The sequence below is a fragment of the Streptomyces sp. R-74717 genome, from assembly GCF_047305335.1.
In the GTDB taxonomy this organism is placed as follows: domain Bacteria; phylum Actinomycetota; class Actinomycetes; order Streptomycetales; family Streptomycetaceae; genus Streptomyces; species Streptomyces atratus.
In genome coordinates this window covers 4468792-4688852 of the sequence record NZ_CP102361.1, presented here as the reverse complement: position 1 = coordinate 4688852, position 220061 = coordinate 4468792, and the positions used below count along the sequence as shown (strand labels likewise).

At 69.7% G+C, this 220061-nt stretch carries 226 protein-coding genes, 1 tRNA gene, 9 pseudogenes and 1 riboswitch (2 of these 237 only partly in view); of the genes and pseudogenes, 112 read left to right on the top strand and 124 right to left on the bottom strand.

The window, feature by feature from the left end; all coding sequences use genetic code 11:
* Positions 1-664, bottom strand: partial view of a hypothetical protein gene (locus NRF20_RS21420; protein WP_413753102.1) — the 5' portion only. It extends 218 nt beyond the left edge of the window; the window shows 664 of its 882 coding nt (coding positions 1-664); its start codon is at positions 662-664; the stop codon falls past the left edge of the window.
* A 280-nt stretch (positions 665-944) separates the two neighbouring features.
* On the opposite strand from NRF20_RS21420, the gene NRF20_RS21415 reads away from it, so the two are divergent.
* From NRF20_RS21415 to NRF20_RS21385, 7 genes are all read left to right on the top strand, one after another.
* Positions 945-1331 carry a hypothetical protein gene (locus NRF20_RS21415; protein WP_398630022.1) on the top strand — a complete coding sequence of 129 codons (387 nt, stop codon included), beginning with the start codon at positions 945-947 and terminating at the stop codon, positions 1329-1331.
* Positions 1328-3121: an alpha/beta hydrolase gene (locus NRF20_RS21410; RefSeq protein WP_413753101.1), complete on the top strand. Its 1794-nt coding sequence runs from the start codon at positions 1328-1330 to the stop codon at positions 3119-3121. Before NRF20_RS21415 ends, NRF20_RS21410 begins: the two co-directional genes overlap by 4 nt.
* A 98-nt stretch (positions 3122-3219) precedes the next feature.
* Positions 3220-3675 (top strand): hypothetical protein, encoded by a 456-nt coding sequence (locus NRF20_RS21405; protein ID WP_413753100.1) that lies wholly within the window; start codon positions 3220-3222, stop codon positions 3673-3675.
* A 265-nt stretch (positions 3676-3940) separates the two neighbouring features.
* Entirely contained in the window at positions 3941-6280 is a 2340-nt protein-coding gene (locus NRF20_RS21400) for an alpha/beta hydrolase (RefSeq protein WP_413753099.1), read from the top strand.
* Positions 6277-6873: a hypothetical protein gene (locus NRF20_RS21395; RefSeq protein WP_413753098.1), complete on the top strand. Its 597-nt coding sequence runs from the start codon at positions 6277-6279 to the stop codon at positions 6871-6873. Before NRF20_RS21400 ends, NRF20_RS21395 begins: the two co-directional genes overlap by 4 nt.
* A 126-nt stretch (positions 6874-6999) precedes the next feature.
* Positions 7000-7995, top strand: a complete 996-nt coding sequence (locus NRF20_RS21390; RefSeq protein WP_398630026.1) for an NlpC/P60 family protein — start codon at positions 7000-7002, stop codon at positions 7993-7995.
* Between the two features lie 328 nt (positions 7996-8323).
* Positions 8324-9055: a phosphatase PAP2 family protein gene (locus tag NRF20_RS21385; RefSeq protein ID WP_398630234.1), complete on the top strand. Its 732-nt coding sequence runs from the start codon at positions 8324-8326 to the stop codon at positions 9053-9055.
* A gap of 131 nt (positions 9056-9186) precedes the next feature.
* Here NRF20_RS21385 and NRF20_RS21380 read toward each other — a convergent pair whose 3' ends face one another.
* Together NRF20_RS21380 and NRF20_RS21375 are read right to left on the bottom strand one after the other, a co-directional pair.
* The gene (locus NRF20_RS21380; RefSeq protein WP_413753097.1) at positions 9187-10821 is read right to left on the bottom strand and encodes an FAD-binding oxidoreductase; all 1635 of its coding nucleotides are present in this window, start codon (positions 10819-10821) and stop codon (positions 9187-9189) included.
* 67 nt (positions 10822-10888) lie between these two features.
* Positions 10889-11077, bottom strand: a complete 189-nt coding sequence (locus NRF20_RS21375) for a hypothetical protein (protein WP_398630028.1) — start codon at positions 11075-11077, stop codon at positions 10889-10891.
* 135 nt (positions 11078-11212) lie between these two features.
* Here NRF20_RS21375 and NRF20_RS21370 point away from each other — a divergent pair, with 135 nt between their 5' ends.
* Positions 11213-12127, top strand: a complete 915-nt coding sequence (locus tag NRF20_RS21370) for a hypothetical protein (protein WP_413753096.1) — start codon at positions 11213-11215, stop codon at positions 12125-12127.
* A gap of 144 nt (positions 12128-12271) precedes the next feature.
* Positions 12272-12466 (top strand): hypothetical protein, encoded by a 195-nt coding sequence (locus NRF20_RS21365; protein ID WP_266359403.1) that lies wholly within the window; start codon positions 12272-12274, stop codon positions 12464-12466.
* A gap of 94 nt (positions 12467-12560) precedes the next feature.
* On the opposite strand, the gene NRF20_RS21360 is transcribed toward NRF20_RS21365, so the two are convergent.
* The gene (locus tag NRF20_RS21360) at positions 12561-12899 is read right to left on the bottom strand and encodes a metal-sensitive transcriptional regulator (protein ID WP_266359401.1); all 339 of its coding nucleotides are present in this window, start codon (positions 12897-12899) and stop codon (positions 12561-12563) included.
* 199 nt (positions 12900-13098) lie between these two features.
* Here NRF20_RS21360 and NRF20_RS21355 point away from each other — a divergent pair, with 199 nt between their 5' ends.
* Entirely contained in the window at positions 13099-13719 is a 621-nt protein-coding gene (locus tag NRF20_RS21355; protein ID WP_114245730.1) for a DUF47 domain-containing protein, read from the top strand.
* 5 nt (positions 13720-13724) lie between these two features.
* Positions 13725-14723: an anion permease gene (locus NRF20_RS21350; protein WP_398630030.1), complete on the top strand. Its 999-nt coding sequence runs from the start codon at positions 13725-13727 to the stop codon at positions 14721-14723.
* Between the two features lie 271 nt (positions 14724-14994).
* Here the strand turns inward: NRF20_RS21350 and pstB are convergent, their stop codons facing one another.
* From pstB to NRF20_RS21290, 12 genes are all read right to left on the bottom strand, one after another.
* On the bottom strand, positions 14995-15771 hold the full coding sequence (pstB, locus tag NRF20_RS21345) for a phosphate ABC transporter ATP-binding protein PstB (protein WP_093899726.1): 777 nt from the start codon (positions 15769-15771) through the stop codon (positions 14995-14997).
* A 28-nt stretch (positions 15772-15799) separates the two neighbouring features.
* On the bottom strand, positions 15800-16885 hold the full coding sequence (gene pstA / locus NRF20_RS21340) for a phosphate ABC transporter permease PstA (protein ID WP_398630031.1): 1086 nt from the start codon (positions 16883-16885) through the stop codon (positions 15800-15802).
* A complete protein-coding gene (pstC, locus tag NRF20_RS21335; RefSeq protein WP_398630032.1) occupies positions 16882-17877 on the bottom strand; it encodes a phosphate ABC transporter permease subunit PstC in 996 nt (331 codons plus the stop codon). Before pstC ends, pstA begins: the two co-directional genes overlap by 4 nt.
* Positions 17878-18061: 184 nt before the next feature.
* A complete protein-coding gene (pstS, locus tag NRF20_RS21330; protein ID WP_398630033.1) occupies positions 18062-19198 on the bottom strand; it encodes a phosphate ABC transporter substrate-binding protein PstS in 1137 nt (378 codons plus the stop codon).
* A gap of 241 nt (positions 19199-19439) precedes the next feature.
* Entirely contained in the window at positions 19440-19838 is a 399-nt protein-coding gene (locus tag NRF20_RS21325; RefSeq protein ID WP_266359393.1) for an NUDIX hydrolase, read from the bottom strand.
* An 11-nt stretch (positions 19839-19849) separates the two neighbouring features.
* Positions 19850-20848 (bottom strand): CHAD domain-containing protein, encoded by a 999-nt coding sequence (locus tag NRF20_RS21320; RefSeq protein ID WP_398630035.1) that lies wholly within the window; start codon positions 20846-20848, stop codon positions 19850-19852.
* Positions 20835-23090 carry an RNA degradosome polyphosphate kinase gene (locus tag NRF20_RS21315; RefSeq protein ID WP_398630036.1) on the bottom strand — a complete coding sequence of 752 codons (2256 nt, stop codon included), beginning with the start codon at positions 23088-23090 and terminating at the stop codon, positions 20835-20837. The genes NRF20_RS21320 and NRF20_RS21315 overlap by 14 nt, the downstream gene beginning before the upstream one ends.
* Before the next feature lie 275 nt (positions 23091-23365).
* Positions 23366-24364 (bottom strand): ABC transporter permease, encoded by a 999-nt coding sequence (locus NRF20_RS21310; protein WP_413753095.1) that lies wholly within the window; start codon positions 24362-24364, stop codon positions 23366-23368.
* Positions 24361-25257: an ABC transporter ATP-binding protein gene (locus NRF20_RS21305; protein ID WP_398630038.1), complete on the bottom strand. Its 897-nt coding sequence runs from the start codon at positions 25255-25257 to the stop codon at positions 24361-24363. The genes NRF20_RS21310 and NRF20_RS21305 overlap by 4 nt, the downstream gene beginning before the upstream one ends.
* Positions 25254-25664, bottom strand: coding sequence for a GntR family transcriptional regulator (locus tag NRF20_RS21300; protein ID WP_093899758.1), 411 nt, complete (start codon positions 25662-25664; stop codon positions 25254-25256). Before NRF20_RS21300 ends, NRF20_RS21305 begins: the two co-directional genes overlap by 4 nt.
* Before the next feature lie 90 nt (positions 25665-25754).
* Positions 25755-26678: a mycothiol synthase gene (gene mshD, locus NRF20_RS21295; RefSeq protein WP_398630039.1), complete on the bottom strand. Its 924-nt coding sequence runs from the start codon at positions 26676-26678 to the stop codon at positions 25755-25757.
* Positions 26668-27429 carry a transcriptional regulator gene (locus NRF20_RS21290; RefSeq protein WP_398630040.1) on the bottom strand — a complete coding sequence of 254 codons (762 nt, stop codon included), beginning with the start codon at positions 27427-27429 and terminating at the stop codon, positions 26668-26670. Before NRF20_RS21290 ends, mshD begins: the two co-directional genes overlap by 11 nt.
* Before the next feature lie 215 nt (positions 27430-27644).
* On the opposite strand from NRF20_RS21290, the gene NRF20_RS21285 reads away from it, so the two are divergent.
* Entirely contained in the window at positions 27645-29480 is a 1836-nt protein-coding gene (locus tag NRF20_RS21285; protein ID WP_413753094.1) for a bifunctional metallophosphatase/5'-nucleotidase, read from the top strand.
* A gap of 78 nt (positions 29481-29558) precedes the next feature.
* On the opposite strand, the gene NRF20_RS21280 is transcribed toward NRF20_RS21285, so the two are convergent.
* Entirely contained in the window at positions 29559-29969 is a 411-nt protein-coding gene (locus NRF20_RS21280) for an HIT family protein (protein WP_398630042.1), read from the bottom strand.
* 129 nt (positions 29970-30098) lie between these two features.
* Here NRF20_RS21280 and NRF20_RS21275 point away from each other — a divergent pair, with 129 nt between their 5' ends.
* A complete protein-coding gene (locus NRF20_RS21275; protein ID WP_413753093.1) occupies positions 30099-30992 on the top strand; it encodes a phosphatidylinositol-specific phospholipase C in 894 nt (297 codons plus the stop codon).
* An 11-nt stretch (positions 30993-31003) separates the two neighbouring features.
* Here the strand turns inward: NRF20_RS21275 and NRF20_RS21270 are convergent, their stop codons facing one another.
* From NRF20_RS21270 to NRF20_RS21245, 6 genes are all read right to left on the bottom strand, one after another.
* Entirely contained in the window at positions 31004-32425 is a 1422-nt protein-coding gene (locus NRF20_RS21270) for a sensor histidine kinase (protein ID WP_398630044.1), read from the bottom strand.
* Positions 32422-33153: a response regulator transcription factor gene (locus tag NRF20_RS21265; protein ID WP_093899714.1), complete on the bottom strand. Its 732-nt coding sequence runs from the start codon at positions 33151-33153 to the stop codon at positions 32422-32424. The genes NRF20_RS21270 and NRF20_RS21265 overlap by 4 nt, the downstream gene beginning before the upstream one ends.
* 60 nt (positions 33154-33213) lie before the next feature.
* Positions 33214-33402, bottom strand: a complete 189-nt coding sequence (locus tag NRF20_RS21260) for a hypothetical protein (RefSeq protein ID WP_398630045.1) — start codon at positions 33400-33402, stop codon at positions 33214-33216.
* A 10-nt stretch (positions 33403-33412) separates the two neighbouring features.
* Positions 33413-34537 carry a S1C family serine protease gene (locus NRF20_RS21255; RefSeq protein ID WP_266359366.1) on the bottom strand — a complete coding sequence of 375 codons (1125 nt, stop codon included), beginning with the start codon at positions 34535-34537 and terminating at the stop codon, positions 33413-33415.
* Between the two features lie 157 nt (positions 34538-34694).
* On the bottom strand, positions 34695-35738 hold the full coding sequence (locus NRF20_RS21250; protein ID WP_266359364.1) for a LacI family DNA-binding transcriptional regulator: 1044 nt from the start codon (positions 35736-35738) through the stop codon (positions 34695-34697).
* Between the two features lie 24 nt (positions 35739-35762).
* Positions 35763-36554 carry a response regulator transcription factor gene (locus NRF20_RS21245; protein WP_398630046.1) on the bottom strand — a complete coding sequence of 264 codons (792 nt, stop codon included), beginning with the start codon at positions 36552-36554 and terminating at the stop codon, positions 35763-35765.
* A 313-nt stretch (positions 36555-36867) separates the two neighbouring features.
* Here NRF20_RS21245 and NRF20_RS21240 point away from each other — a divergent pair, with 313 nt between their 5' ends.
* From NRF20_RS21240 to NRF20_RS21205, 8 genes are all read left to right on the top strand, one after another.
* Positions 36868-37752 (top strand): alpha/beta hydrolase, encoded by an 885-nt coding sequence (locus NRF20_RS21240; RefSeq protein ID WP_266359360.1) that lies wholly within the window; start codon positions 36868-36870, stop codon positions 37750-37752.
* 41 nt (positions 37753-37793) lie between these two features.
* Positions 37794-38048 (top strand): MoaD/ThiS family protein, encoded by a 255-nt coding sequence (locus NRF20_RS21235; protein ID WP_093899708.1) that lies wholly within the window; start codon positions 37794-37796, stop codon positions 38046-38048.
* A 10-nt stretch (positions 38049-38058) separates the two neighbouring features.
* A complete protein-coding gene (locus NRF20_RS21230) occupies positions 38059-39540 on the top strand; it encodes a hypothetical protein (RefSeq protein WP_413753092.1) in 1482 nt (493 codons plus the stop codon).
* A 134-nt stretch (positions 39541-39674) separates the two neighbouring features.
* A complete protein-coding gene (locus NRF20_RS21225) occupies positions 39675-40364 on the top strand; it encodes a DUF2993 domain-containing protein (protein ID WP_413753091.1) in 690 nt (229 codons plus the stop codon).
* Between the two features lie 209 nt (positions 40365-40573).
* Positions 40574-40681, top strand: a complete 108-nt coding sequence (locus NRF20_RS21220; protein WP_350983699.1) for a putative leader peptide — start codon at positions 40574-40576, stop codon at positions 40679-40681.
* A gap of 160 nt (positions 40682-40841) precedes the next feature.
* Positions 40842-41687 carry a sulfurtransferase gene (locus NRF20_RS21215; RefSeq protein WP_398630050.1) on the top strand — a complete coding sequence of 282 codons (846 nt, stop codon included), beginning with the start codon at positions 40842-40844 and terminating at the stop codon, positions 41685-41687.
* Between the two features lie 51 nt (positions 41688-41738).
* Complete coding sequence (locus NRF20_RS21210; protein WP_018490348.1) at positions 41739-42026, top strand: DUF1416 domain-containing protein; 288 nt, start codon at positions 41739-41741, stop codon at positions 42024-42026.
* A gap of 191 nt (positions 42027-42217) precedes the next feature.
* Entirely contained in the window at positions 42218-42475 is a 258-nt protein-coding gene (locus NRF20_RS21205; protein WP_266359352.1) for a DUF3099 domain-containing protein, read from the top strand.
* Between the two features lie 19 nt (positions 42476-42494).
* On the opposite strand, the gene NRF20_RS21200 is transcribed toward NRF20_RS21205, so the two are convergent.
* Positions 42495-42857 (bottom strand): DsrE family protein, encoded by a 363-nt coding sequence (locus NRF20_RS21200; protein ID WP_329836972.1) that lies wholly within the window; start codon positions 42855-42857, stop codon positions 42495-42497.
* 208 nt (positions 42858-43065) lie between these two features.
* Here NRF20_RS21200 and NRF20_RS21195 point away from each other — a divergent pair, with 208 nt between their 5' ends.
* From NRF20_RS21195 to NRF20_RS21170, 6 genes are all read left to right on the top strand, one after another.
* Complete coding sequence (locus NRF20_RS21195; protein ID WP_413753090.1) at positions 43066-43926, top strand: hypothetical protein; 861 nt, start codon at positions 43066-43068, stop codon at positions 43924-43926.
* Positions 43923-44759, top strand: a complete 837-nt coding sequence (locus NRF20_RS21190) for a hypothetical protein (RefSeq protein ID WP_398630052.1) — start codon at positions 43923-43925, stop codon at positions 44757-44759. The genes NRF20_RS21195 and NRF20_RS21190 overlap by 4 nt, the downstream gene beginning before the upstream one ends.
* Entirely contained in the window at positions 44756-45622 is an 867-nt protein-coding gene (locus NRF20_RS21185) for a hypothetical protein (protein WP_413753089.1), read from the top strand. The genes NRF20_RS21190 and NRF20_RS21185 overlap by 4 nt, the downstream gene beginning before the upstream one ends.
* Positions 45623-45956: 334 nt before the next feature.
* On the top strand, positions 45957-46529 hold the full coding sequence (locus NRF20_RS21180; protein WP_114245760.1) for an FABP family protein: 573 nt from the start codon (positions 45957-45959) through the stop codon (positions 46527-46529).
* A 70-nt stretch (positions 46530-46599) separates the two neighbouring features.
* Positions 46600-47070, top strand: coding sequence for a Fur family transcriptional regulator (locus NRF20_RS21175; RefSeq protein ID WP_189279682.1), 471 nt, complete (start codon positions 46600-46602; stop codon positions 47068-47070).
* A 273-nt stretch (positions 47071-47343) separates the two neighbouring features.
* The gene (locus NRF20_RS21170; RefSeq protein WP_398630054.1) at positions 47344-48309 is read left to right on the top strand and encodes a YgfZ/GcvT domain-containing protein; all 966 of its coding nucleotides are present in this window, start codon (positions 47344-47346) and stop codon (positions 48307-48309) included.
* 79 nt (positions 48310-48388) lie between these two features.
* Here NRF20_RS21170 and dtd read toward each other — a convergent pair whose 3' ends face one another.
* Positions 48389-48838 (bottom strand): D-aminoacyl-tRNA deacylase, encoded by a 450-nt coding sequence (dtd, locus tag NRF20_RS21165; RefSeq protein ID WP_266359344.1) that lies wholly within the window; start codon positions 48836-48838, stop codon positions 48389-48391.
* Positions 48839-48955: 117 nt separating this feature from the next.
* On the opposite strand from dtd, the gene NRF20_RS21160 reads away from it, so the two are divergent.
* The 3 genes from NRF20_RS21160 (at position 48956) to NRF20_RS21150 (ending at position 51902) form a co-directional block, all read left to right on the top strand.
* Positions 48956-49558 (top strand): ABC transporter substrate-binding protein, encoded by a 603-nt coding sequence (locus NRF20_RS21160; protein ID WP_398630055.1) that lies wholly within the window; start codon positions 48956-48958, stop codon positions 49556-49558.
* A 45-nt stretch (positions 49559-49603) separates the two neighbouring features.
* Positions 49604-50587, top strand: coding sequence for an asparaginase (locus NRF20_RS21155; RefSeq protein ID WP_398630056.1), 984 nt, complete (start codon positions 49604-49606; stop codon positions 50585-50587).
* A gap of 64 nt (positions 50588-50651) precedes the next feature.
* Entirely contained in the window at positions 50652-51902 is a 1251-nt protein-coding gene (locus NRF20_RS21150) for a GNAT family N-acetyltransferase (protein ID WP_398630057.1), read from the top strand.
* An 8-nt stretch (positions 51903-51910) separates the two neighbouring features.
* On the opposite strand, the gene NRF20_RS21145 is transcribed toward NRF20_RS21150, so the two are convergent.
* Positions 51911-52108, bottom strand: a complete 198-nt coding sequence (locus tag NRF20_RS21145) for a hypothetical protein (protein ID WP_413753088.1) — start codon at positions 52106-52108, stop codon at positions 51911-51913.
* A gap of 98 nt (positions 52109-52206) precedes the next feature.
* On the opposite strand from NRF20_RS21145, the gene NRF20_RS21140 reads away from it, so the two are divergent.
* Positions 52207-52887: a TetR/AcrR family transcriptional regulator gene (locus NRF20_RS21140; protein WP_398630059.1), complete on the top strand. Its 681-nt coding sequence runs from the start codon at positions 52207-52209 to the stop codon at positions 52885-52887.
* Between the two features lie 45 nt (positions 52888-52932).
* On the opposite strand, the gene NRF20_RS21135 is transcribed toward NRF20_RS21140, so the two are convergent.
* From NRF20_RS21135 to NRF20_RS21125, 3 genes and pseudogenes are all read right to left on the bottom strand, one after another.
* The gene (locus NRF20_RS21135) at positions 52933-53436 is read right to left on the bottom strand and encodes a hypothetical protein (protein ID WP_398630060.1); all 504 of its coding nucleotides are present in this window, start codon (positions 53434-53436) and stop codon (positions 52933-52935) included.
* Positions 53429-53950, bottom strand: a complete 522-nt coding sequence (locus NRF20_RS21130; RefSeq protein WP_398630061.1) for a DUF2199 domain-containing protein — start codon at positions 53948-53950, stop codon at positions 53429-53431. Before NRF20_RS21130 ends, NRF20_RS21135 begins: the two co-directional genes overlap by 8 nt.
* 76 nt (positions 53951-54026) lie before the next feature.
* Positions 54027-54389, bottom strand: a pseudogene (locus tag NRF20_RS21125) (MFS transporter); the annotation flags it as partial.
* Here NRF20_RS21125 and NRF20_RS21120 point away from each other — a divergent pair.
* On the top strand, positions 54364-54642 hold the full coding sequence (locus NRF20_RS21120; RefSeq protein WP_398630242.1) for a hypothetical protein: 279 nt from the start codon (positions 54364-54366) through the stop codon (positions 54640-54642). The pseudogene NRF20_RS21125 and the gene NRF20_RS21120 overlap by 26 nt on opposite strands.
* Here the strand turns inward: NRF20_RS21120 and NRF20_RS21115 are convergent.
* Positions 54625-55329 (bottom strand): alpha/beta fold hydrolase, encoded by a 705-nt coding sequence (locus NRF20_RS21115; protein WP_413753087.1) that lies wholly within the window; start codon positions 55327-55329, stop codon positions 54625-54627. The two genes, NRF20_RS21120 and NRF20_RS21115, sit on opposite strands and share 18 nt — an antisense overlap.
* Positions 55330-55406: 77 nt before the next feature.
* The gene (locus NRF20_RS21110) at positions 55407-56030 is read right to left on the bottom strand and encodes a hypothetical protein (RefSeq protein WP_398630063.1); all 624 of its coding nucleotides are present in this window, start codon (positions 56028-56030) and stop codon (positions 55407-55409) included.
* 265 nt (positions 56031-56295) lie between these two features.
* Here NRF20_RS21110 and NRF20_RS21105 point away from each other — a divergent pair.
* Positions 56296-56475, top strand: a pseudogene (locus tag NRF20_RS21105) (sigma factor); the annotation flags it as partial.
* A 184-nt stretch (positions 56476-56659) separates the two neighbouring features.
* Here NRF20_RS21105 and NRF20_RS21100 read toward each other — a convergent pair.
* The 5 genes from NRF20_RS21100 to NRF20_RS21080 all read right to left on the bottom strand — a co-directional run bounded on the left by NRF20_RS21100 (position 56660) and on the right by NRF20_RS21080 (position 61166).
* Positions 56660-57076 carry a VOC family protein gene (locus NRF20_RS21100; protein ID WP_382228072.1) on the bottom strand — a complete coding sequence of 139 codons (417 nt, stop codon included), beginning with the start codon at positions 57074-57076 and terminating at the stop codon, positions 56660-56662.
* Positions 57077-57086: 10 nt separating this feature from the next.
* The gene (locus tag NRF20_RS21095) at positions 57087-57557 is read right to left on the bottom strand and encodes a helix-turn-helix transcriptional regulator (RefSeq protein WP_398630065.1); all 471 of its coding nucleotides are present in this window, start codon (positions 57555-57557) and stop codon (positions 57087-57089) included.
* A gap of 224 nt (positions 57558-57781) precedes the next feature.
* Positions 57782-60166 carry an ATP-binding cassette domain-containing protein gene (locus NRF20_RS21090; protein ID WP_413753086.1) on the bottom strand — a complete coding sequence of 795 codons (2385 nt, stop codon included), beginning with the start codon at positions 60164-60166 and terminating at the stop codon, positions 57782-57784.
* A gap of 155 nt (positions 60167-60321) precedes the next feature.
* Entirely contained in the window at positions 60322-60813 is a 492-nt protein-coding gene (locus NRF20_RS21085; RefSeq protein WP_398630067.1) for a pyridoxamine 5'-phosphate oxidase family protein, read from the bottom strand.
* On the bottom strand, positions 60810-61166 hold the full coding sequence (locus NRF20_RS21080; protein WP_266359319.1) for a VOC family protein: 357 nt from the start codon (positions 61164-61166) through the stop codon (positions 60810-60812). The genes NRF20_RS21085 and NRF20_RS21080 overlap by 4 nt, the downstream gene beginning before the upstream one ends.
* Positions 61167-62057: 891 nt before the next feature.
* On the opposite strand from NRF20_RS21080, the gene rox reads away from it, so the two are divergent.
* Both rox and NRF20_RS21070 read left to right on the top strand, forming a co-directional pair.
* Complete coding sequence (rox, locus tag NRF20_RS21075; RefSeq protein ID WP_398630069.1) at positions 62058-63497, top strand: rifampin monooxygenase; 1440 nt, start codon at positions 62058-62060, stop codon at positions 63495-63497.
* Positions 63498-63795: 298 nt separating this feature from the next.
* Complete coding sequence (locus NRF20_RS21070; protein ID WP_398630070.1) at positions 63796-64116, top strand: hypothetical protein; 321 nt, start codon at positions 63796-63798, stop codon at positions 64114-64116.
* A gap of 172 nt (positions 64117-64288) precedes the next feature.
* Here the strand turns inward: NRF20_RS21070 and NRF20_RS21065 are convergent, their stop codons facing one another.
* Entirely contained in the window at positions 64289-65923 is a 1635-nt protein-coding gene (locus NRF20_RS21065; protein WP_413753085.1) for a HEAT repeat domain-containing protein, read from the bottom strand.
* Positions 65924-66003: 80 nt separating this feature from the next.
* On the opposite strand from NRF20_RS21065, the gene NRF20_RS21060 reads away from it, so the two are divergent.
* From NRF20_RS21060 to NRF20_RS21050, 3 genes are all read left to right on the top strand, one after another.
* Positions 66004-66507 (top strand): helix-turn-helix domain-containing protein, encoded by a 504-nt coding sequence (locus NRF20_RS21060; RefSeq protein ID WP_398630072.1) that lies wholly within the window; start codon positions 66004-66006, stop codon positions 66505-66507.
* A 27-nt stretch (positions 66508-66534) separates the two neighbouring features.
* Positions 66535-67167: a hypothetical protein gene (locus tag NRF20_RS21055; RefSeq protein WP_413753084.1), complete on the top strand. Its 633-nt coding sequence runs from the start codon at positions 66535-66537 to the stop codon at positions 67165-67167.
* A 120-nt stretch (positions 67168-67287) separates the two neighbouring features.
* On the top strand, positions 67288-67623 hold the full coding sequence (locus tag NRF20_RS21050) for a DUF2516 family protein (RefSeq protein ID WP_093899684.1): 336 nt from the start codon (positions 67288-67290) through the stop codon (positions 67621-67623).
* Here NRF20_RS21050 and NRF20_RS21045 read toward each other — a convergent pair.
* The 3 genes from NRF20_RS21045 to NRF20_RS21035 all read right to left on the bottom strand — a co-directional run bounded on the left by NRF20_RS21045 (position 67605) and on the right by NRF20_RS21035 (position 71453).
* The gene (locus tag NRF20_RS21045) at positions 67605-69002 is read right to left on the bottom strand and encodes a PP2C family protein-serine/threonine phosphatase (RefSeq protein WP_398630074.1); all 1398 of its coding nucleotides are present in this window, start codon (positions 69000-69002) and stop codon (positions 67605-67607) included. The two genes, NRF20_RS21050 and NRF20_RS21045, sit on opposite strands and share 19 nt — an antisense overlap.
* 330 nt (positions 69003-69332) lie before the next feature.
* A complete protein-coding gene (locus NRF20_RS21040) occupies positions 69333-70421 on the bottom strand; it encodes an NlpC/P60 family protein (protein ID WP_413753083.1) in 1089 nt (362 codons plus the stop codon).
* A gap of 240 nt (positions 70422-70661) precedes the next feature.
* On the bottom strand, positions 70662-71453 hold the full coding sequence (locus tag NRF20_RS21035; protein ID WP_398630076.1) for a class I SAM-dependent methyltransferase: 792 nt from the start codon (positions 71451-71453) through the stop codon (positions 70662-70664).
* Between the two features lie 426 nt (positions 71454-71879).
* Here NRF20_RS21035 and mshA point away from each other — a divergent pair, with 426 nt between their 5' ends.
* From mshA to NRF20_RS21020, 3 genes are all read left to right on the top strand, one after another.
* Positions 71880-73232, top strand: coding sequence for a D-inositol-3-phosphate glycosyltransferase (mshA, locus tag NRF20_RS21030; protein ID WP_398630077.1), 1353 nt, complete (start codon positions 71880-71882; stop codon positions 73230-73232).
* Positions 73225-73743, top strand: coding sequence for a YbjN domain-containing protein (locus tag NRF20_RS21025; protein ID WP_398630078.1), 519 nt, complete (start codon positions 73225-73227; stop codon positions 73741-73743). The genes mshA and NRF20_RS21025 overlap by 8 nt, the downstream gene beginning before the upstream one ends.
* Before the next feature lie 187 nt (positions 73744-73930).
* Positions 73931-75667, top strand: a complete 1737-nt coding sequence (locus tag NRF20_RS21020) for a glycosyl hydrolase family 28-related protein (protein WP_398630079.1) — start codon at positions 73931-73933, stop codon at positions 75665-75667.
* 30 nt (positions 75668-75697) lie between these two features.
* On the opposite strand, the gene NRF20_RS21015 is transcribed toward NRF20_RS21020, so the two are convergent.
* Positions 75698-76720, bottom strand: coding sequence for a phosphotransferase family protein (locus NRF20_RS21015; RefSeq protein WP_413753082.1), 1023 nt, complete (start codon positions 76718-76720; stop codon positions 75698-75700).
* Between the two features lie 182 nt (positions 76721-76902).
* Here NRF20_RS21015 and NRF20_RS21010 point away from each other — a divergent pair, with 182 nt between their 5' ends.
* The gene (locus tag NRF20_RS21010) at positions 76903-77688 is read left to right on the top strand and encodes a hypothetical protein (RefSeq protein WP_413753081.1); all 786 of its coding nucleotides are present in this window, start codon (positions 76903-76905) and stop codon (positions 77686-77688) included.
* A gap of 347 nt (positions 77689-78035) precedes the next feature.
* On the opposite strand, the gene NRF20_RS21005 is transcribed toward NRF20_RS21010, so the two are convergent.
* Together NRF20_RS21005 and NRF20_RS21000 are read right to left on the bottom strand one after the other, a co-directional pair.
* Positions 78036-78278, bottom strand: a complete 243-nt coding sequence (locus NRF20_RS21005) for a hypothetical protein (protein ID WP_398630082.1) — start codon at positions 78276-78278, stop codon at positions 78036-78038.
* Positions 78275-78523, bottom strand: a complete 249-nt coding sequence (locus NRF20_RS21000) for a hypothetical protein (protein ID WP_114245784.1) — start codon at positions 78521-78523, stop codon at positions 78275-78277. The genes NRF20_RS21005 and NRF20_RS21000 overlap by 4 nt, the downstream gene beginning before the upstream one ends.
* A 136-nt stretch (positions 78524-78659) precedes the next feature.
* Between NRF20_RS21000 and NRF20_RS20995 the strand changes: the two genes are divergently transcribed.
* Positions 78660-79304, top strand: a complete 645-nt coding sequence (locus NRF20_RS20995; protein ID WP_398630083.1) for an AAA family ATPase — start codon at positions 78660-78662, stop codon at positions 79302-79304.
* Between the two features lie 250 nt (positions 79305-79554).
* Here the strand turns inward: NRF20_RS20995 and NRF20_RS20990 are convergent, their stop codons facing one another.
* On the bottom strand, positions 79555-80127 hold the full coding sequence (locus NRF20_RS20990; RefSeq protein ID WP_413753080.1) for a hypothetical protein: 573 nt from the start codon (positions 80125-80127) through the stop codon (positions 79555-79557).
* Between the two features lie 277 nt (positions 80128-80404).
* Positions 80405-80623 carry a hypothetical protein gene (locus NRF20_RS20985; RefSeq protein ID WP_398630085.1) on the bottom strand — a complete coding sequence of 73 codons (219 nt, stop codon included), beginning with the start codon at positions 80621-80623 and terminating at the stop codon, positions 80405-80407.
* A 123-nt stretch (positions 80624-80746) separates the two neighbouring features.
* On the opposite strand from NRF20_RS20985, the gene NRF20_RS20980 reads away from it, so the two are divergent.
* Positions 80747-82093 (top strand): hypothetical protein, encoded by a 1347-nt coding sequence (locus tag NRF20_RS20980; RefSeq protein ID WP_413753079.1) that lies wholly within the window; start codon positions 80747-80749, stop codon positions 82091-82093.
* Here the strand turns inward: NRF20_RS20980 and NRF20_RS20975 are convergent.
* The gene (locus tag NRF20_RS20975) at positions 82071-82604 is read right to left on the bottom strand and encodes an NUDIX hydrolase (RefSeq protein WP_413753078.1); all 534 of its coding nucleotides are present in this window, start codon (positions 82602-82604) and stop codon (positions 82071-82073) included. The two genes, NRF20_RS20980 and NRF20_RS20975, sit on opposite strands and share 23 nt — an antisense overlap.
* A 202-nt stretch (positions 82605-82806) precedes the next feature.
* On the opposite strand from NRF20_RS20975, the gene NRF20_RS20970 reads away from it, so the two are divergent.
* The 3 genes and pseudogenes from NRF20_RS20970 (at position 82807) to NRF20_RS20960 (ending at position 84048) form a co-directional block, all read left to right on the top strand.
* Positions 82807-83415, top strand: a complete 609-nt coding sequence (locus tag NRF20_RS20970) for a hypothetical protein (RefSeq protein ID WP_413753077.1) — start codon at positions 82807-82809, stop codon at positions 83413-83415.
* A 143-nt stretch (positions 83416-83558) separates the two neighbouring features.
* A pseudogene (locus NRF20_RS20965) lies at positions 83559-83735 on the top strand (site-specific integrase); the annotation flags it as partial.
* A 40-nt stretch (positions 83736-83775) separates the two neighbouring features.
* Positions 83776-84048: a ribosomal protein L7/L12 gene (locus NRF20_RS20960; RefSeq protein WP_413753076.1), complete on the top strand. Its 273-nt coding sequence runs from the start codon at positions 83776-83778 to the stop codon at positions 84046-84048.
* 100 nt (positions 84049-84148) lie between these two features.
* Here NRF20_RS20960 and NRF20_RS20955 read toward each other — a convergent pair whose 3' ends face one another.
* Positions 84149-84910 (bottom strand): phosphoglyceromutase, encoded by a 762-nt coding sequence (locus NRF20_RS20955; RefSeq protein ID WP_413753075.1) that lies wholly within the window; start codon positions 84908-84910, stop codon positions 84149-84151.
* A 205-nt stretch (positions 84911-85115) separates the two neighbouring features.
* Between NRF20_RS20955 and NRF20_RS20950 the strand changes: the two genes are divergently transcribed.
* A complete protein-coding gene (locus tag NRF20_RS20950; protein WP_413753074.1) occupies positions 85116-86462 on the top strand; it encodes an MDR family MFS transporter in 1347 nt (448 codons plus the stop codon).
* A 429-nt stretch (positions 86463-86891) separates the two neighbouring features.
* Here NRF20_RS20950 and phoU read toward each other — a convergent pair whose 3' ends face one another.
* On the bottom strand, positions 86892-87569 hold the full coding sequence (gene phoU / locus NRF20_RS20945) for a phosphate signaling complex protein PhoU (protein WP_398630092.1): 678 nt from the start codon (positions 87567-87569) through the stop codon (positions 86892-86894).
* 196 nt (positions 87570-87765) lie between these two features.
* Here phoU and NRF20_RS20940 point away from each other — a divergent pair, with 196 nt between their 5' ends.
* Together NRF20_RS20940 and NRF20_RS20935 are read left to right on the top strand one after the other, a co-directional pair.
* A complete protein-coding gene (locus tag NRF20_RS20940) occupies positions 87766-89040 on the top strand; it encodes a sensor histidine kinase (protein WP_398630093.1) in 1275 nt (424 codons plus the stop codon).
* On the top strand, positions 89037-89717 hold the full coding sequence (locus tag NRF20_RS20935; RefSeq protein ID WP_030977814.1) for a response regulator transcription factor: 681 nt from the start codon (positions 89037-89039) through the stop codon (positions 89715-89717). Before NRF20_RS20940 ends, NRF20_RS20935 begins: the two co-directional genes overlap by 4 nt.
* An 83-nt stretch (positions 89718-89800) precedes the next feature.
* On the opposite strand, the gene NRF20_RS20930 is transcribed toward NRF20_RS20935, so the two are convergent.
* Positions 89801-90463 (bottom strand): DUF461 domain-containing protein, encoded by a 663-nt coding sequence (locus NRF20_RS20930; RefSeq protein WP_413753073.1) that lies wholly within the window; start codon positions 90461-90463, stop codon positions 89801-89803.
* A gap of 618 nt (positions 90464-91081) precedes the next feature.
* Here NRF20_RS20930 and NRF20_RS20925 point away from each other — a divergent pair.
* The 7 genes from NRF20_RS20925 (at position 91082) to NRF20_RS20895 (ending at position 97951) form a co-directional block, all read left to right on the top strand.
* Positions 91082-91564 (top strand): CarD family transcriptional regulator, encoded by a 483-nt coding sequence (locus tag NRF20_RS20925; RefSeq protein WP_006380568.1) that lies wholly within the window; start codon positions 91082-91084, stop codon positions 91562-91564.
* Between the two features lie 334 nt (positions 91565-91898).
* Positions 91899-92645: a 2-C-methyl-D-erythritol 4-phosphate cytidylyltransferase gene (gene ispD, locus NRF20_RS20920; RefSeq protein WP_398630094.1), complete on the top strand. Its 747-nt coding sequence runs from the start codon at positions 91899-91901 to the stop codon at positions 92643-92645.
* Entirely contained in the window at positions 92635-93138 is a 504-nt protein-coding gene (gene ispF / locus NRF20_RS20915) for a 2-C-methyl-D-erythritol 2,4-cyclodiphosphate synthase (RefSeq protein WP_398630095.1), read from the top strand. Before ispD ends, ispF begins: the two co-directional genes overlap by 11 nt.
* Before the next feature lie 144 nt (positions 93139-93282).
* The gene (locus tag NRF20_RS20910; protein WP_398630096.1) at positions 93283-93687 is read left to right on the top strand and encodes a PPOX class F420-dependent oxidoreductase; all 405 of its coding nucleotides are present in this window, start codon (positions 93283-93285) and stop codon (positions 93685-93687) included.
* Positions 93688-93768: 81 nt separating this feature from the next.
* Positions 93769-95172 (top strand): cysteine--tRNA ligase, encoded by a 1404-nt coding sequence (gene cysS / locus NRF20_RS20905; RefSeq protein WP_383973253.1) that lies wholly within the window; start codon positions 93769-93771, stop codon positions 95170-95172.
* An 81-nt stretch (positions 95173-95253) separates the two neighbouring features.
* Positions 95254-96210: a 23S rRNA (guanosine(2251)-2'-O)-methyltransferase RlmB gene (rlmB, locus tag NRF20_RS20900; RefSeq protein WP_266359276.1), complete on the top strand. Its 957-nt coding sequence runs from the start codon at positions 95254-95256 to the stop codon at positions 96208-96210.
* 115 nt (positions 96211-96325) lie between these two features.
* Complete coding sequence (locus NRF20_RS20895) at positions 96326-97951, top strand: DoxX family membrane protein (protein WP_413753072.1); 1626 nt, start codon at positions 96326-96328, stop codon at positions 97949-97951.
* Between the two features lie 84 nt (positions 97952-98035).
* Here NRF20_RS20895 and NRF20_RS20890 read toward each other — a convergent pair whose 3' ends face one another.
* The 3 genes from NRF20_RS20890 to NRF20_RS20880 all read right to left on the bottom strand — a co-directional run bounded on the left by NRF20_RS20890 (position 98036) and on the right by NRF20_RS20880 (position 100556).
* Positions 98036-98746, bottom strand: a complete 711-nt coding sequence (locus tag NRF20_RS20890; protein WP_266359272.1) for a nucleotidyltransferase family protein — start codon at positions 98744-98746, stop codon at positions 98036-98038.
* A 34-nt stretch (positions 98747-98780) separates the two neighbouring features.
* Complete coding sequence (locus tag NRF20_RS20885) at positions 98781-99194, bottom strand: hypothetical protein (protein ID WP_266359270.1); 414 nt, start codon at positions 99192-99194, stop codon at positions 98781-98783.
* Positions 99195-99419: 225 nt separating this feature from the next.
* Positions 99420-100556: an ABC transporter ATP-binding protein gene (locus NRF20_RS20880; RefSeq protein ID WP_266359268.1), complete on the bottom strand. Its 1137-nt coding sequence runs from the start codon at positions 100554-100556 to the stop codon at positions 99420-99422.
* A gap of 179 nt (positions 100557-100735) precedes the next feature.
* Between NRF20_RS20880 and NRF20_RS20875 the strand changes: the two genes are divergently transcribed.
* A tRNA-Thr gene (locus NRF20_RS20875) sits at positions 100736-100809 on the top strand.
* A gap of 94 nt (positions 100810-100903) precedes the next feature.
* Here NRF20_RS20875 and NRF20_RS20870 read toward each other — a convergent pair.
* Together NRF20_RS20870 and NRF20_RS20865 are read right to left on the bottom strand one after the other, a co-directional pair.
* Complete coding sequence (locus NRF20_RS20870) at positions 100904-102106, bottom strand: tyrosine-type recombinase/integrase (RefSeq protein WP_413753071.1); 1203 nt, start codon at positions 102104-102106, stop codon at positions 100904-100906.
* Positions 102106-102723, bottom strand: coding sequence for a helix-turn-helix domain-containing protein (locus tag NRF20_RS20865; RefSeq protein ID WP_413753070.1), 618 nt, complete (start codon positions 102721-102723; stop codon positions 102106-102108). The genes NRF20_RS20870 and NRF20_RS20865 overlap by 1 nt, the downstream gene beginning before the upstream one ends.
* 82 nt (positions 102724-102805) lie before the next feature.
* Here NRF20_RS20865 and NRF20_RS20860 point away from each other — a divergent pair, with 82 nt between their 5' ends.
* The 10 genes from NRF20_RS20860 to NRF20_RS20815 all read left to right on the top strand — a co-directional run bounded on the left by NRF20_RS20860 (position 102806) and on the right by NRF20_RS20815 (position 109761).
* Complete coding sequence (locus NRF20_RS20860; protein ID WP_413754586.1) at positions 102806-103045, top strand: helix-turn-helix transcriptional regulator; 240 nt, start codon at positions 102806-102808, stop codon at positions 103043-103045.
* 56 nt (positions 103046-103101) lie between these two features.
* Positions 103102-103620, top strand: coding sequence for a hypothetical protein (locus NRF20_RS20855; RefSeq protein WP_413753069.1), 519 nt, complete (start codon positions 103102-103104; stop codon positions 103618-103620).
* The gene (locus NRF20_RS20850) at positions 103617-104657 is read left to right on the top strand and encodes an AAA family ATPase (RefSeq protein WP_413753068.1); all 1041 of its coding nucleotides are present in this window, start codon (positions 103617-103619) and stop codon (positions 104655-104657) included. Before NRF20_RS20855 ends, NRF20_RS20850 begins: the two co-directional genes overlap by 4 nt.
* Positions 104658-104784: 127 nt before the next feature.
* Positions 104785-104988, top strand: coding sequence for a hypothetical protein (locus NRF20_RS20845; protein ID WP_413753067.1), 204 nt, complete (start codon positions 104785-104787; stop codon positions 104986-104988).
* Positions 104985-105143 (top strand): hypothetical protein, encoded by a 159-nt coding sequence (locus NRF20_RS20840; RefSeq protein ID WP_413753066.1) that lies wholly within the window; start codon positions 104985-104987, stop codon positions 105141-105143. The genes NRF20_RS20845 and NRF20_RS20840 overlap by 4 nt, the downstream gene beginning before the upstream one ends.
* Complete coding sequence (locus tag NRF20_RS20835; RefSeq protein ID WP_413753065.1) at positions 105140-105340, top strand: hypothetical protein; 201 nt, start codon at positions 105140-105142, stop codon at positions 105338-105340. The genes NRF20_RS20840 and NRF20_RS20835 overlap by 4 nt, the downstream gene beginning before the upstream one ends.
* Before the next feature lie 15 nt (positions 105341-105355).
* On the top strand, positions 105356-106279 hold the full coding sequence (locus tag NRF20_RS20830; RefSeq protein WP_413753064.1) for a hypothetical protein: 924 nt from the start codon (positions 105356-105358) through the stop codon (positions 106277-106279).
* A 1394-nt stretch (positions 106280-107673) separates the two neighbouring features.
* The gene (locus tag NRF20_RS20825; RefSeq protein ID WP_413753063.1) at positions 107674-108918 is read left to right on the top strand and encodes a Twin-arginine translocation pathway signal; all 1245 of its coding nucleotides are present in this window, start codon (positions 107674-107676) and stop codon (positions 108916-108918) included.
* Positions 108919-108920: 2 nt separating this feature from the next.
* Entirely contained in the window at positions 108921-109241 is a 321-nt protein-coding gene (locus NRF20_RS20820; RefSeq protein ID WP_413753062.1) for a 4a-hydroxytetrahydrobiopterin dehydratase, read from the top strand.
* Positions 109242-109245: 4 nt separating this feature from the next.
* Positions 109246-109761 carry a hypothetical protein gene (locus tag NRF20_RS20815; RefSeq protein WP_413753061.1) on the top strand — a complete coding sequence of 172 codons (516 nt, stop codon included), beginning with the start codon at positions 109246-109248 and terminating at the stop codon, positions 109759-109761.
* Positions 109762-109846: 85 nt separating this feature from the next.
* Here the strand turns inward: NRF20_RS20815 and NRF20_RS20810 are convergent, their stop codons facing one another.
* From NRF20_RS20810 to NRF20_RS20740, 15 genes and pseudogenes are all read right to left on the bottom strand, one after another.
* Entirely contained in the window at positions 109847-110035 is a 189-nt protein-coding gene (locus NRF20_RS20810) for a DUF397 domain-containing protein (RefSeq protein ID WP_413753060.1), read from the bottom strand.
* Entirely contained in the window at positions 110022-110630 is a 609-nt protein-coding gene (locus NRF20_RS20805) for a DUF5753 domain-containing protein (RefSeq protein ID WP_413753059.1), read from the bottom strand. The genes NRF20_RS20810 and NRF20_RS20805 overlap by 14 nt, the downstream gene beginning before the upstream one ends.
* A 1228-nt stretch (positions 110631-111858) precedes the next feature.
* A complete protein-coding gene (locus NRF20_RS20800; protein WP_413753058.1) occupies positions 111859-112293 on the bottom strand; it encodes a hypothetical protein in 435 nt (144 codons plus the stop codon).
* Complete coding sequence (locus NRF20_RS20795; RefSeq protein ID WP_413753057.1) at positions 112293-112691, bottom strand: hypothetical protein; 399 nt, start codon at positions 112689-112691, stop codon at positions 112293-112295. Before NRF20_RS20795 ends, NRF20_RS20800 begins: the two co-directional genes overlap by 1 nt.
* 515 nt (positions 112692-113206) lie before the next feature.
* Positions 113207-114866 (bottom strand): annotated as a pseudogene (locus tag NRF20_RS20790) (IS4 family transposase); the annotation flags it as partial.
* 155 nt (positions 114867-115021) lie between these two features.
* Entirely contained in the window at positions 115022-115543 is a 522-nt protein-coding gene (locus tag NRF20_RS20785; RefSeq protein WP_413753056.1) for a hypothetical protein, read from the bottom strand.
* Entirely contained in the window at positions 115540-115839 is a 300-nt protein-coding gene (locus tag NRF20_RS20780; RefSeq protein WP_413753055.1) for an HNH endonuclease, read from the bottom strand. The genes NRF20_RS20785 and NRF20_RS20780 overlap by 4 nt, the downstream gene beginning before the upstream one ends.
* Complete coding sequence (locus NRF20_RS20775) at positions 115836-116024, bottom strand: hypothetical protein (RefSeq protein WP_413753054.1); 189 nt, start codon at positions 116022-116024, stop codon at positions 115836-115838. Before NRF20_RS20775 ends, NRF20_RS20780 begins: the two co-directional genes overlap by 4 nt.
* Positions 116021-116434, bottom strand: a complete 414-nt coding sequence (locus NRF20_RS20770; protein WP_413753053.1) for a DUF6907 domain-containing protein — start codon at positions 116432-116434, stop codon at positions 116021-116023. Before NRF20_RS20770 ends, NRF20_RS20775 begins: the two co-directional genes overlap by 4 nt.
* Positions 116431-116658 carry a hypothetical protein gene (locus NRF20_RS20765; protein ID WP_413753052.1) on the bottom strand — a complete coding sequence of 76 codons (228 nt, stop codon included), beginning with the start codon at positions 116656-116658 and terminating at the stop codon, positions 116431-116433. Before NRF20_RS20765 ends, NRF20_RS20770 begins: the two co-directional genes overlap by 4 nt.
* A complete protein-coding gene (locus NRF20_RS20760) occupies positions 116655-117347 on the bottom strand; it encodes a DUF6907 domain-containing protein (protein ID WP_413753051.1) in 693 nt (230 codons plus the stop codon). Before NRF20_RS20760 ends, NRF20_RS20765 begins: the two co-directional genes overlap by 4 nt.
* Positions 117348-117719: 372 nt before the next feature.
* A pseudogene (locus NRF20_RS20755) lies at positions 117720-118325 on the bottom strand (tyrosine-type recombinase/integrase); the annotation flags it as partial.
* Positions 118326-118387: 62 nt separating this feature from the next.
* A pseudogene (locus NRF20_RS20750) lies at positions 118388-118444 on the bottom strand (hypothetical protein); the annotation flags it as partial.
* 81 nt (positions 118445-118525) lie between these two features.
* Positions 118526-119203: a YdcF family protein gene (locus NRF20_RS20745; RefSeq protein ID WP_413753050.1), complete on the bottom strand. Its 678-nt coding sequence runs from the start codon at positions 119201-119203 to the stop codon at positions 118526-118528.
* Positions 119204-119219: 16 nt separating this feature from the next.
* The gene (locus NRF20_RS20740) at positions 119220-120329 is read right to left on the bottom strand and encodes a helix-turn-helix domain-containing protein (protein ID WP_413753049.1); all 1110 of its coding nucleotides are present in this window, start codon (positions 120327-120329) and stop codon (positions 119220-119222) included.
* 152 nt (positions 120330-120481) lie between these two features.
* Here NRF20_RS20740 and NRF20_RS20735 point away from each other — a divergent pair, with 152 nt between their 5' ends.
* From NRF20_RS20735 to NRF20_RS20720, 4 genes are read left to right on the top strand one after another with little or no spacing between them, the layout of a single operon-like run.
* The gene (locus tag NRF20_RS20735; protein ID WP_413753048.1) at positions 120482-120853 is read left to right on the top strand and encodes a hypothetical protein; all 372 of its coding nucleotides are present in this window, start codon (positions 120482-120484) and stop codon (positions 120851-120853) included.
* 8 nt (positions 120854-120861) lie between these two features.
* A complete protein-coding gene (locus tag NRF20_RS20730; RefSeq protein ID WP_413753047.1) occupies positions 120862-121281 on the top strand; it encodes an ATP-binding protein in 420 nt (139 codons plus the stop codon).
* Positions 121282-121331: 50 nt separating this feature from the next.
* Positions 121332-122453 carry an adenosylhomocysteinase gene (locus NRF20_RS20725; RefSeq protein ID WP_413753046.1) on the top strand — a complete coding sequence of 374 codons (1122 nt, stop codon included), beginning with the start codon at positions 121332-121334 and terminating at the stop codon, positions 122451-122453.
* Positions 122454-122458: 5 nt separating this feature from the next.
* Positions 122459-123004, top strand: a complete 546-nt coding sequence (locus NRF20_RS20720; protein WP_413753045.1) for an NUDIX hydrolase — start codon at positions 122459-122461, stop codon at positions 123002-123004.
* A 125-nt stretch (positions 123005-123129) separates the two neighbouring features.
* On the opposite strand, the gene NRF20_RS20715 is transcribed toward NRF20_RS20720, so the two are convergent.
* The 3 genes from NRF20_RS20715 to NRF20_RS20705 form a co-directional block, all read right to left on the bottom strand.
* The gene (locus NRF20_RS20715) at positions 123130-123828 is read right to left on the bottom strand and encodes a hypothetical protein (protein WP_413753044.1); all 699 of its coding nucleotides are present in this window, start codon (positions 123826-123828) and stop codon (positions 123130-123132) included.
* The gene (locus NRF20_RS20710; protein WP_413753043.1) at positions 123825-127880 is read right to left on the bottom strand and encodes a CHAT domain-containing protein; all 4056 of its coding nucleotides are present in this window, start codon (positions 127878-127880) and stop codon (positions 123825-123827) included. The genes NRF20_RS20715 and NRF20_RS20710 overlap by 4 nt, the downstream gene beginning before the upstream one ends.
* Before the next feature lie 487 nt (positions 127881-128367).
* Entirely contained in the window at positions 128368-129114 is a 747-nt protein-coding gene (locus tag NRF20_RS20705; protein WP_398630098.1) for a TetR/AcrR family transcriptional regulator, read from the bottom strand.
* 126 nt (positions 129115-129240) lie between these two features.
* Here NRF20_RS20705 and NRF20_RS20700 point away from each other — a divergent pair, with 126 nt between their 5' ends.
* Together NRF20_RS20700 and NRF20_RS20695 are read left to right on the top strand one after the other, a co-directional pair.
* Positions 129241-130740 (top strand): MFS transporter, encoded by a 1500-nt coding sequence (locus NRF20_RS20700; RefSeq protein WP_413753042.1) that lies wholly within the window; start codon positions 129241-129243, stop codon positions 130738-130740.
* Between the two features lie 245 nt (positions 130741-130985).
* Positions 130986-131630 (top strand): NUDIX hydrolase, encoded by a 645-nt coding sequence (locus NRF20_RS20695; RefSeq protein WP_413753041.1) that lies wholly within the window; start codon positions 130986-130988, stop codon positions 131628-131630.
* On the opposite strand, the gene NRF20_RS20690 is transcribed toward NRF20_RS20695, so the two are convergent.
* Positions 131537-132937, bottom strand: coding sequence for an NAD(P)/FAD-dependent oxidoreductase (locus NRF20_RS20690; protein WP_398630101.1), 1401 nt, complete (start codon positions 132935-132937; stop codon positions 131537-131539). The two genes, NRF20_RS20695 and NRF20_RS20690, sit on opposite strands and share 94 nt — an antisense overlap.
* Positions 132938-133000: 63 nt before the next feature.
* Positions 133001-133675, bottom strand: coding sequence for a rhomboid-like protein (locus NRF20_RS20685; protein WP_398630102.1), 675 nt, complete (start codon positions 133673-133675; stop codon positions 133001-133003).
* Between the two features lie 148 nt (positions 133676-133823).
* Between NRF20_RS20685 and NRF20_RS20680 the strand changes: the two are divergent.
* A pseudogene (locus NRF20_RS20680) lies at positions 133824-134324 on the top strand (N-acetyltransferase family protein); the annotation flags it as partial.
* A gap of 12 nt (positions 134325-134336) precedes the next feature.
* Here NRF20_RS20680 and NRF20_RS20675 read toward each other — a convergent pair.
* Together NRF20_RS20675 and NRF20_RS20670 are read right to left on the bottom strand one after the other, a co-directional pair.
* A complete protein-coding gene (locus NRF20_RS20675; protein ID WP_413753040.1) occupies positions 134337-135338 on the bottom strand; it encodes a zinc-binding dehydrogenase in 1002 nt (333 codons plus the stop codon).
* Between the two features lie 72 nt (positions 135339-135410).
* Positions 135411-136619, bottom strand: coding sequence for an NAD(P)-binding protein (locus tag NRF20_RS20670; protein ID WP_413753039.1), 1209 nt, complete (start codon positions 136617-136619; stop codon positions 135411-135413).
* Positions 136620-136729: 110 nt separating this feature from the next.
* Here NRF20_RS20670 and NRF20_RS20665 point away from each other — a divergent pair, with 110 nt between their 5' ends.
* Positions 136730-137407: a pentapeptide repeat-containing protein gene (locus tag NRF20_RS20665; RefSeq protein WP_398630105.1), complete on the top strand. Its 678-nt coding sequence runs from the start codon at positions 136730-136732 to the stop codon at positions 137405-137407.
* 15 nt (positions 137408-137422) lie between these two features.
* On the opposite strand, the gene NRF20_RS20660 is transcribed toward NRF20_RS20665, so the two are convergent.
* The 3 genes from NRF20_RS20660 to NRF20_RS20650 form a co-directional block, all read right to left on the bottom strand.
* A complete protein-coding gene (locus NRF20_RS20660; protein ID WP_266359231.1) occupies positions 137423-137920 on the bottom strand; it encodes a hypothetical protein in 498 nt (165 codons plus the stop codon).
* Positions 137921-138011: 91 nt separating this feature from the next.
* Entirely contained in the window at positions 138012-138638 is a 627-nt protein-coding gene (locus tag NRF20_RS20655; protein WP_398630106.1) for a response regulator, read from the bottom strand.
* Positions 138635-140005, bottom strand: a complete 1371-nt coding sequence (locus NRF20_RS20650) for a sensor histidine kinase (RefSeq protein WP_398630107.1) — start codon at positions 140003-140005, stop codon at positions 138635-138637. The genes NRF20_RS20655 and NRF20_RS20650 overlap by 4 nt, the downstream gene beginning before the upstream one ends.
* A 203-nt stretch (positions 140006-140208) precedes the next feature.
* Here NRF20_RS20650 and NRF20_RS20645 point away from each other — a divergent pair, with 203 nt between their 5' ends.
* Complete coding sequence (locus NRF20_RS20645) at positions 140209-140766, top strand: heme-binding protein (RefSeq protein ID WP_398630108.1); 558 nt, start codon at positions 140209-140211, stop codon at positions 140764-140766.
* 58 nt (positions 140767-140824) lie between these two features.
* Complete coding sequence (locus NRF20_RS20640; protein ID WP_413753038.1) at positions 140825-142240, top strand: M1 family metallopeptidase; 1416 nt, start codon at positions 140825-140827, stop codon at positions 142238-142240.
* Positions 142241-142265: 25 nt separating this feature from the next.
* Here the strand turns inward: NRF20_RS20640 and NRF20_RS20635 are convergent, their stop codons facing one another.
* From NRF20_RS20635 to NRF20_RS20625, 3 genes are all read right to left on the bottom strand, one after another.
* On the bottom strand, positions 142266-143846 hold the full coding sequence (locus NRF20_RS20635) for a M4 family metallopeptidase (protein WP_398630110.1): 1581 nt from the start codon (positions 143844-143846) through the stop codon (positions 142266-142268).
* 264 nt (positions 143847-144110) lie between these two features.
* On the bottom strand, positions 144111-145613 hold the full coding sequence (locus NRF20_RS20630; RefSeq protein WP_413754585.1) for a M4 family metallopeptidase: 1503 nt from the start codon (positions 145611-145613) through the stop codon (positions 144111-144113).
* A 304-nt stretch (positions 145614-145917) separates the two neighbouring features.
* A complete protein-coding gene (locus NRF20_RS20625) occupies positions 145918-146493 on the bottom strand; it encodes a TerD family protein (RefSeq protein WP_093895845.1) in 576 nt (191 codons plus the stop codon).
* 193 nt (positions 146494-146686) lie between these two features.
* On the opposite strand from NRF20_RS20625, the gene arfB reads away from it, so the two are divergent.
* The gene (gene arfB / locus NRF20_RS20620) at positions 146687-147121 is read left to right on the top strand and encodes an alternative ribosome rescue aminoacyl-tRNA hydrolase ArfB (protein ID WP_266359221.1); all 435 of its coding nucleotides are present in this window, start codon (positions 146687-146689) and stop codon (positions 147119-147121) included.
* A gap of 24 nt (positions 147122-147145) precedes the next feature.
* On the opposite strand, the gene NRF20_RS20615 is transcribed toward arfB, so the two are convergent.
* Positions 147146-147652 carry a flavin reductase family protein gene (locus NRF20_RS20615; RefSeq protein WP_398630111.1) on the bottom strand — a complete coding sequence of 169 codons (507 nt, stop codon included), beginning with the start codon at positions 147650-147652 and terminating at the stop codon, positions 147146-147148.
* Positions 147653-148022: 370 nt separating this feature from the next.
* Between NRF20_RS20615 and cdgB the strand changes: the two genes are divergently transcribed.
* From cdgB to NRF20_RS20595, 4 genes and pseudogenes are all read left to right on the top strand, one after another.
* Positions 148023-149666, top strand: coding sequence for a diguanylate cyclase CdgB (gene cdgB / locus NRF20_RS20610; protein WP_266359219.1), 1644 nt, complete (start codon positions 148023-148025; stop codon positions 149664-149666).
* 152 nt (positions 149667-149818) lie between these two features.
* On the top strand, positions 149819-150772 hold the full coding sequence (locus NRF20_RS20605; RefSeq protein WP_398630112.1) for a CBM35 domain-containing protein: 954 nt from the start codon (positions 149819-149821) through the stop codon (positions 150770-150772).
* Positions 150773-150775: 3 nt separating this feature from the next.
* Positions 150776-150991, top strand: a pseudogene (locus NRF20_RS20600) (group II intron maturase-specific domain-containing protein); the annotation flags it as partial.
* 12 nt (positions 150992-151003) lie between these two features.
* Positions 151004-151180 (top strand): annotated as a pseudogene (locus NRF20_RS20595) (IS1380 family transposase); the annotation flags it as partial.
* A gap of 26 nt (positions 151181-151206) precedes the next feature.
* Here NRF20_RS20595 and NRF20_RS20590 read toward each other — a convergent pair.
* From NRF20_RS20590 to NRF20_RS20570, 5 genes are all read right to left on the bottom strand, one after another.
* Positions 151207-151428: a hypothetical protein gene (locus NRF20_RS20590; protein ID WP_398630243.1), complete on the bottom strand. Its 222-nt coding sequence runs from the start codon at positions 151426-151428 to the stop codon at positions 151207-151209.
* Positions 151429-151446: 18 nt separating this feature from the next.
* Positions 151447-152298 (bottom strand): ketose-bisphosphate aldolase, encoded by an 852-nt coding sequence (locus NRF20_RS20585; protein ID WP_398630113.1) that lies wholly within the window; start codon positions 152296-152298, stop codon positions 151447-151449.
* Positions 152299-152356: 58 nt separating this feature from the next.
* Positions 152357-153337, bottom strand: a complete 981-nt coding sequence (locus NRF20_RS20580) for a 1-phosphofructokinase family hexose kinase (protein WP_413753037.1) — start codon at positions 153335-153337, stop codon at positions 152357-152359.
* Positions 153338-153507: 170 nt separating this feature from the next.
* Positions 153508-154740: an N-acetylglucosamine-6-phosphate deacetylase gene (gene nagA / locus NRF20_RS20575; protein WP_398630115.1), complete on the bottom strand. Its 1233-nt coding sequence runs from the start codon at positions 154738-154740 to the stop codon at positions 153508-153510.
* Positions 154740-155672, bottom strand: coding sequence for an ROK family protein (locus tag NRF20_RS20570; RefSeq protein WP_398630116.1), 933 nt, complete (start codon positions 155670-155672; stop codon positions 154740-154742). Before NRF20_RS20570 ends, nagA begins: the two co-directional genes overlap by 1 nt.
* Before the next feature lie 240 nt (positions 155673-155912).
* On the opposite strand from NRF20_RS20570, the gene NRF20_RS20565 reads away from it, so the two are divergent.
* Positions 155913-156179, top strand: a complete 267-nt coding sequence (locus NRF20_RS20565; protein ID WP_266359213.1) for a DUF3263 domain-containing protein — start codon at positions 155913-155915, stop codon at positions 156177-156179.
* 12 nt (positions 156180-156191) lie between these two features.
* On the opposite strand, the gene NRF20_RS20560 is transcribed toward NRF20_RS20565, so the two are convergent.
* A complete protein-coding gene (locus tag NRF20_RS20560) occupies positions 156192-156971 on the bottom strand; it encodes a hypothetical protein (RefSeq protein ID WP_413753036.1) in 780 nt (259 codons plus the stop codon).
* 9 nt (positions 156972-156980) lie between these two features.
* Complete coding sequence (locus tag NRF20_RS20555) at positions 156981-157460, bottom strand: hypothetical protein (RefSeq protein ID WP_398630118.1); 480 nt, start codon at positions 157458-157460, stop codon at positions 156981-156983.
* A 209-nt stretch (positions 157461-157669) separates the two neighbouring features.
* On the opposite strand from NRF20_RS20555, the gene otsB reads away from it, so the two are divergent.
* The gene (gene otsB / locus NRF20_RS20550) at positions 157670-158548 is read left to right on the top strand and encodes a trehalose-phosphatase (protein ID WP_413753035.1); all 879 of its coding nucleotides are present in this window, start codon (positions 157670-157672) and stop codon (positions 158546-158548) included.
* Between the two features lie 12 nt (positions 158549-158560).
* On the opposite strand, the gene NRF20_RS20545 is transcribed toward otsB, so the two are convergent.
* Positions 158561-159952 (bottom strand): trehalose-6-phosphate synthase, encoded by a 1392-nt coding sequence (locus NRF20_RS20545; RefSeq protein WP_398630120.1) that lies wholly within the window; start codon positions 159950-159952, stop codon positions 158561-158563.
* 44 nt (positions 159953-159996) lie between these two features.
* Positions 159997-160947, bottom strand: a complete 951-nt coding sequence (locus tag NRF20_RS20540) for a glucosyl-3-phosphoglycerate synthase (protein ID WP_398630121.1) — start codon at positions 160945-160947, stop codon at positions 159997-159999.
* Between the two features lie 153 nt (positions 160948-161100).
* A riboswitch (SAM riboswitch) is annotated at positions 161101-161228 on the top strand.
* A 17-nt stretch (positions 161229-161245) separates the two neighbouring features.
* On the opposite strand from NRF20_RS20540, the gene thrC reads away from it, so the two are divergent.
* From thrC to groL, 4 genes are all read left to right on the top strand, one after another.
* A complete protein-coding gene (gene thrC, locus NRF20_RS20535; RefSeq protein ID WP_413753034.1) occupies positions 161246-162547 on the top strand; it encodes a threonine synthase in 1302 nt (433 codons plus the stop codon).
* 29 nt (positions 162548-162576) lie between these two features.
* Positions 162577-162855 (top strand): MoaD/ThiS family protein, encoded by a 279-nt coding sequence (locus tag NRF20_RS20530; protein ID WP_093895830.1) that lies wholly within the window; start codon positions 162577-162579, stop codon positions 162853-162855.
* Between the two features lie 422 nt (positions 162856-163277).
* Positions 163278-163484: a cold-shock protein gene (locus NRF20_RS20525; RefSeq protein WP_003967346.1), complete on the top strand. Its 207-nt coding sequence runs from the start codon at positions 163278-163280 to the stop codon at positions 163482-163484.
* A gap of 319 nt (positions 163485-163803) precedes the next feature.
* Positions 163804-165426 (top strand): chaperonin GroEL, encoded by a 1623-nt coding sequence (gene groL / locus NRF20_RS20520; protein ID WP_093540313.1) that lies wholly within the window; start codon positions 163804-163806, stop codon positions 165424-165426.
* Positions 165427-165615: 189 nt separating this feature from the next.
* Here groL and NRF20_RS20515 read toward each other — a convergent pair whose 3' ends face one another.
* Together NRF20_RS20515 and NRF20_RS20510 are read right to left on the bottom strand one after the other, a co-directional pair.
* Complete coding sequence (locus NRF20_RS20515) at positions 165616-166857, bottom strand: hypothetical protein (protein ID WP_413753033.1); 1242 nt, start codon at positions 166855-166857, stop codon at positions 165616-165618.
* A gap of 124 nt (positions 166858-166981) precedes the next feature.
* Positions 166982-167833: a hypothetical protein gene (locus NRF20_RS20510; RefSeq protein WP_413753032.1), complete on the bottom strand. Its 852-nt coding sequence runs from the start codon at positions 167831-167833 to the stop codon at positions 166982-166984.
* Between the two features lie 483 nt (positions 167834-168316).
* Between NRF20_RS20510 and NRF20_RS20505 the strand changes: the two genes are divergently transcribed.
* Positions 168317-168787 (top strand): hypothetical protein, encoded by a 471-nt coding sequence (locus tag NRF20_RS20505; protein ID WP_398630124.1) that lies wholly within the window; start codon positions 168317-168319, stop codon positions 168785-168787.
* A 71-nt stretch (positions 168788-168858) separates the two neighbouring features.
* On the opposite strand, the gene NRF20_RS20500 is transcribed toward NRF20_RS20505, so the two are convergent.
* On the bottom strand, positions 168859-169077 hold the full coding sequence (locus tag NRF20_RS20500) for a ferredoxin (protein WP_329836886.1): 219 nt from the start codon (positions 169075-169077) through the stop codon (positions 168859-168861).
* Between the two features lie 5 nt (positions 169078-169082).
* Entirely contained in the window at positions 169083-170273 is a 1191-nt protein-coding gene (locus NRF20_RS20495) for a cytochrome P450 (RefSeq protein WP_413753031.1), read from the bottom strand.
* 112 nt (positions 170274-170385) lie between these two features.
* Here NRF20_RS20495 and NRF20_RS20490 point away from each other — a divergent pair, with 112 nt between their 5' ends.
* On the top strand, positions 170386-170976 hold the full coding sequence (locus NRF20_RS20490) for a TetR/AcrR family transcriptional regulator (RefSeq protein WP_266359193.1): 591 nt from the start codon (positions 170386-170388) through the stop codon (positions 170974-170976).
* Positions 170977-171025: 49 nt separating this feature from the next.
* Here the strand turns inward: NRF20_RS20490 and NRF20_RS20485 are convergent, their stop codons facing one another.
* Positions 171026-172633, bottom strand: coding sequence for an adenosine deaminase family protein (locus NRF20_RS20485; protein WP_413753030.1), 1608 nt, complete (start codon positions 172631-172633; stop codon positions 171026-171028).
* A 214-nt stretch (positions 172634-172847) separates the two neighbouring features.
* Between NRF20_RS20485 and NRF20_RS20480 the strand changes: the two genes are divergently transcribed.
* Positions 172848-174200, top strand: coding sequence for an erythromycin esterase family protein (locus tag NRF20_RS20480; RefSeq protein ID WP_413753029.1), 1353 nt, complete (start codon positions 172848-172850; stop codon positions 174198-174200).
* A gap of 95 nt (positions 174201-174295) precedes the next feature.
* On the opposite strand, the gene NRF20_RS20475 is transcribed toward NRF20_RS20480, so the two are convergent.
* Positions 174296-174562 carry a DUF397 domain-containing protein gene (locus NRF20_RS20475; protein ID WP_398630129.1) on the bottom strand — a complete coding sequence of 89 codons (267 nt, stop codon included), beginning with the start codon at positions 174560-174562 and terminating at the stop codon, positions 174296-174298.
* Entirely contained in the window at positions 174543-175385 is an 843-nt protein-coding gene (locus NRF20_RS20470; RefSeq protein ID WP_398630130.1) for a helix-turn-helix domain-containing protein, read from the bottom strand. Before NRF20_RS20470 ends, NRF20_RS20475 begins: the two co-directional genes overlap by 20 nt.
* A 114-nt stretch (positions 175386-175499) precedes the next feature.
* On the opposite strand from NRF20_RS20470, the gene NRF20_RS20465 reads away from it, so the two are divergent.
* Both NRF20_RS20465 and NRF20_RS20460 read left to right on the top strand, forming a co-directional pair.
* Positions 175500-175748, top strand: coding sequence for a hypothetical protein (locus tag NRF20_RS20465; RefSeq protein ID WP_398630131.1), 249 nt, complete (start codon positions 175500-175502; stop codon positions 175746-175748).
* Complete coding sequence (locus tag NRF20_RS20460; protein ID WP_266359184.1) at positions 175738-175971, top strand: hypothetical protein; 234 nt, start codon at positions 175738-175740, stop codon at positions 175969-175971. The genes NRF20_RS20465 and NRF20_RS20460 overlap by 11 nt, the downstream gene beginning before the upstream one ends.
* Before the next feature lie 104 nt (positions 175972-176075).
* Here the strand turns inward: NRF20_RS20460 and NRF20_RS20455 are convergent, their stop codons facing one another.
* Positions 176076-176528 (bottom strand): calmodulin-binding protein, encoded by a 453-nt coding sequence (locus NRF20_RS20455; RefSeq protein WP_398630236.1) that lies wholly within the window; start codon positions 176526-176528, stop codon positions 176076-176078.
* A gap of 375 nt (positions 176529-176903) precedes the next feature.
* Between NRF20_RS20455 and NRF20_RS20450 the strand changes: the two genes are divergently transcribed.
* Entirely contained in the window at positions 176904-177731 is an 828-nt protein-coding gene (locus NRF20_RS20450; RefSeq protein WP_266359182.1) for a hypothetical protein, read from the top strand.
* On the opposite strand, the gene NRF20_RS20445 is transcribed toward NRF20_RS20450, so the two are convergent.
* Positions 177712-179091: an ATP-binding protein gene (locus NRF20_RS20445; protein WP_413753028.1), complete on the bottom strand. Its 1380-nt coding sequence runs from the start codon at positions 179089-179091 to the stop codon at positions 177712-177714. The two genes, NRF20_RS20450 and NRF20_RS20445, sit on opposite strands and share 20 nt — an antisense overlap.
* Positions 179092-179144: 53 nt before the next feature.
* The gene (locus tag NRF20_RS20440) at positions 179145-179822 is read right to left on the bottom strand and encodes a response regulator transcription factor (protein WP_266359179.1); all 678 of its coding nucleotides are present in this window, start codon (positions 179820-179822) and stop codon (positions 179145-179147) included.
* 80 nt (positions 179823-179902) lie between these two features.
* On the opposite strand from NRF20_RS20440, the gene NRF20_RS20435 reads away from it, so the two are divergent.
* Positions 179903-180124, top strand: coding sequence for a DUF6177 family protein (locus NRF20_RS20435; protein ID WP_413753027.1), 222 nt, complete (start codon positions 179903-179905; stop codon positions 180122-180124).
* 163 nt (positions 180125-180287) lie between these two features.
* On the top strand, positions 180288-180881 hold the full coding sequence (locus tag NRF20_RS20430; protein WP_413753026.1) for a Uma2 family endonuclease: 594 nt from the start codon (positions 180288-180290) through the stop codon (positions 180879-180881).
* A 67-nt stretch (positions 180882-180948) separates the two neighbouring features.
* Here the strand turns inward: NRF20_RS20430 and NRF20_RS20425 are convergent, their stop codons facing one another.
* From NRF20_RS20425 to NRF20_RS20415, 3 genes are all read right to left on the bottom strand, one after another.
* Entirely contained in the window at positions 180949-182496 is a 1548-nt protein-coding gene (locus tag NRF20_RS20425) for a PTS transporter subunit EIIC (protein ID WP_413753025.1), read from the bottom strand.
* Between the two features lie 48 nt (positions 182497-182544).
* Positions 182545-183510 (bottom strand): N-acetylmuramic acid 6-phosphate etherase, encoded by a 966-nt coding sequence (murQ, locus tag NRF20_RS20420; RefSeq protein WP_413753024.1) that lies wholly within the window; start codon positions 183508-183510, stop codon positions 182545-182547.
* Positions 183511-183588: 78 nt separating this feature from the next.
* A complete protein-coding gene (locus NRF20_RS20415; protein ID WP_114245853.1) occupies positions 183589-184506 on the bottom strand; it encodes a MurR/RpiR family transcriptional regulator in 918 nt (305 codons plus the stop codon).
* Positions 184507-184639: 133 nt separating this feature from the next.
* Between NRF20_RS20415 and NRF20_RS20410 the strand changes: the two genes are divergently transcribed.
* Positions 184640-185008, top strand: coding sequence for a hypothetical protein (locus tag NRF20_RS20410; protein WP_413753023.1), 369 nt, complete (start codon positions 184640-184642; stop codon positions 185006-185008).
* On the top strand, positions 185005-185280 hold the full coding sequence (locus NRF20_RS20405; protein ID WP_398630138.1) for a DUF4031 domain-containing protein: 276 nt from the start codon (positions 185005-185007) through the stop codon (positions 185278-185280). Before NRF20_RS20410 ends, NRF20_RS20405 begins: the two co-directional genes overlap by 4 nt.
* A gap of 121 nt (positions 185281-185401) precedes the next feature.
* Here the strand turns inward: NRF20_RS20405 and NRF20_RS20400 are convergent, their stop codons facing one another.
* The 5 genes from NRF20_RS20400 to NRF20_RS20380 form a co-directional block, all read right to left on the bottom strand.
* On the bottom strand, positions 185402-186634 hold the full coding sequence (locus NRF20_RS20400; protein ID WP_398630139.1) for a Cmx/CmrA family chloramphenicol efflux MFS transporter: 1233 nt from the start codon (positions 186632-186634) through the stop codon (positions 185402-185404).
* Positions 186635-186757: 123 nt separating this feature from the next.
* Positions 186758-187441 (bottom strand): hypothetical protein, encoded by a 684-nt coding sequence (locus NRF20_RS20395; RefSeq protein WP_398630140.1) that lies wholly within the window; start codon positions 187439-187441, stop codon positions 186758-186760.
* Positions 187442-187525: 84 nt separating this feature from the next.
* Positions 187526-190246 (bottom strand): FxSxx-COOH system tetratricopeptide repeat protein, encoded by a 2721-nt coding sequence (fxsT, locus tag NRF20_RS20390; RefSeq protein ID WP_413753022.1) that lies wholly within the window; start codon positions 190244-190246, stop codon positions 187526-187528.
* On the bottom strand, positions 190243-190647 hold the full coding sequence (locus NRF20_RS20385) for a hypothetical protein (RefSeq protein ID WP_398630142.1): 405 nt from the start codon (positions 190645-190647) through the stop codon (positions 190243-190245). The genes fxsT and NRF20_RS20385 overlap by 4 nt, the downstream gene beginning before the upstream one ends.
* A gap of 185 nt (positions 190648-190832) precedes the next feature.
* Positions 190833-193115, bottom strand: coding sequence for a heavy metal translocating P-type ATPase (locus NRF20_RS20380; protein ID WP_413753021.1), 2283 nt, complete (start codon positions 193113-193115; stop codon positions 190833-190835).
* A 257-nt stretch (positions 193116-193372) separates the two neighbouring features.
* Here NRF20_RS20380 and NRF20_RS20375 point away from each other — a divergent pair, with 257 nt between their 5' ends.
* Positions 193373-194062, top strand: a complete 690-nt coding sequence (locus tag NRF20_RS20375; RefSeq protein WP_413753020.1) for a copper homeostasis protein CutC — start codon at positions 193373-193375, stop codon at positions 194060-194062.
* Positions 194063-194317: 255 nt separating this feature from the next.
* Here NRF20_RS20375 and NRF20_RS20370 read toward each other — a convergent pair whose 3' ends face one another.
* Positions 194318-196390: a HelD family protein gene (locus NRF20_RS20370; protein WP_398630145.1), complete on the bottom strand. Its 2073-nt coding sequence runs from the start codon at positions 196388-196390 to the stop codon at positions 194318-194320.
* A gap of 363 nt (positions 196391-196753) precedes the next feature.
* Here NRF20_RS20370 and NRF20_RS20365 point away from each other — a divergent pair, with 363 nt between their 5' ends.
* From NRF20_RS20365 to NRF20_RS20355, 3 genes are all read left to right on the top strand, one after another.
* On the top strand, positions 196754-196969 hold the full coding sequence (locus NRF20_RS20365) for a hypothetical protein (protein ID WP_398630146.1): 216 nt from the start codon (positions 196754-196756) through the stop codon (positions 196967-196969).
* A 72-nt stretch (positions 196970-197041) separates the two neighbouring features.
* Entirely contained in the window at positions 197042-197449 is a 408-nt protein-coding gene (locus tag NRF20_RS20360; RefSeq protein ID WP_398630147.1) for a hypothetical protein, read from the top strand.
* Between the two features lie 4 nt (positions 197450-197453).
* Positions 197454-197846: a hypothetical protein gene (locus NRF20_RS20355; protein ID WP_266359159.1), complete on the top strand. Its 393-nt coding sequence runs from the start codon at positions 197454-197456 to the stop codon at positions 197844-197846.
* A 27-nt stretch (positions 197847-197873) separates the two neighbouring features.
* Here NRF20_RS20355 and NRF20_RS20350 read toward each other — a convergent pair whose 3' ends face one another.
* Positions 197874-199517: a DNA repair helicase XPB gene (locus NRF20_RS20350; protein ID WP_266359157.1), complete on the bottom strand. Its 1644-nt coding sequence runs from the start codon at positions 199515-199517 to the stop codon at positions 197874-197876.
* A gap of 222 nt (positions 199518-199739) precedes the next feature.
* Entirely contained in the window at positions 199740-202199 is a 2460-nt protein-coding gene (locus tag NRF20_RS20345) for a helicase-associated domain-containing protein (RefSeq protein ID WP_413753019.1), read from the bottom strand.
* A gap of 75 nt (positions 202200-202274) precedes the next feature.
* Here NRF20_RS20345 and NRF20_RS20340 point away from each other — a divergent pair, with 75 nt between their 5' ends.
* From NRF20_RS20340 to NRF20_RS20330, 3 genes are all read left to right on the top strand, one after another.
* The gene (locus NRF20_RS20340) at positions 202275-203339 is read left to right on the top strand and encodes a hypothetical protein (protein WP_413753018.1); all 1065 of its coding nucleotides are present in this window, start codon (positions 202275-202277) and stop codon (positions 203337-203339) included.
* Positions 203340-203402: 63 nt separating this feature from the next.
* Positions 203403-203687 (top strand): hypothetical protein, encoded by a 285-nt coding sequence (locus NRF20_RS20335; RefSeq protein WP_398630151.1) that lies wholly within the window; start codon positions 203403-203405, stop codon positions 203685-203687.
* Positions 203669-204082: a DNA-binding protein gene (locus tag NRF20_RS20330; protein ID WP_398630152.1), complete on the top strand. Its 414-nt coding sequence runs from the start codon at positions 203669-203671 to the stop codon at positions 204080-204082. Before NRF20_RS20335 ends, NRF20_RS20330 begins: the two co-directional genes overlap by 19 nt.
* 128 nt (positions 204083-204210) lie before the next feature.
* On the opposite strand, the gene NRF20_RS20325 is transcribed toward NRF20_RS20330, so the two are convergent.
* The 3 genes from NRF20_RS20325 to NRF20_RS20315 are packed head-to-tail and all read right to left on the bottom strand — an operon-like array spanning position 204211 to position 207148.
* Positions 204211-205065, bottom strand: coding sequence for an ABC transporter ATP-binding protein (locus tag NRF20_RS20325; RefSeq protein ID WP_398630153.1), 855 nt, complete (start codon positions 205063-205065; stop codon positions 204211-204213).
* Positions 205062-206141, bottom strand: a complete 1080-nt coding sequence (locus tag NRF20_RS20320; protein ID WP_413753017.1) for a FecCD family ABC transporter permease — start codon at positions 206139-206141, stop codon at positions 205062-205064. Before NRF20_RS20320 ends, NRF20_RS20325 begins: the two co-directional genes overlap by 4 nt.
* Entirely contained in the window at positions 206138-207148 is a 1011-nt protein-coding gene (locus tag NRF20_RS20315; protein ID WP_398630155.1) for a FecCD family ABC transporter permease, read from the bottom strand. Before NRF20_RS20315 ends, NRF20_RS20320 begins: the two co-directional genes overlap by 4 nt.
* Before the next feature lie 109 nt (positions 207149-207257).
* Between NRF20_RS20315 and NRF20_RS20310 the strand changes: the two genes are divergently transcribed.
* The gene (locus NRF20_RS20310) at positions 207258-207881 is read left to right on the top strand and encodes an HAD family hydrolase (RefSeq protein WP_398630156.1); all 624 of its coding nucleotides are present in this window, start codon (positions 207258-207260) and stop codon (positions 207879-207881) included.
* Positions 207882-208082: 201 nt separating this feature from the next.
* The gene (locus NRF20_RS20305; RefSeq protein ID WP_413753016.1) at positions 208083-210050 is read left to right on the top strand and encodes a transglycosylase domain-containing protein; all 1968 of its coding nucleotides are present in this window, start codon (positions 208083-208085) and stop codon (positions 210048-210050) included.
* 286 nt (positions 210051-210336) lie between these two features.
* Here the strand turns inward: NRF20_RS20305 and NRF20_RS20300 are convergent, their stop codons facing one another.
* Complete coding sequence (locus NRF20_RS20300) at positions 210337-210798, bottom strand: ATP-binding protein (RefSeq protein WP_413753015.1); 462 nt, start codon at positions 210796-210798, stop codon at positions 210337-210339.
* Positions 210799-211009: 211 nt separating this feature from the next.
* Here NRF20_RS20300 and NRF20_RS20295 point away from each other — a divergent pair, with 211 nt between their 5' ends.
* Together NRF20_RS20295 and NRF20_RS20290 are read left to right on the top strand one after the other, a co-directional pair.
* Entirely contained in the window at positions 211010-211861 is an 852-nt protein-coding gene (locus tag NRF20_RS20295) for a helix-turn-helix transcriptional regulator (protein WP_398630159.1), read from the top strand.
* Positions 211862-211872: 11 nt separating this feature from the next.
* Complete coding sequence (locus NRF20_RS20290; RefSeq protein WP_398630160.1) at positions 211873-212067, top strand: DUF397 domain-containing protein; 195 nt, start codon at positions 211873-211875, stop codon at positions 212065-212067.
* A 77-nt stretch (positions 212068-212144) separates the two neighbouring features.
* Here NRF20_RS20290 and NRF20_RS20285 read toward each other — a convergent pair whose 3' ends face one another.
* On the bottom strand, positions 212145-212609 hold the full coding sequence (locus tag NRF20_RS20285) for a hypothetical protein (protein WP_413753014.1): 465 nt from the start codon (positions 212607-212609) through the stop codon (positions 212145-212147).
* Positions 212610-212773: 164 nt separating this feature from the next.
* Here NRF20_RS20285 and NRF20_RS20280 point away from each other — a divergent pair, with 164 nt between their 5' ends.
* Positions 212774-212962, top strand: a complete 189-nt coding sequence (locus NRF20_RS20280; protein WP_398630162.1) for a DUF397 domain-containing protein — start codon at positions 212774-212776, stop codon at positions 212960-212962.
* Between the two features lie 77 nt (positions 212963-213039).
* Here the strand turns inward: NRF20_RS20280 and NRF20_RS20275 are convergent, their stop codons facing one another.
* The 5 genes from NRF20_RS20275 to NRF20_RS20255 form a co-directional block, all read right to left on the bottom strand.
* Positions 213040-214446, bottom strand: coding sequence for a DUF6177 family protein (locus tag NRF20_RS20275; protein ID WP_413753013.1), 1407 nt, complete (start codon positions 214444-214446; stop codon positions 213040-213042).
* A gap of 88 nt (positions 214447-214534) precedes the next feature.
* Complete coding sequence (locus NRF20_RS20270; RefSeq protein WP_413753012.1) at positions 214535-215437, bottom strand: hypothetical protein; 903 nt, start codon at positions 215435-215437, stop codon at positions 214535-214537.
* 107 nt (positions 215438-215544) lie between these two features.
* The gene (locus NRF20_RS20265) at positions 215545-217839 is read right to left on the bottom strand and encodes a hypothetical protein (protein WP_413753011.1); all 2295 of its coding nucleotides are present in this window, start codon (positions 217837-217839) and stop codon (positions 215545-215547) included.
* 5 nt (positions 217840-217844) lie between these two features.
* Positions 217845-218243: a DUF6507 family protein gene (locus tag NRF20_RS20260; protein WP_413753010.1), complete on the bottom strand. Its 399-nt coding sequence runs from the start codon at positions 218241-218243 to the stop codon at positions 217845-217847.
* 303 nt (positions 218244-218546) lie between these two features.
* A complete protein-coding gene (locus NRF20_RS20255; RefSeq protein WP_093899786.1) occupies positions 218547-218771 on the bottom strand; it encodes a hypothetical protein in 225 nt (74 codons plus the stop codon).
* Between the two features lie 210 nt (positions 218772-218981).
* Here NRF20_RS20255 and NRF20_RS20250 point away from each other — a divergent pair, with 210 nt between their 5' ends.
* Positions 218982-219365 (top strand): cold-shock protein, encoded by a 384-nt coding sequence (locus tag NRF20_RS20250; RefSeq protein WP_072485776.1) that lies wholly within the window; start codon positions 218982-218984, stop codon positions 219363-219365.
* Positions 219366-219394: 29 nt separating this feature from the next.
* Here the strand turns inward: NRF20_RS20250 and NRF20_RS20245 are convergent, their stop codons facing one another.
* Positions 219395-220061, bottom strand: the 3' portion of a protein-coding gene (locus NRF20_RS20245) for a 1,4-dihydroxy-6-naphthoate synthase (RefSeq protein WP_413753009.1). Its footprint extends 200 nt past the window's final position; only the last 667 of its 867 coding nucleotides appear in the window; the start codon falls outside the window, past its right edge; its stop codon occupies positions 219395-219397.

The following is a 220061-nucleotide window of genomic DNA, read 5'->3' as shown; positions in this document are numbered from 1 at the left end:
GGGTCGGGCTGCCGGGCCAGTCACCAGGACGGGGCAGGAGCCGGTCGAAGACCATCCGCATGCCCAGCGGCGAACCAAGAGTGACCAGTGCCTTTACGGGATGTCCCGGCATCGCGCACAGGGCCTCGTACGCGACGACGGAGCCGAGCGAATGGCCGACCAGAACACGGGTGTCGGGGCCGATCCGTTCCTGGACCCGCCGGCGGGCGGCGGTACGCAGGTCGGGGTCGAGGAGGTAGCGGCGTACCTGCTTCAGATCGAAGATCAGCGCCCGCAACGAGACATCGGCGAAGAACCGGGAGCGTTGCAGGGACCGTAGCGCCGTCTGCGCGGCGCGAGGGGAACGGGCGAGGGTGGTGGAGCCGGTGGCCGGGGGCACAGCGGGGTCGATGTCGGCTGCGTGTTGCCACCAGGCGAGGAGCAGGTCGAGTTCGAAGCCGTCCGCGACGTCGGACACGGTGAACATGGGGTCGCCCACGGCCAGGGTGCGGCCCGGTGGCCGGAACAGGTCCCCGTAGAACGCCATCGTGAATTCGTCGTAAGGGACGGTTCGTCGGCCGGCATGCCGGAGCCCGTCGGAGAGGGCCGGAAACCAATCGCTGCGCAACATTTCGCTGCCCATGAGCTGCTTGCCCACGCCGTGCACGCCTACGACTCGCGTCACTCCGCGCCCCGTTCCCCGTGTTGCGCGTGTGTCACGCGTTTGTCTGCCAACTCACTCTAGGAGTCGATGACATGGGGTGACCACACCGTTGGCGGGATCCGGCCGAGGGCTCGGGCGGCATTGCGGTAGCCCGTTCGGGTGAAATGCAGGGCCTGGTGCGCGGGGCCTGCGGGGGCCTGACGCCTTGAGGCGCGTGCGGGCGCGGCGTGTCGCCCGCACTGGATTTGGCACAGTGCCGCTCCACGATCAAGGACGGAGCGGGGTGGCCGGAGTGGCAGTAGTGGGACAGCCGGGGGGCCGGCAGCGGCTGAGCGATCTGGCGGGCGAGGCGGGTGGCGGCGGCAGGGACGTACTGAAGCACAGCGACGGGGTCTGGCTACGGGCCGCCGGTAGCGCGGAGGGGATGTGTACGCACCTCGGCCCGGTGAAGTCGGAACTGGAGACAGCGCACGAGGGCCTGCTTGCGGGGACCGGAGGTCTGACCGCGCTGGCGGAGCTGGGATCGGTACGGGAGTCGTGGGTGCGACGGTTCGAGGCCGCGCGGGGGGAGTGCGGGGCGCTGGCCGGGAAGCTGAGGGCCGTCGCCCGGGCCCAGGGCGAGACGAACGAGACAGTAAAGGCGTCGTTCGCGCCGGTGGCATCGTCGGGTCGGGGTGAGGGGCGATGACCCTCACCTGGGCGCAGCTACGCGACCTGAAGTGCGGTGAACTGGAGGGTGCGGCCGACGGGTGGGGCAAGGCGAGCAACCGTGCCGACGCGGGCCGGGACCGCATCGAGACGCAGCTCCTGACCGGATTGCGCGGTACGCAGCGGGGTGCGGCGGCGGACGCGGCGGTCGGGCGGCTCAAGCAACTGAGCCGGAACCTGAGTTACGTCTACACGGAGTGCGGTCTGCTCCGTACGACGCTGAACAGCCTGGCCCATGAGCTGCGCCTCCAGCAACGGGCGTTGCGGGAGGCGCTGGACGATGCGGAGTTCCTGAAGTTCACCGTGCACGCGGACGGTTCGGTGACGTATCCGGCGGCGGGCGAGGGCCTGATCGACGGAAAGCCGCTGCCGGGCGGGACGGCGTCGGTGGGTTCGCTGCTGGGCCTCCTGCCGCCTTCGGGCCTGGTCGCGCCCAACCCGAACGTGGCAAAGGCGCAGGACATCGCGGACCGGGTGGCGAAGGCCGTACGGACGGCGGCCGAGATCGACTGGCGGTACGCCCGCATCCTGCGCCAGTTGAGGGCCGAGGAGGGCCTGAAGGTCCCCGACGCCACGTGGACCGACGCGGCGGGCGACGCAGCCGCGGTACGGGACGCGGCACGCGGGTACCTGAGAGACGGCATCCCCCGCGACGCCTCACCGGCCGAGCGGAAGGCCTGGTGGGCCGGCCTGACGGACGAACAGCGCGAGGAGTACCTGGCGGTGTACCCGGACCAGATCGGCAACTTGGACGGCATTCCGGCTGTGGTGAGGGATGCGGCGAACCGGGACAACCTGCAGCTGCTGATGGGGAAGCTGGAGGGGCGGGACGACGAGAAGTCGGAGACGCAGTTGGCGGGATTGCGGGAGATCGACCGGCAGTTGAGGGAGGGGAACAAACCTGGGGAGCCGCCGATGTACTTGCTCGGGATTGGTGACGAGGGGAACGGGCGGGCGATCGTTTCGTTTGGCAATCCCGACACTGCAAGGAATGTTTCGGCATATGTCCCGGGACTGAATACTTCCTTGGATGAAGACTTCGCGAAGGATGACCTCAAGCGTGCCCGCGATACTGCGATCGGTACTCGAATTCACGACTCTTCGAGTGCGGCAATCGTGTGGCTTGGCTACGACGCGCCACAGTCCCCTGACGGCATGGGGAGCCTGGATGTCATGGGTGATGAAAGGGCAGAGAAGGGTGGACGTGCCTTCAACGGATTTATGAGCGGTCTGTCGGCCACCAATGAGAATAGAGACCCGCATCTGACTGCAATTGGCCATTCGTACGGTTCGCGCACAGTGGGCGCTGCCACGCAGCAAGGCGGTGGGATCCCAGGGGTTGACGACATCGTTCTCGTTGGCAGCCCAGGGGTAGGCGTCGATCGCGCGGAAGACCTCGGGGTTGGGAAGGATCACGTCTTTGTCGGAGCCGCTGAACACGACGTGGTGACCAAACTTCCGTCTAAACAGCAGAGTGCCGCCGGTGTTGTGGGGCTGATTGCCGCTGGGCCAGCGGCTGCTTACGCGGCGGGCGACATCGCCGATGAAGGGGGCGATGACCTCTGGTTCGGCAAGGACCCGGCGAGTGAATCATTCGGCGCGAGACGTTTTCAAGTGGATGAGGGGCCCAGGCTGATCAGCGGTAAAGGGATCTCCTTCGATGCGCACTCCCATTATTTCGATCCGAGGAGAGACTCCGTATCGGCAAACAATATTGCTTTGGTAGCGGCGGGGCGTTCCAGCAAACTGAAGGCGGAGGAGTACCGGTGAGGCGCCAGTTCTGGATTTTGGTGATAGCGCTGCTCCTGTTTGTGCCGCTGTCTGCGTGTGCTAACGGTGTCATCCATTCGAATGGAGGGAAGTCTGACATGAATATGCAGGAGGCGGCAGAACGTGCTGACGGGATCCTCGACGCGTCATTGAAGGAGATCCATCCGCAGGTGCAGTGGACGCACGGCCCGACCACCACGGGTAGTTGTGATGTGACTCGACGGCGCACGGTAATGACCATTGTGTCGGCGGAGCGCCGAGGCAGCTTCCTGGGCGTGGTCGATCGCTTCTGGCGGAAGAGCGGCTACAGGATCAAGGCGATCAACAATGACGCGGACGTGCCAGCAATTTTTGCGCAGACGCAGGACGGGTTCGGCGTCAGTTTGATCACCGGGGGTGAAGGTCAGGTTTTCTTCGAGGTCGACAGTCCATGCGTACAGGAATCTGAGGTCGCGGATCCGATCGCCAAACCCAACGGACCGAGCTACGCGGACGCCGAGATCATCCCCCGCCCCAACGTCCGCTCCGACTTCTGGTCCGCCGGAGCTCCCTGACGTCACGTCATCATCCCCAATGACCCATATCGGGCCAGTCAGTGGGGGTAAGGGACTAGCTGGCCACCTGGGACTTTGAGTCCTGCATTGGGTCCTGGGGCCCATGCCGCGCCCAGTGTTGGTGTGGTCGCATACAGAGACCGGGGGAACTGTCGCTGCGCCCACTCACAAAGCTGGGAGACCCGTCGTGTCTGGCATACGAGAATTAGCGGTACCGGGTGGCGCCGGCATAAGCGCTGCCGAGGGCCGTCCGGGCAGACAATCGTTGTCGCGCCCTCTGCAAGCGGTACTGGTTCTCGTACGGCTGCTCTTCGTCGTCACCGTCGTGGGTGCGATCGACGCGCTGGTCGTGGCCTCGTCCGTCGATGCGGTGGACGGTCACCTTCTGGGCATGGTGCTGTACGCCGCACTGCCCGGCGTCACCGGATTCGTACTGTCGCTGTACATGAGGACCGGCGGCGTCTGGATCTGGCGCGGGCTCCTCGCCGTACATGCCTGGCTCACCCTTGGCGCCCTGGCGACACTGAGCGAGGGCACCGGCGGGCAGGGTGTGGCGCAACTGGCGATGCCGGTTGTCGTCATCGTCCTGTTGTTCCGGGCCGGCTCGCGCGAATGGTTCGGGCTCAGTCCCGAACAGCGCGCCGATCACCGGCCGTTCAGCATCGCGCGGATGATCAAGTGGCGTCGGGACGCCGGTCAGACCGCGATGGAGTACCTGGGCATGATCCTCGTGGTCGTGGCCCTCATCGGCGGGCTCGTGGCGACGGGCATCGGCGGGCAGTTGACCGGGGAGATCCGTAACGCCATCTGCCAGCTGACCGGAAGCGCCTGCCCGGCACCCGATGTCGACGTGGTCGCCGGCAATGGCACAGGTACGGGTAACGGCGGCGGCACCTCGACCGGGGGCGGATCCGATTCCGCCGGCGGCGCGGGTTCCGAGGGCGCGACCGTGACCGGGGGTACGGGGTCCGGCGGCTCGGACACATCCGGCGGGTCCACCACATCCGGCGGCTCGAATTCCGGCGGCTCCACCTCATCCGGTGGCTCCAGTGGCTCCGGTGGCTCCGGCGGCACAGACAGCACCGGCGGCTCCGACACCTCCGGCGGTTCCTCCGAATCCGCCTCCGGCGGTTCTTCTTCGCAGGTCGACGCGGGTAGACAAAACTCGGACACCGACTCCTCCCGCCCCTCGGACGGCAACTTCCTCACCGGCGTCGTCGGCGACGACGGCCTGTGGGGCGACGTCAGCGGTGTCGTCGACACGGTCTCCCACCCCGTCGACACCGCCAAGGACATCGCCGACCAGTACGCCCAGGCCGCACGGGGCGCCAGCGGCAAGTGGGACAAGGGCAAGTACGTAGCCGCAGCCTGGGACATGACCAAGGCATCCGGCGGGGGCGGCGGCGCGGTCGCCGGGCTGCCCGGCTCCGGTAGCCGCGTCGAGGCGGCGGTACGGGACGCGGAGCGCGACTACCTCAATGACCGAATTCCGCACAATGCGACTGCGGCCCAACGCAAGGACTGGTGGAACGGTCTGACGCAGCAACAACGCGATCAGTACCTGGAGCTCTCCCCGGACAAGATCGGCAATCTGGACGGCATCCCGGTGGCGGACAGGGACGCGGCCAACCGGAAGAACCTCCCGGACCTGATTTCGAAGCTGGAGGGGAAGACCGACTCCAAGTCGAAGGACCAGCTGGCGGCGTTGAAGGAAATCGACCGGCAACTGCAGGAGGGGAGCAAGCCGCCGATGTACCTGATCGGCATCAGCGACGAGGGCAACGGGCGGGCCATCGTCTCCTACGGGAACCCCGACACCTCGAAGAACGTTTCGGCCTATGTGCCGGGGCTGAACACTTCCCTCGACGAGGAATTCGCGAAGAACGATCTCAAGCGTGCCCGTGACACGGCGATCGGCGCCCAGGGTTACGACTCGTCCACCGCGTCGATCGTCTGGCTGGGATACGACGCACCGCAGACGCCGGACGGGCTGCACAGCCTGGCGGTCGCGGGCACCGGCCGGGCGGATAAGGGCGGCGCGGCCTACAGCGACTTCATGGGCGGTATCGCGGCCACCAACCAGAACAAGGACCCGCACATCACGGCCATCGGGCACTCCTACGGTTCACGCACCGTGGGCTCCGCGACGCAGCGCGACGGCGGTATTCCGGGGGTGGACGACATCATCCTGGTCGGCAGTCCGGGGGTGGGCGTGGACCGCGCCGTGGACCTCGGTGTCGGCAGCGGACATGTCTTCGTCGGTGCCGCGGCCAACGACCCGGTGACCAAGCTCCCGTCCAAGACACAGGCCGCCGTGGGTGCGATCGGGATGATTCTGGGAGGCCCCGCCGGTGCATACTTCGCCGGAGACCTGGCCGACCCGGGCGACGACGACCTCTGGTTCGGCAAGGACCCGGCGAGCAAGGCCTTCGGAGCCCAGCGATTCCCGGTGGCCCCCGGCCAGCCCCTGATCAGCACCGGCGGTGTGAGCTTCGATGCGCACTCCAACTACTTCGATCCGGTACGGGACGCCATGTCGGCGGACAGCATCGCTCTGATCGTGTCGGGACACTCCGACAGGCTCAAGATGGAGGAACAGCGATGAAGCGAAGGCTCCAGATCGTTGCGGTGGCCCTGGCTTTCGGCTTCGCACTGTCCGGCTGCGGCAACGACAGCGGACAATCGAGCGGCAGCGAGAGCGCCGGAACCACGAAGAGCACCAAGAGCACCAAGGGGAGCGGCATGGACATGCAGGAGGCCGCCGAACGGTCCGACGGCATGCTCGACGCCGTGCTGAAGGAGATCAACCCCGAGGTGCAGTGGGCGCACGGCCCGACGACGACGGGCAGCTGCGATGTGACGCGCAGGCGCACCGTGATGACCATCGTGTCGGCGGAGCGCCGGCAGAGCTTCCTGGACCAGGTCGAGAAGTTCTGGCGCAAGAGCGATTACCGCATCAAGGCGAAGAACAACGACAAGGAGTTCCCGGCGGTCTACGCACAGACAAAGGCCGGCTTCGGCATCAGTGTGAGTTTCCGCGGCAAGGGGCAGGCGTTCTTCGAAGCGGACAGCCCCTGCGTGAAGGAGTCGAAGGTCGCAGACTCCACCTCCAAGCCGAACGGGCCCGCCTACGAAGGGGTCTACCCCCTTCCGCGCCCCAACGTGCATTCCGACTACTGGTCCACCGGAGCCTCCTGAGGGCTGGTCAGTGCGCCGGAATGGCCGGTCAACGACCCTGATGACCCGGAAGATTCGTACACACCCGCGAAACCGCTCATGAACCCGGCCCGGATGGGGGATGGTTGAGGGGTGCGGAAATTCTGGGTGGTTGGTGGCATCGGCGTCGGCATGGCCATGTGCTTCGTGGCGCTGCTCGTCGTCGGTACGTACTCCGCCGCTGCCGGACTCGTCAGTTCCGGCAGCAGCGGAGCCGTCGGGCTGGCGAAGGGGGCCGTGCCCGCGAAATTCCAGCCCCTGGTGGAGAAGTGGGGCAACCTCTGCCCCGCCATCAATCCGGCCCTGCTGGCCGCCCAGCTCTACCAGGAGAGCGGGTGGAACCCCCGGGCCGAGAGTCCCGCCGCCGCCCAGGGCATCGCCCAGTTCATCCCGGGCACCTGGGCCGGTCACGGGATCGACGGGGACAAGGACGGAGACCGGGACGTATGGGACCCGGCGGATGCGATTCCGTCCGCGGCCTCGTACGACTGCGAACTGGCCGGGTACGTGAAGAAGGTGCCGGGCGATCAGACCGACAACATGCTGGCCGCGTACAACGCCGGTGCGTACCGGGTGATCCGGTCGGGCGGGGTTCCGGACATCGAGGAGACGCAGAACTACGTCACCATCATCCGGTCCCTGGAGAAGAGCTTCGCCCGGCCCGTCGGCCGGGTCCAGCCCTCGCAGCAGGCGGCCGGGGCGATCTACTTCGCGCAGAAGAAGCTCGGTACGAAGTACCTGTGGGGCGGCAACGGTACGGCCGCGCAGGGCGGGCGGTTCGACTGTTCGGGGCTGACCCAGGCCGCGTACCGCACCGTGGACATCGAGCTGCCCCGGGTGGCGAACGATCAGTACAACGCCGGGCCGCACCCCTCGCGGGACGAGCTGCTCCCGGGTGACCTGGTGTTCTTTTCGGACGATCTGAACAACTCACGGGCCATCCACCATGTGGGGCTGTACGTCGGGGGCGGGTACATGATCAACGCTCCGTACACCGGGGCCGTGATCCGGTTCGACAAGATCGACACGCCCGACTACTTCGGGGCGACGCGCGTGACCAAGGACGGGGCCGCGGCCCTTCCGACCGCCCTCCCGGCGGCATGACGCCGGGACGGCGGTGGCCGGAACTCTCCGTGAAGCCTGGGCCCTGAGCTGCGACGATGAGTCACTCTTCGATAACGTCATGGTGATCATTCGGTGGAGAGTGGAACGTACGCACGGGGCACGTCGTTCCCTGGGGGGACCGGGCAGTGGTGCACTGACCATGCGGCGCTGATCGGGGAAGACCTCACGGACAGAGCCGCCACGCAGTACTGATCCACGTATGACCGATTTACCGATCCACGCAGTGATCGAACCGACACGGGGGTTCGTCAAAGCGGTGCACATGGGTGTGGACCGCGGCAGCAGACAAGGCAAGGGGCCGCAGCAGATGGCTGGACTCGCACTGGATGGGTCGAACCCCGACGTCAGCCTGCTCTACGACATCAATGGACTCGCGAAGTCCGCTCCCACCTGGTTCGACCGGGTCATGGAGTTCGTCGGCGAGTACGGGATCATGCTCGGCATGGTCCTGGTGGTCCTGTGGTGTTGGTGGAGCGTCCGCCGGCGCGGCACGGCCGATGATTCGGTGACCGCGGTCGCAGGGATCGTCTGGGCGCCGCTCGCCGCCGGGATCGCCCTGCTCATCAACATCCCGATCCGCGGCTTCGTGGAGCGGCCGCGTCCGTTCCGGGATCACCAGGGGCTGGATGTCCTGGTGGGCGGGAAGAACGACTTCTCCTTCGTGAGCGACCACGCCACGATGGCGATGGCTCTGGCCGTCGGGCTCTTCGTGGCCAACCGGAAGTTCGGCATCGCCGCGATCGCGCTCGCCGTGCTGGAAGGCTTCTGCCGGATCTACATGGGTGTCCACTACCCGACCGACGTCATCGGCGGGTTCGCGCTCGGCACGGCAGCCGCTCTGCTGCTCGCCCCGCTGGCGATGATGCTGCTGACCCCGTTGGTGGCGGCCGTCTCCCGTTCGGACCGGCTCGGATGGCTCGTACGGTCGCGCCGGCCGGAGCCGTCGGCAACGGCGGACGGGCGGGCCGGGGCGTTCGGGATTCCTGAGCCGCGGCCGCGGACGGGCGGCGGGGACGGCGAGAAGGACCTGGCCGCGTAGGAGGTGGCCGGGACCATCGGTGGCCGGGTGCCGGGGCCGGGGTTGTGGCCGGGTGGCGAGCCCGTGGCCATACGCCAGGCCCGTGGCCGTACGTCATGCCCGTGACCGTATGTCACGGGCATCACCGTACGTCAGAGAGCCTGCGGGAAAGCGAAGAGGCGGCCGGGGTCGTACTGCTTCTTCAGCCGGGTGAGACGGTCGGCCGCCGAGCCGTAGTAGGCCCGGCGCCAGTCGGTCAGCGTCGGGTCCGTGTAGTTCTGGTACGCCGCTCCGGACGCGTACCGGCGCATCGCCGCGTGGGTGTTTTTGAGCCAGTCCTGTTGGGCGCTGCCCGTCGTGCCGGGTCTCCAGGCACCGATGTACTGGGCGAGTACGCGTGAGCGGCGGTGGACGAAGGCCGTCGCCTGCGGGGAGACCCGGTTGATCGCCCCGCCGAGTGCGGTGAGCGCGATGGAGCCGCCGCCTCCGCCCTGGGTGACGGGAATCCGGGTGAACGCCTCGGCCCGGTCGAGCAGGGCACTCACGCCCGCCGGGGACAAGGAGCGGTCGTAGAAGTCGGACGCGGCGGCGTACGTCTCGCGCTGGAGCGTGCCCTGTGGGGTGCGGCCGGGCGTTGTGCCCGGCAGATGGCACTGGGCGTCGGTGATGCCCGAGCAGCCCGCGTACACGAGCATCGATTCCTGGTAGCTGCGGCGGCGCAGCGAGACGGAGGAGGCCGGGGCACCGATCCGGTCGGCGAGGCGGTCGACGGCGTTCTTCAGGTCGCCGTACGTACCGAGGCTGAACGCGGCCACCGAAACGGAAGGGTGGCCGCCGCCCGGGCCTGCGGCGAGATGTGCCGAGGACCAGATCTCGTCGGGCTGGGACGGTCCCCACTCCTGCCAGGCCTGGATGACGGCCCGGGCGCGCGACCACGGCCAGGACATGTACGCGGTGACGGTCTGCGGGGCCGGGCGGGTACGGAACGTCAGCTCGGTGACCACGCCGAAGTTGCCGTTGCCCGCGCCGCGCAGCGCCCAGAAGAGGTCCGGGTGGTGTTTGGCGTCCACGGTGAGGGTCTTGCCGTCGGCCGTGACGACGGTCGCCGCGGTGAGGCTGTCGCAGGTCAGGCCGTACGCGCGGGAGGCGACACCATGACCGCCGCCGAGAGTGAGGCCGGAGATGCCGACCGTGGGGCAGGAGCCGCCGGGGATCGTCAGGCCGTGGCGGGCGAGGCCCTGGTAGACGTCGATGAGCTTGGCGCCCGCGCCGATCGTGCCGTTCCTGTCGACGCGGGACAGTGACGAGACGTCAAGGACGAGGCGTCCGTTGCCGCTCGACCAGCCGGCGTAGGAATGACCGCCGCTGCGGATGGACACGGGGGTGCCGGTGCGGCGGGCGAAGGCCAGGCACTCGCGGATGTCCGCCTCGTGCCTGACGTAGGCGACGGCAGCGGGCCTCTGACCGTCGAAGCGGGTGTTGTAGAGCTGACGGGCGGTCGGGTAGGCCGCGTCCTGCGGGCGTACGAGGGTGCCGTCGAGGCTCTTGGCCAGGGCGGACCAGTTCGGCGGGCCGGAGGGGGAGGGCTTCGACGGGACCGACGAGGCGGGTGAGGCAGTAGTGGTGCCGCCCGCGGTGCCTGACGTGCCCGAGGAGTTGTCCCCGTCACCGGTTTTGGAACCGGAGCCGGACGCGCCGCTGCAGGCGGTCGCGGTGACGCCGGTGAGTGCTGCTGCGGCGCCCGCGGTGAGCAGGGTGCGCCGGTCGGGCAGGGGGGGCAGGTTCATCGGACCTCCGGGTCATGGCGCTCAGGGCCGGTCGGTGGGGGAGAGGTCAGGGGAGTGGGAGAGGAAGTCAGGACGCCGTGCTGTGTTCGGCGGCGTCCGTGCGGGCCCGGTCCCGGGAGCGGCGGGCCGGCCCGGACCAGCCGCAGCTGCAGCGGGCGGTGCAGAACGAGCCGCGTTCCACGGTCGTGGGCTCGTGCCCAAAGGACGTGGGGGTGGGGGGAGTCTGCGGGATCTCATCGGTGTGTTGGACATACACCTGTCCACGGTACTGGGCACGGCCACCCGGCGGTGTGGCGTACGGGAGCGGCGTGACGGGGGACACGGGCTGTCGTTATGCGGAACGGATGGGGGGGGCTCGGGCAAGCGGTACGTCGTTGGGGGTTGGCAGGCGATGGTGGTGCAGCAGCACAGGTCCGGAGGCGGGGCGCGCGCTGTCTGCGCCCTTGCCGTGGTGGGCGTGATGGCGGCGACCGCCGGATGCTCGGGCGGCGGTGGCGGCGGCGGCGACCGTGCCATGGCCGATGAACGGGGCGGGGCCGACTCCCTCGACGCGGTCCACCGCGCGGCCGCGGTGCTTGCGGGGACGGTGCGCGGGACCCGGACCGGGACGGGGGCGGTGACCGGGACCGGAGCCCGGTCCGTTGCCGGAAGCGCCGAGGTGCGTACGTCGATGGAGACCGCGGCGGGCGGGACGCGGGTGACGATCAGGGGCCGGGGGACGTACGACTTCCGCAACCAGGTGGGCCGGCTCGAGGTCGTGCTGCCCGAGGACGCCGCCGGCGAGGACGAGCACCATCCCATCACCGAACTGCTGGCCCCCGGTGCGCTCTACATGATGAACCGCGGCGCCGGAGTGCCCGCGGACAAGTGGGTCAGGATCGACACGACGACCCTGGAGGACGGCAATCTGGTCACCGGCGGAGTGACCGATCCGATGGCCGCCGCCGAACTGCTGCGCGGGGCGCGGCAGGTGACGTATGCAGGAAGGACCGAGCTCGCCGGGGTGGCCGTGCGGCACTACCGGGGGATCTCGGACATCGGCCGGGCGGCGCGCGAGGCCTCGCCGAAATCGCGCGGGGCACTGGCCGCGGCGGCGAAAGGGTTCCGCACGGACACGGTGCCGTTCGACGCGTATCTGGACGAGCAGGGGCGGCTGCGCAAGGTGCGCCACCGGTTCAGCTTCGCCAACGAGGGGCCGGCGGTGGAGGTGGTGTCGACGACGCTGCTGTACGGATTCGGGGTACCGGTCTCCGTACGACTGCCGGACGACCGCGACATCTACACCGGGAAGATCCGACAGAGATAGCCGGGCGGCACATGGGCGAGGGCACGGACGAAGGCGGGGGCGTAGGCATGCCGGCGGGCGCGAAATGGTCCGTCCGTGCCATGCGCGGCGTGTGGTCCGCTGCCTACGCTAGGAAGTCGGCGACGGCAGTGAGAGGTGAGTGACGTGGTGACGCTCGGCACGCGGACCGTATCTGACCATGTGGCCCTCGCCGAGATCGAGCTCTGCGGTGAGCTGATGATCGCCGCGTCGGCCGCGATCGGGGAACGGCTCAGTGCGGACCGTATCGACGAGGTGCTGAACGTCCGGGTGATCACCGAACGAACCGCCGTCCCCCGGCAGGCCGACCACCGGGGGTGAGTGCGGGGCCCCGCCCCGCATCAGGCCCTGCCCCGCACCGGGCATCCGCCCCGCCGGCACCAGGCATCCCTCCCGCACCAGGTGTCTCCTCGTTTCAGGTACGGAGCAGACGGGCGATGGCCTTCGTGGCCTCCTCGACCTTCGCGTCGATCTCCTCGCCTCCCTTGACCGCCGCGTCGGCGACGCAGTGCCGCAGGTGCTCCTCCAGCAGCTGGAGCGCGAAGGACTGGAGCGCCTTCGTGGACGCCGAGACCTGGGTGAGTATGTCGATGCAGTAGACGTCCTCGTCGACCATGCGCTGCAGACCGCGGATCTGGCCCTCGATCCGGCGCAGCCGCTTGAGGTGCTCGGCCTTCTGGTGGTGATAGCCGTGAATACCCCGGTCGTGGTCGGTGACGACCGGTTCCGTCTCCGCGGCCTCGGTGGTGGTCATTGCTGCCTCCCGGTTTCCCTTTACCCTGCCGTCTATATACCCCTGGTGGGTATATCCTAACGAATTCTGCCGAAACGTGACCGGGGGCCCGTGCTGATCACAGTTCCCGATGCGCGACACTGAAGAATGCCGGTTAGCCGTGGCCGGATGATGCGCCTAGCATCAGCCTGACCGAATCCAAAGCATCCGAGGACCCCACGTGCGCTTTCGTCTGACCCCCAGGGAGACGAGCTTCTATGACATGTTCTCCGCATCCGCGGACAACATCGTCACGGGCTCGAAACTCCTGATGGAACTGCTCGGGGCGGACTCTGCCTCCCGGGTCGAGATCGCGGAGCGCATGCGGGCAGCGGAGCACGCGGGGGACGATGCCACCCACGCGATCTTCCACCAGCTGAACTCCTCTTTCATCACGCCGTTCGACCGCGAGGACATCTACAACCTCGCATCGTCGCTCGACGACATCATGGACTTCATGGAGGAGGCCGTCGACCTGGTCGTGCTGTACCAGGTCGAAGAACTCCCCAAGGGTGTGGCGCAGCAGATCGAGGTGCTGGCCCGGGCGGCCGAGCTGACCGCCGAGGCGATGCCGGGTCTGCGGACGATGGACAACCTCACCGAGTACTGGATCGAGGTCAACCGTCTGGAGAACCAGGCCGACCAGATCCACCGCAAGCTGCTGGCCCATCTCTTCAATGGCAAGTACGACGCCATGGAGGTGCTGAAGCTCAAGCAGATCGTGGACGTGCTGGAAGAGGCCGCCGACGCGTTCGAGCATGTCGCCAACACGGTGGAGACCATCGCGGTCAAGGAGTCCTGAACCACGTGGACACCTTTGCGCTGATCGTGACCATCGGTGTCGCGCTCGGCTTCACATATACGAACGGCTTCCACGACTCGGCGAATGCCATCGCCACATCCGTCTCCACCCGTGCACTGACACCACGTGCGGCACTGGCGATGGCCGCGGTGATGAACCTTGCCGGTGCATTCCTCGGCAGCGGTGTCGCCAAGACCGTCAGTGAGGGTCTGATCGCGACCCCCGAGGGCGACAAGGGGATGGGAATCCTCTTCGCCGCGCTCGTCGGTGCGATCATCTGGAACCTCGTCACCTGGTACTTCGGGCTGCCGTCCTCGTCCTCGCACGCGCTGTTCGGCGGCATGGTCGGTGCGGCACTCGCCGGCGGGACGCTGGTGCACTGGGACGGGGTGCTCGACAAGGTCGTCATCCCGATGTTCCTCTCGCCGGTCATCGGCCTGGTCGTCGGCTATCTGGTGATGGTCGCGATCATGTGGATGTTCCGGAAGGCCAACCCGCACAAGGCCAAGCGCGGCTTCCGGATCGCCCAGACGGTCTCGGCCGCGGGCATGGCGCTCGGCCACGGTCTGCAGGACGCGCAGAAGACGATGGGTGTCGTCGTGATGGCCCTGGTCATCGCGGATGTCGAGAGCCCGAGCGACCCGATTCCGGTCTGGGTGAAGATCGTCTGCGCGCTGATGCTCTCGCTGGGCACGTACGCGGGTGGCTGGCGCATCATGCGGACGCTCGGCCGGAAGATCATCGAGCTGGATCCGCCGCAGGGGTTCGCCGCGGAGACGACGGGCGCGTCGATCATGTTCGGCTCGGCGTTCATGTTTCACGCGCCGATCTCCACTACGCATGTGATCACCTCGGCGATCATGGGTGTGGGCGCCACGAAGCGGGTGAACGCGGTGCGGTGGGGTGTTGCCAAGAACATCATCCTGGGGTGGTTCATCACGATGCCGGCCGCGGCGCTGGTCGCTGCCGCCAGTTACGGGGTTGTGGTGCTGCTGTTCGGGTGACGGGGCGGCGGGGTTGCCGGGATCGTCCGGTGGCCGCTTCGTCCTTTGCCCGGCGCGATCGGGGTTGTACGGAAATGGGGCCGCCCCTACTCCCTCTGCGGGGAGTGGGGGCGGCCCCTTCGCCTTGCGGTGGCACCGCCATGCAGCACCTCAAGGCAGTCTGGGGACGAGGCCGGTTCGCCGGAGGGGTGAGGCGGTTCGCCGGTGGAAACCCACCACCGGGCGTAACCACCCACGCCCCCGGCCCACGTCAGCCCCCGTTGCCGGGTGACTATCCGAAGCGTCCCGAGATGTAGTCCTCGGTTGCCTGAACGGACGGGTTGGAGAAGATGCGTTCCGTCTCGTCGATCTCCACGAGCTTGCCGGGCTTGCCGACCGCCGCGAGGTTGAAGAACGCCGTGCGGTCCGAGACACGGGCCGCCTGCTGCATGTTGTGCGTCACGATGACGATCGTGAAGCGCTCCTTCAGCTCGCCGATCAGGTCCTCGATGGCGAGGGTGGAGATCGGGTCCAGCGCGGAGCACGGCTCGTCCATCAGCAGTACCTCCGGCTCGACCGCGATCGCGCGGGCGATGCACAGGCGCTGCTGCTGGCCGCCGGAGAGACCGGAGCCGGGCTTGTTCAGCCGGTCCTTGACCTCGTTCCAGAGGTTGGCGCCGCGCAGGGACTTCTCGACGATGTCCGACAGTTGGTTCTTCTTGTACGAGCCGTTCAGCTTGAGGCCGGCCGCGACATTGTCGAAGATCGACATGGTCGGGAACGGGTTCGGGCGCTGGAAGACCATGCCGACCGTGCGGCGCACGGTGACCGGGTCGACGTTCGCCCCGTACAGATTCTCGTCGTCCAGCAGCACCTTGCCCTCGACGCGGCCACCGGGGGTGACCTCGTGCATACGGTTCAGGGTGCGCAGGAAAGTGGACTTGCCGCAGCCGGACGGGCCGATGAAGGCGGTCACGGAGCGGGGCTCCACGGTCATCGAGATGTCCTCGATGGCGAGGTGGGAGCCGTAGTAGGCGGACAGGCCGCTGACGTCGATGCGCTTGGCCATCTGAATCACTGCTTCTTTCGTGCCGCGGTCAGCGGCCGGTCTTCGGGGCCTTCCAGCGGGCGATGCCGCGGGCCACCAGGTTGAGGATCATGACGAAGGCGATCAGGACCAGGGCGGCGGCCCAGGCACGGTCGTACGACGGCTCGCTGCCGATCTTGTACTGCTCCCAGATGTAGAACGGGAGCGAGGACTGTGCACCTTGGAAGGGGTTGGGGTTGATCAGCTGGCTGCCGAAGACCAGCAGCATGATCGGCGCGGTCTCGCCGGCGATCCGGGCGATCGCGAGCATCACACCGGTGGTGATGCCGCCGATCGCGGTGGGGATGACCACCTTCAGGATGGTGCGCCACTTCGGGATGCCGAGGGCGAGCGATGCCTCGCGGAGCTCGTTCGGGACGAGCTTGAGCATCTCCTCGGTGGAGCGGACCACGACCGGGAGCATCAGGATCGACAGGGCCAGCGAACCCATCAGGCCGGATGGCTGGAGTTCCGCCATCAGCATGATCGACAGGATGAAGAGACCGGCGACGATGGACGGGATACCCGTCATCACGTCGACGAAGAACGTGACGGCCTTGGCGAGCGCGCCCTTGCCGTACTCCACCAGGTAGACGGCGGTCAGCAGGCCGATCGGGGCGGAGATCAGGGTGGCGATGCCGACCTGCTCCAGGGTGCCGATCAGCGCGTGGTAGACGCCGCCGCCCGCCTCGATGCCGGGGACACCGGCCATGGAGTGGGTCAGGAAGTAACCGTCGAGGACCTTGGCGCCGCGGCTGACCGTCGTCCAGATCAGCGAGAACAGCGGGACGACGGCAAGGAGGAAGCACACCCAGACGACGCTGGTGGCGAGGCGGTCCTTGGCCTGGCGCTGGTTCTCGACGACCGTCGTCGTGACGTACGAGATGACGACGAAGAGCAGGGCGGAGAACAGTCCCCACTGGGTGTGGCTGCGCCAGCCCGCCGCCGCGCCGATGCCCACGCCCAGTGCGATCGCGACGGCCGCGAAGGCGAGGGGGGCCCAGCGGGGCAGGGCCCGGCTGCTGAGGCTGGTCTTGCGTGTGGGCGCCATCGGGGTGGGGCGTTCCTGGATGCCGGTGTTGGCTGCCTGGCTCATGCGTTGGCCCCCGAGTATTCCTTGCGGCGGGCGATGATCAGCCGGGCCGCGCCGTTGACCAGCAGGGTGAGGATGAAGAGCACGAGGCCGGAGGCGATCAGGGCGTCGCGCCCGAGCTCGTCGGCTTCGTCGAACTTCGCGGCGATGTTCTGGGCGAAGGTTCCGCCACCCGGATTGAGCAGATGTCCGGAGATGACGAAGCTCGGCGACAGGACCGTGGCGACGGCCATCGTCTCGCCGAGCGCACGGCCCAGGCCCAGCATCGAGGCGGAGATCACGCCGGAGCGGCCGAAGGGGAGCACCGAGAGGCGGATGACTTCCCAGCGGGTGGCGCCGAGGGCGAGGGCGGCTTCCTCGTTCATCTTCGGGACCTGGAGGAAGACTTCGCGGCTGACGCTGGTCACGATCGGCAGGATCATGATCGCGAGCAGGATGCCGACGGTGAAGAGCGAGCGGGCGACGCCGACCTCGGTCTTCTCGAAGAGGTAGGTCCAGCCGAAGAACTGGTCGAGCCAGAGGTTCAGGCCCTCCAGGTACGGGACCAGGAAGAGGGCCCCCCAGATGCCGTACACGATGCTCGGCACTGCGGCGAGCAGGTCGACGACGTACGCGAGGGGCGCGGCCAGCTTGCGCGGCGCGTAGTGCGAGATGAACAGGGCGATACCGACAGCGACCGGGACGGCGATGGCCATCGCGATGATCGAGCTGACGATCGTGCCGAAGAGGAGGACCGCGATGCCGAAGACCGGGGGGTCGCCGGCCGGGTTCCAGTCGAAGGTGGTGAAGAAGTTGCCTTCGTCCTTGGACACGGCGAGCGCGGCGCGGTAAGTGAGAAACACGGCGATCGACGCCATGATCACGAGCAGCAGAATGCCCGAGCCCCTTGAGAGGCCCAGGAAGATCTTGTCGCCCGCGCGCCCGGTCTTGGGCCTGGCGCTCTTGCGCGCCACCGGCGGTGCCGGCGGCGTGTCTATCGGTGTGGTGGAAGCCATGGTCTTTCCGGTCTGTGTGGGGGAGCGGTGGGCTCCCCTGGCGGCGGTGCACCGGATGGGTGGTGGCGGGCCGGTCCGGAGGGGTGCACCGGACCGGCCCGCCAGGTGTTGCTGACGTTGCTACGGGTGTTGCTGGGTGGTGCTTGCGTGGCTTCGGGCTGCGTGCCCCGGCTGCGTGCCTCGGTTACGAGAGGGAGGCGATGGTCTCGCGGACCTTCGCGTTGATCTCGGTCGGGATCGGCGCGTAACCGGCGTCGGTGAGGAGCTTCTGGCCCTCGTCACCGGCGGTGTAGTTCAGGAAGGACTTGACCGTGGGCAGGGTCTCGGCCTTGTTGCCCTTGTCGCAGACGACCTCGTACGTCACCAGGACGATCGGGTACGCACCCTCGGCCTTGGTGGTGTAGTCGAGGTCGAGCGCCAGGTCCTTGCCGGTGCCCTTGATCTTGGCGGCGGCGATGGCCTTGGAGGCGTTCTCCGGGGTCGCCTTGACCGGGGTGGAGCCACCGGTGTTGATGTCGACGGTGGAGATCGACTGCGAGGTGGCGTAGCTGAGCTCGAAGTAGCCGATCGCGCCGTCGACCTGCTTCACCTGGGCGGCGACACCGGAGGAGCCGGACGCGGCCTGGCCACCGGGGGCCGGCCACTTCTTCTCGGCCTCGTACTTCCAGTCGCTCGGGGCGGCTGCGCCCAGGTACTTGCCGAGGTTCTGCGTGGTGCCGGAGTCCTCGGAGCGGTGGAAGGGCTGGATGGCCTTGTCCGGGAGCTTCGCGCCGCTGTTGAGCTTGGCGATCGCGGGGTCGTTCCACTTCTTGATCTTGCCGTCGAAGATCTTGGCGAGGGTGGGGGCGTCCAGCGTGAGGCTGTCGACGCCTTCCAGGTGGTAGCCGATGGCGATCGGGCCGCCGACCATCGGGAGGTTGATGCCCTGGCCGCCCTTGCAGATCTTCTTCGACGCGGCGACCTCTTCGGGCTTCAGCGCCGAGTCGGAACCGGCGAAGCCGACCGTGCCCTGGTTGAAGGCGACGATGCCTTCACCGGAGGAGGACGACTTGTAGTTGACCTCGACGCCCGAGCAGCCGGCCATGTAGTTCTTGACCCAGAGGTCCATGGCGTTCTTCTGCGCGCTGGAGCCGGAGGCGAGCAGCTGACCCTTGGCGTCGTCGCACTTGATGTTCGACGCGGCGCTCGTCTTGCCGCCGTTGCCGCCGGTGGACCCGTCGCTGTTGTTGTCCGAACCGCACGCCGTGAGGGCCAGGGCGCCGGAGACGGCGAGGGCACCGAGCGCGGTGGCACGAAGCCGGTTCTTGCGCTGAAGCTTCACTTTTCGGGTGTTCCTTCCAGGAGCCGCCGAGGTCTTTTTCGTTCTACGACGGCGTGCGATGTGGTGGGTGCTTTGGCGTTGCGCCGCGCACCGTGCACTGCCGAAGTTAGGCAGAACAGGTGAAGCCGTTTACGGGGGAGAGTGAACGGGAGGTGAACCGTGTCGTACGGTGCGGTTCTGGGGCCCCGTCCGGGGCGAGGGTTACGTCCTCGATGCCGGACGGGCTCGATCCCCGTCCCGGTCAGGTGCTCGGCAGGCCGGCGAGCAAGGCGTCCAGCACATCCCGGTCGTGCGGCCGGGTGAGACGGGTACGGGCCGCCGCCGGGGAGAGCCAGCTCACCCGGTCGACCTCTGCGTTCGGTACGAAGGCGCCACCGGTCGCCTCGGCCGCCCAGTAGGCAACCTCCTTGGGACGCCCGTTCACGGCGTACCGGACCGTGGGCAGCGGGGCACCCGGTGCGCAGTGGTGGCCCGTCTCCTCCAGGACCTCGCGCCGGGCGCCGTCCAGCGCGGACTCGCCGTGCTTCAGCTTGCCCTTCGGATGCGACCAGTCGTCGTAACGAGGTCTGTGGACCAGGCAGATCTCCAGCTCGCCGGAGCGCTCCGACCGGCGCCACAGCACGCACCCCGCGGCGAGCACAGGCCCGCTCCTCACGGTGCGGTCACCGCCGCGGTCGCGTACGGCCAGCACTCCCGGAACACACTGCGCGCCGCCTCCACCTCGTGCCGCTGATCGGCGTGGAGCACCCCCAGCGCGTACGCGGTCGCGGGCGCGATCCGGGGCGTGCGGGCCGCCGATGCCGCGGCGGCGGCGGCCTCCGCCGCATCCCGGTGCAGATCGAGCGCGCGCCCCGGCGCGACCAGGACCGGGTCGGGGGCGCCCCGTACCACCTCGTGGGCGTACCGGTGCAGGCGCAGCTGCAGCCGGGTCCGGTGCCAGGGCGCGTCCTGCGCCTCGTTGTACGGCTCGACCGCCCCGTCGGAGGGGAGCGCGGCCACCGCACCGAGCAGCTGCTGTTCGGCCCGGTCGGCGGGCCCGTGCAGCATCTCCTCGGCCGGAGCCGTGGCCGCCGCGGCGAGCGGCACCTCGGAGGCGAGCAGCGCGACGGCGTCGGCCACCGCATGGAAGCGGGAGGAGCCGAGCGCCTGGAGCGCCGCGGAGTGGGCGCGGGTCCGGGCGAGGGTCAGCTGCCGTTCGAGCAGCGCCCCGGCGCGGGCCGCGCCGACGCCGAGGGCGGCGCGCTCCTTGTCACCGGCGGCATCGGAACCGGACCCGGTGCGGGCGGTGGGCAGTGAGGTGCCGGACAGGGCGTGGAGAGCTTCGAGGAGCCGGTTCAGCCGGGTCGCGTAGGCGTGCTCCCGGGCCAGGGTGCCCGACAGCCAGGCCAGTTCGGTGCGCAGCTGCTCGGCCCAGGCCGTGTCCAGCGCCGCCCGGAAGGTGTGCAGCGTGCCGCCGATCCGGCGGGACGAGCGGCGCAGGGCACCGGCGGCCTCCTCGGCGGCGTGGGTTCTGGCGTCCGTGGGGGCGCTGTTCTCGCGGTGCAGGCGCAGGCTGCGCAGGAATTCGGCGGCCTGTTCCTGCAGGTAGGGCGCGAGCACCGCCCCTGCCGTAAGGTCCGCCTGCGTCGTCTGGTGGTCATGGCGTCGCACGCCGGCGCCTCCGGGCGTCAATGAGCATTTCCTGTACGTGCCGCAGCGGTTGGCCGTCCGCGTCCGTGGCGTGCCGGGTCCAGTTCCCGTCGGAACCGAGGTGCCAGGAAGAGGTGGTGTCGGCCATGCCGGTCTCCAGGAGCCGGCTGAGTGCGGCGCGGTGGGCGGGGTCGGTGACCCGGACCAGTGCTTCGATCCGGCGGTCGAGGTTGCGGTGCATCATGTCGGCGCTGCCGAACCACACTTCGGGTTCGCCGCCGTTGCCGAACGAGAAGATCCGGGAGTGTTCGAGGAAGCGGCCCAGTATTGAGCGGACCCGGATGTTCTCGGAGAGGCCGGGGACGCCGGGGCGGATCGCGCAGATGCCGCGTACCCAGATGTCCACCGGTACGCCCGCCATCGCGGCCCGGTAGCAGGCGTCGATGATCGCCTCGTCGACCATCGAGTTGACCTTGATGCGGACGTAGGCGCTGTGTCCGGCCCGCTGGTGCGTGATCTCCTTGTTTATACGGGCGATCAGCCCGTCGCGCAGAGACCTCGGGGCGACCAGGAGGCGGCGGTAGGTCTCGCGGCGGGAGTAGCCGGAGAGCCGGTTGAAGAGGTCGGAGAGGTCCGCGCCGACCTGCGGGTCGGCGGTCAGCAGGCCGAGGTCCTCGTACAGCCTGGCGGTCTTGGGGTGGTAGTTGCCGGTGCCGACGTGGGCGTAGCGGCGCAGTGTGTCGCCTTCCTGGCGGACGACGAGCGAGAGCTTGCAGTGGGTCTTGAGGCCGACGAGCCCGTAGACGACATGGCAGCCGGACTCCTCCAGCTTGCGCGCCCACTTGATGTTGGCCTGCTCGTCGAAGCGGGCCTTGATCTCGACGAGTACGAGAACCTGCTTGCCGGACTCGGCGGCGTCGATGAGCGCTTCCACGATCGGCGATTCGCCCGAAGTCCGGTACAGGGTCTGCTTGATGGCCAGGACGTCGGGGTCGCTCGCGGCCTGTTCCAGAAACGCCTGGACGGAGGTGGAGAACGAGTCGTACGGGTGGTGCAGGAGTACGTCGCGCTCGCGCAGGGCGGCGAAGATGTCGGGCGCGGAGGCGGATTCGACCTCGGCGAGATCGCGGTGGGTGCCCGCGATGAACTTGGGGAACTTCAGCTCGGGCCGGTCCAGGGACGCTATGCCGAAGAGCCCGGTGAGGTCGAGCGGTCCGGGCAGCGGGTAGACCTCGGCGTCGGACACTTTCAGCTCGCGTACCAGCAGGTCCAGCACGTACGGGTCGATGGACTCCTCGACCTCCAGGCGGACCGGCGGGCCGAAGCGGCGCCGCATGAGCTCCTTCTCCAGGGCCTTGAGGAGGTTCTCGGCGTCGTCCTCCTCGACCTCCAGGTCCTCGTTCCTGGTGACCCGGAACATGTGGTGGGCGAGGACCTCCATGCCCGGGAAAAGTTCTTCGAGGTGGGCGGCGATGACGTCCTCTATGGGTACGTATCGCTGTGGCGACGCCTCCAGGAAGCGGGTCAGCAGTGGCGGCACCTTGACCCGGGCGAAGTGGCGGTGGCCGCTGACCGGGTTGCGTACGACGACGGCGAGGTTGAGCGAGAGACCCGAGATGTACGGGAAGGGATGCGCCGGGTCGACGGCGAGGGGGGTCAGCACGGGGAAGACGCGCTGCCGGAAGAAGGTGAACAGGCGGGCCTGTTCCTTCTCGGTCAGCTCGGGCCAGCGGATCAGTTGGATGCCCTCGTCGGACAGGGCGGGGGCGACGTCCTGCTGGTAGCAGGCGGCGTGCCGGGCCATGAGTTCGCGCGAGCGGGTCCAGATCAGGTCGAGGACCTCGCGGGGCTGGAGTCCGGAGGCGGAGCGGGTGGCGACACCGGTGGCGATACGGCGCTTCAGTCCGGCCACCCGGACCATGAAGAACTCGTCCAGGTTGGAGGCGAAGATGGCGAGGAAATTGGCCCGCTCGAGGAGAGGCGTCGCCGGGTCCTCGGCCAGTTCGAGCACCCGTTCGTTGAACGCGAGCCAGCTGCGTTCCCGGTCCAGGAAACGGCCGTGGGGCAGTTCGCTGCCGTCGACGTCGGGTTCGTACGCGTCGACGTCGGCGTCGATGTCGGGATCGAGGTCGGCCCGGGTCGACAGTACGGCGCCGTTGGACGCCGACGTGGCGACGGCGTGCGGCCGGTGCGCGGCGAGCGAGCCGACCGACGGCTGCACGGTGGGCTGGACCGGGACCTCGGAGCTGGGCTGCTGGCTCATGGCCCTATTCTTCCGCGTCGGGGGCTCCGAGGGCGCGCCGGAGGGTGCGGAGATCGCGGGAAACCCACGGTTCGTGTGGTTCGCACGGTCTTCGCCAGGATTTCTCCCGTTGCGGGGGGTCGGCACGGCTGGCTGCATCCTGAGAGGGTCGCAAGCCCTTCTGAATGGCTGGTAACGGCGACATGACGTGCAGGAAGCGGTGTGCCGTGAGCGGATTGGTCATATAAGCAGTGTCCGGGCCCCTGAGGGCCCGGACACGATGCGTGAAAGCGGCCTCAGCCGTGGCGGCGGCGCAGCACCCGGAAGGCGAGGGCGACGGCGAGCGCGGCCAGGGCGAGCAGGATGCCGGTCTCGACGAGCTGGATGGGCCAGAAATGCGAGGCGGGGTGGTAGTCGGCGAAGTACGTGATGCCGCCCTGGTCGCGCAGGCAGCTCGTGGGGTCCTCAGGGATCGTCGTGCCGGCCCTGAAGCAGTCCTTCCAGTAGATCTCCTTGCCGGAGGCGGTGAGCATGCCCGACTCGATGTGCCAGGCGTCACCGCCCGGCCAGTTGTCGCCGAGGAAGCGGGTGGTCGGCCAGAGCTCGTAGCGGCGCTCGCCGAACCCCAGCATGACCGTGCCCAGGACGAGGGCTGTGAGGCTCATGGACAGGACGGTGCGGCGTACGGCCACGGCGCACAGGGCGCCCACGGCCAGGGCCAGCAGGGCGTAGGCGACGGCGGTCGGGCCGGGGGCGGGTTGGACACCGCTCTCGTACCAGCCCAGTTCCGAGGCGGACGGGTTGCTCCGCATGCCCGACCAGCCCCACCGGTAGACAAGGACCAGAATGGTCATCCCGGCGGTCACCAGAGCCGCGGGCAGGGCGAGCCGGGCCGCCAGCCACTGGGCCGGGGAGACCGACTGGGCCCAGGCGAGGCGGAACGTACCGTTCTCCAGCTCGCGGGCGATCAGCGGTCCGGCGACGAAGACGCCGATGAGCGCGGCGAGCAGCAGGACGACGGTCCCGCCCTCTGACAGATACGCCTCGGCGGCGGCGCGGGCGTAGGTGGGCTGGTAGGTGTCGTCGCCGCAGCGGGTGATGTCGCCGTCGGCGCAGAGCTCGTCCGAGCTCGCGACCGCGACCCAGATGCGGAGCCCGACCACGATGGCGATGCCCAGCACCAGGAGTGCGCCGGCCGCCCACAGGGAACGGCGGTGCTGGCGGAGAAGGACGCGGATGGGGCCCCGCAGCCCGGCGGCGGGTGCGACGGGCGCACGCAGACCGATGGCGCTCATGCGGCGGCCACCTCCTTGCCGGCCTCGGCGCTCGGCGTCAGCAGAACAGGCGCCTGCGGCGACCGCAGATGTGCCAGCAGCAGTTCCTCCAGCGAAGGCTCCGCGGCCTCCCAGACGGTGGCGTCCACGGGGCCCTGCCTCCGTACCAGCGCCGTCTGCAGACGCCCCGCCGTGCGGGACTCGACGACGGTGTGCGGGGCGGTGTCCCGCACCGGACCGGTGAGCAGGGTGTGCGCGGCGAGGAGATCATCCGTCTCGCCGCCGAGGCGGACCCGGCCGCCGTCGATGAGCAGGAGGTAGTCGCAGGCGCCCTCCAGCTCGGTGAGGATGTGCGAGGACATCACGATGGTGGTGGAGTGCTCGGCGGCCTCGGCCATCAGCGCGCCCATCAGCTGGTGGCGGGCGAGGGGGTCGAGGTCGGCCATCGGTTCGTCCAGCAGGAGCAGTTCGGGCCGCTTGCCGAGGGCGAGGGCCAGTGCGAGCCGGGTGCGCTGGCCGCCGGAGAGGCTGCGGACCCCGGCGTCGCGCGGGAGCTCCCCGGCGATGCGCTCGGCGGTGTCACGGTCCCAGGTGGCGGGGTTCAGCTCGGCGCCCGCCCAGAGCGTCGCGGCGACCGTCAACTGCGGGTACAGCGGCTTGTCCTGGGCCACGAAGGCCACCCGGGCCCTTGCCTCCCCGGGCGCCCCGCCCAGCACCCGTACCGTGCCCTCCGCGGGCCGCAGGAAGCCCGCCGCGAGGGCGAGAAGGGTGGACTTGCCCGCACCGTTGGGGCCGACGAGGGCGCACACGCGCCCGGTGGGCAGCCGGAACGAACAGTCGCGCAGCGCCCAGCCCCCGCCCCTGCTCCGGTACTTCATGCCGAGGCCGACGGCCTCGATCGCAGCGCCTGTCATCCGGCCTGATCCCCCTTGAAAGTCTTGTCCAGTACGGCGGTGAAGAGCGCGCTCACGTCGTCCTTCTCCAGTCCGGCCGCGCGGGCCCGGCGGGCCCAGTCGGCGAGCTCGGCGCGCAGCGGCGCATCGTCGGCGGCCGCAGCGCCGCCGAGGGTCCGCGTGACGAAGGTGCCGAGCCCGCGCCGGGCCTCGACGAGGCCCTCGCGTTCCAGCTCCCGGTAGGCCTTGAGCACGGTGTTCGGGTTGATGGCGGTTGCCTCGACGACCTCGCGTGCGGTGGGCAGCCGGTCGCCGGGCTCCAGCAGGCCGAGACGAAGGGCCTGTTTGGTCTGCTGGACGATCTGGAGGTACGTGGCGACGCCGCTGCGCCGGTCGATGCGGTACTCGACCGCTGCGGACTCTGCCATGTTCACCCCTTTCACTAATTAAGTAGTGGAAGAGTGGCGTAAAGAAGGGGCGACGTCAAGCGACGCCGCCCCCGGGCGAGTTGTGGCCGTTCAGGACTCCGTGCGGTACATCAGGTCCACCTCGTGCGTCTCGAAGCCCATCCGCTCGTAGACGGTCAGGGCCGCCTTGTTGTCCGCGTCGACGTAGAGCATCGCGGTCGGCAGCCCCTCGGCGGCCAGGTGGCGCAGCCCGATCGCGGTGAGCGCCTTGCCGAGTCCGCCGCCCTGCGCGTCGGGCCGGATGCCGACGACGTACACCTCGCCGAGGTGGTCATCGGCGTGCACCTTCGTCCAGTGGAAGCCGATCAGCTCGCCGTCGCGCTCGGCCAGGAAGAAGCCCTTCGGGTCGAACCAGGGCTCCGCCTTGCGGTCGTCCAGGTCGCGCTGGGTCAGCGAACCCTGTTCGGGGTGGTGGGCGAAGGCGGCGCGGTTCACCGCGAGCCAGGCGGCGTCGTCCTCGCCGGGCACGAAGGTGCGGACGGTGACGCCGGGCGGCAGCACCGGCTCCGCGATGTCCAGCGGGCTCAGCGGGCGCCGCAGCTGACGCAGTTCGCGGAAGAGGGAGAGGCCGAGGACCTGCGAGAGATGCCGGGCCGCGGACTTCCCGCCGTGCGCCCACACCCGCAGCCGCTTCCCGGTCACGGCGAGCAGCGCCGCACCCAGCGCCCGCCCGTGCCCCTGCCCGCGGTACGCCGGATGTACGACCAGCTCGGCGGCCGGCGCCTCGACGAGGTCGGTGTCCTCCAGCTGCGCATACCCGACCAGGGTCGGCCCACTGGTGAGCAGCAGATGCCGCACTCCCTCACGCCGGCCGCCCCGCAGCTGCAGCCGCCCCTGCTCGGACACGGCCTGCCTGCCGTCGGACCGGGCCGCCTCGGCGAGCAGGTCGGACACGGCTCCGGCCTGCTCGGGGGAGAGTACGTCGAGCGTCTGGATCTCACGTCCGGGGGCGGGGAGAGGTACGTCAGTCGTCATGTGTACGAGCGTACGGGGATGAGGGGGCGACGGGCGGGGTTGCGGGAACGCCGGTTGTCGAACGGGCCTGGATCGCCGGATCCGGGCCGGGTACCCCGGTCAGCCCGCGGAGGGCTTTCTCGGTGAACTCGTCGAAGGGGTAGAACAGCTCGATCGCCAGTTCCGACAGCGTCACGTCGGCCGGGGCTCCGAAGGTCGCCATGGTGCTGAACATCGACAGTTCGCCCTGCGGGGTGCGGATTCTCAGCGGAACCTGGATCGGGCTCGGCCCCGTTGCCGGGACGTCGGGCCCGGTATCGGCCCCGTCCTGGTCCGCGGGGACGGGATACCGGCGCACCTCCTCGTGCAGCGCGCGTAGTTCCGCGTCACCGGTGGCGTTGACCTGGCGGAGTAGTCGTTCGAGGAAGAGGTCTCGGACCTCGCCGAGATTGCACAGCCGCGAGGCCAGCCCGTCAGGATGCAGAACCAGCCGGAACACGTTCGGCCGCGGCTCCAGCAGATGAGGCGGTGTGCCGTCCATGAGCACGGACATGGCCCGGTTGCCGGTCAGAACGTTCCAGCAGCGGTCGATCACCACGGCGGGATACGGCTCGTGCGCCGTGAGCATGGTGTCGAGCGCGGAACGGACGGACGCCATGTATCCGTCGTCGAGGCTGCTCTCCCGGTACGCCGGGGCGTAGTCGGCGGCCAGGAGCAGGGTGTTGCGCTCACGCAGGGGGACGTCCAGGGCGGCGGACAGGCGGAGCAGCATCGTCCGGCTCGGGCGTGCGCGGCCGGTGACGTTTCTGCGCGGATATGTACGTCATGTGGACGATGCACGGAAGTTGGTCCCGATACCGACCGCATGGCAACCAGTTCGTAACCCCGAACATCTGTCGCGCTACGCGCGTTGACCCTAGGCTGCGGCACGAAGTCTCCAGACTCGCCACCACTCTCAGACCTCCCGCTGAACTCACAAGGGGACCGATGTCAGCGACACCGCAGAAGAACCGTGCGTCCCGGCGGGTGCTCGCCGCCGCGGCCGGGCTCGCCACCGTCGGCGCGCTCGTCGCCGCGATGCCGGCCGGCGCCCAGGACCGCGGCCATGGGCACGGCCACCACAAGCCGGCCCGTACCGTCGACGTACAGCTGCTGTCCTTCAACGACCTGCACGGGAACCTGGAGCCGCCGGACGGCAAGGCGGGCAAGGTCTTCGAGACGCAGCCCGACGGCTCGGCCAAGGAGATTCCGGCCGGTGGCGTCGAGTACCTCGCGACCTCGCTGCGTACCGCGCGCAAGGGCCACCCGTACTCGATCACCGCGGCCGGTGGTGACATGGTGGGCGCGAGCCCGCTGCTGTCCGGCCTCTTCCACGACGAGCCGACCATCGAGGCGCTCAACAAGATCGACCTCGATGTGACGAGCGTCGGCAACCACGAGTTCGACGAGGGCGCCACCGAGCTGGCCCGCCTCCAGAACGGCGGCTGCCACCCGGTCGAGGGGTGCTACGAGAAGGACAAGAAGTTCGAGGGTGCCGACTTCCCCTACCTCGCCGCCAATGTGACGAACGAGAAGTCCGGCAAACCGATCCTCAAGCCGTACACGGTGTGGAAGAAGAACGGCGTCAGGATCGGCTTCATCGGGGTGACCCTGGAGGGCACGCCGAACGTGGTCACGGCCAACGGCGTCAAGGGCCTGAAGTTCCACGACGAGATCGAGACGATCAACAAGTACGCCAAGGAGCTGGACCGGCAGGGCGTCAAGTCCATCGTCGCGCTGATCCACGAGGGCGGGGCCCCGGCCTCCAGCTCGTACAACTACGACTGCGACAGCTCCGGCGCCGGTGACGGCATCTCCGGGCCGATCACCGACATCGCCAAGGGCATCACGCCCAAGGTCGACGCCCTGGTCACCGGCCACACCCACCAGGCGTACGTGTGCACGATCCCGGACCCGGCGGGCAACCCGCGCCTGGTCACCTCGGCGTCGTCGTTCGGCAAGGTCTACACGGACACGACCCTCACCTACGACCGCCGCACCAAGGACATCGTCCGTACGTCGGTGGAGTCGGCCGGTGCCTCGAACCCGAAGTCGGCGAACCACATCGTCAGCCGGGACCAGCGCAGGGCCTCCGACATGGAGACCCTGATCGCCCGCTGGAACGCCCTCGCGGCGCCCATCGCGAACAAGCCGCAGGGCTACATCACCGCCGACATCGTCGGCCGCGGCTCCAAGGCCCTTGAGAAGCCGCTCGGTGACATGATCGCCGACGCCCAGCTGGAGGGCCTGGCCCCGGCGGACAAGGGCGGGGCGGTCGTCGCCCTCATGAACCCGGGCGGCATCCGGGGGGACCTGGTGTACGCGTCGGCCGACGGCAAGTCCGACGGGGTGGTGACGTACGGGGAGTCGTTCACCGTGCAGCCCTTCACCAACATGATGAACGTCGTCGACCTGACCGGCGCCCAGCTGGTCGAGGCGCTCCAGCAGCAGGTCAGCGGCTCCAACGAGGCCGGCCCGAAGATCCTTCAGGTGTCCAAGGGCCTCACGTACACCCTGGACATGACGAAGACGGGTGCGGCCCGCGTGGTCACCGACACCATCAAGCTGAACGGCGCGGCGATCGACCCGGCGAAGACCTACCGCGTCGCGATGAACGAGTTCCTGGCGGGCGGCGGCGACGGCTTCGCGGCGCTCGGCCAGGGCACCGACAAGCTGGTCGGCGCGTCCGACCTGGACCTGTTCAACGCCTACCTGGCGGCCCACTCCACGGCCGCCGCGCCGCTGGCCCCGCCGGTGACGGACCGGATCACGGTCATCCAGTAACTCCCGTACGCGGGTGAGAGGGGCGGTGGGCCGGCGGGCCCACCGCCCCACTGTGTTTCCGTCAGCCTGCGAGTGGCCTCATCGAACCGCGGTGATCCGGGCCAGGACCTGTTCGAGATTCTGGCCGGGGGCCGGCCGGGAATTCCACATCGGGTGCAGGTTGTCGCCGTGCCGGCGCGGCACCACATGGGCGTGGAAGTGGAAGACCTCCTGCGAGGCGGCCTCGCCGGTGGAATGGACGATGTTCACGCCGTCGGGGGCGAGGGCCGTGTTCAGCAGAGCGGCGACTCGGTGCACCATGCGGGCGACATGCCCGTGCGTGGCCTCGGAGATCTCCCAGATGTCCCGGGCGTGCTCGCGCGGGACGACCAGGGTGTGGCCCTCAGAGGCCGGTGCGATGTCGAGGAACGCCACGGTGTGATCGTCCTCCAGGACGCGGTGGGAGGGTAGTCGGCCGGACACGATCTGGCAGAAGACGCAGGTTCTCATCCGGCCGATGATCGCACCGGTCCGCCTCCGAGGCCGTACCTTTCCAGCCCGGCCGCCCTGTTCCAGTAGTGACGTGCACCCGTCATAATCCCAGGGCTGACCCCCCATGGCAGACGGAGGCACTCCCGCATGAGCCCGTACACCGCTACCCGCCGCAACTTCCTCACCGGCGCCCTCGCCGCCGCCACCACCGTCCTGGTCGGCGCGGCCCCCGCCACCGCCGGGTCCCGTCAAGTCCTCACCACTCAGGACTGGATGGGCGCCATCCCCGGCGCCACCGCGCTGCAACGCCTCACGATCCCCGGCTCGCACGACTCCGGCGCCCGCTACGGCGGCCCCTGGACCGAGTGCCAGAACACCACGATCGCCGAGCAGCTGAACAGCGGGCTGCGCTTCCTCGACGTACGGTGCCGGGTGACCGGTGACTCCTTCGCGATCCATCACGGTGCCTCGTACCAGAACCTGATGTTCGGCGATGTGCTCGGCGCCTGCTGGGACTTCCTGGCCGAGCGGCCCACCGAGACCGTGCTGATGCGGGTCAAGCAGGAGTACTCCGAGGAGAGCGACGCCGAGTTCCGGCGGATCTTCGACCTCTATCTCGACAGCAAGGGGTGGCGGCCGCTGTTCCGCATCGACCCGGTGCTGCCCTCGCTGGGCGAGGCACGGGGCAAGGTCGTGCTGCTCGCCGACAACGGCGGGCTGCCCGGTGTCCGCTACGCCGATTCCGCACTCTTCGACATCCAGGACGACTACATGGCGGAGCCGTTCGCCAAGTACCCCAAGATCGAGGCCCAGTTCCGCAAGGCCGCCCAGCAGCCCGGGAAGCTGTACATGAACTACGTCAGCACCGCGGCCCTGATGCCCCCGCGCTGGAACGCGGACCGCCTCAACCCCCAGGTCCAGTCGTTCCTCGACGGCTCCGAGGCGACCGGCTGGACCGGGCTCGGCATCGTCCCGCTGGACTTTCCCGCCACCCGGTCCGGCCTGGTGGAATCGCTGATCCGGCACAACCCCGGGGCCTGAGCGCCCCCGGCTCACAGCCCCGGCGGCGGCTGCGGCGCACCCGGCAGCCTGATCGAAGCCACCGTGCCGTCGCCGTCCGCCGGGCGCAGGGTGACCTCGCCGCCCGACTGCTGGACCGTGCGGGCGACGATCGACAGGCCCAGGCCCGAACCGGGGAGCTGGCGGGCGGACGGCGAACGCCAGAAGCGTTCGAAGACGTGGGGGAGTTCCTCGGCGGGGATGCCGGGGCCGTGGTCCCGTACCGTCAGTTCGCCGTCGCGCAGTGCGACCTCGATCGTGCCGCGGGGCGGGCTGAACTTGACCGCGTTGTCCAGGACGTTGACCACCGCCCGCTCCAGGCCGGCCGGCTCGGCCCGTACGTACCAAGGCGTCAGGTCCGCCCTGATCGTCAGCTCGGGGCCGCGCAGACGGGCGCGTTCCAGGGCCGTGTCCGCGATGTCGTGCAGAGCGACGACCTGGAGCGGGCCGGGGTTCGCCGCGTCGGGGCGGGCCAGTTCCTGGAGATCGCCGATGAGCGAGGCCAGCTCGGTCATCTGGGCCTTGACCGACTTCATCAGGGCCCTGCGGTCGTCCGGCGGGATGGCCCGGCCGGTGTCGTCGCTGCGGGCAAGGAGTTCGATGTTGGTACGGAGGGACGTCAGCGGTGTCCGCAGTTCGTGGCCGGCATCCGCGATCAGCTGGGCCTGACGGTCGCGGGAGCTGGCGAGTGAAGTGGTCATGGAGTTGAAGGAGCGGGACAGCCGGGCGATCTCGTCCTCGCCCTCGACCGGGATGCGGACGGTGAGGTCCTCGGTGCGGGCGACATGCTCGACCGCCTCGGTGAGCTCGTCGACGGGGCGCAGACCGGTGCGGGCGACCCAGAGACCGGCCGCGCCGGCGCCGATGACGCCGATGCCGGAGACGGCCAGGAGGACCCAGGCGAGGGTGGAGAGCGGCTTGTCGATCTCGCTCATCGGGCGGGCGATGGACACGGCGATGTTGCCCGACGTCACCCCGGGGGCGGGGGTGAGTTGCACCAGCGGGTAGGTGTAGACCCGCATCTTCGTCCCGTCCTGGTCCCTGGCCGAGTGCAGGGCGTAGTCCTGCTGCCCTTCGGCCACTGCGATGTCGGCCGGGCTCACGGGGAGCGCCGATTTCTTGCGGGCGATGCACACCGTGCCCTGGGAGTCGACGAGCTGAACGGTGTATCCGGTGAACTGCGGGGGTGGCACCGGGCTGGTGCCCCGGCAGTAGGAGTACAGGTCTACCAGGTAGCCCCTGTCGACCTTGGAACTGCGCAGCGAGTTGTCCATCTGCTGGTCCAGCTGCGCCTTCGTCACGACCCAGCAGGCCGCAGCCACCGCCGCGACCGCGACCGCCACCGCCGTCGCCACCAGCAGCGCGAGTCGGCTCCGCAGCGGCAGGGCGCGGAGCCGGTGCAGGGTCTCGGTCATCCGTCACCGCCGCCGGAGCGGAGCGCGTAACCGACCCCCCGCACCGTGTGCACGAGCCGCGGTTCGCCGCCCGCTTCCGTCTTGCGGCGCAGGTACATCACGTACACGTCCAGGGAGTTGGAGCTCGGTTCGAAGTCGAAGCCCCACACCGCCTTGAGGATCTGCTCGCGGGTCAGCACCTGCCGAGGGTGCGCCAGGAACATCTCCAGCAGGGTGAACTCGGTACGGGTCAGCTCGACCCGGCGCGTGCCCCGGGTGACCTCGCGGGTGGCGAGGTTCATCCGCAGATCGGCGAAGTCCAGCACATTGTCGTCGGGGACGCCGCCGCCCGCCGCGGCCGCGTACGAGCTGCGGCGCAGCAGGGCCCGGATGCGGGCGAAGAGCTCGTCCAGTTCGAACGGCTTGACCAGGTAGTCGTCGGCGCCCGCGTCGAGACCGGTGACCCGGTCGCCGACGGTGTCGCGGGCGGTGAGCATCAGAATGGGTGTGGTGGTGCCTGCGGAGCGAAGCCTGCGGGCCGCCGTCAGTCCGTCCATCCGCGGCATCTGGATGTCGAGGACGATGAGGTCGGGGGCGTACGACTCGGCCCTGGCGAGGGCGTCGAGACCGTCGACGGCGACCTCGGTGCCGTACCCCTCGAACGCGAGACTGCGCTGCAGGGCCTCACGCACGGCGGGCTCGTCGTCGACGATCAGGATGCGTTGCGGATCGTCTTCGGCGGGGCTCATCGCTCGTTGTCCTCTTCTCGTTCCGGGCTGCCGGGGCGGGCCGCGGGGCCTGCCCTGCTCTTAGCCTCGCACGGCCGCAGCAGGTCGTCGCGCGGCCCGGCGCTTGCGGCCCGCGGCGGTACGGACCTCCGGGGCGCGTCGGGGCCCGGAGGTCCGTACCGCGGCCGGTTCCGTGGCGAGTTCCGTCACGAGGGCGAGGGGCAGGGCCAGGTCGGCCGGGCCGGTGGGGGTGTGGGTCGGGTGGTGCATCACTGTCTCCTCAGGAGCTGTTGCCGGCCCGCAGGGTGTCGAGGTCGGCCTTGAGCGTGTTCACCGGGATCGCGAAGCCGAGGCCCACGCTGCCCGCGCCGGCGCTGCTGGATCCGTCGGACGAACTCGCCGAGTACATCGCGGAGTTGATGCCGATGATCTCGCCGTTCATGTTGATGAGCGCGCCACCGGAGTTGCCGGGGTTGAGCGAGGCGTCGGTCTGGATGGCCTTGTACGTGGTGGTGGAGTTGCCGGTGTCGCCGTTGAACTGCCGGCCGCCGAACTCGAACGGCCACTGCTCGCCGCCGCCCTGCCGGCCCTGTCCCTGGCCGCTGCTGTCGTCCTTGGCGACCGTGACATCGCGGTCGAGTGCGGAGACGATGCCGCTGGTGACGGTGCCGGTGAGGCCCTCCGGCGAACCGATCGCGACGACCTGGTCGCCGACTGAGACCGCCGAGGAGTCGCCCAGCGTGGCCGTCTTCAGCCCGCTCGCACCCTGGAGCTTGATGAGTGCGAGGTCCTTGTCGGCGTCGGTGCCGACGACCTCCGCGTTGTAGGTCTTGCCGGTGCTGAGCGTCACCTTGATCGACGAGGCGCCGGAGATGACGTGGTTGTTGGTGACGACCTCGCCGTCGGACGTGATGACCACTCCGGAGCCGGTGGACTCGCCCGCGGTCGAGGTCGCGTTGATCTCGACGATCATCGGCGAGACGGCCTGGGCGACACCGGCGACGGTGCCCTTGCTGCTCTGCGAGACGGTGGTGCCGGGGACGACGCCGCTGGCCGTGCTGTTCGTGTCGTTGCCGGTGAGCTGGCCGATGACGGTGGCGGTGCCGCCGCCGACGACCCCCGCCGCGATCGCCACGGCCGCCAGGAGGGCCACCGGCCGCCGGGCCCGGCGCCGGGACGAGGCAGGCTCGGGTGCGGGCTGCGGGAGGTCGGAGCCGTAACCGCCGTCCCCGCCTCCGCCGTGCCCGTCGGCGCCGCCGCCCCAGCCGGGCCACACGGTGGTTCCGGGGCCCGTCGCGATCGGCTGCGCGGGCTGGTGGGACGGCGGCGGCGGGTAGGACGCGTCACCGTTGCCGTACGAGGGGTACATCGGGTACTCGCCGCTCGGGCGCTGGCTCTCTGTCATGTCAAAGAGCGTGTCCGGCGAAGATGAGAGAAGCCTGAGCACTCGCTGAGAAGCCCGGCAGAACCTGGTATGCCCCATGTAAAGGAGTGCGGCCCGCGGGAAGTACGGGGGTACGGCCCGGTAGGGACAAGAGGTACGCAGCTACGGCCCGCCGGGCCTATCGCGCCCCGACCGTGGGCTCCCCGCAGCCGCACGACCGCCGCACCACCAGCGCCGACGGGAACTGCTTCAGCCGCTCCCGTCGCGACCCCGACACCCGCAACGAGTCGTCGAGCACCAGGTCCACGGCCGCCCGTGCCATCGCCGGGCGGTCCGAGAAGACCGTCGTCAGCGGCGGATCGGTCAGGCCGGCTTCCTTCACGTCGTCGAAGCCCGCCACCGCAAGATCCCCGGGCACGTCGATCCGCAGCTCGCGCGCGGCCCGCAGCACACCGATGGCCTGGTCGTCCGTCGAGCAGAAGATCGCCGGCGGCCTGTCCGGACCCGCGAGCAGCTTCAGCGCCACCTGATAGGCGTCGTAACGGTTGTACGGGGCCTGGAAGAGCCGGCCCTCCGTCGAGCGCCCCGACTCGTGCATCGCACGGCGCCAGCCCTCGACGTGGTCGGCGACCGGGTCGCCGACCGCCGGGGTCGACTCCATGCCGCCGAGGCACGCCACGTACTCGTTGCCGTGTTCCAGCAGGTGCCGGGTGGCGAGCTGGGCGCCGCCGATGTCGTCCGTGACGACCGCGACGTCATCGATCGCCTCGGGCCGCTCGTGCAGCAGCACGACCCGCGCGTCCCATGCCTCGATCTCGGCCGCCGCCCGCTCGCTGGGGCCCTGGCTGACCAGGATCAGCCCGGAGACCCGCATGCCGAGAAAGGCCCGCAGATAGTGGACCTCGCGCTCGTCGCGGTAGTCGGAGTTGCCGACGAGCACCATTTTTCCGCGCTCGGCGGCAGCCTGTTCGACCGCATGCGCCATCTCCGCGAAGAACGGCTGCCGGGCGTCGGGCACGATCATCCCTATGAGGTCGGTCCGCCGCGAGGCCATGGCCTGGGCAACCCGGTCGGGCCGGTAGCCCAGCTCCTTGATCGCGGCGAGTACCCGCTCGCGCGTGGCCGGGGCGACCGGCCTGGGTCCGTTGTTGATGACATAGCTGACGACCGCGGTCGACGTACCCGCCAGTCTCGCCACATCGTCCCGCGTCACCTTGGCCACGCGCGGCAGTCTACGCGGATGGACCTACCGGTTGGCAGGCCGGACCGGGGCTTCTTCGACGACCCCGGCCACGCGCGACTGCTCCGTACGGATCACGGGTTCGGCGGCCGCCTTCGCCTTGGCCTCCTCGGCGGCACGCTCCACCTTCTCCGGTGCGACGAAGCGGTAGCCGACGTTGCGGACCGTACCGATCAGCGACTCGTGTTCGGGACCGAGCTTGGCGCGCAGTCGCCGCACATGGACGTCGACCGTCCGAGTACCGCCGAAGTAGTCGTAGCCCCAGACCTCCTGGAGCAGCTGGGCGCGGGTGAAGACCCGGCCCGGGTGCTGTGCCAGATATTTGAGCAGTTCGAATTCTTTGAAGGTCAGGTCCAGGACCCGGCCCTTGAGCTTCGCGCTGTACGTCGCCTCGTCGACCGACAGATCGCCGTTGCGGATCTCCATCGGGGAGTCGTCGGCGCTGATCTGCTGCCGGCCGGTGGCCAGCCGCAGCCGGGCCTCGACCTCGGCCGGTCCCGCCGTGTCCAGCAGTACGTCGTCGATGCCCCAGTCGGCGGTGACGGCCGCGAGACCGCCCTCCGTCACGACGAGGATCAGCGGACAGCCCGGACCGGTGGACCGCAGCAGCTGGCACAGCGACCGCACCTGCGGCAGATCGCGGCGGCCGTCGATCAGGATGACGTCGGCACCGGGGGTGTCGACGAGAGCGGGGCCTTCGGCCGGCGCCACCCGCACGCTGTGCAGCAGGAGACCGAGGGCCGGAAGCACCTCCGTCGACGGTTGAAGGGCATTCGTCAGGAGCAGCAGTGAACTCATCGCCGCCCACCTGCCTGGGTCGTCGGTCGATGATCGTGCACGGTTCGCTCGCCCATTACGTCGGTCCTCCTCGTTCCCTGCGAGAGGGGCACTCCCGGGCTCGGGCCCGGGGGAGTATGCGGCACTTCTTCGTACGTTTCGTGCTGGCTTTCGCACTGCTTGCCGTACGACATTCGTCATACGGTTTTACGGGTGCGGTCCCGCGCCCTGGGACCGCTGAGCTTGTGGAAACGTCTCCGTAACAACGCTTGAAAAGCACAAAAGGACCCGGGGGCTGCTTTGCCCGGATCCTCTTCCCAGCAGAATAGCCCACATGAGTTCAGTGTCCGAGGGGCGATTTCCGAGTTCTTCTGTTCCCTTGATCACGCCGGGTCCACTGCGCACCACATTGCGGACCGATGACGGGGTCCGTATCGAGGCGGTGTACGAGCCGTGTACGGCAGATGCCGGGGCTGCTGCGGAAACATCCTTCGACAGTACTGCGATCGTGGTCGCGCACGGTTTCACCGGATCGGTGGACCGGCCCGCGGTACGGCGTGCCGCGGGGGTGTTCGCCCGGCGCGCGGCCGTGATCACGTTCTCCTTCCGGGGGCACGGAGGGTCCGGCGGGCGGTCGACGGTGGGCGACCGCGAGGTGCTGGATCTGGCGGCTGCGGTGGAGTGGGCGCGGGCGCTCGGACACCGGCGGATCGTGACCGTCGGGTTCTCGATGGGCGGTTCCGTGGTGCTGCGGCACGGGGCGCTGTATACGGGAGGATCAACGGCCGGCGCGGAAGCCGGTGGCGTTACGGAGCGCGAGGGGCGCATCGAGGCGCACGCGGATGCGGTGGTGGCCGTGAGCGCCCCTGCCCGCTGGTACTACCGGGGCACGGCTCCGATGCGCCGCCTGCACTGGGTGGTCACCCGGCCGGCCGGCCGGGTGGTCGGCCGCTACGGGTTCCGCACCCGGATCGACCGGAACGACTGGGATCCGGTGCCGCTCCCGCCGGTCGAGGCGGCCGGGCTGATCGCCCCGGCCCCGCTGCTGATCGTGCACGGCGACCAGGACCCGTACTTCCCGCTGGACCACCCGAGGATGCTGGCGGACGCGGCCGGCGACGGCGCCGAGCTGTGGCTGGAGCGCGGCATGGGTCATGCCGAGAACGCCGCCGACGAGAGCTTGCTCACCCGCATCGGCGACTGGGCGGTGGCGCGGTGATTCATGATGGACAGCTGATGCGAGACGAGAGGAACGCCGCCATGCCTGCGGGAACGATCCGCTACTGGGCCGCCGCCAAGGCCGCCGCCGGGACCGCGGAGGAGCCGTACACAGCCGCGACCCTCGCCGAGGCGCTCGACGCGGTGCGTGAGCGGCACCCCGGTGAGCTCACCCGAGTGCTGCAAAGGTGCTCGTTCCTCATCGACGGTGCCCCCGTGGGGACCCGCAGTCATGAGACCGTACGCCTTGCCGAGGGCGGCACGGTCGAGGTGCTCCCGCCGTTCGCAGGAGGGTGAACCGCAGAACATGAGCAGCAACGATCAGCAGCATCCGTACGGACAGGACCCGGGCTACGGGTACGACCCGCTGAACGGCCAGGAGCCGCAGCCTGCGCAGCGTTACGCACAGCAGCAGCCCTCGCAGCCGTACGGGGAGCAGTCGTACGGCGACCAGTCCTCCGGCGCGCAGCCGTACGGAAATCAGGCGTACGGAAATCAGTCGTACGCGGATCAGCCCTACGGCGACCAGTCCTACGGCCGGCAGCCGCACGGCGGCGAGTCCTACGGCGCGCAGTCGTACGGTCAGCAGGCCCCGTACGGAGCACCGCAACAGGCGCACGGCCCGTACGACCCGAACCGGTCACCCCGGGCGAACCCCGGGCCCGCGTGGCCGGCCGGGCACATGCAGGAGCCCGCCGGGCCTGCTGGACACGGCCCGCAGGATCCCGGTGTCACCCAGACCTGGGAGGGCCAGACCTGGGACACCCAGTACCAGCCGGCCATCCGGCCTGCTCAGCCCGCCCAGCCCGTGCAGCAGCCCGTTCCGGCCACGGCCGAGACCGGTTATCTGCCGCCGCATCCGCAGCCGCAGGGCGCCTCCGGCTCCTACCCGCTGCCTCCCGAGGCCCCGCTCGCACCCGTCGCCGCCGAGCCGGTCCGGGCGGCCGCACCCGCCGACGCGGCTCCGGCCGCCACCGCATCCGCGCACGACGCCGCCGGTTACAGCGAGCCCACCACCCTGGGCAACAGCCGCATCACCGATGCCCAGCGCGCCCGCGCCGAGGGCCGTTCGCCGATCATCGCGCCGGGTATGCAGCCCGCCGGGATCACCGCGGCAATCGGACTACTGCTCGCCCTCGGCGCCGCGATCGGGCCGTACGCCCTGGTCGTACCCCTGGTGCTGCTCCAGGCCGTGACCGCGGCCGGCTGGTTCCGGCTCAACGGCATGTGGCCGGCCCGGCAGGGCATCGCGCTCGCGTTCGCCGGTGGCTTCGTCGCCGACATCGCACTGCTCGCCGCGGGCCGCGAGAACGGACCGGCCGCCATCCTCGGCACCCTCGGCATCTGGGTGCTGCTCACCGTGGTCCTCCAGCTGCGCAGCCACGCGAGCGCCGACGAGCGGATGCAAGGGCTGATGGCCACCGTCGCGTCGGCCGCCCTGTCCGTCCTGGCCGCAGGACATCTCGCGGCGGTCCCGGACGCGGTGACGGTGGGCGGGGTGGCCGTCGCGGTCGCCGTGCTCGTCCGCGCGCTGCCGCTGCCCGGACCTGCCTCGGTCGTGGTGGCGCTGCTCGCTGCCACGGGCGCCGGCGCGGGGGCGGGGGCGTTCACCGAATTCGGTACGAAGGGTGCGCTGCTCGGCCTCGCGGCGGGCGGTTGCGCACTGATCGGGCTGCGGGTGGCGAGCTACGACTACCCGTCACGGTTCGTCCACATGACGGCCGGTGTGGCACTGCCGCTCACCGCCGCGGCCCCCGCCGTCTATCTGATCGGCCGCGCGATCTCGTAGCGCGGAACGGTATCGCCCCCCGGGGAACCGAAGGGGGGTGCACGCTCGTCGATCACCCCGGGCGCGCTGTGCATCCACAGTGGACGCATGGGCGCCAGGGGTCCGGCCGGATGCAGGGTGGGGGAAGAGCGGGCATGCGTGCACTGCGAATACTGCTGGTCATAGTGGTGGTTCTGGGCGGGATCTTCGTCGCCGTCGACCGGGTGGCGGTGTACTTCGCCGAGTCGGAGGTCGAGGGGCGGGTCCAGGTCACCGGCGCCACGATCGGCTCGACCGACGTCTCCATCAAGGGATTCCCGTTCCTGACGCAGGTCGCCGGAGGCCGGCTCGACGAGGTCGACGTCAAGATCACCGGCATCGAGACCGACGCCAACGGCCGCAGGATCCGGATCAGCCGGATGAACGCCGCGCTGCACGAGGTGAAGCTCGCCGACGGCTACTCCAGCGCCACCGCCGCCCGTGCCACCGGCACCGCCGTCATCTCGTACGAGGACCTGACCAAGGCCGCCAGCGACGGCGTCGTCGTCGAGTACGGCGGCAACGGCAAGGTGAAGGTGACCGGCACGGTCGACATCCTCGGCAGCCCGCTCTCGCGCAGTGTGCTCTCCACCGTCACCCTGGTCGACGGCCACACGATCAAGGTGCACGCGGACAAGGTGCCGGGCGAGGGCATCCCGGGGCTGGAGGGTCTGGTGCGCGAGAAGACCGACTTCGAGCGGGAGGTCGGCGGTCTGCCCAGCGGTCTGAAGCTGCAGAGGATCCAGCCGACCGCCGACGGCCTGGAGATCTCGGTGACGGGCACGGACGTACAGCTCGCCGGGTAGGACCGACCGGCACATGGGGGCTTCGACGACCCTGTGCGCCACATGTTGAGACGACTGCGTCCGATCCGCAGATGCCGACGCGCGCCGACGGTGAGGGACCGGCACGGGGGAAGCCGTAACACCGTCCGTGTCTCACTTAACGGACGATCGTGTCTCAGGATGCGACACGGCGGTGACATGCCCGCCCGCACCTCCCTACGATCGGTCCCATGCAGTGCTCTATTGGCGGTCTCCCACAGCGGGGACGGGCGGATCTCACGAAGCGGCGGGCAGTGGACCTGTGCCGCGTCGCCGCCATGCTCTGTCGCACTGTCTGAGCGGGAGCCTTCGGCACCCCGCATTCCCCGGCCCTTCGACCGATGTCAGGGCCCATCCCGATCGCCTGTGCACGTGTGCCGCACCCTGTGCCGCCGTACATCCGCGCATCACGCACCGCCTCGCACCATCTCGCCGCAAACTGCCCCGGAGGAGAACAGAATGAGCCGCAGTGACGTCCTGGTAGACGCCGACTGGGTCGAGGCCCACCTCGACGACCCGAAGATCGCTCTTGTCGAGGTCGACGAGGACACCTCGGCGTACGAGAAGAACCACATCAAGAACGCGATCCGGATCGACTGGACCAAGGACCTCCAGGACCCGGTCCGCCGCGACTTCATCGACCAGGCCGGCTTCGAGAAACTGCTGTCCGAGAAGGGCATCGGCAACGACACCACTGTCGTCCTCTACGGCGGCAACAACAACTGGTTCGCCTCCTACGCGTTCTGGTACTTCAAGCTCTACGGCCACCAGGACGTCCGCCTGCTCGACGGCGGCCGCAAGAAGTGGGAGCTCGATTCCCGCGACCTGGTCGACGGCGACCAGATCCCGTCGCGCCCGGCCACCGAGTACAAGGCGCAGCCGCAGAACGAGTCGATCCGCGCCTACCGCGACGACATCGTGAAGGCGATCGGCAGCCAGAACCTGGTCGACGTGCGTTCGCCCGACGAGTTCAGCGGCAAGCTGCTCGCCCCGGCGCACCTCCCGCAGGAGCAGTCCCAGCGCCCCGGCCACGTGCCGAGCGCCCGCAACATCCCGTGGTCGAAGAACGCCAACGACGACGGCACCTTCAAGTCGGACGACGAGCTCAAGGCCCTCTACGAGGACGAGCAGGTCGACCTGGCGAAGGACACCATCGCGTACTGCCGTATCGGCGAGCGCTCCGCGCTCACCTGGTTCGTGCTGCACGAGCTGCTCGGCCAGGAGAACGTCAAGAACTACGACGGTTCGTGGACCGAGTACGGCTCCCTCGTGGGTGTGCCGATCGAGCTCGGCGCCAACAAGTAACTCCGCACGACCCGGACCAGCACGACCCCCGATCCAGAAGGACAGAACACCATGTGTGGAGCAAAGGCCGGCGGCCCCGACGCTTCGACCATCAAGCCCGGTGAGACCACCATCCAGGGCAGCGTGACCCGCGACGGCGAGCCCGTCACCGGTTACGTGCGCCTGCTGGACTCGACCGGCGAGTTCACCGCGGAGGTCCCGACCTCGGCGACCGGACAGTTCCGCTTCTACGCGGCCGAGGGCACGTGGACGCTGCGCGCCCTCGTCCCGGGCGGCAGCGCCGACCGCACGGTCGTGGCGCAGACCGGTGGCCTCTCCGAGGTCGCGATCGCCGTCTAGTTCCGAACGCGGCCCCGTGCCGCTTCGCGGGCTTCGAGCCGCAGCGCCGGACTGTGTCCGTCGGGCCGGCCCGGAGCTCCCGCGACGCCTTACCGGCCGAAGGGCCGTACCCCGGGGGTTGGACGCCTTCTGAAGCGGGGTACGGCCCTTCGCGCCGTTCGCGTGGGCGGAAGCGGGCCTACGCTTGAGTTATGTACGCCCGACGCCGTCGCGGCTATTTCCTCATGATGGGCGCCTGCATCGTCCTCTTCGTGTCGGCCTGGTCCTTTGTCAGGCTGTGGTCGATGCCCGCCGCGATAGCGATGTGCGTCGTCGCCATGGTGATCCCGCCCGTCGCGGCCATGGTCGCCAACCGCCGGGGCCCGGAGGACCGCTGGTGGGACGATCCGTCGGGCGACCCGCAGTCCGACGAGTGGTGGGACGAGCTCGACGGCAAGAAGCGGCGGTAGCGGGTACGGCGCGGGTGCGTCAGTAGACGAGGGCCTGGACGTCGTCGGCCATGATCTCGCTGACGAAGACCTGGGCGCCCGCGATCCGTACGCCCTCCAGGACGTCCTGCTCGGTGATGTCGCGACGGGCCGCGCACTGCGTACACAGGGTGATCTGCCCGCCCGCCTGGATCGACTCGATCAGATCCGGCAGCGGCGCGGCATGCGGCAGTTCGAACTCCGCGGCGCGCCCCGGCAGAGCAAACCATGAGGATTCACCGGTCAGCCAGAGCGAGACCTCCACGCCGCTGGCGACGGCGACCGCGGCCACCGTGAACGCCTGCGAGCAGCGCTCGGCTGAGTCGGCACCGGCGGTCACCTTGATCACGAGCTTCTTCGGCATATGCCGAACTGTAATCGTCGGGTGGGCAACCTCATCCCCTCGGTGGCAGTCAGGTGTGTGCGCTGATATCGGAATCAGCGCCTCTGGTCTCGTGGGGGGACCCCAATTGGAACCGAAAGACACTATTTCTGACGGGCAGGCCGGGCTGCTCGCCCCGAAGGAGATACCGGCCGGTGCCGTAGAGCCGTCGCCGGCAGGAGAGACACCGGTGCCGGTGCCGGAGCCGGAGTCGGTGCTCGAGGCCGGACCCGAGCCCGAGCCTCAGCCCCAGCCCGTTCCCGAGTCGGCGCCCGTGGCCGAGCCGGGGGCCGCACCGGTCGCCGCGCCCGTCGTGAAGCGCCCGCGCGGGCGTACGGTGCTGCTGATCGCCGCTGCCGCGGTGCTCGGCATCGCAGGCGGCACCGCCGTGGGCTACGACGTGCAGGCCGGACGCGCCCCGACCCCGCTGCCCGCCCTGTCGCAGCCCGATCTGGCGTACCCGGCGAAGGCGCTGCCCGCGGACAAGGTCCCCGACCCGCTGCCCGCGTCCCAGGACCGTCGGGTCAGGACGGACGGCGACCTGCGCAAGCTGCTCGCCGACAGGCCCGCGGGCTGGAGCGACGACAAGGCGGCGCTGGTCTTCCGCGACGGCTGGCTGGGCGTGGACGAGTACGCCTCCCGCGCCTTCAGGGACAAGGGCCCCCAGTACGAGTACTTCCTGGAGTCCGGCATGCGCCGGATCGCGGGCGCTGCCTGGAAGCGCGGGCAGTACCGCACCGCCGAGACCTATCTCGTGCAGTTCCGCTCGGGCGTCGTGCAGGAAGCCCAGGCCTTGGCCCAGGGCCAGCGTTCGTACATGCCCGGCACCGAGTTCGGTGCGGGTAACGACGGCGATCCGCTCAAGGGAAGCGGCAACGGCCGCTACTACCTCTACGAGGTCGAGCGGAAACCGGGCTATCTGCCGACCTATCGGGCCAGGGCCATCGTGTACCGCGGCGACATCATGGCCGACATCAACATCTACGACACCGTACCGATCAGCAAGAAGGACATCCGGACGCTGGCCGAGCGACAGCTGGAGCGCCTGTGAACGACGTGACCACGCAGGTGACGACGCCCGACGAGAGCGCCGACGCTCCCGGGCCCGCGGCCCCGCTTCCCCCGGCCGCCCCCGGCCGGGCACGCCGGGTGATCCGCACAGCGCTCCCCGTCGTGCTGGTGATCGCCGCGGTCGGAGGTGCGGCCGCGTACACCAGCAGCACGGTGGACAGCGCGGACCACAGCGTCAGGACCGTCCTCTGGCAGGAGCCCGAGCGCAAGCCGGGCAAGGACCCGGCCGGTGACGTGGCCCGGGGCAGGGCCTCCACCGAGCTCAGCAAGTTGCTGCTGCCGGTCCCGATCGGCTACCGGCTCGGCCCCGACATCGGAGAGATGGGCAACGACGGTGAGCAGAGCGGCAGCAAGGCGGCAGCCGCGGTGAAGGAGAGCGCCCGCGGTCTCGCGGGCAAGGAACGCCGGGACTACGAGAAGCGGATCGACGAGCTCCGTATCGAGGGCACGGCCGTCCGTTCCTATGTATCGGACGGCAACGACCTGCTGGTGGAAACACAGATCATGCGGATGAAGGACAAGAAGGCGGTCCGGAACCTCTACAACGTCAGGTCGGACCTCTTCGAGACCATCGGCATCTTCCGCCAGGGGCCGAAGATCCAAGGGCACACGAGGAACGCCAAGTGCTTCCTCCTGCGCAAGGACAGTGAAGGCGGCGAGGACTCCATCGTGTCCATGGAGTGCATGGCGTACGACGGCGAGCTGAGCATCAGTGTCTCGGCATCCGGCACCGTGCCCTTCGACCGGGCGGCCGTCGCCGAATTGCTGAAGGACCAGCTCAACCACATCACGTCTCCGGGGGAGTACGTATGACCGAGCAGACGGCGGAAACGCCCGCCGCGCCCTCCGAGGCCACCCCCGTACCGCAGGCGCCCGAGCCTCCGTCGGCCCCGCCGCCGGTGCCCAAGCAGCCCAGGCGCGTCCTGCGGGCCGTCGCCCGGTGGACTGTCGCGGCCCTGGTTCTCGGCGGCCTCGGCGCCGGTACGGCCTTCGGTATCACCTCGATGGAGCGCACCGACGTGCCCGGTCTGGCGACCGAGAGCGACGGCCGCTGGGACTATCCCGAGCTCAGCCTGCCCGCGCTCCCGGCCGGCTCGCCCCGCCCGTACAGCGACGGCAATGTCGCCGAGATCCACCACGCCGACCTGCGGCATCTGCTGCTGCCCGCCCCGGCCGGAGCAACCGTGGACAAGAAGCTCGATGGCGGCTGGGTGAGCATGGAGCAGTACCTCTCCGAGTACGTGAAGGGCAAGCGCTCCGACATCACACACATCCTGAAGGACTCTGCTCCGCGGCACGTCGTCGCCCGCGGCTGGACGATGCCCGACGGCACGTCGTCCCGGATTTATCTCGTGCAGTTCAATTCGACGGCCTTCGCGCAGTACTTCAGGGACGCGATCGTCCAGGACACCCCCTCCGGGGTGCCGCTCGTCGGGACGTCCGAGACGTCCGGGATGGTCCTCGACGAAGGCTGGAACGGCGCGGGCAAGGTGGAGCGCACCGCGTCGTACGCGTACGACGAGGCGAAGCCGTACGGCGAGGCGCAGGTCCGCCAGGGTTACCTGGTCGCCGGCGACACGCTCGCTCTCGTCGTCCAGTCCCGCGAGGGCAAGGGGGGTACGGAGAGCGTTCCGTTCCACCAGACGCTGATCCTGCAGAACCAGCTGCTGGGCTGACCTGCCCCTCGGCGATCCCCGGGCAAACCCCGAACCGACGGGCCGGGCCCCAACCCATTAGGCTGGGGCCCGGCCCCGTATTGCTGCCATATCGCTCGTTCCAAGGAGCTCCCGTGCTTGAGGCATTCTTCTCCGCCCTGCTGGTCCTGGTCTGCGTCGGCGTTATCGCCTTCGCCGGCGTGACCGTGAAGAAGCTGTACCAGGGCCAGCGCTGACCCTGGCTGCCCTCGCCTCCGTCCGCGCGGGTACCCCCCCGTCGCGAACGTGACACTCATGCCCGATGTGTCACGTCCGCAGTCACCCTCCCCCACCTCACAGATCGTCTGAGCCGCTCATGATCGAGATCCCGTCCGACCTCCACCCGGACCTCGTCCCGCTGGCCTTCCTCCTCGGCAACTGGGCGGGCGCCGGTGTCTCCGACTTCCCCGGCGCCGAGCAGTGCAACTTCGGCCAGGAAGTCTCCTTCAGCCACGACGGCCGGGACTTCCTGGAGTACGTCTCGCACACCTGGGTGCTCGACTCCGAGGGCAAGAAGGTCAAGCCGCTGGAGTCCGAGTCCGGCTACTGGCGCATCGACAAGGACCGCAAGGTCGAGGTCGTCATGGTCCGCGACCAGGGCGTCATCGAGATCTGGTACGGCGAGCTGGCCGACAAGAAGCCGCAGATCGACCTGGTCACCGACGCGGTGGCCCGGACCGCGGCCTCCGGCCCGTACAGCGGTGGCAAGCGTCTCTACGGCTATGTGAAGAGTGACCTGATGTGGGTCGGTGAGAAGGCCACCCCCGAGGTGGAGCTGCGCCCGTACATGTCGGCGCATCTGAAGAAGACCGTCACCCCGGAAGAGGTGGAGGCGATGGCGAAGAGCCTCGGCGACCTGCCGGACGACGGCATCGCCTTCTTCAAGTAGTCCGGCCCGTTCACGGGTTTCCCCCGTACGACGCTGCGGACAGGTGCTCACCCGGTCCTACACTGGGCCTGTGGTGAGCACCGACTGGAAGACCGATCTCCGGCAGCGCGGCTATCGTCTGACGCCGCAGCGGCAGCTTGTCCTGGAAGCCGTCGACACGCTGGAACACGCGACGCCCGACGACATCCTCTCCGAGGTGCGCAGGACCGCGTCCGGCGTGAACATCTCCACCGTCTACCGGACGCTCGAGCTCCTGGAGGAGCTGGAGCTGGTCAGCCACGCCCATCTGGGCCACGGGGCACCGACGTACCATCTGGCCGACCGCCACCACCACATCCATCTGGTCTGCCGCGACTGTACGAACGTCATCGAGGCCGATGTCGATGTCGTCGCCGAGTTCACCGCGAAGCTGCAGGGCACCTTCGGTTTCGAGACGGACATGAAGCACTTCGCGATCTTCGGCCGCTGCGCCGACTGCACGGCGAAGGCGGCGTCCGAGGGTGCGGCCCGGACGGCCGACGCGGCCGACCCCAAGCCTTAGGGCCTGTCCGGCGGATCATGGCCGGGGGCGCGACGTCCGGCACGGCACCTCGCGGCGTTGCCGAAACGACCGAATAGCTCCTTCCCCAAGCTCTCAACTCCGTTCGAGCAGGGGAGACCCCACCTCAGGACGCTCCGGCGCCGCTAGGACGCTCCGGCGCCTTGCGATGCACCGCACCATACGCCGCGCCCTGCCCGACCCTGATCCGCCGGACGGGCCCTGGTCCGACCGGCAGCCGGAGGCCGGCCCTAAATCGCGTCGTACGCTGGTCGCATGAAGAGCCCCCTGCTGTCCCTGCCCGGCGCCGTCCCCGCCGAAGGCCGCGACGAAGGCGTCGCCGCGCACTACGGTGACCTGTTCCGCGAGCAGCGCGCCCTCGCCGACGGCTCCGGCCTCGTCGACCTCTCGCACCGCGCCGTCGTCACCGTCACCGGCAGCGACCGGCTGGCCTGGCTGCATCTCCTGCTCACCCAGCATGTCAGCGAACTCGCCCCGGGAGAGGCCACCGAGGCCCTGATCCTCACCGCGAACGGGCACATCGAGCACGCCCTCTATCTCGTCGACGACGGCGAGACCGTGTGGATGCATGCCGAACCGGGCACGCAGGGCGACCTCGTCGCCTATCTGGAATCCATGAAGTTCTTCTACCGGGTCGAAGTCGCCGACCGCACCGAGGACTTCGCCGTGGTGTACCTGCCGGCCGGCTCGATCGCGGAGGTCCCGGACGGCGTGACGGTACGGGAGACGGCGTACGGCCGGGATCTGTTCCTGCCCCGCGCCGACCTGGAGAAGTACGTGGCCGGGCACGGCCCCGTGGCCGGCATCCTGGCGTACGAGGCGCTGCGCGTCGAGGCGCACCGACCGCGCCTCGGCTTCGAGACCGACCACCGCACCATCCCGCACGAGCTGGGCTGGATCGGCACCGCCGTCCACCTCCAGAAGGGCTGCTACCGCGGTCAGGAGACCGTGGCCCGGGTGCAGAACCTGGGCAAGCCGCCGCGGCGGCTGGTCTTCCTGCACCTCGACGGCAGCGAGGTCGTCCTGCCCGGGCACGGCACACCGGTACGGCTCGCCGCGGACGGCGCCGAGGGCCGTCAGCTGGGCTTCATCACCACGTCCGCCCGCCACCACGAGCTGGGACCGATCGCGCTGGCCCTGGTCAAGCGGAACGTCGCGGTGGACGCGGAGCTGCTCGCGGGGGACACGGCCGCAGCCCAGGAGACGGTCGTGGAGCCGTAGCTGTGCGTAGATTCTCTACGCGCGACCGTCTGCACCGACTGGTCGACCTGGCTCAGACCTGACTCGGACCCGACCCGGCTCAGACCTCGATGATGACGGTGAACGGGCCATGGTTCGTGAGCGAGACCCGCATGTCCGCCCCGAACCGGCCCGTCTCCACCTGCGCCCCCAGCGCCCGCAGCTGTGCCACCACCTCGTCGACCAGCGGTTCGGCGATCTCGCCGGGCGCCGCGGCGTTCCAGGTGGGCCTGCGCCCCTTCCGGGCGTCCCCGTAGAGAGTGAACTGCGAAATCACCAGAAGCGGTGCATTCACGTCGGAGCAGGACTTCTCGCCCTCCAGGATGCGGACCGACCAGAGCTTGCGGGCGAGCTGCGCCGCCTTCTCCGCGGTGTCCCCGTGGGTGACTCCCACCAGCACACACAGTCCCTCGCCGACGATTTCGCCGACCACCTCGGGCCCGCCCGACGCGCCCGCGCCGTCGGACACCGTGACGCTCGCACCGTCCACCCTCTGTACCACTGCACGCATACAGACCAACCTATCTTGGGCTGAACGGGTACAGAGCATCCACACAGGCCCCACGGGAGTGGCACCATGCTCGGAAGGCGGTGTGCCGACGCACCGGTCGAGGGGATGGACAACAGCATGAGTACCTATGGAACCGGGCAGTCCCCCGGTGCCGTGCCGGGCACGCGCACCAGTACCAGCACCATGCGCCCACCCGTGCAGCGAACCGGTCACGGTCTCGTGGACGGCCCGTCCGCGGGACCGCAGCCCGAGCTGGACGGCCTGCGACTGCCGGAGCTGCGCACCCTGCGCCGCGAATCGCAGCGCGACGAGGCCGACCTCAGCTATGTGCGGCGGCTGGTCCAGGGGCGGATCGACATCCTGCGGGCCGAGCTGGCCCGAAGGATGGATCCGGAGGCACCCGTGGTGGACCGGCTCTCGGAGATCCTCGCCGACACCCCGTCCCAGCACCGCTCCTCGGCCCGGCATGTCACGCTCACCACACCGCGCAGCGACGAGTACCGCCGACTGGCGGCCGAGACGCTCGCCGAGGTCGAACTCTCCGACCTCGACGCCCGTACGGACGAAGAGCTGCACGCCGCGATGGGGCGCCTGGTCCGCTACGAACAGCAGGTCTCCCGGCGCCGTCACCAGCTGCAACGGACCGCTGACGATTGCAGTGCGGAGATCGCCCGCAGGTACCGTGATGGGGAAGCACAAGTAGACGACCTGCTCGCCTGAAGCGACTCTTCCGGGGGCGGGTCCGCCCGCCCCCGGAAGGCCACCATGACCTCCAGCGCCGCCCCCGCTGCTCCCTCCGCCATATCCCCCGCCCACCCCGTCCTGGCCGAGGTCGTACGGTCCGGCTTCGTGGAGGGCCGGCACCGGGGCTCGCTGGTCGTACTCGCCGCCGACGGCAGCGTGGAGCGGGTTCTGGGAGACCCGGCGGCACCGGTCTTCCCGCGCTCCTCCAACAAGCCGATGCAGGCCGCGGCGGTGCTGCGGGCCGGGCTCGATCTGTCCGGGGAGCGGCTGGCACTGGCCGCCGCGAGCCACTCGGGCGAGGACTTCCACCTCGAACTCGTGCGCACGATGCTCGCCGAGCACGGACTGACACCCGGCGATCTGCAGACCCCGCCCGATCTGCCGCTGGATCCGGCGGAGGCGGAGGCGTATCTCGCCGCGGGCCACGTCCGGGACCGGATCACCATGAACTGCTCCGGCAAGCACGCGGCGATGCTCGCGGTGTGCGCGGTGAACGGCTGGGACCGGGCCTCGTACCTCGACCCGTCGCACCCGCTCCAGCAGCTGGTCCACCAGGTGGTCGAGGAGGCTGCCGGAGAGCCGGTCGCGGCGGTCGGTACGGACGGGTGCGGGGCTCCGCTGATGGCGATCAGCCTGGTGGGTCTGGCGCGGGCCTTCCGTTCGTTCGTGCTGGCGGAGCCGGGGTCGGCGGAGCGCCGGGTCGGGGACGCGATGCGGGCCCACCCCGAGTACGTGGCCGGAACGCGCCGCCCCGACACCTGGCTGATGCGGGAAGTGCCGGGCACGCTCTCCAAGATGGGCGCGGAGGCGGTGCAGGCGGTGGCGCTGGCGGACGGCCGGGCACTGGCCTTCAAGATCGACGACGGTGCGACGCGGGCCCTCGGCCCGGTGCTGGCGCAGTCGCTGCGCCTGCTCGGCATCGACGCCCCGGTGGTCTCCCGGATCGGACGCACGCCTCTGCTGGGCGGCGGCGGCGAGGTCGGCGAGATCCGGGCAGCGTTCTGACCGGATTCCCCGTCGGCGGAAAAACCGGGCGACATTCGGTGAGCCGGTATCTAGCGTGGGGTGCATGCGCCTTGACGTCCGCACGATCGCCGAATCCGAGTTCCCCGGCTGGCTGCAGGCCCTGAACACCGGCTTTCTGCGCCCGCCGACGGTGACGGAACACGAGGTCGCCAGCCGCCTCCCGCACACCGACCTGGCCCGTACGCAGGGTGCGTTCGACGGCGGGCGGTGCGTGGCCACGTTCCGTTCGTTCGCGCAGGAGCTCACGGTCGTCGGCGGCGCCACGGTGTCGGCCGATGCGGTCTCCAACGTCACGGTGTCGCCCACGCACCGCCGTCGCGGGCTGCTCAGCCGGATGATGGCCACGGACCTGGCGGCGGCGAAGGAGCGCGGCGACGTGGTCGCCACGCTGATCGCCGCCGAGTACCCGATCTACGGGCGGTACGGCTTCGGCCCGGCGGCGTGGACCACCGAGTGGGAGATCGACGTACCGAGGGCCGGCCTCGACCCGCGCTGGTCGGGCCCCCGCGCGCAGGACGGCGGCCGGATCGACCTGGTGAGCGGCGCGGACGTACGCAAACTGGGCCCGGCCCTCCACGACCGGCTGCGCGCCCGGCAGCACGGCGCGGTCAGCCGCGTCGCACGCTGGTGGGAGCTGACCGCCGGCGAGAACCGGCCCGGCCCCGAGACCTGGACGGAACCCTTCTACGCGGTCTACCGCAACGCGGACGGCGAGCCCGACGGCCTGATCATCTACCGTGCCGACGACAACTGGAGCGACGCCAAGCAGCCGCTGAACCGGGCCACGGTGCTTGAGCAGATCGCCGTCACCCCGGCCGCGGAGCGTGCGCTGTGGCACTTCGTCTGCTCGATCGACTGGATCACCACGGTCCGCACCGGCCACCGCGCCCCCGACGACCTGCTGCCACTTCTCCTCCCGGACCCGCGCGCGGCCCGCATCGTGACCCAGGCGGACTGGCTGTGGATACGGGTCCTGGACGTCGTACGCGCCCTGGAGGCCCGCACCTACGCGGTACCCGGCGCACTGACCCTGGACATCCACGACGCCACGGGCCTGACCACCGGCCGCTACCGCCTCGACGCCTCCCCGTCCGGCGCCAGCTGCACCCCCACCACGGCCGCCGCCGACCTCGCCCTGGACGTAAGGGAGTTGGGGACGCTCTACCTGGGTGACGAGTCCCCGGCCCGACTGGCGGCCCTGGGCCGCATCGAGGAACTCACGCCGGGTGCGGTGGCACTGGCGGAGGGGATGTTCCGGGCGGCGCGGCGGGCCTGGTGCCCGGATGTGTTCTAGGGCTGTCGTCAAACAGCTGTCCGGATCCAACTACCTTTGCTGCGGCGGACCGGGAAGTACTCCCTGAACACACCCGAACGGATCCGGGTCTCCACGAAGCCGATGTCAACGTGGCTCACCTCGATCACGACCTCACCCGGACCCGCCACCGGTTCGGGCAGCTCCGCCGCCACCGGCACCTGCGGACCGCCCAGCTCCGCACGCATCTGGACCACACCCTTCCGGCTGTCGGCGGCCGGCTCGTCCGACGCCCGTCCGACCACCCTCGGACGTCAAGTCCGGTTGAGGTCAAGGCGTACGCTTCATGGTCATGAGCGGAGAGAAACCCTGGCCCGGGGATGCGGTGCATACGGCCCCCGCAGCCCCTGCGGCCCATGCGCCGATGAGCCTGCGTGAGCGGAAGAAGCAGCTGACGTACCAGGCGGTCTCCGATGCCGCGATCGCGATGTTCCTGGAGCGGGGCTTCGACAAGGTCTCGGTGGCGGAGGTGGCGGCCGCCGCGGACATCTCCAAGCCGACGCTGTTCCGGTACTTCCCGACCAAGGAGGACCTGGCCCTGCACCGGTTCGCCGACCATGAGGACGAGGCGGCCCGTGTCGTCGCAGCCCGCGCGGACACCGAGTCCCCCCTGGACGCCCTGCGCCGCCACTTCCTGGACGGCCTGGAGCGGCGCGACCCGGTGACCGGGCTCTGCGATGCGCCTCAGGTGCTGGCGTTCATGCGGCTGCTGTACGGGACGCCGTCCCTGGTGGCCCGCATGTACGCCTACCAGGGCCGCTCGGAGGCGGCGCTCGCCCGTGCGCTGGGCGACCGGGTACGGGACAGGCTGGCCGCGGGCCAGATCATCGCCGTGCAGCGCATCCTGGGCCTGGAGAACTGGCGGCGGATCGACGCGGGGGAGAGCGCGGACCAGGCGTACGGCGGTGCGGTCGAGGCCGCCGAACTCGCCTTCGCACAGCTGCGGTCGGGGCTCGGTGGGGAGTAACGGGCGGCAGCGGTGGACGGGCGGTGTCCGCGTCGGCGTCCGGGGCTATTCGGACGGGCGGCAGTCTTCGGCGCTGCCCGTGAACACGATCGAATCGCTGTACGTCGGCGGGGGCCCGCTGCCGGTGACGTTCAAGGTCCATCCGCTCTTCTTGAGGGTCGCGTAGACGAACGTCTCCCGTTCGGAGCGGTCACTCACCCGCCAGCCGGCCGCCTCCAGCGCGGCAACGGCACCGGCGAAGGATCCTTTCGGCTTCGCCTTCCGCTTCTCCGGTTCCGTGTAGCGCCCCCAGGCGAAGGAACACCTGACGGCGGATTCCTCCTTCGCGCCCCTGCCGCTCTTCATGACGCCGACGACCAGGTCGGGCGACCTCGTCACCCCGGCCCCGGCGGCGACGGCCGTGACCTCCTGCTCGGTGACCTGCCGGGCGCGGGGCCGTTCCGGTGGCGTCCCGACGGACATGCGTACCGCCACCAGCGTGAAGGTCGCGAGCACTGCCGCACCCGTCACCGCCACGGCAGGGCGCACCCGGCGGTGTCGCTCAGGCACGGACGTCCTCGGCGTGCAGCACCGCTTCGGCGATCTCCCGCACCCGGTCGCGCGTGATGCCGGTGCGCTGTTCCACGGCGAGGGGGTGGTCGGTGGGCTCCAGCTCGATCCGGGGGCGCAGGCCGATCGGGCGGGTGTGGGCGTTCGTCTTGAGGTTCGTCGTGCGCGGCGAGTACAGCCCCAACTCGGTGCTCAGCCAGCCGAAGTACGGCTGCTCGGACTCTCGGCCGGGGGTCTCCCACACATCGAGGGCACGGGCGAAGTTCTCCCGGCTGAGAGAGACCCAGACGCCCCAGGAGAAGGGCTCCTCGCTGCCGAGGACGGGTATCTCGATCAGGCCCTTGATGAAGTAGTGCTGGTGTCTGACGATGCACTGGTCGGAGGAGAGCATGCTGTCGGGATCGCTCTCCAGGCTTGCGTCCCAGACGTCGGGTGCCATGGTCGAGTACCCCATCGGGAGTTCCGTGTGGTGTTCGCCGCAGCAGGAGCAGATGTAGCCGGGGTCGATAGCCATGGGCGGGATCCTAGGCCCTGCGCTCCCGGGGGTGGCGGGTGATCCGGGCCCTGCACGGGGGTGTACGGGTGTGGGCTCAGGCGTCGGGCTCGCGCCCGGGGCGCCGCAGCATCCCGAACGCGATGACGAACGCGGCCACGAGGAGCCCCGTACCGACGGCGAAGGCCAGGTGGTAGCCCCCGGTCAGCGGCTCGGCGCGGCCGAGGCCGTCCACGAGCAGGGTGTCGGTGCGGGCGGTCGCCGGCGTGGACAGCACCGCGACGCCGATGGCCATGCCGATCTGCTGCGTGGTGTTGAACAGTCCGGATGCGAGTCCGGCATCGCCGTCCCCCGCCCCCGACATGCCGAGCGCGGTCAGTGCGGGAAGAGCGAGCCCGAAGTCCGCGGCGAGCAGCATCACGGGGAGCAGATCGGTGACGTCATGCGCATGTACGGGTACGGCCGACCTTGCCGACCGCGAGTCCGGGACCGTCGTCGCGGTGGCGGTCGTTCCGCAGCGCATCAAGGTGCACGAAGCCGGCACCCGCCCGGGGGCGTTCCGGGCGGTCGGACGCGTCGCCGTGCGCAACGCCCTGGTGCAGGCATACGGGCCGCCGCCCAGGCCCAAGCGCCGCCGCGGATGGGGACGGGGGCGTGGCCACCCCGGCCCCGGGCGTGCCACCCCGGTCCTGGGCTCAGGATTCCACAGCTGACCGGTGCAGGATCCGTGCCAGCTCGCGCGGCTGGGAGAACATCGGCCAGTGGCCGGTGTCCATCTCGACCAGTTCCCAATGCTCGCTGCCGGCCAGCAGCTTGGCCACGTCGCCGTTCGGCTCGTCGCCGTCGAGCAGGCATTTGATGTAGGTCGCCGGGAGCTCGCCGAGCGGGCGTGCCAGTACGGCCGGCTCGGTCAGCGTGGTGCCCGGATGCGGTGTCGAGCCGCCCACGATCCGGGTGACCTGCTCGTCGGTGAGGCCCTGGCCGTCGAAGTCGGGGGCGGTGAGCGGCGCCCAGAAGCCGCCGTTCCCGGCGATCGAGGCCTCCAGTGCCTCGCGGCCCGCCCACCAGCCGGAGGCGAACGATTCGCCGTCGACCGGAATCTCGGAGTCGACGAACACCACACGGGCCAGCCGGTCACCGATGCGCTCGGCGGCCTGGCCGACCGGGATGCCCGAGTAGCTGTGCCCGACCAGGACGACGTCGTGGAGATCGTGGCGCTCCACCTCGTCGACGATGTCCCGGACGTGGGTCTGCTGCCCTGCCTGCACGCCCTGCTTCTCGGCGAGGCCGGACAGCGTCACCGGGTGGGTGCCGTGCCCGGCCGTACGCAACTCCGACACCACCTCGTCCCACGCCCGCGATCCGAGCCACGCGCCTGCCACCAGTACGAATTCAGCCATGGTGGCAACCTAGCGCGGCGGCCCCACCACTCGCCCCGGATTTGCCCAGGTACGGCGGGAGCGCATCCGAGCCCGGGTCAGCCGAGCGGGGAGGCGTGGCCCGGCCTGCACCCGGAAGGGACGCTGTTGCCGCTGATGTCGAAGTCCCCGCAGGTGAGAAAGACATCGTTGAACTCGCCGAGCACAAAGGCGAGCCCACCGACGAACGCGACGACGCCGATGACCATCCTTCGCTGGCGTACGGAGAGCTCCGATTCCCCGAACAGCAGGAGTTGCAGGAGCACCCAGGTCAGCAGCGGGGTGCCGATGATGCTGATGACGCCGCCCACCACGAAGAGCGCCTCGCCCTGCCAGTTGCCGCTGCGCGGCACGATGGCGGCCAGACCGAGCCACGCGCTGGGCAGGGCCAGGCAGGCCCAGTACACCCAGCCGTGCCGCGGCCCGCGTTCGCGCATCAGCAGACCGGCCAGCAGTACGGCAGTCGACACCGCCCAGAGGGTGAGCAGCTGGTAGTAGAAGATGACGTTGTAGGCGCCGAGCGTGAAAGCGGGCTCCCAGACCGCCAGTGCTCCGCCGCCCGCGATCACGGCGGTCTTCGGCACCACCGAGGCCCTGCGGCCGCCACGCGTGCGGCTGGGGGTGGGGGCTGTGCCGTCGCCTGCGCTTGCGTCTGCGGCGTGGGTGCCGTCGTCATCATCCATGGGGACCCGTCTCCGGCATGGGGATATTTCCGCACACATTACCCAGAGTTGAGATCCTGCCGGGCTGTCCGCGCGGTCGGCCGGGCGGAAACGGGCGGACCGACCCGGACCACCCCGGACCACCTCGGGCCACCCCGCCGCTCCCATGACCGCGCCACGCGAAAGTCCACGTACCACCGAGGAATGTGACACGGCGGACGAGCGCGCGTCGTCGGCCGAGCGGTTCGAGGAACATCGGACTCGTCTGTGAGCGGCGGCCTGCCGGATGCTCGGATCGGTGAGCGAGGCCGATGACGCCGTTCAGGAAGCCTGGCTGCGACTGAGCCGTGCGGACTCCGGCAGCGTGGAGAACCTGGGCGCGTGGCTGACGACGGTGGTGGCGTGCCTGTGTCTGAACATGCTGCGCCCGCGCGAGCACCGGCGTGAGGAACCGCTCGACGTGCTCATGCCCGCCCGGTCATCGGCCACGAGAACGGGTCGCTGATCCGACCGAGGAGTTCGCCGATACGGGTGCGCCGGGCGAGGATCTCGGTAGGGGCGGCCCCAGCGTCAACCAGCACTGACGGACGCGCCGTCGCGATCGGCGTCACCACCGACCGGGCGCCCACCGCACAGGTCCCGCCGAGGGCTCACTTCCCGAGGGGCTGGTTGAAGCGCAACAGGTTGCCGGCAGGGTCGCGGAACGCGCAGTCGCGGACGCCGTAGGGCTGGTCCATCGGCTCCTGCAGCACCTCGCCGCCCGCGGCGCTGATGCGCTCGAAGGTGGCGTCGCAGTCGTCCGTCGCGAAGATGACGCCGCGCAGCATGCCCTTGGCCATCAGCTCCGCCATGGCCTGTTTGTCGGCCGGTGAGGCGTTCGGGTCGGCGGCGGGCGGCTCCAGGACGATGTTCACATCCGGCTGCGAGGGCGCTCCGACGGTCACCCAGCGCATCCCCTCGAACCCGACGTCGTTGCGTACCTCGAGGCCGAGCACATCGCGGTAGAAGGCGATCGCCTTGTCGTGGTCGTCGACGGCGATGAAGCATTGGGAAAGGCTGATCTCCATGCCGTTCACGCTACGGCTCGGTGGCGGGGCTCGCTGCACCGTTCCTGACCGGCCGCGTATGGATCTTGGCCATGCATGCCGGGATGGCGGCGCCATGGTCATGGCTCCGGGCCCGGTAGGCGCTCGGACTCTCACCGACCAACTGGGTGAAGCGCGAGCTGAACGACCCCAGCGACGTACAGCCGACCGCGAAGCAGACCTCGGTCACCGTGAGGTCGCCGCGCCGCAGCAGCGCTTTGGCCCGCTCGATGCGGCGGGTCATCAGGTAGCTGTAGGGCGACTCGCCGAAAGCGGCGCGGAAGCTGCGGGAGAAATGGCCCGGCGACATCAGGGCGTCACGCGCCAGCGCCGGGACGTCGAGCGGCTCGCCGTAGTCACGGTCCATCCGATCGCGGGCCCGCCGCAGCCGGACGAGGTCGTCGAGGTTCTGCCGTCTCACCCGACCAGTTTCACACAGCTCCCGAGGCCGGTGATGAAGCATGAACGACGCCCCGGAGCCGGAGTCGACCGAGGGCGAGCCGAGCGACCGGCTCAGCGATGACTGCCGTGAGGCTTGCGTCCGCGGCAGTCATCGCCGAAGCCCTCGGGTGCTCCCCAAGGCGGTCGGTCTCGCTCTTCCTGCTCGAACACCTCTCGTCATCAGCCGAGTGGGACGAGTCGGAACAGATGAGAGAACTCGTCCCGCGGCCTCCGCGAGAGCCTCGGTCAGGTGCCGACGTAGGCCGCGAGGTGTTCGCCGGTGAGGGTGGAGCGGGCGGCGACGAGGTCGGCGGGTGTGCCCTCGAAGACGATCCGGCCGCCGTCGTGGCCGGCTCCGGGGCCGAGGTCGACGATCCAGTCGGCGTGTGCCATGACCGCCTGGTGGTGCTCGATGACGATGACCGACTTGCCCGAGTCGACGAGCCGGTCGAGCAGTCCGAGCAGGTGCTCGACGTCGGCGAGGTGGAGGCCCGTGGTCGGCTCGTCGAGGACGTAGACGCCGCCCTTCTCGGCCATGTGTGTGGCCAGCTTGAGACGCTGCCGCTCGCCGCCGGACAGGGTGGTCAGCGGCTGGCCGAGGGTGAGGTAGCCGAGCCCGACGTCGGCGAGCCGTTCGAGGATCTTGTGCGCGGCCGGCGTGTGCGCCTCGCCGGCGCCGAAGAACTCCTCGGCCTCGGCCACCGACATCGCGAGCACCTCGCTGATGTCGCGACCGGCGAGGTGGTATTCGAGCACCGATGCCTGGAACCGCTTCCCCTCGCACTCCTCGCAGGGGCTGGAGACGCCGGCCATCATCGCCAGGTCGGTGTAGATGACGCCGGCGCCGTTGCAGGTGGGACAGGCGCCCTCGGAGTTGGCGCTGAACAGCGCCGGCTTCACGCCGTTGGCCTTCGCGAACGCTTTGCGGATCGGGTCGAGCAGTCCGGTGTACGTCGCCGGATTGCTCCGTCGCGAGCCGCGGATCGCGCCCTGGTCGATCGAGACCACACCCTCGCCGGCGGGGATCGATCCGTGCACGAGCGAGCTCTTGCCGGAGCCGGCGACGCCGGTGACGACGACAAGCGCCCCGAGTGGGATGTCGACGTCGACGTTCTGCAGGTTGTTCGCTGTCGCGCCGCGGATCTCCAGGGTGCCGGTGGGCTTGCGCACCGTCTCCTTGACAGCGGCCCGGTCGTCGAGATGACGGCCGGTGACGGTGCCGCTGGCCCGCAGCCCCTCGAGGGTGCCCTCGAAGCAGACGGTGCCGCCTCCCGTACCGGCGCCGGGGCCGAGGTCGACCACGTGGTCGGCGATCGCGATCGCCTCCGGCTTGTGCTCCACGACGAGCACCGTGTTGCCCTTGTCCCGCAGCCGCAGCAGCAGGTCGTTCATCCGCTGGATGTCATGGGGGTGCAGCCCGATCGTCGGCTCGTCGAAGACGTAGGTGACGTCGGTGAGCGAGGAGCCGAGGTGCCGGATCATCTTGACGCGCTGCGCCTCGCCACCCGACAGCGTGCCCGCCGGCCGCTCGAGCGAGAGGTAGCCGAGCCCGATCTCCACGAACGAATCCAGGGTGCGCTGGAGTGCGTCGAGCAGCGGCGCCACCGACTGCTCCTTGAGGCCGCGGACCCATTCGGCCAGGTCGCTGATCTGCATCGCGCAGGCGTCGGCGATGCTGATCCGCTCGATCTTCGACGACCGGGCCCCCTCGCTGAGCCGGGTGCCATCGCACTCGGGGCAGGTGGCGAAGGTGACAGCACGCTCCACGAACGCCCGGATGTGCGGCTGCATCGCCTCCTTGTCCTTGGACAGGAACGACTTCTGGATCTTGGGGATCAGCCCCTCGTAGGTGAGGTTCACACCCTCGACCTTCACCTTGGTCGGCTCACGGTAGAGGAAGTCCTGCATCTCCTTCTTGGTGAACTTGCGGATCGGCTTGTCGGGGTCGAGGAAGCCCGACTCGGCGTAGACCCGCACGGTCCAGAAGCTGTCCGACTTCCAGCCGGGGATGGTGAACGCGCCCTCGGCGAGCGACTTGGAGTCGTCGTAGAGCTGGGTGAGGTCGATGTCGGAGACGGTGCCCCGGCCCTCGCAGCGCGTACACATGCCGCCGGTGCGGTTGAAGGTCGCTTTCACCGCCTTCTTGGCGCCGCGCTCGACGGTGATGGCACCGCTCGCCCGGACCGAGGGGACGTTGAAGGCATACGCACCGGGCGGGCCGATGTGCGGCTTTCCGAGCCGGCTGAAGAGGATGCGCAGCATCGCGTTGGCGTCGGTGGCGGTGCCGACCGTGGAGCGTGGGTCGGCACCCATCCGCTGCTGGTCGACGATGATCGCGGTCGTCAGCCCGTCGAGTACGTCGACCTCGGGCCGCGCCAGCGTCGGCATGAAGCCCTGCACGAAGGCGCTGTAGGTCTCGTTGATCATCCGCTGCGACTCCGCGGCGATCGTGTCGAACACCAGCGAACTCTTGCCCGAGCCGGAGACTCCGGTGAACACCGTCAGCCGGCGCTTCGGGATCTCGATGCTGACGTCCTTGAGGTTGTTCTCGCGCGCGCCGTGCACGCGGATCAGATCGTGGCTGTCGGCAACGTGCGGCGCAGGCGACTGCGTGTCCGTCCTCGTGGCCATGCTCATCGTGTCTCCATCTGTTGGGCGGGGCCGCCTTCGCGGTCTCCGTCGGCGTCGCCTGGCTCGATCCGACCAGCTTCGAGCGTATGTGTGGTTGTTCTTCGCTCCGGCCCGTGGAGCCTCCGGGCCCCGGCCACGCGGCGCGCGCCGAGGCGTCAGACCAACCAGCGGCCGTCGCGCATCAGCTCGCGGTCGGGCAGCTCGTTCACCTCGCGCCAGGCCTGGATGCGGCATGGGGAGATGCGGAACCAGCGGTACGGGGTGGCCGGCGCAATGGGGTCTCCCCTGCTCGAACGAAGTTGAGAGCTTGGGGAAGGGCCGAAGCCGGTGCGCGCGGTGAACCGGTCACCCGCTGCTGCCGGCAGTTCGTCGATCTCGAGGACCTCGACTTCGCCCTCGATCATGGACACGTCGCGGATGTGGCCCAGCCCCAGCCGAACGGTTCGGGTGGCGGCCAGGTTCCTGCCGGTCGGGCTGTCCGTCGGCGTGGCCATCAGCAGCGACTCGCCGTCCCAGTCGAAGGACAGCGGTACCAGGTACGGCGCACCGTCCGCCGAGGCACTGGCCACCCAGGTATCGATGTCGTGGGTGAGCCGATGCTCGGTGTCGCGACGGCGCTGAGCGCGGGAGCGGGGGGCGGCAGTCATCGGTCCTGAAGCAGCCCGAGGACGTTGCCGTCGGGGTCGGTGACGGTGGCCACCAGGCGGCCGCCACCGACGTCGTGTGCGGGCTCCTTCACGGTGGCACCCGCGGCGGTCACCTCGGCCAGCTTCGCCTCGATGTCCGGCACGTGCCAGTAGGCCACCGGTGAGGTCATGCCCTGCTGTCCACCGCCCGGCACCAGACCGATGTGCTGGCCCGCGGCCTCGAAGCCGACGTAGTAGGACTCGTCGGCCTGCGGCGGTACGCCGAGCAGGGCGGCGTACACCTCCTTGGCCCTTGCCAGATCGGAAACGGGATGCAGCACGGTCTTGATTCCCTGGGTGGAAGAGCCGGTCATGGTCACTCCTGAAGTCGTGGGTCCGGTCGGGATTTTCTGGCTCGAAGACGAACGGGAAGTGCTGAATTCGACAGCCCGATCGCTTCGGATGTGGATTTCGCCGTTGGCCGTTGGCCGTTGGCCGTTGGCCGTTCGCCTTGACCGAGCCCAGCCCGCAAGAGAAGGAGGACCCACCGGGACCGCCTCCGGGCGGTTGCGACAGAGGGCCGGCGATGCGTCCGGGACGTCGTGCGGGAGGAAGCTCGCGTGAAGGGCGATGTCCATGGCGTCACGCTAGCTGCGGCTCGGGGGCAGGCGCTTCTCGAATCCTGATCGTTCTGTCACCTGTTCCGCGGCACACGACGGGACCCCCGCCGTCGCGCGTCGCGCATCCAGGGGCCGATGACCGAGCGCGGCCGGTGGTGGGGAGGGCCGTGACTGAGCACGACAGGAGTCGTCAGCCCTGTACGGCTACCAGGGGATTCATGGGCCGCCGAGCGCGACAACTGTCGTTGGATGCGCGGGTCGGCCGGAACTCCTGCCGGCCCTCCGACATCGCCGTACGCGGCGCGTCACCGCTTCGGGAGGAGCTTGTCCGTCCACAGCGGACGGAAAAAAGCAAAGGCAAGGAGGTTGCCCACTCCTTGCCACTCTCAAGGTATAGCGCACCGGGGGGCTTGCGGCAAGGCCCGGGTCGTGCCGCAGAATCGTCGGCCGAGGCCAGAACCTGCGGAAATCAGGGATTCGCGAAGTACGCGTGCTGTTGTCGGTCCATGGGCCACGCGGGACGTCGAACCGCCGGTGGGACTCGCGGTGCGGTTGCGGGGACTCGGCGCGCAGGCGCGGGCGTGCGTGCCGCCGGACCGCGCGGAGCAGCTGGCCGAAATCCAATCTCGTTGAATGGGCGTTTTGATGATTGACGTGATCGTGGTCGGCGGCGGACCGACCGGCTTGATGCTGGCCGCCGAGTTGCGGCTGGCCGGAGTGCACGTGGTCGTGCTGGAGAAGTTGACCGAGCCGACCGGGGAGTCCCGCGGGCGCGGCCTGCACACACGCAGTGTCGAGATGATGGACCAGCGCGGCCTGCTGGACCGGTTCCTCGCGGTGAGTGAGAAGTTCCAGGTCGGCGGTTTCTTCGGCGGCATCATGAAGCCGTGGCCGGACCGGTTGGACACGGCGCACCCCTACGGCCTCTCCACCCTGCAGCCGGTCACCGAGCGGCTGCTCCATGAGCGTGCGCTCGAACTCGGTGCCGAGATCCGGCGCGGCTGCGAAGTGGTCGGGTTGAGTCAGGCCGAAGACGGGGCCGGGGCCGGGGTGACCGTCGAGCTGGCGGGCGGCACGCACCTGCGCTCGCGCTACCTCGTCGGGTGCGACGGCGGCCGCAGTGCGGTGCGCAAGCTGCTCGGTGTCGGTTTCCCCGGCGAGCCCGCCAAGGTCGAGACGCTGCTGGGCGACATGGAGATGACCGAGGATCCGGTGACGGTCGACGCCGTCGTCGCGGAAGTCCGCAAGACCCAACTGCGGTTCGGCATCATCCCCAACGGGGACGGGACGTACCGCATCATCGTGCCCGCCGACGGCGTGGCCGAGGACCGTGCGACCGTGACGACCCTCGAGGAGTTCAAGCAGCGGCTGCGGGCGGTCGCGGGCACCGACTTCGGCGTGCACTCGCCGCGCTGGCTGTCCCGGTTCGGCGACGCCACCCGGCAGGCCGAGCGCTACCGGGTCGGCCGGGTGCTGCTGGCCGGCGACGCGGCGCACATCCACCCGCCGACCGGCGGGCAGGGGCTCAACCTCGGCGTGCAGGACGCGTTCAACCTCGGCTGGAAGCTGGCCGCCGCGGTCGACGGCTGGGCGCCGGAGGGGCTGCTGGACAGCTACCACGCCGAACGGCACCCGGTGGGCGCCCGCGTGTTGGAAAACACCCGCGCGCAGATCACGCTGCTGGGGACCGAGCCGGGTGTGACCGCGCTGCGGGAGCTGTTCTCCAAGCTGATGGACTTCGAGGAGGTGAACCGGTACGTGACCGAGATGATCACCGCTGTCGGGGTCCGCTACGACTTCGGCGAGGGCCATGAACTGCTCGGCCGGCGGATGCGGGACGTGAAGCTGAAGCAGGGGCGTCTCTACGAGCTGATGCACGGCGGCCGCGGACTGCTGCTCGACCAGACCGGCCGGCTCTCGGTGGCGGGCTGGGCAGACCGGGTCGACCACGTCGTCGACGTCAGCGAGGAACTGGACGTCCCGGCGGTACTGCTGCGGCCGGACGGTCACGTGGCGTGGGTCGGTGAAGAGCAGCAGGATCTGCTCAGCCGGCTGCCCAAGTGGTTCGGCGCTGCCGTCGGCTGAGCGCGCAGTTGTGGCCCGAAAAGGGTGGGCCGTTGTGATCGCGTGAGACACACGACAGGTGTCCTGCTGTCGTGCTCAGGCGCAGAGGTGTGACTGCTTGCGATAGTTGGCATCAGGCAGGTGGCCCGACCTGCGGTTCCGCGAAGGGTTCGCAGCTCTGGTTGGCGCGGAAAGCTCGCTCTACTTATCGCATGCGTTCATTGCTCGATCTTGTTGGCGCCAGTTTCGAAGATCCCTGCCGTTCATCAGCCGAGGCCGATTGAGTGGTGCTGCTGGTGAGCGGCAGGGGGTGGTGATCGTGTGGGCTGCTGGGGTCGAGCGGGGCGAGCTGTGGTCGCATCGGTGCAGCTGGGAGGACCTGCTCCTGCCCACCGTGGTCGACAGCGGACGTGGAGACCTTGATCAGCGCGAGGGGTGGACACGCCGCTGGACGGCGACCTGGCGGTACGCCGGCGGTGAGGTGGTCAGTCCGGTGGCGAATCTGGCCGAGGTCCCGATCGCGGGACGGGGTTCGGTGCGCTGGTTCTCGTGGCGGCGCGCACAGCGCCACCGTCCTGGGTCGGAGTACCTGGTCAGCACGGGCCGGATCCAGGGGTGCTGCCGTCCTGGCGATCGCTGAACGGTTTCTGGGGTACGACCGACCGACAGCGGGGCAGGTCATCCAACAGCTCCTCGCAGCGTCGACGAAGGCGGACCCGCGCAGCGCCAACGTGATCCGCCTGAACAACCGGTGCTTGCCATCGCTGAGGAGTCTGCTCTTGCACGGTCCGGCCAGGGCCCGCATCTAGACCTCACGCGGATGGGCCGGAGGCGCTGAGCAGCTCCCTGACGGCGGTGCGGATGTTCTCGTCCTGGACGAAGCCTCGCCAGCCGCCGTTGGTACGCAGCCGCTGGTCACGGGCAGGCACGTCGCGCAAGAGGTGCGCGGCAGGTTGGGCTGCCTGCCCGAGCTTGGCCAGGTGGTCCAGTGCGGGAAGCATGACGGGCAGGTTGGTGCCCTTGGTCAGATCCAGCACGGCCGTCGTGAGCACCGGGGCAGCGGTCTCGGTGTCGCTGGTTGCAGCCCACAGGGCGTGCGCTGCCTCGACGCGAGTCCAGGGGTCGGTGTCGGCTGTCAGCGCCCTGAGCCGGTCCGCGTAGGGGGCGGCATGCGATCCGAGGCCGGCGAGCTTGCGCAGGGCGGGATGGCGGAATCTTCGCTCCTCAACGCTGCGTCCGAGTTCTTCCAGGGCCGGCCCAGGTTCGCCGCCGACTCTCCAGTACGCCCAAGCCGCGAGTTCCGTGTGCGGTCCGGCGGCACGCGATCGGGACAGGAGCAGGTCCCGTGCTCCGTTCCCCGCCAAGCCGATCCCTGCCAGGGCCTTCGCCGCCGCCATCCAGGTCCGGTCGTCCTCCAGCAGGCCGAGCAGCTGTGGAACCGCTGCCTTTGCCACGGGTCCCCAGTCCGCGAGTACGTCGCAGATCCGGTTGAGCAGGCGGTCATCCGTGGCGGTGTCGAGCTGGTCGCAGATCGACGGAAGGAGCAGCTCGGCGTGGTCCGGGAGGTAGCCCAGCAACTCATGGAGTGCGGGGAGGACGACATGGTGCAGATCTGTGGCGGGGTAGTGGGCGGAAGCCGATGCGAAGCCAGAGCGTGTGCCGGCGATCAGTTCGATCAGGCCCGGCAGGCAGCGCGGATCGTTCATCCGGGCCAGGGCCCACAGGGCGGCCTCGCCGACGGTCTCCCGTTTACGTGTGGTGCGGGCGGCGGTGTCGGAGAGGAGTGTGGCGACCTCGTCGGCGTGGGCGGCGGTCGCCGGGCCGAGGCAGGCCAGCAGCTCGGCCGCCCGGAAGCGGGCTTCGGGGGCGGGATCGTCCAGCCGTGCGACGAGACGTGGAACGAGTTCAGCGGCCGGTGAGCGCCACTGGGACAGCAGTCCGCCCGCCTGGGCCAGGGCGCCGATCCGCTGTTCGTCGTCGTGATGGTCCGCCAGCAGGCCGAGCGTGAAGGTGGGATCCGGCCCGGTGATCAGTCCCGCGGTCCAGTGCTGTACACCCAGCACTCCGGTCTGTAGCGAGCTGGTGTGGCGCCACAGCTCGACGCTCGGGTCCCGGACCGCTTCGAGTATGAGGTCCAGCCGTCGTGTGGGCAGGCCCGGATCGCGCGGGGCGAGTGCGTGCACCGCCGCCAGGCGGATCTGGTCCTGTGGAGCGTCGAGCAGCTCATGGAGCAGGTCGAAGACCTCGGCGGCGCGTACGCCGGCCGGTGCGCGCAGAGCAGCCTGACCCAAGGCGAGAACCAGCTCAAGGCGGGTCGACGGATCATCCTCCGCTTCCCAGGACCGCAGCAACCCAGGCAGAACCAGTTCACCAGGGCTGTCGCAGGCCCCGACCACGTCGGCTGCGGCTCGCCGGATTTCCGGCTCGGGGTCGTCCAACAGCCTCACAGAGGGCCATGCGAGTGGTGTGGCGCACTTTTGCAAGCAGGTGCTTGCAAAAGTTAGCAAGGGTGGCGCACCATCGACGTATGGCATCACTCAACGTCGGCAATCTCGGTGAGTATCTGCGCGAGCAGCGGCGCAATGCGCAGCTGTCGCTGCGGCAGCTCGCCGATGCCGCCGGGGTGTCCAATCCCTACCTCAGCCAGATCGAGCGCGGGCTGCGCAAGCCGAGCGCCGAGGTGTTGCAGCAGGTCGCCAAGGCGCTGCGGATCTCCGCCGAGACCCTTTACGTACGGGCCGGGATTCTGGATGAGCGGGAGCGGGATGAGCTGGAGACACGGGCGGTGATCCTGGCCGATCCGTCCATAAACGAGCGGCAGAAGAATGTTCTGCTGCAGATCTACGACTCCTTCCGCAAGGAGAACGGTTTCGAGCCCGGACCGGGGTCCGGCGCCGAAGCCGGATCGGAGACCGGCGGCGAGTCCGGATCGGGGGCCCGTGCGGACGGCCGCCCCGGTGCCGACGCCCCCCGCACGGCCGGCGGCAGCGATGCCGGCACAGCTTCAAAGCCTTCAAAACCCTCACACTGAGTCTGATGATCCGGGAGGACCACAGTCATGGCCATCACCGATGACCTGCGCAAGACCCTCACCGACCCGACCCCCCTCTACTTCGCCGCAGGTACGGCCGATATCGCCGTCGAGCAGGCGCGCAAGGTCCCGGCGCTGATCGAACAGCTGCGTGCCGAGGCGCCGGAGCGTATCGAGGCCGTGCGCAACACCGACCCCAAGGCCATGCAGGAGAAGGTGACCTCGCAGGCCAAGGAGGCGCAGGCCACCGTGCAGGCCAAGGTCACCGAGGTGATCGGGTCGTTCGACAGCGATCTGCGGAAGCTGGGCGAGAGCGCCCAGGACCTGGCGCTGCGCAGTCTGGGCGTGGCCGCGGAGTACGCGGTGCGGGCCCGGGAGACGTACGAGAAGGTTGCCGAGCGCGGCGAGCAGACCGTGCGGACCTGGCGTGGTGAGACGGCCGACGAGATCGTCGAGATCGCCGTCGTCGTCGAGCCGCGCAAGGAGTCCAAGCCGACGGGCACCGCGAAGACGGAGCCTGCCGCCAAGCCGGGGCCGGCAAAGGCGTCGCCCGCCCCGAAGACCGTCAAGCCGGAGAGCAAGGCCCCGGTCGCGCCCGCCAAGAAGGCGTCCGTGCGCAAGCCCGCCGCGAAGAAGACCACTCCGCCGACCGCGAAGTAGGGCCTCGGCTCACAGCCGGAGTGTGTACCGGGGCGCGGGCAGGGCATCTTTCGGGGTGCCCGGCGCGTTGTCCCGGTACCTTGGCCGCGAGGCGCTCATCCACTTATTAGGCGGTGCACCATGTTGCTCACAGGATTCAGCACACTCGTCTGGCTGCTCTACATGGTCATGCTCGTCCTGGCCGTGGTCGCACTGTTCTTGGCCGCGACGGCCCGTGAGGACGCCTACCGGGCCGCGGACAAGCAGAAGAAGTCCTTCTGGCTGATCATCCTCGGTATCACCGTCGCCGTGAATCTCTTCGTGCCGATGCTGTTCCTGCAGCTTGCGGGCGCGGTCGCGTCCATCGTCTTCCTGGTGGACGTACGGCCCGCGCTGAGGGCGGTCTCGGGTGGCGGCGGCCGGCGCGGTGGCTCCAGCAGCGACGGGCCGTACGGGCCCTACAACGGCGGGCGCTGAGCGCTCGCAGGGTTTGCCGGGGCCGTGGGTGATGCCGGTTGGGGGCGGGGGCGCGGGATGCTCCGGCCCCGGTTGGCGTTCAGGCCCCGGCGGCGGATGTGTTCCTGGTCGCGGTCGAGCAGCAGGACCGCGACGTCGTCGGTCAGTTCGCCGCCGTTCAGCTCCCGCACCTGGGTGACTGCGGCCTCCAGGAGATCCTCGCCGGTGAGCCCCTGAGTCAGCTGGCGGTTGATCATTGCGACCATGCCGTCCTGGCCGAGCCGCTGAGTGCCGTCCGGCCCCACGCGTCCCTCGATCAGCCCGTCCGTGTACATCATCAGGCTCCAGGAGCCGCCGAGATCCACCTGACGGCGAGGCCATGGGGTATCCCCTGCTCGAAGAGCTTGGGGAAGGGCGTTACGCGGCAGCAGGCCCAGGGCCGGGCCGCCGTCCTCGTACGGGAGAAGGTGCGCGGCTTGTCCGTGCCGGGCGATCAGCGGGGCGGGGTGGCCCGCCAGGCAGAGGCCGGCGCGGCGGCCGTCGGGGGTGATGTCGACGGTGCAGAGCGTCGCGAAGATCTCCTCGCTCTCCCGCTCGTGCTCCAGGACCTGCTGGAGCGTGGAGAGCAGTTCGTCGCCGCAGAGCCCGGCCAGTGTCAACGCCCGCCATGCGATGCGCAGTTCGACGCCGAGCGCCGCTTCGTCCGGGCCGTGCCCGCAGACATCGCCGATCATCGCGTGGACGGTGCCGTCGGGCGTACGGACCGTGTCGTAGAAGTCCCCGCCGAGCAGTGCGCGGCTGCGGCCGGGGCGGTAGCGGGCCGCGAAGCGCAGATCGGAGCCTTCGAGCAGCGGGGTGGGGAGCAGGCCGCGTTCGAGGCGGGCGTTCTCCTGGGCGCGCAGCCGGGACTCGGTGAGCTGGTGCTGGGCGACGTCGGCGCGCTTGCGTTCGACGGCGTAACTGATGGCGCGGCTGAGCAGCCGTCCGTCGAGTTCGCCGCGGAAGAGGTAGTCCTGGGCGCCGACCCGTACCGCCTCGGCGGCCAGCTCGGTGTCGTCCTCCGCCGTGAGGGCGAGGACGGCGTGGCGCGGGGCGATCCGCAGGACGTGCTTGAGGGTGGCGAGCTCGTCGGCCCCTTCGGCGGGGGCGGAGCGGGCCTCGCTGCCGGTCGGCAGGGCCAGGTCCAGCAGGATGCAGTCCACGTCGTCCGTGAGGAGCCGGCCCGCCTCGGTCAGGTTGCGGGCGGTGCGGATACGGACCCGCGTGCCGGCTGCGGCCGGGAGCTCGGGGACGGTGAAGGTGCCCGCCGGGTCGTTCTCGATCACCAGGAGGGTCAGGTCGGCGCCGTGGGAGGTCTCCGCAGCGGAAACGGCGCGCTGCTGCGGTACGGGTACGGGCATCGGTTCGGGTTTCCTTCCCTCCCCCCGAGGGCGCGGCGGAACGACGATCGACGATCCGCCAGACGGGGACCATAGCGGTCCGCGGTGGGGGAACGGAATGGCGTTCCGCAATTGCCGGCTGTCATATGCACCGCCATAAGCCGCGTCAGGTCACGGATCCGGCGAGATGTGCGGGGGTGGGGCGGGTGCCGGGGCATGACAAAGGTCACGCGGGATGGCGGGGGGCGGGTGGCGCGGGTCACTCCCGTGGGGGGTGCCGTGGGGCGTCCCGGCGGGCGCTTCGTCCCTGCTCGCCGGACGGGCTTGATCTGCCCGTCCGGGCAGCGCCCCCTACTTGTCCGGACGGACCACGCCGAGGATCTGCATCGAGCCCGCGCCCGCCAGTGTGACGTTCCGGCCGGGGCGGGGGGCGTGGATGATGGCGCCGTCGCCGATGTACATGCCCACGTGGCTGGCGTCGCCGTGGTAGATGATCAGGTCGCCGGGGCGCATGTCCTTGATGGCGATGTGGGGCAGCAGCCGCCACTGCTCCTGCGAGGTGCGCGGGATCGGCCGGCCCGCCGCCACCCAGGCCTGTGACGTCAGCCCCGAGCAGTCGTACGAACGGGGGCCCTCGGCCCCCCAGACGTACGGCTTGCCGATCTGCTCGGTCGCGAAGGCCACCGCCTTCTTGCCGCTCGCACTCGCCTCGCGGTTGATGTCCTTCAGGGCGCCGGAGCTGAGCCAGGCCGTCTGCAGCTTGTACTCGGCCGCCTGCTCCAGCTTGAGCAGGCGGGCCCGCTCCTTCTTCTCCAACTGGTCTTCCAGCTTCTTCGCCGCGGCGATCTGCGCGTTGATCTTCTTCTTGGCCTCGGCCTGCTTGAGACGGTTGGCTTCGAGCTTCTCCCAGTTGGTGCTCGCGTCCTGGGTGTACGTCTCCAGGTCCTGCTGGGTCCTGGTCAGTTCGCCGAGGACGCCCTGGGCGGCCTGCTGGCCCTCCCTGACCCGGCTCACCCCGTCGAGGAACAGCTGCGGGTCGTCGCTGAGCATCAGTTGGGCGCCCGGCGGCAGTCCGCCGGTACGGTACTGCTCGCGGGCCTGGGCGCCGGCCTGGCTCTTGAGCTCGGCGATCTTCGACTGGCCCTCGACGATGGCCCTGGCCAGCTTCACGATCTCGCCGGACTGCTTCTTGGCCTGCTCCTCGGCGAGGTTGTACGCGTCGGTGGCCGACCCGGCCTTGCGGTAGAGGGCGTCGATCTCCTCGCGTACCTCTTCGAGGCTCTTCTTCGGCGTCTTCGACCCGGAACCGGACCGGGTGTCGGGCTGCGTCACCGGGGGGGAGGGGGGTGCGGGCGCGGCGAAAGCCTGGACCGGCGCGGTGAGTACGGTCAACGCGCAGACCAGAGTGATCGCGGCTGCGGCAACGTGACGTCGGTTCACAAGATCCCCCTCCGAATGAATCTGATTTACCGTCAGTAACTTCTTGCCGATGACGAGATCGTGCCATGCCGTACCGAAAAGCAACAGAGGCACACACCTGCTGTCCTGACGGTCACACGGGTCGACCGACGCCCCGGGGATCGCTCCCCACGACCCGGGAATCGCTCCCCATCGTCCTGACGAACGATGCCCTGTCCGCGTTCCCGTTCGCCTCCCCGCATGCGGGCCCGGCAGGTCTGTTCAATACGTGTTGGGCTGTCGGTTGGGCTGGAGGGCGGTCCACTTCACCGTGACTTCGCCCTGGCGCCACCGCCGTACCCCGTCCGCCAGCGGCCAGTCGCCCGACAGCGCCCGCACCGCCGTGATCCAGCGCTGCCGGGCACCCAGTGACGCGTATGGGGCTGCCGCGGCCCACGCCCGGTCGAAGTCCCTCAGGAACGCATGGACCGGTTCGCCCGGCACATTGCGGTGGATCAGTGCCTTGGGGAGGCGTTCCGCGAGGTCGGAGGGGCGGTCCAGGGAGGCGAGCCGGGTCGCGAACGTCACCGTGCGCGGGCCCTCCGGGCCGAGCGCCACCCATACGTGCCGGCGCCCGATCTCGTCGCAGGTGCCCTCCACCAGCAGCCCGCCCGGCGCGAGGCGCGCGCACAGCCGCTGCCAGACCGCGGCGACCTCACCCTCGTCGTACTGACGCAGCACATTCGCCGCCCGGATGAGGTCGGGGCGCTCGGGGAGCGGGATCTCGAAGCCGCCGTGCAGAAAGGTGAGGCCCTCGCGCTCGTACGGTTTCGCCGCCGCGACCCGCTCCGGGTCGATCTCGATGCCGACCACCGCCGTGCGCGGCTCGGCGGTGCGCAGGCGCTGCAGCAACTCGACGGCGGTCCAGGGGGCGGCGCCGTACCCGAGGTCGACGGCGACGGGGTTGTCGGCGCGGCGCAGGGCCGGGCCGTGGGTGGCGGCGATCCAGCGGTCCATGCGGCGGAGCCGGTTCGGGTTGGTGGTCCCGCGGGTCGCGGTGCCGATGGGGCGCATGACAGCGAGCGTAACGATCTCACGGGGGCGGAAGGCGACGCGGGTGCCCGGCCCCGGTCCGGCCCGGTGGGCGGTGCGGGGTGCCCGGGCTCCCGACCCGGCATGCGACCCCCTTAGACCGACCGGCAAATGGGGGGCGGCGTCGCGGGGCTGGGCACGCGCATCTGCCGCGTTGTCGTCAATCACCATGGCTCCTTCCCCAAGCTCTCGGCTGCGCTCGAGCAGGGGAGACCCCATCTGTCTCAATCCTCCGCCTTGCAGCTGCACGCACCCAGCCCCGCTCCTTCCCCCACCCCCCATTTGCCGGTCGGTCTTACTGCAATGATTTGGCAAAGCGGAAATGAAAGGAGAGATTCCGCTGTTGCAGCCCCCGAAGGGGCTCTGGTCCTTTCGGTGCCATGCCCTGAGTGAGGAGGACCGGACGACGTGAGTCAGTACGTCTCCCGGCTCGGCAGCAGCCGTGTCGCGCCGCGCCTCAGGTTCCCCGCAGCCTTCCCCGGCGGTCACCGCAAACCTCGCCGCATCGCGATGCTCTCCGTGCACACCTCGCCCCTGCACCAGCCGGGCACGGGTGACGCGGGCGGCATGAACGTCTACATCGTGGAGCTGGCCAAGCGCCTCGCCGCGATCAACATCGAGGTCGAGATCTTCACCCGGTCCACCACCGGCGGGCTGCCCCCGACGGTGGAGCTGGCGCCCGGTGTCCTGGTCCGGCATGTCGACGCGGGGCCGTACGAGGGTCTGGCCAAGGAGGAGCTGCCCGCCCAGCTCTGTGCCTTCACGCACGGCGTCATGCAGGCATGGGCCGGTCAGCGCCCCGGCTACTACGACCTGGTCCACTCCCACTACTGGCTCTCCGGTCATGTCGGCTGGCTCGCCGCCCAGCGCTGGGGCGTCCCGCTCGTCCACGCCATGCACACCATGGCGAAGGTCAAGAACGCGTCGCTCGCGGAGGGCGACACCCCCGAGCCCGCCGCCCGCGTCATCGGTGAGACCCAGATCGTCAGCGCGGCCGACCGGCTGATCGCGAACACCGCCGAGGAAGCGGACGAGCTCATCCGCTTCTACGAGGCCGATCCCGGGTCCGTCGCCGTCGTGCACCCCGGGGTCAACCTCGACCGCTTCCGCCCCGCCGACGGGCGCGCCGCGGCCCGGGCGCGCCTCGGACTGCCGAAGGACGCCCTGATTCCGCTCTTTGCGGGCCGCATCCAGCCGCTGAAGGCCCCGGACGTGCTGCTGCGGGCCGTCGCCGTCCTGCTGGACCGCGACCCGTCGCTGCGTTGCCGGATGGTCGTACCGGTCGTCGGCGGCCCGAGCGGCAGTGGGCTCGCCAAACCGGAGGGGCTGCAGAAGCTGGCGGCGCGGCTGGGCATCGCCGATGTCGTACGGTTCCAGCCGCCGGTCGGGCAGGACCGGCTCGCCGACTGGTTCCGGGCCGCGTCCGTGCTGGTCATGCCCTCGTACAGCGAGTCCTTCGGCCTGGTCGCCATCGAGGCCCAGGCGGCGGGGACCCCGGTCGTCGCGGCGGCCGTGGGCGGTCTGCCGGTGGCGGTACGGGACGGGGTCAGCGGCTTCCTGATACCCGGGCACGACCCGCAGGCGTACGCACAGGCGCTGGGGCGGTTCGCCGAGGCGCCGGAGCTGGTCGCCCGGATGGGTGCGGCGGCTGCTGCGCACGCCCGGGGTTTCGGCTGGGACACCGCCGCGTCCGCGACCGCCGACGTGTACACGGCCGCGATGCACGAACATCGCCGTCGCGTACGCTCGCACCATGGCTGACGTACCCGATGAAGCGGTGACGACGCAGGTCGCGCAGATCATCGAGGCGACCCTGAAGGACGCCGAGCTCGAATGGGAGAGCCCCGAACCCGGCAGTTACGTCGTCAAGCTGCCCGGCACGCGGAAGCTGTCCACCACCTGCTCGCTGCGCGTCGGCAAGCACTCGCTCTCTCTCAACGCCTTCGTCGTCCGTCACCCGGACGAGAACGACGCGGCGGTGCACCGCTGGCTGCTGGAGCGCAACCTCCGCCTCTTCGGCGTGAGTTACGCGATCGACCAGCTCGGCGACATCTATCTGGTCGGCAAGCTGCCGCTCTCCGTGGTCACCCCGCAGGAGCTGGACCGGCTGCTCGGCACGGTCCTCGAAGCGGCCGACGGCTCGTTCAACACCTTGCTGGAGCTGGGCTTCGCGAGCGCGATCCGCAAGGAGTACGAGTGGCGGGTGTCGCGCGGCGAGTCCACGCGAAACCTGGACGCGTTCACGCATCTGACCCAACGCCCCGCCGACTGACCTCCGGGTCGAGTCTCGACCGACCGGGCCGGGAACCGGTCCGAGGCTCGATCGACTGGCTCAACCGACCGGCCTCCTCCGAAGATTCCCCGATGCGCGACTCTTTCGCCGTGCCGGGCGCCGTGGCATGCTCGCCGCCGACGCAGATATGAACGTCGTTCATATGCATGAAAGGCGGCTCGGATTCATGGCGACCATGGGGAACATCGGCAGGCGTGGACTGCTCGGCAGCGCTGTGGCCGTCGCCGCAGCGGCGGCCACCGGCATCATCGGCAGCGGTACGGCATCCGCCGCCAGCCGGTCGACTGCGGCCGGCACCGCCACCCCGACCGGGCAGGCGTCCGCGGCCGGCGGCCGGCGCGCCACCCCCCTCTGGCGGGAGTTCGCCGCTGTTCCCTTCACCCACCCGCAGGTCCCCTTCATCGGCCGGGCCGGCTACCGGGGCGGCTGTGACCTGCCCCGTCGTCCGGGCCGCGGCTTCGTCGCCAACGTCCTGCACTACGGCGCGAAGCCGGACAACTCGGCCGACGCCGCCCCCGCGATCAACCGTGCCATCGCTGCTGCCGGAGAGCGTGGCGGTGGCACGGTGCTCATCCCCGCAGGCACGTACCGCATCGACGACATCATCCGGGTCGGCCACAGCAATGTGGTGGTGCGCGGTGCGGGCAGCGGTCGCACCAAGCTGTACGCGACCAAGAGCCTCACCGAGCTGATCGGTGTGTACGGCAGCCGCTACGGCGGCGACAAGTCCAGCTGGTCGTGGGCCGGCGGCCTCATCTGGCTCTGCCCGAAGGACCGTTGGGCCTCGCTCACCGACGCGATCAGGGCCAGGGCCTGGCCTTTCGAGGGCTGGACCGGCAACCGGCGCGACGAGTGGCAGACCCTGGCCACCGTCGCCCCCGCCGTCCGGGGCGACCGGTCCATCACCGTCGAGTCCACGAAGAACCTGAAGCGCGGCCAACTCGTACTGCTCCGCCTCGCCGACGACGCCGACCACACGCTCCTGGAGCACATGGCGGGCGGCGGCCCCGGCCCCGAGGCGTACTACTGGGACGACAAGACCAAGCTGACCTCGTACGTCCCCTACGAGTGGCCGGTGCGCGTCCACTCCGTACACGGCCACAGGGTCACGCTGGAGCGCCCGCTTCCGCTCGACATCCGCCCCGAGTGGGACCCGCGCCTGACCACTCTCGCCGCCCCGCTCACCGGCTCCGGCGTCGAGGGCCTCACGCTCGACGCGGTCGAGACCCCGCAGTCGCAGCATCTGCTCGACAAGGGCTACAACGGGGTCGCGTTCCAGTGCGCGTACGACTGCTGGGCCGACGACATCACCGTCCGCCATGTCGACAACGGCTTCGGGCTGATCGGCGCGTCCGCCTGCACCCTGCGCCGTACGCGGGTCGAGGGCCGCGGCTCCCACCACCCGTACTACTGCCGCGAGGGCTCGCACGACAACCTCATCGAGGACTTCACCATCGCTCAGCGGACCGTCCCGGCGCCCGCCGGAACGCAGCTGCACGGCATCAACGTCGAGGGCCTGTCCAGCCAAAACGTCTGGTCGCGCGGCGTGATGGAGATGGGGACGTTCGACTCCCACCGGGGCATGCCGTTCGCCAACGTCCGTACCGACATCACCGTGAACAACAATGGGCGCCACGGCGGCGACGCGAGCGCGGGGCCGCTCTTCGGCGCCCGCTTCACGCACTGGAACATCCGGGTCACCAACGGGCGCGCCGGCCTGATGCGGATCGACGGGCTCGCCCCGTACAGCGCGACGGTCGGCGTCAGCGAGGTGACGGAGTTCGACCAGATCGACGTCCCCGACTTCACCGGCGATCTGCACACCCGGCTGGAGGCTTACGGCACACCCGAAGCGGTGTGGCCGCCGAACCTCCACGCGGCGCAGCGGGCACTGGCCGGCTGAGCTGACGGGGCGGGCGCTGCGGGCCGGTGGTCAGTCCCGTGCCCGCAGTGCCGCTTCCACGTCCGCCAGTGCCGATTCGAGCTGCGGACCGACTTCCTTCCACACCCGGTCGAGGTGCTCCTGGGGAACGCGGCGCGGAACGGTCTCCACCAGCATGATCAGGTAGAGGTAGCAGCGGTAGAGCGCGAGCCGCAGCCGCACGGACGCGTCGAACACCAACGGCCGGCCGCTCCCGCTCCCGTACCCGGCGAGGAAGTCCTCGTCCTCCTCCATGTTCGCGAACAGGGCGAGCGATACGAAGTCGGCGACCGGGTCGCCCCAGAACATCCGCTCACCGTCGATGATCCCGCCGATGGTGCGTGCGCCGGGCTCCCCGTCGACGAGCAGGTTGCCCTGCCACAGGTCGAAGTGGACCAGGGCGGGCCGGGTGACGTCGTCGAGTACGGGCGAAGCGGCGGCGATCAGCGCGCGGACATCGGCCATAGGGCGCGGCAGCCGGGCGCGGTAGGTGTCCGCGTCGGCGAGTACGGCGTCCGTCATCGCCGTGAACGCCCGCCGCCAGGTCGGGGCCGACGGGCCCAACGCCCGGGACGGATAGCCGAATCCGCCGGGGCCCGTGACGGAGTGCAGCCGGGCGACGATCCGCCCCAGCTCGTTCCTGAGCCGGCGCTCCTCGGCGTCGGACAGGGCGCGGTCGGCCGCAGCGCCGGAGATGTCGTACCAGGGCTGACCCGGGCAGGCAGACATGATCAGGTACGGGCCGGTCGGGGCATCCGGGTCGAGTTCGCTGTGCAGGACACGGGGGACTGCCGCCGAATCGCCCGCGCAGGTGTAGAACTCGACCTCGTTGACCAGCAGATCGCGTTCGTAACTCATCAGGGTTCCGTCGGTCGTGGGCGGCGGTATCTTCACCACCAAGTCGCTGCCGTCGGTGAGAGTCACCCGGGTGACGGCGTTGAACGTGCCTCCGGCGAGGGGTAAGGCCGCGGCGATCCGGTCCTCCGTAATGCCAACGGACCTGAGAACGGCCGTGGTTGTGTCATCTGGCTGCATGGGATGAATTGCCCTCTGTGTCGGTATTCGATCCGGCTTGCGGCGACGGACAGCGTTTTCACAGGATGATCACGGCGCCATCACGATCACATCCCGTGCCCTGGTTGATTGATCGTCAAACCAACTGCCGCTCATAGAGTGAGCAAAACCCGAAGACCCAGCTCAGAGAGACGGACCGGACCATGCGATCCACCGCCGTACGCCGTACCGCTGTTGCCGCCACCGCGGTGTCCCTGGCCCTGCTCGCCACCGCCTGCGGCGGATCGGACTCCGGTTCCGGTGACAAGGGGGCGGATGCCAAGGGCAAGGAGTCCGCTGCCGCGAAGCCGGCCGCCAAGGCGCTGACCGCCGCCGAGCTGGAGAAGGCGGCGCTGGCCCAGGGCGACGTCAAGGGGCACAAGATCGCCAAGGCTGCGGCCAAGGACGTGATCTCCGGCGACGACATCAAGGTCGAGAAGGAGGTCTGCGCCCCGTTCGCCGACGCGCTGATGGGGGCGCAGGTCGGTGAGCCCGCGGCGTTCACCAAGCGGACGGTCGTCAGCGAGCCCAAGAAGGGCAGCATGGAGCAGGACGGCGCGGACGCCGAAGACGCGTTCAAGGCGGCGTTCGACATCACGACGACGCAGCTGGCCCTCGGCTCGTACGACGGCAAGGGCGCAGAGGAGTCGGTCGCCTCGCTGCGCACCGCCGCCACCGACTGCGCGGGCGGGTTCGACTTCACGGCTGCCGGTGAGAAGCAGAAGGTCAGCAAGATCACCGAGGAGCAGGTCAAGGGCGGGGAGGATGCGGCCGCCTGGACGGTGCAGGTGGAGCAGGGCGGCGAGAAGATGCAGTTCAAGCTCGTGGCCATGCGTCAGGGCCCCTCGTTCGCCTCGTTCTCCTCGATGAACCTGGCCTCGATGGGCGGGGGCGAGGACTTCGAGCTGCCGACCGCAGTGGTCGAGGCCCAGGCCGCGAAGCTGGCGTAAGGGGCCGGGCGCGGCTCTGCGCGTCCCCTCGTGGCGTCGGTCCTGCGCCGGTTGGCCGGCGCCGTGCCCGTGGAACAGGTACGCGCCCGGCACGTGTGAGTACTCGTACTCGTGATCGGTGCCCCACCCTCCGGGCAGGCTGGTCGTACCAACCACCCGGAGGGGGCCAACTGCACGCAGGACCGGCCGACTTGACCGACCGGCGCCCGCGAGAAGCGGGCGCCGCCCGAGCCGGTCCGCGGTGGGCCTCGCCCTGGCCTCCGCGACCGTGGCGCTGCTGACCGCGGGCTTTGGAGTGAGGCAGGACCGCTCGGGCACCCGAGGCATCTCCTCGGTTCGGTGCTGGTTCAGGGCAGCGGGACGAGCCTCACCACGGTGACGATCAGGACGGACCCGGAGACGTAATAGAGCACGATGGCCCCGGCGACCGTCGCCTCGCGGCGGTCGCGCTCGCTCTTGACGGCCGACGACCCGTGCCCGTACGGGTCGAGGCCCAGGGTGCGCGCCATCTCGTCCCGGAAGACCTCGTTGTCGCGCATCTTGGCCAGGGTGTCGTCGGCCGGCGGGGCGTAGGAGATGCGGAAACTCAAGCGACGGTCCGCCTCTCGGCCTCGTCCTGCGCCAGCCGGTCCAGGATCTTCTCGGCCTCCGGATCGGGCACGGCCTCCAGCATCCAGTGCCGCATGACCGCCTGGATCTCGCTCACACCGGCGTCGTTGATGGCGCGGTCGAACTCCTCACGTCTCTCCTCGGGCAGGGTGGCCCGGATGTCCGGAATGCTGTTGGGCACGTCGACTTCGGCGCCGCCGACGAAGGTCTTCAGGGGCTCGCCCATGATTGCTCTCCCCGCTCTCCTTGCTGTCTTCGCACGGGCCCGTCCGGTCGGCTCCGCCCATGCGCGGGCCGGTGCTCGGGCCACGGTAGCGCCAGGGCGCACGGCCGACGCGGAGCCCACGCGATACGTTCGCCCCGTGACAGGAACATCGTGGGACATATTGCTTCTCGGCGGGGCGTCGGGCGTCGGCAAGAGCCGAGTCGCCGCGCAACTGGCCGATGAGACCAAGGGGTTCGTGGTCGAGTTCGACGACGTAGTGAGCGCCGTCGAGGCCATGACGACGGCTGAACACCACCCCGCTCTCCACCACTTCGATGACATCCCCGACACCGCGCAACTCACCACCGAGCAGGTGCTGGACCTCCAGATCGCCACCGCCAGGGCCCTGGAGCCCGCGGTGTTGGGGGTCGTACGCAACCGCCTGACCGTCGACGTACCCGCCGTGATCGAGGGTGACTACCTCACCCCGGCTGCCGCTGCGGCGGCGATCCACGAGGGCCGGGCGGCGGGCCGCCGCGTGCGAGCGGTGTTCCTGCATGAAGGGGATGCGGACCGGATCACCGCCAACTACGCCTCCCGGGAGCCCGACAGCGGAGAACAGCGGCATCGGGCGCAGGTCAGTGCGGAGTACTCGCGATGGCTGGGCGACCAGGCCCGCCTGCATGCTCTGCCTGTGGTCGCCTGCCGCCCGTGGGGCACGCTGGCGGCGCGCATCGGGCGGGTGTTGGGTGCGGAGGGGGAGGGAAGGGAGCGGGAGCTGTCCGAGATGCCGGGGGCGTGACGAAACGCGGGGGCGGGGGCACTGCCCCCACAGCCATGGACGGCGAATCAAGCCCCCTGCGGCAAACCTCAGGCCGGGGGGCTCGTTGAGGTAGGGCCCTACTGCTTGGCCCAAGGTCTTGCCGCCGCTCCTGGCGACGTGGGTCTTTGCTGGTCCGGGCCTTGCGCGGCCTCGTCCGAGCAGTCGTCATCGGCCGCTGCCGAGTGGCCTCGGACGGCCCAGGAACCCTGCTGTACACCGTGTCCAGGCGCTAGCTCAGCTGCGGCGGACCGATGACGGTCTGGCCAACCTGTTCGGCCAGCCAGGTTGCATGGCGTTCCTCGTACCCGTCGCCGTTTCTGCGGCGGACGTGCACGAGGACAGTGTGCTCGTCGCGGCGCTCGTCCAGTTCGCGTGTGGCGGCGTTGAACAGCACAGAGACCTCGGCATGCTTGAAGTCCGCGTACAGGCCAGGTTCCGGAACCTCCGGCCAGCCCAGACCCTCCCAGCGGATCTCTGCCACATGCCTGCCGGCCACGGCGATGAACCTGTCCTCAACGCTTCCTACTGGCTGATCCAGCATCGATGCCCAGATCGGCAGATGCGCCGACAGGAAAGCGGGATCGGTGGAGAGCTGGGGTGCGTGGACTCCACCGTGCAATCCAGTCGGGTCGCTTGGATCACGGACCCAGTCCTCGGTGTCCTCTTTCCTGAACCATGCGTCGGGCAGCGCGCTCCATACGCGCAGTACGTCCTCGACTGTGAGGAGTTCGACGTCCACGCCTGCGCCCGCGTGCTGCTGGTCACCCACCACGAGCAGCTGGCGCGCTACTCGGAGCGCCAATGCAGGATCGTCAGTGCGGAAGACGGGATAAGCAACGTCAACGGACATGCGTGCACCCTGCCACAACGATCCACGATCGAAGATCGATTTTTTCGGGGCCCGCGTCGGGCAAGTCCAGGGGGCCACTCGTTCAAATTCCGGGCAGGGGCAAAGCCTGCCCGAGTTGCCGGGCCAGCGTACGGCCCCCTGAACATGCCCGACCCCAACCCGAACAGGACACCGGCCCAAGCCGCTCCGGCCGGCCGCTCGTTCGGCTCACCCGAGCGGAGGGTTCGGTTCAAGCAGTCCTGCGGTGTGCGTGCCAGGCGGTGGCGGCGGTCGCGAGGCGCAGGGTCCACGGGTCGGGGTCGGCGGTGCTGATCTCGGACCAGACGTTGGCGTTGGCGGCGGCGAAGGCAGTGATGCCCTCGGCGGGGGCGGTGTGCCAGGCGGGGATCTCGCCGGAGTCGTGGGAGACCCGCAGCGTCATCCGTACGTCGTCCTGTCCGTTCGCCATGGTCAGGAGCATCGCGATTCGCAGGCTCAGCCAGAAAGGCCAAGCGGATTACCCAACTTGGGTAACATCACCCTCGGTTGACGAAGTGCAGCGATCCGTAGTCCTCATGCCGGAGCGTGCCCGATGCCCAAGCCACCTCGCTCGAAGGAACTCCCGGTCAGCCTGCTCACGGCTCCAGTGATGATCGAGGCATGCCGGGCCAGAGACTTCGGCCGCATCTTTCAGCTGGTCAAAGCACGAGCAGGCATCTATCCGTCGATGATCGCGCGCCGCTGCGACCTCACCCCGAGCCGCGTGGGCGAAGTGATCGCTGGGCGAAGGCAGTTGCTGCACATGGACGTGATCGAACGGATCTCGGACGGACTGCACATCCCCGGGCACATGCTCGGTCTTGCCCGACGCTCCTGGGAGGCGCCAACCAGCCTGACGGTCGCGCCCCGCGAACCGGCCGAGGCACCGCCCCCATCCGCCGAGCCGCCGGCTGCCGGGCTGCCGGGGGCGGACGTGGACAGCATCCTTGCCCTGGCGGCCGAGCGGGACCTCAGCCCGTCGATGCTGGACGCGCTGCATTCGTCGATCGAGGACTACTGGCGGAGGGACGACGAGCACGGCGGTGAGACCTTACGGCCGGCGGTCGTCGGCCGGCTCCGCTACGTCGTTGATCTCCTCAAGGAGCAGCGCCCCGCACCCATGAGAGCCAGCCTGCACAGCATCGCGGCCGAGCTGGCCCGGCTCACCGGGTGGACCTACTTCGACGCCCGCCAGTACAACCAGGCACGTGCCTACTTCACCGAATCCCTTGGCCTGGCCAAGTCGATCGAGGACCACCAGTTCATGGCCAATGTCCTCGCCTGCATGAGCCTCCAGGCCACCTACCAGGACAAGCCCGGGGACGCCCTCGCACTTGTCACAGCGGCCCAGGACCAGGCCCGAACGGCCGTGGGGACGACGCCGCGCGTGCTGGCCATGCTCGCGATGCGCGAAGCCTTCGCCCACGCCACCCTCGGGAACCACAGCGCGACCCACACCGCGATCTCGGAAGCCCACACCCACTTCGGCCGGATCGGCACCGCCGATCCGGACCCAGCCTGGGTTGCCTACTTCGACGAGCCGAAGCTGATCGTGGACACCGGCATCGCGCACGGTCGCCTGGGCGAAGCCGCCCTCGCCGAACCTCTCATCGCGGACGCTCTACGCCGCGAACACCGGACGAACCACCGAGGCCGTGCCTTCCACGCCTTCTGGCTCGCCCGCACCCAACTCCAGCGCGGCAAACTCGACGAGGCGTGCCACACGGCTATGGATGCCCTGGTCCCGGCGGCTGCCGTCAGCTCGCAACGAGTCGCTGGCCACCTCCGGGAGTTCTACGAGCAGCTGGAGCCCTTCCGCCGGGAACCGGCCGCAGTGGCGTTCGAGTCCCGGCTCCGGGAAGTGCTGCCCCGCCGGGTCAGCGGATCGCCTCGTCCATGAGCCCGTAGAGCAGCCCGACGAGGGATCCGCTGCTGACGATCTCGCGCCGGTCGATCATGCCCCGCACGTCGGCCAGCGGGATCCACTCGATCCGGTCCGACTCGTTCTTCTCGGTCGGCGGCCCCTCGTACGTCGCTCCGTCGGCCCGGAAGACGTGGTGCTGGGAGTCGGTGATGCCGTTGGCCGGCTCGGCGTAGATAAGGGGCTTGATCGGGCCGGGCCGCCAGCCGGTCTCCTCCAGCACCTCACGGGCAGCAGCTTCAGCTGGCGTCTCGCCCTCCTCGACCAGCCCCATGGGCAGCTCCCACGCCCACGCGTTCGTGATGAAGCGGTGCCGCCACATCATCAGAACCTCGCGCCGTTCGTTGACGACGGCGGCCACGGCCAGGTGCCGGAGCTTGACGACGTGGTGCTCCCAACGGTTCCCGTCCGGCGTCTCGACGTCGGTGAGCCACAGGTTCACCCAGCTGTTCTCGTAGATCGGACGTTCCCCGTGGATCTTCCACTGCATCGCTGCGGCCCCTCTCGATCGGCCTCCAGCATCGCAGAGCTGGGTTGAACTGCGGCCAGGTTCAGGCAGATTCACGTCATAGTGACGAATAGGCCGGAGTTTTGATCACGCGCTTGGTAGCGCCCAGGTGACAGTAAGCAGCGGGGATGGAGGCGGTGATCGGCTGTCTCGTGTCTCGTGAGCATCACAGGGATGGCCCACTATGAAGAAGGCGGCCACGACGACCGCACTCGCCGCGATCTTTGCCGCTGCGGGGTGCGCCAACAGCGCCGAGACCACAGATCCCAAGCCCAGAACATCAGCAGCCGAGCTAGGGCCGGGGGCAGATGGCAGGGATTCCACTACGCGGTCAATCGGCGAGACGGTGACTCTCACCGACCAAGATGGTCACCCGATGCAGGTCACCGGTACGGGCATTGCCTACCGGGATGCGTACGCCAAGGACAAGACGCTCCCTCTGAAAGGGAAGTATGCCTTGGCGATCGCGTTCACTATGAAGTCCAAGACAGGCGGCATGCTCGGAAGCCAGATGGACAACGTGATCAAGTGGGAGGGGGCGTCGGCAACGGCGGAAGGCCGAGGCCACGCAGATGCCCCGTGGCAAGGCTGCGTCGACACGTACACGCCGTATGGCACGGTCGAGCCCAACCAGGAATACAAGGCGATCACCGACGTCAACGTGCCCGCAAAGGGTGGGACGCTGATCTTTGATGACGCCTACGGGGGTGAAGCCCGCTGGGAGCTCCCCACAGAGGACACAGGCACTGGCACCGAGCCGGCCACCAAGTTCGCGACTCGGGCGTGCTGGTGACCTGAGCCAGAGGCTTTGCCTCAATGTCTGCTTGAGGTGCTGTGGACCGTCGGAGATCACGAGGGGCCGCGCGGCCAGGGAACGAGCAGATCAGGCACGTACGGCAGACTTCCCGCAGCACCCTCTTGAAAACCGTCGTGTTCTCGGTGCTCCTGGACGCCGGAGAGAACATCAAGGCCCTCGCCGAGTACCTCGGCCACTCTGATCCTGGTTTGACGCTCCGCGTGTACGCGCACCTCATGCCGTCCAGCCAGGAGCGCACTCGCAAGGCGGTGGCCACTGCCTTCGAGGCGGCCCAATTGAGGCGACATGGCGGCTGACGGCTCGTACTCTCCGGGCCAGAGAGGGACAGGGAGAGCAATGACGGAGTACTTCTTGTTGGTGTGCGACGACGTGCCTCATGACGTGGTGCTCGCCGACCCTGGCGCCCGTGTGCTGGACGTCGCCCAAGTCGTACGTCGCCTGACGGGACTGAGCCTCTGGCGCAGCAAGGTTCTGGCAACGCAGGTTCCCGCAATGATTCTCGACGGCGTGCTTCAGGAGGACGCAGAGGTGGCGGTCGCAGCACTCCGCGATGCGGGAGCACAGGCAGAGGTGAGGGCACAGCCAGAGCCGGAATTCCTCAAGCCCTGACGGCCCGATCAAGCAGCAGACGGCCCAGAGACGGCCCGAGGCCACCGAAAAGCCCCCTGCCAGCGGAGAACCCGCAGGTAGGGGGCTTCTTCGGGCGGACTTACTTCTTCTTGCCCTGGTTCTTCACGGCCTCGATGGCGGCCTTCGCCGCGTCCGGGTCGAGGTACGTGCCGCCCGGCTCGATCGGGCGGAATTCGGCGTCCAGCTCGTAGGAGAGCGGGATGCCGGTCGGGATGTTCAGGCCCGCGATGTCGGCGTCGGAGATGCCGTCGAGGTGCTTGACCAGGGCGCGGAGGCTGTTGCCGTGCGCGGCGACCAGGACCGTGCGGCCGGCCAGGAGGTCCGGGACGATGCCGTCGTACCAGTACGGCAGCATGCGGACCACGACGTCCTTGAGGCACTCGGTGCGCGGGCGCAGCTCCGGCGGGATCGTCGCGTAGCGCGGGTCGTCGCTCTGGGAGAACTCGGTGCCGTCTTCGAGGGCAGGCGGCGGGGTGTCGTACGAGCGGCGCCAGAGCATGAACTGCTCCTCGCCGAACTCGGCGAGCGTCTGCGCCTTGTCCTTGCCCTGCAGGGCGCCGTAGTGGCGCTCGTTCAGCCGCCAGGAGCGGTGGACGGGGATCCAGTGGCGGTCCGCGGATTCCAGCGCGAGCTGCGCGGTGCGGATGGCGCGCTTCTGGAGTGAGGTGTGCAGGACATCGGGGAGCAGGCCGGCGTCCTTGAGCAGCTCACCGCCGCGGACTGCTTCCTTCTCGCCCTTCTCCGTGAGGTTGACGTCCACCCAACCGGTGAACAGGTTCTTCGCGTTCCAGTCGCTCTCGCCGTGGCGGAGGAGGATCAGCTTGTACGGTGCGTCGGCCATGGGCCCGAGCGTAATCGAAGCCGTGCGGGCGTTGCGCGGCCGGTCACAGGGCGGACAGGCGGGGCGGGTGAGGGGCCGGGGGCGTGACGATTGACGGCCCGCGTCAATCGACTGGCGGTCCGGAATCCGGGATTCGTAATGTTCGGATGGCCGACGGGCCTCTTACCGGCGGTGTCCGTTCCGTGCTTCCCTGGGGGGATTCCGTATGTCTGTCGCCGGTCTCAGACGGGCCGCACGCGAATCCGTGTCCGGTCTCCCCAGGGAGTTCTGGTGGCTGTGGACCAGCACGCTGGTCAACCGCCTCGGGGCGTTCGTCGCCACCTTCATGGCGCTCTACCTGACCCTGGACCGGGGCTACTCCGCCTCGTACGCCGGTCTGGTCGCCGCGCTGCACGGGCTCGGCGGGGTCGTCTCCTCGCTCGGGGCGGGAGTGATGACCGACCGGCTGGGCCGCCGGCCCACCATGCTCATCGCGCAGACCTCGACCGCCGTGTCCGTGGCCGTGCTCGGGTTCATGGTCCATCCGGTGGCGATCGCGGCCGTCGCCTTCGTCGTCGGCATGGCCAGCAACGCCTCGCGGCCCGCTGTGCAGGCCATGATGGCCGACATCGTCCGGCCCGAGGACCGGGTACGGGCCTTCTCGCTCAACTACTGGGCGATCAATCTCGGCTTCGCCGTCTCGTCGGCCGGGGCGGGGTTCGTCGCCGAGTACAGCTACCTCGCCGGGTTCCTCGGCGAGGCCGCGATGACGCTCGTCTGCGCCTTCGTCGTCTTCATGAAGGTGCCCGAGTCACGGCCGGAGAAGTCCGCGCCGGCCGGGCGTGCGGTCACCGGCGCCGACGAGGTCCGGCTCTCCACCGTGCTGCGCGACGGGCGGTTCATGAGCGTCGTCGGGCTGTCCTTCGTCATCGCCCTGATCTTCCAGCAGGGGTACGTGGGGCTGCCGGTGGCCATGGGGGCGGACGGGTTCTCCAGCTCCGACTTCGGCACTGCCGTCGCCGTCAACGGTGTGCTGATCGTGGTGCTCCAGATCCCGGTCACCCGCTTCATCCAGCACCGCGATCCGCGCCGGCTGCTCATCGTGTCGTCGCTGCTGGCGGGGTACGGATTCGGGCTCACCGCGTTCGCCGGTTCGGTCGCCGTGTACGCGTTGACCATCTGCGTCTGGACGGTCGCCGAGATCGTCAACTCGCCCGTCCAGACCGGTCTGGTGGTCCGGCTCTCGCCCGCTCAGGGCCGTGGCCGCTACCAGGGCATGTACACGATGTCCTGGTCCGCGGCGGCGCTGGTCGCACCGCTGATGTCGGGTGTGGTGATCGACCGGTTCGGGGCGCAGTGGCTGTGGGGGACGTGTGCGGTCCTGGGTACCGGGGCCGCGCTCGGGTACGGGCTGCTGATGCGGAATCTGCCGGGGGACGACGGGGCGGTCTCCGACGGCAGCCGGGGGGCGGAGAGCGGCCGGACGGTGACGGGAAGTGGCCGGGATGCGGGGGACGTCGTCCCGGTCGGTCCCGGGGCCGACGCCGATGCCGGGCCCGGGCCTTCCGTCTAGGGGACACGCGGACGCCGCCCGGCGCCGCACCGGCACATGAAGGGCGCCCCGCGCGGAGTAGTCCGCTCCGCGCGGGGCGCCTTTCCGGCTCCGTACAGGCCCGCCGGTCAGCCGGAGCAGCCACCGCACTGGCACGGGGCCCCGGACTGACATCCGCATCCGCAGCCCGAGCCGCAGCCGCAGGCGCCGAGCACGGTCAGGTGCACCACTTCAGCGGGTGCCTCCTGCTGGGGGGCGGTCGTGGGGGAATCGGCCATGGTTCCTCCTCATTGCGCACGACAGGGCCGTACGCCACGACGACGCGCGTACGACCGGGGCGTACGGACAAGGCGTGCCGCCCCACCCCATTGCATGCCCAACCGGGCGGGCGCATCAACGGCGCACACGCGCAGAGACACATGTGCGACGGGAATGCGACGGCGTACGCCGCTACGCGCCCTCCACCGATGTCTGCTGCTGGATCTCGTCGGCGTGCTCGCCCGTCACCAGGTAGACCACACGCTTGGCGACCGACACCGCGTGGTCGGCGAAACGCTCGTAGTAGCGGCCGAGCAGCGTCACGTCGACGGCCGTCTCGATGCCGTGCTTCCAGCGGTCGTCCATCAGGTGCTGGAACAGCGTGCGGTGCAGCAGGTCCATCTCGTCGTCGTCCTGCTCCAGCTGGAGCGCCAGATCGACGTCCTTGGTGATGATCACCTCGGCCGCCTTGGCCATCAGGCGCTGCGCCAGCTGCCCCATCTCCAGAATGGTGGCGTGCAGGTCGTGCGGCACCGCCGATTCCGGGAACCGCAGCCGGGCCAGCTTGGCGACATGCTGGGCGAGGTCGCCCGAGCGCTCCAGGTCGGCGCTCATCCGCAGCGAGGTGACCACGATCCGCAGATCCGTCGCCACGGGCTGCTGGCGCGCGAGCAGGGCGATGGCCCGCGCCTCCAGGTCGTGCTGGAGGTCGTCGACCTTCTGGTCCGCGGCGATCACGCTCTCCGCGAGCTTGAGATCGGCATCGAGCATGGACGTCGTCGCCCGGCCGATCGCCGACCCGACGAGCCGGGCCATCTCGACCAGTCCCTCGCCGATCGAGTCGAGTTCCTCGTGGTACGCGTCACGCATGGAAGTCCCTCTCCAGTCCTCACTTAGGCCGGGGCCAGGTATGAACCCCACGCTGCCACCATGGGCGGTGTACGCGTCGGCTTCCGGCCGCCCAAGTGAACCAACCCTTGCTCCTCGGTGAACTCTGGGCGACGAGTGTTCGGATCCGCACTCGGATGGCTGGGAGAGTCCTCCCGGACCCGCATAACCTTGACGTATGGACGTGAACGCGGCAGTCGCCGCAGCTGCGGCGATCGGCGGTGCGTGTACCGGCGTGATCGCCATGCTGGCGTTCCGCTGGAGCGAGCGCGACCAGAAGAAGCCGACGCGCACCTCCCTGCGGCCCGACAGCAATGCCCCCCTGCCTCCGGGGGTGGACACGGTCCTGTCCGTGCTCAGCTCCTCCGCGGTCGTGCTCGACGAGAGCGACAGCGTGGTCAAGGCCAGCTCCGCCGCCTATGCGCTGGGCCTGGTCAGGGGCGGGCGGCTCGCCGTCGACGCGATGCTGAACATGGCCAGGGACACCCGCCGGGACGGTGAGATACGGCAGGTCGAACTGGACCTCCCCAGGCGCGGTACGGGCCGTGGCGAGGCCCTCGCGGTCTCCGCCCGGGTCGCCCCGCTGGGCTCCCGTCTGGTGCTCCTGCTGGTCGAGGACCTCACCGAGGCCCGCCGCATAGAAGCGGTACGGCGCGACTTCGTCGCCAACGTCAGCCATGAACTCAAGACCCCGGTCGGCGCACTCTCGCTGCTCTCCGAGGCCGTGATGGACGCTTCCGACGACCCGGAGGCGGTGGAGCGGTTCGCGGGGCGGATGCAGATCGAGGCGACCCGGCTGACCAACCTCGTACAGGAGATCATCGACCTCTCCCGGGTGCAGAACGACGACCCGCTGGAGGACGCCGAGCCGGTCCGGGTGGACGAGCTGGTGGCCGAGGCCATCGACCGCTGCCGCCAGCAGGCCGGCTCGAAGCAGATCACCATGGCAGCGGGCGGCACCGCGGAGCTCCGTATCTGGGGCAACCGCGGCCAGCTCGCAGCGGCGCTCGGCAACCTCGTCGAGAACGCCGTCAACTACAGCCCCGCCCGTACCCGAGTGGGCATCGCCGCCAGGCGACTGTCCGTACCCGGCGGGGACCAGATCGAGATAGCCGTGACCGACCAGGGCATCGGTATCTCGGAGAAGGACCGCGAGCGGGTCTTCGAACGCTTCTACCGCGTCGACCCGGCCCGCTCACGGGCCACCGGTGGCACCGGCCTCGGCCTCGCCATCGTCAAGCACGTGGCCGCCTCGCACGACGGGGAGGTCACGGTCTGGAGCTCGGAGGGCCAAGGCTCCACCTTCACCCTGAGGCTGCCCGAAGCGGGCTCCGTACGGGAACGGGACCGCAGCTCGGGCGGACCGCTCATCGTCAACGGCGACGAGGGCCCCTACGGACCAGCTCACCCCGACACCCTTGAACCATTCCCTGCCCCGGAGGTCCTTCCGTGACCCGAGTGCTTGTCGTCGAGGATGAGGAATCCTTCAGCGACGCCCTGTCCTACATGCTCCGCAAGGAGGGCTTCGAGGTCGCCATCGCGGCCACGGGCCCGGACGGGCTTGACGAGTTCGAGCGCAACGGCGCCGACCTCGTGCTGCTCGACCTGATGCTGCCGGGCCTGCCCGGTACGGAGGTCTGCCGTCAGCTGCGCAGCAGGTCCAACGTCCCCGTGATCATGGTCACGGCCAAGGACAGCGAGATCGACAAGGTCGTCGGCCTGGAAATAGGAGCCGACGACTACGTCACCAAGCCGTTCTCCTCGCGGGAGCTCGTCGCCCGCATCCGCGCGGTGCTGCGCCGCCGCGGCGAGCCGGAGGAGGTCACGCCGGCCGCGCTGGAGGCGGGCCCGGTCCGGATGGACGTGGACCGCCACGTCGTCACGGTCTCCGGCGGCAAGGTCGACCTCCCGCTCAAGGAGTTCGACCTGCTGGAGATGCTGCTGCGCAACGCAGGCCGGGTCCTGACCCGCATGCAGCTGATCGACCGGGTCTGGGGCGCGGACTACGTGGGCGACACCAAGACCCTCGACGTCCACGTCAAGCGCCTGCGCGCCAAGATCGAGCCCGACCCGGGTGCACCGCGCTTCCTGGTGACGGTGCGGGGCCTGGGGTACAAGTTCGAGCCGTAAACCGGCCCGTATGCGACGGCGGAGGGCGCTTCCTCTCGGGGGAGCGCCCTCCGCCGTCCGCGTACCCGCGTACCCGCGTACGGTCAGTCGGTCTGCGTCGAGGCGGACGCGGCGTCGCTCGGGGCGACCGTGTCGCTCTCGGAATCCGACGCGCCCGGGGCCCCCGCGGCCGGCGAGGCGGCACCGGACGGCGTGGTGGAGGTCTCGGGCGTCTGCGCCGGCGCCACCGGCAGCGAGCTCGGGCCGAAGCCCTGGAAGTAGCTGGTCGCCGGCACCACGAACGCGCCGAGCGAGATCTCACCGGTCGAGCTGAACTTGAAGACGACGGGCTGCACATTGCCGGCCTGCGCGGCCTCGCGGCTGTTCTCGATCACGGCGGACGCATTGCCCTCGCCGCCGAGAACCACCCTGCCGCCGGCCGGGACCACGACCGGTCCGGCGCCCTTGGCGGCGTGCAGCTTCACCGCGGCGCTCGTACCCGGCAGGGTGACGGAGTCCAGGGTCTGCTGCTTGGTGCCCTTGTTGAACAGCGTCGCGGAGACGACGGCCGGGCCCTCGGCGTTGCGCTCGGGCTGGGTGATGACGTTCGCGTTCTGGATGCTGATGTCACCGGAGGCGGCGGCAGCAGTGTCCGGCCTGATCTTGAGCGTCGCTGCGTCATTGCCCGCACCGCACGCGGTGAGCGAGGCGATCGAGAACACGATGGCTGTGGCGGCGAGAGCGCCGTGTCGAAGGCTGCGGCTCACGGCGGCGGCAACTCCTTGATCGTTCGGACTGCGGACGGGTGGGGCGGGCGACGTAAAGCCGCCCTAAGGGTGTGTCAGCGGCCTTAGGCTACCGAGCCGCCCGTCCCGCCCCGCACCCGACCCGCCCCTTCGCGCACCGGCACTTCCCGGGGCCGGTGCCGTCCGGGGCCCGCGCCCGGCCGAGGTTTGCGGACCGGCGCATCCCGAAACCGGTCGACACGCGCCGCTCACATATTGCCGTTGATCAATTCATGGAGCGTGGCGCATTCCGCGCGTATAACTGATCGCATCGGTGGTGGATCAATTCCATTGATCCACCACACTTACATCCGTACGGGTGATCGATGTCCGAACGGAGTACGGAAAGTTCATCATCCGGAATCCGGCAAAACGGGACGTTCGACCACTTTGAAGAGGGGTTCGGATGTGTGTAACGTGCGCGTTTCGCCTCGCCCGCACAGCCGCTCCGACCTGCGGATACCGTCTCCCGTGAGCCTTCCGCAGCACGTTCGTGTCGCTGTTGTCAAGCCCCGAGATATGCCCTGACCTGCGAAAACGCCATTCAGGAGAAGCTGTTCTCGTGTTACCCTTGATAGCCACGGAAGGGGTACCTGTCACATGACGTTCAAGGTTGGCGACACCGTGGTCTATCCCCATCACGGGGCCGCGCTGATCGAGGCTATCGAAACTCGCCAGATCAAAGGCGTGGACAAGACCTACTTGGTGCTCAAGGTCGCCCAGGGCGACTTGACGGTTCGTGTGCCGGCGGACAATGCGGAGTTCGTGGGTGTGCGCGACGTGGTCGGGCAGGAGGGGCTGGACCGGGTCTTCGAGGTGCTGCGTGCACCGTATGCCGAAGAGCCGACGAACTGGTCCCGGCGCTACAAGGCAAATCTGGAGAAGCTCGCCTCCGGCGATGTCATCAAGGTCGCCGAAGTCGTTCGCGACCTGTGGCGTCGTGAGCGTGAGCGTGGACTCTCCGCAGGCGAGAAGCGCATGCTCGCCAAGGCTCGCCAGATTCTGGTGAGCGAGCTCGCTCTCGCGGAGAACACGAACGAAGACAAGGCCGAGGCTCTGCTCGACGAGGTACTCGCGTCCTGAACCGGCTTGTGCCGGTCGTAAAGAAATGTGCCGCGGTGCCCGCTGACAACCGTATTCACGGTATGTCGTCGGGCGCTGCGGCATGTCCGGATTCGGTCGCGACGTGTCTGGATTACGTTCTGACTCACCGATGCGTTGGCTTCATCGGTGATCCCCCCGATACGTTGCTCGCGATCTTGTGTAGCCGATCCCGAGCGACCGGTGCGGCTTGTCCGACTTCGACCGGGTGTCACGGAAAGGGCCCGGCCGAGTCATGGCGTGGCGCCCGGCTCGCTTGTGGCCATACCCATGTCGGCTGTGGAAACAAACATGCCGAAGCTTCGGAGTGCAACCGATGTCTGATCAATCGCGTCCGTACCGCACCGCCGCCGTGATTCCCGCGGCCGGCCGCGGCGTACGGCTCGGCCCGGGCGCCCCCAAGGCGCTCCGCGCGCTGGGCGGGACGCCCATGCTCATCCACGCGGTACGGGCCATGGCGGCGTCCCGTTCCGTGTCCCTGGTCGTTGTCGTCGCGCCGCCGGACGGCGCCGCCGAGGTCAAGAACCTGCTCGACGAGCACGCCCTGCCCGAGCGCACCGACTACCTCGTCGTGCCCGGCGGCGAGACCCGGCAGGAGTCGGTGCGGCTCGGTCTCGACGCCCTGCCCGAGGGTGTCTGTGTCGTCCTCGTCCACGACGCGGCGCGCCCGCTGGTGCCCGTCGACACCGTGGACGCGGTGATCGAGGCGGTACGGGACGGGGCGCCCGCTGTCGTCCCCGCGCTGCCGCTCGCCGACACCGTCAAAGAGGTCGAGCCCGGTCCGCCGGGGGAGCCGGAGCCGGTCCTCGGCACGCCCGTGCGGGCCAGACTGCGTGCCGTACAGACTCCGCAGGGCTTCGACCGCGACACGCTCGTACGCGCGCACAAGACGGTCGCCGTCAGCGGCGAGGGCGCCACGGACGACGCGGGCATGGTGGAGCGGCTCGGGGCGCCTGTCGTGGTCGTACCCGGGCACGAAGAGGCGTTCAAGGTGACCCGGCCGCTGGATCTGGTGCTGGCCGAGGCGGTACTCGCACGCAGGAGGGCGAACGATGGCTTCTGAGGAACGGACCGGGCCCGTGATCCCGCTCGTCGGGATCGGTACGGACATCCACGCCTTCGAAGAGGGCCGCGAGCTGTGGTGCGCGGGACTGCTGTGGGAGGGCGAGGGGCCCGGCCTGGCGGGGCACTCCGACGCCGATGTCGTCGCGCACGCCGCGTGCAACGCGCTCTTCTCGGCCGCCGGGCTCGGCGACCTCGGGCAGCACTTCGGCACGGGGCGGCCCGAGTGGTCCGGCGCCGCAGGAATCACTCTGTTGACCGAGGCGGCGCGGATCGTACGGGCCGAGGGCTTCGAGATCGGCAATGTCGCCGTTCAGGTGGTCGGCGTACGGCCGAAGATCGGCAAGCGGCGCGACGAGGCGCAGAAGGTGCTGTCGGCCGCCGTGGGGGCGCCCGTCTCGCTTTCCGCCGCCACCTCGGACGGGCTCGGCTTCACCGGGCGGGCCGAGGGCCTCGCGGGGATCGCGACCGCACTGGTCTACCGCACGGGCTGATCTGCCGGCGGGTGGGGGGCCGGGCCCTCGCGCCGGTCCCCGTGCCCCCGAGGTCCACGAACGCAGGAACGGGAAGCAGGAGCGGCGGCGCGGGGTTGGGGTACGGGTAGAGGCATCATCGACCCCGCTTGGAGGACGTACACCATGACCGCCGCACTCTCCGCAGAACTCAAGGCGCTTCTCGACACGCCCGTCTTCGTCACCGTCGCCACCGTCCAGCCCGACGGCGGCCCCCAGGTCTCCCCGGTCTGGGTGAAGCGCGACGGCGACGATCTGCTCATCTCCACGACGGTCGGCCGCCGCAAGGAGAAGAACCTGAGCCGCGACCCGCGGGTCTCCGTCGTCGTGCAGCCCTTCGACGCGCCGTACACGTACGCCGAGATCCGCGGCACCGCCACGCTCACCACCGAGGGCGGTCAGGAGCTCATCGACGAGCTGTCGGTGAAGTACACCGGCAAGAAGTACGCGGAATTCAACCCCGAGTCCGGCGCCGACGACGAGCGCGTGGTCGTCCGGATCACCCCGCGAAAGGTCGTCGGACGCATCTAGGCACACCTGGCCGGCACGAACTTTTCCCCGCGATCCCCAAGGGGGCGCGGGGCACTGGTGCGCGCCCACTACCCTTGAGGCGTGACTATTCGCCTGTACGACACCAGCGCCCGGCAGATCCGTGACTTCGTACCGCTCACAGCGGGCTGTGTCTCGATCTACCTCTGTGGCGCGACTGTCCAGGCCGCCCCGCACATCGGGCACATCCGGTCCGGGCTGAACTTCGACATCATGCGCCGCTGGTTCGAGTACCGCGGCTACGACGTCACGTTCATCCGGAACGTCACCGACATCGACGACAAGATCATCGCGAAGTCCGCCGAGCAGGGCCGCCCGTGGTGGGCCATCGGGTACGAGAACGAGCGGGCGTTCAACGCCGGCTACGACGCGCTCGGCTGCCTCCCGGTCACGTACGAACCCCGCGCGACCGGCCACATCACCGAGATGATCGAGATGATGCGGGGCCTGATCGAACGCGGCCACGCCTACGCGGCCGACGGCAACGTCTACTTCGACGTGCGCTCCTTCCCCGGCTACCTGGAGCTCTCCAATCAGGACCTGGACGATCTGCGCCAGCCGTCCGGCGACGGCGAGACCGGCAAGCGCGACCAGCGCGACTTCGCGATGTGGAAGGCGTCCAAGCCCGGCGAGCCGAGCTGGGAGACCCCGTGGGGCCGCGGCCGGCCCGGCTGGCACCTGGAGTGCTCCGCCATGGCGCACAAGTACCTCGGCACCGCCTTCGACATCCACGGCGGCGGCATCGACCTGATCTTCCCGCACCACGAGAACGAGATCGCCCAGGCCAAGGCGTACGGCGACGATTTCGCGAAGTACTGGGTGCACAACGGCTGGGTCACCATGTCCGGCGAGAAGATGTCGAAGTCGCTCGGCAACTCCGTGCTGGTCAGCGAGATGGTCAAGCAGTGGCGTCCGATCGTGCTGCGCTACTACCTCGGCACCCCGCACTACCGGTCGATGATCGAGTACAGCGAGGAGGCCCTGCGCGAGGCCGAGTCCGCGTTCGCGCGGATCGAGGGCTTCGTGCAGCGCGTCGTCGAGAAGGCGGGCGGTGAGGTCGCCGCGGCCCCCGAGGTCCCGCCGGCGTTCGCCGAGGCGATGGACGACGACCTGGGCGTCCCGCAGGCGCTCGCGATCGTCCACACCACGGTCCGCCAGGGCAACTCCGCACTCGCCGCCGACGACAAGGAAGCCGCCGTCGCCCGGCTCGCGGAGGTCCGCGCGATGCTCGGCGTCCTCGGCCTCGATCCGCTCGACGAACACTGGGCGGGCGAGAGCGACCGCGGCGACGATCTGCACGGGGTCGTCGACACGCTCGTACGCCTCGTCCTGGACCAGCGCCAGTCGGCCCGCGAGCGCAAGGACTGGCCGGCCGCCGACGCCATCCGCGATCAGCTCAACCAGTCCGGACTCGTCATCGAGGACAGCCCGACCGGGCCACGGTGGACACTCGGCCCGCGCCAGTAGTCCTCACCATGTGCCGCCCGGCGATCCGGGCGGCACACTTTCATTACGTACGCACGTCTGAAGCAACGAAACAGGTAGGTCATGGCCGGGAACAGCCAGCGCAGGAACCGCCGCACGTCCAACAAGAAGGGCATGCAGGTCGGCAGCGGTGGCCAGCGACGCCGTGGTCTCGAAGGCAAGGGACCGACGCCGCCCGCCTCCGCCCGTAAGGGACACAAGAAGAACCGGGTGGCGAACGCCCAGGCCAAGCAGGCCGCGGCCCGCCGTCCCGCGCCGCGGCGCGGCGGCGCCAAGGGAACGTCCGAGATGGTCGTCGGCCGCAACCCGGTCTACGAGGCCCTGCGCGACGGCGTCCCGGCGACGACCCTGTACGTCCAGCAGTACATCGACAACGACGAGCGGGTCCGCGAGGCGCTCCAGCTCGCCGGCGAGCGCGGCAACATCAACCTGATGGAGGCCCCGCGCCCCGAGCTGGACAGGATGACGAACGGCCTGAACCACCAGGGCCTCGTCCTCCAGGTCCCGCCGTACGAGTACGCGCACCCGGAGGACCTCACCGCCGCCGCGTACGACAAGGGCGAGGACCCGCTGATCGTCGCCCTCGACGGCGTCACCGACCCGCGCAACCTGGGTGCGATCGTCCGCTCCGTCTCCGCGTTCGGCGGCCACGGCGTGGTCGTGCCGGAGCGGCGCGCGGCCGGGATGACGGCGGGCGCCTGGAAGTCCTCGGCAGGCACGGCGGCCCGTACGCCGGTCTCCCGGGTGACGAACCTGACCCGGGCCCTGGAGGGCTACCAGAAGGCCGGCATCACGGTCGTCGGCCTCGCCGCGGACGGTGAGCACACCGTCGAGGACCTGGAGGCCCTCGCCGGCCCCGTCGTCATCGTCATCGGCAGCGAGGGCAAGGGCCTGGGCCGCCTCGTCGGCGAGACCTGCGACTACCGGGTCCGCATCTCGATGCCGGGCGGCGCGGAGTCGCTGAACGCGGGTGTCGCGGCCGGGATCGTCCTGTACGAGGTTGCGCGGCGCCGGGGCTGAAAGTGCACCCGGCCGGGGGGCGGCCGACCGGGGCGCCCCTGCCGGAACCCATTGACGGGTCTCGGACACATCGGGCCCGTCAAGGCAGTGTCCTAAACACACATCACTCGGTTAGATGAGTGTGGACACCAGAACGCCTCGGTTCGACGAACAACCCGCCCTGAGCATGGCCAAGGTGGACTGCGACCCTGCGCAGGTCATCGTCAACCACGCCAGCTTCCGGGTGCGGCTCGCCCCTGCCCAGCGCCCGCGGCTGCGCGGTCTGGCCCCCGCCGGCGCGCCCAGGATCCCCGCCATGAGCGGCTCCGCCGGAGCTGTGCGCGGCAGGCGCTCGCCCGTCGTGTGGAGCGGCCGGTCCGCCCCCGGCGACCCCGGCGCCACCGGACTCCTCCAGGCCGTACGGAACTCCACCGCGGGCCGCCCGGCCACCGCGTACGACGCCTACACCGGCCACGAGTTCGACGGCGGGCTCGGTGCGGGCGGCACCCAGGTCATCGAGCGCCTCGAAGACACCCAGCCCAACCCCGTCATCACCGCGCCCCAGCAGCCGGGCCGCCACGGCAGCGGCCCCCTGCTGCCGCCCATGCGCCGGGCGGTCGGCGCCTACGACCCCGTCGACACCGGGCCGTACGGCCGTGAGGCGTACGACGGGGGCGAGGACGAGTACGACGACATCACCGAGGCCCGGGGGCGGCGCCACAGCGGCGATTCCGTACGGCACGCGTACTACCCCGGGCGCCGGATGAACCTCGGTGTCGTGCTGCTGCCCATGCGTGTGTTCCTCGGCTTCATCTCCATCTACGCCGGCATGGGCAAGCTGTGCGACCCCGTCTACTTCGACGGCGGCGAGCGCGGCTCCATGGTCAAGTGGCTGACCTCGCTGCACCCCTGGGGGCTGGCCGAGCCACTGCGCGACTTCGCGCTCTCGCACCCGGTGGGCGCCGGACTCACCGTTGCCTTCCTCCAGGTCGTCGTCGGCGTCCTCACCGTCCTCGGTCTCTGGCAGCGCGTCGCCGCCTCCGTCGGCGCTCTCCTCTCCGCCGCCCTGCTGGTCACCGTCACCTGGCGCACCGTCGCCGTCTACGACGCGCCCGACATCATCTACCTCGCCGCCTGGAGCCCGCTGATCATCGCGGGCGCCCCCGTCTACTCCGTCGACGGACAGCTCGCAGGTGAGGCCTGGCGCAGGCTCGGCCCGCGCTCGGCGATCTGGGACCTCCGCCGCCGGGTGCTGCGCCGGGGTGCCGTCGTCGCCACCGTCGTCGTCGGCCTCACCCTTCTCGTGGGCTCCATGCTCGGCGGCGCTGTCCGCTCCTCCGAGGTCGTCACCGTGCCCGGTCCGGGCGACCCGACCAACCAGCTCCCCGGCTCTCCGCTCCCGCAGGAGTCCGGTAGCGGCCGGGCCTCCCACACGGCCGACGGGCGGCGCCCCTCGCCCTCCCGCAGCAGCGCCTCCACCACCCCGTCCAACAAGGCGTCCACGCCCGCTGCAGAAGCCGCCCGCGAGTCCGGCCAGGCGGGTGCCGGTGCCGGACAGCCCAGCCAGACCCAGGGCACCGCCCAGCAACCCCCGCAGCAGACGACCCCGCAGCAGCCGCCGTCCAGCAGCTCCGGCCCGAGCTCCTCCGGCTCCACCGGCACCGGCGGCGGTTCCACGGGCGGCGGCTCGGACAGCGGCGGCGGCTCCACCGGCGGAGCGTCCGGCGGCGGGCAGAACCCCATCGGCGGTCTGCTCGGCTGAGACACCCGGACCGCAGCAGACGAAGGGGCGGTCGCCGGAACGAACCGGTGACCGCCCCTTCGCGTACTCCGCCGCTGTTGTTCGCTACTGCCCGTCGAGCTCCTTGGCGGCCTCGGTCAGGTCCTTCGCCGTGTCGATGGCCCGCCAGTACGCCCCGTGCGGCAGCGGGTACCCGGCCAGCCTGCGCTCGCGGGCCAGCCGTGGGAACGTCGTCCGCTCATGGTCGCCCCGTTCCGGCAGGAGCGTCGTGAACGTCGGCGAGAAGACGTACACACCGGCGTTGATCAGGTACGGCGACGGCGGCGACTCGATGAAGTCGGTGATGTGCCCGAACGCGTCCGTCTCCACGGCACCCCACGGGATACGGGGACGGGCCAGGGCCAGTGTGGCGGTCGCATCGCGCTCGGCGTGGAACGCGGCCATCTCGCGCAGGGAGAAGCGCGTCCAGATGTCGCCATTGGTGGCGTACCAGGGCTGTTCCGGATCGGGCAGCCGGGCGGCGGCGTACTTCAGCCCGCCGCCACGGCCCAGAGGCTCGGACTCCACGACGGTCGTCACGCGCAGCGGCAGCACTGCCGAGTCCAGCCACTCCTGCAGCACTTCGGCCAGATGACCGCACGACACCACGGCGTCGGTCACGCCCTCGGCGGCCAGCCAGGACAGCTGATGGCCGATGATCGGAGTCCCGGTGCCCGGGATCTCGACCATCGGCTTGGGGCGGTCATCGGTGTACGGGCGCAGCCGCGATCCCTGGCCACCCGCCAGGACCACGGCCTGCGTCGGATACGTATGCATGTCAGGCACGATATGCGGTGCCCGGACCGGCGGGTCAGCTGAACTGTGCGACGCCCGAGGCGAACGACGTGTCGCAGACGGGGCGCGAGAACCGGTGGGCGCGCGTCGGACCGTACTGCTCGACCGCGGCGCGGCCCAGCGCCTTCGCGATCGACATGCAGTGCCGGGCGAGCGAGGGGCGGCCCTCGACGGAACGCTGCAGGTCCGTCAGCGCGACACCCGGGTCCTTCTCCCGAAGCTCCACGAGCAGCCGGTCACGGAGGATGTCCTGCGGGGTGCGCGCCTTGGCACGCTTCGAAAGATTGTGAGCCGATGCGGTCAGGACCTGCGACTCGGAATTGTGCGCTGCCCACGGCACGCTGGTGACGGCGAGAGTCCCGGAGAGGACCATCACGACGGGCAGTACGAAAGCGAGGGTTCGGCCGATGCGGCGCGCTGTGTGGGTCACGCAGCGAGCGTAGCGGGCAGTGATGATTTGGCGACATTTCGTCACCCTTGAGGGGGATGGTTCGAGGATGCTTTTCGAATCGTGTGTTGACGGGCCGCGGTGAAATGACCGGTGTGCCGGGGATTTCGGCGCTGTACGGATCCAAACCCAAACACGCCCCACGGCGCGCGAACGGCCCCGCACGGAGAACGTGCGGGGCCGGCTGCGGTGCGGGTGCGGGGGGCGTCAGTCGGTGAGACGCGCACCCGTCGAGGTCGAGAAGACGTGCAGCTCGTCCGGGCGCGGCACGACGTGCAGCTTGGTGCCCTTCTCCGGAACGGCGCGGCCACCGACGCGGACGACCAGGTCCTTGTCCTCGCCGCCGACCCGCGCGGAGCCGTAGACGAAGCCGTCGGCGCCGAGCTCCTCGACGACGTTGACCGAGACGGCCAGGCCGGCCGGGGCGTCGGCGCTGTCCTTGGTGAGCGACTTGGCGGCGGCGCCACCGTGCTCGACGATGTCGAAGTGCTCGGGGCGGATGCCGACCGTGACGGTCGTGTCGCCCTTGTCCGCGGCGGCGGAGAGCGCCTCGCGGGAGACCGGGACGACGCTGTTGCCGAACTTCACACCGCCGTCGGTGATCGGGACCTCGACCAGGTTCATGGCCGGGGAGCCGATGAAGCCGGCCACGAAGAGGTTCGCCGGCTTGTCGTACATGTTGCGCGGCGAGTCGACCTGCTGGAGCAGACCGTCCTTGAGGACCGCGACACGGTCACCCATGGTCAGGGCCTCGACCTGGTCGTGCGTGACGTACACGGTCGTGATGCCCAGACGGCGCTGGAGCGAGGCGATCTGCGTACGGGTGGAGACGCGGAGCTTGGCGTCGAGGTTCGACAGCGGCTCGTCCATGAGGAAGACCTGCGGCTCACGCACGATGGCGCGGCCCATCGCGACACGCTGACGCTGACCACCGGAGAGTGCCTTCGGCTTGCGGTCCAGGTACTCGGTGAGGTCCAGCATCTTGGCGGCCTCTTCGACCTTTGCCCGGATCTCGGTCTTGTTGACACCGGCGATCTTGAGCGCGAAGCCCATGTTGTCCGCGACGCTCATGTGCGGGTAGAGCGCGTAGTTCTGGAACACCATGGCGATGTCCCGGTCCTTCGGGGGCAGGTGCGTGACGTCGCGGTCGCCGATGCGGATCGCGCCGCCGTTGACGTCCTCAAGACCCGCGAGCATGCGCAGGGAGGTCGACTTGCCACAACCGGAAGGACCGACGAGGACGAGGAACTCGCCGTCCGCGATGTCGATCTCGAGCTGGTCCACGGCCGGCTTGGTGGAGCCGGGGTAGACGCGGGACGCCTTGTCGAACGTGACACTGGCCATGCTGAATCTTCTCCTTCACCGGCAGGAACGTGCCGGACGATCCGAGTAAGGGAGTGGTCTGGTCCACTTGGGTGAATCCTCAGCGACGCTACCCGGCCATTTGAAATCTGTCAGTAGTTCGAGGGACGCGAAATTTTGGGACCGCGCAGGGAGCGGTGTTGGTTACACTGCTCCGGCATGCCTCCTTAGCTCAGCTGGCCAGAGCAACGCACTTGTAATGCGTAGGTCGTCGGTTCGAATCCGACAGGGGGCTCAAGAGGAAAACGGCTGGTCAACGGCCATATGAGATGAGCCCCCCGGGAGATCACTCCGGGGGGCTCATACACATTTTGTACATACTGCTGCGATCACCCAGGGGACGTGAGCGACGCATCGGCTAGCGCCAGTGCGACCTTCCGGCCCGCGTCCAGGGCGTCGGCGACCTCGTCGAGCCGGTCCGGGAAGAGGTGGCCGTAGATGTTCAGCGTCATCGACGCGTCCTTGTGGCCGAGCATCAGCTGAATCACCTTCACGTCCGCGCCGGCCGCGATGGCGAGCGATGCCGCGGTGTGGCGCAGCTTGTGCGGAGTAATGCCCATGCCTGCCAGACCGGCCGCCTTCACCGCGGGGTCGAAGACTCGGTTGCGGAAGTTGTTGTACCGCAGGGGCCCGCCGTCGGGCGCGGTGAACAGCAGGTCGCCCTGCCCCTTGCCGCGGCCCAGCGTGCCGAGCTCGTCGGCGAACGAGCGGGGAAGGGGAACGGACCGCTTCTCGTGGTTCTTCACCGGGCCTAGGGCCAGTACGCCCTTGACGTCCGTGTAGTTCTGCACGATCCGGATGCGACGCTGCGGGACGAGTAGCCGCCCCGTCTTGATGGCAGACGCCTCCGCCCAGCGGATCCCGCAGTACCCCAGGGTGAGGATTAGCAGCCGGTACTCGTCGGCGGCCAGCGCCAGGCGCTCCAGCTGGTCATAGGTGAGGTAGACGTGCTCGTCCTCGTCGTCTGGGCGGGGGAGCTCATGGTCGTGGCATGGACTGCTGGAGATCCGCTTCGAGAAGACGGCATGCTTCATCACCATGGACAGCACGCGGTACGCCTTGATGATGCGCGCCGGCCCCAGTTTCCGCCCCGACTTGCCGGGCTTCGTCTCCAGCTCGGTCAGCCACGCGGAGACGTCTTCCCACTGGATCGCGCCGACCTGCCAGTCCCCCCACTTCGGGATCACGTACAGGTCCAGCAGTTCCCGGTAGTCGTGGCGGGTTGTCCGGCCGATCTTCCGCTTCGACGTGAACCACTCCTCGGCGACCAGCCGGGCCGCGGCCTTTCCGGACTTCGGGTCGCGGTACGAGCCCTTGTCCAGGCGGGCCGTGATGGCGTGCATCTCGGCCTCTGCCTGCGGCAGCTTCTGGAACGTCGCCGCCTTCCCCTTGCCGTCCGGCCCGTACCAGCGGACGCGCCAACGGCCAGGTGGCTTCCGCTTGCTTCCCTCCCGCTTCGCGGCCTGCCACGCCTCCATGGACGCGCGGTAGTCCTTGTGGGTCTCCCGATCCTCGATCCAGACTCGCGCCATCAGTCACGCTCCGCGGCTGGCGGATAGGTCTTGCTCCACACGGCGGTGCCGTCATCCATGGTGACGCGGAAACGGCGGAGGGTGCCGTCAGGGTGTCGCTCAACCTTCATTCCCTGCGCCTCAAGACTGTCCGCCATCATGTGGCTGGCGACATCACTCTCAAGGAATCGACGACTTGCCTTGCTGTCGATGTCCGACTGGCCCCCTGTACGCGGCCGCGACCACAACGTGTACTCGAGCAGGGCCTGGCCCTTATCGCCGGGCGGGATGACCAGCGGACGTTCGCCGTCTGCCCACTCCCAAGCGGTTGACGCGGGAACCTCGCCAGCCCCGGTCACCGACACTGTTCCCTCGCGCGTCAGCGGCAGCAGTAGCGCGGACGGTGAGACGCCCAGCACGACAGCCATCGCGGCCAGGTCTCCAACATCGACGCGGCGCTCGGCTCGCTCCACCTTGGCGATGGCCGATGCAGCGATGGGCCGACCGGCTTTACCGAGCAGGCGGGAGAGGTCGTAGGTCGACCAGCCGCGGGCCTCACGGACCCTGCGCACGTTGGCTGCGACGTGCTGGCCGGTGGGGTCAGTGATCTGCGTGCGAGGGCGGGGCTCAGGAGTCATACCCCAGAGCTTACGACTCGCGGGAGTCTCCAACGGCCTCAAATGGTCTGCTACTGTCACTGTCATGGCCCGATTATCGCTTGTGGCGAGTCGGAAAACAACTCACGTGAGGTGGGAAGTGACTGACGCACTGCTTAGCCCCCGACAGGTGGGGGAGATCTATGGCTTCAGCGCGGGAACCCTGGCCAACTGGCGCTGGACAGGAACCGGCCCCGACTACATCAAGACCAGCCCCGGCAAGGGCGGGCGTATCCGGTACAAGCGGAGCGCCATCGAGGCATGGCTTGACGAGCGCACCGTCTCGGGAGGCCAGGCGGCATGACACGGAACGCAGAAACGCCCCGGCGGGTATCCGGGGCGTTTCAGGAAAGTCGCGCTGTGGGCGCATGGCCCATCGTCGCACAGCTTCGGCGACGCCGTGAAGCAGCCGATCGGTGCGAGCCGCTCGACTGCGGACACCGCGACCCGATGGACTGCCACAACGAGGGGCACGGGCCGTCGCCCGAGCTCATCGAGCTGGCCGAGCACATCGAACCCGGTGACATCGTCGCCCTGTGGGCCGAAGCGAAGTCGCTGTTCTTCGCCAAGGACTTCCCGCCCTACGCATCCAAGGAGTGGCGGGAGCTCCACCCCGATGACCCTCGCCGGCTCGCCGGAGCACTCGACGCCGCCGAGTCCTGGCGAAAGTACGGCACCGAAGTCACCGGGTGGCTCAACGACGCACTCGCGGTCCGTACCCCCATCTGGCAGCGACGCAACCGCGCCGAACTCGACAAGGCCGCCGAGCCGAAGCCGTCCCACCAGTTGCGGGCAACCCCTGGCTGGCCGCCTGTCCGAGTCCCTGGCGGCAACGGTCGCTACCTCACCTATACCTACGAGAGGGGGATGGCTGCGTGACCTACCCCAACGTGGCACAGTTCCCGGCTCCCCAGCATCCGCCGGATGACATGTGGGATGAGCCCTCCGAGAACCCAACGCAGGCACGGCTTGCGCAGCTGCGTAGCGCCCTCGTCGACTCCGCCGGCCTTGACGAGATCGAAGACCCCGTTCCGCTCATTGACGGCATCCTCTACCTCGACTCGCTTGCTTGGATCTACGGCAAGCCCGGTTCCGGCAAGTCATTCGTCGCCCTCGACTGGGCAGGATGCGTCGGCAACGGCATGCCCTGGCAGTACCGCGAGGTACACAAGGGCCCCGTGCTGTACCTCGTGGCCGAAGGCGCATCGGGAATTCGGCGCCGCGTCCGCGCCTGGGAAGCGGCATTCCATCAGCCGATGGACAACGTCACCTTCCTGCCTGTCGCCGTACAGCTGCTCCACGGAACAGACCTGCAAGCCCTGCTGCTACTCGTTAAAGACATGGCCCCTTCTCTGGTCGTCATCGACACGCAGGCCCGGGTGACTGTCGGAGCCGACGAGAACAGCAACGGCGAGATGGGGCGAGTCGTCCACGCCGCCGACGCCATCCGGCAGGCCAGCAACGGATGCGTGCTCATGGTTCACCACTCCGGCAAGAGCGGCCTCGACCTCCGCGGCGCCTCTGCGTTCGAGGGTGCAGCAACCAGCATCATCAAGGTCACCAAGGACGGCGAGTACGTCGAGGTGCACAGCGACAAGCAGAAGGACGTCGAGGACTTCGCCACCGTCTTTCTGCGCATGCAGCCCGTCGAGCAGTCGGCGATCCTTGCGTCTCGCAGCGCCACTCCGGACGGCGAAGAGATCAGCGGCAACGAAGAGAAAATTCTCAGGGCCATGCGCGAGTCGTTTGAGACGACGAGCGCCAGCGCCGCCCAGCTGATCGAGGTCAGTGGTGTACCCCGGGCATCCGCCTACCGCGCACTGAATTCGCTGGTCAAGCGCTCAGCCATCCGCAACATCGGCACCGAGAAGCGCCCCATTTACAGTCTCCCCGCCAGCGTGGGGAGCGCCGCCTGATGAACCCAAATTCTCACTCGTCTCACGCCGTCTCACGAGCCGGTGAGAAGTCTCGTCTCGTCTCACCCCCCTATGGGGTGAGACGTGAGACGAACGCTGAGACGTCCCGCGAGACCGGAGGCAGCAAATGACAGTGCAAGCCCCTGCGAGCGTCCGCTCTCTTGCTGCCGCCTACACCTGCGGCCACTGCAACAGCGAACCCGCCCAACTGACTCAGGACACATCCGGCGTCTGGCGCCTGGCGATCGGCCACGACGCTGGGTGCCCGGTCCTCACGGGCGCCGTACCCGACACCCCCGATGTCCTCCGAGCCATGCAGGAGCACCAGTGAACGTCGACGACGTCGTGCGGCACCGCATAGCCGAAGCGCGCCGCAAGGACGAGCAGAAGAAGCGGCGCCGGGCGGAGCTGGCCGAGCGCCGCCGGTACGGGCTGCAGGCCCGGCATGCCGCGAAGGTGCGCCGCTGGGACAAGGAAGCGACGTGACCCGCCGTGCCCGCCGTCAGCGCATGGGCTACTGCGGCGCCTGCGCCCGCCCCGTACACCGCGGCGCGTACCTCCTGTGCAGCAAAGGCTGCGGCGCACGCCTCTGCCGCGGACACGGACGCTGCACAGCAGCCCACAACCCCCAGTGCCCCAACAACACCCGCGACTTCACCGACAGCCCGCAGACCGCGGCCTGACCCAAGGAGACCCACATGCCCGTAACCGACAAGCGCGCCCGCGAAATCGCCCGCCAGCTCGGCCACGCCATCCCCGAACCCGAGCAGGACGCGGCGCCCGCCGAACTCGCCGCCATCGCCGAGCGATACGGGGTCCGCCCCGAACTCCTCGCCGGCCGCAGCCGCACCAACGCCGAAGACCTCGCCGCAGCCATCTACCAGCACACCCACGGCGCCCCCCACCAGGCGCCCGCCGTACCCGGCAACGCTGAGCAGGCCAGCCGACTCCCCAGCCGAGAGCAGGCCCGCGCCGCAGAGGCCGAAGCCCGGGAAGCCGCGGCGATCGAGGAGCATCCCGACGTTGTCGCGGCGCACCAGGCCGCCGAGCAGGCCGCCGTCACCCTCGCCGACCTTGAGCGGCAAGTCGTCGAAGGCGACGACGACATCACCGTCGACCACACCGGCAAAGCCCGGGAAGCGGCACGCTTCGCACAGCTCAAGCTCAGTGCCGCGCGGCGCCGCGTCCGGGACCAGCGTGAGCAGGAGCGGCAGCAGCAGCGGGCCGCAGCCGTCGCCCAGGTGCGGACCAGCCTCACCGAGACGCACGGAGAAACCGTGCTCGACGAACTGCGGGGCACGGCGCTCGACAGCCTCACCGCGTACCTGGCCGCCATCGACGCCCGCAACAACGCGCTGCGCCAGGCATACGACACCCTGCGGAACATCGGGACTCCGCGGCACGACAGCAGCCACTTCGCCGACGCTGCCGGGGACGACACTGCTCTCCTCAGCTACAACGCCGTGCAGCTCGACGGCCGCGAGTACGAGCCGCTGCAGGCCGAGAAGCTCGTCGACTACCTCGTGTGGAAGGCGGCCCGCAACGCAGGTGTGAAGGCGGCCGGCGGCAAGGACATCCGAGCCGAAGCGAAGAACACGATCATCCCGACCTACTGGAAGTAGCCCACAGACCCGGCGTCAACGGCACCGTGCGCACGCCATGGCAGCACACGGACCGATGGTGGTGAGCGGCACCTCAGCCCCTCCTCGCCGCACTGACCCACCAGCGCCGCAGCCCCGAGGACCGCGCCACCCCGGCCGGCCCTCGGGGCACCTTGCGTCACCAGTACCAGCAGCAACGCGACGGCAGCACCGAGGAGATGAGCGCGATGACAGCGAACCGGGATCGCGCGGGGGCCTGTCAGTCGCCCTGGACTCCGGCCGACGCGGCCGATCCGGTGTGCTCGCCCTCGCTCGCCGGGCACCGAACGGCAAGCCTATGGCGTCACGATGCGTGACCAGCAGGGGCGCCAAGGGGTGGGGTGCACCCCCTCTGACCTGCTCATCCCGACCGCAAGCGTATAGGCGCTGCCCTTGGCTACGGGTCTGGGACTTTCAGACCCGCACTTCGGCTACCGAAAGTGAGCACACTCCATGTCGTTGATCCCCGTTCTGACGGACCGGATGCGTTCCGCCTACCGCTCGCCGCGTCTGGTCTGCGCGCGTGCCGACTGCGGCCGGCAACTGCCGCTGCAGGCCCACCAGGGCAACCCGCGGAAGTGGTGCAGCGACGCCTGCCGGGCACGGGACTACCGCGCCCGGCGCGCATCCGCTAGCAGTACCGCCTGAGGAGAGACCCCTGAGCCCGCCCGCGGCCGATCGGCGTGATGGCAGCCGCGGGCGGGAGTCAGCTGCGCCAAGTCACCCCGGGGCGGTCCCATGACGGGCGGGCGAACCGGGCGCAGTGGTCACCCTTGTGCCTCTTCTCGCGGGTGCAACGCGCTTTGGTCTTCGGGTCCATGTCCCAGCAGTAGCAGGGGATCTTGTCCGTCGATTCGGTCTTCATCGGCGGGCCGCCCGCCACGTTCGGCCGAGCCGAACCCTCGTGGGGCAGGCCGCCCCTGCGCAGCAGGCTGCGCAGGTCATGGTGTGGCCGAGGAGCGCCTTGTACGCAGCGTCCGGCGAGGGTTTCTTCAGGGTGATCACTGGCGGCCTTTCCAGCAGGTTTGGCAGCAGCGGGGAAACCAGCGGGCCGAGGTGCCATCGACCGGGCGCGGCCCGAGGTCGTGAGCCGCCCCGTTGGACAAGGGTGCGACGCACCAGACGCAGTTCGCGCCGCGCTGCTGCGCCGAGGACAGCGACGCCAGCGGCGGAAGGTCAGTCACCTCGTTGGTCATGCGGGTTAGCCCCCGGCTTAAGTCGATTGAGGGGCATTCAGCCAGTTCGCTGTACGCCTTGCCTTTGCCCCCTGATGATGTGCGTGCACGGTGAGCAGCGAATAGGTCGCCGGATGGCCACGTGTGGCCATGTAGCGGCCACGGCCGGAAGCGCGAGCAATGACGCCCCAGACTGGACCCATGAGCCGTAACGACGCGCTACGGGCGGCCCGCTTACGCAAGGGGTGGCGCACCATCGAAGCAGCCGCGACGGCCATCACGGGGCACGGGCAACAGCTGCTCGACGACCACCAGTTCACCGTCTCCGCCCGGACGTGGCGGCGCTGGGAAGGCGACCGCCCCGGGTGGCCGGCCGAGGAGACCGCGATCGTCGTTCACGACGCGCTCGGCCGCTGGCCGGAGGATCTCGGGTTCACGACCCCGCCGGGGTGGATCCGGCCCGAGCACCACGAAGAGGAGCAGGTGCGCCGCCAAGCATTCGTCTCCGTCACCGCCGCCGCGCTCGTTGCGGGACCGGTCGCGCCGCAGCATGTCGACCCGGCCCTGATCGACTACTTCCAGCAGCAGTTGGAGGGCCACTACCGGGCCGACATGTTCCTCGGCCCACACGACCTGATCGGCCCCGTATCCGCGCAGTACCAGCTCATCGACAAGCTGGTCCGCTCGGCGAAGGGTGATACCCGCCGCAGTCTCCTTCGCGTCGGCGCTGCCTACGCGGCGCTTGTCGGCTGGCTGTACCAGGATGCTGGGGACATGGACGGCGCGGCCTTCTGGCGCGGCATCACCCAGGAGGTTGCGACGCGGTCCCGTGACCCGCACGTCATTGGCTACTCGCTCGTCAACCAGGCCCAGGTACGCACCGATCTCGGCGATGGACACGCAGTCGTCGACCTGTGCGAAGCCGCGCTAGACGACGCCGACCGGCTCGTCCCGAAGGTGCGCATCATGGCCATGCAGCAGCAGGCCCATGGCGCCAGCCTCGCCGGTGACCGCGAACTGGTGGATCAGCTCATCGACCAGGCCGACCTGCTGCTTCCCCGCGTAGACGATGATCTGCCCTGGGGTAACGCCTGCCGCCGAACCCCCGGCTACCTCGAAGTGCAACGGGCCACCTGCTACGGGCGACTCGGTCTCGGCGCGGAGGCTGGCGCCCTGTGGTCGCAGATCCTCGCCATCGTTCCGGAGACCGCGCGCCGCGACCGCGGGGTGTACATGGCTCGGCAGGCGACAGCTGCGGCGGCTGCGCGGGAGCCGGATCAGGCGGTGGAGATCGCCCGGACCGTGGCGACGATCGCGGCAGAGACCCGCTCGGCCAGGATGCGCAGGGAACTGGTCACTCTGGAGCGGGCAATGCGGCCGTGGCAGGATGCCCCGGTCGGCAGGGATCTTGCCGAGATTCTGGAGCCTGTGACCGAGGGGAGCTGAGCGTGACCAAGGGACTGGTGCCGCTGACGGACGGTGCGATCGAGGGACGGTTGCTAGAGGTCCCGGGCTGGTCCCGCTTGGGCGACGAGATCACTCGAACGTTCGGGATTCGGTATCACGGCGGCGTCGCAATGATCGTGCATGTCGCCGACGTTGAGCGGCTTATTGGGCACCACGCAGACATCGACCTGCGATGGGACACCATCCGCTTCCAGATGACCACTCATGACGCCGGGTTCAAGCTCACCGAGGCCGACTTCGACCTAGCGAAGCGCATCGACCAGATCGCGGCAGCCCACGGGGCCCAGCCCATCGACAGGTGATGCGATGAAGACGGGCGAAGGTTGGTTCGCGGTCTGGCCTGTTGTCGCATTCTTCTTGGGTGGTTTGGCCACGCAGGTTTCAGCGTGGCTGGGGCATCGCCGACAGCGCGCTGAGCGAGCTGAAGACGCGGTGGCCGAGGTGACCCGCCGCCGTGAGGAATTCGAGTTGGCTCATCTGGTCGAATTCAACGGCCTCCTGCGCCGCTACGTGGAGACGTACCTCGACCTGGCCCTCGTCGTTGATAGGCACCGCGAATCACAGACAAGCGACGGCATCACTGCTGCCAGCGAGGCGCTAGCCGCTGCTGAAGGGGATGTCCTGTCGCAGGTGGGGTTCATTCTCGATGACGATGTCCGACGCATTGCCGGATTGGCTGTAGACGCTGTTGAGACCGCAGTGAGCGCCAAGCTGGAGGCGAGGGTGCCGGACGTCGCACCGATTGCGGAACCTGTGAATCGCACCTATAGGGCCGTGTCGGCCCGTGTGCGCGAGATCTATTCCGGCCGGGCAAGCGACTGAGAGCCTCCAAGAAGTGGTGGCCGTGGTGCCCCGGACGCACGAACACGCCCCCTGCTGGCCGTTCAGGGGGCGTTCGGGGTGGTTGCTATGCGTCGTGCTTGGCCCAGTCCACCAATGCGGACCAAGCGGCTGGCTGGAGTTGTACCCGCGGCCCTTCCCGGCGCTTTGAGTCTCGCACCAGGATGGCGCCCGGTGGGCGGGCCACCTCTACGCAGGCTCCGCTGTCGGTGTAGCTGGACAGCTGCCAGATCAGGCCGTCGTCATGCTGTCGCAAGTCGGTTCCTCGCTGCCTCGATCATGCGAAGCGACGCCGCCGGACTGACGGCCCGCTGCTCAACACGATCGTAGGCAAGTGAGTAGGCGAGCACCCCTTCCGGCCGCGAAGTCACCGCTGTACCGGTCAAGTTCTCTGTGACCACCGACCGCTGCTGAGGGGCCTGATACTGCGTGAAGGCGCCAGTTAGCCCCGGATGGGTGGCAGCCCTGGACGGCAGAACTCGTACCTGCAGGGACGGACGGAGCGCGAGGAGCGCAAGTAGGTGGTCGAGTTGGTCGGCGATGATGGCCGGCCCGCCGACAGGCCGAGTGAGAACTTCCTCGGCGATGACGAACCGCGCTGTACGCCCTTCTGCGCGCCCCAATGTGTCGATGCGGGCCGTGCGGGCAACTGCGCGACGGTAGACGTCCTCCGGGGCGAGGGCGGGCGCTGACGCGGTAATTGAGGCGCGGGCATAGTCGGCGGTCTGGAGCATCCCGGGCATGAGGGTGGGGTGCCATCCGTGGATGGTCTCGGCCGCGGTCTCGATGGCGAGCAGCCGCTCCAGGTGCTCGTCGAGCGAGCCAGGTTCGGGGGTGGGCTGGGTGGTCACGGGTTCCCTCTCTGGGTGGTCTGAGTCGTGGTGTCAGTGCTCGGTTCAGCGCCGGGTGTCAACTCACGCGCGCACACGCATTGACCTAAGAAAACGGCCCCATTCCGGGGCCGCTGACACCGTTCTGACACCCGTTCTGACACCCGTTCTGACTGTCAGCGGGGCATTCTGGGGTGTCAGAACGGTGTCACCGCAGGTCAGAGGGGGTGTCAGTGCAGATCAGCCGGGTGTCAGGGGGCGTCTAAGGCCCGGCAGTTGCCCGGTTTACACCCGGCGGAGACCCGGCAGGGAGCGGAGCCTCTTGGATGTTATGCAAGCAGTTCGCCGGGGGTCTGCCGTGTAGTTGCCGGGTCTGCGCCGGGTGCCTGCCGGGAGTTTAAGGCCCGTCTTTGGCCCGCCTGCGGTCGACGAGCAGACCGAGATCTAGACGGGGCATAGTCGGCCTGTAGGCGGGCGATAGTCGGGGTCCAGGCGGGTTTCCACTGTATGGATAGCCCCGTCGTTCACTCGTTCATTCACCCACGGGACAGGTGAACATCCTCTGTGCTACGCGCGCACGTGCGCGCACACGCGAGCGGGCGCGTTGGCCGGCCGACGGCTCACCCGGACGGCTTGAGCCGAGCCGTTGAGCCATTGCGGACACCCCGTCCTGGACCCGTCTACAGGCCGTCTTCGACCCGACTATGACCCGTCTAGGGTCGCGGGCGAGGTAGAACCGTAGACGGGCCAAAGACGGGGCATAGACGGGTCCAGGCGGCCCATAGGCGGGTCCAAGACGGGTCACGGCGGGTCACGGGTCTGACCTGCGGGGTCACACCCGGGTCACGCCCCGTGTCACGGCCGTGACACCCGACTTAGGCGGGGTCAGGCCAGGGCGCCAAGAGCGACCGCCAAGTGGCGGCCGTTCCTGGCGCCAAGAAGCAGGCAACGATCCGGCTCGCTCTTGTCGCCAAAACTGGCCCCTTCTTGGCGACAGCTCGAACCATGAGTTGTCGCCAAGAAGGGGCCTAGTTGGCGGGCTTCCTGGCGCCAAGTGGCGCGGCTAGCGGGCCGTAGTCGTCGCGCCAGTTCTGACAGTCATGTGACTGTCAGGCCCCGAAAATCGGCAAAGTCACCTGACACCTCTATAGGCCCCCCGCCAAAGTCAGGCCCTGACTGTCAGGCCGCATTCTGACTGTCAGACGTCACCCAATGCGGCCGCGGTCACAGTGGCCCCGCCGTGGCTGAGTCAGGTCAGAAGGCGTAGCGCGATGGCGCCCAGCTGCTCCTGCAACGAGTCGATGCGGGCTTGCATCAGCGCCATGTCCGCAGCCATCTGCGCCACTACCGGATCGGCAGCAGGGGCCGGCTGAGGATGCGGGCTCGGCGTGGGCGCCGCGGGTACCGCCTTCGGCGCCGCGGGTACCGGCTCGCCCTTCCGCTGCAGAAGGTGCGCGAACCGCTCAACCACTGCCTGTCGCGCGCCCTCGTAGGCGTCGTCCAGGACACGCTGCATCTGGTTGCGGGGCACGATCGTGCGGTCGGAGTGCCAGCCGGCCACCGTGCGCACCGCGATGTCGAGGTGCTCGGCGAAGGCGTCGTTCGTCATGCGGAACGCCCGCTGCAGGGTGACGGCCGTCTCGGCGGTCCACGTGTCGATGAAGGGCCGTTCGGTGACGGACATCAGACGTTCCCCTTCGGAGCCATGTACGGGTAGGCGCGGTCGATGGCTCGGTACTCGGCCCGGATGTAGTCCCCGATCGACGGGTCATCCAGAAGTTCGGCGTGGGTCTCGGCGTCGTGCTGGATGGTGAACGGGCTCTCCATCGACAGGGACAGTTCGACGCTCTGGCGGATGTACGCCACGTCCCAGGTGTCGGGGTTCTCGCCGCTGGCGCCGCAGGCAAGGTCGAGCGCGATGGCGAGCATGTCCCGGGTCATGGCGACCTTCAGGGTGACGACTGCCCGGACGTCTTCCCCGGGAAGGATGTCGTCGGGGTCCGAGACGCCGAACACGTAGTCGGTCGGCGTGGCCGGCGGGAGGTGTACCGACCGGCCGTCAGACAGGGTATGAATGCTCATGGTTCTGCCCTTCCAGGTGTGGGCCACTGGCGGGCTCCGGGGTGCGATCCCGGGGCCCGCGTGGCGTTACCGGTGGAGTGCTTCCCGACCGTGCGGGAAGCGGGTTGTACGACCCCCGGAACCCGTGTGGGTAAAGGGCTCCGGAGCGGTGGGGGGACTTGCGATGCGACCTGCGGTCGAGCGCCCGAAAACAGGTGGGGGCTAATGGGATTCGACCTGCGGTTTCGCACCCCCGAAACGAGGGGGCATTTGGATCGCACGCTGCGATGTCTTACGGCTGTGTCGGCCCGTCATACGGGGTGACGGAGAAGCCCTCGATGCGAGGCTCGGCACCCTCCGGGACGACGCCCTGAGACCACGTATTCCGGTACGCCCAGGCGATCAGCGACACCGCGTGCTTCACGGCGTCCGACGCTGTAATACCGGTCGACATCATCACGGCCAGGTCGTCATACAGCTCGTCGTCGACGCGAACCGACAGGCCCTTGCCGCAATGCCGCGTAGTTAAGCGGTTCCGGGCGCTTGCAAGGGGTGTTGACCTGCGGACTCGCCGGATGGTCGAGGCGATGTCGCCCAGGCGGAGACCAGTTCGTACGTGTCCTTGGCGGTTCTGCGGAGCATGCCGTCCTTCACCCACGTCGAGAGCTGCGTCCATAGGCTTTTGATGTTGGGGCAGTTGATTGCTTGAGCGATCTCGTGGGATCGCCACGGGCGGTCCGGGGCGGTCCGCAGGAGATCCAGGACGAGGGTCTTGCGGCCCGGATTAACGGGAGGCCGGTCGGGCTCGGGTGGCGGCAGGACGGCCTGGTGGACCGCGATGTCCAGCGAGACGATGTCCTGGCTGACGGCGGGGCGGGGGTCAGCGGAGTTGCCGGGGTAGCGCGTCATGGGGCACTTCACCTTGCGGGCGCTGACGCGTGCGCGCCGAGGCGGCAGTAGATCAGAGAGCACGGCGTGCCCGATCAGCCCCGGGTCGTCGATGCGGTCAAGGGCCGGCAGGATGCCTCGCGCCGATGTCACCTGGTCACGGGCGGTTTCGAGGGCGACGGTGAAACTGGCGCGGTCGGGGTCGATGCCGGGAACTGACTCGACGGCTTCCGTCATCGCCCGTCGGAGGGCCTGATAGGCAGTCAGGATCGCCCAGAGTTCCTGTTCGAGGCCGAAGGGGTCGCAGGAACGCAGAACTCGACCGCGCAGGAGCGTGTGCCGAAGTGCGTAGAAGGCCGACTCGATCTCCCAGCGTTCGTGGTAGAGCCGTACGAGCGCGGCGGCCGGGTCGCTATGGGGGTCGAGCAGGGTGGTGGCCAGGCGGTAGCGGTCGTGGATGCGCTGGCCGTCGCGGGTGGTCACGGTGATGTCCGCTTCGATGACCCGGAGCTGGAGCCCGCCGAGGCGGGTGAGGTAGGAGCCGTCAGGCAGGACGGCGATCACAGCGGGCTTGCGGTTCGAACCGAGGCGGGCCAGGAGCTGGGCACCGGTCTTGGCCACGGCTGTATAGAAGTTGTTGCCGTCGAAGCCCCGGTCGACCAACAGGAGCATCGTCGGAGTCAGCAGGTGCATGAGCCGGGCGGCATGGGTCGACTCCCCGGTGCTGGTGGGGCCGAAGACCGCGCCGAGCAGGCCACGCGTCCCCGTCTCGACCAGGGCGGTCAGCCGCAGGGCGGGATAGCCCGAGATGCCCCAGCGGTGCTTCGACTTGCCGAACAGGTTCCGGATACGCGGCTGGTCAGGGGCCTTGAGCGAGCTGCATCCGTCGAAGGCGACCGTCCGCCACGAGCGGTAGCACGTGCCGTGGGTCCCAGGGCGGGCGAGCGGCCCGGACACCGCTTCGAACAGCGCCTTCAACGGTGCCGGCCCCAGGCGGCGACGCAGGTCGCGCAGGGCCTTCTCGGAGGGACGGTGCAGCGTGAGTCCGTGCAGACCCGCGGTGAGCTTGCCCCACACCCGCATGTATCCCAGCGACGGGAACAGCGCCAGCGCGAGGAGGAAGTAGATGCCGACCCGGGAGGGAAGATGCCGCAGGCGGCGATGCCCTGATCTGGTCTCTTCCAATACGGCGTCGGCGAGCTCGAAGGGGACGTGCTGAGTCAGCTCGCCGAGGTGTCCCGGTGCGAAGGGTCCGGCAGCGCAGGTGATGGCATGGGTGAGCGTGGTGGTGGCACACTGATCGGGCAACGGGACCTCTCGTGCAGGAAGACCTTGGACGGCTTCTCTGCTTTACCGGAGGTCCCGTTCTCATGTCTGGTGAATCCGCAGGTCAACACCCCTTGCAGGCGCCCGGAACCGCTTAACTACGCGGCATTGGCCCTTGCCGGGCTTCGGTGGGGTGCTCATGTCGCGACTTCCTCATCGGCCGTGCGCGGCACGGCGGACATCTCTGCGACGACCTCGCCCGCGATGCGGGTGATGGCCTTCCGTAGCTTCTCGGCTGCCTGCTCCACGTCCTTCTCGGCGAGGGTCCGGCAGTCGCGCCCGCACTCGTCGGCGAACCAGTCATGCATGCCGCCGGTGAACACGTACTCGTCCTTCAGACGCGCCCGGACCGTGGCCTTCAGCAGCTCCTCAAGCGGCACCCTCTCGCCGACCATCCCGCCCTCGACGAAGCCCTTCAGGCCGCGGGCCGTCCGGTCGGCCAGACGCTCCAACTCGGACCGCTCGGGCTCGGGTACCTGCTCCTCGAACGAACCGCGGCCGTTCTCGTCGTACAGCGGCACCCAGGAGTACTCCGGGGATGCCCCGAAGTACGGCGGCGCCCACACGAGCGGCACAGCTGCGCTGTACCGGTCGAGTACCTTCTCATCGTCGCCGGGGACCTCGGCCCACTCGCCGTCGACCTTCGCCATCATGGTCATGCCGCCACCTCCAATTCGGTCTGCGTGATGTCGGCCGCCATGCGGAGCAGCAGCCACGCGAACACGACGGGCAACGCGTCCGCCTTCGCCTGGTTGCACGGGTCGCAGGCGAGCACCAGATTCCTGGGCTTGCTCGTCGGCCAGACGCTCCACGGGATGTAGTGATCGAGCGTCACCGCGGACGGGTCCGCAAACGGCTGGCGGCAGTAGTGGCAGTGCCACCCGTCCCGCTGCCCCAGGTGGTCACGGATCGCTCGTCGAGCCTTGCCGTGGAGCCAATCGCCCTTGCGCCTCATGACGCCCCCTTGAGCCCGAGGATCCGGTCGAGCAGGCAGCTGAACAGCTGCTGCCCGTGCCGGTCACCGGTCGCGCGGGCCGCTATCAGCAGATCGGCAACCTGTCCGACGGGCGGCATGCGGCGGGGCGTCATCGAGCGGAGCGCGGCGCTCTCCGTCGGCCGGCGAACCAGTGCGGTACTCACGACCCCTCCGCACGGATCGCTTCGAGCTGGCCGACCATCGCCAGGATGTGATCGGCGTGGGACCGGAGAGCCGCGGCGATCCGACGCGAACCGGTCGGCCCGATCTCCAGGTGCCCGTCGTCCGTCTCGACGGACAGGAAGACCTGTGTGCGGTCGCTGTACGGCCACTGCACCAGGCCTACCTCGACCATGGTCACCGGCCCGTGCTCGGGGGTGTCGGCCAGGGCCCACACGGGCTCGCTGCGGTGGGTGATCTCCGCTTTCGCGGGCGGGTACCGGTAGCCGTGCTGGACCGTGCACCACGAGGGGCAGAGGATCCGGACGTCACCGGAGTCGGACGTCGTGACGGTGAACGTGCCGTCAGAGTTCCGGACCGGCAGCGGGGCCACGATCGGGCGGTCGTCGCTCATGACCTGCCCTCCTTGTCGAGGGCGGCGACGAGGTCGCGAAGGCGGATCTCCAGATGAACGGCGGCACTCATCATGGCGCGGTCGTCATGAATGTTCGCGCCGGCCTGCTCGGCGAGTGTGGCCCGCGCGAGGTCGAGCGCCAGATCGAGGGGCGGCACCCACGCCTGCGCATCCTTCTCCGTGTCGTGCAGCGGCTCGTGCACGACCGGCCCGTCGGCGCTCACCGGGCAGCCTGGGCGGCCATGGCGCGGATCTCCTCGGCGAACGCCACCATCTTGTCGGCGAACTCCAGCGCCTGCGCCGGGGTCATGCTGAAGCTGTCGGCCTCGTCGTCGATAACGACCAGCGGCTGACGGTGCGACTCCGCCGTGCCGAACGAGTCCGCGTTCAGTCGGGCGTGCAGCAGGGGCTGCGGGTCCTCAGCGACGCGCGGGGCCCACACAGTCGCCGAATCGCTGGAGTGGTAGACGTCTTCCAGGTTCAGCTCGGGGTCGAGGTGGTTGTGGGTGCACCACTCGTAGCACTCGACGTGGACGATGCCGTTGCTCACGGCGGCCGGGCGCAACGGGCGCGACAGCTTCGCGCGCTTCGCATAGGTCTGCTCGGCGGGGCTGATGCGGGCGAGAAGGTCCCTGACGATCGGCTCGCGGTCTGCCTGCGGCAGGTTCCGTTCGATCTGGATCTCGGCGTCACCGACACGGCCGGTGAAGTAGCCGACGATGCCGTCTGCGGCGAGCTTCCCCTGCTCGACCTCGACGATGCGCACGCCGAGGGTCTGCAGGAGTTCGTTGATCGGGGTGGTGGCGACGGTGCCGAGGGTCATCGACCGCCAGGCGTCGGCCGACTGCTCGGCGACCCGCTGCGCAACGATGCCGCCGGAAGGCTTGAACGAAGCGGGTACGGTGTTCTGCATGGTTCGACTCCCTGGTTCGAGGGGTTCGGACCTAGGCCCTTCTCGGTGGTGACACACCGGGTTGGGCCGTTCCGCGTTCTGCGGAAGGTCGTGAGTCCACCGTAGGGTCGACTGAGTCGAAAAGCAACTCACTCTTCCGAACTCGTCTGGGATCTCCAGTACACATGCCGTACACACCGCTGCGTGAAAGTCCGGGATAGATCAAGAGAGTGCGTGACAACAAATCCGCAGGTCAGCGCGCTACCGGGCCGATTCCGCAGGTAGCGCGTGCGGGTTGATGGACCTTGTAATGCGTAGGTCGTCGGTTCGAATCCGACAGGGGGCTCAGGTGGAACCCCAGCTCAGATGCGCTCTGAGCTGGGGTTCTTTCGTTCAGCGGATGCGGCGGCGCCGCCGGGAACGGGCTGCGCGGGTGTCCGTAGTCTCAGTTGCGGCTTCGGGCGGGGTCTCGGACGGCGTTACGAAGAACTCGCCCATACGCCGCATTGCGTCCTTCGACAGGTGTGATCTGCCCTTCACGTACCGCCGGGTCTGGCTGATCTGGGTGTGCCGCAGGATCTCCATGATTGTGGGCATGTCCACCCCGAGTTCGTTCAGGATCGTGCCAGCAGCGTGGCGGCTCCCGTCGTACGGGCGGCGGTCATCGATCCCGGCCTCGGCGAGCAGCTCCTTGAACTCCTCGTAATCAGCGCGCGGATCGAGTGCGCGCCCGTCCGGACGAGAGAACACGACCTTGTGCTCCTGCCACAACTCGCCGGCCGCGGCCCGCATCTCGTCCTGTTGAACCCGGTGGTCGCGGAGGAACGGGATGAAGACGGGTGGGATCGAGGAGCGGCTGTAGCGTTCTTCGGCAGCCGACCCAGTGCGGGCTGGCTCCGTAGTGCTGCTGGAGAAGCAGGTCGAGCTTCCGGCGTGACTTCGCGGGGTCGACGACCCGCGCTTCGCTGATGATCGTCGGCCGGCCGGCCGAACGGCAGGTGGGTCGGGAGGGTGAGCCACTGCCGTTGCTGCGGATCTCGTAGCGAGCCGAGGCGGGCTCGGTGCTGGTAGTCGCGGCGGGTGAACTGGACGTCATCCAGGACGATCCAGCAGTCCACCGCGTACAGCTTGGCCAGGGTGGACAGCCGGGGGAGAGGTTGGGCTGGTGGATGGCGCACAGCCCGCTCAGCCGTGGCAGGTCAGAGGGCGATGAGGCGGCTGGTGAAGCCGGTGGTGAGGAGAGCTCCGTAGGCGGCATGCACGTCCTCCGGGACGTCCTGCTCGATGGCGAATCCGAGCTTCGGATACTCGATCACCCGCTGGAGGTCGCCGACGAGCATGTCCAGGACGAGCTTCTCGTCGCCGATGGTCTTGACATAGTCGTCGAGCTCCAAGGGCTCCGAGGCGCAGCGCACGTCAACCTCGGGCCACAGCTTGCGGGCGGTGGCGTAGGAACGGCGTTCCATGTAGGGCTTGGAGACCAGGAGCACCGTGTCCGGGTTGATCCCCGCGTCCGCGAGGACCTGGCGCGAGTACGTGATGTTGTGGCCGGTGTTGGCAGCATTCGGTTCCAGCAGGATCGCCTCGTCGGGCACGCCGAGCGAGATGGCGTGCTCGCGGTAGTGGATGGCTTCACCACGAGGGAATCGGGCTGCGGTGGTGAGGCTGTTGCCGCCGGTGAAGACCAGGGCGGGGAAGAGGCCGGCGTGGTAGAGCTCGGCCGTCGTGGTGGCCACGCCGAGGTCGTGGCTGCCCAGCCCGATCGCGACGTCCGCCGGGCGCAGCTCGTGGTGCATCTGGTGGTAGTCCCAGATCACACGGGCGTCCCGCCGCTGCTCGTCGGTCACAGCCTGCTGGGTGTCCGTCGGTCCCGTCACTGGCGTCTCTCCCTGGTCAGCGGCGCCGTGGGCCGGTTGCCCCGCCGCTCGTGGCCTGCGTGCTTCTGATGCTCTCGATGCTGCGGCGTTGGTGGCTGAGTCCGTACTCAGCGGCCACCTTCGCGGCGTTGTCGAGGACTTCAAGACCATCATCCAGGGTGGCTGGGTCGGACAGCAGGATGTGTCCGTGGGCGGTGTCCAGGCGTACGCGTTGCATGGGCGAGTCGGCTGTCCCGGTCGTGCGGGCGATGTCGATGTAGTGGTGGGCAGAGGTGAGGTCGCCCGCTCCCCTGTGGGCGAGGGCGAGCTTCTGGTGGGCCACGGACCAGTCGTCGGGCTCGGTGAGGTCCTCGAACTCGCGGATGGCGGCGAGCATGACGCGGGAGGCGTAGTCGTGGTTGCCGTCCTTGCTCAGCGCGGTGCCGACCCAGAGGCGGGCACGGGCGCGATCGCGCCGGGAGAGGCGGTCGTCGACGGCGAGGGTTTCGTACTGGTGGGCGGCGGTCTCCAGGTGGTCGGACATCTCGGCGACGACGGCCAGGGAGAGGTCGAGCTGGGCGACGCGGCGGGGGATGTCGAGCTGGGTGAAGGCCGTGCGGGCGCCGGCGTAGGAGCGCTGCGCCGACAGTGGCCCGACGACCGCTCCCTGGTCGCGTTGCAGGTCTCCGAGGAGTGTGGTGGAGCGGGCATAGAGGTACAGGCCCTTGCTGTCCAGCTCGGCCGGTGAGAAGCGGGTCAGCCAGCGGCGGAGCAGGTCGTCCGCGAACACGAAGTTCTGCCGGGAGAGCGCGACGACGGTTCGGTCCAGGTCGTCGGTCCACGACTCGTACTCCCAGGCGCGAGGGCCTGTGACGGTGACCCGACGGGCGGCCCCTGAGCCGGGCCGTCCGGCCTCGGAGAGATTGGTCTCGAAGCGCAGGTGTACTGCCGCGTCCGCGCGGACGAGGGCGGTGTCGAGGATGGCCTGCGTGTCCTGCCTCGGCTCGGTGGAGGAGAGGAGCTTCTCCCACTTCGAGATCGTGCGCACACCGACGCCGAGATGTGCGGCGAAGGTCCGGACGCTCATGCGCAAGGCGAGCCGCAGGGCCCTGGCTTCCAGGCCGGTCCAGTGGTGCACGGTCGCCACGCGTCGCTCCCTTCCGCTCGTCATGCAAGCACGCGTACGGCGGTCAGGGGGACGGAAGTGCCACGGAAGTGCAACAGGCGGCCATTGGAGCCGCCGCCTTCTGTCGCCAGTCTCGAAGGGTCAGCTTCCCCGCTCCCTGGACGGTCTGCCGCATGGAACCCCTTACCGAGCTTCGCCCGGTCAACGGACCGGTCGTCTACGGCTATCTGCGCCTGGTCCGCGCCTCACCCTCCCGGCACGCGGCCTTGGCCGCGTCACTGGCCGAGTACTGCCGACAGCACGAGCTGCAACTGTCCGGGCTGTTCACCGAGCGCTGCGGACCGGGCAGCGGGACGCCGGCCTTCTCCGGACTGCTCGATGTCCTCGAACTGCCGGGCACCTACGGCGTCGTGATACCGACGACCTCCCACCTCGGACCCCGGGCTACAGCCGCCGAGCGCGAGCGACGGATCGAGAGGACCGGCACCCGGTTGCTGCTGGTCCGGCGAAACCACCGGACGCCGGTTGCTGGCCGCCAGAAATGAGGTGCGTCATGGCCAACATGCTGCACAAGTACTTCGACGCCAAGCCGCCGTCGGTCGGCCTGGCCCGCCAATTCGTGATCACCACGCTGACGTCGTGGGGCATCACAGGCGACCCGGCCGAGAACATCCGCCTGTGCGCCTCGGAGTTGGTCTCCAACGCGCTGGCCCACGGCACCCGCCGCGGGCACGGCTTCCTGGTGCGTCTCTTGGCCGACGAGGACTTCGTACGCCTGGAGGTCCACGACAGCCGCAACGCCGTCGCCGAGCGTCACCCCCGCGTGCGCTGCGCCTCTGACGCGGACACCGCCGGGCGCGGGCTGTGCATCGTCGAAGCGCTCGCCGACGGCTGGGGCGTCGATGACCGCGCCCCGTACGGAAAGGTCGTGTGGTCCCGATTCAAGGCCGTACCCGAGATCCAGCCCGTCTGAGTTACCCCACCCCTGCACGGCTCGTGCCCCGAATGTGAGGGAGAACAGCCATGGAATCCTTCGAACGCGCCCGGCTGGACGCCTACTTCGCGAAGATCGCCGCCCAGTTCCTTCCCGAGGAGCGGGCCGCATCCTTCCTGATCACGCACCTCCTGCCCGAGCGCCCCGGTTTCGTCCGCGCGGTCGCCGCCCTGAGCGACCTGCGCGCCGTACTGCCCAAGCCCAAGTCGATCAGCGTGAGCGCGCGCCGGGAGGTCGAGCGTTTCGTCGCCGTCGACACCCTCTCCCGGGACCTCTTCGCCGATCCCGACACCGCACTGGACTACGTCGAGTCCCGCGCGGGCGGCGAGCGGATCGTTCTCCTGGACGTCGGCGGCTACTTCGCGCCTGTCCTCGCCGACCTGCACGGACGCTTCTCCGGACAGGTCGTGGGCGTCATCGAGGACACCGAGAACGGCCACCGCCGCTACGCAGGCCTCGACAAGTTCCCCTGCCCGGTCATTTCGGTCGCCCGCTCCCCGCTCAAGGACCCCGAGGACTTCCTCGTCGGCCAATCCGTGGTCTTCTCCACCGAAGCCGTCATGCGCTGTCGGGGCGACATCCTCCACGGGCGCCCCGCTCTGGTGATCGGGTTCGGCAAGCTCGGCAGCTCCATCGCCCGGCTGCTCCAGGCCAAGGGCGTGCAGGTCACCGTCTTCGACATCGACCCAGTTCGCCGCACGCAGGCCCTCTCCCAGGGCTTCGCTGTCGCCCGCGACCGAGAGTACGCGCTGACCGGCGCCGGCCTCGTCCTATGTGCCACCGGCTCGGTCTCCCTGCGTGGTGAAGACTTCGGCCACCTCCGCAACGGCGCGTACGTCGCCACCGTCACCAGCAGCGAGGACGAACTCGAACTCGAAGCCCTCCCCGACGTCTACACCCGAACGGTGGTCGGTGACCATGTCACTCGCTACCAGACCACCGGCCATTACTTCTATCTGGCGAACGACGGCAACGCCGTGAACTTCCTCCACGGCGCCAGCGTTGGACCGTTCATCTTCCTGGTCCAAGCGGAGATCCTCGCTGCGATCAGATTGCTCACCCACGGCGACCTCACCCCCAGCCTCCACGAGGTCCCCGCACCCGACCGTGCCGCCATCGCGGCGACCTGGCTCTCCTACTTCAACAGGTGATCGACATGCCCATCAGCGCAGACCACATCCGCACTACCCTGATCGCCTACCTCGACACCCACCCCGAGGGGAAGCCCGACCTGGCCCCGGTGCTGGCCCTCCTCGACACGGGCGCGGGTCTCACCTCCCGCAAGGAGTTCCGCGCCCACGCCACCGCTGGCGCGATCCTCGCCGGCCCGGACAACCGCATCCTCCACATCCACCACCTTGCCCTCGACAAGTGGCTCCTTCCCGGCGGCCACCTCGAACCGGAGGATGAGACCCTCCAGGCCGCGGCCCTTCGCGAACTGTGCGAGGAGACGGGCATCCCGGTTACCTCTGTCAGCCCGGCGGGAGACGCCCCCATCCACATCGATGTCCACGCGATTCCGGCCAACGACGCCAAGGGTGAGCCCGAGCACCAGCACATCGACTTCAGGTTCCTCTTCCGTACGACAAGCACCGACATCAGCACGCTCCAAGCCGAGGAGGTCGTGGACGCGGCCTGGCTCGACGTGGACGCCATGAAGGCCAGCGCGCTGGGCCAGCGCGTGGCGATCGCGCTGTGCTGACGAGGAGCAAGCGGCCGCTGCACCGCCCTACGCCAGAAGGGTCGCTGGGGGGCTGGGGACTCCTGCCTTGCGGCAGCGAGGGCTTCTCACGCACCGCTTTCTTGTGCGGACTTCCCCCGTTCCGATTACCGGAAGTCGATGGTTCGTAGGGCAGGGGGGAGCTCGGCCCGGTATGGGATCAGGCCGAGACGGCGCTGTTTGACGGTCGCGGCCATCGTGATGTGGGCCCGTGCTGGCACGCCAGTAGGGACCCGGACAATGAGGGCGAGCGACTCGTCGCCGACCAGGGGTGTGCCAGCGGTGGCGCTGAACCGCCACTCTGGGTCGCTGTCGCGTTCGCCCATGCCGACCACGAACAGTTCCTCCCGACCGTCCTGTTGCGGCGTGTACTCCATACCGGCCTCGACGAACATGAGCTTGGCGGTCAGGCTCAGCTGGGCGGAGGGCGTCACAGGCAGGGCTTGCTTCTTCGGCGAGATGGACCATGCGATCGGCTGCCGATCGGCCGGCTCGCCAGGAGCCTCCAGCCGGATACCGATGCCCGCGTCCACGAAGGGAGTTCCGTCGGGAGAAGGGCGGAACGAGCAAACCAGGTTGAGGAGGAGGTAGTCGTACTGGTCGGCCTGCGACTCCAGGAATTCAACCCAGTCCCCATCCCCCTCGGCAGCCTGCGTGGCGTTGAGGGGACGTACCACCGGCATGCCCAGTGAGATTCGCCCTGTCAGAAGGGGCTGAGGAGTGGGTGTCTGCAGGAGGAGTGTCGGTACCAGGTCGATGTCGTAGGTCGGCGCTGTCGCATCGGTCGGCTGATCGACGGAGGTCATTCGTTGGCTCCTGGGGAGGAATCGGTGGTTGTGCGCCAGTCGCCGATGAAACAGAAAGCGCCCCAGTCCCGGTAGGCGGGGTGGCGGGTGCGGGTAGTGGACTGGGCGGTACGGAAGGCGGTGCGCCGGTCCGGTGCGACGGCGAGCTGTTCGTACAGCGTGCCGAAGAACCCGGTGGCCACGTCGGGAGCGACCGGCCAGAGGCAGCCGACGATGGCGGCAGCACCGGCCGAGAGGAAGGCGGCGGGCAGGCCATGCAGGTTGTCGTTGATGTCGAAGCGGCCGAGGGCCGACTCGCAGGCACTCATGGTGACGAGTTCGACGCCACGCAGGTCGGTTCTGAGGATGTCGTGGGCGAAGACCCGGCCGTCGTCGTCGTTCTCCGGATCCGGTGCCAGGTACAGGCATTGGTACCAGGGTGCCCACTCGTTGTGCGACCCGTGGGCCGCCACATGGACGTAGCGGGCGCTGTGCAGCGCTGCCAGGAAACGGCGGGGCGTGGCGGCCGTTCCCAGAACAGGGTCGGCACCGCCCATCGAGGCTGCGATCCGTGCGGTGTGGGCTTCCAGGGAGTCCGTGCCGCCGCTGTCGTACGCGAAGGCGGCCAGCCCCTGACGCGGGCCGGGCCGGGCCGGACGGCTGAGAAAGGCCAGGTTGGGCACCTGCGTGACGGTCCAGTCGTCGGCCACCGGGCGGCCGTCGGCGGAGAGCAGGTGGAAAGGGAGGTAGTGGAGCGGGCCGTTCGGCCAGACGCACAGGTGGGTCTTGCCCTCGGTAAGCCAGGGGGGCAGGGCATCGGTGAACCCGGCCAGATAGGAGCGGGAATCGTTCGCGAGGAGCTGCTGGGCGGCGCGCGTTACTTGGCGGTGCAGTGGGTCGGCGGTGATCTCACGGCGTAGTCCCGCGATCTGCAGGGCAGCGGGCGACACATTGAGGGTGTGGCCGGCCTTGGACATCCGGACCAGCCCTCCCACGAAGCTTGGGAACGCCGTCGTGCGGAAGGAGAGCCCCTCGCGGGTCACCGCCAGCCCCTGCAGGGCCATGACGGGGTTGGCCGCGTCTTGGTGGCGCACCTGGCTGAGGAAGAGTGAGAGCAGCACCGTCTCCTCGGGCAGCAGGGACTGGACTTCGTCAAGGTGCAGCAGGGGGAGCCGTGTCGGCTGCCGTGTCGTGCGCAGCTCCCGGCTGATCCGGCGATCGGCGACACGCTGCAGGTTGCGCACTTCGGCTTCTGCATCGCTGTCCGGTTCCGCCTCGCCGGAACCCAGGTAGAAGAGCATGGCCGTCTCGGCCCCGCCGGGCAGTTCGAAGTCGGGGAGCGAGCCGGACAGTCCGGCCTCGCCGAGTTGTGCGTGGTCGAGGATCCGGTCCAGCGCTGCGGTGAATTCCAGGGGGCCCGGGTGCCCTGCCAGGATGGTGAAGTCCATGCCCTTCGCGGCTTGGTGCACCGCGGACATCACGGAGAGGTCGACGGTGTCACCAGTCAGTTTGAAGGTCAGCGACTGGTAGAGGTCCCGCAGCTTCCAGTCCACCGTCTCGTCCGTTCCGTGCCGCAGAAACACGGACGCCGGAGCCAGCGCGAAGGCTGCCACGGCAGCTGACGGGCCGTCGCAGACGTGGGCACACCCCAGCCCGGCGTCGAGGGCCGCGAGGGCGAGATCGATCTGACCACACAGGCCGAACTGAAAGGCTGCAGAGGCGAAGTCACGGGCAGCGGCCTCCGGTTGTTGCTCCCTCTCGGCATGTATGCCCAGGTCGTGGGCGAGTACGGCCTCGAGATAGTGCAGCGCGCCCGAATGCCGCAGGAAGAGCTCGGGGTCCAATCGCCTTGCTTCTTCGATGAGATCGCGGGCGGTCTCACCTGTTTGAGCCGGATCGGCATGGCTCGCGAGATGAATGAATGTCGCCGCGAGTTCGGCGGCGGACCACCCCTCGGCTTCCGCGCGGGAGCGCACCTCGGCGGCGACCGTGTCCACGGGCGCCGGCTCCGGGAAGCAGGTCAGCCGGTCGTCGGCGAGACAGTGCACCTCGCGTGCCCAGCGCAGTCGGCGGTGGGAGTCTCTCGAGAGATCCGGCAGCTCGCGGTCGGCCGCGTCGAGCAGTTGGGCCTGGAGGTCGAGGCGGTGGGCCTCGTCGGCGAGGGTGAGCGCCTCGGCGAAGACACACGAGGCTTCGTGCTCCCCCTGCCGAGCCCGTACGACCCGGAGGGGGACGGGGAGTAGACCGGGCAGCCCGTCCGGGAGGCCCACTTCACCGCACAGGTGCAGGATGCGGAGTGTGTACAGACGGCCCAGCGGATCCCGATGTGGGTCCAGGACGTCGAACGCCTTCCGGGCGGCGAGCAGGATCTCCCGGTCGTATGACTCCTCCCGCATCCCGGCGAGGAAGGACAGCGCCTCGGCCAGGGACTTGAGGACTCGCCCGAGCGCATGACCCGACGACAGGTCAGCGGCATCACGGAGGTATTCGACCGCGGCCGCCGCCGCTTCCGCGGGGGACGGCATGTCCGGGCCCGCGGCGTGGGCGGGGTCGTCCGGGTGGAGGGACCGGTAACGATCCTGGCGGTCCCGCCACACCTTGAGCGCGCTGTTGAAGGCCATCCCTGGCAGTTCGCCGAAGTACGGGCTGAGGTGCAGCAGTCCGGCGGCGAAGAGGGTTTCGGCGAGTTCGTCTGTCTCGTCGCTTTCGCGCAGTACTTCGATCTGGGTCCGCACGGCGTCGTGGGCACGGCGGAACAGCATTCCGTCGGGATGTCCGACCAGGCTCAGACGCGCAGCCTCGACATAGGCGTCGGCCGCCTTCCACCAAGGGCTCTCGGGCCCCGTTCCCCATCGTGCGGAGGCCGCCTCCAGTGCAAGGGCGAGCGCGGGCACCGCATCCTGAGGCGCACCGGAGCTGACGAGGCCCATGGCACCGGCCACCACAGCGTCGACGGCCTCCCGCGAGAGCGCGAAGGCCGGGTCCACGGCACGGCGGACCGCTTCGGTTTCCGGAATGATCCGCGCGACGATCTTCGAGCCCAGTTCGGCGAGGGCCCGGGCTTGGCGAGCACTGTCCAACGCGAGCGGCGCGGTGGCTCTGGCCACCTCGCCTTCCCGCTCCTCTTCAGGGCCCACAACCGTACAGTCGAGGAGTAGCTGCATCGCCTTGCGGAGGTTCGTGCGGTAATCCGACTCCTGTCCCGGGGCCGTCTCGAGATCGACCGCCAGACGCAGCCATGAGACGGCTTCCCGCAGCAGGGCGACGGCATCCGGAAGGGGTTTCTCCTCGGCGCGACGGCCGAGGGACACGCCGATGCTCGCCGCCGCGTCCGCCTGCCCGGCGGAGTCTTCCGGGGCCTCGGTGAACGCCGTACGCGCGGCGGACTCCGCGGCAGTGAGGTCGGCGTGGTCGGCAGAGAGTCCGAATCGCTGGATGTGGGCGTCGGCGAGGCTCACCTGGCGGCGGGCCCGCAGGGCGGGCGACTCCTCGGGGACTGCAGCCACGCGGGCGAGCAGTTCCACGGCGGAGTCGGCATCGGCCAGCCGGTCGGCGAGCGGGCGGTCGGCGACCGCCGCCCGGTGGCGGAGGGCCAGGCCGAAGGCGGTGTCGCGGTAGGAGCCGGCAGGGGAGCTCTGGAGCAGAGCTATCGCATCGTCGAGTAAGGACGGATCGCCGCGTTCCTCTGCATCCAGTACGAGGTCGCTTGCGTGGTCCACAGGGTCCTGCCACGGGTCGTGGCCGGTCTCCTCGGTGAGCTGGGACCACAACTCGCGGGGCACGCGCCGGTGATCGACCAGATACAGCAGGCCGAAGACATGCATCGCCCTCATGTGGTCGGCGTCCGACAGCGTGGCGTCACCGTGGGCGAGGGACCGTGCCCAGTAGTACGCGGCAACCGTGTGCAGGACGTCGGTGTCCACCGCCCCTCGCAGGTCCAAGGCTTCGCCCGCGCCCGCCATCAGTTCGGCGGCGGCCTTGCCCCCCGCCCCGTCGAGCACGACATCCGGCGCCCCGCTGTTACCGAAGTCCCGCACTCTGTCGGCCAGTTCCCTGAGCAGCGCATCCCTCAACCCCGTAACCTCCTGAGCGCCCAGAGTAGGCCAGCCGGTACTGGTCAGGGGGCGTAGTTGCGTGTCTCACCCGTCTCCAAGACCCTCAAGGGCAGAGGGCACATCTTCAGCGCTGGCCCACGGGGATGCTTCAAGGGCGGGGTGGATCGATGCTCACAGCCCTGAGGGGTGGATGTGACTGAACCGCCGTCGGCGCCACTAAGGCAGACCCGCCTGCGTGAGCGATGCGTGAGCGGACGGCGCAGCACCCGCTGGACCAGACGTCATGCCGGTCGAGGCCGACAAGTCTCTGAACAGGTAAGACCGGACCGAGCGTGATCACGGAGCAGCACGCGTCGAGATCGTAAAAGCCCTTGTAGTGCGTAGGTCGTCGGTTCGAATCCGACAGGGGGCTCGGCGAGAAGCCAGGTCAGGCCGCGTCTGACCTGGCTTCTCTTGTCTCACTGTCTTTTGCCGACCGGTCCGGTGGGTCTTCCCGGCCGGAGCGCTAGCGCGGGAGCCGCATCGACAGGCCGTCGAGGACGACCTCCAGGCCGTAGGCGAACTTGGTTTCGCGGATCTCTGCGGGGTCGACGGCCGGGGGTTCGGCGTAGGCGTCGGCGAGGTGGTCGTGGCCGGCCGCGGCCTGCTGGGCGGCGGGCATGAGGCGGGCGATGAAGGCGGCCTCGGTCTCGCCGGAGCGGGCGACCGTGGTGAGCCAGGCCGCCTCCGTGGTGCTCATGCCGATGACGTAGGACAGGACGGTGTCGATCGCGCGGCTCGGCTCGGGAAAGCCGGCGGCCGTGAACAGGGTGGCCAGTCGCTCGGAGAAGGACATGAGGTTGGGGCCCAGGTAGGCGAGACCCGCCTGGCCGAGGACCGAGGACAGCCACGGGTGGCGCAGGGCGGTCGCCCGGAAGGACCGGGCGGCCTCGGTGGCGGCGGCGCGCCAGTCGGGGCTGTCGGCCTCGGGGTCTCCCCGGACGAAGTCCGGGGAGGGGACGACGATCTCGGCGGCGACCTCGTCCACTGCGAGCTCCATCAGCTCGTCCTTGGTCGCGACGTGCCGGTAGAGGGAGGTCGCGCCGGCGTTCAGGCGGGCGCCGAGCTTGCGCATGCTCAGCGCCTCGATGCCCTCGGCGTCCAGCATGGCGATCGCCTCGCGGACGATCGCGGCCCGGCTGAGTGCGGGCTGGTCGGGCGCGGGCTGCTGCCGGGCCCACACGGACGGGATCGGGTTCGTCTTGGCGGCCATGACCCTCCTTCAATGCGTACAGCGTTCGCATTCAGCGTACAGGAATAGGACCTTGCGCACGTCGTTCCCGTCTGCGTACAGTGTTCGCAACGAAGGAACGTTGTGCGCAGGTCGAGAGGGAACCCCATGGAAACCCGTAATCCGCGCCGCTGGTGGATCCTCATCGTGCTGTGCCTCAGCACGCTGGTCCTGGTGGTCGACAGCATGGCGCTGACCGTCGCGGTGCCGTCGATGACCGAGGACATCGGCGCGAGCGCCCAGGACATCCAGTGGATCCTCGACTCCTACATCCTGGTCTTCGCCGGGCTCCTGCTCACCTCCGGCAGCCTCGGCGACCGCTTCGGCCGACGGAAGATCATGATCATCGGCCTGTTGCTCTTCGGAGCGGCGTCGCTGGCCGCGACCTTCTGCGCGAACCCCGGCGAGGTGATCGCAGCGCGGATCACGATGGGCGTGGGCGGGGCGCTGATCATGCCCTCGACGCTGTCGATCCTCATCACCGTCTTCGACGAGGAGGAACGCCCCAAGGCGATGGCGGCGTGGGGCTCGGTGTCGATGCTCGGCCTGGTCGGCAGCCCGGTGCTCGGCGGCGTGCTGATCGACCACTTCTCCTGGCACTCGATCTTCTTCATCAACGTCCCGGTCGTCGCGCTCGCCGTCCTGGCGGCGCTCATCCTCATGCCGGAGTCGAAGGGACCCTGGCAGAAGCCCGACCCGATCGGAGCGGTGCTGTCCGCGGTCGGTATGACCGCCCTGATCTGGTGGATCATCGAGCTCCCGCAGCACGGCGCCTTCGGCGGCCGCTCGGCGATCACCCTGGCCGCCGCAGTGATCGCCCTCGGCGGGTTCGTGGTCTGGGAGAACGTCACCCCCGCGCCGATGGTGCCGCTGGTTCTGTTCAAGCACCGCAACTTCAGCGGCGGTTCGCTCTCGCTGACCCTCGTGCAGATCGGCAACGGCGGCCTGCTGCTGGTGCTCACCCAGTACCTGCAGTTCGTGCTCGGCTATTCGCCGGTCAAGGCGGGCCTCGCGTTCGTGCCGCTGGCCGTCGCCGCACTGATCGGCAACGGCGCCGGCGCCGGGCTCGCCGCGAAGATCGGCAACCGCTTCCTGGTGCTGGGCGGGATGCTCGTCATGGCCTCCTCCTTCGCACTACTGACCACCGTCTCGGCAGACTCAGGCTTCACCGTCCCGGCGGTCGCGCTCGGACTGCTCGGCCTCGGCGCCGGCCTCGCGATGCCGGCCGCGGTCGGCGCGCTGATGGGCACCATCCCGGCGGAGAAGGCCGGCGTCGGCTCGGCCCTGAACGACACCATCCAGCAGGCCGGCGCCGCGCTCGGCATCGCGATCCTCGGCTCGCTCCTGACGAGCGGCTTCCGCAGCGAGATGCCCGCCGACGCACCCGAGCAGGCCAAGCAGTCGATCGCCGGCGCACTGGCCGCCGCCAACGGCGACACCGGACTGGTCCACGCCGCCCGGGAAGCCTTCACCGCCTCGATGTCGACCACCTTCACCATCAGCGCGATCGGCGTCCTCGCCGCGGCGCTCCTGGCCACCCTGGTCATGCGCGACACCAAGCCCGAGCCCGCCCCGGCTCCGGCGGAGGAGCCCGAACTCGTCGTCTGATCCCGTGAAGAAGGCCGGTGCCCCGGGAGGGCGCCGGCCTTCTTCCGTTGCCGGTGCGCCGACCGGACCGGCGGGTGGCGGCCGGATCGCGGACGGATCAACGTACCCTCCACGACGGGTGGTTCACCTTTTTTCCCCTGCGGAAATCCGCCCGGACCCTCTCCTCGCACGGTCGATAGATTGTCCCGCACGGGGCGGTCGAGGCCGCAGAGCCTGAAATCCGGAGGGGCACAGTGAACAGTCACGTGCGTTCGCGCGTTTCCGCGTATGCCATTGCCACCGTGCGGGACCAACTGCTGCTGACCCAACTCTCCGATGCCTCACCGGTCTTCGAGCCCGGGCTGTGGCACCTGCCCGGCGGCGGAATCGATCCGGGCGAGCAGCCGCGGGAGACGCTGGCACGCGAGTTGCACGAGGAGACCGGCCTCGAACTCCTCGACGCCCGCCTGGTGGACGCGCGGGCGTATACGGCCACCCGGCTCGGCATCAGCCGGAACCTGGTAGGGCTCTTCTACATCGTCGAACTCGAGCCCGGCCCGCTGTCGGTCACCAAGGCCGATGACTCCACGAGCGCGGTGACCTGGATGCCCCTGTCCGGCCTGGAGGACTCGATCCTGTCCCCGGCCGCGATCGACGGTCTCGGGATGATCGGTGCTCAAGGGGGACCGCCAAAACAAGCTACTGGACCAGCAGTTGTGAACCCTGCCACTCGAATTGACACGACCTCCGCACAGGTGACCGAACGGACCACGGGCACCCGCCACCACCCGGTGGCGGGTGCCCCTCCGTTTTCCGGTCAGTGCCGTCCCGACAGCCGGTCCGCGGCCTTCGCGATGGGGTCCGTGCCGGGGCGGGGCGAGGTGAGTTCGCGGCGGTCGGCGGTGCGGTAGGCGGCGTACATGCCGTGGACGCCGAGCCAGCGGAAGGGTTCCGGTTCCCAGCGGCGGACCCGGTGGTTGACCCAGGGCAGCGCGGTCAGTTCCGTGGGGCCGGACTGACCGGAGTCCTGCTGGATCAGGTCGCGCAGGGTGCGGGCGGCGAGGTTGGTGGTGGCGACGCCGGAACCGACGTAGCCGCCGGCCCAGCCGAGGCCGGTGGAGCGGTCGAGGGTGACGGTGGCGCACCAGTCGCGGGGGACGCCGAGGACGCCGGACCAGGCGTGATCGATGCGGGCGGCCCCGGTGGTGGGGAAGAGGCGGACGAGGATGTCGCGGAGGGCCTCGATGGTGGCGGGCTGGGTGCGGCCGTCATTGTCGGTGGCGGAGCCGTAGCGGTAAGGGACGCCGCGGCCACCGAGTGCGATGCGGTCGTCCGCGGTGCGCTGGGCGTAGATGTAGGCGTGGGCCATGTCGCCGAGGGTTTCGCGGCCGTCCCAGCCGATGGTGTCCCACACGGACCGGGGGAGCGGCTCGGTGGCGATCATCGAGGAGTTCATGGGGAGCCAGGTGCGCCGCTGGCCCTTGAGGTTTGCGGTGAAGCCCTCGGTGCAGCGCAGGATGTACGGGGCGCGGACGGTGCCGTACGGGGTGTGGGCGTGCTTGGGCTTGATCTCGGTGACGGGCGTCGACTCGTGGATGGTGACGCCGAGCGCCTCCACGGTCGCGGCGAGGCCCTTGACGAGTTTGACCGGGTGCAGGCGGGCGCCGTGCGGGGTCCAGGTGGAACCGACGGCTCCGGTGACGTTGATGCGTTCGCCGGTCTCGCGGGCGCCGCGCAGGACGCGGTCCTTCTCGCCGAAGGCGATCTCGACGGAGTGGAAGTCCTTGAGCCGGGCCAGTTGGGCGGGGGTGTAGGCGACTTCGAGGACACCGCCCTGGTGGATGTCGGCGTCGATGTTCTCCTCGGCGGCCACGCGGACGACCTCGTCGACGGTGTCGTTCATCGCCTGCTGGAGACGGACGGCGGCTTCGTGGCCGTGGAGCTTGGCGTAGCGGTCGCGGCCCGCGATGCCGTTGTACAGCCAGCCGCCGTTGCGCCCGGAGGCGCCGTAGCCGCAGAACTTGGCTTCGAGGACGGTGATGTTGAGGAAGGGGACGGCCTTCTTGAGGTAGTAGGCGGTCCACAGTCCGGTGTATCCGCCGCCGACGATGCAGATGTCGGCGGTTGCGTCGCCGGGGAGGGGTTCCCGGGGGATGGGGGTTCCTTGGTCCGCGTACCAGAACGATATGCCGCCGTTGACGGTGCTGACGGTGCTCATGTTGCCCCTGCTTTGTCCGGTGTGAAGCCGTGCCTGAGGTCGTGCTTTCTCTGGGGCGGGACGTTACTGCGCCGGAGGGGTTTTCGTCTTCGGCCGGGACCGGGTCAGTGGGTAGCAGGCGAGGCCGATGAGTACGGAGGCGAAGTGGCCGAGGTCGGTGAAGGTGCGGCCGGTGATGAGCGGGATGCCGTAGAAGACGAGGACGGCGAAGAGGTACACGTACCGCCAGGGCGCCGGGATGCGGTACGTGAGGACCGCGACGACGCCCGCGAGCGCGTAACTGACCCCGACATCCAGCGTGTTGGCGGCGGCCGGTGGTACGTGTCCGTGCCGGATGGCCCAGGCCAGGACGCCTTCGCTGACGAGGGTGGCGAGGGCATGGGCCGCGAGGGCGACGGCGAGCCAGCGCAGGGTACCGAGCCAGCGTTCGGCGGGGGCGTGGAAGACGGTGTAGAGGACGGCGTAGGGAACCCAGTGGCCGCCGTCGATCCAGAAGGCGCTGGTGATCAGTACGCGTACGGGGTCCCGGGAGAGTTCGTGGATGTTGGTCGAGCGCTGGCGCAGGAAGTCCTCTTCGAAGTCCGGTGACATCTGGTGGACGATGACGGCGGTGACGAAGAGCGCGGCCAGCCAGACGTAGGTGCCGGGTGCGCTGCGAATCCATGAGCCGACGCTGCGGATCCACGAGCCGGCGGTGGTGTGCGGCCGGGTGGGCGGGGCGGGGCTGCTCGGAGTCATATCCGATTGATGCACGGCTCCACGATCGTCCGCGTGATTGACATCCCGGACGAGCTGATCGACACCCGGTCCAAGTACAACGGGGCGCCAGGGCGGGCCTTTCTCGCGGCGCTGCCGGGGCGGGGTCAGTGGGGCGCGAGCCCGCGCCTACGCTGCCCTCATGATTCGTACCGCTACCCCTGCTGATGTCCCTGTTATTCACGCCATGGTCCGTGAGCTGGCCGACTACGAGAAGTGCCTGCACGAGGCGAACGCCACCGAGGAGCAGCTGCACGAGGCACTGTTCGGCGAGCGGCCCGCCGCGTACGCGCACATCGCCGAGTCGGACGACGACGGCGAGGTCGTCGGTTTCGCGTTGTGGTTCCTGAACTTCTCCACGTGGCGCGGGGTGCACGGCATCTACCTGGAGGACCTGTACGTACGTCCACAGCGGCGCGGTGGCGGGCACGGGAAGGCGCTGCTGACGGAACTGGCGCGGATCTGTGTGGAGCGCGGCTACGAGCGCCTGGAGTGGTCGGTGCTGAACTGGAACACCCCGTCCATCGCGTTCTACGAGTCGCTGGGCGCGCGGCCGCAGGACGAGTGGACGGTGTACCGGCTGACGGACGGGGCGTTGTCGAAGCTCGCTGAACAGCTGGGCGGAAAGTAGGTCCTCGCCGGGCTACGGGATCAGGACGACCTTGCCCATCGTGCCCCGGGTCTCCAGGGCGCGGTGGGCGGCGGCCGCTTCGGCGAGCGGGAAGCGCTGGACCGTGGGGCGGAGCCGGCCGGAGGCCGCCTCGGAGAGCGATCGCGTTTCGAGGGCGCGCAGGCCGCCCGCCTTCGCCATCATGACGGGGCCGAGCACGCTCCCGGAGGTGATGCCGCGTTCGGCGAGCTCCTCGTCGGTGAAGGTGAGGGGTGCTCCGTCGTGGAGTCCGGCGCCGGACCAGCCGAACACGATGTGCTGCCCGCCCTTGCCGAGGAGGTCGACGGCGGCGCGGCCGGTGGTGCCCCCGACGGAGTCGTAGACGACGGTGGCGCGGCGGCCGAGTCCGTCGAGGTGGGTGCGGACCTGCCGGGGCCAGTCGGGGAGGGTGTAGTCGACGGCGAGGTCGGCGCCGTTCGCCCGGACGGCGGCGACCTTGGCGGGGCCGCCGGCGAGGCCGATGACGGTGGCCCCGGCGTTCTTGGCGTACTGCACGATCAGGGTGCCGATGCCGCCCGCGGCTGCGGGGACGATGACGGTCGAGCCGGGGCCGAGGTCGGTGAACTGCAGGATGCCCAGGGCGGTGCGACCGGTGCCGATCATGGCGACGGCTTCGGCTTCGTCGAGGCCGTCCGGGATGGCGTGCAGCTTCTCGGCGTCGACGACGGTGAGTTCGGCGTAGCCGCCCGGGACCATGCCGATATGGGCGACGACGCGCTTGCCGAGCCAGCCGGGGTCGGTGCCCTCACCGAGCGACTCGACCCGGCCCGCGACCTCGCGGCCCGGGATGGTCGGCAGCTCGGCGGGGGCCGGGAACGGTCCTGTCATGCCTTCCCGCAGGGCCGTGTCGAGAAGGTGCACGCCCGCTGCGGCGACGGCGATACGGACCTGGCCGGGGCCGGGTACGGGGTCGTCGGTCCGCTCGTAGGTGAGGTTCTCGGCCGGGCCGAAGGTGTGGAGGCGGATGGCGTGCACGGTGGACTCCCCGTTGGTGTCGGTCGCTGTGGGCCTGTGGGCCTGTGGGCCCTGTGCAGCCACCCTCCGACCTCAAGCCTGCTTGAGGTCAAGCCCTGCCGTGGAGGTGGGGGCGGTGGTCCGGCTCTCGGAAGCCTTGAGGGCGAGCAGCGCCGCCTCGATTCCGCTGTTGAACGACACCTCGCTGAGCAGTCCGGGCGCGGCCACCTGGTCACCCGCGAGGTAGATGCCGTTGCCGCGGTCGATGGCGGGCCGGTCGCGCCAGGTGGTGCCGGGCCGGTCGACCGCGCCGGTGCGGCCGGAGGCGAGGGCCTCGCGCCGCCATACGGTGCGCTCGCGCCAGCCCGGGTAGCCGAGGTCGAGCAGCTCCTCGGCGCGGGCGATGCCGATGGCCCGGGACTCGCCCGGAGCGAGGGGGAACTGCCCTTGGATGAGCTGCTGTCCGGCGGGCGCGAGGGTGCGGTCCTGGGCACTGAAGCGTTCGATCCAGCCGGGGGCGTCGAGGTCGGACACGGCGAAGGCGTCGCCGCGCCGGGTGCGCAGGGCCAGGTCGATGAGCGCGGTCCTGCCGCTGCCCCAGGTCAGTGAGGGGTCGCGGAGCAGGGTGCGGGCCGCGTCGAGGGAGGTGGCGACGATCACCGGGCCCTGCCGGGTCAGGGTGTCGAGGGTGTCGGCGTCCACGCGCGCCGCCGTCTCGATCCGGACGCCGAGGTTCCAGGCGCGGGCCGCCATCCGGTCGATGACCTGTGCCCAGCCGCCGACGGGGTAGCGGGCCTCGGGCGGCAGCGCGGCGGCGCGGCGCAGCCGTTCCTGGACGAACGCGGCGGAGAGCGCACCGGGGTCGTGGTGGTAGAGCGCGACGGCGGCGTAGTGCGCGGCCGTGCGGGCGCCCGCCTCGCCGACCTGTCCGGTGGCCCAGGTGCGGAAGTCGGTGTCGACGGGGGCCTGTTCGGCGCGGCGGCGGGTGAGGCGGAGGAGGGCGAGGGGCGGGGTACGGCGCAGGGTGCCGTCGAGGCGGAAGCGGAGCCGTGCGCCTTCGAGGGGCGGGAGGGTGGCGACGGGGCCCAGGAGGTTGCGCCGGTCGAGCCAGGTCCAGTGCGGTCCGCGGCGGTAGAGGGCGTGGGGTCCGTCGTTGGTGCGGTACGGGCCTTCGGCGGTCCTGGCCCGTCCGCCGAGGGTGTGGTGGGCCTCGTGGACGGTCACCAGGGCGCCGGACTCGGCGGCGGTGATCGCTGCGGTGAACCCGGCGAGGCCGCCGCCGATGATGTGGATGCGCTGCATGGTCCCGGTCTCCTTCGCTGAAGGGCGCTGCTGTGTACGGGACGGTTCGCGGCACCCCGTTTGTGACATCGGCGAGGGGCGTTGTCAGTGGGGTGGGTCACGATGGGGGCATGGCGCGCAGCAGCAGGAAGACGGACACGATCGCAGCGGCACGGCGGCCGGAGGTGCGGCTCCCGCCGCTCGTTCCGTACGACGGGGCAGGACTGGAGCCGGACGGGGACTACGACGGTGTGCGGTTCGATGGGACGGATCTCGCCGACGAGTCGGGTCCGGGGGCCCGTTTCATGGACTGTGCGCTGGACGGCTGCGCACTCGACCGCACGGAGCTGGTCAGGGCCCGTTTCATCGACTCGGTGCTGACGGGCGTACGGGGTGTGGGCACGGATCTCGCGGGGGCGTCGCTGCGCGATGTGGAGGTGGTGGACGCACGGCTGGGCGGGGTGCAGTTGCACGGTGCGGTGCTGGAGCGGGTGCTGGTGCGCGGCGGGAAGATCGACTACCTGAATCTGCGGAAGGCGCGGCTGAAGGACGTGGTGTTCGAGGGCTGTGTGCTGTCCGAGCCGGATTTCGGGGATGCGCAGCTGGTGCGGGTGGAGTTCCGCGACTGTGTGCTGAAGCGGGCCGACTTCGGTTCCGTACGGATGGAGTCGGTGGATCTGCGGACGGTCGCGGAGCTGGACATCGCCCGCGGGGTGGAGCGGCTGGCGGGTGCGGTGATCAGCCCGTCACAGCTGATGGAGCTGGCTCCGGCGTTCGCGGCGCAGATCGGGGTGCGGGTGGAGGCGTAGCCCGCCGGGGCCGGGTCAGATACGGGGGAAGCGGGCCTGGAGGTCCCAGATCACCGGGTTGTCGGCGAGCCCTTCGTGCATGTCGGCGAGGTCGGCGATCAGGTCGTGCAGGAAGTCGCGGGCCTCGCGGCGCAGCAGCGAGTGGCTGAAGGTGAGCGGGGGTTCGTCGCCGGGCATCCAGTCGGCCTCGATGTCGACCCAGCCGAAGCGGCGCTCGAAAAGCATCCGGTCGGACGACTCGGTGAAGTCCAGCTCGGCGAACTGCCGGCGGTGCGAGCGGTTGCCGCGCGGGTCCTGGTCGATCTGCTCGACGATGTCGCACAGCGCCCACGCGAAGTCGAGCACCGGCACCCATCCCCAGGCTGTGGACACTTCGCGGTCCGCCTTGGTGTCCGCGAGGTAGACGTCCCCGGAGAACAGATCGTGCCGCAGGGCGTGGACGTCCGCGCGGCGGTAGTCGGTCTGCGGGGGATCGGGGAAGCGTCGGGAGAGGGAGTAGCCGATGTCGAGCACAGTTCGATGGTGTCATGCCCGGTGACGGGGGCCGACACGATCGGGTGGGGCCGTCGTACCGCCGGGCCTCACGAGTCCGGCAGGACACGGACTAGGGCAGCAGCCGCTGCTCCTTCGCCACGGCTACGGCGCCCGCGCGGGTGTCGACGCCGAGTTTGTCGTAGATGCGGCCCAGGTGGGTCTTGACCGTGGCCTCGCTGATGAACAGGGCGCGGGCGATGTCCCGGTTGCCCAGGCCCTGGGAGAGCTGGGCCAGGATGTCGAGTTCGCGGTCGGTGAGGGTGGGCCGGGGCTTGCGCATCCGGGCCATGACGCGGCTGGCCACGGGCGGGGAGAGCGTGGTGCGGCCCTGGGCGGCCGAACGGATCGCGGCGAAGAGCTCCTCCGGGCGTTCGGCCTTCAGCAGGTAGCCGGTGGCGCCCGCCCCGATGGCGCGGGTGATGTCGGCGTCCGTGTCGTACGTGGTGAGGACCAGTATGTGGACGCCGGTGGCGGCGATGCGGCGGGTGGCCTCGACGCCGTCGATGCCCTCACCGAGCTGGAGGTCCATCAGGACGACGTCCGGGGTGAGCTTGGCTGCCAGGGCGACGGCCTCCTCGCCGCTGCCGGCCTCGCCGACGACCTCGATGTCCGGTTCGCTGCCGAGGAGGGCGAGCAGCCCTGCGCGTACGACGGCGTGGTCGTCGCAGAGCAGGATGCGTACGGGCGGCGCGGTCATGCGGGGGCCTCCGGGGCGGTCGTCGGTGCGGGTGCGGGCGTGAGGGGGACGGCGGCGGACAGGACCGTACCCTCGCCCGGGGCCGACTCGATCGTCAGCGTGCCGCCGAGCTGGTGCAGCCTGGCGCGCATCGCGGGCAGCCCGTGGCCGCGTACACCGCCGGTGGGTCCGGTGCGCTCGGCGGGTGCGAAGCCCTGGCCGTTGTCGGCGATGTCCAGGACGATCCGGTCGTCGAGACGGGTCAGCGTCAGCGCCGCCTCCGTCGCGTGTGCGTGTTCCTTCACATTGGCCAGTGCGCCCTGCGCGATGCGCAGGAGCGCCGACTGCACCCGGTCGGGCGGCGCGGTGTGCTGCTCTCCCTCCACATGGCAGCGGACGGTGAGCCGCCCCTGCGCCTGCGCCGTCTCGCGTGCGGCCAGGGCGTGCAGGGCCGCCTCCAGGCCGCCGCCCTCCGCGAGATCGGCCGGGGCCAGGTCGTGGACGAAGCGGCGGGCCTCGGCGAGACTGCGTTCCGCGATGCCCGTTGCCGTACGGACATGGCGGCGGGCCGTCGCCGGGTCGGCGTCCCATGTGCGGTCGGCGGCCTGGAGCAGCATCTGCTGGCTGGACAGGCCCTGCGCGAGAGTGTCGTGGATCTCCATCGAGAGCCGCTGGCGTTCGGCGAGGGTTCCTTCGCGGCGCTCGGTGGCGGCCAGCTCGCGTCGGGTGCGCAGCAGGTCGTCGATCAGTTCGCCCTGCCGCTCGGACAGTTCGCGCTGACGCGCGGCCTGACGCCGCATATGGACGAAGACCGCCGTCGCGACCGCCGCCACCGCGGGCGGGGCGAGCACCAGGTTCGGGTCGAATCCGTCGGCCAGCCGCAGCTGCGCGGCGACGACGAACACGGTGAGCAGAGCGACGAGCGCGAGTGCGGCGCGTGGCGGAAGGATCCGCAGCCCGGTGTAGAACAGCGGGACCGCGCACCACGCGAAGCTCGGCGCGAGGACGACGAGCACCATCCATACGGCGACCAGCACCCCCAGCCACACCACGCTGCGCGGCGTCGGACGCGAACCGAGCACCGGCCCGAGCACGTACAGCACGGCCAGGGCGACGGAGAGCGCGATGATCCACGGGGTGCGGGCCTCGCCCGGGTGCCGCAGCAGGAAGCGGGCGAGCGAGGCGCCGAGCAGCAGGAAGAACGCGGCGTGCATCAGGAGCGCGAGCCATCGGGCATCCGGGTCGCCGGTCCTGGTTGCTCCGTTCCTGCTTTCGCCAAAGGCGCCGGTCCGCCCTGTCACGGTGCCGCCAGTCCGCCCCGTGACCGTGCCGGGCGCCGGTCGGGTTCGGTGCTCCACCTTGTGCCCCTCGCTCCCCACCGTCGCCATCGGCGCTGCTGACCTGCACAGATACATCCATGGTCACCCCGGATGACCACCCCCGCATCAACCGATCGGCCGATGGGGCCGTCGGCCGTACCGCGCGTGGCGTCGAGCCGGTTCGTCGACCGTACGGCGCCGGACGCGGCCGGAGGATCGATGACAGAGCCGAACAAGCTCATCCGCCGACCCCGCTGCTGAAGGAGCCCACCATGAAGAAGCTGTCGCTGCGCACTCGCGTCCTGACCGGTGCCGTTGCCGCCGCCGCCCTCGGCGCCGGAACCTTCGGTGCCATGTCCGCCAGCGCCTCCGCCCCGGCTGCCGCACCCGCCGCCGCCGTCAAGGCCGACACCGCGAACCGGAACCTCCAGCAGACCACCCACCTGACCGTGGCCGCCGCCACCAAGGCCGCGCAGGCCGCGCTCGACGCCGCGGAGAACGAGAACCAGCGCGTCTTTGTCGCCGTCGTCGACCGCAACGGGAACACCGTCGTGACGCTGCGCGGCGACGGCGCAGGCCCGCAGGCGTACGAGTCGGCCGTGAAGAAGGCGTACACCGCCGTCTCCTGGAACGCGCCCACCTCCGAGCTGGCCAAGCGCCTGGAGCAGGCCCCGAACCTCAAGGACATCCCCGGCACCCTGTTCCTCGCGGGCGGCGCCCCGGTGCAGGTCAAGGGCGCCCCGGTGGCGGGCATCGGAGTGGCCGGGGCCCCCAGCGGCGACCTCGACGAGAAGTTCGCGAAGGCCGGCGTCGCCACTCTCGCGAAGTAAGACCGACGGCCGTGCCCGCACAAGCGCATTCAGACATTTCGCGCCTAGGATCACCGGTGTGGATCAGCGAACATCTGTACGTTGCACGGCACGCGCCGCCCTCGCCCTGCTGGTTCTGACGACGTCCACAGCCTGCGCCGGCGGCGTCGGCGGTGTCGAAGGCACCCCCGGCGCCGCCGGTCTGCGCGACCCGTACTTCCCGAAGCTCGGCAACGGCGGCTACGACGTCACGCACTACGACCTCGCCCTCGACGTCGACCCGGCCGCCCACCGTCTGCGCGGCACCGCCACGATCACCGCGCGCGCCACCCAGGACCTCAGCGCCTTCAACCTCGACCTCGCCGGGCTCACCGTGCGGTCCGTGACCGTCGAGGGCCGCCCTGCCGCAGTCAACCGGGCGGGGCACGAGCTGACGCTGCGCCCCGACGCCGAGATCGAGAGCCGGCTCCACAAGGGCAGGACGTTCCGTACGGTCGTCCGCTACTCCGGCTCCCCGCAGACCCTCACCGACCCCGACAAGTCGAAGGAGGGCTGGCTGAGGACCGCGGACGGATCGGTCGCGCTCGGTGAGCCGACCGGTTCCATGGCCTGGTTCCCCGGCAACAACCACCCGAGCGACAAGGCGTCGTACGACATCACCGTGACCGTTCCCAAGGGCCTGACGGCCGTCTCCAACGGCGAGCTGACATCCCGCAGCACCTCGGGTACCACCACCACGTACCACTGGCACACCGCCGAACCGATGGCGAGCTATCTCGCGACGGTCGCCATCGGCCGCTTCGACACGAAGCCGTCGACCACCCCGGACGGCATCAAGGTGTTCACCGCCGCGGACCCGGAGGTGGCGGCGGACAGCGCGCGGATCCTCGCCCGGGTTCCCGAGATCGTGAAATGGGAGGCGGAACGTTTCGGCCCGTACCCCTTCTCCGCCACGGGCGCGATCGTCGGGCGTCCCGGGGACGCCGGATATGCGCTGGAGACCCAGAACCGGCCGTTCTTCCCGGGGCCGCCGGACGCCGGACTGCTCGTCCACGAGATGGCCCACCAGTGGTTCGGGGACTCCGTCACGCCCGAGAGCTGGCGGGACATGTGGCTCAACGAGGGCTTCGCGACCTACGCGGAGTGGCTGTGGGAGGACGACCAGGAGGGCAACCCGGTCCAGAAACGGTTCGACGCCGCCTTCGACGACGACGACAACTGGGCCTTTCCGCCCGCCGATCCGCCGACCGCTGCGGACATCTCGCAGGCGCCGGTGTACGGGCGCGGGGCGATGGTCATCCACAAGATCCGGCAGGCTGTGGGCGACGACGAGCGTTTCTTCGCGCTCGTCAGGGGCTGGACGCAGGCCCACCGGCACGGCAACGCGTCGACCGCCGACTTCACCGCCTATGTGGAGAAGGCGACCGGTCAGGATCTGACGGCGCTGTGGAACACCTGGCTCTACGGCAGGAGCCGGCCTGCCTCGAAGGACTGACCGGCTCCCGCGTACAGCAGTGGGGCTACTTCACATTGACGCCGCTCCAGGCGGCGTCGACTGCCGCGAGCTCGGCGCTGTCCGCCCCGTACAGGTCGGTCGCCGCCTTCTCGGTCGCCGTGCGGGCGGCCGCGTAGTCGGTGGTCGACGTCATGTACTCGGAGAGGGCCTTGTACCAGATCTGGACGGCCTTGTCCCGGCCGATGCCGGTGACCGTCGAGCCGTCGATGGTCGGGGAGTCGTAGTCGACGCCGTTGATCGTCTTCGCGCCGCTGCCCTCGGACAGCAGGTAGAAGAAGTGGTTGGCGACTCCGGATGAGTAGTGCACGTCGAGGTCGCCGACGCTGCTGTCCCAGTAGTCCGCGGAGCCGCCGTCCTTGCTCGGCTTGTCCATGTAGCGCAGCGGGGTGCCGTCGCCGTTGATGTCGATCTTCTCGCCGATGAGGTAGTCGCCGACGTCCGTGCTGTTGTCGGCGGCGAACTCCACCGAGGTGCCGAGGATGTCGCTGGTCGCCTCGTTCAGGCCGCCGGACTCCCCGACGTAGTCGAGGTTGGCGGTGGCCGCGGTCAGGCCGTGGCTCATCTCGTGACCCGCGACGTCGAGAGCGGTGAGGGCGTTCTTGTTGTCGGCGCCGTCGCCGTACGTCATGCAGAAGCAGCTGTCGTCCCAGAACGCGTTGACGTACCCGTCGCCGTAGTGGACCCGCGAGTACGCGGCCTTGCCGTCACCGGCGATGCCGTCGCGGCCGAACGCCGACTTGTAGAAGTCCCAGGTCTTCGCTGCACCGTAGGCGGCGTCGACGGCGGCGGTCTGGCGGTCGTTGCCGGTGCCGTCGCCCCAGGTGTCGTCGTCGTCCGTGACGAGGTCACCGGTGCCGCTCTCGCCCTGGTTGAGGTCGTACGTCTTGTGGCCGCCGCGGTCGCCGTCGGTCAGCTCGAAACCGGAGCCGGCCGCGGTGGTCGTCAGGTCGACCTGGCCGCTGTACTGGCTGTTGCCGACGCCGGTCTCGATCGCCTCGTAGCTCTGGAGCTTCTTGCCGGTGGTCGCGTCGGTGATGATGTGCAGCCTGCTCGGCGTGCCGTCCTTCTGCACCCCGCTCTTCACCGTCTCGAAGGCGAGGACGGGCTTGCCGCCGCCCGCCCAGATCACCTTGCGGGCACTCGCCGCGGTCTTGATCTTCGGCGTCGTCGAGGGCACGGATATCCGGGCCCCGGTCGCCTTGGTGACGCTCTTGAGCTTTCCACTGCGGGCGGTGTGGGTGACGAGGTCGCCGCCGATGACCGGGAGGCCGGCGTAGGTGCGCTCGTAGCGGGTGTGGACGGTGCCGTCGGCGCCCTTGATCACATCACGGGCGATCAGCTTCTCCTGGCTGCCGAGCCCGAGGGAGTCGGCGGTCGAAGAGGCGTCGGACTGCGCCGACTTGATGGCGGCTGTGCGCTGCGAGGCGCTGTTCGCGCCGAAGGGGGCGGCGCTGCGAGAGGCGGAGGGACCGTCATTGCCGTTGTCCGGCGCGGCGTTTGCCGCACCGGTCTGGACGCTGACGACGACCATCGCGGCCACGGCGGCCAGGGCTGCGGCGCGACGGGTGTTCATGTGGGGGGTCATGCGTTCTCCGTTGCTCGTTCCGTGGGGGGTTACGAGCCGAGAGCGTGCCACCGAATGACCGGCATTGACTGTGTACTAACAAATGCCTCACATTTTTTTGACCACTTCTTGTCCGAATGGGGTGCGCTTGTGCTCGTTATTTGGCGGGGGTGCGGTGGCGGCGGTGGCCGGGAACTCCGCATGCCGAAACGCCGCGCACAGCTCCGACGGTACGGAGATGTGCGCGGCGCGAGGCGGTCCGCAGGACCGTCCGGACGGGGCCTGCTAGTTGACGTTGATCCCGGACCAGGTGGCGGCCACGGCCGCGTACTCCGCGCTGCCCGCCCCGTAGAGGTCGGTCGCCGCTTGCAGCGTGGCGATCCGCGCCCCGGCATAGTCGGTGGACGACGTCATGTACGTGGCGAGCGCCTTGTACCAGATCTGGACGGCCTTGGCGCGTCCGATCCCCGTGACGGTGGAGCCGTTGGAGGTGGGGGAGTTGTACGAGACGCCGTTGACCGTCTTCGCGCCGCTGCCCTCGGACAGCAGGTAGAAGAAGTGGTTGGCGGGACCTGACGAGTAGTGGACGTCGAGCCGGCCGACCGTCTTCGACCAGTAGTCGGCCGAGGCGCCGTCCTTGCTCGGCTTGTCCATGTAGCGCAGCGGGGTGCCGTTGCCCCTGATGTCGATCTTCTCGCCGATGAGGTAGTCGCCGCTGTCGCTGCTGTTGTTGGCGTAGAACTCGACCGCGGTGCCGAGGATGTCGCTGGTCGCCTCGTTGAGGCCGCCCGACTCGCGGCTGTACTTCAGGCCGGCGGTGGACGCGGTCAGCCCGTGGCTCATCTCGTGTCCGGCGACGTCCAGCGAGGTGAGCGGCTTGAGGTTGCCCGAACCGTCGCCGTACGTCATGCAGAAGCAGCTGTCCGACCAGAAGGCGTTGACGTACGCGTTGCCGTAGTGGACCCGGGAGTAGGCGGCCTTTCCGTCGCCGGCGATTCCGTTGCGGCCCAGTTCGTTCTTGTAGAAGTCCCAGGTCGTGGCCGCGCCGTAATGGGCGTCGACGGCTGCTGTCTGACGGCTGGTCGCGAGACCGTTGCCCCAGACGTCGTCGGCGTCGGTGAAGAGGGTCCCGGTACCGGAGGTGCCGCCGTTCAGGTCGTACGTGTTGTGGCCGCCGCGAGAGCCGTCGGTCAGGTTGTAGCCCGATCCGGAGGCCGTGGTGCCGAGGGGGACCGTGCCGCTGTACTGGCTGGTTCCGGACCCCGTGTCGATGGCCTCGTACGAGTAGAGCTCCTTGCCGCTGGTGGCGTCGGTGATGACGTGGCGCTCGCTGGGCGTCCCGTCGGCCTGGGTGCCCCTGACCACGTTTTCGTACGCCAGCGCCGGCTTGCCGGTGGCGGCCCAGATCACCTTCCGGGCGCCGGACTTGGCGGTGGCCGCGACGGTCGTCGATGCCACGGATATCTTCGCGTCGGTGGCCTTGGTCACCCCCTTGAGGGAGCCGTCCTTCCTGGCGTGGGTGACCAGATCGCCACCGAGTACGGGCAGTCCGTCGTAGGTGCGCTCGTAGCGGGTGTGGACGGTGCCGTCGGCGTCCTTGATCACATCGCGGACGACGAGCTTCTCCTTGCCGCCCAGCTTGATCTCCGCGGCGACGGAAGCGGCCCCGGCCTGGGCCTCCTTGATGGCCGTGGCGCGCTGCGAGGCACTGAGCGGCAGGGCGGTGGCTCCGGCCGCGCGGTCCGGGGCCGCGCCTGCCGAACCTGCTTGCACTGAGACGACGACCATGGCGGCGGACGCGGCGATCGCAGCAGTACGCAGAGCGATTCTCACTCGGTCTCCTTCACTTGGTACACACGCTTCGTGAGGGGGGCCCGGAGAGGGTGGCACCGATCGCCGCATTTTTGACAGAGGTCAGTCAACATCTTGACCGGATCTTGTCCGAAAGCGGTAACTCGGTGTTCGCTATGCGGTCAACTGTGATTCTTTGCAGAGTACTTGTGCAGAACGGCCCCGGCTCAAACCTGGTCGGCGCGCACGCGGAAGCCCCCGGCCGTCACGGCCGGGGGCTTCCGCGGGATGTGCTCTTGTGTCAGATGTTGACGCCGAAGTCCTGGGCGATGCCGCGCAGGCCCGAGGCGTAACCCTGGCCGACCGCGCGGAACTTCCACTCCGCGCCGTTGCGGTAGAGCTCGCCGAAGACCATGGCGGTCTCGGTGGCGGCGTCCTCGCTCAGGTCGTAACGGGCGATCTCCGTGCCGCCGGCCTGGTTGATGATGCGGATGAACGCGTTGCGAACCTGGCCGAAGTTCTGGCTGCGGGTCTCGGCGTCGTAGATCGAGACCGGGAAGACGATCTTGTCGACGTCGGCCGGCAGGCCCGCCAGGTTGACGTTGATCTGCTCGTCGTCGCCCTCGCCCTGGCCCGTGACGTTGTCACCGGTGTGAACGATGGTCTGGTCCGGCGTCGACTTGTTGTTGAAGAAGACGAAGTGGCCGTCGGAGACGACCTTGCCGCCCGGGTTGACCGCGATCGCCGAGGCGTCGAGGTCGAAGTCGGTGCCGGTGGTGGTGCGGACGTCCCAGCCGAGGCCGACCGTGACGGCGGTCAGGCCCGGGGCCTCCTTGGTGAGCGAGACGTTGCCGCCCTTGGACAGGCTTACAGCCATGGGAAGTCCCTTTCATCGTCGATTGCGGGCTTCATGCCATCACGAAGCTACCGTCACTGGTCATAACGCGGACAAGGGACCGGGAGGTTCCTGCTCCCTTTACTTTCTTTACCGAAGTCGCCCGGTCGGCCCGTACGGTCCGTACGGGCCGTACGGCAAAAGAAGGTGACGAACGCCCTGTGGGCCGGGGAACATGGGTGCCATGTCCGGGCCCTATGTCATCCGCGGTTCGGTCTCCCTGCCGGAGGCCGAGCTCATGTGGCGTTTCTCGCGGTCCTCCGGGCCCGGCGGGCAGCACGTCAACACCAGCGACTCCCAGGTGGAGCTCCGCTTCGACCTCGCGGCGACCGAGTCGCTTCCCGAGGTGTGGAAGGAGCGGGCGCTCCAGCGTCTGGAGGGCAGGCTCGTGGGCGGGGTGATCGCGGTACGGGCGTCCGAGCACCGCTCCCAGTGGCGCAATCGCGAGACGGCTCTCGTACGGCTCGCGTCCCTGCTGGCCGAGGCCACGGCGCCGCCTCCCAGGCCACGCCGCAAGACCAGGATTCCGCGCGGCATCAACGAACGCCGCCTGCGGGAGAAGAAGCAGCGCGGCGAGACGAAGCGCGGCCGCTCCGGCCGCGACTGGTAGCCGTGCCCGCGCGATGCCGCCCCCTCAGCCCAGCTGCCGGTAGCGCCCCCGGAAGTACGTCAGCGGCGATCCGTCCCCGCTCGGCAGGGCCGCGCTCAGCACCCGGCCGATCACCAGCGTGTGGTCGCCCGCCGGGACCCGCTGCTCGGTGCGGCACTCCAGCGTGGCCAGCGCGCCTCCGATCAGGGGCGCATGGCTGACCTCACCCCTCGCACAGGGGATGTCCTCGAACAGCAGCCGGTCGCTGATCCGGCCCTTCATCGCGAACCGGCCTGCGATGTGCCGCTGGCTCTCGGTGAGTACGGAGACCGCCCACAGCGGCTGCTCCGACAGCAGGTCGTCCATCCGTGAGTCGTTGCGCAGGCTGACCATGACCAGTGGCGGGTCCAGCGACACCGACATGAAGGCGGTCGCCGTCATCCCGACGTCCTCGCCGCGCCCGTTCTCGTCCAGCGGCGGCTCTTCGGCGGTGATCAGCACGACACCGGCGGCCAGCCGGGCGAGGGCGCCTCGGAACTCATCGTTGCTCACCCCCTCAGCATGGGGGATGGGCTGGGAGCGCGGGGCGGGGGGCTTCGTCTGCAACACAACGGGCACGCTAGCCGTGGATGCTGTGGCGTCGCATCGGGCCAGGGGACCAGCCTGGTCCTAGGACCCGCGGTCCACGGCGGCGACGGCCCGGCACTGCAACGTACGGATTTGCGTTCAAGAAAAGGATGGACCGCATCCGCACGGCCCTCTGGCCCCTTTACCATCTGTTGTGACTTGAGTCACAGAGTGCAATATTTGCTGACCCTGTGTACCGACTGCACAGCTCACTGTGATTCAGTGGCCGTGACACTGAAGCCAGTACGTCGATATGAAACCTGGAGTGCTGTCGAGGTCTCGGGGAGTGCGAGCAATGGAGGCCGAGTCGGAGCCGTACGTCCGCCTTGCGACGATGCGGCAACTGCACCAGGCCGTGGCCGATCTCAATACGGCGCGGAGTCTGGCCGACACATTGCAGACCGTGGCCGACGGAATCGTCGCCGGTCTCGGCTACGAGCTGGCCTGCGTGAACCTGGTCCGCCCCGACGGCGATCTCGTCGTCGCCGCCTTCGCCGGCAACAGCGCCGCAGAAGCCCTGATCACCGGCCGCGTCGGCTCGCGCAGCTCCTGGGAGCGCAGGCTCTCGATGGGTGAGGCCTGGGACGGGCTCCGCTTCATACCGCACACCGACGGCTGGGTCCTGCTCGACGACGACGTACCGCAGTGGCACACCGAGGGCCCGGAACCGCGCTTCGAGGACGAGTGGCACCCCGAGGACCGGCTCTACGCCCCGATGTACGCGTCCGGCGGCGGCCTCGATCTCCTGGGCGTCATTTCCGTCGACCGCCCGCGCAACGGCCGCCGCCCCGGCGCCTGGGGCCGTGAGGCGCTCCAGATGTACGCATCACAGGCCTCCATCGCGATCAGCAACGCCCGGCTGAGAGCAAACATGCAGCGCGCCCTGGTCCGTCTGGAACGTGAACAGCAGGCGCTGCGGGCCAGCGAGGAATCCTTCCGCCAGGCCTTCGAGTACGCGCCCAGCGGCATGGCCATCGCCGAGATGGGCGGCGACCAGCACGGCCGGCTGCTGCGCACCAACGACGCCCTGTGCCGGCTGCTCGGCCGCCCCGCGTCCGTCCTGCGCCGCTACTCCTTCGCCGACCTCGTCCACCCCGAGGACATCGGCACCCTGCTGCGCACCTCCGCCGAGGGCGGCCGCGCCGAACTGCGGCTCGGGCGGCGGGACGGCACCTACCTCTGGGTCTCGCTGCGCAACTCCGTCGTCGCCGACACCACGGACGGCCCGCGCTTCCTGCTCACCCATGTCGAGGACATAGAGGAGCGCAAGCGCCACGAGCTGCATCTCGCGCACCGCGCCTCGCACGATGCGCTCACCGGTCTGCCCAACAGCGCCGAGCTGCGCTCCCGGCTCGGCTCCCGGCTCTGCGAGCGCCCGCACTCGGTGGCCACCACAGCGGTGGAGGCGCTGGACGCGGCCTACGGCGACGTCGACGATCCGGACGCGCGGACGCACGGCTACGACGTGGACTCGGTGCCCGGCGGCCCGTACGACCACCATGTGCATTCCGTCGCGCCCGACACCGAGAACGACGACGGGGCGAAGGGCCTCGCGGTCCTCTTCTGCGACCTCGACGGCTTCAAGTCGATCAACGACCGCTTCGGCCACCACACCGGTGACGCGGTACTGATCGAGGTCGCCCGCCGACTCACCACCTGTGTCCGTGACGGCGATACCGTCGCCCGGCTCGGGGGTGACGAATTCGTCGTTCTCGCCGACGGACTCGGCGCCGCAGATGCCGCGGACCTGGCCGTACGCCTCCGTAACGCCATCATTCCGCCCATTCGGGTCGATGGTCGGGCGGTCCGCGTCGGGGCGAGTTTCGGCATCGGCTGGGCGGAGTGCGGCATGACCGCCGAAGAGGTACTGCGCTCCGCCGACCAGCGGATGTACGTGGAGAAGCGGTCCCGGGCGAAGGTTCACCGCAGGGCCGGCTGACGTTCACGACGGCGCTGTTTCCGCAGCCCGTCGCGGTTCCAGGACGTGCGACGGCAATTCTTGGTGCGGTCCGTTCGGGGTAGGCTCGGCCGGTCGGCCACGGCTGGCGAAATTCGGCGACGGCTGGCGACATGGTGAGGAGTGACCCAGGGATGACGGCCGGGAACAACGGCGCAAGCAAGCCCGAGGACGACGATCCGTTCGGCTACCTGTACGAGGACGGACAGGCGGCAGGCGCCCAGCCGCCGAGGCAGGGCGGCTACGGCTACCCTCCGGTGGCTCCGCAGCCCGGTGTGCCCCGGACCTCGTACAACCAGGTGCGCACAGTCGGCGAGCGTCAGTACGGGCAGCAGGTGCCGAACCAGCAGCCGTACGGCCAGCCGAACGCGCAGTACGCCGCCCCGGAGACGTACCCCGGCGGCGCTCCCACCGCGCATGTCCCGCAGCAGGGCGGCCGCGGCCGCTCCGGCGGTCCCGGCAAGGGCGGCCCGAACACCAAGGGCCTGCTGATCGGCGCCGTCGCGGTGGTCCTGGTCGTGCTCATCGGTATCGGCGCCGCGCTGCTCACGGGCAACGACAACAAGGACAAGAAGAAGGACGAGGCCACCTCCTCCGCCGGACCCGGCGACCAGGTCGAGGAGTCCCCGAAGCCCCAGAACTCCGCGAGCTCCGAGGCCCCGGCCGAGCTGCCCAAGCAGGACGCGGCGACGCTGAAGCTCGGCGGTTCGGCGGTAGTCAGCCAGTCGGTCAAGGGGGCAAAAGGCCCGAACGGCTCATACGTCACGGGTTTCAACGCGGTTGGGTCATCCGTGACGTGGAAGGCAGCGATAGAGGAGGAAGGCAAGTACCGCTTGACGGTGCGCTATGCGATTCCCGCCAAGGACGCCAATGCAACGCTGACGGTGAACGGGAAGCCGAATTCGCAGCCCATCGGCCTCAAGAACTTCATCCACTCGTCCGACTCGAACTGGGAAAAGAACTGGCAGACCACCTGGGCGCCGGTCGACCTGATCAAGGGTGAGAACGAGATCAGCATCTCGTGCCAGGAAGGGAATCAGTGCGACGTGATCCTGGATTGGCTGGAAGTCACCCCTGCGAAGGGTTAGCCCATTGAGGGCGAACGCTTTGCGGCCTCTCCTGGTGTCCGAACCCGGGAGAGGAAGGAGATCCGTGCCCTGAGGGGCGCGGAGGCCCTCGCTGTCCTGCGGGCGATCAATCCGATCGTTCGCGGGTGGGCGGCCTACTACCGGACGGTGGTGTCCAAGGAGGTCTTCGTCTCGCTGGACTCCTACCTGTGGCAGCTCACCTACCGGTGGGCTCTACACAGGCACCCGAAGATCCGGGTCAGTGCCGATGGTTCGGGGGTGGTCGGGCACGCCGGGGCACGGCTGCTGGCGGATCTCGCTGATGCCACCGGCCTCACCGCCGCGTACTCCACCGCGCTCAGGCCGCTTCGGCCGCGCGGGACCGGGCATGATCCGGGCCGGATCGCCACCGCCAGATCGGTGGCGATCCGGTTGCACTGGGCGCGCTTGGTGATCTACTCACACGAACCTGCGGCGAGTTCACGGCCTTGCCGATCCTGGTCGCGCACGGGCAGCTTGTCCTGACGGCGGGCGATATCGATGTTGGCCCACGTCACGGCCTCGTCCAGCTTGGTGAGGACAGCGGACTTCTCGAGGGAGTTGGGTGTGTGGCCTACGGCGGAGAGTTCGATGTGGTCGTGGCGACGCTCCGCGACGCCCACCCGGAAGAAACTCACCTGTTCAAGACGCCGCGGTCAGCCCATCAGCGCGAGGAACCCCGCCACCGTCCCCGCCATCGCCTCGCGCCCCGGCGCGATGTACTTCCGCGGGTCCACGCCCGTGGTGTTCTCGGCCAGGTACGCCCGCACCGCGCCGGTGAACGCCGTGTTCAGCGCGGTACCCACGTTGATCTTGACCATGCCGGAGGAGGCGACGGCCCGGCGGATCTCGTCGTCCGGGACACCGCTGGAGCCGTGCAGCACCAGCGGGACCGGGACGGCGTCGCGCAGCCGGCCGATCAGCTCGTGGTCCAGGGCGGCGGTGCGCTCGGTCATGGCGTGGGAGGAGCCGACCGCGACGGCCAGCGCGTCCACCCCGGTGTCGCGGACGTACGCGGCGGCCTCGGCCGGGTCGGTACGGACGCCGGGGGCGTGGGCGTCGAGCGGGGCCTCGCCCTCCTTGCCGCCGACCTTGCCGAGTTCGGCCTCGATCCAGATGCCGCGTTCATGACCCCAGGCCACCGCCTCGGCCGTGGCCCGCACGTTCTCCTCGTAGGGGAGCTTGGAGGCGTCGAACATCACCGAGCCGAAGCCCTCCGTGTGCGCCTGGTGCAGCAGCTCCACGGACTCGACATGGTCGAGGTGGAGCGCGAGGGGGGCACTGGACGTACGGGCGACGGCGGCGGCCGCGGCGGCGATGGCGGAGAGCCGCCCGCCGTGGAATTTCACGGCGTTCTCGGAGATCTGCAGGATGGCGGGCGCCCCGGCCCGCTCCGCTCCGGCCGCGATGGCCTCCGCGTGCTCCAGCGTGATGACATTGAAGGCGGCGATCCCGCGTCCCTCGGCCTGGGCGGAGGAGACGAGTTCACCGGTGCTGACGAGCGGCATGCTGACCTCTTGCTACTTCTTCGAACCGGCTGAACGCGGGTCCGGGACGGGCGCGGCCTCAGGCCGCCGTTGTGTGTTCCTCGATGCCGACGCGCGACAGCAGCTCCTCGTACGCCGCGCGGTCGAAGTCACCGGCCGTCGGGGAGAGCACGGTCGCCGTCGACAGTGCCACCGCCCGCCGCAGCCGGTCCGGCCAGCTCAGGCCCTCGACGAGGCCGGACAGCAGCCCGGCCACGGCGGAGTCGCCTGCACCGGTCGGATTGCCCAGGACCTTGGCCGGCGGGGACGCCTGCCAGACGCCGTCGGGTGTGACCGCCAGCATGCCGTCCGGGCCCAGTGACGCGACGACCCCGTGCGCGCCGCGGCGGCGGGCGTCGCGGGTGGCACGCAGTGGCTCGCGGGAGCCGGTGAGCTGGGCGAGTTCGTCGGCGTTGGGCTTGACCAGGTCGGGGCGGGCGGCGATGCCTCGGCGCAGCGGTTCGCCGCTGGTGTCCAGAAGCACGGGGACGCCGGCGGTGCGGGCCAGGCGGACCAGTTCGGCGTAGGCGCCGACGTGGATGCCGGGCGGCAGGCTGCCGCAGAGGGCGACGGCGTCGGCCCCGGTGAGGAGCTCCTCGTACCGGCCGAGGAGGGCGGTCCATTCGTCGGCGGTGACGAGCGGGCCGGGTTCGTTGAGCTGGGTGGTGTCGCCGGTGGCCCGGTCGACGACGGCGATCGTGCGACGGGTGTTCCCGGCGACGGTGACGAGGGCGTCGGTGATCGGCGCGGCGGCGGGCGTGGCATCGTTCTCGGCCTTCGTGTCCGCGTCCTGCGGCGGCAGACCGGCCAGCAGTTCGCGCAGCACGGCTCCGGTGGAGCCCCCGGCGAAGCCGGTGACCGCCGTCTCGTGGCCGAGGGCGGAGAGCACCCGGGCCACGTTGAGGCCCTTGCCGCCGGGTCGCTCGGACATGTCGCTGACGCGGTGGCTGGCGTGCGGGACGAGCTCCGGGACGCCGTACGTCAGGTCGAGTGCCGTATTCAGTGTGACCGTGAGGATCACCGCGGCCGCTCCCTCGATCCCTGCTCCGGAGCGCGAATCCTTGGGCGGAATGCGCTTTCTCTGCCTGTTTCCCAGGCGATCATGTCAAAGAGGCGGCGGTCGGCCCAGACCTCCGGACCAACCGCCGTCTCTTCGTTACGTATTCGACCCACTGTCAATAACGGGCCAAATCAACCGATCTGGGGATCGATGATCCATTCGCCCTTGCGCATGACGCCCTTGAGCGTGAAGTCCGCGTCCAGGACCACCAGGTCCGCGTCCTTGCCCGGGTCCAGCGAGCCGACCTTGTCGTACACGCCGAGCAGCCGTGCCGGGTTGGCGGAGATGGACTGCACGACATCGCCGACCGGGATCCTGTCGATGGTCACGGCCCGGTGGAACGCGGTGTCCAGGGTGAGCGTGGAGCCCGCGATCGAGTTGCCCTCGACCAGCCGCGCGACGCCGTCCTTGACCTCGACCGCGAGCGGGCCGAGCTGGTACCGGCCGTCGCCGAAGCCGGCCGCGTCCATGGCGTCGGTGATCAGCGCGACGCGGTGGGCGCCCGCGTGGTGGTAGGCCAGCTCCAGGGCGGCGGGGTGCAGATGCGTACCGTCGTTGATCAGCTCGACGGTGATCCGCTCGTCCTCCAGGAGGGCGGCGATCGGGCCGGGCTCGCGGTGGGCGAGCGGCGGCATCGCGTTGAACAGGTGCGTGGCGACGGTGGCGCCCGCGTCGATCGCCTCGACGGTCTGCTCGTACGTCGCGTCGGTGTGCCCGATCGCGGCGATCACCCCATGCTCGGCGAGCAGCCGCACCGACTCGATGCCGCCCGGGAGTTCGGTGGCGAGCGTGAACATCTTCGCGGTGCCGCGCGCCGCGTCCATCAGCTTGCGGACCTCGGCCGGGTCCGGGTGGCGCAGCAGATCCTCGCTGTGCGCGCCCTTGCGGCACGGTGAGATGAACGGCCCCTCGAAGTGGATACCGGCCAGGTCGCCCTGCTCGACCAGCTCGGACAGGACACCGGCCCGCCGGCTGAGGAAGTCCATCTCGCCGGTGACGGTGGAGGCGACCAGCGTGGTGGTGCCGTGCTCGCGGTGGGTGTGGATACCGGTGAGGACCTCGTCCACGGTGCCGGAGGTGAAGGACGCGCCGCCGCCGCCGTGGTTGTGCATGTCGACGAAGCCCGGGACCACCCAGTGGCCGCTCAGGTCGATGGTCCTGGTGGCATCCGGGTACGGGGTGGACGCGGCCGGGGGGCGCGGGGGGTTGCTGTCGGTGGGTGGATTCCACGGGGCGCCGGCGCCCTCCGCCGCACCGCCGACGATCCGGGTGCCCTCGACGATCACCCGGCCGTCCTCGACGGTCCCGGTGGGGAGCACCACCCGGGCACCTGCGAGAACTGTGCTGTCTGCGCGTCCGGCCATCAGGCGGATACCTCCGTGGAGAGAAGATCCCAGGCGAGCAGCCCTGCGCCCAGGCATCCGGCGGTGTCCCCGAGGGCCGCCGGGACGATGTGGGGCAGCTTCTGGAACGTGACACGTTCCTCGACGGCCGCACGGAGTGGTGTGAACAAGGTTTCCCCGGCCTCGGCGAGACCGCCACCGATGATGAGCGTGCTGGGGTCGAGCAGCGTCAGCGCGGTGACCAGCCCGGCGGCGAGCGCGTCGACCGCGTTCCGCCAGACCTCCGCGGCCGCCGGGTCGCCCGACTCCACGGCCTTCGCGCAGTCCGCGGCGTCCGCCTTCGGATCGCCGGACGCCGCGGCCCAGGCCCGGGTCACCGCGGAGGCGGACGCCAGGGTCTCCAGACAGCCGCGCTGGCCGCAGCCGCAGTCCGGGCCGTCCGGCCGGACCACGATGTGGCCGATCTCGCCCGCGTACCCGTGCGCACCGGACTCGATGGTGCCCGCGATGCCGATGGCCCCGGCGATCCCGGTGCCCAGCGGGACGAAGAGGAAGCGGTCGGCGCCCTTGCCCGCACCGAGCCGGCCCTCGGCGAGTCCGCCGGTGCGCACATCGTGGCCGAGCGCGACGGGGACACCGCCGAGCCGCTCGCCGAGCAGTTCCCGCATGGGCACGTCGCGCCAGCCCAGGTTCGAGGCGTAGACCGCGATCCCGTTCTCGGCGTCGACGATGCCGGGCACGGCGACACCGGCCGCGACAGCACTTTCGCCGAGGTGCTTCTCGCCGTACGCCCGCAGGTCCGCGGCGAAGGTGAGGATCGACTCCACGACGGCGTCGGGACCGCGTTCTCTGCCGGTCGCCCGCCGTGCCTCGTGCAGCAGGGAGCCGTCGGCCCCGACCAGTGCGGCCTTCATTCCGGTGCCGCCCACATCGAGGGCGATGACGTGTTTCACGGGAAACAGTTTCGCCCGACGAACCCCAATAGGTCTAGTCCACTATCGCGGTTTGTTGCGTATCCATACAAAATCGCGTGCGCGCCCCCGCGGCAGTGTGCCCGAGCAGCGGGCTCAGGGCGAATGGATCACGGTCCGGGTCGTACCCCTCCGACTCCGCGAGCTCGACCGCCAGCCGCTGCGCCCGGATCTACGGAGTAACGGGCGGCGGCCCTTCGGCCGGGCGATATGTTGGCTGATATGACAGCTCCCCCGAATGGCCCCGATGACACGGACGGCCCCGCCGGCCTCTCCGTCAGGGACCGTGCCGTGCTTGCCGTCGAACGGCAGTCGTGGGCCGGGCCCGGGGCGAAGGAGCGCGCGATCCGCGAACGGCTCGGCATCTCGCCCACGCGCTACTACCAGCTGCTGAACGCGCTTCTCGACGACCGCCGCGCGCTGGAGGAGGACCCGGTGACGGTGAACCGCCTGCGCCGGGTCCGCGACGCGAAGCGGGGGCGTCGCTGAACCCGCACCCTCTCAGCCGGAGACGGTGATCATGACGGGTTCCGCGGTGCCGGTGACGCGCAGCGCCTCGACGAAGACCTCCGTGGTCCAGGCTGCCGCGTCCAGGGACCACACGGGCACCCGGCAGCGGAAGGCCAGCGCCCGGCGCATCCCTTCGGTCTGCATTTCGCCGGTCAACGGCAGGGCCAGACCCGGGAGGGCCACATCGGTGGTTTCCGGCTCGACGGTCATGCATCCGTAGGTGCACGCCAGCGCCTCGTCGCGAACGCGCCCGGCGCGGCCGGCCAGCCCCGCTTCGCGGCCCGACACGGTCACGGTGATCTCCCTGACCGCGCCCGGATCGGCCAGCTCGTACCAACCGGCGGTGTACAGGAGGGCGGCGGCGGGGTCCGGTGCCAGGTGCACCGGTGCGACGGTGTGCACGCCGGTGACGCGGATGTCGCCCACCTGCCGCAGAACGTCGCCAAGGACCGTCGCCACGGGCAGCACGGGCAGTCGCTGCCGGTTCAAGCGGGAGGACGCGTCCACCTGGAGCCAGCCGATCTCCCGTACGCGCCCGTCCTGTGTCCAGTCCTCCCCCGCGTCGTTGTGCCCCCACCTGCTCCCCCCGAGCTCCATGCCGGCCCCCAGAAGGGTGCTGCTCCACCCGTAGACCTCGGCACGGTTCACCGCCAGGCCGAAGACATCGACGTCGGGCTCCGAGGCGCCCGCGGGCGGTACGAGCCAGGGATGCCGGGTGAGGACCCCGTGCACGCCCATGAGCAGAGTGGAGTCCCGCACCGCATCACCCATCGTTTCCCCCTACACACCCGCGCCGCAGTTGAAGGTCATCGTGGCAGTGACGGCCTTCTCCGGGGAGTCGGCCTCGCCGATGATGTCCACGTCGATCAGGCTCCGCCACTGTGTCTTCCTCCTGCCCTCGCAAGTCTTACGGGCGTTGGCCCGATGGGTGCTGCTGGCCTTGCCCTTGGTCGGCTTCACCTTCTTCGACCCGCTGGCCACGGACTTCCACTTGCCGTGCTTGTCCTTCGCCTGCAGCCAGATGGTCACCTTGGCCTTCTCGCCCGGCCTGCCTCCCTTCACCCGCACCCACCAGCCGTGTCCGGATGCCGTCGCCGGGGGCGTACTGGATACGTGGACGTGGTCGCCATTGGTGTAGAAGCCGCCGACGTCCGCCGTGTGTGAGGTGCTCGATGCGGCGGGCCGGGCTTGAGCGGGGGCCAGGGGAGCGCCCGCCAGGAGAGCTGTCATCACCGTGGAAAGGACAAGGGCTGTGCGCATCAAGGCTGCTCTCGGTGGGAGTGGGGGACTGGTGCCTTGATCGCTGTCCGCACTCCACAGGCGCTATGCATTTGTCTGGGATAATTTGTCCGTTCGATGTTTCACGCTCGCGCGACAGCCGGCCGCTGCGAGCCCCTCGCGCCCGGACGCCGCCCGTATGCCACGTCGCCCATGGCTGTGCCCGGCGGTACGCCTATAGGCTCGGCCCCATGGGCAGCAATCCGCACGTACCCGCGCCGAGCGAGATCCCGTCCGAGCTCCCGACCCCCACCACCGCACCCGGCCGAGAAGCCCTGGCCGCGATCCTCGCACGCCCGGACCGTGCCGTGGTCGCGCTCGATTTCGACGGGACCCTCGCCGACATCGTCCCGGACCCGGAACAGGCCCGCGCCCACCCCGACGCCGTCGACGCGCTCGTCGCGCTCGCCCCGGAAGTGGCCTCCATCGCCGTGATCACCGGCCGCCCGGCCGGCGTCGCGGTCCGGCACGGCGGCTTCGCCGGAGTACCGGGACTCGACCACCTCGTCGTCCTCGGCCACTACGGCGCCGAACGCTGGGACGCCGTCTCCGGCACCGTCCACGCCCCCGCCCCCCACCCCGGCGTAGCCGCGGTCCGCGCCGAACTCCCGGGCGTGCTCGACCGGTTCGATTCATGGCACGGAACCTGGATCGAGGAGAAGGGCCGGGCGCTCGCCGTCCACACCCGCCGCGCCGCCGACCCGCAGGCCGCGTTCGAGGCCCTGCGCGGCCCCCTCGGCGAGCTCGCCGCCCGGCACGGGCTGATCGTCGAACCGGGCCGCCTGGTCCTGGAGTTGCGCCCGCCGGGCATGGACAAGGGTGTGGCGCTCGCGCAGTACGTGAGGGAGCTGGACGCCGAGTCCGTTCTGTACGCGGGTGACGACCTGGGTGACCTCGCCGCGTATGCCGCCGTGGAGAAGCTCCGCACCGAGGGCCCCGACGGCATCCCGGGCCTGCTGGTCTGCAGCGGCAGCGCGGAGGTGCCCGAACTGGCCGAGCGGGCCGATCTGCTGCTGAACGGCCCGGGGGCCGTCGTCGACTTCCTGGCAGCCCTGGCGCGACAGCTCTAGCCCCGCGCCGGCTCACTCCCGCCGCAGCGCGTCCAGTTGGTCCAGGAACCACTGCTGCGGCGGCAGCGCCACCGCCGCCGCGGCCAGCCGCTCCGTGCGCGCGGCCCGTTCGTCGTCCGCCATCGTCAGAGCCTCGTGCAGCGCCGCCGCCGTCGCGGACACGTCGTACGGGTTCACCACGACCGCGTCGCTGCCCAGCTCCTCGTACGCCCCCGCCTCCCGTGACAGCACCAGGGCGCAGCCGTGGTCGGAGACGACCGGGATCTCCTTGGCGACCAGGTTCATGCCGTCGCGGATCGGGTTGACGAGCGCCACGTCGGCCAGCCGGTACGCGGCGAGCGAGCGGGCGAAGTCGTCCTTGACGTGGAGCACGACCGGCGTCCAGTCCGCCGTGCCGTACACGGCGTTGATATCGTCGGCGACCTGCTGCACCTCGGCCGTGTAGTCGCGGTACACCGCCAGGTCCTGCCGCGAGGGGTACGCGAAGGCGACATGGACGACGCGCTCACGCCACCCCGGCCGCTCTTCGAGGAGCTCGCGGTACGCGAGCAGGCCGCGCACGATGTTCTTGGACAGTTCCGTCCGGTCCACTCGTACGATCGTCCTCCGGCCGGGGCCGACCTGCTCCCGCAGCGCCGCCATCCGCTCGTCGACGTCCGCCTCGTGCGCGCGCCCGCGCAGGAAGTCCGCGTCCGCGCCGAGCCCGTGCACCCCGATCCTGGTCCGGCCGGTGCCGCCCAGGATCTCCGTACAGCAGCCGATGAACGCGTCCGCCCAGCGCCGGGTCAGGAAGGCCGCCCGGTCCGCGCCCAGCATGCCGTGCAGCAGCTGCTCGGCGATGTCGTCGGGGAGCAGACGGAAGTAGTCGACGGGGGCCCACGGGGTGTGCGAGAAGTGGCCGATCCGCAGGTCGGGGCGGAGCTCGTGGAGCATGCCGGGCACCAGTGCCAGGTGGTAGTCCTGCACCAGCACCGCCGCACCCGGGCCCGCCTCCTCGGCGAGCGCCTCGGCGAAGGCCCGGTTGTACGTCTCGAACGACGCCCACTGCCGCCGGAACTCCGCGTCGAAGACAGGCTCCAGCGGCGTCTGGTACAGCATGTGGTGGACGAACCAGAGCACCGAGTTCGCGATGCCGTTGTACGCGTCCGCGTGGACGGCCGCGTCGATGTCGAGCATCCGTACGCCCTGCTCACCGACCCCGCGCCGGACCGCCTCCCGGTCCCCGTCACCGAGCGCGGCGCACACCCACAGCTTGTCCTTGACGGCGCTCAGCCCGGAGACGAGCCCGCCGCCGCCGCGCTTCGCGTCGAGCGATCCGTCCGTGGCGAGGGTGTACGACACCGGGCCGCGGTTGGACGCAACGAGGACCTGGGCAGCGGACTGGGCTTCGTGCTCGGAGACCATGTTGCGGAATCTAGCCCGATCACGAACCGCCCAAACGTGCGAAGTCAGGCCGCGCGGCGCGAAACGTACTCCTCGATCTCGCGCATCGGGGGCCGCTCCTCGGTGTCCACCGCATGGGTGCGCGGTACGAAGCCGTCCTCGCCGCGCTCGAACTGGGTGAGCGAAGGCCGCACCAAGTGCCCCCGGGACAGCCGGAGCTGAGCGGTCCGGTAGATCGTCGCCGCCATCCGGCCGAGCGCCTGCCCGTCCTGGTGGCGGTGTTTGCGCACCCCTACGTCGACCTGGGCCAGCGCGTCCAGACCCACCGTGTGCAGCGCATCGACCAGGAGGCCCAGTTCCACTCCGTAGCCGACGGGGAAGGGCAGCCGTTCGAGGAGGGAGCGGCGTACGGCGTACTCCCCGCCCAGCGGCTGGACGAAACCGGCCAGCTGCGGCCAGTGCAGATTGAGCAGCGGACGGGCCACCAGTTCGGTGACGCGACCCCCCTGACCTGTGGTGTCACCGAAGGGTCGGTCGTACATCGCCTTCACGAACTGCACGTTCGGTTCGGTCAGCAGTGGGCCGACGACGCCGGAGACGAAGTCCGCCGAGAAGTCCTTCAGATCGGCGTCGATGAAGCAGACGATGTCACCGCCGGTCACCAGGAGCGATCGCCACAGCACCTCGCCCTTGCCGGGCACGGCGGGTATCCGGGGGAGTATCTCGTCCCGGTGCACCACCCGGGCGCCGGCCTCCCGGGCCACCTTCGCGGTGGCGTCCGTGGAACCGGAATCGATCACCACGAGTTCGTCGACCAGCTGGACCTTCTCCATCAGCTCGAGCCGGATCGTCGCGACGATCCGGCCGACCGTCGCCTCCTCGTTCAGCGCGGGCAGTACGACGCTCACGCTCCCGCGGCGCGGGTCCCTGGCCTTGGCGGCCAGGATGCGGTCCAGCGGGCGGTCGGCGGCCGACCAGGAACGCCTGGCCAGCCAGCGTTCGACCTCTTCCAGCACGGTCGATACTCCCTGTATGTGATCCATCTCGCGGTTCGGACGACTATCTCAACTCTCCGGTGCTTCGGTTACAGTCTTGAACAACGCGGATGGCCGTCGCATGTCGGGGTCAGTCCGCCAATAAATGCCTGGATCGGTGATCCAGTGCCACAGCGCTCATCCAGAGGGACTGAGGGAACGGCCCGTTGAAGTCCCGGCAACCCTCCTGCCGACCGCGAGGTCACGGTGGGGAAGGTGCCAATTCCGTCTCGTGGCGAAATGCGTCGCGAGGAAGATGAGGAGAAAGGGCCTCGCCATCATGGCTACGCAGACGGTTGCAGTAAGCACCGATTCTTCCGCCGAAGCTGTCGACCTCGGACCCGCCGCGGCGCTTTCCTGCCGCGAGTGCGGCGAGCGTTTCGAGCTCGGCCCCATTTTCGCCTGCGCGTCCTGTTTCGGGCCGCTCGAAGTGGCGTACGACCTGCCGAGCGGCTCCCCCGACGAGCTGAAGAAGCGCATCGAGGCCGGACCCAACAACATCTGGCGTTACGCGCCGCTGCTGCCGGTCCCCGCCGATGTCGCCGACAAGCCCAACATCAACCCCGGTTTCACCAAGCTGGTCAAGGCCGACAACCTCGCCCGCGAGCTGGGCGTCACCGGCGGCCTGTACGTCAAGGACGACTCCGGCAACCCGACGCACTCCTTCAAGGACCGCGTCGTCGCCATCGCCGTCGAGGCCGCCCGCGCCTTCGGTTTCACCACCCTCTCCTGCTCCTCCACCGGCAACCTCGCCGGTGCGGTGGGCGCCGCCGCCGCCCGCGCCGGCTTCCGCTCCTGCGTGTTCATCCCGCACGACCTGGAGCAGGGCAAGGTCGTCATGGCCGCGGTGTACGGCGGTGAGCTGGTCGGCATCGAGGGCAACTACGACGACGTCAACCGCTTCTGCTCGGAACTCATCGGCGACCCGCTCGGCGAGGGCTGGGGCTTCGTCAACGTCAATCTGCGCCCGTACTACGGCGAGGGCTCCAAAACCCTGGCGTACGAGATCTGCGAGCAGCTCGGCTGGCAGCTGCCCGACCAGATCGTCATCCCGATCGCATCCGGATCGCAGCTCACGAAGATCGACAAGGGTCTGCAGGAGCTGATCAAGCTCGGTCTCGTCGAGGACAGGCCGTACAAGATCTTCGGTGCCCAGGCCGAGGGCTGCTCCCCGGTCTCCACCGCCTTCAAGGCCGGTCACGACGTCGTGCGGCCCCAGAAGCCGAACACCATCGCCAAGTCCCTGGCGATCGGCAACCCGGCCGACGGCCCGTACGTCCTGGACATCGCCCGCCGCACCGGCGGTGCGGTCGAGGACGTCAACGACGAGCAGGTCGTCGACGCGATCAAGCTGCTGGCGCGCACCGAGGGCATCTTCGCGGAGACGGCGGGCGGGGTGACGGTCGGCGTGACGAAGAAGCTCATCGAGGCCGGTCTGCTCGACCCGACGCTGACCACCGTCGTCCTCAACACCGGTGACGGCCTCAAGACCCTCGACGCGGTGGCCGCCACCTCGCAGGCGACCGCGACGATCCGCCCGAGCCTGGACGCGTTCCGCGCTGCCGGCCTCGCCGCCGGCTGACCACCCGAGACCGAAGAAAGGCACCCCTCATGAGCGTCAAGGTCCGCATCCCCACCATCCTCCGCACCTACACGGGCGGCCAGGCCGAGGTCCCGGCCGAGGGCTCGACCCTCTCCCAGGTCATCGAGTCCCTGGAGCAGAACCACCCGGGCATCGCCGCCCGCGTCCTGGACGACCAGGGCAAGCTGCGCCGCTTCGTGAACGTGTACGTCAACGACGACGACGTGCGCTTCGAGGGTGGCCTGGAGGCGGCGACGCCGGACGGTGCGGGCATCTCGATCATCCCGGCAGTCGCAGGCGGCTGCTGACCGTCCGTCCGACTTCACGGCGTTATCGGAATTGCCCCCTCTGCGAGAGAAGCGGAGGGGGCAATTCTGTATGGTTGAGCGCGGTACAGTGTGGGAAGTCCCCCCAGCTGCCCGTGCCGCCCGCATATGAGAATGCGCCCGGCCGCGACAAGAAGCAGCCAAAGTGTTCGATCTCCTTGCGCCATAAGTCGCCTTTGCCCGGCCCGACTTGCCCTGGAATCTCATGAATTCCTCATATTCGGGCGTTCGGTGCTGCCCAGAATTCGCGTCCAATTGACCTGTTGCAGAGGGCAGTTGGGCAGATACATTCGGCCGCGGTCGACGCGTTCCGGCGCACGCACCCTCTCCTGTCGGGGGGTGGGTTCTGACCCGGGTCCGCGAAGTGCGGTCCTGTGCAAGGGCCAGTAATAGGGGAGTTAGGCATGGCTCAGGGCACCGTCAAGTGGTTCAACGCGGAGAAGGGGTACGGCTTCATCGCGGTCGACGGTGGTGCGGATGTTTTCGTCCACTACAGCGCGATCCAGATGGACGGGTACCGCACCCTCGAAGAGGGTCAGCGAGTTGAATTCGAGATCTCGCAGGGCCAGAAGGGGCCGCAGGCGGACATGGTCAAGCTCGCCGTCGGCTGAGCTCGACGCGGTCGGCCAACGACACTACTCACGCACGGAGGGCCCGTACCCCTGGGGTACGGGCCCTCCGTGCGTCCGCGTCCGAGGCCACCCGTGAGTGGCTGTCATTGTCCACATCCCGAGGGGGACGCTTGCACTCTCCGGGGTCGAGTGCTAATCATTGGCGTTAGCACTCTCCAGGTGAGAGTGACAGAACTTGGACCGGGCCGGTGAGGCCCGCAGGTCCGGTGGGGCAAGGAACCACCGGTCACGCAGGCCGTCCGTCGCGGGCGCCACTCGGTCCGGAGCAATCCACCCCTGTCCGGGAGGACCACTTCACATGGCCAAGATCATCGCGTTCGACGAGGAGGCCCGGCGCGGTCTCGAGCGCGGCATGAACCAGCTCGCCGACGCCGTCAAGGTCACCCTTGGCCCCAAGGGTCGCAACGTCGTCCTTGAGAAGAAGTGGGGCGCCCCCACGATCACCAACGATGGTGTTTCCATCGCCAAGGAGATCGAGCTGGAGGACCCGTACGAGAAGATCGGTGCGGAGCTGGTCAAGGAGGTCGCCAAGAAGACGGACGACGTCGCCGGCGACGGTACGACCACCGCCACCGTTCTCGCCCAGGCTCTCGTCCGCGAGGGCCTTCGCAACGTCGCCGCGGGTGCCAACCCGATGGCTCTCAAGCGGGGCATCGAGAAGGCCGTCGAGGCCGTCTCCGCCGCCCTCCTGGAGCAGGCCAAGGACGTGGAGACCAAGGAGCAGATCGCTTCGACCGCCTCCATCTCCGCCGCCGACACCCAGATCGGCGAGCTCATCGCCGAGGCCATGGACAAGGTCGGCAAGGAAGGCGTCATCACCGTCGAGGAGTCCCAGACCTTCGGTCTGGAGCTGGAGCTCACCGAGGGTATGCGCTTCGACAAGGGCTACATCTCGGCGTACTTCGCCACCGACATGGAGCGCATGGAGTCGTCCCTGGACGACCCGTACATCCTGATCGTCAACTCCAAGGTCAGCAACGTGAAGGACCTCCTTCCGCTGCTGGAGAAGGTCATGCAGTCCGGCAAGCCGCTGCTGATCATCGCCGAGGACGTCGAGGGCGAGGCCCTGTCGACCCTGGTCGTCAACAAGATCCGTGGCACCTTCAAGTCCGTCGCCGTCAAGGCTCCGGGCTTCGGTGACCGCCGCAAGGCCATGCTCGGCGACATCGCCATCCTCACCGGTGGCACCGTCATCTCCGAGGAGGTCGGCCTCAAGCTGGAGAACGCCGGTCTCGACCTGCTCGGCCGCGCCCGCAAGGTCGTCATCACCAAGGACGAGACCACGATCGTCGACGGTGCCGGTGACAGCGACCAGGTTCAGGGTCGCGTCAACCAGATCCGTGCCGAGATCGAGAACTCCGACTCGGACTACGACCGCGAGAAGCTCCAGGAGCGCCTCGCGAAGCTGGCCGGCGGCGTGGCCGTCATCAAGGCCGGTGCCGCGACCGAGGTCGAGCTCAAGGAGCGCAAGCACCGCATCGAGGACGCGGTGCGCAACGCCAAGGCCGCCGTCGAGGAGGGCATCGTCGCCGGTGGTGGCGTGGCTCTGCTCCAGGCCTCGGCCGTCTTCGAGAAGCTGGAGCTCTCGGGTGACGAGGCGACCGGCGCCAACGCCGTCAAGCTGGCGCTGGAGGCCCCGCTCAAGCAGATCGCCGTCAACGGTGGTCTCGAGGGCGGCGTCGTCGTCGAGAAGGTGCGCAACCTGGCCGTCGGCCACGGTCTGAACGCCGCGACCGGCGAGTACGTCGACATGATCGCCGAGGGCATTCTCGACCCGGCGAAGGTCACGCGCTCCGCCCTGCAGAACGCCGCGTCCATCGCCGCGCTGTTCCTCACCACCGAGGCCGTCATCGCCGACAAGCCGGAGAAGGCCTCTGCGGCCGCTCCGGGCGGCATGCCGGGCGGTGACATGGACTTCTGATCCTGACGGATCGGTAGTTCCTGTACAGCTTTACCGCATCGACCCCCGGGACCAGCAGGTCCCGGGGGTCGATGTCGTTTCCGTACGGGGCGGGGCGGTGGACGCACCCACGATGCCCGCCGGAGCACCGTGAGCGCCGTCGGCCCGCACGACGGAACTGCGAAACCAAGGAACTGAGGGACTGCGGAACTACGGAAGCCGGTCGAGGAGCCAGGTGCAGAGCTCCTCCGTCACGAGTGTGTGCCCCTCGTTGCGGGACGCGAGCTTGAACTCGTCGAGCCCACCGGCATTCGGCGGGAGGGCGGAGATGTCCTTGTACAGCTCCTCGTCGGTGTCCAGATCGCCGACGTCGACCGCGCTGACAGCGGGCACGAAGCAGTGCGAGCGGATACGTACGTCGGTCTTGAACCCGAGGATGGGGCTGAGGGCGTTGAGCCCGTCGGCGAGGATGCCGAACCCCTCCAGCGAGCCGCCCGGTGCGCCGCCGATCGACGGGAGTCCGGACGTATGCACCTGGTTGGTCTTCAGCGTCACCACCCGCAGCTTCGCGACGAGTTCGTTGTCGCCCGGGGACTGGGTGTAGAGCTTGGTGCCCACGACCGAGAGGCCCTTGCCCTCCAGGGCCAGTTCACCGGCCCCCACATCCGTGCCGGTGCCGTCGGCCGCGCCGTTGGAGACACCGATCAGCCGCGGCCGCCGCGGCCATTCGCCGATGGCCTCCATCTCTGCGAGGAACGTGGCGCGCTCGTCGCTCCGGTCCGGCGTCCCGTCCCACTTCTCGATGTGCCGCCACAGCAGCTGACGCGCGGCCGGGCTGTTGATCTGGTCGGAGAACCGGCTGTCGAGATCCTTGATGTAGTGCGCGAACGCCTGCAGCGCGATCGGGATCCAGGCGCCGCGGTGCGGGCTGTCGTACGAGAAGTAGAGAGAGGTCTGGTGGTCGATGCCCTGGCTCTCCATCTTGGCCAGCGCGTGCCGGGTGACGAGCCCGCCCATGCTGAACCCGCCGACGGCCAGCGGCGCGTTGCTCTGCCGCTCCGCGATGGCGTGCTGGATCGCGGCCTGCGCGGTCCGGGAGTTGTCCAGAATCGATGCACTGCGCTCATGGAAGCCGAGAATGATGACGTCGTGTCCCCGGCGGCGCAGTTCGCTGATGAGCGCGTAGTCGCCGAACTCCATGATTTCCCAGGAGAAGTCCAGGCTGCTCGGCCCGGTGTTGAATCCGTCGGCGAAGATCACGGGCCGTGTGAGACCCGAGTGTCCCTCGCCGTAGTAGACCCAGGCGGTGCCACCCGGCAGGTCCCACACGGTGCTGGGCGGCAGCGGGAGGGCACCGTGCTTCTCGGCGTCCAGGCGGGGGCCGGGGGCGAGAGTGATGGGGGGCTTGCTGTGGAGCTCCGAGACGATTTGCTCGTGGGTCGGTTCGGACATGGTTCGTTCCCCTTTGGGCTGGTTCGTTACAGCGGGTGCCAAGGTGAACACATGGAGTAGCGACCAGGAAGGGGAAGTGGATCAAACCACTCCCAGGTGGGAGCCGGTTTCGGACATCGCGCGATCACGGGAGGCGGGAGCGGGTCGGGCGGCCGATCCTCTCGGATCGTGGGGTCATCGCCGCCCGGACCTCGTTCATGCGGTTTCGTACGCCGGTGGCCGGGACGGTTCCCGCCGGTCCGGTGGATACCTCGACGGGGTTGCCCCGGCATGGTCCGCACCGGCCGCCGATCAGGGCCTCCGTGCTGCCGGGTGCGCGGCACTCGCTGCATTCGAGGGCGCGCAACACCGTCCGCTGTTGTGCCGGAGTGACCCGTTCGGGTGGCATCTTGTCGGTCAGCCGCCTGCGGACGAGGGCCGCCGCGTGGTGGACGGAGGTGGGGAGGCCGTCGGTGAGGGCGTGCAGGAGTTCCGCCTCAGTGGCGCCGCGCTCGAACCAGTCGGTGACCTGCGGTTCCAGCGCCGCACAGTCTGCCGCCGAGAGGGTGAGTGAGGGGGCGGTACGGCCCAGCGCGGCCAGCAGTACGAAGGCCCGGGTGCGGGTGCGGGTGGGGTGTTGGTGCCGCCGCTCCGGCGGTACGTCACCCCGGGTGAACGCCGCCCACCAGTCGTCGTCCCGCGCGGTGCGGGAGAAGAACGTCCGCGTCACCCAGAGCAGCACCTCGTCATTGGCCACGCACTCGCTGCCGCGCCGCAGATGCCCGGCGTCCTGGAGCCGGTTGAGGGCGGTCCGCAGTGCGCACTGCCCGTACGGGAGGACCTTGGCCAGCGTCTTCACGGAGATGTCGGCGCCGTCGGGCAGCCGGTCGATGTAGGCCGCGATGGATGCCTCGCGGGGTGGCAGATGCGCGAAATCGCGGTCGGTGCGGGGGCGTTGGGCGGGTGCGGAACGCTTGCCGTAACCTGGATTGGCCATCGGGTGCAGGGGCGTGGGCAGGGGTACGTGCGGGGCGCACGGGTCAGCACTAAGCTGGCTGGCAGCCATGAGATCGAGGTCCGATCGATCGAAGCGGTCAGACCCCTGTTCGGTGTTCCTGCACCGGCAGGGGTCGTTCGTTATTCGGAACGCTAGAGCGTCGCCACCATCCGTGGCAAGCCGGTCACGAAAAGTCAACTGGCCGGGCAGGGAGGGTGGGTGGGAAGTGGCCCACCTCCCGTTCCTCGGAAAGAGCGCTCGGACTTCGCGGCTTGAGCTCCGGGGGATTTCGCCTGATGGGGGCGCGCGGGGGGCGGCGGGAGTGCGCCGTGCGTGATCCGGGCGCGCCGCCGCTGTTGGGGTGGAAAACCGGGCCGAAGGCCTGGGGAGCGCGCCAACGGCCGCACATGTTTGTGACCTTGATGTGGCGGGCCGCTCTTGGCTCGTTCTCCCTCAGTCTTTCGTTCTCGTACGAGGAGTCCCGTGCGTATTCGTTCGATTCTGTCTCTCGCCGCATCCGCCGTCGCCGTGGCGGCACTGGCCACCCCCGCCCAGGCCGCCGACGCCGCCGACGGCGCGTACTTCATCCGTGATGTGCGCACCGGCGCGTGTCTGGCGGGTGGCGAAGGCCCGCTGGGCGGCCACATCGAGCCCTGCAACCCCGGCACCGTGTGGGAGGTCCGCAACCAGGGCAACGGTCTGGCCCAGATCGTCGAGGCGCGCGGGGAGAACCGCTGCCTGGCGCTCTCGCCGATCCGGATCTACCCGCCGGTCGTGTGGGTGGACGAGTGCGGCAGTCAGCCCGACCAGTGGACGATCCAGGGCGAGGCCTCGGTGGAGCCGGTCGCCATCGCCCTCGACCGGGGCGAGGCGGGCTACCTGACCACGCAGGGCCACCGCGCGATCCTCAGCCCCGACGGCCGCCCCCAGTGGATCATGGAGCGGCTCGGCTAGGGCCGACCTGTTCGGCCGATCACGCAGCCGCCCCGTGCCGGGATCGTTCTTCCTGGCACGGGGCGGTTTTCTCAGTCGCGGCGGGGGCCGATGACGGCGCTCCCGTCGTGCACGGTGATCGCCTGGGCCGGGCAGATGTCGGCGGCGTCCAGGACCCGTTCGTCCGGTTCGATGCCGTCGGGGATCGCCCGGGCGTGCTCCCCGTCCAGCGCGAACACCTCGGGGACGCTCCCGGCGCACATGCCCGATGCCTGGCAGAGCTGGGGGTCGACGCGTACGTTCCAGGTCATGCCGGTCACCACCCGACCGGCATGACAAGCGGGCCGCGTACCAGCATCTCGGACTTCCACGTCACATCGCCGGTCAGTCGCAGCCCCGGGAAACGGGTGATGAGCGCGATCAGTGCCTCCTGAAGTTCCAGCCGGGCCAGCGGGGCGCCCAGGCAGTGGTGGACGCCGTGGCCGAATCCGAGGTGCTGGTTGCCCTCGCGGGCGATATCGAGCACGCCCGGGGCGGTGAACCGCAGCGCGTCGCGGTTGGCGGCGCCCATGGCGACCAGGACCGGACTGCCCGCCCGGACGAGGGTGCCGCCGACTTCGATGTCCTCGGTGGCGTACCGGGGTTGGCCGGCGCCGCTCCCCAGCGGCACGAAGCGCAGCAGTTCTTCCACCGCGCCCGATACGAGTCCGGGATCGGCCCTGAGCCTGGTCAGCTGGTCCGGATGGTCCAGCAGAGTGAGGACGAAGTTGGGGATCTGGGACGCAGTGGTCTCGTGTCCTGCCACCAGGATGCCCACGCATAGATCGACGAGTTCGAGTTCGGAGAGCCGGTCGCCGCCGTCGCGGGCCTCGATGAGCGCCGTCATCAGGTCGTCCTGCGGCTCCTTGCGGTGGCGGTCGATCAACTCGGCCATGTAGGCGCGCAGTTCCTCGCGGTTGGCCTCGAACTCCTCGGCTGTGAGGGAGCTGGTCGACAGTGCGGCGTCGCTCCACACACGAAAACGCGGACGGTCCTCGGCGGGCACGCCCAGTATCCGGCAGATCACCGCGACCGGCAGAGGCAGCGCGTAGAGATCGACCAGGTCCGCGGGTGGACCGGCCGCCTCCAGCTCGTCGAGGAGGCTCGCGGTCAGTTCCCGGACCCGCGGGCGGAGCTTCTCGACCTGGCGGACGGTGAATGCCTTGGCGACCAGGGAGCGCAGCCGGGTGTGGTCGGGTGGGTCCATGCTGAGGATGCCGCCGTCGCGCCGCCCCTCGGACTGTCGGGGCTCGTCGTGCGAGGCGCCCGCGGCCCGGCTGAAGCGCGGGTCGCCCAGGACGAGCCGGGCGTCGGCGTAGCGGGTGACGAGCCAGGCCGGTTCGCCGTATTCCATCTGGACCCGTAAGAGGCCCGGCCGGTCGCGTACGCGCTCGTACTCGTCGGCGAGCTGGAGCCCGTCGGGGGTGTTGAAGGGGTAGGCGAGGGGGGTGATGCCTGCTGTCGTCACTGCGGCCTCCGATATGTAAGCAGCTGCTTACAACGTTAGGAGTGTGTCGTCCGGGCGGTCAACGATGCTTTACGGCCGATATCCTGACGGGCCATCCGAGAGGAAATCCGCCATGGAGTCCGCCCCCGCACCGCCGTCCGGAGAGCGCCGCCGCGATGCCGCGGCCACACGTCGTCGGCTGCTGGAAGCGGCCCGTGACCTGTTCGCGGAGCGGGGTTACGAAGGGACGACGGTCCGGAGCATCGCGGAGCGGGCCGGGGCCAACCAGGCCTTGCTGTTCCGGTACTTCGGGTCCAAGCAGGGGCTGCTCACGGAGGTTGTCGCACAGGGCGGGCTTGAGCAGGTGCGGGCGACGCCGCCCGAGGAGCTCTTCGAGACCGCCCTGCGCTCGATGCTGACCCGCAGCTCGGACGGGGGGACGGAGGACCGCTCTCTGGAGGTCTATCTGCGGTCCATCGGCCGGGGCGACGAGGCGGCCGGAACCTTGCGGAAGCTGGGCGAGGAGTACCAGGGCGCACTGGCCGGGCTCTCCGGCACCGAGGACGGCGCCCTGCGTGCGGATCTGGCCATGGCATGGCTTCTCGGCATCGGCCTGATGCGGACGGTCGTCGCACGTGAACCCCTGGCCGGTGCCGATCCGGACGACGTGTGCCGTCTCGTGCTGGGCACGCTCGGACACCTCTGGTCGGCACCGGCGGAGTAGCGGAGACACGTCCGGGGCCGGGCCCCGGCCCCGGACGTGTGTTGTTCGGTTAACGGTGACGGCTCTCGAAGGTGGCGAAGGCCGTCTCCTGGCGCCACTCGGTCGCCGCCTTCGGGTTGTCGGTCAGATAGCGGGCGCAGCGCGCGCTCGGGTGGTCGGTGCCCGGCCGGTCGCTGCGGCAGGCGGCGACCAGGCGGTAGCCGGAGGGGGCGGAGCCGGTGGCCCACAGGCTGCCGCCGTTGCGGAACGCGTACTCCAGCGAGGCGCGGGCCAGGTCCTTCAGCTCGGTGTAGCCGAGGTCGTACGTCCTGGCGGCGTACTGGTACTCGTGGCTGATGTCGATCCGCGAGACCCCCGGGTCGTCGGTGGACAGGACCACCGGGACGCCGTAGCTGCGGTACGCGTTGAACGGGTGGTCGTCGCCCGCGATGCCGAGGATCTGCTTGTTGCTGCTGAACGGCACCTCGACCGCCACCTTGCGCTGCGCCATCGTCCGGGCGAGCTGCCGCCAGTCGTCCTCGTGGACCAGGTCGACGCCGTGTCCGATGCGTTCGGCTCCGGCGACGAGTACGGCCTCGCGGATGTGGAACGTCAGGTCCTCGGGCTTGACCAGGCCGGGGGCCAGCTCACCGGCGTGCAGGGTGAGGTGGGTGCCCGGGTACTGGCCGCGCAGGTACTTCAGCATCCGCATCTGGAGGCTGTAGTTGAGCAGCGCGCTCTCCCCGTCCTCGGGCTGCACGAGGTTGACCGCGACGAACCTCGGGTCGCGCTCCGCCAGCCGCATGCCGACCGCGATCTGCGTGAACACCCGCGCCGGGGTGCTGCCCCGGGAGACCTGGGAGATCCACCTGACGGGGAGCCGGCAGCCCGGGTCGGGGCGTGTGGTGTCGCAGTGCGCGGCCGCCCGGAACTGGGCATTGGCGTCGTCGGCCTCCTTGACCGCATCGTCCACGACCCGGTCGAGCTGCCCGCCGGCCAGAAGCTTGCGGTGGAACGCCGCCAGGTCGGCGTCGTAACCCACGGCGTCGGCGAGCTTCTTGGCGCTTTCCGACGCGGGGGTGACCATGGTCTCCAGATAGAACTGGTTCTGCTCGACCACGGTGTCCGCCACGTTGGCGAGCAGCTTGCCGCGGTCCCAGGTCGCCAGGCTGAACTTGCCGAAGGTGTCGAAGAAGTGGTCATGCCCGGACTGGTCGGCCGGGAAGTCCTGCATGGACCAGGCCCGGATGATCTGCTGCCGGAAGGTGGCGTCCGTCTGTGCGTCGATGGCGGGCCGCTTGCCCGGTCCGCACGGCGGCGCCACGGCCGTCATTGTCGCGTCGACGCACAGCCCCTTCTCGCCCGCGAGCTTGATCAGGAACTCGGTCTCTGCCGCGCCCGACAGGTGGTTGTGGAGGTCGCCCCCCTTGGGCAGCGCCTTGAAGAAGGCCTTCAGCTGCTCGGGCCTGTTACGCAACGAGTCGAGGTACGCAGCGGTCCTGCGCTCGGCCGGGGTCACCGCGCGGGGTGACGTGTGCGCGGCGGGCCGTGCCGAGGGATCCTTCACGGGTGCGGCCGTGGCCGGGATCGCCGGGAGCAGGGAGAGCACGGTGAGTGCGCCGAGCCCGGCCGGGAGCAGGGACTTGGGACGGTGGGCCGTCCGGATTGTTGAGATCACGGCCGAATGATCGCGTTCGGCGAAGGTATTTTTCACCCAAATCGCATCTATGGCTGGAAACGTCCACCCGATCGAGTGCGCGAGCGGGCGCTGCCCTCCGACTCTTCCGGGGGTATTCCCCCGGAAGAGTCGGAGGCTTCTCCCAGCGCGCGGCAGTGGAATCGCAGGCAATGATTCTTTTCAAGTTGTAATACGCAAGTTGAGAGGTAACACCATGGCTAGGCACCGGAAGCGCATCAGTCGGCGGGTACTGCTGGCGACTGCGGCGGTCGCGACGGGAGCGGTCCTCGCCCCTGTGGCGGTCCAGGCGGCCTCGGCCGATACGGCGGGCAGGGAGCAGAACCCGGTCCGCGCACTGGAGCAGGCGGCCCACCCGCTGCGTTCGACCGAGCCCGGGGGGAACACGGCCGACCTGCGGGCCCTGGGCTCGATGATCGGCGACGCCAAGGTGGTCGGCCTCGGCGAGGCCACCCACGGCTCCCACGAGTTCTTCACCATGAAGGAGCGGGTCTTCCGCCACCTCGTCGAGAAGAAGGGCTTCACCACCTTCGCCCTGGAGCTGAGCTGGTCCGCGGGACTCCAGATCGACGACTACCTCCAGACCGGCAAGGGCGACGCCCGCAAGATCGCCAAGGAGACACTCACCGATTCACCCTGGGATCGCGAGGAGTTCGTCAGCCTCATCGAGTGGATGCGGGACTACAACCGCCACCACCCCGACCGCACCGTCCACTTCATGGGCGACGACATCGGCGCCCCCGCACTGAGCGACGAGTTCTTCGGCCGGGTGACCGGCTACGTGCAGAAGAACAACCCGGAGGCGCTGCCGCGGCTCAACGAGCTCTACACCGGCCTGCGCCCGATCGACGACGTCTTCGCCTACCTGGGCAAGCCGCTCGCGGAACGGCAGCAGCTCGCCGCCAAGGCACAGCAGGCCCTGGAGCTGGTCAGCGGTCTGAAGGGCTCCGGCGGCGAAGCGTTCGACTGGGCCGAGCAGAACGCCCGGTCCGTCGCCCAGACCGCCAAGTTCCTCACCCTGAACCCCGACGACCCGGAGTCGAACGCCGCCTCCCAGCGCTTCCGCGACGAGGTGATGGCCCAGAACGTCTCCTGGTGGCAGCAGCGCACCGGCCAGAAGGTGCTGCTGTCCGCGCACAACGACCATGTCGCCTACGTCGCCAGCGATCCCGAGACGTACTCCAAGACGCAGGGGTCGTTCCTGCGCGACACGATGGGCAAGAACTACCTCCCCATCGGCTTCACCTTCAACCAGGGCTCTTTCCTGTCGAAGGACGCCGCGCTGGGCGGCGAGTGGAAGAAGTTCACCGTTCCCGCCGCCGAGCCCGACCGGAACGAGGCCACCCTCGACCAGGTCCGCTACCGGGACTTCTACCTCGACGTCCGCACCGCCCCGGCCGCCGCGCGCGACTGGCTGAACACCGCCAGGCCCACGCTCAACCTCGGCACCCAGTTCCCCGCCGCACCGCGCGATGTCGCGATCGCCAAGTCTTTCGACGTCCTCATCCACCTCCACGAAGTCCGGGAGGCCGACAAGCTGAAGCCGTGACGGCCTGGTTCCGGCCCCGGCGCGAGCCGCCCGACACCACCTGACCTGCGGGGAGGCCAGCCGTGCGGCCGGTCTCTCCGCCGCGGGATGACTTCTCAGGCGTGCTTGAGGTCCGCGATGAAGGACGTCCAGGCGGCGGCCCGGAACACGAGCGTCGGGCCCTCGGTGACCTTGGAGTCGCGGACGGGGACGATGCCGGGGTGGCCGTCGGCGACCTCCAGGCAGTTGCCGCCGTCGCCGCCGCTGTACGTGGACTTTCGCCAGGTCGCGACTTCCAGACAGTCCCCGCCGCTGCCGCCGCTGTAGGAGGACTTGTGCCAGGTGGCCGTGGACAGGTCGTAGTCAGAACTGCTGATCTTCATGGGCGTAATCCTCCGCCACCGACTCGATCAGAGCCAGGGACAGCTCTTGTGACAACGCGTCGGCCTGCAGCAGTTCGTAGGTCAGTTGGTGTCGCGCGACCGTGGCCGGGTCGTCGTGCAGCCGACCGAAACCGATGCCGTCCACATACGCGAGTGGAGGTGCATCGGGGAAGGACATCAGCTTCAGCCCACCATCCAGAGCCGCGTGGGCGCCTGCGTGAAACGGCAGCACCTGCACGATGATCCGGTGATCGCGGGCCAGCTCCAGGATGTGGTGGAGCGCCTCAGCCATCACCGCCGGGCCGCCGACCTGGCGACGTAACACCGCCTCGTCCAGAACCGCCCAAACCAAGGGCGTTGTTGGATCGGTCAGGAGCTGCGCCCGTTCCAGTCGTGCCGCGACCAGATCGTTGATGACGTCTTCCACAGCCGTTGGCTGGTACGCCCGGAACACCGCTCGCGCGTATGCCTCCGGCTGCAACAGCCCCGGGATCAGCTGAGGCGCGTACTCCTTGATCGTCTTCGCCACGGCCTCCGCCTCGGCCGCTTCGGCGAAGTGATCCGGGTACTTCGACTTCTTCAGGGCGGCGCAGTTGCGCACGAAGAACCCGTCCGCTTTCAGGATCTCGTCCAGTTTCTGAGCCTGATCCACCTGCATCCGTCGTGTGCCGGACTCCAGCTGCCCGATGAAGGAGCCACTGACGAACAGCGGAAGGCCCAGCTCCTCCTGAGAGAGGCCCTTGCCCTCCCTCCGGTGGCGGAGTTCGGCGCCGAGCAGGGCGCGTGGCGAGGAGGAGGGGTCGAGTTCCTTGGGGCCTGGCATGACAACTCCCTGTGACACACGTGCGGTTGTTGGTTCTGCGCCTCTTCCAGGCTAGCGACGTGTTGGCCACGCTGGGTATGCATTGTCATTACTCAGCGTGGAAAGGGATGGATCATGACGACGACGGAACGGCGCAGAACGGCAGAGGGCGGAGTGCGGGCGGCGGAGGACGCTGTGGCGCGGCTGAGGGAGGGGTTCACCGGGGTCGGGATCACGCTGCCTTCGCTGCGGATCGACCCGGTGTCGTGTGCGGGCAACGAACCGGCGTGGCCACTGGTCGACCTCGGCCGGTGCAACCTCGACACGGCGCTGCGGCTGAGCGCGGTCCTGGAGGCGCAGGGGCTGGCCGGTCATGACGGGTGAGGGGCTTGAGCCGTGTGTGCCGGAGCCCGGGTCGTTCGCGGTGGACACGCGGGACGGGCGGGTGGGGCGCGTGATGGGGTGCGTCGGGCCGTACGTGCAGCTGCGGGCGCCGGGCGGTGGGGCCGAGTGGGACTGCCCGCCGGAGGCGGTGCGCCCGGCACCGCTCGGGGAAGTGCTGCGGGCCCGGGTCAGGGAGGTCAACCGGGAGGGGCGGCTGCCGTGAGGGTGGCAGGGTGTCGGGCCTGATGTGACGGTGGACGTGAGGAAGGGCGACGCCCTGGATGGGTGCCGCCCTTCGATCGGGCCGGTCGTGCCGGTCGACTCTTCTTATGGGGCCGGTACTTCGCGTACGAGTTCTGAAGTCCAGGGGCAGAAGATGAGGCCGGGCAGGAAGGGGCCGCCGGCCTCGTCGAGGTGGTCTTCCACGTACGGCAGCGTCGCGTCGCAGACCTCGATGGCGTAGTCGAAGAAGTGGACCGACTCCGGGTCGTAGTGGAAGCTCCAGCCCGGGTTGTACGAGGCCGGGTACTTCCTGAGCCTGCCGACGACGTGAGGCTCGTCGTTGGTGGCGCCGCTCACCAGGTCCCTGGCGTGCTGGATCTCGCGCTCCCTCACCAACTTCACGATGAACGTGCTCCGAGTGATGTCGGTCATCTCGAAGTAGGCGGGCGCGACGGCGGCGCGCTGCGCCCCCTCGCTGTGCTGGGTGGCCTGGGCCGGCTGGGCCACGGTGAAGGCGAGCATCGCGACGGCGGCGAGGCTTCCGGCCTTGGTGAACATGTGTCGCACGAGGGTCTCCATCGGTGCATGGCGAGCCGTGATGATCATGGCCGCTCGTGGCGCAACGTAATGGAGTGGGTGCGGAAAGTCATGTCCGACGCTCCGGGTGAGCCTCGGGGTGTGCGGTCAGCTCGGGGTCGGGCCGCGTCGCCGCACCAGGGGCAGGTACACCTCGTCGACGTTCTCAAGACCCCGGCCTGCCATGGGAACCCAAGGCCGCGTTCACCGCCGTCGCCGACCACTACCGGCAGCACTGAGCCCGCGGAAGCGGTCTTGAGCGGGTAACGGCAGGCCGACGCGATGAGGGGGAGGGGCGGCTCCCGCGCTGAGCGCAGTCAGGAAAATTTCAGGGAGGCCCTGCCAGCGTGCCGTTCCATGACAACCGACATGACCGACACGTACGCGTCCGGCACGCGCTCCCGGGCGCGGCAGATGCTGAACAAGGTCCCGGAAGTGACCATCTACTTCTGGGTGATCAAGGTGCTGTGCACCACCGTGGGTGAGACCGCGGCCGATCTGCTCAACGACAACCTGGGCATGGGGCTGACCAACACCTCGTACCTGATGAGCGCGCTGCTGGTCGTCACCCTGGTCTTCCAGTTCCGGGCGCGTAGGTATGTACCCGGCCTGTACTGGCTTTCCGTGGTCCTGATCAGCGTGGTCGGCACGCTGATCAGCGACAACCTGACCGACAACCTCGGCGTTCCGCTCCAGACCACGACCGTGGTGTTCGCGGTGGCCCTCGCCGTCACGTTCTTCGCCTGGTACGCGAGTGAGCGGACGCTGTCCATCCACTCGATCCGGACGACGCGCCGCGAGGCGTTCTACTGGCTGGCGATCCTGTTCACCTTCGCTCTCGGAACGTCCGCGGGCGACCTCACGGCGGAGAAGCTGGACCTGGGGTACTTGCTCTCCGCGCTCGTGTTCGCCGCGCTGATCGCGGCCGTGGCCCTCGCGCACCGCACGCTGGACTTCAACGCGGTGTGGTCGTTCTGGATCGCGTACGTCCTGACCAGGCCGCTCGGCGCCTCGCTGGGCGACTACCTGTCGCAGCCCACCGCGGACGGCGGGCTGGGACTGGGCACGGTCGGCACCAGCATCCTGTTCCTCGTCGTCATCCTCGCTCTTGTCGTCTTCCTGACCCGGACGCGGCGCGATGTGGCGCAGGGCAGCTCTGCCGAGGTCAGCCCGCAGGAAGGGTGACGACGAAGCGTGCGCCGGGCGCCGCGGCGTCCAGTGCGATGTCCCCGCCCGCTGCCCTGGCCAGCCGACGGGCCAGGGCCAGACCGAGTCCCGCGCCGTCGTGTCCGTCCTCGGGGCGGGCGCGACGGCCGGGTTCGAAGAGCGAGGCGACGAAGTCCTCCGGCACGCCGGGTCCGTCGTCGGACACGTACACCGTGACCTCGCCCGCGCTCGCCTCGCAGGCGAGAGTGACCGAGTGGGCCGCGTAGCGGCGGGCGTTGTCCAGGAGCGGCGTCAGGATGCGCTCGGCGACGTCCTCCGAGACGCCGATGCTCACCTCGGGTGTGCTGCCGGGGGCGCTGCTGCCCGCCGCGACGGTCACCGGCGGGGCGTCGGGGAACAGGGCCGCGTTGCGTTCCGCCAGTCGGTGCGCGATGTCGGAGAAGCGCGAGCGGCCGGGGGTCTGCGCATTGCGGGTACGGACCTCGGAGAGCAGCGAGTCGCAGATCTGCTGCATGGTCGCGGCGGCGCCCGCGATGGCCTCCAGGGAGGTCTCCTGCTGCTCCGTGCTGCGTGGGCGTCCCGTCAGCCACTCGGTTTCGGCGGCGATGCGGGCGAGCGGTGTGCGCAGTTCGTGGGAGAGCTCGGCGGCCTGCTGCTGCTCGTGGCGCAGGACGGCGGCCAGCCGGTCCAGCAGCGCGTCCAGGCTGCCGGCGAACGCGGCGAGTTCGGCGGGTCTGCCCTGCGCACCGAAACGTTCGGGAGCGCCCGCGGCGCTCCACCGCGTGGCCTGCTCGCTCATCGCGGCGACCGGGCGCAGGGCCCGTCGTACGACGAGGCGGGTCAGGAGATAGATGGTGGCCAGCAGAAGCACCGCCAGCGCGATCGAACCGATCAGAGCGGTGTCCGCCGTGCTGCGGTACGGGTCGAGGCTGACGGAGCTGACGACGGTGCCGGCCTGCGTGGGTGTGTGGCCCTGCCAGGCGGGGGCGTCGACGGGGAAGGCGTACAGCCGCCACGACCCGGGGCCCTCGGTGTCGGCGAACGTCTCGCGCCGGCCGGCGAGGCGGGCCGCCTGCGCCTCCAGGCCGGCGGGTGCGGTGGGGGGCTTCTCGACCACCGTGCCGCCCTGGAAGATCCAGACCCCGACGTCCAGGGCCCGGTCCTCGGTCGGCTCCTGGACGACCAGCCGGCCGTCCGGTCGTACGTCAACCGTCGCCGCCACGGCCTCGGCGCGGGTGCGCAGGACGTCGTCGGCCTGTCCGTGGAGCCGTTTGTCGAGGGCGATGTTGAAGACGGTGGTCAGGACGCCGATCCACAGCGCGCTGGTGGCGAGGGCCATCAGGGCGAGGCGGCCGCGGAGGGTCAGGGGGCGCTTCATCGGTTCATCGGGGCCTCTGGTCGGACGCGGCGGATGTGTTGCCGTACTGGTTCTCAGCCGAAGCGGTAGCCGATGCCGCGGACGGTGCTGATGGTCTGCGGGCTGTCCGCCTCGCGGAGCTTGCGGCGCAGGCGGGCCAGGTACTGGTCCAGGGTGTTGTCGCTGACCTGCGCCCCCTCCGGCCAGCCCGCCCGAAGCAGGGCCCGTCGGCGCACCACGCTCCCGGGGCCCGCCATCAGGCACGCCAGCAGACGGAACTCGGTCGGTGTCAGGGCCACGGGGCGGCCGTGGACCGTCAGCTCGTGCTTTATCGGGTTCAGCCGCATCGCACCCGCGCTGTCGGCGAGGGTGGTGCTGCCGTGGTGACCGGCCCGGTTCAGGACCGCCCGGACGCGGGCCGCGAGCTCGCTGAGGTGGAACGGCTTCACCAGGTAGTCGTCGCCGCCGGAGGCGAAACCGGAGAGCCGGTCGGTGAGATTGCCGTGGGCGGTCAGGAAGATCACCGGAGCGGTGAACCCCGTACCGCGCATGGCCTGGCACACATCGCGTCCGTCGGAGTCCGGCAGCCCCACATCGAGGACGACCGCGTGCACCGACTCGTCGACGGTCTTCAGGGCGGTCGCGCCGTCGACGGCGGTCACGACGTCGAAGTCCTCGTCGCGCAGGCCACGGGCCAGGACATCGCGCAGGCCGTGGTCGTCCTCGACGACAAGAATGCGTGCAGCGGTCACCGGGCCAGTATTACCCGACTTGTGCCGGGCACCCCAGCGCGTTCAGGTTCTGTTCAGGTGGCATGCGACACCATCGGGGCGTGGCGGGGGCGGAGCAGCATGTGGGCCCCGACGCCCTGGCCGACCGTGGCCTCGACGATGCTCGCAGAGCCTTCGCCGACACCGCGCCCACCCAGTTCGGCCCGGCCGCCCGGCCCGCCCTGCGCTATGTGCTCGGCGACGGAACGGGGCCCGGCGCTTGGGAGCGCCTCCAGCAGGTTAACGACCGCCTGAGTGGCGCCCGGCCCCGCTGGCATGCGTAAGAAGGAGTCCCTGCCGACTCTGAAGCGCGCGCCGCGGCCGGGCGGACGGCGGAGGGTCGGAGTGCGTACGTCACACGATCGTGGAGCGCTGAGGGAATCGGCGGGCCGCCGCAGAACCGTCGATCTACGCTCCTTCGGCAGGCCACACGAGAAGGGACCCACGATGGTCGAGAACGCCCAGGCCTCTGAGGGCCGTCCGTGGGACTACCTGCTGCAGACGTGGCGTGAACTGGACGTCCCCGAGGGGTGGCGCGCCGAGATCGATGAAGGGCGGATCGTTCTGGTGCCGCCGTTTCAGGCATATCACCACGCCATTGCCGGTCACGTACAGCGCAGGCTTTACGAAGATCTGCCCGAGGAGTGGGGGATCTACCAGGTCCTCAGCGTCCACGCAGCCCCGCTCGGCAAGCTCTACGTGCCGCATCTTGTGGTCATGCCGACCGCGCTGATCACCGCTGCTGATCCGGAGTCCAATGATCCGGTGGACGCGTCGGAAGCCCTGCTCATCGTCGAGATCACGTCGAAGGGCAATGCCCGGGACGACCGGACGAAGAAGTACCGGGCCTATGCGCGCGCGGGCGTGCCGATGTATCTGCTGATCGACCGGTTCGACACGCGTGGGGCGATGGCCACGCTGTTCACGGAGCCGAACGAGGACGGGACGTACAAGCGCTCCGACCCGGTGCCGTTCGGCAAGCCGCTCACGCTGCCGGAGCCCTTCGGAACGACCCTCCTCACGGAGGAATTCCCGGTCTGAGAAGGCACGTAAAGGGGCGGCACCCGACCATTGGGTGCCGCCCCTCATTCGTATCCGTATGCAGGGATCAGACCCCGGCCGGTTCCTTTGCCGGGCTGTCGGGGCCCGTCGTCGGGGACGCCGGGCCGCCCGTTGCCGCGACCGTGGATTCGGCCGGTTCCCGGGAGACGTTGAACTCCGTCAGCAGGTCCTTGCTGAAGCCGAAGAAGTACGTCGCGAGGAACCCGGCGAGGTAGCCGACCAGCAGGCCGCCCGCGTAGATCGCGATCGTGCTGCCCAGACCGTGGTTGCCGTCGAGGAGGGGGAACAGGGCCCAGCCGGACGGGCCGATGGCCGTGGAGCCGACCTTGTCGCCGAGCTGGTTGAACAGGCCGATGAAGCCGCCACCGAACGCACCGCCCACGCACGCCGTGATGAACGGGCGGCCGAGCGGGAGGCTGACACCGTAGATCAGCGGTTCGCCGACGCCCAGCAGACCGGCCGGGAGTGCGGACTTGATGGTGCGGCGGATCGACTCGTTGCGGGGGAGACGGAAGTAGACCGCCGCGGCCGCGCCGACCTGGCCGGCGCCTGCCATCGCGAGGATCGGGAGCAGGACCGTGTAGCCCTGCTGCTCGATCAGGGTGGTGTGGATCGGGATGAGTGCCTGGTGCAGGCCCAGCATCACCAGGGGCAGGAAGAGACCGCCGAGCACGAAGCCCGCGCCCGCGCCGCCGTTGGAGAGCAGCCAGTCGGCGAACGTACCGATGGCGGTGGAGATCTCACCGGCCACGTACATCAGGCCGAAGATCGTCACCAGGCCGGAGACCAGGACGGTGAGGGTCGGGGTGACCAGTACGTCCAGCGCCTCGGGCACCCAGCGGCGGCACCACTTCTCCACATACACCGCGAGCACTGCCGCACCCAGTGCGCCCAGCACACCGCCCTGGCCGGGGGAGAGCTGCTGGCCGAACGCCTCGATGTTCGCGACACCCGGGAAGACGATGATCGCGGCGACCGCACCGCCCAGGATCGGCGTACCGCCGAACTCCTTCGCCGTGTTGAAGCCGACGAACACGGCGATCAGCGCCATGAAACCGGACGCCATCGCGGCCAGGGCGGGCGTGACCGAGGTGAGCCAGCCCAGGTTCACCAGCAGGCCGTTGAGACCGGCGATGATGCCGCAGCCGATGAGTGCCGGGATCAGCGGGACGAAGATGTTCGCGATCCTGCGCAGGAACAGCTTGAACGGGGTGGCGTTCTTCGCCTTCCGCGCTGCCTTCATCGCTGCGCCCTGGGCGGCCAGTTCGTCCGCGGAGGCGGTGGTGGGGGCGGTGGCGGCTGCGGCTGTGGCCGGTTCAGGGGCTGCTGCCCTGCCCTCCTCCACCAGCTGCTCGAACTCCGGGGTGACCCGGGCGACGGTGCCCGGGCCGAGGACGATCTGGTACGTGTCGTCCTCGACCACGCCCATGACGGCGGGTATCGCCTTCAGGGCTTCGTCGTCGACGAGCGAGCGGTCGTGCAGGCCCAGCCGGAGCCGGGTCATGCAGTGGGCGATGGAGCTGACGTTCGCGGCGCCACCGACGAGCGGAAGGATCGCGGCGGCGGTGGCGCGGTTCTTGTCTTCTGTTGCCATGGTGCGTGGTGCCTTGCTGTGCGGGGGTGCGGGGGTGGAACTGGTGGGTCAGGTGGTGCGGGGGGCGGCGGCGAGGGCGGCGCGGAGGTGGCCGTCGGATGCGGTCAGCAGGGTGGCGGCGGTGGGGCCGTCGACCTGGCCGAGGATGGTGAGAATGGCGTTCTTCACCTCGCCGTCGGTCGCGGCGAGGGCGGCCTCGATCTCCTCGTCGGACGCTCCGGTGGCGAGCGAGACGATGCGGCGGGAGCGGGCGCGCAGCTTCTCGTTGGAGGCGCGGACGTCGACCATGAGGTTTCCGTACGTCTTGCCGAGCCTGATCATCGTGATCGTCGAGAGCATGTTGAGGACGAGCTTCTGGGCCGTACCCGCCTTGAGCCGGGTGGAGCCGGTGAGCAGCTCCGGACCGACGACGATCTCGATGCCGTGCTCGGCCGCGGCGCCCAGTGCGGAGTCCGCGTTGCAGGACAGCCCGATGGTCAGTGCGCCCTTGCCGCGGGCGTGCTCGACGGCGCCGATCGCGTACGGGGTACGGCCGGAGGCGGAGATGCCGACCACGGTGTCGTCGGCGGTGAGGTCCAGGGCGTCGAGGTCGGCGGCGGCCAGTTCCTTGCTGTCCTCGGCGCCTTCGACGGCCTGCACCATGGCGGACGGGCCGCCCGCGATCAGGCCGATGACCTCGGAGGGGTCGGTGTTGAAGGTGGGCGGGCACTCGCTGGCGTCCAGCACGCCGAGCCGGCCGGCGGTGCCCGCGCCCGCGTAGATCAGCCGGCCGCCGCGGGCCATGCGCTCCGCGGTGCCGTCGATCGCTGCGGCGATCTCGGGCAGCCGGGCACCGACGGCGGCCGGGACGGACCGGTCCTCGCCGTTCATGATCCGGGCTATCTCAAGCGTGTCCAGGCGGTCGATCTCGGCGAGCTCGGGCCGGAACGCCTCGGTGGTGAGCGTTTCGAGCTGGGCTCGCAGTTCCCCGTATCCGTCGGGGGTGGTGGTGTCGGCGTCGGTGGTGGAGGTCATGGAGAGCGGCTCTGCTTTCTCGATCTCGTACGGTTCAGCGGGTGCGGGCGGTGAGGGCCGGTTCGGTTCGGGTCGGGGTCAGCGCGGGCGTGGGGTGTGGCGGTGGGCCAGCGCCTCGTAGGAGGCGGCGAGTGCCGGTGCGGCCGTTTCGTACGTGCGCTGCGCGACACCTATGAACAGGCAGTCGACGACGAGCAGCTGGCTCGTACGGCTCGACATGGCGGCGGGCCGCAGCTCGCTCTCCCGGGCGGTGGACGTGGTCAGTACGTGGTCGGCGTACTGCGTCACGGGGCCGTCGGGGCGGCCGGTGATCGCGATCGTCGTCGCACCGCGGTCGAAGGCGACCCGCAGCGGCTCGATGACATCGACGGTGGAGCCGGAGTGCGTGATCGCGATGGCCACGTCGCCGGAGCGGAGCTGCACGGCGTTGGTCACCGCGAGGTGCGGGTCCGTGTGGGAGTGCGCGATCAGGCCGATACGGGCCAGCTTCTGCGCCAGGTCCTGGCCGACGAGGGACGAGGCGCCCACACCGTAGATGTCGATGCGCCGGGCGGTGGCTGCGGCGGCGACCGCGGCACCGAGCTGGACGGTGTCGAGCCCCGCGGCCGTGTCGGCGAGGGTCTGCTGCTCGTCGTAGGCCAGCTTGGCGACCACATCGGCGATCGGGTCGTCGACCGCTATGTCGGCGGTGACGGAGGGAGCCCGGCCCGACTGCTGGTGCGCGGCGAGCCCGGCGAGGGCCAGGCGCAGGTCGCGATAGCCGGGGTAGCCGAGGAGGCGGGCCGTGCGGACCACGGTCGCCTCGCTGGTGCCGGTGAGCTCGGCGAGACCGGTGACCGTGAGGGCGGCGCAGCCTGCGGGGTCACCGGCGACGGCCTCGGCGACGCGCTGCATGGAGCGGGTCATGGACGGCGCGAGCGTGCGCACCTTGGCCGCGAGAGCCGCCGGGGCGGGCGGTGAATCAGCGCTGAAACTTTCCTTCAGGTCATTGGTCACCTTTGAAAGATATTTTCAACCGGGTTGCCCGTCAAGCCCCCTTTGGTCCCTGCCTCTGACAGCTCCTCCGTCAGCGCGGAAATGGTGGGGGCGGGCGGGAGAGGCGGGTTCGTGGGCGGGCGACAATGGGCCCATGGAGATGAACCCCCTGGAACAGGCGTTGCACACGGCCCGTGCGCTGGTCATGGCCGATCTCGCCGCAGGTGACGTCGCCGAGGCCGGGATCGTCTCGCTGGTCGAGGACGCGGTGACCCACCGCCGGTGGTGGGTCGAACAGTGGCCCGACGGTGCCTCGTTCGTCGTCGGCCTCGTCGCTCAGGACGTGCAGGACGCCTTGCTCGAACAGTACGGGCGGTGGCCGCTCTGCCCGGTCTGCGACGCGGGCGACCCGCACGCCCTGGACGTCGAACCGGAGCTGGGCCCGGACCCGCACTGGGTGTGCACCAAGGCCGCCGTGGCCGTCGCACCGGTCGGTTCGCTGAGCGGGATACTGCGGCGGTGACCGTCTACATCGACCCGCCGGACTGGCCGGGACACGGGCGGTTCTGGTCGCACCTGGTCAGCGATGTGTCCTTCGAGGAGCTGCACGCCTTCGCGGCATCCATCGGCTGCCCGGCCCGCGCGTTCGAGCGCGACCACTACGACGTACCGGAATCGCGGTACGAGGACGCGGTACGGGCCGGGGCGAAGGAGATCGGCTCGAAGGAGCTCGTCCGCCGGATCACGGAGGCCGGTCTGCGGCGGCCCAAGGGGCGTCCGGCACCCGGGAGCTGAAGGGCCGCGCACGTCGGCAGCCACGGCCTGGACGAGTTGGACGGCAGCCGGGCCCGGATCAGTCGGGCGACGGGGGCACCCGCCCGCATGAGTCGGACGACACAGGCACCCGCCTGATCAGTCAGGCGGCGGAGACACCCGCCTCCGCTGCCTTCGCGGACGCCCCCGACGACGCAGCAGCCGGCGCCCCGGCCACCCGGCGCGACCTGCCCCCGCCCTGCAGCCGCAGTGAGAACACCACGGCCACCAGCGCCAGCACCGTCATCGCCGCCCCCGCCCACGCGGTCGCGGCGAAACCGAAGTCCGCGTCGATCACCGTGCCGCCCAGCCAGGGGCCGCCCGTGTTGCCCAGGTTGAACGCGGCCGTCGTCGTCGCACCGGCCAGCGTCGGAGCGGCGCCCGCGACATTGAACATCCGGGCGTTCAGTGCCGGGGCCGTGTAGAACGCCGACAGGCCCAGCAGGAACGAGAGCCCGACCGCGGCGACCTGGTTCGACGCGAACAGCGCCAGCGCGACGAGGAAGACCGTCGAGGCCGCGATACCGCTCATCAGCACCCCGAAGAGATGCGCGTCCGCGACCCGGCCGCCGATCGTCGTACCGACCAGCGCACCGATCCCGAACAGCGCGAGCACCGTCGGCACCCAGCCGGAGTCCAGCCCGGCGACATCCGTCAGCAGCGGGGCCAGATAGCTGAACGCGCAGAAGACACCGCCCGCCGCGAGCGCCGTGATCACGATCGACAGCCACACCTGCCGGTCCCGGTAGATGCTCATCTCCTGCTTGAGCCGCGGCTTCTGCTCCGGCAGCGGAATGCGCGGAATCAACGTCGTCACTCCGACCAGTGCCACGGCGGACGCCGCACCCACCGCCCAGAACGCCGACCGCCAGCCGAGGTCCTCACCGAGAAAGGCTCCCAGGGGCACGCCGAGCACATTGGCGATCGACAGACCGCCGATCATCACGGCCATCGCGCGGGCCCGCGCGTTCACCGGCACCATCGCGATGGCGACCGCCGCTCCCACCGCCCAGAATCCGGCGCAGGCGAAGGCGCTCACGACACGGGACGCGAAGAGCACCTCGTACGTCGGGGCCAGCGCACCCGCGACCTGACCGAGGCCGAAGACGGAGATCAGGGCGATCAGTGTGGTGCGGCGCGGCAGCCGGAGCGTGGCCACGGCAAGCAGCGGGGCGCCGATCACCATGCCGATCGCGAAGGCGGATATGAGAAGTCCGGCGCGGGGGATGGACACGTTCATGTCGTCGGCGATGGGCGGCAACAGCCCGGAGAGCATGAACTCGCTCGTGCCCAAGGCAAAGACCGAGAGGCCCAAAATGTACACGGCGAGGGGCATGCGTGAGCGGCGAGCGGCAGAGTCGGGCATGACAGCTGCCAACAGCGACCACGGGCGTTACATTCCCAGTGCTCTCCCGCTGCCTTCCCGCCGCCGGCTTCCGGCCACCGCCCCACCGCACTCTCAGCGGCTGAGCAGCTCCAGCTCGGTCAGTAGGTTCTGCCGGGCCCGCGGTTCCCACCGGGCCACCCCGTGCGGCGTACGGAACAGTCGCGGCAGTCCGAGCAGCTGACGCAGCACCGTCGCCCGCCCCTCCCGGAACGCGTCGTCGGGCACGAAGCCGTACTCCTCGCGCACCTGCGCCGCGTAGGCCGCGTACTCTTTCGGGGCCGCCGCCAGGATGGCCAGATCCGCGTCGCACAGCACCTCGCCGTTGGCGTCACCGGCCACCGGGTCATGGGCGACGGTGAGACGTACGAGACGGGCGACCTCGGCCGTGACGTCGTCCGGCACGCCGGCCTCCGGCAGGGCACGTTCGGCGAGGGCGGCGCTGCGTTCCTCGTTCTCGGACCGGTCGGGCCGGTAGACCGCATCGTGGAACCAGGCGGCGAGGCGCACGGCATCCGCATCGGCCGCGTACCTGGCGAGCGTGTCGATGCGGTCGAGCACCGCGACCAGGTGCGCGGTGGTGTGGTACTGCCGCTGGGGCTCGGCCCAGCGTGCCAGGAGGTTGTCGGCGTACGGCTGCGGATCGGGTGCCGGCGCGCCGCCCCGGGCGCCGACGAGTGCCTCCTGCCAGCGGTCACGGAGAGAGGCGTCGGCACTGCCTGCCTCGTGGGCGCTGCTTCCGTGCGAGCTGTCGGTCATGGGACGACCCTAGACCTCCAAGGGGCCGGTGATCCCAGGCGGTGAAGGAGCGTGGGACGTGATGTTCGGCGCGCGTGGAGTCCGTCAGCCGCCGTTCAGGAGAACCCGCCTGGACGTGGCCCCGTCGAGCGGGGGCACCATCACGATCAACCCACGGCGCAGGCGCGCCAGGCCGGCCCGTACGGCACGTGATCGCGCATGGTCCGCGCCCAGCGCCCGCACGGAGTCGTGGAGCGCGCGCTCGCACACCGCGATCGCGCGCAGCAGGTCGCCCGCCGCGTCGTGGGCGAGCGCCAGATCGCGGCGGGCGGTGATGGTCCGGGGGTGGTCGTCGCCGAGGACGCGTACGCAGTCGGCGAGCGCGCGCTCCGACAGCTCGACCGAGCGGCCGGCGCGGGCGAGATTGCCCCGCGCGAGAAGTGTGTCCGGGTGGTCGTCGCCGAGGACGCGCTCCGAATCGGCGACGACCGACTCCCACAGCGCGGTCGCCCGCGCCGGGTCACCCGCGTCGAACAGGGCGCCGGCCAGATTGCTGCGGACGAGGAGGGTGTCGGGATGGTCGGCACCCAGCAGGCGCTCGGAGTCGTTGAGGACCGACTCCCACAGGGACCTGGCCTCCTCGCGGTCGCCTGCCTGCGACAGCGCGTCGGCCAGATTGCTGCGGACGAGGAGCGTGCGGGGGTGTTCGTGGCCGAGCACCCGCTCCGAGTCGGCCAGCGTGCGCTCGTACAGTTCGATGGCGCGGGGCAGGTCACCGGTGTCCTGCAGGGCGCCCGCCAGATTGTTGCGTGTGGTGAGGGTGTCGGGGTGGGTGGCGCCGAGAAGGTTTTCCCGGTCGGCGAGGGTGCGTTCGTACAGGGGGAGGGCGCGGGTCAGATCGCCGGCCGCCTCGTAGGCGGTGGCGAGATTGTTCCGGAAGAGGAGCGTGCGGGGGTGGTCCTGGCTCAGTACTCGCTCGGCGTCGGTGCGCGTGGCTTCGAAGAGGGGGATCGCGCGTCCGAGATCGCCCGCGTCGCGGTAGCCGCTCGCGAGATTGTTGCGGGAGATCAAGGTCTCCGGGTGGTCCCGGCCGAGGACCCGTTCCCGATCGGCCAGGGTGCGTTCGTACAGCGGTATCGACCGGTCGACGCGGCCCGAGTCTCGGTACGCGTTGGCGAGGTAGTTGCGGGTGGAGAGGGTGTCCGGGTGGTCGTCGCCGAGTACGCGCTCGCGGTCGGCGACGGTCCGTTCGTACAGGGGGATCGCCTGGCCGAGATCTCCGGCGGCGCGGTAGATGTTCCCCAGCTGGTTGCGGGTGGAGAGGGTGTCGGGGTCGTCGCTGCCCAGTACGCGCTCGCGGGCGGCGAGGGCTCGTTCGCTGTAGCGGGCGGCCTGGGGGACGTGGCCCTGGTCCAGCAGGAAGCGGGACGTCTCGTGGAGGACGACGGCGATGTCGGTGGTGTCCTCGTCGTGCGGCACCAGCTCGATGAAGGCTTCGATGTGCGGGCGAAGGCTTCGCCAGTCGGCCCACTGGGGGACAGCGATGGACGCGCCGCCGGATTCCCCCTCGGTCCCCCCGCCCGGCAGGCTGTCCAGCAGGATCCTTGCCGCCCGGTCTCTTGCCACCAAGATCGCCTCCTCAGTACGCAGTGGGTCGGCGGGGTCCGCCGTGCGGGCCACCGCCTGGACCAGGCGGTGGACGCGCAGGTTGGGTGGTGTCAGGGTGATCATGCTGTAGCCGGCCAGGAGCGCCAGCGCGTCGTCCACCGCCAGGAGATCGTCGTCGATTCTCGTGATGAGGTCCTGCGGCAGTCGGTCCGGAGCGAACCAGGCCAGGGTGCGAAGGATCTCCACGGCGAGCGGGTCCCGGTCGGCGATGACGCTGAGCGTCACGCGCCAGACGCGAGCGATGGTGCGCCGGTCGGTGCTGCCCGCGTAGGCCGTGGCGAACATGCGGGCCGGGTAGCGCCGCACTCGTTCCAGATACGCGGTGAAGGTGATGGCGTGGTTGTGGATATATGCGCCGGCCTGCTCCAGTGCGAGTGGCAAGTGGCCGAGTTCCATTGCCAGTTCGGCCACGGCCGGCTTCTCGCTCACGGCGTTGCGGCCGGCCGTGCGAGTCAGTAGCTCGGCGGCGTCGCTCGGGCTGAGCACATCGAGGCGGAGCGGCGCGGCCAGGTGGTGCCAGCCCGCCGTGCGGCGGCTGGTGATCAGATGGCGGCCGGTGTCGAGTTGGCTGATGACCGGCGCGAGGTGGCTCGGGTCGTCCGCGTTGTCGAACACCACGAGCCAGCCCGGATGCGTCTGGAACCAGGTGATCGCCCATTCGGCCAGCGCGTTGGTGGTGGCCGGGGTCGCGAGGTCGGGCAGCAGGCGGCTGGTGAGCGCCGCAAGCCCGGCCGTGATGGCGTCCGGATTGTCGGCGGTGATCCACCACACCGTCGTGTACTCGGCCCTGTACCGGTGGGCGTACTGCAACGTGAGGCTCGTCTTGCCGACGCCACCGAGGCCGACCAGGATCCGCGTGACCGGCTCGCTCTCCGCCGCCAGGGCCGTACCGAGCCTGATGACATCGTCGTCGCGGCCGACGAACAGGGCGCTGGGAGGGCGCGGCAGGTTGTGGTTGCGCTGACCACGGGGTCCCGCGACGGTCTGGGCCGGGGGGAGTTGGACGGCGGGGGCCGTGTAGATGGTGGCCCCGGGGCCTGTGCTGATGATCCCCGCGTTCGCGTCCACGGCGACGGCACGCTCGCCGGACGCCTCCCAGCGCGGGGAACCGATCTGTCCGGGGCCGTCGGGCGGCTGGACGGGGATCACGGCGCTCACCGCTGGATCTGGGCGTTGCTTCCGGTGCTGATGACCCCGGAGTTGTGCTGGACGGCGACCGAGCCGTCGCCCGAGGCCGTGAGGGACACCGAGGACTGGGAGAGCAGGCGCGCGATGTCCGCCGTGAGCTCGGCGTCGGCGAGCAGCGCCCTCTTGATCTGGACGCGGAGCATGGCCTGGAAGTCCTCGTCCTCGGGGGCTTCCGCCGCCTCCGCCACCGCTCGGTCCAGTTCGGCGGAGTCCTGCTGGTTCCCCCGGATACGTTGGAGGATGCGCCGGCCCAGGCTGACCGTGGCGTCCGCGCTCGCGTCGGTGGCGCGGGTCAGTACAGCAGTGCCGTAGGCGCCGACCGCCGCTGTGACGTACGGCGCGATCTCGCTAGCGACCGTCAGAGCATCCACGATTCCCCCAACTCGCCCACCACGGCGGGCTGCACGCGACCATGACGAATCCCATGATGCCAGCAGGGACCCCGCGCCCGCGCCGGGTCGTGTGGGTGCGAGGGGTGCGTCTGCGGCGGGCCCGTTCCCCTGTCCGCCCCAGTTCGGGAAGGGGCGGGCAGGGGAACGAGGCGCCCCCGCACCCGCTACGCCCCCGCCCTGAACCCCCGCAGCCGCAGCGAGTTGCCGACCACGAAGACCGACGAGAACGCCATCGCCGCGCCCGCGATCATCGGGTTGAGCAGCCCGGCCGCGGCGAGCGGCAGGGCGGCCACGTTGTAGGCGAAGGCCCAGAACAGGTTCGTACGGATGGTGCCCAGCGTCTTGCGGGAGAGCCGGATGGCGTCCGCCGCGGCCCGCAGGTCCCCGCGTACCAGCGTCAGGTCACCGGCCTCGATCGCGGCGTCCGTGCCCGTACCCATCGCCAGGCCCAGGTCGGCCTGGGCGAGGGCGGCCGCGTCGTTGACACCGTCACCGACCATGGCGACCGAACGGCCCTCGGCCTGAAGGCCCTTGACGACGTCGACCTTGTCCTCCGGCATGACCTCCGCGTACACCTTCTCGATCCCGACCTCGGCCGCGACCGCCTCGGCCACCGCCCGGTTGTCGCCGGTGAGCAGGATCGGGGTCAGACCGAGGGCACGCAGCCGCTCGACGGCCTCGGCGCTGGTGTCCTTCACCGCGTCGGCGATTTCGAGGACCGCCCGTGCCTCGCCGTCCCAGGCGACCGCGATGGCCGTCCGTCCGGCGGCCTCCGCCGCGGCCTTCTGCCGGGCCAGCTCCACCGGCAGGTGGATCTCCCACTCGGCGAGCAGCTGCTCACGGCCGACGAGGACGGCGTGGCCCTCGACGACGCCCTGTACACCGAGGCCCGCGACGTTGGCGAAGTCCTCGGGGGTGGGCAGGGCGGCACCGGTGCGCTCGGCGGCTCCGGCGGCGACGGCCTGGGCTATGGGGTGCTCGGAGGAGTGCTCCAGGGCGCCCGCGATCCGCAGCACATCGCTCTCGTCCGTACCGTCCGCCGTGTGCACGTCCAGCAGGGTCATCCGGCCGGTGGTGACCGTGCCGGTCTTGTCGAGGACGATCGTGTCTACGCGGCGCGTGGTCTCCAGGACCTCGGGGCCCTTGATCAGGATGCCGAGCTGGGCGCCGCGCCCCGTACCGACCATGAGGGCTGTGGGGGTGGCGAGGCCCAGGGCGCAGGGGCAGGCGATGATCAGTACGGCGACGGCGGCGGTGAACGCCGCGGTCAGGCCGGCGCCGTTGCCGAGCCAGAAACCGAGCGTGCCGAGCGCGAGGGCGATGACGACGGGGACGAAGACGGCGGAGATCCGGTCGGCGAGACGCTGGGCCGCGGCCTTGCCGTTCTGCGCGTCCTCGACGAGCTTCGCCATCCGGGCCAACTGGGTGTCGGCGCCGATGCGGGTGGCCTCGACGACGAGCCGGCCGCCCGCGTTGAGCGTGGCCCCGGTGACCGGGTCGCCGACGCCGACCTCCACGGGCACGGATTCGCCGGTGAGCATCGACGCGTCCACGGCCGATGCGCCTTCCACGACGGTGCCGTCGGTGGCGATCTTCTCGCCGGGGCGGACCAGGAACCGGTCCCCGACCTGGAGGTCGGTGGTCGGCAGGGTCACCTCATGGCCGCCGCGCAGCACGGTCACCTCCTTGGCCCCGAGTTCGAGCAGCGCCTTGAGGGCCGCGCCCGCCTTCCGCTTGGAGCGGGCCTCGAAGTAGCGCCCGGCCAGGATGAAGGCAGTGACTCCGGCTGCGGCCTCCAGATAGATGTTCCCGGCGCCGTCGCTGCGGCCGATGGTCAGCTCGAACGGGTGGGTCATGCCGACCATGCCCGCCGTACCGAAGAACAGCGCCCACACCGACCACAGGAACGCGGCCGAGGTGCCGACCGAGATCAGGGTGTCCATCGTTGCCGCGCCGTGCTTGGCGTTGGTCCAGGCGGCGCGGTGGAAGGGCCAGGCGGCGTACGTGACGACGGGGGCCGTCAGGGTCAGCGAGAGCCACTGCCAGTAGTCGAACTGGAGCGCCGGGACCATCGACATGGCGATCACCGGCACGGCGAGCACGACGGCGGTGAGCAGCCGCTGCCGCAGGGGCCGCAGCTCGTCGGCCTCTGCGGCCCCGGGGGCGTCGTCCTCGGTACGCACCGGGGGAGCGGGCTCGTGCGCGGTGTAGCCGGTCTTCTCGACGGTGGCGATCAGGTCCTGTACGGAGATGTCCTCGCCCCGGTAGCTGACCTTGGCCTTCTCGGTGGCGTAATTGACGGTGGCCTCGACGCCGTCCATCCGGTTGAGCTTCTTCTCGATACGGGCCGCGCAGGAGGCGCAGGTCATGCCGCCGATCGCGAGCTCGACCTCTGCGGTGGTGCCGACGGCTGTTCCGGTGCCGGTTGTGGCGGTGTGCGCGGACACGGTGTCCTCCCTGACGGAGACAGTTGATACCCCTAGGGGGTATGTATTGCTGATTCAGGTATACCCCCCACCCCTATAAAGCGCAAGGGTGATCCACCGTCGGGGTTTGGGGTGCGCGCGCCCGATCGCCTGATATGCGTCCGACCTCACGTATCTTCACGTCACATTGAGGCTGCACCCTCGGTCGGCCGCCCCGTAGGCTGGTCATTGGACTAGACCTATATATCCATCGCTGCTTCCTGGAGGATTGGGATCACATGAGCAACCGTGCAGTCCTGGAGGTGATCGCTCTCGACGCGGGGGACGCGGTCGCTGCCCAGGCGGGTGGTGCAGACCGGCTCGAGCTGGTCACCGACATGGCGGCGGACGGTCTGACCCCGTCCTGCGCGACCTTCGCGGAGATCCGGGCGGCGGTGGACATTCCGCTGCGGGTGATGCTCAGGCTGGCGGACGGCTTCGCGGCCGGTGACATCGATGTGCTCGTGGCCAGGGCGCACGAGCTGCGGGCGGAGGGCGCCGAGGAATTCGTCCTGGGCTTCCTGGATGCCGAGGGCCACCCGGACCTGGTCGCCGTCGAACGCCTCGTCGCCGAGCTGGACGGCTGCCCCTGGACCTTCCACCGCGCGATCGACCGGGCCGCCGACCGGGACGCCCTGCGCAAGCAGCTGGCGGACATGCCGGGCCTGGACACGTACCTCACCGCGGGTTCGCCCAAGGGCGTCGACGACGGCATCCCGACACTGCTGGTCGAGGCGGCGCGCAAGGGTGAGCCCGGCTACGAGCCGCAGATCCTGGTGGGCGGCGGGCTCCGCCTGGAGCACCTGCCGGAGCTGCTGTCCGCGGGCATCGACGCCGTACACATCGGCGGCGCCGCGCGCCCGCACGGCTGGTCGGGTCCGGTGGACGCGGCGGCGGTACGGGAGTGGCGGGCGGTGCTCGACGCGTAGCGGGGGCGGGCTGAGGCGGCCGCCGGGCCAAGGGTTCGGGTTCACCCGGCTGAACGGTTCCGTCCTCAGACGCCGGACGGGCCGGTTGCTGCCGGACGGGCTCGATTCCGCCCGGCGAAATCCGGCCTCGCCGACGTTCGAGGCGCGGGGTCCGGGGCGGATCCCCGGCTTCGGGAAGGCGCGGAGCAGGGGAACAGGCCCGCCGCAGGCGCACCTCCTGCCCTCAGGCGCTCCACCCGCCCGCGCCCCCGCCCCCTACAACAGCTCGTCCGGCATCCCCGCCGCATGCACCACCGTCAGCCCCGACACCGCACGCGTCAGCGCCACGTACAGCCGGCGCAGCCCCGTGCGCTCGTCCGGCTCGCCGTCCACCACCGCGGCCGGCTCGTCCAGTACCACGTAGTCGTACTCCAGGCCCTTCGCCAGCGACGCCGGCACCAGGGTCAGCCGGGACTCGGCGTTCGTCTCCTCACCGGGGGAGAGATACGCGTGGCCCGCCGCGGCCAGCGCATCGGCCAGCGCCGGAATCCGCGCATCGGCCGCGATCAGCCCGATCGACCCCTCCTGCCTCAACGACTCCTCGCACGCCGCCAGCACCGCCGCGTCCAGCTCCGCCGGATCGCCCACCTCCCGTACCTCCAGCGAACCCGGCGACTCACGCACCGACTCCACCGCCGCAAGGCCCGGAGAGATCACCGGCAGCAGCCGTGAGGCGTACGCGATGACCTCGCGCGGCACACGGAAGCCCGCCGTCAGCTCCTCCACCACCGCCTCCGACTTGCCCAGGTGGTGCAGCGCCTGCGCCCAGCTCTCCGTCGACCACGGCGTCGTGCCCTGCGCGAGGTCACCGAGAACCGTCGCCGAACCCGTCGTGCAGCGGCGGCCCACCGCCCGGTACTGCATGGGGGACAGGTCCTGCGCCTCGTCGAGCACGACATGGCCGAGCGAGTGCGTACGCGCCACCAGGTCGTTCGCCTCGTCGATCAGCACCGCGTCCGCCGCCGACCACTTCGCGGACCTCACGCTGCGGACCGGCCTGGTCCACAGGATCGTCTTCTGCTCGTCCTCGGTGAGCAGCCCCTCCGCGTGCGCGGCCAGGAACTCCGCGTCGACGAGCAGCCGCAGCACCAGCTTGGCCGGTTCGACGGCCGGCCAGATCGCCTTCACGGCCGCCTTCACGGCGGGGTTACGGGCCACCGCGTTCTGCACCCGGTCGTCGGGCGCCTCGCCGGCCTCCTCCATCCGGACCAGGACGGAGTGCGCGATGCGCTGCGGAAGCGCCTCATGGGCGGCCCCGTACCGCATGTCGCGGGCCAGCAGTTCGGTGACGATCTCCTCCAGCTCGTACGCCGGCACCCGCCAGCGGCGCGAACCGCGCACCACCATCACCGGCTCCGTCGGCAGCGTCACATGGGAACGGATCGCCCGCCGCAGCACCTCCGCCATCCTGGCGTCGCCCTTGACGACGGCGGCTGCCGCCGAGTCCGTGCCGCGCACCTCGATGTCCGCCGTCACCAGATCGTCGACGGTCGCCTGCTTCACCTCCAGCTCACCGAGGGCCGGGAGCACCTGCTCGATGTAGTGGAGGAAGGAACGGTTCGGCCCGATGACCAGCGTGCCGGTACGGGCCAGGCGCTCCCGGTGGGCGTAGAGGAGGTACGCGACACGGTGCAGGCCGACGGCCGTCTTACCGGTGCCGGGCCCTCCCTGCACGCAGACCGTCCCGCCGAGACCGCTACGGACGATCTCGTCCTGCTCCGGCTGGATCGTCGCGACGATGTCACGCATCGGACCGACACGCGGCCGCTCGATCTCCGCCTGGAGGAGCTTGCTGGTCTGCGCGGCCTCGGTGGGGTCGCTGAGGTGCTCGTCCTCGTACGCCGTCAGCTCACCGCCGGTGTAGCCGAAGCGGCGGCGCTGGCCGACATCCTGGGGATCCTTCTTGGAGGCCCGGTAGAACGGCTGCGAGACGGGGGCACGCCAGTCGATGACCATCGGGTCGCCGTCGGCGTCATGGACGTGGCGGCGCCCGATGTAGAACTGCTCTCCCTCGGCACCCTCCGCCTGTTCGGCACCGACCCGGTGCAGATAGTCCAGGCGGCCGAAGAAGAGCGGGGTGTGGGCGAGATCGGCGAGGGACTTGATGCGCTCGTCGATCTGGGCCTGCAGGACGGCCGCGTTGACCCAGTTCGCGGTGACATCGCGGATGTCGAGGGCCTGGGCGTCCTCGCGCATGGCGCGCAACGCGGAGCGGGACGCGGCGAGATGGGCGCGTTCACTAGCCAGGGGATCGGTGGTGGTGTCGCTTTCGTGTTCGTGCGCGGGCACGGTGTTGCCTCCGGCTTTTCAACGCAGGACGGCGGACCGCACCTCGCCCCCGGTTACGGCTCGGGGGTGACGCGGTCCGCTCGGGGGATCGATCACGGGGTACGCACGCAGGCGTACGTACAGCTGTCGGCCGGTTTCCGTCCGGTCGGCGGCGCTCCCCCGGCTGCCGGCGATGGCCGGTACCACGGTGCGGGAGGCGGGCAGACCGGCGATTGTATCGACCGTCCTCGCCACGGTCGAACGGTTTTGATGCCGGGCCCATCCCGTAGGGGACGCCGTGCGACCGGAGACCTACGCGCACCGCTTCAGGGTTCCGTCCGCGGGGCGATGCCTTCACGGGCCGGGCGCAGGACCATGGAGTACATGAGCACCGTCTCTTTCAACGCCCGCAGGACCGGCCCCGCGCACGGCGCGACCGCGGCCACCGGTCACCCGTACACCCATCACGTCGGCGACGCCCTGCGTGCCGTCAAGGTCTATGCCCGCGCCGCGTTCGGCGTGCTCGTCCTCGGCGAGTACGCGGAAGAGGCGGGCGTCCACCGAGGCGTCCACCGAGGCGTTCACCGCCGCGAGCACTGAGTACGCGCAACCTCCCCGGTGTGAGTATCCGACCGGAGGTGTCCCGGCCCTGCCCCGCGATTGGGTAGCGGCATGGAGAACAGCCACGCCCACGTGATGCGTCCCGCCCCCGCCGGTCCCGTTGCCACCGGTCCCGTGGCCGCTGCGCACAGCCCGGACGCCTGGGTTGCCCCCACCGTTGCCACGGCTCTTTCCGGCCTTTTGACCTGCATCGCCATGTTCGCCATCGGCTTCGCGGTGATGGCCACCGACAGCTGCGGCCCCGACAACTGCTCGTCGGACATCACGGTTCCGCTGAGCCTCATGGCCTACGGGCTGTACGCGACCCCGTTCATCACGCCCCTCGCCCTGATCGCCGCCTGGGTGCTGCCGTGGCGTCCCCGCTGGGCCACCGCCCGCCGCTGGGCGGCCGCCGTCGCGGTGCTCCCCGGTCTGACGGCGGTGGGCGGTCTGGTCCTGCTCCTGACCCTCGGCGGCTGAACCCGTGACGACCCTGCGACGCGAGACACCGCGGCCTGCGCCGCCCGAACCCGCGGACCCCCTGCGCCTCGACGGCTGGATCGCCCCCGCCATCGTCACCGTGGCCGCGGTGATCCTCTCCTACGCCGCCCTGATGATCGTCCTCTTCGCTCTCATGGGGCCCGGCAGTTGTGACGCGCAGGGGGCCTGCTCCTGGGGCGCCAGGGCCACCCGGAACATCATGTGGACCGCTGCCCGGGCGATTTTGTACGTGACGCCTTTGGGCCTGTTCGTCACGTGGGTTCTGCCATGGCGCTCGCGCTGGACCGCGGCCCGCCGACGGGCCGCGGCCTTCGCGCTGCTGCCGCACGCGGTGATCGCGGCGGACCTGCTGCCGCTGATGATCTTCAGCGACTGACCGGCGTACGCGGGTCGGTCACCGGCCTCAGTTGTCGGACAGCAGCTCGTCCGCGTCCACGATCCGGTACGCGTACCCCTGCTCGGCCAGGAACCGCTGGCGGTGCGCCGCGAAGTCCTGGTCGATCGTGTCGCGGGCGACCACCGAGTAGAACCGCGCCTCGTGCCCGTCGGCCTTCGGCCGCAGCACCCGGCCGAGCCGCTGCGCCTCCTCCTGCCGCGAGCCGAACGTACCCGACACCTGAATGGCGACGGTCGCCTCCGGCAGGTCGATGGAGAAGTTCGCGACCTTCGACACCACGAGGACGCTGAGTTCGCCCTCCCGGAACGCGTCGAAGAGCTTCTCGCGCTGGGCGTTGCTCGTCTCGCCCTTGATCACCGGGGCGTTCAGATGCTCACCCAGCTCGTCGAGCTGGTCGATGTACTGCCCGATGACAAGGGTCTGCTCGCCCCGGTGCTTGCGTACCAGCGCCTCCGTCACCCTCCGCTTCGTCGCGGTCGTCGCGCAGAACCGGTACTTCTCCTCGGTTTCCGCGGTCGCGTACGCGAGCCGCTCCGAGTCCGTCAGATTGACCCGCACCTCGACACAGTCGGCGGGCGCGATGTAGCCCTGCGCCTCGATCTCCTTCCACGGGGCGTCGAACCGCTTGGGCCCGATCAGCGAGAAGACGTCCGACTCGCGGCCGTCCTCACGCACCAGCGTCGCGGTGAGGCCGAGGCGGCGCCGGGCCTGCAGGTCGGCGGTGAACTTGAAGACGGGCGCGGGCAGCAGATGCACCTCGTCGTAGATCACCAGACCCCAGTCGCGGGAGTCGAACAGCTCCAGGTGCGGATAGATGCCCTTGCGGCGGGTCGTCAGCACCTGGTAGGTGGCGATGGTGACCGGCCGGATCTCCTTGCGCGTACCGCTGTACTCGCCGATCTCGTCCTCGGTCAGCGAGGTCCGCTTCACCAGCTCGTGCTTCCACTGCCGGGCCGAGACGGTGTTCGTCACCAGGATCAGCGTGGTCGCCTTGGCCTGGGCCATCGCACCAGCCCCGACCAGCGTCTTCCCCGCACCGCAGGGCAGCACGACGACACCCGAGCCGCCGTGCCAGAACCCCTCGACGGCCTGCTTCTGGTACGGCCGCAGCGCCCAGCCGTCCTCCGCGAGCTCGATGGGGTGCGCCTCGCCGTCCACGTAACCCGCGAGGTCCTCGGCCGGCCAGCCCAGTTTCAGCAGCGTCTGCTTGATCTGCCCGCGCTCCGAGGGGTGCACGGCCACGGTGTCCGGGTCGATCCGTGCCCCGACCAGTGGCTGGACCTTCTTCGACCGGAGGATCTCCTCCAGCACGGGCCGGTCGGTGGAGGTCAGTACCAGACCGTGGACCGGGTGCTTGGAGAGGGTGAGGCGGCCGTACCTGGCCATCGTCTCGGCGATGTCGACGAGCAGCGCGTGCGGAACGGGATAGCGCGAGTACTGCACGAGCGCGTCGACGACCTGCTCGGCGTCGTGCCCGGCGGCGCGCGCGTTCCACAGCCCGAGCGGGGTCAGCCGGTAGGTGTGGATGTGCTCGGGCGCCCGCTCCAGCTCGGCGAAGGGCGCGATCGCCCGACGGCAGGCGTCGGCCTGATCGTGGTCGACTTCCAGGAGCAGTGTCTTGTCGCTCTGGACGATGAGGGGTCCGGTCACGCGCTTCGGCCCTTTCTGCTGCGGGAACGGCCGGGAACGGCCAAACGTCCAGTGTGCCGCATGCGGGTGCCATGAGGCGGTGTGCTGCTCCGCACAGGGACGTACGGTCCAGGGACGGCCGATGCTGCCGCCGGGGCGACGGCTCCGGAACCATGGACCGGCCGGACGGCCGGAGCTCGGTGGCTGCTGTCACCGTCGGACCGGGCTTGAGCGGGTGAAGCCTCAGGACGTGGCGTCGTCGGCCAGTTCGGCGACGCCGGTGATCCGGTGCAGGGGGTACGTGCGGACCTCGTCCGCCGTGTGGTCGTACGCGGTGACGAACCCGCCCTCGACCCGGACCGGGGCGATGACGCGCTGGCTGGCCGCGCCGTCCGCGTTGACGTAGCCGATCCAGAGCGCCGAGCCGGTCATCGCGGCGGCCTGGACGGTGGCGAGGGTCTCGGCGGAGGTCGTACGGGGCAGGGAGCCGGACGAGGCCGGGGGCGCGTCGGCCGGGTCCTTGCGGGCCACCGTGGCGGCCGTGTCCCCGGCGCGGATCGCCCTCACCGCCGCGCCGAGCAGGGTGGCGTCCGGGACCGGAGGGCCCTCGGGCACGGGGACGGGGGCCGTGCGGGGCGGGGTGCGGCGGGCGCCCGCGCGGGTGATCAGGACATCGCCCTCGGCGGACTCGGCGGCCGGCGCGTACCCCATCTCGCGCAGCCCTTCGAGCAGGGACGCCGGGTCGACCTGGGCGGCCAGGGCCGTCGGTGCGAGGCGGCGCAGGCGCAGGGTGGCCGAGCGCCTGTCGGCGAGGATCTCGTTCAGCACGGCCTCGTCGTCGCAGCGCACGTATGAGGAGGCGGCGCCGATCCGCAGATGGCCGTGGCGGCGGGCGACGTCGTCGATGAGGTAGCTGAGCGGCTGCGGCACCGGCGTACGGCTGTGGGCGGCGAGGAACGCGTGCAGATCGGCTGCGGACTGTCCGGCGTCCAGGGCACGGCGTACGGACCCGGGGGTGAACCGGTAGACCGTCGCGCCGCCCTTCGACTCGATGTCCGCGAGGGCGGAGAGCATGTCCGCCAGGGGGCGCTCCAGCGGGCCGGGGGCGACGGCCGTCAGGTCGGCCTGGAGCAGGACGTGGTCCAGCGGCTCCGGGATGAGGGGCGCGAGCAGTGCGGCGGCCTCGGCCGGCCCGGAGGCGAGCAGGGCGCGGGTGTGTGCGGCGAGCGCCCCGCGGCCGGTGATGCCGAGGAGCTCGGACTCGTTGAGCGTCCACAGGGCGATCCGGGACCGCAGGTCGGTGGTGTCCCCGGCGGAGGCGGAGGCGCCGCGCAGGGGGCGTTCCCAGCGGAGCCGGGCGAGCACCGTCTCCGGGTCGGGGGCGGTGCCCGGTTCCAGTGCCGCGAGGAGGGCCAGGACCCGGTGGCGCACCTCGGGGGCGGCGGAGCGGTCGAGGTCGGGGCCGAGGGCGGACAGGGCCCGGCCCTTGGCGTCCTGACCGCCGACCAGGCCCGGGGTACGGGTGGCGGCGAGCCAGGCGGTGGCGAGGTGCACCCAGCGGTCCTGGGCGGGGAGTTCGGCCCAGTCGTCGTACGCGGGCGTCGGCGCGTACCGTTCGTCGGCCTCTCCGTCGGAGGCCAGCAGCCCGGCCGCGTAGGCGAGTTCGACCCAGAACGCGGCGACGGGCTCGGAGACGTCGAGGGTGGTGGCGGTCTTCTTCAGCTCGCGCACACTGAGCCCGCCGGCGCGCAGTATCGCGGGGCCGCCGCCGTTCCAGCTCTTCAGCAGCTCCTCGACGGTGGCCACCGCCAGGAACGCCTGGCCGGCCGCGGCGCTGTCCACAGCCTGGGGATCACGGTTCGCGACCGCCTCCACGGCGGGCGGATGCGGTTCCGGCACGCGGTGGGCGCGCCCGGCCCGCAGATGCAGGGCGGCCTCACGGGGCAGCACCACGGTGCGGGTCGACACAGGCAGCAGCAGCCCGCGGTCGCGCAGCCATTTCACGGGCGGGGTGGGGTTCGGGGTCACTTCCCCGTACGGCGGCCCCCACACCAGGCGGTCCAGTACGGACAGGGCTTCGGCGGGGGCGGTGTCCAGCAGCTCGCCCATCCTGGCCCGGTCGGTGAAGAGCGCGGACAGGGCCGTCACGGCGGAGACCGGGTCATGGGTGGCGGGCAGTCCGGCGTTCGCCAGGATGTCCTGGAGGCGGCCCGGCGACATTCCCGCGGTGGCCTCCGCGACGGTCGGGCCCAGACCGGTCGGGGAGGGGTGCTGCGGGGAGGGCGCGAGGAGTTCGCGCGCGGTGCGCACCAGCCGCAGCCGGTCGTCCTCGCCCCAGACGAGGGCCTGTTCGCGCAGGGTGGTCAGGGCGGCGGGCAGTGTGTCCCCGATCGCCGCGTCCGCGTCGCCGCGGTCCTCGCCGTCGTCCCGGCCGTCGCCGGTGAGGAGGCCGAGCAGCGTCTCGTACGGGGCGGGGTCGGGGGCCACGGCGAGAGCTTCGGCGGTCTGCAGAGCGAACCGGTCGAGGTGTTCCAGGGCGCGTACGACGGAGGCGCGCGTGCCGGCTCTCGTCGCGAGCTGAGTGATGTCATTGGGTACGGGGGTGAGGAGATCGGGGCGGGCACGCAGCAGCCCCGCCAACGACTCGTCGTCCCGGGCGCGGAGAGCTTCGGCGAGCGTCCGCGGTGGTGTGGTCATCCCCATCCGTCCCACGTTAGTCGCTCCGGACAGGCTCGAGGGCGCTACCGTCGGTGCAGGCGCCAGAGGGGAACCAATCGCGTGGGGATCGAGAGCGACCAGCTCGTCTACGACTATCTGAGCCGGGTCGGGGACCTGGCACAGCAGCAACAGCTGTCCTCGGGCACCCGGATGAGGCTCGTTTCGACCCTCCGGGGCGAGATCGACCGGCAGCGCGGAACGCAGTCCGCGGACACCCCGGCGGCGGTCCGCCGCATCATCGGGAGGCTCGGCACACCGGACGAACTGGTCGCCGCTGCGGCCGCGTCGGCGGACGGGACGGTGGAGCTGCCCCAGGGGCCGGGACCTGCCGCGGGGGAGGGGCGCGGCATCCCCGGTCCGCGCAAGGGGATGCTCCGGAAAGACAGTTCCGGCAAGGGCGCGTCGCGCGCGCGGGCACAGGCGCCGGACGGGGAATCGGAGGGCTCGGCGGACTCCGTGGCTCCGGAAGCGGCGGCCGGTCGGGTGCCTTCGCCGCCGCACATGGCCGGTACGGACGAGCTGGGGCCGTCCGGGAGCGAGCCCGACTGGTGGCGGATCGAGTCGGAGCCGTTCGGTGACGGGGTCGATCTGCCGGGGTTCGTCGGCGGTGTCGAGATCCCGGACATGATGAAGCCGCCGCCGGCCCGGGACGCCGTTCCGCGCCCGCGCGCGGGCGACTCGGCGGACGACGGTCCGGCCGAGGACGTCGGCACCGACGAGGCCGCGCCGCGACGCCGACGGCTCCCGGGCCTCCGCCGCCGCGCCCCGCGCGAGTCGAGGGCCCAGGGTTTCTCCCACCCCTTTTTGCTGCTTGCCGCCGGGCTGCTCGTCGTGGGCGCCGTGATGGGCTCCTGGCTGGCCCTGGCGGGTGGCTGGCTGCTCGCGTACAGCTCGCGCAAGTTGTCCCGCGCGGAGGCGAAATGGGCCGCGATGGGGCTGCCCGGCGTGGTCGTGGCGGGCGCACTCGTCTGGCTCTGGGGCCGGACGGAGGGGCGCTGGGGCGAGCCGATCCCGCAGGACGGGATGGCGGAGGCGCTGAGCGGGGTGTGGCCGGTGGTGGTGCGCATGGCCGCGGTGGCGTCGGCGGTGTTCCTGGTGTGGCGGGCGCGGAAGCGGGTGGGGTAGGCGGGGGCGCAGGGGTGGGCGCCGAGACATCTTCGTTTCCTACTCGTTTGATAAGATGGGTTCATGTCCGAGACGACGTACAGCATCGGTGAGGGACCGGCGACGCGGGTCAGCCTCTCTCTGCCCGAAGGGACCGCTGAAGCGATCCGTGCCCGGGCGGGTAAGCGGGAGTTCTCCGCGTTCATCGCCGCAGCCGTCGAGCGGGAGCTTCGAGGGCAGGTGCTGGACGAGTACCTGGCGGACTACGAGAGCCGTAAGGGGCCGGTCTCCGAGCAGGCGCGGCAGCGGGCGCGGCAGGTCTTCGACGAGGCGTTCGCCGAGGAGGGGCAGTGGCCCGCCGCAAGCTGAGCCACGAAGGGACGCTCGTCCTCGACAGCGAGGGACTTTCCAAGCTGCTCAGCGATGACGAGACGGCGGTGGCCCTGGTCGCGGAGGCGCGGTCCAGGGGGATGGAGGTGGTCATCTCCGCGCTCACCATCATCGAAGCCGTGCATGCCCGCACCAACAAGGCCCGGCTGGCCTGGGTACTGTCCGGTCTGCGCACCGTCCCGGTGGGCGACGAAGAGGCGAAGGCGGCTTCGGCGCTGTTGATGGCGGCTGGACTGCACGGCCACAAGTACGCCATCGACGCTGCCGTGGCCGAGGCGGCTCTGCGGCAGCAACGCCCCGTCGTCATGCTGACATCCGACGTTGACGACATGGGCAAACTGTGCGGCGACAGGGTGCGCCTCGTCGTGGTGTGAGCGGCTTTCGACGCGCTGCCACCCCAGTGCTTCGAGGGGCACCAGTGCCGTGATTCTGCTGCGGGCTCTCGCCCGCGCCCTCACCCGCCGGACATGCTCCTCCGCGCCCGGGTGGGGTCGGGCGCGGGTCACGACGCCGGCGTGGCCTGCCAGGGAGCTCCCGGAACCACGAGCGGCGAACCCGTCACCGGGCACGGGACGATCACCGCGTCCAGGCCGAAGACCTCGCGCACGAGACCGGCGGTGACGATGTCGTTCGGGTGGCCCTCGGCGACGATCCGGCCCCCCTTCATGGCGACCAGGTGGTCCGCGTACCGGGCGGCCTGGTTGAGGTCGTGGAGCACGGTGACGACGGTCCGGCCGCGGGTGCCGTCAGCCGCCGGGGCGGTGAGCCGGCGCACCAGGTCCAGGACCTCCACCTGGTGGGCGATGTCGAGGTACGTGGTCGGCTCGTCGAGCAGCAGCAGATCGGTCTCCTGGGCGAGCGCCATCGCGATCCAGACCCGCTGGCGCTGCCCGCCGGACAGCTCGTCCACCGACCGGTCGCCGAGCGCGGTGACGTCCGTACGCTCCATCGCGTCCGTCACCGCCCGCTCGTCCTCCTGTGACCACTGCTGCCACCAGTGCTGATGCGGCTGCCGGCCGCGGGCGACGAGATCGGAGACGGTGATCGCCTCGGGGGCCACCGGGGTCTGCGGCAGCAGCCCGATCGACTGGGCGATCCTCCGCGTGGGGATCTTCGACAGCTCGGTGCCGTCGAGGAGCACGGCCCCGCCGCGTGGCTTGAGGAGCCGGCCGAGCGCGCGCAGCGTGGTCGACTTGCCGCAGGCGTTCGGGCCGACGATGACGGTGACCTGTCCGTCGGGAACGGCGAGGTCCAGCTCGTGGACGACGGTGCGGTCCTCGTACGCGAGCGTCAGCTCCCGCACCGTGAGCCGGCTGGCATCGGTCGCCGTGGCGTCGGACGTACGGGTCGAGCTCATGCAGTGCCTCCACTACGGCCACGGCCGCCGCCGTGGCCGCGGATGATCAGCCAGATCAGATACGGGGCGCCGACCGCCGCCGTCAGAACACCCACCGGCAGCTCGGTGGGCGAGAAGAGCCTGCGCGCCAGCAGATCCGCGAAGACGACGATCACCGCGCCGAGCAGCGCCGAGCAGAACAGCGGAATCTGCGCGGTACGGGTCATCCTGCGGGCGATCTGCGGGGCGAGCAGCGCCACGAAGTCGACCGGACCGGCCGTCCCGGTCGCCACGGACGCCAGGACCACACCGAGTGCGACGAGCCCCAGCCGTACCCGTCCCAGACGCACCCCGAGGGCCGTCGCGGTGTCGTCGTCCATCGAGACGGTGCGCTGGGCGCGGGCGGCCCACAGGACGGCCGGCAGCAGGATCAGCAGCGTCCAGCCGATCGGCGCGGCCTCGGACCAGCCGCGGCCGTTGAGCGAGCCGGTCATCCAGACCTGCGCCTGCTGGGCGACCAGGTAGTCGCCCTTCGTCAGGAACAGTGTGGTGACCGACTTCAGCGCGATGGCGAAGCCGATGCCGATGAGGACGAAGCGGGTGGCGTGCAGCCCGCCGCGCCAGGCGAAGACGTACACGAGCGCCGCTGCGGCCACCCCGCCGATGACGGACAGATACGGCAGCACGGTGTACGAGGTGACGCCGAAGGTCATCGCGCCGACCGTGAGTGCGCTCGCCCCCTGGCTGATGCCGATGATGTCGGGGCTGGCCAGTGGATTGCGGGCGACGGTCTGGATCAGCGCACCGGCGATCCCGAACGCCGCACCGACCAGCAGCCCCACGACCATCCGCGGCAGCCGCAGCGTGCCGACGACCAATTCGTCCGGGGACGGCTGCCCCAGGATCACCTTCATGACCTCGCCGGGCGCGACGAAGCTCTCGCCGACGCAGAGGTACGCGACGCAGACGGCGGCCAGCGAGGCGACGAGGACGGCGGCGACGACGGCCGCCCGCCGGTGCAGCAGGAACCGGCCCCGCGCCCCGATCCGTACGACCTGGTACCCGGCGGGCCGCACCCGGACAGTGGTGTCGCTCATGCGGGCACCGCCTTCCGGCGTACCAGCGTGACCAGGAAGGGAACGCCGATCAGCGCCGTCATCACACCCGCCGGGACCTCGCTCGGCGGGAAGAGGATGCGGCCGATGACATCGGAGACGAGCAGCATGACGGGTCCGATCAGTGCCGCCATCGGCAGTACCCAGCGGTGGTCGCTGCCGACGATCGCGCGGGCGATGTGCGGGACGGCGAGTCCGATGAACGCGATCGGACCGGCCGCCGCGACACCGACACCGGTCAGCACGGTGGCCCCGATACCGCCGGCGATCCGTACCGTCGCGACCTTCTGCCCGAGCCCCTTCGCCACGTCCTCGCCGAGCGCCAGCGCATCGAGCCCGCGGGCGACGGACAGCACGAGCACGGTTCCGACCAGCATGAACGGCCAGATCTGCTGGGCCACATCGGCCTCGCGCCCGGCGATGGAGCCGACCTGCCAGAAGCGGAACTCGTCCAGCGCCGACGCCTTGGTCGTCAGCACCCCCATCGTCACCGACACCAGCAGCGCGTTGATCGCGGCGCCGCCGAGGGCGAGTTTCACGGGGGTGGCGCCCCCGCGTCCGCTGGAGGCGATGGCGTACACGGCGACGGAGGCGATCGCCGCCCCCGCGAACGCGAACCACACGTATCCCGTCAGGGTGTGGATCCCGGCGTACGCGATGGCCAGCACCACGCCCACCGAGGCGCCCTGGCTGATGCCGAGGATGCCGGGGTCGGCGATGGGGTTACGGGTGATGCCCTGGAGCACCGTGCCCGCGAGGGCCAGTGCCGCGCCGACCATCAGCCCGATCAGGGTGCGCGGCACCCGCATGTTCCGGATGACTTCGGCGGCGTCGGAGTGCCCGCCGTGCAGCAGGGCGTCGATCACCTCGGACGGGGGTATGGAGCGGGCCCCTACGGCGAGGCTGAGAAGCACCGACACCAGCAGCGCCGCGACGGCCGCCGCCGTCGCGAGTGCGCGTCTGGAGCGGCGTGGTGCGGCGGCTGACATCGGACCCAATCGAAAGCGGAAGCAAAGTTAGGCTTGGCTAAGTCTAAGCACCGCCATTCCGGGGCCCGAGGCCCGTACCGGGACCGCCGCCGTGCGAGGCCCCGTGACAATGGATTCCATGCCTTCGCACCCGCTGACGGTCGGTTTCGACCTCGACATGACGCTCATCGACTCCCGGCCCGGTATCAAGGCCGCCTACCTGGCGCTTTCCGCCGAGACGGGGACGCCGATCGACACGGATCTGGTGGTGAGCAGGCTCGGCCCGCCGGTCGACGACGAGTTGCGGAACTGGTTCCCGGCCGATGCGGTGGCCGCCACCGCCGACCGCTACCGGGAGATCTACCCCACACACGCCATCGTCCCGAGCCTCGCACTGCCGGGTGCCCGGGAATCGGTCGCGGCGATCCGCGAGCGGGGCGGCCGGGCGATAGTCGTCACCGCCAAGCACCTGCCGAACGCCGAGCTGCACCTGGAGTACCTCGGGATCGAGCCGGATGCGGTGATCGGCGGTCTGTGGGCGGAGGCCAAGGGGGAGGCGCTGCGCGAGCACGGGGCGGGTGTGTACGTGGGCGACCACACCGGCGACGTACGGGGCGCCCGCACGGCCGGGGCGCTCTCGGTGGCGGTCACCACGGGCCCGTGCGACGCGGAGGAGCTCCGGGCGGCGGGAGCGGACGTCGTCCTGTCGTCGCTGACGGAGTTCCCGTCCTGGCTGGACGGGTACGCGGCGTAGGGCCTTCGGCGGGGGCGGATTCACTGAGCGCCGGCCGACAAGTGGGGTATCGCGGACCGTTCCCCCGAAAAGGCCGTCCGGTGCGGGGTCGCCACCCGTGTCGGACGGGGCCCCGAGACAACCTGATCGTGATCCGGAACATCTCCTCTCACAAGTCCGCACCACACCGGTGCGGGACGGTGAACGAGGAGCTGCCGGAGCATGGCCCGACGCCCCATCCGCCCCATCCGCCCGATCCGCCTTCGCGGGCTCCGTGTCGACTACCCCCGCCGGGGAAGAAGCAACTGGCGCCGCTGGGTCCCTTCGTGGCGGCAGGTGCTGAGCGGGATCCTGCTCGGATTCGGTGCGCTGGCCGGGCTGTTCGCCGTGGTGTACGCGTCCGTCGACATCCCGGACGAGAACGACGAGGCGCGCAGGCAGGGCACCGTCTACTACTGGGCGGACGGCAGCCAGATGGTGAGTGTGGGCGCGGTCAATCGGCAGAACGTCACGCTCGCCGACATACCCGATTCGGTGGAGCACGCGGTCATCGCCGCCGAGAACGAGACCTTCTACGCCGACCCGGGGGTATCGGCGAAGGGGATTGCCCGCGCGGCCGTCAGCATGGTCAAAGGCGGCGAGACCCAGGGCGGCTCCACCATCACCCAGCAGTACGTGAAGAACACCTATCTCAGCCAGGAGCAGTCGGCCACCCGGAAGTTCAAGGAGTTCTTCATCTCGCTGAAGCTGAGCAACAAGCAGAGCAAGAAGGAGATCCTCCAGGGATATCTGAACACCAGCTGGTTCGGCCGCGGCGCCTACGGCATCCAGGCAGCGGCGCACGCGTACTACGGAATCCCCGCGAAGGACCTCGACCCCAGCCAGGCGGCACTGCTCGCGTCCCTGCTCAAGGGGGCGGAGCAGTACGACCCCGCGGGCGGCAAGGGCAACCACGAACGCGCCGTCGACCGCTGGGAGTGGATCCTCGACCGGCAGGTGGAGATCGGCACGATGACGAAGGCCGAGCGGGCCGCGTACCAGAAGTTCCCCGAGCCGAAGCCGGTCGCCAAGCCGACCAGCCTCGGTGGCCAGACCGGCTATCTCGTCGACATCGCCAACAAGTACATCAAGAAGCGTTCGGGCCTCACCGACAAGGACCTCTTCCGGGGCGGCTACCGGGTGCACACCACCTTCGACAAGGCCAGGGTGGGGCAGCTGGAACGGGCCGTGCGGAGCGTGCGCAAGCGCGACCTCGACCCCAAGAAGCGTCCCGAGAACAAGTACGTCGAGGTCGGCGCCGCATCCGTGCGGTCCGACGGGGCCGTGGTCGCGGTGTATGGCGGAGCCGACGCGATCACCCACTTCGCCAACAACGCCGACACCGCGGGCGTCCCTGTCGGCTCGGCCTTCAAGCCCTTCGTGCTGGCAGCGGCCCTTCAGCACGGCGACGGGATCACCCTGAACAGCGGCTACGACAGTGAGGGGCGTCTGATCAAGGACGGCCCGTACGCGGCGCCCCCCGCCCCGCCGGGTGCCGGTTCCGGCCAGGTGATGGTCACGGCGCCGACGCCCCTGCGCGATGCGCTGGTCAAGTCGGCCAACGCAACCTTCGTGCTGCTCGGCAAGGACATCGGGCTGAAGAAGGTGAAGGAACTGGCGGTATCGGCCGGGCTGCACGAGCAGAGCCTGGCCCGCCTGGACAAGTCCTTTCCCCTCGGCACGTCCACACCGAGCGCGGTCAGGATGGCGGACGCGTACACCGCCTTCAGTAACGACGGCATGAGGGCCGATCCCTACTCGGTGACCAAGGTGATCCGGGACGGCGAGGCGGTCGAGGGCTTCGGGAAGCCCGAGCTGCGGCGCGCGATGGACGCCTCGGTGGCCAACGATGTGAACAACACCCTGGGGATGGTGGCCTGGACCCGGCTGGGTCAGGACGGGAAGTTCGGCACGTTCGCCAGGTCCAAGGCTGCCGACGACCTCTCGGCGGGCGCGACCGGCGAGGACGACCGGATGAAGTCGGCCTGGTTCATCGGCCACAGCAAGGGGCTGACCACGGCCGTCACAATGTTCCGCAGCAAGCCGGGCACCCCTCAACTGCTGGGAATGCAGGGCGTGGGCGGACCCGATTCGGGGCGCGGTAATGTCTTCCCGCTCCGGATCTGGAGCGCCTACGCCATGGGGACGTAGGCCCACGCCCCGTACGCGATCTGCAGTCGGCTGATCGCGTGGTGTGAGCAATGAGATGCCGGGACGCCTCCGGCTCAGGAGGATGGTCCCGTCCGCAGGAACCACCCCGAAAGTGGAGTGCGATGGTCAGGGAAGACCCACTGCGAGCCGGTCTGGAACTTCCAGGCGATAGCGTCGATCAGCTCCCGGTGATCCCGCCACCGGCTGCCCGCCGACGCAAGCGCGGGGCGTCCCTTGCGAGGCGCCCCGCGCGTCGGCCGGGCCCGTTCCCCGTTTCGATTCCAGATCACTGAGCGCCGTACGGCGGAGCATCGTCCGTCTTCGTCGCGCACTCCACCCAGAGCAGTTTTCCGCCCTGCCCCGGCAGTCCGCCGCGCATGGGGTACGCGCCCCAGCTCTCTGCGTAGAGGGTGACGAGGTAGAGCCCCCGCCCACGTTCGGCGAGCTCCGCCGGGGCCTCGGCGCTCCATTGGAACGGGGCGGGGATGTGCGGGTTGGTGTCCCAGACGCTCAGCCGGATACGACTGCGCCCGGCGTCGCGCAGGCGCAGGGAGTACGCCCCCGAGGAGTGCAGGTAGGCGTTGATGACCAGTTCACTCGCCAGCAGTTCGGCGGTCTCTGTGAGTTCGCGCATGCCGTGGACGCGCAGGATGGTGCGGAGGGTGGCGCGGGCCACGCCGGGGGCGCGGGGATCCTGCGGGAGTTGGAGGGTGTATGTCCAGGGCGGGGTTACCGTGGTACTGACCATGGAAGTCTCCGTTCACGGAGGGAAGTTGGCAGGTGCGCTTCGGGTTGCCCGGTGACGAGGCCGCTCCGTCGAGCGGGGTACTTCCGGGCGGGTGGCCTGAGACAGAGACTAGGTTCTCTGCAAGTTCTATTTGCATCGCGTGCGTGGAACGGCATACAGATTCCCTCGCGTGAGTGATGAGTCGAACTCGACTCCGTCAAGGAGGAGTTGCATGGCCGGCAGGTCCGCCCCCACAGGTCGGCGCATCCGGGTTGCTGCCGAATTACGCAAATTGCGCGAGCGCGCCGGCCTCACAGCCACCGAGGCCGCTCGAATGCACGGCATCGGCCAGGGCCAGCTGAGCAACATCGAGACCGCCAGGTTCGGAGTGAGCGGCGAGCGGCTGCGCGCCATGGCGCAGAACTACGCCTGCTCCGACCACGCCTTTATCGAAGCCCTGGTCGACATGGCCAAGGACCGGAAGCGCGGCTGGTGGTCCGAGTACCAGGAGCTCCTGCCGACCTCTCTCCTGGACCTTGCGGAACTGGAACACCACGCCGAACAGCTGCGCGGTGCCATCACGGCACACGTTCCGGGACTGCTCCAGAGCGCCGACCACGCGCGGGAGATCTTCCGGCAGCACGTCCCGGAGCTCCCGCCGTCGGACGTTGAGCACCGTGTCTCGTTCCGAATGAAGCGCCAAGCCGTGCTGTACGGGGCTGAGCCGACCCCGTACCAGGCGCTCATCCATGAGGCGGCGCTGCGTACCGAAGTCGGCGGCCCCGAGACGGCACGGTCGCAGCTGCAGCACCTCCTCGACATGAGCGAGCGGGACCACATCACCATTCAGGCCGTCCCATTCAAGGCAGGCGCCGTCCCCGGCTCCGGTCAGTCCATCTACTACGCCTACGGCCCAGTCCCCGAACTGGACACCGTCCACCTCGACCAGTCCCACGGCCTCGCGTTCCTCGACGCCGAGACCCAACTCCAGAACTACCGGACCCTGTTCAGCAGGATCGAGGATGCCGCGCTGTCGCCTGCGGACACCCGGAATCTGATCCACCACGTCAGGCAGCACCTATGAGAGGAACGCCCATGCCCACGTACGACCACTGGCAGAAGTCGTCCCACTGCGCCCAGGGAGACTCGTGCATCCACATCGCCGGGGGCACCGGTGGAGGGGTCAAGCTCACTGAGAGCGGCGACCCCACCGGGGCGATACTCCACGCCACGCCCGCAGCGTGGGCCGCCCTGGTACGCACCCTCAAGGAGAACCGCGCCCATGGCTGACATCCCCAGGCATCCGTGATGGTCGCCGCCCCAGAGCCACTCGCAGGACTTCCGCGTAGTCGTGCCGGGCTTACTGCTCATTCCTTCTGCCGGGCACCAGCGCTGATTTGAGGCGTCAATCGCAGCGTGAGTTCCGCTCTGGACAGCATTCTCGTGATCTCAATGGGAAGATTGGCGAACTCGGCCATCACGACATCCGAAGGGTCAATTGTACGGTTGCCGTCATCTCGGTCTTCCACCTCGATGACATAGCGATAGCCGCGAGGCGTGGTCGAGTCGTTTACTACAAGCCAGCGGGCATCATATCTTTGGATCAGGAAATCTGACACATACGACATCAGGTCGCTGTGTAGTGTCGCCCAGTCCGATTGTTCGAACTGGCCGAGGGGGAGACGCGACACGTAATTCTGCAGGGCAGGAATCAGATTCAGTGGGTCCCTGGTGTACGCAGCTGACGGGGCTCCCAGCATGTCAGCGATATCGATGACCGTCTGACGCCCCTCTTCGATCCATCGCTCGAGATCCGGTACCGGGGCACCCATCCTTACCAATTCTGACGCCTTCCGCTGTAACTGACACTTACTTGGGGCGGCCCGGCAGAGCCTCGGACGTTCCTGCCATCCGTAGCACGGAACAGACTTTGCCTTCTCAAAGGTCAGAGCTTGTCGGTCCGCAGTCTGATCGCCGACCAGTGAAGGAACTGGATATGCACCAGCACTCATGGCAGAGGTCCTCGTACTGCGGGCAGGGCGAATCCTGCCTCTACGTCGCCGCGCGCAACAGCACGGTCAGCCTCGCCGAGAGCAGCGACCCCACCGGAGCGATACTCCGCACCACGCCCGGCGCGTGGGCCGCCCTTGTGCGCACCCTCAAGGAGAACCGCGCCCATGGCTGACATCCCCAGGTATCTGTGATCGTCGCCGCCGCAGATCCACTCGCGGGATTTCCGCGTAGTTGTGCCGGGCTTACTGCTCAATCCTTCTGCTGGACACAGTTTGTGTGGTCGTTGATCTGTTGGAGGCGCTCCCAGGCGGCGGGATCGGTTCCGTCGCCGAGCACATAGTGCAGGGCGGGTCGGGCGGCCGGGCCGAGCTGGGCGGGTGCGGTGTCGGCGAGGGCTTTGCGGGCGTGGTCGAGGCCGAGGTCGGCGACGGCGTCGGGGCCGAGGGTGAAGGAGAGAGGTACCGGGGGCGGCTCGTAGTGGGCCGGGGTGGTCAGATCTGCGCGTGCGGCGCGTAGTTGGCTGACCATCGTGGCGAGGTTGTAGCCGGTGGCCAGGGACTCGGCCAGTCCGGTCAGGGCGTCCACCGGGGTGCTCTGGTCTGCGCCATGACCGATGGCCAGCGTGATGTGCTCTTCGACGCCGGCCTGCGTACGGGCTGTGCGCACGGTGGCGATCGCCGGACGGTCGGGGGCACCTACTGCGACAGTCCAGGTGGGCAACGACCGTTGGGCACGGGTACGGGCCAGGTCGGTCAGCTGCCGTGGCGACCAGGGAACGTTGATGGGTTCGGCGGTGGCCCATCCGGCGGGTGGGGATCCGGTGAGCGTGTGCCATGCCTGCTCCAGGGCGCCGCCCAGGACGAGCCGTTCCTCGGCCGGGTGAATCGTACGGATGGAGAGCAGCAACTGCCGTTCCCCCTCGGTGCCGGGTCGGGGCCGGAAGGCGTCCGCGATCCGGGGAGAACTGTCGCCCACAGGGGTGAAGCGCCCGCCGCTCCAGTGCAGTACGGCCCCGGAGAGCCCGTCGTAGTAGCCGCACTCGGGGTCGCGCACGACCCAGCGGGAGGGCAGCCCGTCCAGCAGCGTGCGGGCGGGGAAGGTGAGCCTAACGCCGGGCGGGGTGACGAGGTTCAGTTCACGCCCAGTGCGAGCCGTGTTGCTCACCACGTCGGTCAGCCAGGTCGTAGCAGCGACGACGGGGCGGCCTTGGATGACGACGGCGGCCTTGTCGGTGAGCATGTCGACACCCATGGGTGCCGCCTCTGTGACGGCGCCTGCGAGATCGGTCACGACGTCGGTATGACCGGCCTCGCGCGGCCAGACGGCGCCCCCGAGTACGGTCACCAGGCGCCCGGCGACGGACCCGGCCAGCCGCCCGGCCTCCTCCACAGCGGTGGTCGCCCGCGCCTCGGTCCACCACACGGGCGACTCCGCGCGTACGTCTGGCCCGAGCAACCTGGCCATCTCACCCGGCACTTGTAGGTACCGGGGCGCTTCGAGCGACACCAGCGCCTGCCCGGCAGCCGTGCACAGCTGAGCGACGGACCCGTCGCACGCCCGGTTCACGAGCAGATCGGGACCGCCGGCAAGGAGCCCGGCCAAGAGCATCTTGGGGTCCGGCATCTGTGGCGTAAGGGCTATGACGTCCTGGGTCATATGCGCTCCGGGTAGTTGCACTCGGGAGGCGATGGAAGCCGCCTGCCCTTGCAAGCAATCCTGGCTTCATGCTTCAAGCATCGGGACATCACTCGCGTCCTGAGAGGTCTTGCAATTCCTCCAGCGAAGCAGCCTCTTGCCGGGTGCCTGACACAATCGTTCCGGAACGAGTACTACCAGGCCAGGATGCCAACTCACTTACCGCTTGATCAGGGGTCAGCCCACGCTGCTTCGCCTCGCTGAGATGCATCAGCCATTCCTGTCCTGCGTCGAGTGCCACATCACCGGCCGGGGTGCGAGGTTCGAACCCTGCTGCAATGCCATCCTCTGCCTCCCACAAGTAGCCGACCACACGTCCACCCAACGCTACTTCCACAAACCTGACCGGCGCATCCGTCTCTGACTCGAAGCAGGGTGCATTCGCCGGAATGCGCCCCTGGAGCCGCTCGGTCCGACGCGGTACCTCCGCCATATACCAGGAATCGAGAAGGTCGGGGTCCTCGTCCGGAAGGTCTTCGAAACCATCGTGGGTCGGGACTCCGTAGTAGGTGGGATCCGACGGAATGATCTCTGACCCGAGCGTCCGTGTAATCGCGGTGAGCATCGCCCTGAGGCGTGGAGCGTTCTCCTGCTGAACGCTGCCCTGTCGATGGCCGCGCAGATCATGAGACAACCAGGCATCGCTGTACGTGTCGAGCGTCACGGTTCCGACGCCACTGGCCCACTCTTCGACTGAAATCATGAAGAGTTTCTCGACGTGGTGCGCTTGCCCGTTCCGCAAGCATGTGCCGGGTGTGGCCAGGTTGATCTCCACCGTTCCGGCACGTTCCAGGTCTGCCGACCTCAAGACTGAAAAGAGTTCAGTGCCGTCTGCGGCATCGGTCAGGGCCACGTGTACCCGCTCGCGTGCGAACAAGACAGAGCGGTCGCCCTCGGCACGCACGGTGAAGTCTGCTGTCGCATCCCCGTCGACGAAACCGAGAGTGCGCATGGTCGCCCACACTCGGAGGGCCTTCCGGCCGCATCGCAGAGCGACGTCCTGCTCCGGGCCGCCTTCCGCGGTCTCCCAGGACCAACTGCCCACAGGGATTGTTGTGATCACAAGACACCTCGCGGATCGACCTCGGAGCCTGGCGGGATCCTGATGGTCCCATCATCGAGTCGGATAACGAATAGAATGCCACGCCCCTTTTCGCTCTTGAGAGGGTGTTCGCCACGGTGGACCTGGAGGAGCTCGTCGAGAATTCCCCTTGATTTCCACTCCGCGACGGTACCCTGCCCATCAACGAGCATGACCTTATGGTCGGCCGTCGACTTCGACAACTGACCCAGATTATCCGCTTTCGCGATCGACTGAAACGGGTTTTTCGGGTTCTCCAGTCGTTTCATCTGATACCCAAAGCTCTCCCCGTTCTCATCAGTCACGCGAACATCCAGGTCTGCCTTTATGTTTTGATCCTTGATCTCGAACTCGATTTCGCGCAGCCCGCTCCTGTGGAACTGGTCGCCGAGTCGAATTTGATCGATAGCTCGGATGTACTGGTCACCTCGACCGGACCCCAACATGGATACCACCGTGTTAAAGCCTTGCGTCCGCGAAAGATTGCCCGAGCTGATGATATCGGCAATCTCCTGGCCCTGAGGATGCTGTGCCAAGCGAGCGACGATCTTCTCCAGGACTTTGGGCTTCATGTTGTTTCTGGGGATGCCGCGCATTCCTTCGCGGAGTTGGCGTTCGGCCTCGCCCCCCAACTCCATGGGCCTGGAATCGGCCGAATTGGAAGGTCCGCCGGGCTCGTGATCGCCAGTCGTGTGATCTGTCCCGGCTCCGCCATCGCCTGTCGACGGACCGTCTGTGTGCCCTGCATGCCCATGGTGGCCGTCTGGGGCGTCGACTCCATGGCCACTACCAGAGCCGTGATCTCCGGTAGTGGCATGGCCACCGTCGCCGCCCCTCTTTGCTCCCCCGTCGCCTGTCGGCCCATGTGTTCCGTCGCCCGCACCGCCCCCGCCACCCGCGTTATGGTCGGCACGCGGCGGCAAGTTCTCCCCCGCATGGGCGGTCGTTCCGGGGGCGCGTCCCCCGACGCCGACCGGTTCGCGGTCGCCCTGCGGCCCGCCGACTCCCCGTTCGGCTGCGGAGGGTTCGCGCTTGGCCGGGTCCAGATTGGGTGTGCCGTCCCGGTCGAGCGGGATGAAGTTGCCGTCCTTGTCGACCCGGTAGCGGTCGCTGAGGTCGAGGGCGCCGTCGGGGAACTTCGTCTTCGGTAGCTGAAGGTGGTCGCTGACGTTGGCCAGTACCTGGGAGACCTTGGGCAGGTCCGAGAGGGCCTTGGCGGCCTTGAAAGCACCGCCGAGGGGGTCGAGGGCGTCGCCGATCTTCGCCATGGTGCCCGCCGCCTTCGCGAACGTGCCGCCCTTGCCGAGCTTCGAGGCAGCGGCCAGCGGTCCGGAGGCGAGCGTGAGCAGGTTGAAGGAAAACACGGCATGGGCGCGCGCGGGGTCCTCCGCCGTCATGTCGTACGCGATGAACTGCTTGCCGAACTCCTTCGCGTACGCCTTGCTGTCGCGCTGCCAGTCGGACAGGTGCTCGTCCTGGCCGAACAGGTCCATGCCGTACGCGTAGCCGCCGACGGCGGTGCGCTTGAGACCGTCCCAGGCCTGGTCACGCTCTTGCTCTCCGTGGAAGCCGATCAGGGTGACCAGGCCGTCGATGCCGCCCCAGATGCTGTCCTTGGCGATGCCGTCCCACGCCCAGCTCTTGGCCCCGTGACCCCACCAGTCCAGGCTCCAGCGCTCGTAGGTGCGCCCCTCGGGGCTGCCCCACGGCAGGTCCTTCACGTCCTTGAGCGCGTCGGCGTTCTGGCCGTACATGCCGAGCCCGTGGGTGCCGTCGTCCACGATCCACTTCGGGCGGCAGGCACCCGGGCTGATCGCGTCGATCTTGTTGGCGGCGTTGCGCTCGGCTTCCTGGAAGCCCTCACGTGCTGCCGCCACACCGTCCATCAACGCCTGATGCGCGTCGGTCTTGCTCTGGTCCTCGGTCCAGTCGTCATCGCCCCGGACGCTGTCGACGAAGTCGATGGCGTCCAGCTTCAACTGCTTGAGCCGGTCGGCGTGCGGTTTGGCATCGTGGATGAAGGTGTCCAGGGCGTCGGCGAGCGACTCGATGTTCCCCGCGAACTCCTCTGCCGTGTCCATCACCGGCTGGGTGGACGAGAACAGCTTGTCCGCTTCAGGAGCCTTGTAATAGGCGGCCATTGCCTGGAAGCGGGAGTGAACGTCCTTCCCGCCGGTCCGAATGCCCGTGGCGCGCGTACGCAGGTTGGAAGCAGCCTTCTCCAACTGGGCGAAGTCACCGGTGTACTGCGGTATACCGCCCGGCTCGATCACGTCGGCTACTCCCCGCCCTTGTGGTCCGTCCTCTGCCCGACCGCCCTGATCTCAGCAGGGGTGGGGGCCTTGGCCGCGTCGCGCTGGGCCTGGGCGGCCATGGCGAGGTCGCCCTCGATGTACTCGGTGGTGGCCTCGACCGTGCCGTCCATCGTCTTCTTGGTACGGGCGGCCATGAACCTGATCTCGTACTCGTTGTCCGCAACGAAGTTCGCCACCGCGGCCCCCACCGGCCCCGCGGGCGCCTCACCGCAGTACGGCCCACTGATCGTCCCCGCGTGCAGTGCGGCGCTCTCCACGCTCTCGCCGTAGCCCTTGACGTCCTTGCCCAGGTCGTCGGATGCGAGCCCCACCAGCGACAGAATGGACTCGACCCCACTCGGCCTGATATCCCACCCAGTCATGCCAACCCCCCGGCCGATACGTTCGTCAACTGCACTCAGCAACACGCATGCCACTGACAACAGGATCTTCATCTGTATCAAGGCACTCGTAGCATTGGCAACGCACTTCAAGCCAAACGCGGATCGCGTCGAGTGCGCAGCGTTGTCGTCGGGATGGTGTGACGACCGAGAACCAGCGCTGGATGAGCAGCTCGCGCCGCACCTTCCGTTTCTTTCCGCTGTCCCGCGTGACGGTGGTCGGGCGGCCGAGCCGGACGGCCTGTGGCGTTTGCGGCAGGGAAGATGCCTCGGGGGCGCCCCGCCCTACCGCTTCGGTGACCCGGCCCGCACCGACCGCACCACGCCCGCCGCGGCGATCAGGAAGCCGACGCCCATCAGCATGCACAGCGACCACGCGATGGACGGAAGCGGATGGGTTCCTAGGAACAGCGGGGCCATCGTGGCCAGCGTGGCCAGTGCGCCGATGAAGAAGACGATCGCGCCGATCCGGACGAGCCGGTCACCTGCGCCAGAAGGAGTAGTGCTCACCCCGCCAGGGTAGTTCCCGACGACGGCGAACCATCCCACGGCAGGCGGCGCGCACAAGCATGCACCGTTTCTGGACAGCAGTCCGGATGACCAGGCTTGACGAGGGGTACTTCACCTGGGGAGGCTGCTGCCAGCAGGGGAGCACCACCACTGGATAGCCTGACCTGCTGAGGCTTGTTCCGGCATACGGGTTGAGATGGGGTGCGTGCTTTGCCGACTGGCAAGGTCAAATGGTTCAACAGCGAGAAGGGCTTCGGCTTCCTCTCCCGCGACGACGGCGGTGACGTCTTCGTGCACTCCTCGGTGCTTCCCGACGGCGTCGACGCACTCAAGCCCGGCCAGCGCGTCGAATTCGGCGTCGTCGCAGGTCAGCGTGGAGACCAGGCGCTCTCGGTGGCGATCCTGGACCCGACCCCGTCCGTCGCGGCCGCACAGCGCCGCAAGCCGGACGAGCTCGCGTCCATCGTGCAGGACCTGACCACCCTGCTGGAGAACATCACACCGATGCTGGAGCGCGGCCGCTACCCCGACAAGGCGGCCGGCAAGAAGATCGGCGGCCTGCTGCGCGCGGTCGCCGACCAGCTCGACGTCTGACTTCCGGACTCCCGGACCCCCGGCGGATCTCAGACGAACGACAGCGCATCCGGGCCGAGGGGCGGTACCAGCCCCTCGGCCGCGGCGCGGGTCAGCAGTCCGCGGATCGCCGCGTAGCCGTCCTCGCCGAGGTCGGCGGTGAACTCGTTGACGTACAGCCCGATGTGCTGGTCCGCCACGGCCGGGTCCATCTCCTGCGCGTGCTCCAGCACGTAGGGCCGTGACGCCTGAGGGTCGTCCCAGGCCATCCGTACCGAGGTGCGCACCGACTCGGCGAGCAGCTTCAGCGTGCCCGCGCCCAGCGACCGCTTGGCGATGATCGCGCCGAGCGGGATCGGCAGCCCGGTCGTCTCCTCCCAGTGCCGGCCCATGTCCGCGAGGTTGTGCAGGCCGTAGTTCTGGTACGTGAAACGGGCCTCGTGGATGACGAGACCGGCGTCCACCTTCCCGTCGCGCACGGCGGGCATGATCTCGTCGAACGGCATGACGACGATGTCGCCGACCCCGCCCGGCACCACTTCCGCCGCCCAGAGCCGGAACAGCAGATAAGCCGTGGAGCGCTCACTCGGCACGGCGACGGTCTTTCCCGTCAGATCCGTGCCCGCCTCCTTCGTGAGGACGAGCGGTCCGCAGCCCCGCCCCAGCGCCCCGCCGCACGGCAGCAGCGCGTACTCGTCGAGCACCCAGGGCAGCACC

What these genes read in the sequence shown, in the direction of transcription:
- NRF20_RS21305 (WP_398630038.1), bottom strand. Translation starts at nt 25,257, where the DNA reads ATGACAGGCGCTGCGATCGAGGCCGTCGGCCTCGGCATGAAGTACCGG.
- NRF20_RS20325 (WP_398630153.1), bottom strand. Translation starts at nt 205,065, where the DNA reads ATGAGCTCGACCCGTACGTCCGACGCCACGGCGACCGATGCCAGCCGG.
- NRF20_RS20410 (WP_413753023.1), top strand. Translation starts at nt 184,640, where the DNA reads ATGGAGATGAACCCCCTGGAACAGGCGTTGCACACGGCCCGTGCGCTG.
- NRF20_RS21240 (WP_266359360.1), top strand. Translation starts at nt 36,868, where the DNA reads ATGAGTTCAGTGTCCGAGGGGCGATTTCCGAGTTCTTCTGTTCCCTTG.
- NRF20_RS20400 (WP_398630139.1), bottom strand. Translation starts at nt 186,634, where the DNA reads ATGCCCCTCGCCGTGTACATTTTGGGCCTCTCGGTCTTTGCCTTGGGC.
- NRF20_RS21210 (WP_018490348.1), top strand. Translation starts at nt 41,739, where the DNA reads ATGTGTGGAGCAAAGGCCGGCGGCCCCGACGCTTCGACCATCAAGCCC.
- pstA (WP_398630031.1), bottom strand. Translation starts at nt 16,885, where the DNA reads ATGAGCCAGGCAGCCAACACCGGCATCCAGGAACGCCCCACCCCGATG.
- NRF20_RS21235 (WP_093899708.1), top strand. Translation starts at nt 37,794, where the DNA reads ATGCCTGCGGGAACGATCCGCTACTGGGCCGCCGCCAAGGCCGCCGCC.
- NRF20_RS20510 (WP_413753032.1), bottom strand. Translation starts at nt 167,833, where the DNA reads ATGGCCAATCCAGGTTACGGCAAGCGTTCCGCACCCGCCCAACGCCCC.
- NRF20_RS20310 (WP_398630156.1), top strand. Translation starts at nt 207,258, where the DNA reads ATGGATTCCATGCCTTCGCACCCGCTGACGGTCGGTTTCGACCTCGAC.
- NRF20_RS20285 (WP_413753014.1), bottom strand. Translation starts at nt 212,609, where the DNA reads ATGGGTGCCCCGGTACCGGATCTCGAGCGATGGATCGAAGAGGGGCGT.
- NRF20_RS20880 (WP_266359268.1), bottom strand. Translation starts at nt 100,556, where the DNA reads ATGGCCAGTGTCACGTTCGACAAGGCGTCCCGCGTCTACCCCGGCTCC.
- NRF20_RS21300 (WP_093899758.1), bottom strand. Translation starts at nt 25,664, where the DNA reads ATGGCAGAGTCCGCAGCGGTCGAGTACCGCATCGACCGGCGCAGCGGC.
- NRF20_RS21405 (WP_413753100.1), top strand. Translation starts at nt 3,220, where the DNA reads ATGAATATGCAGGAGGCGGCAGAACGTGCTGACGGGATCCTCGACGCG.
- thrC (WP_413753034.1), top strand. Translation starts at nt 161,246, where the DNA reads ATGGCTACGCAGACGGTTGCAGTAAGCACCGATTCTTCCGCCGAAGCT.
- dtd (WP_266359344.1), bottom strand. Translation starts at nt 48,838, where the DNA reads ATGCGTGCAGTGGTACAGAGGGTGGACGGTGCGAGCGTCACGGTGTCC.
- NRF20_RS20360 (WP_398630147.1), top strand. Translation starts at nt 197,042, where the DNA reads ATGGAGAACAGCCACGCCCACGTGATGCGTCCCGCCCCCGCCGGTCCC.
- NRF20_RS21160 (WP_398630055.1), top strand. Translation starts at nt 48,956, where the DNA reads ATGAGTACCTATGGAACCGGGCAGTCCCCCGGTGCCGTGCCGGGCACG.
- ispD (WP_398630094.1), top strand. Translation starts at nt 91,899, where the DNA reads ATGTCTGATCAATCGCGTCCGTACCGCACCGCCGCCGTGATTCCCGCG.
- NRF20_RS20395 (WP_398630140.1), bottom strand. Translation starts at nt 187,441, where the DNA reads ATGACCGACAGCTCGCACGGAAGCAGCGCCCACGAGGCAGGCAGTGCC.
- NRF20_RS21385 (WP_398630234.1), top strand. Translation starts at nt 8,324, where the DNA reads ATGGCTGGACTCGCACTGGATGGGTCGAACCCCGACGTCAGCCTGCTC.
- NRF20_RS20780 (WP_413753055.1), bottom strand. Translation starts at nt 115,839, where the DNA reads ATGAGGCGCAAGGGCGATTGGCTCCACGGCAAGGCTCGACGAGCGATC.
- NRF20_RS21200 (WP_329836972.1), bottom strand. Translation starts at nt 42,857, where the DNA reads ATGCCGAAGAAGCTCGTGATCAAGGTGACCGCCGGTGCCGACTCAGCC.
- NRF20_RS21315 (WP_398630036.1), bottom strand. Translation starts at nt 23,090, where the DNA reads ATGAGCCAGCAGCCCAGCTCCGAGGTCCCGGTCCAGCCCACCGTGCAG.
- NRF20_RS20910 (WP_398630096.1), top strand. Translation starts at nt 93,283, where the DNA reads ATGACCGCCGCACTCTCCGCAGAACTCAAGGCGCTTCTCGACACGCCC.
- NRF20_RS20315 (WP_398630155.1), bottom strand. Translation starts at nt 207,148, where the DNA reads ATGTCAGCCGCCGCACCACGCCGCTCCAGACGCGCACTCGCGACGGCG.
- NRF20_RS20925 (WP_006380568.1), top strand. Translation starts at nt 91,082, where the DNA reads ATGACGTTCAAGGTTGGCGACACCGTGGTCTATCCCCATCACGGGGCC.
- NRF20_RS21150 (WP_398630057.1), top strand. Translation starts at nt 50,652, where the DNA reads ATGCGCCTTGACGTCCGCACGATCGCCGAATCCGAGTTCCCCGGCTGG.
- NRF20_RS20375 (WP_413753020.1), top strand. Translation starts at nt 193,373, where the DNA reads ATGAGCAACCGTGCAGTCCTGGAGGTGATCGCTCTCGACGCGGGGGAC.
- NRF20_RS20490 (WP_266359193.1), top strand. Translation starts at nt 170,386, where the DNA reads ATGGAGTCCGCCCCCGCACCGCCGTCCGGAGAGCGCCGCCGCGATGCC.
- pstC (WP_398630032.1), bottom strand. Translation starts at nt 17,877, where the DNA reads ATGGCTTCCACCACACCGATAGACACGCCGCCGGCACCGCCGGTGGCG.
- NRF20_RS20525 (WP_003967346.1), top strand. Translation starts at nt 163,278, where the DNA reads ATGGCTCAGGGCACCGTCAAGTGGTTCAACGCGGAGAAGGGGTACGGC.
- NRF20_RS21085 (WP_398630067.1), bottom strand. Translation starts at nt 60,813, where the DNA reads ATGACTGCCGCCCCCCGCTCCCGCGCTCAGCGCCGTCGCGACACCGAG.
- NRF20_RS20830 (WP_413753064.1), top strand. Translation starts at nt 105,356, where the DNA reads ATGCCCGTAACCGACAAGCGCGCCCGCGAAATCGCCCGCCAGCTCGGC.
- NRF20_RS20845 (WP_413753067.1), top strand. Translation starts at nt 104,785, where the DNA reads ATGACAGTGCAAGCCCCTGCGAGCGTCCGCTCTCTTGCTGCCGCCTAC.
- NRF20_RS20295 (WP_398630159.1), top strand. Translation starts at nt 211,010, where the DNA reads ATGGCCGGCAGGTCCGCCCCCACAGGTCGGCGCATCCGGGTTGCTGCC.
- ispF (WP_398630095.1), top strand. Translation starts at nt 92,635, where the DNA reads ATGGCTTCTGAGGAACGGACCGGGCCCGTGATCCCGCTCGTCGGGATC.
- NRF20_RS21370 (WP_413753096.1), top strand. Translation starts at nt 11,213, where the DNA reads ATGGTGGTGCAGCAGCACAGGTCCGGAGGCGGGGCGCGCGCTGTCTGC.
- NRF20_RS21215 (WP_398630050.1), top strand. Translation starts at nt 40,842, where the DNA reads ATGAGCCGCAGTGACGTCCTGGTAGACGCCGACTGGGTCGAGGCCCAC.
- NRF20_RS20715 (WP_413753044.1), bottom strand. Translation starts at nt 123,828, where the DNA reads ATGACCTCCGTCGATCAGCCGACCGATGCGACAGCGCCGACCTACGAC.
- NRF20_RS21290 (WP_398630040.1), bottom strand. Translation starts at nt 27,429, where the DNA reads ATGCTGCTCCGCCTGTCCGCCGCCCTGGACGTCCCCCTGCGTGAGCGC.
- NRF20_RS20345 (WP_413753019.1), bottom strand. Translation starts at nt 202,199, where the DNA reads ATGGGGATGACCACACCACCGCGGACGCTCGCCGAAGCTCTCCGCGCC.
- NRF20_RS20725 (WP_413753046.1), top strand. Translation starts at nt 121,332, where the DNA reads ATGGAATCCTTCGAACGCGCCCGGCTGGACGCCTACTTCGCGAAGATC.
- NRF20_RS20465 (WP_398630131.1), top strand. Translation starts at nt 175,500, where the DNA reads ATGACGACGACGGAACGGCGCAGAACGGCAGAGGGCGGAGTGCGGGCG.
- NRF20_RS20690 (WP_398630101.1), bottom strand. Translation starts at nt 132,937, where the DNA reads ATGAGCACCGTCAGCACCGTCAACGGCGGCATATCGTTCTGGTACGCG.
- NRF20_RS21310 (WP_413753095.1), bottom strand. Translation starts at nt 24,364, where the DNA reads ATGAGCGCCATCGGTCTGCGTGCGCCCGTCGCACCCGCCGCCGGGCTG.
- NRF20_RS20555 (WP_398630118.1), bottom strand. Translation starts at nt 157,460, where the DNA reads ATGCGCACAGCCCTTGTCCTTTCCACGGTGATGACAGCTCTCCTGGCG.
- NRF20_RS20670 (WP_413753039.1), bottom strand. Translation starts at nt 136,619, where the DNA reads ATGCAGCGCATCCACATCATCGGCGGCGGCCTCGCCGGGTTCACCGCA.
- NRF20_RS20870 (WP_413753071.1), bottom strand. Translation starts at nt 102,106, where the DNA reads ATGGCGCGAGTCTGGATCGAGGATCGGGAGACCCACAAGGACTACCGC.
- NRF20_RS21145 (WP_413753088.1), bottom strand. Translation starts at nt 52,108, where the DNA reads ATGCGTGCGGAGCTGGGCGGTCCGCAGGTGCCGGTGGCGGCGGAGCTG.
- NRF20_RS20795 (WP_413753057.1), bottom strand. Translation starts at nt 112,691, where the DNA reads ATGAGCATTCATACCCTGTCTGACGGCCGGTCGGTACACCTCCCGCCG.
- NRF20_RS20335 (WP_398630151.1), top strand. Translation starts at nt 203,403, where the DNA reads ATGTCCGAGACGACGTACAGCATCGGTGAGGGACCGGCGACGCGGGTC.
- NRF20_RS20655 (WP_398630106.1), bottom strand. Translation starts at nt 138,638, where the DNA reads ATGACCGCGCCGCCCGTACGCATCCTGCTCTGCGACGACCACGCCGTC.
- NRF20_RS20970 (WP_413753077.1), top strand. Translation starts at nt 82,807, where the DNA reads ATGAAGAAGGCGGCCACGACGACCGCACTCGCCGCGATCTTTGCCGCT.
- mshD (WP_398630039.1), bottom strand. Translation starts at nt 26,678, where the DNA reads ATGACGACTGACGTACCTCTCCCCGCCCCCGGACGTGAGATCCAGACG.
- NRF20_RS20890 (WP_266359272.1), bottom strand. Translation starts at nt 98,746, where the DNA reads ATGCATACGTATCCGACGCAGGCCGTGGTCCTGGCGGGTGGCCAGGGA.
- NRF20_RS20975 (WP_413753078.1), bottom strand. Translation starts at nt 82,604, where the DNA reads ATGCAGTGGAAGATCCACGGGGAACGTCCGATCTACGAGAACAGCTGG.
- NRF20_RS20635 (WP_398630110.1), bottom strand. Translation starts at nt 143,846, where the DNA reads ATGACCCCCCACATGAACACCCGTCGCGCCGCAGCCCTGGCCGCCGTG.
- NRF20_RS21360 (WP_266359401.1), bottom strand. Translation starts at nt 12,899, where the DNA reads ATGACCACCACCGAGGCCGCGGAGACGGAACCGGTCGTCACCGACCAC.
- NRF20_RS21380 (WP_413753097.1), bottom strand. Translation starts at nt 10,821, where the DNA reads ATGAACCTGCCCCCCCTGCCCGACCGGCGCACCCTGCTCACCGCGGGC.
- NRF20_RS20705 (WP_398630098.1), bottom strand. Translation starts at nt 129,114, where the DNA reads ATGGCCGCCAAGACGAACCCGATCCCGTCCGTGTGGGCCCGGCAGCAG.
- NRF20_RS20625 (WP_093895845.1), bottom strand. Translation starts at nt 146,493, where the DNA reads ATGGCTGTAAGCCTGTCCAAGGGCGGCAACGTCTCGCTCACCAAGGAG.
- NRF20_RS20305 (WP_413753016.1), top strand. Translation starts at nt 208,083, where the DNA reads ATGGCCCGACGCCCCATCCGCCCCATCCGCCCGATCCGCCTTCGCGGG.
- NRF20_RS20730 (WP_413753047.1), top strand. Translation starts at nt 120,862, where the DNA reads ATGGCCAACATGCTGCACAAGTACTTCGACGCCAAGCCGCCGTCGGTC.
- NRF20_RS20270 (WP_413753012.1), bottom strand. Translation starts at nt 215,437, where the DNA reads ATGCGCACTCTCGGTTTCGTCGACGGGGATGCGACAGCAGACTTCACC.
- NRF20_RS21090 (WP_413753086.1), bottom strand. Translation starts at nt 60,166, where the DNA reads ATGGCCACGAGGACGGACACGCAGTCGCCTGCGCCGCACGTTGCCGAC.
- NRF20_RS20365 (WP_398630146.1), top strand. Translation starts at nt 196,754, where the DNA reads ATGAGCACCGTCTCTTTCAACGCCCGCAGGACCGGCCCCGCGCACGGC.
- NRF20_RS21050 (WP_093899684.1), top strand. Translation starts at nt 67,288, where the DNA reads ATGTTGCTCACAGGATTCAGCACACTCGTCTGGCTGCTCTACATGGTC.
- NRF20_RS21020 (WP_398630079.1), top strand. Translation starts at nt 73,931, where the DNA reads ATGGCGACCATGGGGAACATCGGCAGGCGTGGACTGCTCGGCAGCGCT.
- NRF20_RS20545 (WP_398630120.1), bottom strand. Translation starts at nt 159,952, where the DNA reads ATGGTCTCCGAGCACGAAGCCCAGTCCGCTGCCCAGGTCCTCGTTGCG.
- NRF20_RS21220 (WP_350983699.1), top strand. Translation starts at nt 40,574, where the DNA reads ATGCAGTGCTCTATTGGCGGTCTCCCACAGCGGGGACGGGCGGATCTC.
- NRF20_RS21275 (WP_413753093.1), top strand. Translation starts at nt 30,099, where the DNA reads ATGAGCCCGTACACCGCTACCCGCCGCAACTTCCTCACCGGCGCCCTC.
- NRF20_RS20565 (WP_266359213.1), top strand. Translation starts at nt 155,913, where the DNA reads ATGACAGCTCCCCCGAATGGCCCCGATGACACGGACGGCCCCGCCGGC.
- NRF20_RS20985 (WP_398630085.1), bottom strand. Translation starts at nt 80,623, where the DNA reads ATGGCGAACGGACAGGACGACGTACGGATGACGCTGCGGGTCTCCCAC.
- NRF20_RS20770 (WP_413753053.1), bottom strand. Translation starts at nt 116,434, where the DNA reads ATGAGCGACGACCGCCCGATCGTGGCCCCGCTGCCGGTCCGGAACTCT.
- NRF20_RS20700 (WP_413753042.1), top strand. Translation starts at nt 129,241, where the DNA reads ATGGAAACCCGTAATCCGCGCCGCTGGTGGATCCTCATCGTGCTGTGC.
- NRF20_RS20960 (WP_413753076.1), top strand. Translation starts at nt 83,776, where the DNA reads ATGACGGAGTACTTCTTGTTGGTGTGCGACGACGTGCCTCATGACGTG.
- NRF20_RS21045 (WP_398630074.1), bottom strand. Translation starts at nt 69,002, where the DNA reads ATGCCCGTACCCGTACCGCAGCAGCGCGCCGTTTCCGCTGCGGAGACC.
- NRF20_RS21285 (WP_413753094.1), top strand. Translation starts at nt 27,645, where the DNA reads ATGTCAGCGACACCGCAGAAGAACCGTGCGTCCCGGCGGGTGCTCGCC.
- NRF20_RS21185 (WP_413753089.1), top strand. Translation starts at nt 44,756, where the DNA reads ATGACCGAGCAGACGGCGGAAACGCCCGCCGCGCCCTCCGAGGCCACC.
- NRF20_RS21225 (WP_413753091.1), top strand. Translation starts at nt 39,675, where the DNA reads ATGCGTGCACTGCGAATACTGCTGGTCATAGTGGTGGTTCTGGGCGGG.
- NRF20_RS20955 (WP_413753075.1), bottom strand. Translation starts at nt 84,910, where the DNA reads ATGGCCGACGCACCGTACAAGCTGATCCTCCTCCGCCACGGCGAGAGC.
- NRF20_RS20470 (WP_398630130.1), bottom strand. Translation starts at nt 175,385, where the DNA reads ATGCCAGGCCCCAAGGAACTCGACCCCTCCTCCTCGCCACGCGCCCTG.
- NRF20_RS20785 (WP_413753056.1), bottom strand. Translation starts at nt 115,543, where the DNA reads ATGACCATGATGGCGAAGGTCGACGGCGAGTGGGCCGAGGTCCCCGGC.
- NRF20_RS20605 (WP_398630112.1), top strand. Translation starts at nt 149,819, where the DNA reads ATGACGGCCGGGAACAACGGCGCAAGCAAGCCCGAGGACGACGATCCG.
- NRF20_RS20800 (WP_413753058.1), bottom strand. Translation starts at nt 112,293, where the DNA reads ATGTCCGTCACCGAACGGCCCTTCATCGACACGTGGACCGCCGAGACG.
- NRF20_RS20650 (WP_398630107.1), bottom strand. Translation starts at nt 140,005, where the DNA reads ATGGCGACGGTGGGGAGCGAGGGGCACAAGGTGGAGCACCGAACCCGA.
- NRF20_RS20530 (WP_093895830.1), top strand. Translation starts at nt 162,577, where the DNA reads ATGAGCGTCAAGGTCCGCATCCCCACCATCCTCCGCACCTACACGGGC.
- NRF20_RS20455 (WP_398630236.1), bottom strand. Translation starts at nt 176,528, where the DNA reads ATGTTCACCAAGGCCGGAAGCCTCGCCGCCGTCGCGATGCTCGCCTTC.
- NRF20_RS20515 (WP_413753033.1), bottom strand. Translation starts at nt 166,857, where the DNA reads ATGTCCGAACCGACCCACGAGCAAATCGTCTCGGAGCTCCACAGCAAG.
- NRF20_RS21280 (WP_398630042.1), bottom strand. Translation starts at nt 29,969, where the DNA reads ATGAGAACCTGCGTCTTCTGCCAGATCGTGTCCGGCCGACTACCCTCC.
- NRF20_RS20895 (WP_413753072.1), top strand. Translation starts at nt 96,326, where the DNA reads ATGAGTGTGGACACCAGAACGCCTCGGTTCGACGAACAACCCGCCCTG.
- NRF20_RS21130 (WP_398630061.1), bottom strand. Translation starts at nt 53,950, where the DNA reads ATGGCTATCGACCCCGGCTACATCTGCTCCTGCTGCGGCGAACACCAC.
- arfB (WP_266359221.1), top strand. Translation starts at nt 146,687, where the DNA reads ATGGGTGCCATGTCCGGGCCCTATGTCATCCGCGGTTCGGTCTCCCTG.
- otsB (WP_413753035.1), top strand. Translation starts at nt 157,670, where the DNA reads ATGGGCAGCAATCCGCACGTACCCGCGCCGAGCGAGATCCCGTCCGAG.
- NRF20_RS20275 (WP_413753013.1), bottom strand. Translation starts at nt 214,446, where the DNA reads ATGACCCAGGACGTCATAGCCCTTACGCCACAGATGCCGGACCCCAAG.
- NRF20_RS20685 (WP_398630102.1), bottom strand. Translation starts at nt 133,675, where the DNA reads ATGACTCCGAGCAGCCCCGCCCCGCCCACCCGGCCGCACACCACCGCC.
- NRF20_RS20425 (WP_413753025.1), bottom strand. Translation starts at nt 182,496, where the DNA reads ATGGCAACAGAAGACAAGAACCGCGCCACCGCCGCCGCGATCCTTCCG.
- NRF20_RS20320 (WP_413753017.1), bottom strand. Translation starts at nt 206,141, where the DNA reads ATGAGCGACACCACTGTCCGGGTGCGGCCCGCCGGGTACCAGGTCGTA.
- groL (WP_093540313.1), top strand. Translation starts at nt 163,804, where the DNA reads ATGGCCAAGATCATCGCGTTCGACGAGGAGGCCCGGCGCGGTCTCGAG.
- NRF20_RS21035 (WP_398630076.1), bottom strand. Translation starts at nt 71,453, where the DNA reads ATGCGCCCCATCGGCACCGCGACCCGCGGGACCACCAACCCGAACCGG.
- NRF20_RS21110 (WP_398630063.1), bottom strand. Translation starts at nt 56,030, where the DNA reads ATGGATGATGACGACGGCACCCACGCCGCAGACGCAAGCGCAGGCGAC.
- NRF20_RS21410 (WP_413753101.1), top strand. Translation starts at nt 1,328, where the DNA reads ATGACCCTCACCTGGGCGCAGCTACGCGACCTGAAGTGCGGTGAACTG.
- NRF20_RS21115 (WP_413753087.1), bottom strand. Translation starts at nt 55,329, where the DNA reads ATGGCTGAATTCGTACTGGTGGCAGGCGCGTGGCTCGGATCGCGGGCG.
- NRF20_RS20500 (WP_329836886.1), bottom strand. Translation starts at nt 169,077, where the DNA reads ATGACCTGGAACGTACGCGTCGACCCCCAGCTCTGCCAGGCATCGGGC.
- NRF20_RS21260 (WP_398630045.1), bottom strand. Translation starts at nt 33,402, where the DNA reads ATGCACCACCCGACCCACACCCCCACCGGCCCGGCCGACCTGGCCCTG.
- NRF20_RS20815 (WP_413753061.1), top strand. Translation starts at nt 109,246, where the DNA reads ATGAAGACGGGCGAAGGTTGGTTCGCGGTCTGGCCTGTTGTCGCATTC.
- murQ (WP_413753024.1), bottom strand. Translation starts at nt 183,510, where the DNA reads ATGACCTCCACCACCGACGCCGACACCACCACCCCCGACGGATACGGG.
- NRF20_RS20290 (WP_398630160.1), top strand. Translation starts at nt 211,873, where the DNA reads ATGCCCACGTACGACCACTGGCAGAAGTCGTCCCACTGCGCCCAGGGA.
- NRF20_RS20560 (WP_413753036.1), bottom strand. Translation starts at nt 156,971, where the DNA reads ATGGGTGATGCGGTGCGGGACTCCACTCTGCTCATGGGCGTGCACGGG.
- NRF20_RS21025 (WP_398630078.1), top strand. Translation starts at nt 73,225, where the DNA reads ATGGCTGACGTACCCGATGAAGCGGTGACGACGCAGGTCGCGCAGATC.
- cdgB (WP_266359219.1), top strand. Translation starts at nt 148,023, where the DNA reads ATGGAGGCCGAGTCGGAGCCGTACGTCCGCCTTGCGACGATGCGGCAA.
- NRF20_RS21015 (WP_413753082.1), bottom strand. Translation starts at nt 76,720, where the DNA reads ATGCAGCCAGATGACACAACCACGGCCGTTCTCAGGTCCGTTGGCATT.
- NRF20_RS20585 (WP_398630113.1), bottom strand. Translation starts at nt 152,298, where the DNA reads ATGCCGCTCGTCAGCACCGGTGAACTCGTCTCCTCCGCCCAGGCCGAG.
- NRF20_RS20760 (WP_413753051.1), bottom strand. Translation starts at nt 117,347, where the DNA reads ATGCAGAACACCGTACCCGCTTCGTTCAAGCCTTCCGGCGGCATCGTT.
- NRF20_RS21000 (WP_114245784.1), bottom strand. Translation starts at nt 78,523, where the DNA reads ATGGGCGAGCCCCTGAAGACCTTCGTCGGCGGCGCCGAAGTCGACGTG.
- NRF20_RS21205 (WP_266359352.1), top strand. Translation starts at nt 42,218, where the DNA reads ATGTACGCCCGACGCCGTCGCGGCTATTTCCTCATGATGGGCGCCTGC.
- NRF20_RS20980 (WP_413753079.1), top strand. Translation starts at nt 80,747, where the DNA reads ATGCCCAAGCCACCTCGCTCGAAGGAACTCCCGGTCAGCCTGCTCACG.
- NRF20_RS21230 (WP_413753092.1), top strand. Translation starts at nt 38,059, where the DNA reads ATGAGCAGCAACGATCAGCAGCATCCGTACGGACAGGACCCGGGCTAC.
- NRF20_RS20430 (WP_413753026.1), top strand. Translation starts at nt 180,288, where the DNA reads ATGGTCGAGAACGCCCAGGCCTCTGAGGGCCGTCCGTGGGACTACCTG.
- NRF20_RS20630 (WP_413754585.1), bottom strand. Translation starts at nt 145,613, where the DNA reads ATGGTCGTCGTCTCAGTGCAAGCAGGTTCGGCAGGCGCGGCCCCGGAC.
- NRF20_RS21170 (WP_398630054.1), top strand. Translation starts at nt 47,344, where the DNA reads ATGAAGAGCCCCCTGCTGTCCCTGCCCGGCGCCGTCCCCGCCGAAGGC.
- NRF20_RS21270 (WP_398630044.1), bottom strand. Translation starts at nt 32,425, where the DNA reads ATGACCGAGACCCTGCACCGGCTCCGCGCCCTGCCGCTGCGGAGCCGA.
- phoU (WP_398630092.1), bottom strand. Translation starts at nt 87,569, where the DNA reads ATGCGTGACGCGTACCACGAGGAACTCGACTCGATCGGCGAGGGACTG.
- NRF20_RS21095 (WP_398630065.1), bottom strand. Translation starts at nt 57,557, where the DNA reads ATGCTTCATCACCGGCCTCGGGAGCTGTGTGAAACTGGTCGGGTGAGA.
- NRF20_RS20665 (WP_398630105.1), top strand. Translation starts at nt 136,730, where the DNA reads ATGGCGCGCAGCAGCAGGAAGACGGACACGATCGCAGCGGCACGGCGG.
- NRF20_RS20950 (WP_413753074.1), top strand. Translation starts at nt 85,116, where the DNA reads ATGTCTGTCGCCGGTCTCAGACGGGCCGCACGCGAATCCGTGTCCGGT.
- NRF20_RS20865 (WP_413753070.1), bottom strand. Translation starts at nt 102,723, where the DNA reads ATGACTCCTGAGCCCCGCCCTCGCACGCAGATCACTGACCCCACCGGC.
- NRF20_RS20445 (WP_413753028.1), bottom strand. Translation starts at nt 179,091, where the DNA reads ATGAAGCGCCCCCTGACCCTCCGCGGCCGCCTCGCCCTGATGGCCCTC.
- NRF20_RS21180 (WP_114245760.1), top strand. Translation starts at nt 45,957, where the DNA reads ATGATCGAGATCCCGTCCGACCTCCACCCGGACCTCGTCCCGCTGGCC.
- NRF20_RS21255 (WP_266359366.1), bottom strand. Translation starts at nt 34,537, where the DNA reads ATGACAGAGAGCCAGCGCCCGAGCGGCGAGTACCCGATGTACCCCTCG.
- NRF20_RS21395 (WP_413753098.1), top strand. Translation starts at nt 6,277, where the DNA reads ATGAAGCGAAGGCTCCAGATCGTTGCGGTGGCCCTGGCTTTCGGCTTC.
- NRF20_RS21060 (WP_398630072.1), top strand. Translation starts at nt 66,004, where the DNA reads ATGGCATCACTCAACGTCGGCAATCTCGGTGAGTATCTGCGCGAGCAG.
- rlmB (WP_266359276.1), top strand. Translation starts at nt 95,254, where the DNA reads ATGGCCGGGAACAGCCAGCGCAGGAACCGCCGCACGTCCAACAAGAAG.
- NRF20_RS20475 (WP_398630129.1), bottom strand. Translation starts at nt 174,562, where the DNA reads ATGAAGATCAGCAGTTCTGACTACGACCTGTCCACGGCCACCTGGCAC.
- NRF20_RS20460 (WP_266359184.1), top strand. Translation starts at nt 175,738, where the DNA reads ATGACGGGTGAGGGGCTTGAGCCGTGTGTGCCGGAGCCCGGGTCGTTC.
- nagA (WP_398630115.1), bottom strand. Translation starts at nt 154,740, where the DNA reads ATGGCCGGACGCGCAGACAGCACAGTTCTCGCAGGTGCCCGGGTGGTG.
- NRF20_RS20480 (WP_413753029.1), top strand. Translation starts at nt 172,848, where the DNA reads ATGGCTAGGCACCGGAAGCGCATCAGTCGGCGGGTACTGCTGGCGACT.
- NRF20_RS20940 (WP_398630093.1), top strand. Translation starts at nt 87,766, where the DNA reads ATGGACGTGAACGCGGCAGTCGCCGCAGCTGCGGCGATCGGCGGTGCG.
- pstB (WP_093899726.1), bottom strand. Translation starts at nt 15,771, where the DNA reads ATGGCCAAGCGCATCGACGTCAGCGGCCTGTCCGCCTACTACGGCTCC.
- NRF20_RS21080 (WP_266359319.1), bottom strand. Translation starts at nt 61,166, where the DNA reads ATGACCGGCTCTTCCACCCAGGGAATCAAGACCGTGCTGCATCCCGTT.
- NRF20_RS21155 (WP_398630056.1), top strand. Translation starts at nt 49,604, where the DNA reads ATGACCTCCAGCGCCGCCCCCGCTGCTCCCTCCGCCATATCCCCCGCC.
- NRF20_RS20280 (WP_398630162.1), top strand. Translation starts at nt 212,774, where the DNA reads ATGCACCAGCACTCATGGCAGAGGTCCTCGTACTGCGGGCAGGGCGAA.
- rox (WP_398630069.1), top strand. Translation starts at nt 62,058, where the DNA reads ATGATTGACGTGATCGTGGTCGGCGGCGGACCGACCGGCTTGATGCTG.
- NRF20_RS20300 (WP_413753015.1), bottom strand. Translation starts at nt 210,798, where the DNA reads ATGGTCAGTACCACGGTAACCCCGCCCTGGACATACACCCTCCAACTC.
- NRF20_RS21265 (WP_093899714.1), bottom strand. Translation starts at nt 33,153, where the DNA reads ATGAGCCCCGCCGAAGACGATCCGCAACGCATCCTGATCGTCGACGAC.
- NRF20_RS20450 (WP_266359182.1), top strand. Translation starts at nt 176,904, where the DNA reads ATGACAACCGACATGACCGACACGTACGCGTCCGGCACGCGCTCCCGG.
- NRF20_RS20720 (WP_413753045.1), top strand. Translation starts at nt 122,459, where the DNA reads ATGCCCATCAGCGCAGACCACATCCGCACTACCCTGATCGCCTACCTC.
- NRF20_RS20735 (WP_413753048.1), top strand. Translation starts at nt 120,482, where the DNA reads ATGGAACCCCTTACCGAGCTTCGCCCGGTCAACGGACCGGTCGTCTAC.
- NRF20_RS20260 (WP_413753010.1), bottom strand. Translation starts at nt 218,243, where the DNA reads ATGACTGGGTGGGATATCAGGCCGAGTGGGGTCGAGTCCATTCTGTCG.
- NRF20_RS21010 (WP_413753081.1), top strand. Translation starts at nt 76,903, where the DNA reads ATGCGATCCACCGCCGTACGCCGTACCGCTGTTGCCGCCACCGCGGTG.
- NRF20_RS20645 (WP_398630108.1), top strand. Translation starts at nt 140,209, where the DNA reads ATGAAGAAGCTGTCGCTGCGCACTCGCGTCCTGACCGGTGCCGTTGCC.
- NRF20_RS21140 (WP_398630059.1), top strand. Translation starts at nt 52,207, where the DNA reads ATGGTCATGAGCGGAGAGAAACCCTGGCCCGGGGATGCGGTGCATACG.
- NRF20_RS21100 (WP_382228072.1), bottom strand. Translation starts at nt 57,076, where the DNA reads ATGGAGATCAGCCTTTCCCAATGCTTCATCGCCGTCGACGACCACGAC.
- NRF20_RS20825 (WP_413753063.1), top strand. Translation starts at nt 107,674, where the DNA reads ATGAGCCGTAACGACGCGCTACGGGCGGCCCGCTTACGCAAGGGGTGG.
- NRF20_RS21055 (WP_413753084.1), top strand. Translation starts at nt 66,535, where the DNA reads ATGGCCATCACCGATGACCTGCGCAAGACCCTCACCGACCCGACCCCC.
- NRF20_RS21245 (WP_398630046.1), bottom strand. Translation starts at nt 36,554, where the DNA reads ATGAGTTCACTGCTGCTCCTGACGAATGCCCTTCAACCGTCGACGGAG.